The organism is Cohnella thermotolerans DSM 17683 (genome assembly GCF_000429825.1).
Classification (GTDB): Bacteria; Bacillota; Bacilli; order Paenibacillales; family Paenibacillaceae; genus Cohnella; species Cohnella thermotolerans.
The window spans coordinates 1-174,003 of the sequence record NZ_KE386955.1 but is presented as its reverse complement, the minus strand read 5'-3'; the positions used below and the strand labels follow the sequence as shown (position 1 = coordinate 174,003).

Genomic DNA, 174,003 nt, shown 5'->3' with positions numbered 1-174,003 from the left:
GCAATATCGATTTTCGATATTGCACGCCTTTCCGTATCTAAATGCCGGCGCTAAGCCGGCATTTTCTTTATGCGCTTTGACCGGCGGCCGGCGCCTCGGCGTCTTTGCGCCTCGCTTGCAGCTTGGCGCCTCCCACCGTGAGGGCGACGACCGCGCCGGCGATCATGACGCAAAGGGATATGACGAAGCCGTGGTTGATCGCGGTGCCGATGGCGTCTTTCAGATAAGCCAGCAAATCGGGAGGCAGCTTGTCGGCCGCGCGGATGACGTTCTCCGGATTGGCGATGGCGGCGACCTGATCGTCGGGGATATGGAATTTCGCCCCGGCTGCGGCGGCTGAATCCTTCAGGTTCCGATTGACGATGACCGCCATGACCGAAGCGCCCATAATGCCGCCGATGTTGCGCCAGAAGCCGACGACGGACGAGGAGATGCCGATGTATTTCGCATCGACGCTCATGGCGATCGCGCTTTGCGCAAGGCTCATAAGCGGCCCGATCACGCCGACGCCGAGCAGGATCATGATGCCGATTACTTCCCAGAATGGCGTGGACGGCGACAACGACATGAGCAGAACGGCCGCCGCGATGCCAAGCAGCATGTTCGCGAACAGGAGCGTTCGGATTTTAAAGACCGAACCGAGGAAGCCCGACAGAATCGCCCCGCAGATGAGCGAAGCCATCATCGGCGTCAGGATGCCGTTCGAGTTGGCGCGGTTCAGCACCGCGACGGCGTAAATCGGCAAATACGTAATGGCCGAGAACATGATCACGCCCTGGCAGAAGCAAAGTATGCTCGTTCCGAGTACGAGGCGGCTGCGGAAAATCGGGAGCGGGAGCATCGGTTCGGACGCCCGGGATTCGACCCGCAGGAACGAGACGGTTCCCAGTGCGGCGAGGACGAACAGCCCGATAATTTGCCAGGAGTTCCAGGCGTAATCTTTGCCGCCGAGCTCGAGCGCGAGCATGAACGAGACGGTGGAGACGATCAGCAGCAGCGCGCCGGCGTAGTCGATTTTCGGCTTGCGCTCCGAACGCGATTCCTTCAGGGCGAAGGAGAGCACAAGGATGGACGCGAGGCCGATCGGCAAGTTGACGTAGAAGCACCAGCGCCAGGTCAGGTTTTCGGAGATGAGCGTACCGAGCTGGGGACCGGCCACCGACGACAGGCCGAACACCGCGCCCATGACTCCAGACAGCTTGGCGGCCTCCTTCGGGTCGTTGAACAAGGTGAAGATAATCGAAAACGAGATGGGGAAAACGGAGCCCGACCCGATCCCCTGGATGATGCGGAACAGAATCAGCTGGTCGATGTTGCTCGCCATGCCGCAAAGCGCCGATCCGACGAGGAACAGCCCGATGCCGATCAAATAAAATTTTTTCCTGCCGAACAGGTCGGACAGCTTGCCGAAAATGAGCATCGTGCTCGTCGCAGCCAGCATATAGGCGGTGAACACCCAGTTGAATTTGTCGAAGCCGCCGATATCCTCAATCACTTTGTTAATGCACGCGGATACGATCGTGTTGTCCAGCGAGGCCATCAAGAGGCCCAGCGCCATCGCAAGGACGATCAATCCCGTTTTGGATTTTCCCGTTGCCATCGTTTTTTCCACTCCGTTTCAGTTTTTCTTTAATCGCTTGCTTGGTCCGCGCTCAGCAGCTGCGCAAGACCTTCCTCCAGCACTCTGATTTTCACTTCGTTCAGCTCGAGCCCCAAATTCAGGCAAATCAACTGGCTCGGCGACATCTCGGGCTTCCAGACGGCTTTTCCTTCCTGCAACTGATGAAGCTCAGTCTTCGTTTGTTCGATCGCCTGCCGAATCCACGCGGCGACCGTGTCCCGTTCCTGATGCTCGCCGAAGAACAGCCGGACCATGAAGTCGGATTTGTAAGCTTCCTTCTCCGGCGGAGAATCCAGGTACTGCCTGAACCGTTCGCGTCCGGCTTCGGTGATGGAGTACACGTTTTTGTTCGGCCGGTTGTCCTGCACGACGCTCTCTTTGACGATATAGCCCGCTTTCTCCAGCTTGCCGAGCGTCGGGTAAATCGTGCCGAAGCTGGCGTCGAAGAAAAAGGACAGCGGCGATTCGAACAAGTGTTTAATTTCGTAGCCGGTCTTAGGGCCGTCAAGCAGCAGCCCCAAAATGACGTCCTGACTGTTCAACGATTGACACCTCTTTTGTTGTTATCTGCGGCTCACGGTTCACATTATATCGACACGATATATATCGAGTCAATATATATTTTCCTCAAGGGTGGAAAAACGGTCGGTTGCCGAGTGCTTTTTTTAGATAAAATATCGGCTATTTTACTAAAGTAAAATTTACAAAAAATAAAACCGTTGATATATTAAGATTTAAGAAAAGGTTTACAGGAGGCCAATAAGCATGATCGGGTTGAAGGAGATAGCCAAACTGGCGGACGTGTCGATTTCCACCGTCTCCAACGTATTGAACGGACGCAAGAACGTCGGCCGGGAGACGAGGGAGAGGGTTTTGAAAATTTGCTCCGAGTACGGCTACACCCCAAGCTCGGCGGCCAAAAAGCAGAAGCCCGGCGCCAGCCGGACGATCGTCTTCGTCTTCAGCGACTTCGACCGCGATTTTTACTTGAAAATTATTCAGGGCTTAAGCGACTGTCTGACGGAAAACGGTTACGACCTCATCATCTGCACGAACAAATCGAGCGGCAATTTCCTGCGCGCCAGCTTCGCGAGCGGGGCGATTATACTTGACGGAAGCATGACCGACGAAGTCGTCGTGTCCGCCGCCTCGTCCGAAATGCCCGTCGTCATGATGGACCGGATTCTCGACAACGAGCGTTTGAACGCAAGCAGCGTCGTCGTCGACAACTATCCGGTCATGTGCGACATGGTGCAGGCGCTTGTCGACAAGGGCTTCCGGAAGTTCGGCTTTATCGGCGGCCTCAGCTTCACGTTGGACAACAAGGAGCGCTTTGCCGGCTTCGCGGATACGCTTGCCCGCAACGGGATCCCGTTCGATCAGAAATATTACTTCCACGGCAACTACCGCGAAAACAGCGGCTATCAGGCGGCCAAGCTCATGCTGCTCAGCAACGACCTGCCGGAGATCGTCGTATGCGCGAACGACAACATGGCCATCGGCGCCATCCGGGCGTTCGAGGAGAACCGGCTTCGGGTGCCGGAGGACGTGTCCGTGACCGGGTTCGACGATTCCGACACCGCCGCCGTCGCGGGGCTGACGACGATCTCGATTCCGCGCTACGAGACCGGGTATCTGGCCGCCAAGAAGCTGCTTGAGCTGATTCAGGGGACGGCGGTCAAGGAGCCGTTCAAAATTAGCGCGTCCATCAAGTGGAGAAAAACGGTTAGATAAATATGGACTTGTTTTACTAAAAATTTTACTTAGAATAATCGTAAAGCGCTGATAAAATAGTATTGACAGCGCTTTATATTTTATCTATGATGGCGATAGAAATGATTTTAAAAGATTTTTACTTAAAACTTCTTGGTTGAGGGGGAGAATGGTTTGAAAAAGGTAAAAAGATTGTCGGTTTTACTAACGGCTACGACGATGGTCGGACTTCTGGCGGCATGCGGCAACTCTTCGGGCGGCAACGCGGAATCCGGCTCGCCATCCGCATCCGGCGCTTCGCCTGCGGCCTCTTCGTCCGCCGCCCCAGAGAAGCTGAAAAAAATCTCGTTGTTCCAATCGAAGGTCGAAATTGCGGAATCGTTGGAAGCGCTAGCAAAGACCTATCAGAAAGAAACCGGCAACGAAGTGGAGGTTTGGGGCTCCGCGGGCGACGCTTACGCGACGCAGCTGCAAGCCAAGCTCGCCTCCGGCGAAGGGCCGACGATCTTCAGCGTCGCGACCGGCGAAGAGGCGGAGAAGTTCAAGTCGTACTACGCCGACCTTAGCAACGAACCGTTCACGAAGGACATCGCGCCGAATATGGCGCTGAAGGACGGGGACAAAGTCGTCGGCGTGCCGTACGGGGTCGAAGGCTTCGGTCTCGTCTACAACAAGAGCTTGGTCGACCCGAAGGACGTAACCGACCTCGACTCGTTCACGAAGACGCTGGAGAAGCTCAAAGCGGAAGGCAAGAACGGCCTCAGCTTGTCCCAGGAAGCCTACTTCCTGATCGGCCACATTATCAATACGCCGTTCGCGCTGCAATCCGATCCGCAGGGCTTCATCGAGAAGCTGAACAAGGGCGAAGTCAAAATGGCGGATACGAAGGAATTCCAGGAGTTCGCGAAATTTATGGAAGCGATTAAAGCGAACACCCCGAACCCGATGGAAGTGAAGTACGATACGCAGATGGGCGACTTCGCAACCGGCAAAACCGCCATGGTCCATCAAGGCAACTGGAGCTACGGCATGCTGAAGGATTACGGCGATCTGGGCTTCGACATCGGCATGATGGCGCTGCCGCTGGCCGGCAACGACAAAATCGCCGTCGGCGTCGCCAGCAACTGGGTCGTCAACGCCAAAGCCGACCCGGACGAGATCAAGGCGGCGAAGGCGTTCCTGAACTGGCTGTTCACGAGCGAAACCGGCAAGAACGCGATCGTCAACGAATTCAAGTTCATTCCGGCGATGACGAATATCGAAGCGACCAACCTGGATCCGCTGTCCCAAACGGTATACGAAGCGACCAAGAGCGGACAGACGATTCCGTGGGCGCTGAACTACTTCCCGCAAGGCATTATCGTCAACGACCTGGCTCCGGCTGCACAGCAATTTTTCCTGGACAAAAATATGACCGGCGAACAGTTCCTCAAGAACCTGGACGCCGCCTGGGCTAAAGGCGCCAAATAATCCGCCGGATTCGGCGGCCGATTTAAAAAACGAAAGCCTAACCCTTCCCATGGCGTTAGGTTTTCGTTTTATCTTCCGGAAAGCGGTGAACCGATGTGTCGACTCGAAAACGAAAAGAGAAAGCATGGTACGCGCTGTTCACGCTGCCGCTGGTGCTGATTTTCACGACGGTGGTCATTGTGCCTTTCCTGATCGGGATCGGCTACTCCTTCGTCGAATGGGACGGCATTCCCGCCAACCCGAAGGTGTTCGTCGGCTTCGACAATTACGCCGAGCTGCTGAAGGACGAACGCTTCCTGGCATCGGCCTGGCATACGATCGAATTTACAGTGCTGGCTCTAGTGCTCGTCAACTTATTCGGGCTGATCTTCTCCCTGATCGTGACAACGAAGCTTCGCGTCCGCAATGCGGCCCGAACGATGTTCTTCCTGCCGAACCTGATCGGCGGCCTCATTCTGGGGTACATTTGGCAGTTTATTTTTACCGATGTGTTCAAGTACGTCGGAGAGAAGACGGGGCTTCAATCGATCTTCTTTAACTGGCTGATCGATCCGCAGTTTGCGTTGTACGCGATGGTCGTCGTCTTCACCTGGCAGATGGCCGGGTACACGATGATTATTTATATCGCCGGCATTCAGGGCATTCCGGACGAACTGAACGAAGCCGCCAAAGTGGACGGCGCCAATCTGTGGCACCGGCTGACGAGGATCGTGTTCCCGCTGCTGATGCCTTCCTTTACGATCTGTCTGTTTTTGACGCTGTCGGGCGCCTTCAAAATTTTCGACGTCAACCTGTCGTTGACCAAGGGCGGTCCGAACAACGCGACGGAGATGTTCGCCATGAACATCTATAATGAAATTTTCGGTTACGGCCATTACGGGCTCGGCCAGGCCAAGGCGATCGTGTTCTTCGTCATCGTGGCCGCCGTCACCTTGACGCAGGTCGTCATCACGAAGAAGAGGGAGGTTCAGTTCTAATGAAGACCATGAGCCGAACGGCGGGCAATGGGCTGCTTGTCTTGCTGGCGCTGGCCTTTCTGTCGCCCATCTACCTGATGCTCGTCAACTCCTTCAAAAACCGGGCGGAGCTGTACCGCAACGCGCTGGCGTTGCCGTCCTCCTTCAGCTTTCAGTATTACGACAAGGCGATGGAGAAAATGAGCTTCTTCACGGCGTTCGGCAACTCTCTGTACGTGACGATCGTTTCCGTCGTCATCGTGGTCGTGTTGGCTTCGATGACGGCCTGGATGCTCGTGCGCACGGACGACAAGCTGAGCCGCATCATCTTCCTCGTTTTCGTCTCGACGATGCTCATTCCGTTCCAAACGCTGATGATGCCGCTTATGCAGGTGATGGACTGGATCCGCACGAATTTGCACATCCCGATGCTCAATACGCGCGAGGGCCTTATCTATATGAACGTGGGCTTCCACGCCAGCATGGCGGTGTTCCTGTATCACGGATTTATCAAGTCCGTGCCGGTCGCCCTGGAGGAAGCCGCTACGCTGGACGGCTGCAGCAAATTCGGCGTGTTCTGGCGCATCGTGTTTCCGATGCTCAAGACGATTACGATTACCGTCGCGATTCTTGACGTCATTGCCATGTGGAACGACTACTTGCTGCCTTCGCTTACGCTGTCGGACAAAGGGCTGCGGACGATTCCGCTGTCGACGTTTTATTTCTTCGGCGAGTTCACGATCCAATGGAATCTCGCCATGGCCGGGCTTACGCTTACGATCATTCCGGTCGTCATCTTCTACATTTTCGCGCAAAAATACATCATTAAAGGCATCGCCGCCGGCGCGGTCAAATAAACGGATCGCCGGGCGGAACAGCTGCCGGGACGAACTAACGGAGGGAACAACGATTGGCGGCTCCAAACAAAAAATGGTGGAAAAAATCCGTCGTCTATCAAGTATATTGGAGAAGCTTTTGCGACTCGGACGGGGACGGGTACGGCGATTTGGAGGGCGTCATCCGCAAGCTCGATTACATTCGGGAATTGGGCGTCGACATCGTCTGGCTGAACCCCGTCTACGAATCTCCCGATCTGGACAACGGTTACGATATATCGGACTATGAAGCCATCATGCGGAAGGCCGGCACGATGGAGACGTGGGAGCGGCTGCTGACCGAGGTTCACCGGCGCGGCATGAAGCTGATGATGGATCTGGTCGTCAACCATACGTCCGACCGGCATCCATGGTTTATCGAATCGCGTTCCTCGCGCGACAACCCGAAGCGGGATTGGTATATATGGAAGGATGCGAAGGACGGGAAGGAGCCGAACAATTGGCGCTCCTACTTCTCGCCTTCGGCATGGGAATGGGACGAGGCGACGGGGCAATATTATTTCCACTCCTTCGCGCCCGAGCAGCCGGACCTGAACTGGCGCAATCCCGAAGTGCGCGAAGCGATCTACCGGATGATGACGTTCTGGCTGGACAAAGGCGTCGACGGCTTCCGTCTCGACGCGATCGCGCTGCTCGCCAAGCCGGATGATTTCCCCGACGCGGATCGGCCGGAGGATATTCGCTACTTGACGAACAATCCCGGCTTGCACGATTATTTGCGCGAGATGAACGAGCGGGTGCTCTCCCGCTACGACGTCGTCACCGTCGGCGAAGCGGCGTTCGTCACGCCGGAGGAAGGCTTAAAGTTTGTCGGCGAAGACCGCCGGGAGCTGGATATGCTGTTCCACTTCGAAATTTGCGACGAAATGCCGGGCTGGGACATGATCCGTTTCAAGCAAATTCAGAGACGGTGGTACGCCGGGCTGTGGGGCAAAGGCACCAACTCCCAGTTTCTGAACAATCACGACCATACGCGGCAGGTAACCCGTTACGGCAACGACGGCCCCTACCGCGTGCAGTCCGCCAAGCTGCTGGCGACGATGCTGCATACGCTGCCGGGCGTCCCCTATATTTATCAGGGGGAGGAAATCGGCATGACCGGCGTGCGGTTCGATTCGATCGAAGACTACAACGACATCGCGATGATCAACCGCTATGCCGAAGAGGTCGGCAAAGGCCGCGATCCTATGGAGGTGTTCCGGGAGCTGCAAGCGTTAAGCCGCGACAATTCCCGAACGCCGATGCAGTGGGACGATTCGCCGAATGCCGGGTTCACTACGGGCACGCCCTGGATCCGCGTCAATCCGAATTACTTGGAGATCAACGCGGCGAAGGACCGGTCGTCTCCGGATTCCGTCTACCGCTACTATCAAGAGTTGATCCGCTTGCGCAAAGAGCATGACGTCATGGCGTACGGCGACTTCGAGGAATGGCCGGAATGGATGGACGACGAGCGGCTGTACGTGTACACACGCTCGCTGGACGGGGTTCGCTGGCTGATCCTGCTGAACCATTCGGACGAGCCCGTCCCGTTCGAGTGGCCGGAGCGCGTCCGCAGCTTGACGTTACGCTTGCTTCTGGCCAACTATCCGCCCCGCGGAGACGAAAGCGAACGCACCGCAACGCTTCGCCCGCACGAAGCGCGCATCTACGAGCTGCTTGACGACGCCAGACGCTAACCAACAAGGCGCTTCTGCTTGCCTGTCCGGCAAGGGGGAGCGCTTCGATTGACTTTGCCCGAAATAATGCTCCTGTATCCCTTGCCTCTATGACTGCCCCAAGTTCCTCAACGTCCGCAATTACCGCCCTATCCCCCTTTTTTCACATTTTGAGGCTTATCCCCGCTGCTCAGTTGGAGTTTAATAATCGTGAGCTCGTAACAACGGCTTTGAGCAATCGACCACCAATAAACCAACAACGCGACGGGACGGGAGAAGCATTGTTGAAGCAGATCCCGGACGATCGAAACGTCGCTGGAAGCGAAGTTGAATCAGAGGCTGGGTGAAAAGGAGCTTGCCTCGCTGGAGCGCAAAGAAGCCGCTGCTCTCCGTAAGGGAGACAACGGCTTCTTTTGCATGTTTTTGTTCTGGTGTGTCAAGGCGGGCTTAGGAGCGGGAACGAATCTCCTGCCGCATGAAGGCCACGTAAGAAGCGGCGAAGGAGAGTGCCGTTTCCGCGACGATGGCGACGACTTGCGGCCAGACGAGCAGCAGGCTTTGACCGAACGAGAGCGGCGCGTTAATCGCCAAATACGCCTGATCCTGCGTGATGAACGGATTCAGCGTCCTCGTATCCGGAAGCAGCAGCGTCGAAGCGGCTTCCTGGAACAAATAGGCGGGCGACAGGCGCGACAGCAGCATGAGCCAGTCCTGCTGGCGAAGAATGGCGTCCGCATTGTTCGGATCGCTAGGCGCCGTTACGTTGCCGATGAGATTGACGATCATGCTGTAGAACACGAGAAAGAAAATCCAGACGGCGATGCCGCTCAAGGCCGAGGTGGCCGCCTGCCGGAAACGCACGGAGAACAGCAGCGACAGGTTGAGCCAAAGGCCGACATAGACGGTCGTGATGAACAGCATGACGATCACTCGCCAAAATTCTTCAGGCGTCGGAGGATAGCCGATCGTGAACAGCCCCATCCCCATGACGAGGAAACCGAGCGAGAAGATGACGACCGCGATCAGCAGCAGCCCGGCGACGAATTTGGCGTTCAGGAAGTCGTCCCGGTAGACCGGCTGCGACATGACGCGGCTCAGCGTGCCTTTGTTCCGTTCGGAGTTGACGCCGTCGAAGCCGATGGCGATGCCGATAAGCGGCGCGAGGAACGACAGGAACGTCAGGAAGTTCGGCAGCGAACCGTCGGATTCCGTAAACATCTTCAGAAACAGAAAGGAAGTCGCATCCGACGACGAGGCGTCCGATTGTCCGTTCTTCAGCGCCGTGACCGCCGCGTAAATAGAGCCTACGCAAGCGAGCGTCACGATGGCGAGCAAAATAATGAACCGCCAGCTGCGGATATGGTCGCCGAATTCCTTCTGGACCATCACCCAGAAGGGCGAGGCCGTGCGGACGGCGCCGTCCCTCTCCTTGCCCGCCGTCCGAAGCTTCTCAATGAACGCGGCCACTGGATTCCCCTCCTTCGAAGTAGCGATGGTAAATTTCGTCCAGGCCGTACCGCATCGGGCGCAAGCCGACGAGCGAGGCGCCGTGTTCGACGACGAGCGCCGCGAGAAGCGGCGTCACGTCGGCGGTGCCGGTCACGCGGACGGTGACGATGCCGGGCGTTCCGGGGGCGGCGCCCCTCAAGGCGTCGGAGTCGACCGTCTCGACGGAAACGACGTGCTCGACGGCCGTCAGACGTTCCGCCAGCCGGTCGTTCCAGCCCGAGACGTCGAGCTCGACCGCATGCGACGGACCGCCGTCCAGCTCGCGGGAGAGCGTATCCAGATCGCCGCAGGCGATCAGTTTGCCCCCGACGAACAGGCCGACGCGGTCGCAAATTTGCTGCACCTGATGCAGGTGGTGAGACGAGAGAAGCACAGTCAGTCCCTCGTTGCGGCTCAGGTCGCGAATGAGCGCCAGCAGCTCGCGAACCCCTTCCGGGTCGATGCCGAGCGTCGGCTCGTCGAGGATGATCACTTCGGGCCGCTTGATGAGCACATCGGCAAGGCCGAGCCGTTGGCGCATCCCCCGGGAATAGGCGCCGGTCCGCTTGCCGGCGGCGGAAGAGAGGCCGACCTTCTCCAGCAGCTCCTCGGCCCGTTCGCGGGCTTCCTTGGCGGGAATGCCGTTGAGGCGGGCGGTGTAAATCAAATTGTCCAGCCCGGAACGGTCTTCGTAGAAGCCGATGTCGTCCGGCATATAACCGACGCGCCGCTTGACGAGCATCGGGTTGCGCGTTGCGTCGATCCCGCATACCGTCGCCGTTCCGGAGGTGGGCTCGGTCAGGCCGAGCATCATGAGAATCGTCGTCGTTTTGCCCGCGCCGTTCGGGCCGAGCAGGCCGAAAATTTCACCGGGCTGGATCGAGAGATCGAGCCCTGCAACGGCGGTGAATTCGCCGTATTTTTTGGTCAACCGCTTCAGTTCGATAACCGCTTGTTCCATCGGTTACCGCCTCCCGTATTTGCGGAACAGCCCGTAAACGCCGGCCAGTACGGCAATGATGATGAGAACGCCGATCCAGCCCCACAGCACCGACGTTTTGACGGTCATGCGGATCGTCGCGTCGGCCGACTTCTCGGTAGCTTGCGCCGTCATGCCGACGACGTAGTCGCCGGACAGCGCCTTGTCGGACGCCTTGATCGTCGCAGTGACCGGAACCGATTGGCCGGGTTTGATGGAAGCGATCGTTTTCGGCTCGAACGTCACTTCCCAGTCCGTCGGCGCGGTGGCCGTCAGGTTGACGTTCGTCAGTTCGGCGGTGCCGGTGTTTTGTACGACCATTTCAAGATTCCGCTTGCCGCCCGCCGTCACGTTGGAGCTCAGCCGTTGGTCGGACGTCGTCAGGGTAAGGCCGTACGTGCCGGTGATGACGGCTTCCAGCGACAAATCCGCGGACGTGCTGCTATTGGAAGCGTGAACCGGAATTTGGTACGTTTGCGCGGCAGCTTTGTCGGACGGCGTGAGCGTAAGCGTGATCGACTGCGATCCGTTCGGATCGATGTCCACGGCCGTCACGTTGTTGCCTCCCACCGAAAACCGCGCATCCCATCCGCTCGGCGCTTCGGCCGTCAGCGAATATTGCTGCTTGCTGGCGGTGCGGTTGCTGAGCGTCAGGTTATAAGTGAAGGTCGAATCGCTATGGCCTTCCATGTTCGGCTGTTCCGCCTTGAACTCCGTTTTGTAGGTGCCTTGCTCCGAGACGTTGATCTTCAAAGCGAGCGAGCCGAAGGTGCCCGCGTTCACCCGCAGCACGTAATCGCCTTTGCTTACTTCGAACGGCACTTGCACGTTCAGGTTGACTGTCTGCGAATCGTTCGGCTTCACCGACACCTGGCGGATCGGATGCCCGCCGGCGGTCAGCTCCGTTTTCCAATCCGAGCTCAATCCGCTGTAGCTCAAATCGGCCGTCTGAATGTCCCCGGTGTCGTTGATCAGATCGATGTCGTAAGAGATCGACTCTCCGGGCGCCGCCGACAGGCTCGTATACGGCGTATACAGCTTGACGCCGCTTGCTGCGAACGCCTGCGACGAAATCGCGAGCAGACTTGCGCACAGCAGCACGGCTAGTGCGGCAAAGCTTTTTTTGAACGGCTTGAACATGATGACAGACCCCTCCCAAGGCTGTTGTTGGATTTCATACGGATTACGGAGGAGAAGGACGAACGGATTTACCGGAAGGCGCTTTTTTTAGATAAAAAATTGCTTAAAAGAACCTTAATGGAACATAAAAAAAATTTGCGACGCATTCCCAGCGTCCAAGGTTTCTGATATGTATAGGGTAAAAGAGGTCGTGAACGGGCGGGGGAACGTCATGAACGCGATGGCTAAAAGCGACAACGATGACTTGGCAAGGTGGCTGAAGGAGATCGGGGAAGGGTCGGCGGAATCGTTCGACCGGCTGTACGAGCGGGTCGTTCCGTGGCTGCTGCCGATCGCTTGCCAGCTGCTCGGGGACCGCATGGAAGCGGAGGACGCCTGCCACGACGTGCTGCTGGCGGTCATCCGGCATCCGGAGCGCTACGACGGCTCGCGGGGAACGGTCGAGGCGTGGCTGGCCGTTCAACTGCGGAGCCGCTGCCTGGACCGGCTGCGCAAACGGAAAAAAGTCGTGCTGCAGGAGCGGACGGAGCCGGACGACGGGTTCGGCCGCCAGGCGCTGTCGCAGCCGGAAGCCGCGGTGCTTGCCCGCATGCAAAGCGAAGCCGTGAGAAGGGCGCTTCAGCAGCTGCCCGGCATGCAGCGGCAGATGCTCGCGGAGGCGTATTTCTCCTCCCGCAGCCAGCGCGAGCTGGCCGAGGATTGGCAGGTGCCGCTCGGCACCGTCAAGTCGCGGGTGCGTTACGGCTTGAACCATTTGCGCAGGGCGCTCTCCAAAATGGGCTGGGCGGAGCCGGAAGGAGGGGACAGTCATGGATGAGCGAAAATGCCGGGTACCGGAAGAATGGTGGATCGACTGGCACTTGGGGCGGCTGCAGCCGGCCGAGGCGGAAGCGCTGGTCCGGCATCGCGACGGCTGCCCCGACTGCGCCGCCAGCTTCCGGCAATGGTCGGAGCTGCTGGGAAGCGGCGAAGCGGCGCGGGAGCTGCCGGAGCGTTCCAGACGGCGGCTGCGCGCGGAAATGCGCATGCGGGGCTTCGTGCGCAGAGCCGTTCGGGCGCTCTCCGCGTTCCGGCTGCGCCGCGCCGCCTGGGCGACGGCGGGTGCCGGGCTGGCGATCGCCGTCTTCGCCTGCTTGTTGTTCGTTAACGAAGATCGGAACCGGACGAAGCTGGAGCCGGAAAAATACGCCCTTCTGCACGAGCCGGAAGGGGCCGAGATCATGAGCCGCCCGGATACGGTCGTTTACTCGATGTCGGACGGCATCGAGCCGCTCCCCGCCGGGGCGGCGAACGCAATCAAGGAGACGGTCTGGATCAACGTGCGGACGCACGAGCTGTTTCTGCTGCTGGAAGGGATGCTCCCCTCGGACGATCTGGACGTGCAGGCATGGGCGACCTCCGGAACCCGGGAGGCCAACCTCGGGCTTCTGCAGTTCCACCAGAACCGGGCGCATTTGTACGCGAGCGGCGTCCGGCCCGAGCTGTGGGATTCGCTGGCGCTTACGATCGAGCCGAAAGGCGGAAGCGTTCGGCCGACGTCGCCGCAGACGGCGGCGCTGCTGCTCAGGAGATAGGAAGAACCGGCGCGACTTCCTTATTTTTGCTTGGCCGCCATGGCGGGGGGAAGCAGATCGATCAGCTTCGCGTCCCCGCCTTTTTGCCGTTTCGCCTGACGAAGCGCATAGCGGATTTCCCACGCTTTGCCGACCCATTGCAGCCGATGGTCCGAAGCATACCGTTTGAGCATTGACATTTCCTCCTGTTCGCGGGCCTTCGCTCGGCCGTTCTTCTTGCAAACGTCCGGACAAGCCTTTATGGTTTACCTATGAGGCTAGAGGCTTTTTCATGACAGGAGGATTTTTTTGATGAGCGAAAACAACGTGACGAACCATCCATTCTACGAGCGCACGGTCGGGACGAAGCCGGTGTTCGCAGGCCGCATGATCTCGCTGCAGGTCGATACGGTTCAGCTTCCGAACGGGGAGACGGCAACGCGGGAGATCGTCCGCCATCCCGGCGCGGTCGCGGTGCTTGCGCTTATCGGGGATCGGATGCTCGTCGTCGAGCAGTTCCGCAAGCCGCTGGAGCGCGTGCAGGTGGAGATTCCCGCCGGCAAGCTGGAGAACGGGGAAGATCCGCTGGAAGCGGCAGTGCGCGAGCTCGAAGAGGAGACGGGCTATAAAGCCCGCTCGATCCGGCATCTGCGTTCGTTCTCGACTTCGCCGGGCTTCGCGGAGGAAGTGATTCATCTGTACTTCACCGACGATCTCGAGCGAGGGGAGGTCCATCTGGACGACGAAGAGTTTCTGACGTGCGAGGCGATCACGCTGGAGGAAGCCGAGCGCTATATGGAGGAAGGAAAAATTTTCGACGCCAAAACGATTTTGGCCGTTTATATGTGGCGCCAGTATGCGCTGACCGGGAAGCTGTAAGGCATGGAGGTGCTGCGATCGATTTACGCGGATCTTCACGTGCACATCGGCTGCACCGACCGGGGCGAACCGGTGAAGATCAGCGCCAGCCGCAACCTCACCTTCCGTTCGATCGCCCGCGAAGCGTCCGAGCGGAAAGGCGTCGGGCTGATCGGCGTCATCGACTGCCATTCGCCCGCCGTGCAGGAGGACATGTTCAAATGCCTCGATTCGGGTGAAATGGAAGAGGCGGAAGGCGGCGGCATCCGGTACCGGAACACCGTCATTCTGCCCGGCTGCGAGGTCGAGGTGATGGAGCCCGGCGGCGGGCCGTTCCATCTGCTCGCCTATTTGCCTACGTTCGATGCCATGCGAAGCTGGACCGAATGGATGGCTCCGCGCATGACGAACGTGCGGCTCAGCTCGCAGCGCATTCGCGCGACGGCTCGGGAGCTGCAGAGCGAGCTGCTCGCCAGGGGCGGACTGCTCGTTCCCGCCCACATTTTCACGCCGCACCGGGGGCTGCTCGGCTGCTCCGCCGACCGGCTGGACGCGCGGCTGGAGCCGGAAGGAATCGCGGCCGTCGAGCTGGGCTTAAGCGCGGATACGGCGATGGCGTCCCGGCTGTCCCAACTCGACCGGTTCGCCTACTTGACCAATTCGGACGCCCACTCGACGGGAATGATCGGGCGAGAGTGCAACGAGCTGGAGCTGGCGGCGCCAAACTTCGCGGAATGGGCCAAGGCGCTGGCGGGGCAGGACGGCCGCCGCATCGCCGCCAATATCGGCCTTCACCCGATGTTGGGCAAATACCATACGACGTACTGCGCTTCCTGCCGACAAGCGGTGCGGGACGAAGCGGAGGCGGAAGCCGTCTGCCCGAACTGCGGCAGCGGCAAGCTCGTCCGGGGCGTGGCCGGCCGGGTGGCGCAGTTGGCCGACCGGGAACCTTGCGAAGGCGGCCCCGCGCGTCCGCCGTACCGCCATCAGGTTCCGCTGTCGTTCTTCCCCGGCGTCGGACCGAAAATGCGCGATCGCCTGCTGACCGAGCTGGGCACGGAGATGGAAGTGCTGTTCCGGCTGCCGGAGGAACGGCTCGCCGAAGTGGCGGGTGAGAAGCTTGCGCGAATGCTCGTGGCCGCCCGCGAGGGGAAGCTCGCCTTCGAATCGGGAAGCGGGGGGACATACGGGCGAATTCGCAACTAGCTTCGGGGAGCGGCGCCGGCTGCCGGCCGGATAGATGGCCGGAGCATGCGGACGGCGCACTCGATCGGCATACGACGGGCATGCGAAGCGGCGCGCGGACGGGCATAATACCGGCTTGTCCGGCATACACATAGGCACCAGACCGGATGCGGTATGCGGACAAGGAGGTAGAAGCCGTGAACGTTCGTCCCTGGAATTTGTCGGCCCGCGACAATTGGAATATGTACTTGTTCATCGGGGTGCTGCTGCTGTCCGGGGCGGTGTTCGGCGTGCTGCTCGTAAGTGCGCTTACGCTGGATCAGCAGCAGGAGCTGGCGGACGAGCTGAAGACGTACTGGACGACGTTCGCTTCGCCTTCGCAAATGGATGCGGGAGCGGCCTTCTGGGACCGTTTTCTCCTGTATGCGAAATGGCTCGGCCTGATCTGGCTGCTCGGCTTGTCCGTCATCGGCCTGCCGTTCGTGCTCGCGCTCGATTTTCTGAAAGGCGTTCTCCTCGGCTTCGCCGTCGGCCTGATCGTCCGGGAGATGGCCTGGAAGGGAGTGGCGGTGTCGCTTGCCGCCGTCGCGCCCCAGAACGCGATCGTCCTGCCGGCGCTTATGATCGCGAGCGTTTCCGGCACCAGGTTCGCCTATTATATCGTGCGCGAACGGCTGTTCCGGCGCAAAGGCCGGCTGCTGCCGCCGTTTCTCGCCCACACGTCCGTCGCCTTGACGATGCTGGGGATGATGGTTTTGGCCGCGCTATACGAGGCTTACGTGTCTCCGTATCTGCTCGAGCGGCTCGCGCCCCACGCGGCTGCCGCGCTGGCGGCGGTGCTGAAAAGGGTTTGACTTCCTAAAGTGCCTCCCCCTATAATGGAACCAAGTGCGCCGAGCGGCCGGAGGGGGAAGACTATGGAAGCCCGAATCGAGAAAATCAAACAGCAATTGCAATCCCAGGGCTACAAATTGACTCCGCAGCGGGAAGCGACGGTACGGGTGCTCCTGGAGAACGAGGAGGACCATCTCAGCGCCGAAGACGTCTTCATGTTGGTCAAGGATATCGCACCGGAGATCGGGCTGGCGACCGTATACCGGACGCTGGAGCTGCTGAGCGAGATGCACATCGTCGAGAAGCTCAACTTCGGCGACGGCGTGGCGCGTTACGATCTGAGACAGGACAACAACAAGCACCATCACCACCATCTGATCTGCGTCCAATGCGGCTCCATGTCGGAGATTATGGAAGACTGGCTCCTTCCGCTCGAAGAGCGGCTGGAGCGGGAGTACGGATTTACGGTGCTCGATCATCGGCTGGACTTCCAGGGCGTATGCGCGAGATGCAACGCCAAAGCCGCGGAAGCGGCGGAGGGAAGCGGCTCCGAAGGGAACGCTTCCGGCGACGACAAATCATCGACATGAGTTGAAAAAAGGGATGCCGCGAAAGCTTCGGAAGCTTTTGCGCCATCCCTTTATCCATATTCGGGCAGCCGCTTTTTATAATAACTTTTGGATCGCGTTCTCGATTTTCTCGGGGGTCACGGCGGGGGCGAACCGCTTGACGACGCGTCCCTCGCGGTCGACGAGAAATTTCGTGAAGTTCCATTTGATCCTTCGCGTACCGAGGAAGCCGGGCGCTTCGTTCTTCAAATAGGTAAACAGCGGGTGGGCGCCGGGGCCGTTGACGTCGATCTTGGCGAACAGGGGAAAGGAAACCCCGTGGTTCAATTCGCAGATTTGCTGAATTTCCGCGTTGTCCCCGGGCTCTTGATTCGCGAATTGGTTGCTGGGGAAGCCGAGCACGGCGAGGCCCTTGTCCGCGTATCGCTCGTACAGCTTCTGAAGCCCTTTGAACTGGGGCGCGAAGCCGCATTTGGTGGCAGTGTTGACGATCAGCATAACCCGGCCTTTGTAAGCGGTTAAGTCGGATTTCGCCCCGCGAATGTCGCTCACCTCGAAATCGTAAATGCTCATGCGCTTTCCCTCCCGGAACATTTATGATACAATTCAATTGTATAAAATATAAATTCGCTGTCAAGAGGAGGCGTGCATGAACGGCGACGAAATTCTGAAGCTGGACAACCAGTTTTGCTTCGCCGTATACGCTTGCGCCCGGGAGATTACGAAGCTTTATCATCCTCTGTTGAAAGAGCTCGGGCTAACGTATACGCAATACGTCACGCTGCTGGCGCTGTGGGAGAAGGACCGGGTGACGGTCAAGGAGCTCGGCGAGCGGCTGTATTTGGACTCGGGAACGCTGACGCCGCTGCTCAAAAAGCTGGAAACGGCGGGCTACGTGACGCGCTCCCGCGATCCGGACGACGAGCGGAACGTGCGGATCGCGCTGACGGAAGAAGGCCGGGCGCTCAAGCGTAAGGCGTGCTCGATTCCGGAGCGGATGTTCGCCCAGTCCGGCGCCACGTACGAGGAAGTCGTCGCGGTCCGCGAGCAGATGACGGCTTTGCTGCGCAAAATCCATCGCCAGAACGAACAGGAGGAGAACTGACATGTCCATCTACGATTATCACAAAGTCCGCACGTTGTCCGGCAAGCCCGCCGATTTGGGCGCTTACGAAGGGAAAGTGCTCGTCATCGTCAACACGGCGAGCAAATGCGGCTTCACCCCGCAATATGCCGATCTGCAAAAGCTGTACGACAAATACAAGGACCGGGGGCTGGAAATTCTCGGCTTCCCGTGCAATCAGTTCGGCGAACAGGAGCCCGGGAGCGCTTCCGACGTGCAGCATTTCTGCGAGATCAATTACGGCGTGACGTTTCCTCTGTTCGAGAAGACGCTCGTCCGCGGTCCGCACGCCCATCCGTTGTTCCGCTACCTGACGGAACAGGCTCCGTTCGAAGGCTTCGACACGAGCTCGGCGAGCGGCAAAATGCTGCATGCCTTCCTGTCCGAGAAACTGCCGGAATACTTGGAAGGCAACGACATCAAATGGAACTTCACGAAGTTTCTGATCGACCGCGAAGGGAACGTCGTCCGCCGCTTCGAATCGCCGGTCGAGCCGCTCGACATGGAGCCCGCGATCGAAGCGCTGCTCTAACCGCAGCCGGAAGCGCGAGAGGCTGTCCCGGACGGTCCGGTCGGACCGGGGGACAGCCTCGTCTTATTTCGCGGTGCCGGAGGAACCGCGCCGCGCAGCAGGGCGGATCCGCCCGTCACGTGGGACGCGGACATCGAAGTTCCGGACAGCCGGGCGTATCCGCCGTTCAGCCCGGTCGAGAGGATGTTCACGCCCGGAGCGGCCACGGCGATGCCGTTGCCGCGGCTCGAGAACGACGCGGCCCGGTTGGCGCGCGTCGTGGCGGCGACGGCGAGCGTCTCGGGATAGCGCGCCGGGGCGTCGAGGCCGCTGCTCTGCCGGCCGCTGTTGCCGGCCGAGGCGACGAGCACGATGCCGTGACGCCGCGCTCTGCGCACCGCCTCGCGCAGCGACCGGCATGCCGAAGCTCATGTTGATGACGCGGATGCCGTTGGCGATGCACCAATCGATGCCTTCCACGATGTCGGCGACGAAGCCCGAACCGTTGCGGTCGAGCGCTTTGACCGCATAGAGACCGGCATCCGGCGCGTTGCCGTAAATCCGCTTGCGTCCGGTGGCGGCCGCGATGCCGGCGACGAGCGTGCCGTGGCCGTTGTCGCCGGCGAACGAAGCCCCTCCGATCGTGTTGACTCCGCCCGCGATCTTTAGATCCGGGTGCCTCGCGATGCCCGTGTCGATGATCGCGATTTTAACGCCGCCCCCGCGTGTCCGGCTCCAGACCGGAGGGAACTTGACGCGGCAGACGTTCCACGGCGCCTTGGGCGGGCAATCGGCTTTGACGGCGGCGCGGCGGGGGACGGTTCGGACGGCTCGGACCGTACCGAGGCCGTGCGCGGATACTTTGACGTCCTTCTCTACGTAGGCGACGTGGGGATGGGATTTGAGCCGGCACCACGTTTGGCGTTTGTCCGCATGGCAGCAGATGAGCCGCAGGGCGCGGGACGACTTGACCGGCTTCACGCCGAGCGCCGACAGTCGGCGCAGGCATTTCCGATACGCATCTGCGCTCTTGAACGCGACGATGCGCCGCTCGGTGCCGCTTGCCGCCTTCGGCCGGACGGATCGGGAAAGCACATGCTCCACGGGTTTCATTGTTGCGCAACTCTCCCTCGGGCTGAAGGTTTGGGCGGAACTAGGCCATCCCTATAGCAATGTATGGACGAAGGCGGAGCGGCGTGCATCCGCCGCGTCTTCCGGCTTCGCCATTTTCGCCGGTCCCGTCGGGGCATGTTCCCGGCTCTGTCCACATATCGTGTAGTAAGATTAGCGGACGGAGGAGAACGTCATGGGACAACCCGGCGGAAGCAAATGGCTGGAACGGCTGCAGTTTACGCTTCTTTTTCTCGTGCTGACGGTCATGGTGCATCATGTGTTCGGGTGGATGCAGGATTGGCTCGAACCGATCGACCCCTATAAGGTGCCGGAAGGCAACGCGGCCAAAGTGTTTCAGGCGGGCGGGGAGACGGGGGCCGCCGGCGATTGGGGAGACCGGCTGAAGCTGTTTTTATGGCTGGGCGAATGAGCGGTTCGGCAGGATTCGGAGGTTCGGACGTGGAATAGAAAATTCGGGAAGCTTTACGAAAGACGAGAGGATTTGGCTTTTTGATGGACAGAAGCGTTGCCTTGTTTATCGAGCATTTGCGGGAACGCCGGCTGGCACCCAATACGGTCGAGAGCTACAGGCGGGATCTGGCCGATATGATCCGGGCCATGGCGGAGCTGGGGATTGACGGCCCCGAACAGGTGAGGCCCCATCATCTGTCGGCCTACTTGCTGAAGCTTCGCGGCATGTCCCGGTCCAATGCGACGGTGTCGCGAAGGCTGGTGAGCATTCGGGGATTTTTTCAGTATCTGGTCTCGCAGCGGACGATCGCCGACAACCCCGCACTTGCGCTGGAAGCGCCGAAGCCCGAGCGCAAACCGCCCCGCGTGCTGTCCGAAGCCGACGTGGACAAGCTGCTCGAGGCGCCGCGAACCGATACGGCGGCCGGCGTTCGCGACCGGGCCATGCTGGAGGCGCTGTACGCGTCCGGGCTGCGAGTGTCGGAGCTGCTCTCGCTCGACGTCGAACATGTGCGGACGGAGCTCGGGCTTCTCGTCTGCACGGGGCCCGGCGGCAAGGAGCGCATGGTGCCGATCGGTTCCCTCTGTTCGGAATGGATGGTAAAATATATGCAAGAAGCGAGGCCTCAACTGCTGAAGGAAGACAAGGCGGAACCGGCGCTGTTCCTGAGCCATCTCGGCGGCCGGATGACGCGGCAAGGGTTCTGGAAGCGAATCAAGCAGCTCGCCAAGGACGCCGGCGTGGGCGAGGAGATCGCGCCCCATACGCTGAGGCACTCCTTTGCCGTCCATCTGCTTGCAGGCGGAGCGGATTTGCGGTCCGTGCAGGAAATGCTCGGCCACGCGAATCCGGCGTCGACGCAAATCTACCAGCCGGCAGCGAAGACCCGCCTCAAGGAAGTTTACGAACGTGCGCACCCGAGATCGCGCAAAGGTCGATAGGAGGATGGCGCCATGGCATTTCGTCGAATAACCGTGATCGTGCTTGACAGCGTCGGCATCGGAGAGCTTCCGGATGCCGCAAGCTACGGAGACAAGGGCGCCCATACGCTCGGCCATATCGCGGCCGCGGCGCCCGATCTGCAGCTGCCGAATTTAAGGAAGCTGGGGCTGGCCAATATCGCGCCGATCGGCGATTGGCCGGAAGAGAGCGCCCCGACGGCCTATTACGGCAAAATGGCCGAAATCTCGGCCGGCAAAGACACGATGACCGGCCACTGGGAGCTGATGGGGCTGAAGGTGTCCAAGCCGTTCCGCACGTTCCCGAACGGCTTCCCCGACGCGCTCATCGCCGCGTTCGAAGCCGAGACGGGACGGCCGGTCATCGGGAACAAGCCGGCTTCGGGAACCGAAATTTTGGACGAGCTCGGCGAGGAGCAAATGCGCAGCGGAGCGTGGATCGTGTACACGTCGGCGGACAGCGTGTTTCAGATCGCCGCGCACGAAGACGTCATTCCGCTGGAGGAGCTGTACAACGGCTGCCGCATCGCCCGCAGGCTGACGCTGAAGGACGAATTTTCCGTCGGCCGCGTCATCGCAAGACCTTACATAGGCAAGCCGGGCGCGTTCGAGCGGACGCCGAACCGGCACGATTACGCGCTGAAGCCGCCGCAGCCGACGGTGCTGAACGCCTTGAAGCAAGGCGGCTTCGAGGTGGCGGCGGTCGGGAAGATCAACGATATTTTCAGCGGCGAGGGCATCACCCGCGCGATTCCGACGAAGAGCAACGCGCACGGGATCGAAGCGACGCTGGAGCAGCTCGGCCGCTCCTTCGAGGGGCTGCTGTTCACCAATTTGGTCGATTTCGACTCGCTGTACGGCCACCGCCGCGACCCGGCCGGTTACGCCCGGGCGCTCGAGGCGTTCGACCGGGCGGTGCCGCGCTTGCTGGAACGGCTCGGGCCGGACGATCTGCTCGTCATTACGGCGGACCACGGCAACGATCCCGTTCATGCCGGTACCGACCATACGAGGGAATACGTCCCCGTGCTGGCGTACAGCCCTTCGTTCGCCGCGGGCGGGAGCCTCGGCGTTCGCGACACGTACGCCGATCTCGCCGCCACGATCGCGGACAATTTCAAGGTGAAGGGGACCGGCATCGGCAGCAGCTTTTTATCCGTATTGCACTAGAGACAGGAGGGAGTGTCGGGATGGCCATGCAGACGAAGCAGATGATCGAAGAGGCGGCGGCCTATATCGCCGCGCTGACGCCGAATAAGCCCGAGATCGGGCTTATTCTCGGCTCGGGACTCGGCGTTATCGGGGACGAAGTCGAGGAAGGGGTCACGATTCCTTACGGAGATATCCCCCATTTTCCGGTGTCGACGGTCGAGGGACATGCGGGCGAGCTTGTCGTCGGGCGGCTCCAGGGCCGCGTCGTCGCGCTCATGCGGGGGCGGTTCCATATGTACGAAGGGTACGAGCCGGAGCGGACGGCGCTTCCCGTTCGCGTCATGAAGCAGCTCGGCGCCCGCTCGCTGCTCGTCACGAACGCCGCCGGCGGCATCAATCTGGATTTCGCTTCGGGCAATCTGATGCTGATCTCCGACCATCTCAATCTGACGGGGCGCAATCCGCTCGTCGGGCCGAACGACAACGCGCTCGGCATCCGCTTCCCGGACATGTCCGACGCGTATTCCCGGCGGCTGCGCGCGATCGCGAAGGAGACGGCCGCCGAGCTCGGCTTGACGCTTCGGGAAGGCGTCTATGCCGGCTTGCTCGGTCCCAACTACGAGACGCCGGCCGAAATCCGCATGCTGCGCGTGCTCGGCGCCGACGCCGTCGGCATGTCGACGGTGCCGGAAGTCATCGTCGCCCGCCACGCGGGAATGGAAGTCGTCGGCATCTCCTGCATCACGAACATGGCCGCGGGCATTCTCGACCAGCCGCTCTCGCACGAGGAAGTGATGGAGACGACCGAACGGGTCAAGTCGCAATTCGTGTCGCTCGTGCTGGCGCTGTTGCCGAAGCTGTAGCCGCTGCAGCGGGAGCGGAACGGGGCGTCCGGAGCTTGATCTTCAGCCGGGCCTGCCCGGCTGCCGTTCGGTTGGCGTCGCCGCGGAACATAGAGAACAAGTGACGATAGGCGGAGGGAAAAAGCCGTATGCGCATGGTCGATCTGATTCGCAAGAAAAGAACCGGAGAAGAAATGACGGCCGAAGAAATCCGCTTCCTCGTAAACGGCGTCGTCTCCGGCGCCATTCCCGATTACCAAACCGCCGCTTGGGCGATGGCGGTCTGTTTTACCGGCATGACCGCCGCGGAAACGGCGAATTTGACGCTCGCCATGGCGCAGTCGGGGGACGTCGTCGATCTGTCCGGCATTCGCGGCGTCAAGGTGGACAAGCACAGCACCGGAGGCGTCGGGGACAAGACGACGCTCATTCTCGCCCCGATGGTCGCCGCCTGCGGCGTGCCGGTGGCGAAAATGAGCGGCCGCGGCCTCGGCCATACGGGCGGAACGATCGACAAGCTCGAAGCGATCGCCGGCTTCCGGACGGAGCTGAGCCGGGACGCCTTCTTCGCGCAGGTGAACGAGATCGGCGTGTCCGTCATCGGGCAGAGCGGCAACATCGCGCCCGCGGACAAGAAGCTGTACGCGCTGCGCGACGTGACGGGCACGGTCGATTCGATTCCGCTGATCGCCAGCTCCGTCATGAGCAAGAAGATCGCCGCCGGCGCGGACGCGATCGTGCTGGACGTCAAGTTCGGCAGCGGCGCGTTCATGAAGACGGCGGAGGACGCGATCGAGCTCGCCAAGGCGATGGTGGCGATCGGCACCGAAGTCGGCCGCAACACGGTGGCGGCGATTACGGACATGGACCAGCCGCTCGGGCGGCTGATCGGCAACGCGCTGGAAGTGCGCGAGGCGATCGAGATTTTGCGCGGCGAAGGCCCCGACGATTTGCGCGAGCTGTGCCTGGAGCTCGGCGGCCACATGCTTCTGCTCGGCGGCAAAGCCGCCGACCGGGCGGACGCCCGCGCCAAGCTGGAGCGCGCGCTCGCCTCGGGCGAGGCGCTGCGCAAGCTCGCGCAGCTGATCGCCGCCCAGGGCGGCGACCCGGCCGTGGCCGAGCGGCCGGAGCTGCTGCCGCAGGCGGCGGCGCGCGTGCGCGTGGCCGCGGACGCCGACGGCTACGTGCACGGCATCGACGCCGAGGCGATCGGCGTCGCGGCCATGCGCCTCGGCGCCGGCCGGGCGACGAAGGACGACGCGATCGATTACGCCGTCGGGATCGAGCTCGTCGCCAAGCGCGGCGACCGCGTACGTCGGGGCGACCCGCTCGCGGTGCTGCATGTGCGCGCGGAAGACGAGGCGGCCGCCGCAGCAAGCGAGCAGGTGCGGTCGGCGTACGCGCTCGAAGCCGAGCCGCCGGCCCGGCAGCCGCTCGTCTACGCGGTCGTGAGCAAGGACGGCGTCGAGCGTTAACCGAACGGGCAGCCCTGTCCGCCGCGCCGGCGGCACGGGGCTGCCCGTTCTTTTTTTTTGCGGAGCTTGCAGCTCGAACGGAGCGCCGCCGATGGGCTCGAACCGTTCGGCGGCGCTTTCGATCGGGCCGGCGCCTAACGAACCCAGTACACCTTATTTGCTCAAAAACACGTGTTTTGCTAATCGCAACGAACTCCTATATCGCCATTGCGGGCTATGGGCGGCGTTCCCGCGGCTTTTTGCCTCAATAACGTGGCTGCAGTTCGTTAGACCGGCCAAAGGACAAATTAGACGCTCATAAGAACAATACGATTCGTTAGCCAACGGAAACCCCGGCGGTAGCTTCGAACTTCATGTCATCCCCTTCCCCGTAAGCCCTTCGAAGCTGTCCTTTCCCTCATCCGAATAATTTAATCTCCCCCGGGGCAGACTGGTTGGAAGAAGAAACCAAGCCTGCCATCCGGGCATCTGGGGGGAAACCGACCAAACATGCGCTTCTTAAGCAACCGGAACAAGATTCGTTTATTCGCGGCGCTGGGCCTCGCGGCCGCCGTCGCGACGGCTTCCGTCCAACCGGCGGCCTTCGCCGAGGAAGCCGGACGCGCCAAATCGGCGGGTCCGCAGACCGACCTGGCCGCCTCCGCCAAATCCGCCATTCTGATGGACGCGGACAGCGGCACGGTCATCTACGAGAAAAACAGCCACGCCCAGCTGCCGCCCGCCAGCATCACGAAAATCATGACGATGCTGCTCGTCATGGAGGCGCTGGACGAAGGCAAGCTCAAGCTGACGGACAAGGTGCAGACGAGCGAATACGCCGCTTCGATGGGCGGCTCGCAAATTTTCCTCGAGCCGGGCGAAGAGATGACGGTGGACGACATGCTCAAGGGCATCGCCCTCGCCTCGGGCAACGACGCTTCCGTGGCGCTCGCCGAGAAGATCGCGGGCAGCGAGGAAGAATTCGTGCGCCTGATGAACGAGAGAGCGAAGCAGCTCGGCATGAAGAACACGAAGTTCGTCAATTGCAACGGATTGCCGGCCGCGGGACATATGTCCTCCGCCTACGACATCGCCGTCATGTCCCGGGAGCTGCTCAAGCACGAGGAGATCACCAAGTACACCGGGCTGTACCAGGATTATTTGCGCAAAGACTCGCCCAAGCCTTTCTGGCTCGTGAACACGAACAAGCTCGTCCGGTTTTATCACGGCGCCGACGGGCTGAAAACCGGCTTCACCGGCGAGGCGAAATTTTGCCTGTCGGCCACGGCGAAGCGGGACAACCTCCGGCTGATCGTGGTCGTTATGGGCGAGCCGAATACGAAGACGCGCAACGCGGAAGTGTCGAAGCTGTTCGACTACGCGTTCGCCCAGTTCACGAACGTCCCGATTTACAAGAGCGGCGACAAGATCGGCACGCTGACCGTCGAGAAAGGCAAAGTCGCCAAGCTGCCGATTACGGCCAAGCATTCGTACAGCGTGCTGGTGCGCAAGGGCGCCTCCAAAGGCGACATCCGTCACGAGCTCGTGCTGGACGACAAGCTGACCGCGCCGGTCAAAGCGGGCCAACAGATCGGCAAGCTGATCGTTTACCGCGGCAACGAAGTGATGACCGAGTTTCCGATCGAAGCGCCGGAATCCGTCGAGCGCGCCGGTTGGTGGACGCTGCTTAGGCGGTCGGCCGGCCAATTGTTCATGAACGGCTGATGGTCCCTGCAAAAAGGCGGCTAGACGCGCGGCGTCCCGCCTCTTTGCCGTATTTTGTCGCTCGGACGAAGCTTCTTTCTATTTTTGTCGGAGGGCAGGAATGGCCGAAGCGCTCGTAGAATGTGTGTTGTAGAGTCGGAAGCTTGCGCCCGGCTGCGCTCGATGGGAGGGGAAACGGCATGAGTTTGCAGGTGGAACTGGAACAGCACCGCAATGTGCTGATCGTCCGCTTGAGAGGAGAATTGGACCACCATACCGCGGATGTCGTCCGGTTCAAGATGGAAGACGCGATTCTGCGAGGGCGGTGCGAGCACGTCGTGCTCAGCCTGAAAGAATTGCAGTTTATGGACAGCTCGGGACTCGGGGTCATTCTGGGGAGGTACAAGCTGATCAAAAGCCGCGGCGGCAAAATGGTCGTCTGCGACATTCACCCGAGCGTGAAACGGCTGTTCGAATTGTCGGGCTTGTTCAAAATTTTGTCTTTCTACGATTCGGAGCGATCGGCGCTGGCCAGTCTGGAGGTCGTATCATGAGCGCGAGCAATTTCATGAGGCTGTCGTTCGCGAGCCGTTCGGAGAACGAGGCGTTCGCCCGCGTGTCCGTCGCGGCGTTCGTCTCCCAGCTGGATCCGACGATGGAGCAGCTGAACGACATTAAAACGGTCGTATCCGAAGCGGTGACGAATGCGATCATCCACGGTTACGAGAATTCGCCGGACGGCGTCGTCGCCGTCGAGGCCGAGATCGCGGGAGACACGGTGTCGATCACCGTTGTCGACGAGGGCAAAGGCATCGAGGACATCGAGCTGGCGCGGCAGCCGCTGTACACCTCGCGGCCGGAGCTGGAGCGTTCCGGCATGGGCTTTACGATCATCGAGAACTTCATGGACGAGCTGGACGTGACGAGCGAGCCCGGCAAGGGGACCCGTCTTCGCATGAAGAAGCGCATCGAATCCAAAAAGGCGTTGTTCAACTAATTCCGCGCGGCAGGGGTTGGAGGCATGGAAATCGAATGGAAGCGATCGTCGCCGCCGGGATATCTCGACGACGCGGAGGTGAAGCGCCTGATCGCGCTGAGCCAGTCCGGAGACAGCACGGCGCGCGAAACGCTGGTCTCGAACAATATTCGGCTCGTCTGGTCCGTGGTGCAGCGGTTTGCCGGCAGAGGCTACGATTCGGAGGATCTGTTCCAAATCGGCTGCATCGGCTTGCTCAAATCGGTGGATAAGTTCGATTTAAGCTACGACGTCAAGTTTTCCACGTACGCGGTTCCGATGATCATCGGGGAAATTCAGCGGTTTTTGCGGGACGACGGCACGCTCAAGGTGAGCCGGTCGCTCAAGGAGATGGCCAACCGCGTCCGCAAGGTGAAGGACGAGCTGTCCAAGCGTCTCGGCCGCCAGCCGACGGTGTCGGAAGTGGCCGAGGAGATCGGCGTGTCGCCGGAGGAAATCGTGTTTGCGCTGGAAGCGAACAAGCCGCCGACTTCGATTCACGAGACGGTGTTCGAGAACGACGGAGACCCGATCACGCTGATGGATCAAATCGCCGACGATTCGCAGGAAAAGTGGTTCGACAAGATGGCCCTGACACAGGCGATCCAGGGGCTGAGCGACCGGGAGCGGCTGATCGTGTATTTGCGGTACTTCCGCGACCAGACGCAATCCGAGGTGGCCAGCCGGCTGGGCATCTCCCAGGTGCAGGTCAGCCGTCTGGAGAAAAAAATATTGCAGAACATCAAGGATCAAATCGCGCAGTGATCTTGAGCGGCCGTCCCGGCGAGAGGCTTCCCCATCGCCGCGGGCGGCTTTGTCGCGTTCGGGGGAGTGCTTTTCGGCCGTTTGTTTCATACTAAAGGAAACGCTGGGCGTTCCCGGCGTGGGAAGGCGCATTGGCGCCGATCGATCAAGGGGGATTGCAACGTGGATACTACCGTCTACGTGCGGCTTCGCCGCCGTGCCGTCGTACCGCCTCTGTCGTCGATTCGGCTGAACGATGTGGCGCGCATCGTCGCGGATCCCGAGCTCGAGCGGCGGCTGCTGCGTCTGGAGCTTCTTCGTATTCGTCCGGAGGACGGCCACTTCCTCGTCATCGACATGCTTCACATCGTCCGGGTCGTTCGGGAGGCGGAGCCCGGCATCGCCATCGAGACGTACGGAGAGCCTCATGTGCTGGTGGAAGTCGCCAAAGACGGGGTCGTCAGGCCGCGGTGGATCGTGCTGGCGCTCGCCTGGCTGCTGCTGTTTTTCGGTTCGGGCATGGCGCTGGTCAACTTCCACGCGGACGTCAATATGCCGCAGGTGCAGCGGAGGGTTACCCAACTGCTCACGGGCAGTCCGGATTGGCATCCGCGGCTGTTCCAAATTCCGTATTCGCTCGGCGTCGGGCTCGGCATGCTGCTGTTTTTCAACCGGTTGTTCCGCCGCCGTCCGACCGACGAGCCGAATCCGCTCGAGGTGGAGATGTTCATGTACCAGGAGAACGTCAACCACTACGTCATCACGGAAGAGTATCGGAAAAAGCACGAACAGCGGCGGGAGAATCCCCATGATTGAGACGATTCGCTCCGTTCTGGTCGCCGTCGTGGGATTGGCGGGAGGATTTGCGGTCGGCAGCGCGTTCGTCGCCCTGCTGATCGTTCTCGACCTCGTGCCGCGGCTCGTGCAGATGACTCGCGCGCATCGCCGGTCCGGCGTGTTCGAATCCGCTTTGCTGTTTGGCGCGCTGTATTGGAGCTGTGCGGATTTTTTCGATTGGGTGCTGCCTTTGCCGAATGCCGTTCTGCTCGTCCCCGCGGTCTTCCAGGGCGTCTTCGTAGGCATGCTGGCGGCGGCGCTCACCGAAGTGTTGAACGTCATCCCGATTTTGACGAAGCGGCTGAAGCTGCAGCCGTATTTGTTCGCGCTGCTCATCGCCATGGTATTGGGCAAAGTCACCGGCTCCCTGATCGATTGGCTGGTGCTCCAGCCGAAATAAACCGAATGCTACGATGGAACAGGAGATGAATGCAGCATGGATACGACCGAGCATGAAGGCGCGGATATCGATTCGCGGCGGCTTCCATCCGGCAAGCCTCCGGGAGAAGAGGCGCCCGGCGCGCATTCGGGAAAATTGATTCGGCCCCGCAAGCTCGAAGAATACCTTCAAAGCGGGGAAGAAGCCGAAGCCGGCGGCAGCCGCAACCGGCATTCTTCGGCGCCGCATGGCGGCGAAGCGGATTGGGGCGGGAAGGCGGAGAAGAAGACGGACCCTGAGCCGAAGCCTGGGGATCGAATCGCCGTTCGGATGGAAGAGTGGTTCGATCAGCTCCGGGAACGCGTCGGCTACCAGGAGAGCTTCGACGTCCAGGTGCGGGAGATGGTGTTCGGCGGCAAGCGCTCCGCCCTGCTGTTCCTGAGCACTTTCATGAAGGATACCGCGCTGACGGAAATTATCAAGCGGCTATCTTATTTGGAGCCGGATTCGGTCAGCCAGACCGCAGTGGAATCGTTCCTGACCTACTACATGCCGGCCTGCCAGGTGAACCGCACGCGCTCGATCACCAAATTGATCGAAGATTTGATGATCGGCAATACCGTTTTCTACGTCGAAGGGGAATCGGAAGTGCTGCTCATCGACGCCAAGACGTTCCCGTCGCGCACGCCGGAAGAACCGGTGCTCGAGCGGGTCGTTCGGGGCAGCAGGGACGGATTTACCGAGACGCTGCTCGCCAACGTGGCGCTCGTGCGAAGGAGGGTGCGCGATCCGCGGCTCCGGTTCGAGATACTCAAGGTCGGCAAGCGGACGCAGACGGACGTCGCCATGGGCTACATCGAAGACGTCGCGAATCCGAAGCTGGTCGAAGCGCTCCGGGACAAAATCCAGGCGATCAACATCGACGGCATCCCGCTCGGCGACAAGCAGCTCGAGGAGATGACGGTCAAGTCGGACTGGAATCCGTTCCCGCTCGTTCGGTACTCGGAACGCCCCGACGTCGTCGCTTCCCATCTGCTCGACGGCAGCGTGACGGTCATCGTGGACACGTCGCCCAGCGTCATGCTCCTGCCGACCACGTATTTCGACCTGGTCCAGCACGCGGAAGAAAACCGCCAAAGCCCCTTTATCGGCACTTATTTGCGTTGGGTGCGGTTTTTCGGCATTCTGTCCTCGGTGTTTCTGCTGCCGCTGTGGTATTTGTTCTCCCAACATCCGGAGCTTCGCCCGGAGGGGCTCGGCTTTCTCGGCGTGCAAAAAGAGGGGAGACTGCCGCTTGTTCTGCAGTTTCTGCTGGCCGAGGTGGGCGTCGACCTGATGCGGCTGGCGGCCGTGCATACCCCTTCCTCGCTCGTGACGGCGATGTCGCTCGTATCGGCGATCCTTGTCGGGGATATCGCGGTCAAAACCGGGCTGTTCGTCAACGAGGTCATCCTCTACATGGCGGTGTCGGCGATCGGCATGTTCGCGACGCCGAGCTACGAGCTCGGGCTGGCCAACCGGATCGTTCGGCTCGTCCTGCTTCTGGCGGTCTACCTGTTCCAGGTGACGGGCTTTGTCGTCTGCGCGACCGTTATTTTGATCTCGCTGTCGCTCATTCGCTCGTTCAATGCGCCGTACCTGTGGCCGTTCATTCCGTTCAACGCCAAAGCGCTGCTGGCCGTCCTTTTCCGCCGTCCGCTGCCAAGGAACGCTTCGCGTCCGTCCATCAACCGTCCGAAAGAGCGTTCCAAACAGCCGGTGGGCTGACGGTCGGCCCGAAGGCGTACGAATGCAAATGTTCCGGCAATTTCTCCATTTCCCCGTCAAGGGGTTTCGGATATACTCAGGTTAATTAGTGCAAACCACACCCGGATGCTGAGCGTCGGTTGTACGACCCGAATCCGAAACTATTGGTCAAAGGGGAAATGACGATGTACTTGCACGGTACGAGCCGCATAAACGACAAGGGTCATCTGGAGATCGGAGGGTGCGACGTCACCGATCTGGCGAAAGAATTCGGCACGCCGCTCTATATTGTGGACGAGGCGCTCGTCCGCCAGCGCGCCAGGGAGTACGTCGAAGCGTTCCGCCAGACGGGGCTGCGCTTTCAGGTCGCTTATGCCTCCAAGGCGTTCTGCGTCATGGCGATGTGCCGCCTGGCCGAAGAGGAGGGCATGAGCCTGGACGTCGTCTCCGACGGCGAATTGTTCACGGCGCTGCAAGCGGGCTTCCCGGCGGAGCGGATTCACTTCCACGGCAACAACAAGACGCCGGAAGAGATCGAGATGGCGCTCAAGGCGAATATCGGCTGCTTCGTCGTCGACAACTTCGTCGAGCTGCATCTGCTGAACGCGATGGCCGCCGAACAAGGCAAGAAGGTCAACATCCTGCTGCGCGTGACGCCGGGCGTCGAGGCGCATACCCACGACTACATCTCGACGGGCCAGCAGGACTCGAAGTTCGGCTTCGACGTAAGCAACGGGACGGCATTCAAAGCCGTCGAAGAGGCGCTTAAACAACCGCAGCTGAAGTTGCTGGGCGTGCATTCCCATATCGGCTCGCAAATTTTCGAAGTCGAAGGCTTCCGCATGGCCGTCGAGAAGGTCGCCGCGTTCTCCATCGACGTGCGCGCCAAGCTGAACGTCACGTTCTCCGTCATCAACCTGGGCGGCGGCTTCGGCATCCGCTACGTCGAGGGCGATTCTCCGCTGCCGGTCGGCACCTACGTGAAGGCGATCACGGACGCGATCATCTCCGAGTTTACGGCCGCCCAATATCCGCTGCCGGAAATTTGGGTCGAGCCGGGCCGCAGCATCGTCGGCGACGCGGGCACGACGCTTTATACGATCGGCACGAGCAAGGACATTCCGGGCGTGCGCAAATATATCGCCGTCGACGGCGGCATGACCGACAATCCCCGTCCGGCGCTGTACGGATCCAAATACGAAGCGGTGCTGGCGAATCGGGTGAGCGAGCCGGTGGCGGAAGTCGTGTCCGTCGCGGGCAAATGCTGCGAGAGCGGCGACATGCTCATCTGGGATCTGAAGCTTCCGGAGCCTCGCACCGGCGACTTGCTTGCGGTCTTCTGCACGGGCGCGTACAATTATGCCATGGCGAGCAACTACAACCGGATCCGCCGTCCGGCCGTCGTTTTCGTGCGGGACGGACAGGCCGATCTGGTCGTGGCGCGCGAGTCGTACGAGAATATCGTCGGCAACGACGTCATTCCCGAGCGCCTTCGCAAGCAAGCGGTCGCGAAATGAGAGAGGATGGACTGAAGATGAGCAAACAAGCGGTCATTAAAATGGCGGACGGCAACGAAGTCGTTCTGGAGCTCTTCGAGAAGGACGCCCCGAATACGGTGGCGAACTTCGAGAAGCTGGCGAATTCGGGCTTCTACGACGGCCTCGTGTTCCACCGCGTCATTCCGGGCTTCGTCGCCCAAGGCGGCTGCCCGAACGGCAACGGCACGGGCGGACCGGGCTACGAGATCGATTGCGAGATCAACCCGAACAAGCACGAGCGGGGAAGCGTCGCGATGGCGCACCGCGGCCCGAACACCGGCGGCAGCCAGTTCTACATCGTTTATTCTCCGCAGCCGCATCTGGACGGCGTGCACACCGTTTTCGGCAAAGTGGTGTCCGGCATGGAGCATGTCGACGCCTTCCGCGGCCGCGACCGGATGGAATCGATCCGCGTCAGCGAAGCGGGCTGATCTAGCTTGAGCGACCGTCCCTGCGGGGACGGTCTTTGTTATATGCGCGGTAGTTGAGTTGGGCCGCGAGGGTCGCTTGGCGCTGTAAGCCGTTATTGTCGGGTTACAGAGCCGGGCGGAGTCGAAAGACGCTCTGTAAGATCGAAAATCGATCTTAGAAACCTCGCTGCGCGCCGCTAATCGAACAACGGGGTCGGCATGAGGCGGAAAAGGAGGCATGGCTTTTCGAGCCCTCAGATCGCAGGACAAAAGTCGGGGCGTTACTCGACCGAATTGATCAACGCCCCGGAACAACCTCGCGGCCCGCGCTCTAGGCCAATTGGCTGCGCTTCCAAAGCTCCGACCCGCTCTTTTCCGCCAAGCATTGGAATTGAAATACCTTGCATTTTTCATTTTGGAGTGGTACCATTCCAATCAACGTTAGACTTGGGTCAATACCGACCGCCTAACGGACAAATTTTAGGATTCGGCGACTTACCTTCGGGGCGAGGTGCAATTCCTCACCGGCGGTGATCGGCGCCTGGAGCGGCCCGTTTAAAGGGTTTGGCAAGGGCGCCGTCAGTCCGTGACCCGTCATCGCTCCTACCGGACAGCCGGTGGGCGGGATGCGGTGGACCCGGTGCGAGTCCGGGACCGACAGTAACAGTCTGGATGGGAGAAGGGAAGCGCAGCGCGGCCAATGCCGCGTTTTTCGAAGCGCATCGGCGGACGTTCACTTGGGAACCGGACAAGGCGGAAAAACGGGACGTTATGTTCCTTTTTTCACAACTTGCCGGTCGAGTTTGGCGTCTCCAGAAGTGCGGCATTTCGCGCACTTCGGTCCGGATGCGCCCGAGAGACGGCGGACGAAGGTCTGTTTGACGCTGTGTGACCACACCCCCGGGGAGTTCCCCGGGGTTTTTTTGCTACGAGGAGGACGCGGCATGGAGTTGATCAACGACGAGTTTTACATGCGACTCGCCTTGAACGCGGCGGCGGGAACGGCGGGCCAGACGGGGACGAACCCGGCGGTCGGCTGCGTCGTCGTGAAGGATGGGCGGATCGTCGGCCTCGGCGCCCATCTGAAGCGGGGCGAGGGCCACGCCGAGGTGCACGCTCTGAACATGGCCGGCGGCAACGCCCGAGGCGCAACCGCCTATGTGACGCTGGAACCGTGCAGCCACTACGGCCGGACGCCTCCCTGCTGCGAGAGGCTCATCCGCGAAGGGGTGGCGAGGGTCGTGGTGGCGACGGCCGATCCGAATCCGGTCGTCGCAGGACGGGGCATCGAGCGCCTGCGCGAAGCGGGCATCGCCGTTGACGTCGGGCTGCTCGGCGAGGAGTCGCGCAAGCTGAACGAGGCGTTCAACAAGTACATCGTGACGGGACTCCCGTTCGTCACGATCAAGACGGCGGTGACGCTCGACGGCAAGATCGCGACCCGGACGGGAAGCAGCAAATGGATTACCGGGCCGGAGGCGCGCGAAGCCGTGCATACGCTTCGTCACCGGAACGACGCCATTATGGTCGGCATCGGTACGGTGCTCGCGGACGATCCCGAGCTGACGACGCGGCTGTCGGTTCCCGGCCTCCATCCGGTTCGGATCGTCGTCGATTCGACGCTGCGCATCCCGGACTCGGCGCGCGTGCTGAACGGAGCGGCGCCGACGATCGTCCTGACGAGCGGGAGGGCGCCGGAGGCGCGCATCGAGTCGCTTCGCGGGCGGGGCGCGGACGTCGTCGTCTGCGGCGACGGGCCGACCGTCGACCTGAGGGCGGCGCTCGAGGCGATCGGCAAGCGCGAGATCGGCTCCGTGCTCGTCGAAGGCGGAGGCGGACTCAACGGTTCGCTGCTGGAAGCGGGACTCGTCGACAAACTGATGCTGTTCTATGCGCCGAAGCTCGTCGGCGGCGCGGCTCCCTCCGCCTTCTCCTTCGCGGGCCCCGACTTGATGGAAGAAGCGCTGAAGGTGGAGAACGTATCGATCGAGCGTTACGGAACCGATTGGTGCGTTACCGGATACCCGGCGCGCCGCTGATCGCACGAGGAGGGATTGCATGTTCACGGGACTTATCGAAGAAATCGGCGTGCTCCGCAGGGTGCAGCGGCGGGGCGAAGCGATGGTGCTGACGCTGTCCGCCTCCAAAGTGCTGGAGGACGTCAAGCTGGGCGACAGCATCTCCGTCAACGGAGTCTGTCTGACCGTTGTCGCCTTCGACGGGAGCACCTTCTCCGTCGACGTCATGCCCCAGACGTTCCGCCATTCGAATTTGCGCGAATTGAAGCCGGGAAGTCCGGTCAATCTCGAAAGGGCGATGATGGCCGGCGGCAGGTTCGGCGGCCATATTGTGCAAGGACACGTCGACGGCATCGGCATCGTGGCGAACCGCAGCGCGGACGCCAATGCGGTCGTGTTCGAGGTCAAGCCCGAAGAGGAATCGTTGCTGCGCCACGTCGTACCCCAGGGATCGGTCACGCTGGACGGCATCAGCCTGACGGTCGCCTCGGTCGATCGGGAAGCCGGCTCGCTGACGGTGTCCATTATTCCGCACACGCTTCGGGAGACCGCGCTCCAATATAAGAGCGTCGGGGACACGATCAATATCGAATGCGACATTATCGGCAAATACGTCGACCACTTGCTTAGCCGGAGAGGACTGACGCAGCCGGAGGGGCGAGCCTCGCAAGCCCGGGGCGGTTTGACGGAAGAGCTTTTGAGAGAATACGGATTTTAACCATGAGGAGGAATGCAGCATGAGCGGCGCAAGCGGAACAGACGGTCTCGACATTCATTTCCATACGATCGAGGAAGCGATCGAAGATTTGAAAAAAGGGAAGGCGATCGTCGTCGTGGACGACGAGGACCGCGAGAACGAAGGCGATCTGATCGCGTTGGCCGAGAAGGCGACGCCCGACATTATCAACTTCATGATTACGGAAGGCCGCGGCCTCGTATGCGTGCCGATTACGCCGGAACGCGCGGAACAGCTTGACCTGCCGCCGATGGTCAGTCACAATACGGATTATCACGGTACCGCGTTTACCGTATCGGTCGACCACGTGTCGACGACGACGGGCATCTCCGCGCACGAGCGGGCGAGCACGGTGCGGGCGCTGATCGATCCGGGCGCTGCGCCCGCCGATTTTCGGCGGCCGGGACATATTTTCCCGTTGATCGCCAAGAAGGGCGGCGTCCTGCGCCGCGCCGGCCATACCGAAGCGGCCGTCGATCTGGCGAGAATGTGCGGCTCCGTTCCCGCCGCCGTCATCTGCGAGGTCATCAAGGAGGACGGGACGATGGCGCGGTTGCCCGACCTGGCCGCGTTCACCCGCCAGCACGGCCTCAAGCTGATTACGATCAAGGAATTGATCCGTTACCGCAACGAGCAGGAGAAGCTGATCAAACGCGAAGTGGAAGTGCGCATGCCGACGGACTTCGGCGAATTCAAAGCCGTCGCCTATACGAACGACGTCGACGACAAAGAGCACGTCGCGTTCGTCAAAGGGCAAATCGACAGCTCGAAGCCCGTTCTCGTGCGGGTTCACTCCGAATGCCTGACCGGAGACGTGTTCCATTCCCATCGCTGCGACTGCGGCCCTCAACTTGCGGCGGCGCTCCGGCAGATCGACGAAGCGGGCAGCGGCGTGTTATTGTATATGCGGCAGGAAGGGCGGGGCATCGGCTTGATCAACAAGCTGCGCGCCTATCAGCTCCAGGAGCAGGGTTTGGACACCGTGGACGCGAATATTAAATTGGGATTCCCGCCCGATCTGAGGGACTACGGCATCGGAGCGCAAATTTTGAAGGATCTCGGCGTTCGGACCATTCGCCTGTTGACCAACAATCCCCGCAAGATCAAGGGGCTCGAAGGCCACGGTCTGCGCGTCGTCGAGAGAGTGCCGCTGCAGATGCAAGAGAACGAAGACAACGCCCGCTACTTGCGGACGAAGAAGGCGAAGCTGGGACATCTGCTTTCTTTCGAGGAAGATAAAGAACCGGTTCTCGCCAACGACAATATCGAACAAAACGAACAACGGGACCTCGAGCCCAGGAGAGGATGATCCAAAATGGCAATCGTTTATGAAGGCAAGCTGATCTCGCAAGGTCTCAAATACGGCGTCGTCGTCGGCCGCTTCAACGAATTCATCTCTTCCCGCCTGCTGTCGGGCGCGCTGGACGCGTTCAAGCGCCATGGCGCGGAAGACCACGAAGTCGAAGTCGCCTGGGTGCCGGGCGCGTTCGAAATTCCGCTGATCGCCCAGAAGATGGCCGAGAGCGGCAAATACGACGCGGTCGTGACGCTTGGCGCCGTCATCCGCGGCTCGACGCCCCACTTTGACTATGTCTGCAGCGAAGTGTCCAAAGGCGTGGCCGCCATCTCGCTCAAAACCGGCGTGCCGACGATTTTCGGCGTGCTGACGACGGACAGCATCGAGCAGGCCGTGGAACGCGCGGGAACGAAAGCCGGCAACAAAGGCTGGGAAGCGGCCGTGACCGCCATCGAGATGGCCAACCTGACGAACGTTCTGAAAGGTTAAGGCAAACTAGGCTCGGCGATTCGATTCGCGGCCTGCCGCCGCGACGCTCGCGGCGATCCGCAAGGGAAGGTGACATGCCGTCGTGACGGTGCTGTACAAGCTGGAGACGTTCGAAGGGCCGCTCGATTTGTTGCTTCACTTGATCGATAAAGCGGAGATCGACATTCAGGATATTTCCATCAGCGAAATTACCGATCAATATATGAGCTACCTCGACGCCATGCAGGAGCTGGAGCTGGACGTGACGAGCGAATTTCTCGTCATGGCCGCGACTCTGCTCTCGATGAAGAGCCGCCAGCTTCTTCCGAAGCCTCCGGTGACGGACGAGCCTTGGGTGACCGTCGAAGAAGAGGGGGAGGACCCGCGCGAGGAATTGATCCGCAAGCTGCTGGAATACCGCAAATACAAGGCGATCGCCAGCCAGCTCCGCGAACAGGAGTACGAGCGGAGCCTCGTGTTCACCCGGGATCCCGCCGACCTCGCGCCGTTCGTGCCGGATATCCCCCGGAATCCGGTCGAAGGGCTTCACGTCGCCGATCTGGTGCGCGCCTTCCGCAAGGCGATGCGCCGCGTGGCGGGGCGCAACCGGATCGCGGCCATTCAGCGCGACGAGATCTCGATCAAGGATCGCATCCGCGACATTATAGACGCGCTCAAGGCAAGGGCTTCGGACGGGGACGGCAAAGTGCTGTTCTCCCAGCTGATCGGAGACCAGATGGACCGGCAAGAGGTCGTCGTGACCTTCCTGGCCGTTCTCGAATTGATGAAGCGGCGCATCGTGTCCTGCTACCAGAACCGTCTGTTCGACGAAATCGTGCTGTCCTGGACCGGAAAGGAGGAGGACGAGGATGGACTATTCGAAATTGAAATCGATTCTTGAGGGACTGCTGTTCGTCTCCGGAGAAGAGGGTTTGAGCGCCAAAGCGATCGCCGAAGTGGTGGAGATGGACGTCGACGTCGTGCGCGACGTGCTGCGCGACCTGCAATCCGATTTCGTCCGCGACGGAAGGGGTATCCGCATCGCCGAGGTCGCCGGCGGCTTCCGCCTGACGACGGCGCCCGATCACGCGCCCTATTTCGAGAAGCTCGCCTATTCGCCCGCCCGCTCCTCCTTGTCCCAGGCCGCGCTCGAGACGCTGTCGATTATCGCCTACCGGCAGCCGATTACGCGCATCGAGATCGAGGAGATTCGCGGCGTCAAAGCCGACCGCGCGATCCATACGCTCATGGTCAAGGATTTGATCGAAGAGGTCGGGCGGGCCGACGCTTTGGGGCGGCCTATCCTGTACGGAACGACGAAGGCGTTCCTCGATTATTTCGGGCTCGCCAGCCTCGACCAGTTGCCCGATCCGGACGTCGGAGAAGCGGACGACGAACTGGAGGAGCGGACGAAGATGCTGTTCGAGCGTATCGAAGGCCGGCAGCTGTCGCTCGACGATTTGAGGATGCTGGAAGCCGATTGAAGCGCTGGCAACCGAATGAACCGTGAACGTTAAAGGCCATACTATTCCCAGCGAAAGGCGGGAAACGTATGGCTTTTTGGTTTTGGGCGGCCGTCGCGGCGGCCGTCGTAGCGGCGGGAACGGCGGCGCTGCTGTCGCAAGTTCGCGTTCGGGTCCGCTATTCACGCAACGGCAAGCTCGATCACCTCGTCATCATCGTGCGCGCGCTGTTCGGCATCGTGCGGATGCAAACGATCGTTCCCTCGATCATGATGCGCGGCTGGAGCGTCGTATACCGGCAAAAGAACCGGTCCGAAGCGGGAATCTTGAGCCGGCAAGACGAAGGCCGCTTCCGGCTGACGTGGAGCCGCATGCGCCGTTATCGGCGTGTCTACCGGGACCTACAGTTGTCGACCAAGGGCTTCAGAAGGTGGCTTAGGAGAACGCTGCGCAAAGTGGAATGCACCCGTTGGCGGCTCGACGTATCGGTCGGCACCGGGGACGCGGCGTCTACCGGCGCCGCCGCAGGGTTCTTCTGGTCGGTTCTCGGCTGCGCGGTCGCGGCAACCGATAGTCTGACGACGCTGAAAACCCGCCCGCACGGCGAAGTGCGGCCGGTGTTCTCGGGCAAGGAGTTTAGCGTCGTCTGGGAGGCCGATTTCCGCATCCGGCTCGGCACGGTCTTCTTCGCCGGCATCCGCTTGGGGACGCGGACGGTGAAGCTGTCCCGGGTGCTTCGCGCCTGGCGAAGCTGGATGACGAAGCCGGAGCGCGCCTGAGCCGGCGGGACAAGACGTATAAAAGCGGGAGCGGACAGCCACTCTAACGGGGAAAGGAGGATTCACCAATGTCCGAACATCCGATCCAAGGGCTTATGCAAACCGCAATGGAGAATATTAAGGAAATGGTGGATGTAAGTACCATAGTTGGCGATCCTGTCCAGGTTCCGGACGGCAGCGTCATCATGCCGATCTCCAAGGTCGGCTTCGGCTTCGCCGCCGGGGGCAGCGAATTTCTCGGCATGGACGACGCCGGAGCGAACGCCCATGCGGGTACGCAAGGCGGAGCCCACGAGAGCGGTAAAGACGCGCACAACGCTTCCGTCCAGCTTCCGTTCGGCGGCGGCAGCGGCGGCGGGGTGTCGATTACGCCGATCGCTTTCCTCGTCGTAGGCACGCAAGGGGTCAAAGTCGTTCCGCTGGACAATCAAACCCATCTGATCGAACGGCTGATCGAAGTCGCTCCGCAGTGGGTGGACCGGATTCAAGGGATGTTCCAGCGCCGCGGAGAAGACGCCGAGCATTTGTCCATCCGTTCCTCTTCGTCCGACAACATCATGTAATCCCGTCTAGCCGTTCGTCTTTCTTTCCGGCCGCAAAGCCGGGTTTTCGCATGATGAGGTCAGCCAGAAAGTTCTGGTTGGCCTATTTTTGTTCATCGCCGGGAATCGGCAGCTCTATGAAGTGGATTTAGATTGAATCATTTTGGACACGCCTACATAAATTGTAGTAAGAACGACGCGATGGAAGCTCTCACATCCAAGGAGGATACGTATACAAGATGACGCGTTATCGCTACCGCAACCGTTCTTCCGCGATCCTGCTCGGGATCGCGTCGCTTCTGGCGTCCGTTCCGGCGCTCGGCTTCGCGGGATCCGCTTCGGCCGCCCCCGCCTCCCCGCCGGCCACGCACGCCAAAGCCGACGCTTTGATCGACGTCACTTCGGGACGGCTGCTGGTCAGCCATAACGGAGACCGGGAAATGAAAATTGCCAGCTTGACCAAAATCATGACGGCGATCGTAGCGATCGAGCACGGCCGCCTCGGCGATATCGTGACGGTCAGCAAGCGCGCGGCCGGCAAAGAAGGCTCCTCCCTGTATTTGAAGGCCGGCGAGAAGATCAAGCTGGAGGACTTGCTGTACGGACTGATGCTGCGTTCGGGCAACGACGCCGCGACCGCGATCGCCGAGCACGTCGGAGGGTCGCTGGAAGGGTTCGTCTACCTGATGAACCGGAAGGCGGAAGAGCTGGGCCTTGCGCATACCCGCTTCGAGAATCCGCACGGTCTGGATCAGCAAGGCCATTATTCGTCGGCGAACGATCTGGCCGTTCTGACCGCTTACGCGCTTCACAACGACGTCTTCCGCAAAATCGTCGGCACGAAGGTGAAGACGGCCCCCAACCCGAACGAGACTTGGGATTACAAGTGGGTGAACAAAAACAAGATGCTGGCCATGTACGAAGGAGCCGACGGGGTGAAAACGGGCTATACGAAGCAGGCGCTGCGTTGTCTGGTAAGCTCCGCCACGCGAGGGGGGCAGCAGCTCGTGGCGGTGACGCTGAACGACGGGAACGACTGGGCGGACCATCGCCGCCTGCTCGATTACGGCTTCGCGCATTATCCGCTTCGGCTCGTCGTCCAGAAGGGCGAGCCGGTCGCCGGGTATCCGTACTTGACGACGGCCGACTTCCGTTATCCGTTCTCGGAGGGCGAGCGGGACAAGCTTCGGATCAAGCTGGCGCCGCTCGCCTCGACGAGCCTCGATTACCAGTTCGGTTACCGCGGCAAGCTGATCTTCAGACTGGACGATCGCGATATCGGCACCGTCGCCCTTAAAGCGCAGCCGGAGGAAGACTCCGGCTCGCTGCCCTCGAATTCCCGCTCCCGCGAGGGACGCTCCGGCGGAAGCCTATGGCGGTGGAAGCCGTCGCTTCACAGCTCGATCAGAGCTTTATTTTCCATTTAAGAAAGGGGCGTTTGCGATGGTGAACTGGATCTGGCTGGGCATGATTCTGTTCAGCGTCGTCTATGCCGCCGCGAACGGGCGCATCCAGCAGGTCACCGAAGCTGCGTTCAACGGCGCGCAGACCGGCGTGACCGTTTGCATCGGGCTCATCAGCATTCTCGTCTTCTGGCTCGGGCTCATGCGCATCGCCGAACAATCCGGGCTCGTCCGCAAGCTGGCCCAGGCGGTCGCGCCGGCCGTCCGCTGGTTGTTCCCGGACGTTCCCCGCGACCATCCGGCGTTCGGGTTCATTCTGTCGAACATGAGCGCGAACTTGCTCGGGCTCGGCAACGCCGCGACGCCGATGGGCATTCGGGCCATGCAGGAGCTCCAGAAGCTGAACCCGAACCCCGATACCGCCACTCCGGCCATGTGCACGCTTCTGGCGCTGAACACGGCGAGCATAACGCTCGTGCCGACGACGCTCATCGCCATCCGCATGAATTTCGGCTCGCTCCATCCGACCGATATCGTCGCCTCGACGCTGCTCGCGACGATCGTATCGACCGGCGCGGCCATAATGGCGGACCGCTGGTATCGAAGCCGCAGCAGCCCGCCGCCGCTGCTCCCCCCATCCATCGCCGAGACGAAAGGAGGCTGATCCATGGTCTCCTTTCTTCATACGCTCTCGTCCTGGGCCATACCGATGATGATCGTTCTTATCCCTCTTTATGCCGCTTTTCGCAAGGTTCCGGTTTACGAGACGTTCATCGACGGCGCCAAGGACGGCTTCCAGACCGCCGTCGGCATTATTCCGCACCTTGTCGGCATGCTGACCGCCATCGGCATGTTCCGCGCCTCCGGAGCGATGGACGCGCTGCTCGGCTTGTTCCGCCCGCTGTTCGAGCGGATCGGCATTCCGGGGGAAGTGCTGCCGCTCGGCCTGCTGAGACCGATTACCGGAGCCGGCTCGCTCGCTTACGCCACCGATCTGATCAAGCAGCACGGGCCCGACTCCATGATCGCGCGGATCGCTTCGACGATCCAGGGGAGCACCGACACGACGCTGTACGTGCTGACCGTATACTTCGGGGCCGTCGGCATCCGCAAATCCCGTTACGCGCTCAAGGTTGGGCTGTTTTCCGACGCGGTCGGCTTCTTCGCCGCCGTGGCGGCGTGCTGGCTGTTGTTTTAAGCCCGTCCACAAGGTATGATGGGTGTTGAGGTGAAATTTCCATTGGAACGTTTGCAGAAAATACTCGCGAATGCGGGCGTCGCGTCGCGCCGCAAGTGCGAAGAGCTGATCGCGGCCGGTAAAGTGACGGTGAACGACAAGGTCGTGACGGAGCTCGGCGCCAAGGCCGACCCGGCGGTCGACGTCATCGCCGTAAACGGCAGGAAGATCCGGACGGAATCGAAGATCTACCTGATGTTCAACAAGCCGAAGGGCGTCATTACGAGCATGAGCGATCCGAAGGGGCGTTCGATCGTCGCCGACTACTTGAAGGGCGTCAAGGAGCGCGTCTATCCCGTAGGGCGGCTGGATTACGATACGGAGGGCTTGCTGCTGCTCACCAACGACGGGGACTTGGCCCATAAGCTGACCCATCCGAAGCATCATGTGCCGAAAACGTATTTGGCGACGGTCGAGCGGATTCCGCACGGCGACGCGCTGGAGAAGCTGGCCAGAGGCATCAAGCTGGAGGACGGCATGACCGCCCCGGCCGAAGTCGAATATCACGACGCCGATCCCGACAACAAGCAGGCGACGATCCGGATTACGATCCGCGAAGGGCGCAACCGTCAAGTGAGGCGCATGTTCGAAGCGATCCACCACCCCGTCATCCGGCTCAAGCGGATTGCGTTCGGCGGCATCGCGCTGGACAACCTGCAGCGGGGCAAATACCGGCCGCTGACGAAGGAAGAGCTGAACGCGCTTAAGGCGGCCGCGGAATCCGCGGGGCAGGCGTGATTGAAGTCACACAATGTTCAAAACCGGAGGTCGGGACCGTTGTCCAGGGCCCCGGTATTTTCGTTATAATCGAGTTAAAACGGCTGCGAGAATCTTCCTGTCGAAGACGGTCTCGCCGTTCGCATTTTAGACCGGTGGTGAAAGACGTGAAGCGTTACCGCAAGCCCGTCCAGTATATCGTTTTGGCGTTCGTCATTCTGATCGGCGGCTATGCCATCGGACGGTCGTTCTTCCATACGCAGGAGGTGCTGAAGCCCGGGAGCGAAGCGCCCGCGTTCAACCTGGCCGATCTGAAGGGGGAGACGCACGACCTCGCTTCCTATAAGGGCAAGCCGCTCGTGCTCAATTTCTGGGGAACGTTCTGCCCTCCTTGCCGGAACGAGATGCCCGCCCTGCAGAAGGAATACGAGAAATGGAAGGGCGAAGGCCTTCAACTCGTCGGCATCAATCTGAGCGAGGACCGGATTACCGTGCAGCGGTTCGCCTCGGGGGTCGGGGCCTACTTCCCGATTCTGCTCGACCGGAACAAGAGGACGGAGAAGCTGTACGGGCTGAAGGAATACCCGACGACGTATTTCATATCGGCGGACGGGATTATTCAAGACGTCGTCGTCGGAGGCCCGATGAGCGAAGAAGACATCGATTCGCGGATCCGGAAGCTGTTCGGCCGCTAATGCGTTACGACTAGGAGGCTGTGTCGGTTGTTTCAGAATACGAAGTGCGAATGCGGACACCAGAATCCGGCGGGAACGGTTCTCTGCGAATCGTGCGGCAAACCGCTCGTGGAAGACTTGCCGCTCGACAGTCCGCTGGAGATGAGGTACGACGGCGTCGCCCGCCGTTCGCAGAAGGAGAATCCGGACATCATCGACCGGGTTTGGAACTTTTTCTCGTCCGTCAAAGTCGCCGTTTGGCTTATCGTCATTACGCTGGTCGGAGCGGCGCTGGGCACGATTTACCCCCAAGAGAGCACGTTTATCAACCTGGACGATCCGGCCCAATACTACAAGGACACGTACGGAACGTGGGGGCAGATCTACCAGGCGCTCGGTTTGTCCAGAACGTACGAGTCGTGGTGGTTCGTCGGCCTGCTCGTCATGATCGGCACGTCGCTCGTCATTTGCAGTCTCGACCGGGTGCTGCCCCTGTACCGGGCGCTCTCCAAACAGCAGATCCGCAAGCATCTGACGTTTATCAAACGCCAGCAAACCGTCTACGAGGGAACGCTGGACCAGGATCCCGAGGCGTGGACGCAAGCGTTCGCCGAGCAGCTGAAGCGGAAGCGCTACCGCGTTGCCCGGGAAGGGACGGCGCTGCTCGCCGAGAAAAACCGGTTCAGCCGCTGGGGACCTTATATTAACCATATCGGGCTCATCGTCTTCCTGCTGGCGGTGCTCGGCCGCGGGGTGCCCGCGTGGCATATGGATCAGTACGTCTCGGTGGACGAAGGCCAGACGAAGCAAATTCCGAATACGAACTATTACGTCAAGAACGAGAAGTTCACCGTAGAGTTTTACAAGGACAGCGAGCTTCCCGACAGCCTGAAAGGAACGAACCGGGCGAAGCTGTACGAGACGAAGGCGGTGCTGTACGAATGCACGGCCTATTGCGACGATCCGGTGAAGGACCCGGTGCTGACCGAAGTCGACAGGCACGACATTCGCGTCAACAGCCCGCTGTCTTATAAAGGTTTGAAATTATACCAATACAATTACGAGGAGCGCATTCGCCTCATCTCCGTCCGTCCGATGCTGGTCGATTCGAAGACGGGGCAATCGTACGGTCCGTTCGAACTGCCGATGAGCAATCCGCCATTGACTTATAAGGTCGGGCCTTATACGCTGAAACTGAACGACGTGTTTCCCGATTTTGGCATGGACGAGCAGAACCGGCCGATGACCAAGTCGCGCGACCCGAACAATCCGGCCTTCGTCTTCCTCGTGACGGGACCAGGCCTGTCCAAGGAAGGCGAAATTTACATCTACTTCCCGCTGCCGTCGGCGGAAGACAAGCTGCTCGAGCAGCAGATCAACGCCAGCTTCCAGAAGAGCGGCAACAATACGGGAAGGTTCTCGTTCCAGGTCGGGAAAATGGAGAACGTCAAATTCTCGCAATATACGACGTACCTGAACGTTCGGGTCGACCGGGCGATGCCGTACATCTGGATCGGCGCCGGCATCTCGATGATCGGCCTGGTCATGGGCTTCTACTGGCAGCATCGCCGCGTCTGGCTGCGCATCGACGACGGCAAGCTGACGCTTGGCGCCCATACGAACAAAAATACGTACGGCATCCGGGCCGAGGTGGCCGCCGCGCTGAACAAGACGGGCATCGCCATCGAACCGAAGGCGCTAGATAACAGGAGGAAACTAAGTTGAATTCATGGCTCCATACTAGCAGCAATGCGTTTATCGTCGCGTTTTTCCTATATTGCTTCTCGTTTATCGGCTATGCCGTCGCCGTCGGCGGCCGCCGCTTCAGCAACCGCGATCCGGAAGCGCACGCGAAGCGCTGGAGCCGGATCGGCTTCGGTCTGGCGGTGCTCGGCTGGATCGCGCATCTGGTCTTCTTCTTTACGCGCTGGAAGGGCGGCGGGCACATTCCGACCAGCAACATGTACGAGTTCATGACGTTCCTCGGCATGGCGATCATGTTCGCTTTTATCATCGTCAACCTGATTTACCGCAACGCGCTCGTCGGCGCGTTCGCCACGCCGCTTGTCGTCATCATTATCGCGTACGCTTCCGTCTTTCCGTCCGACGTGCAGCCGCTCATCCCGGCGCTGAACTCGATCTGGCTCAAAATCCACGTCACGACGGCGGCCGCGGGCGAAGCGTTCTTCGCCGTCGGCTTCGCGGCGGCGCTCGTCCAACTGCTGCGGGTCGTCGACTTCTCCAGGAACGACAAAGCCGGCAAGCGGGCGCAGCGCGGGGTGGAAGGCGTGCTCTTCTTCATTATCATTGTCATCGGCTTCCTCGTCTCGGTGTTCGGCTTCCGGGCCGGCGGCTACGAAGCCGAGTTCAAGCAGGAGAAGTTCAGCATCGACCAGCAGGGCAACGAGATCAATTCGGTGCAGAAGGTAGCGTACGGATTGCCGCCGATCGTCAAGCCGTACAACAGCGAGACGATCACGATGCAGCCTTACCTCGGCATCAAGGAACCGCTGTTCGAAGCGCCGTCATGGATGAACGGCGTCAACGCGGGCCGCAAGCTGAACACGGTCATCTGGTCGGTCATCTCCGGGCTCATTTTGTACGGCATCATCCGTCTCGTCCTCCGCAAGCCGTTAGCCGCGGCGATTCATCCTTATTTGGACGGCATCGACCCGGACGATCTCGACGAGATCAGCTACCGCGCGATCGCGATCGGCTTCCCGGTCTTTACGCTCGGGGCGCTTATCTTCGCCATGATCTGGGCGCAGATCGCCTGGTCCCGCTTCTGGGGCTGGGACCCGAAGGAAGTATGGGCGCTCATCACCTGGCTGTTCTACAGCGCCTACCTGCATTTGCGGCTGTCCCGCGGCTGGCAGGGAACGCGCTCCGCCTGGCTGGCGGTCATCGGGTTCATCGTCGTTCTGTTTACGCTGATCGGCGTCAATCTCGTCATCGCCGGCTTGCATTCCTATGCCGGGGTGTCATAAGCATAAGAAGCGACAGCATATCAAGAAGGAGACGGTCTAGATGAACGAAATGGGCAACCGGATATTGGTCGTAGATGACGAGGAACGCATTCGCCGTTTGCTGCGCATGTATCTGGAGAAAGAGGGGTACGTCATCGATGAGGCGGAAGACGGGGAGACCGCGCTTCGCAAAGCGCTTCAAACCGACTTCGATCTGATCGTGTTGGACTTGATGCTCCCCGGCATGGACGGCATCGAGGTTTGCACCCGTCTGCGCCAGAGCAAGGCGACTCCCGTCATCATGCTGACTGCCAAGGGCGAGGAAGTGAACCGCGTTCAGGGGTTCGAAGTCGGCGCTGACGATTACGTCGTCAAGCCGTTCAGCCCGCGCGAGGTCATCTTCCGCATCAAAGCGATTTTACGGCGGTCTTCCGCGACCGCCTTCCTGTCCAAGGACATGGCCGCGAGCAACAACATCGTGTTCCCGCATCTCGTCATCGAGCATGACGCGCATCGGGTAACCGCGGGCGGCCAGGAGGTCAATCTGACGCCGAAGGAGTACGAGCTGCTTCATTATTTGGCCAGCTCGCCGGATAAAGTGTTCTCCCGCGAGGAGCTGCTCAAGGACGTCTGGAATTACGACTTCTTCGGCGACTTGCGCACGGTCGATACGCACGTCAAGCGGCTTCGCGAGAAGCTGAACCGCGTGTCCGTAGAGGCGGCGTCGATGATTACGACCGTCTGGGGCGTCGGCTACAAGCTCGAGGTGACGAAATAAGCGATGGCGATATGGAGAAGCGTAGTCGGCAAGCTGTGGCTGACCATCATCGGGCTCGTCGCCGTCGTCATCTCGACGATCGGCTTGTTCCTGCTCAAGTATATCGATACTACGTTCGTCGACTCGGGCAAAATCAAACATTTGTTCGTTTACGCGGGGGCTGTCGGTTTTTTGCTGACAACCTTTTTCGCATTTTTTCTGTTGACAAAAATTACGCAGCCGCTTCGGGAGATGCGGGAAGCCGCAGATCAAATCGCGCAAGGGGATTATACGGCCCGGGTGGCGATCCGCTCGTCCGACGAGATCGGAGAACTCGCCAATACGTTCAACTCGATGGCGTCGGAGATCGACACGCTCATCCGCGCTTTGGAGCACGAGCGCGATCACCTGAGCAGCGTGCTCCGAAGCATGACGGACGCGGTCATCTCCTTTAATGCCGAAGGGGGCGTGATTTTGACCAATCCGCAAGGCAAGCATCTGCTCGAACTCTGGAATTCGGTCGACTGGAGCGACGAAGAACCGGACCGGAGGGGCGAAGTGCCGGGCCCTCTCTTGGAGACGTATCGCACCGTCATCAAGCGGGGCACGGAGCTGACGACCAAAATCCACGTTCAGAGCGAAGTATATTCCGTCGTCATGACGCCGCTCGTCTCGTCGGACGGCATTCGCGGCGCCGTGGCCGTCCTGCGGGACGTCACCGAGGAATTTCGCGTCGAGAAGCTGCGTAAAGATTTCGTAGCCAACGTCTCGCACGAGATCCGTACCCCGCTGTCGATGGTTCAGGGCTACAGCGAAGCGCTGCTTGACGATATTGCGGCGTCTCCCGAGGAACGCCGGGAGCTCGTGCAGGTCATTCACGACGAATCGCTGCGCATGGGCAGGCTCGTCAGGGATTTGCTCGATCTGGCCCGCATGGAGGCCGGCCATTTGGAGATGCATTTCCAGCCGCTCGACGTGAACGCCTTGCTGAACCGGGTCTACCGGAAATTCGCCGCCCTGACGAAGGAGAAGGGAATTCTCTTGTCCAAGTCGGAAGACCGGGAAGACTTGACGCTGACGGCGGACGGAGACCGGCTGGAGCAGGTGCTGACGAACCTGCTGGACAATGCGATCCGCCATACGCCCGCCGGAGCTTCGATCCGGATGACGGCGGACAAAGTGCGCGGCTCGCGGGGCGAAGAGCTGAAGCTGACGGTCGAAGACGAGGGGCAGGGCATTCCGCAGGAGGATTTGCCGTACATTTTCGAACGGTTCTACAAAGCCGACAAAGCCCGCAAAAGGGAGAACAACGGAGGCACCGGCCTGGGCCTGGCCATCGTGAAAAATCTGGTCGAAGCTCACGGCGGCAAAATTACGGCGACGAGCGAGCCGGGGGCCGGCACGACGTTTACGATTTGGTTGCCGATGAGCGGAAAGCCCGTGGCGTCCGGGGAACGGCGATAGCGGAGACAACGGCGCGCGCGGCGAAGGCTGCACGCGCCAACGGGGGGAACGCGCGCGGGATGTAGAAACCGCTTACAACAAACGGCCGGCAGAGCGGACCGGGCTGTCGGGTGCTCTACCAGACGGTAGGAAGCGAGAGGGGGGTCGGCCTGCTGACCGTCTTCTTCTCGCTGCTGACGATTTCGATGGGGTTCCTCGTCTCGAGAAGAAGAGGAGAGCCGAACGTCCGGCGGGACGTTCTTCTGACGTCGGCTTGCGTTACGGCCGCGGCTTGCCTGCTGCTGATCGATATTCGGACCTGGTCGGTCACCGCGTACATGATCGTCTTTTCGTTTTTCAACCCGCTGACGGTCAATACGCTTACTTCTCACTACTATCGGCTGATGGACTTTCTTCCGCTGCGGGGCCAGTTCCGGATCGAATCGGTCGTGATCCGGGAGCTGTTCCTGAACGCGGGGCGGGTGCTGTCGATCTTCGCGCTGATTTGGTTTGCCGACGATCCGGCGGCTTCGGCACTCCCGATCGTGCTCGTCTGCGCCTCGCTGCTTCAGTTCGTTATGGCGGCGCTGGTGCGCCCGGCTTCCAAGAACAGCAACAAACCGGCCTGAGGGCCGGTTTGTTTCATGCTTAAACTTAAACGAGATGAATTTGCTTGGCGCTGACCAGGTCCGCCAGGCTGGCGACTTGGACGAGCACGTCTTTCGGCACGGCCTTGTCGACGCCGAGCACCATGATGGCTGCTCCGCCGGCCAGCTTCCGTCCGACCTGCATCGTGGCGATGTTGACGTCGTTGCTGCCCAGGCTCGTTCCGACGCGGCCGATAATGCCCGGTTTGTCGTAGTGCGAGATGAGCAGAATATGCCCTTCCGGCGCCACGTCGACCGGATATTGGTCGATTTGCGTAATGCGCGCGCCGAAGCCGTTGAGCAGGGCGCCCGCCGCCATGCGCTCTTCCTTGCCGGTCCGCAGCGTGACGGAGACGAGGTTCGTGAAGCCTTTGCTGGCGTGCGATTTGTTGGTGACGATGTTGACGCCGCGGGTTTTCGCGAGGTGCATGGCGTTGACGGCGTTCACCTGGTCGGAGCCGAGATGGTGAGCCAGCACGCCTTGCACAACGTAGCGGGTCAGCGGCTGCGTATCGACGTCCGCCAGCTCGCCGGAGTAGCCGACGACGATCTCTTTGACCGGGCCTTCGGCCATTTGCGCCGCGAAGCTTCCCAACTTGCGGCCGAGCTCGAAGTAAGGCGCGAGCTTGGACAGCACGTCTGCGGGTACGGCCGGCATGTTGACCGCGTTCTTGTACGGCTCGCCGCGCAGAATGTGAAGGAGCTGCTCCGATACGTCGATCGCGACGTTCTCTTGCGCTTCGACAGTCGAAGCGCCGAGGTGGGGGGTTACGATGATCTTCGGATGCTTCAGGAACGGATGGTCCGGCTTCGGCGGCTCTTCCTCGAAGACGTCGAAGGCCGCCCCGGCGACGATGCCCGCGTCGATCGCTTCGACCAGCGCCTGCTCGTCGATGATGCCGCCGCGAGCGCAGTTGACGAGGCGGACGCCCTTCTTCATCCGGGCGAATTGGGCTTTGCCGATCATATGCCGGGTTTCCGGCGTCAGCGGCGTATGCACGGTGATGAAGTCGGCTTCGCGCACGACTTCGTCGACGGAGGCGAGCTTGACGCCGAGCTTCTCGGCGCGCTCTTCCGTCAGGAACGGGTCGTAGCCGAGCACGGTCATGCCGAACGCCTTGGCGCGGGCGGCGACTTCGCTGCCGATGCGGCCCATGCCCAGCACGCCCAGCACTTTGTTGCGCAGCTCGACGCCGACGAACGATTTGCGGTCCCATTCGCCGCCGACCGTCTTCAAATAAGCTTGCGGAATGTGGCGGGCAAGCGCCATCATCATGGCGAACGTATGCTCGCAAGTCGTAATCGTGTTGCCGTCCGGAGCGTTGATAACGACGATCCCGCGCTTCGTGGCGGCGTCGAGATCGATGTTGTCGACGCCGACGCCGGCGCGCCCGATCACCTTGAGCTGCTTGCCGGCGGTCATAATCCGCTCGGTAACGCGCGTCTGGCTGCGAACGAGAAGGGCGTCGTATTCGCCGATGATGGCGACCAGCTCATCTTCGGACAGCCCGGTTTTCTTGTCGATGGAGACGTCGGACGCTTCCGCAAGAAGAGAAATGCCCAAATCGCTGATCGGGTCCGATACCAACACTTTAAACATGTAAGCTCCCCCTAAAGTTCATAAGTATAGAAAACACCCTCAACCTCCCCGTCGTCCGCATTCCGCGAACGAACAGTGCATTGAGGGTGATGTAGCTGATTTCAACATTCGTCGCTTCTTTTTCCAAGGTCCAACGGCCTTTCCTATTTTAAAGCAACGAGACAGGCAAATCAATGGCCAATCTGCGACAAATCGCGAGCCGTGTCGAGGTTTATTTGTCCGACGAGAAAAACGGCAGCTGCGGCAGCAATTGCTTGGCGTAGAAGCGGTTCTTGGCGTTCAGGAAATCTCCCGCGCGAACCGCGTCCGTCTGCGTCAGCAAATCGGCGATCGCGCTCATGGATTTCAATTTCATCCGCTCCGCTTGACCGGAAGCGATGAAGGTGTCGATTCTGGCGGTCAGATCTTGCGGCAGGAAGTCGCTCATGATCGACTGCTCCTGCAGGTATTTGGCGGTGAGCCCGTTCTTGATGACGAGCGGGAGCGTCTTCCACTGCGTTAGCCCGACGATCGTTTTGTAATCGGAATGGCTTGGAATGTTCATGTCGACGCCCGCGGCCCATTGTACCATGGATTCGTAGTACCGCTCCTGGGCGGACAAGCCGAGCTTCAATCCTTCTTTATAGAAGGCGTCGTCGTAAATCTGGTTCAGCACGGTGGAGGCTGTGCCCTGATTCGCGGCCGCCGCATGGGAAGACAAACTGCTCGCGTAAAGCTTCAAGCTCTTGAGGTATTCGTCCTGGGCCTCCTTCAGCAGCGGGGAGACGGGAGGGATGTAGGACACTTTGGCTGATTCGTATTTGTTGTTCGCGGTTTTGGCCAATTCCTTGAGGGACGCGGAGCGGTCGGCCGTCTCGTCCGTCAGCCACTTCTGCCCGGCGGACTGCCACTCGTCCATGAATTCACGATAAGGCAAAAATACGGTATGATAGAAGGATACGAGATCCTGAAGCTGGTAGGCGGCGGCCGTCTCCGCCGCTGCCGCGCTTGCCGACCCGGCCGCCTTCTCCTGGCGGGCTTCGGCTTGGGAAGCGCCGATCTTCACGCCGTAGAAGAAAGCTCCTACCGCGACGATGAGCATGAAGAGAAAACCAAGGGCAAACATGAGATCGGTACGCGTTAGACGTTTTTCCATCATTTACTCCTCTTTACGGTCAAATTAGTAGGTCTAGTATAGTGAATGCATGGCGTATAGAACAATATTAAATATAAATTTTTAGAGGGAATATGAGAAAATTCGACATCCGCAACTTGAAAATACGCAAGGTATCCGCCCAGGACCTCGACGACCGCCTGCTGCTGATCAATTTGTATCTTACGCAGCTTATTACTTTCATTATCGGATTGTTGTGGGTGATTTTACAGGGGAGAAACGCCATTTCTTTGCTCAAATGGCCGGCTAATCCCGGATTTCTCGCATTTGCGGCCGGTTTGGCCGTCTTGGTCGTCGCCCTGGACATCGCCGTCTCGCGATGGATGCCGGAAGAAGCGATGGACGACGGGGGCGTGAACGAGAGGATTTTCCTGACGCGGCCGATCTGGCACATCGTGCTGATTTGCCTGGTCGTCAGCGTCTGCGAGGAGTTGCTGTTCCGCGGGGCGGTTCAGCATGCGATCGGGCCCTATTGGACGAGCATCGTGTTCGCGGCGATCCACGTCCGCTACCTGAGGCACTGGATTCCGACCGGCATGGTGTTCGGCATCAGCTACGCACTCGGCTGGATCTACTTGCACACGGGCACGCTGTGGGCTCCGATCGTCGCGCATTTTCTGGTGGATTTGATCATGGGGCTCATTATCCGATTACGGAGGGAATCGCAAGCATGAAAGAGGAAGACCGTTCTTCGGCGTGGGAGCGCTACATCGAAGCGAAGCGCCGCGCGTTCGAAGCGACGGATGACGAAGAGGAGAAAAACGCGTTATCGACGATCGAAGAGCTGGAGGCGGCCATCGCGGAAGCCGCGGCGTCGTCCGGCATTCCGGAGACGGGATTGCCGCCCCGCGCTTCGGTTCATCCTTCTTCCAGGGGAACGCTCACCCGCTGGTTTTACCGGGTGCTTGTCGCCTTGTTCATCGCTCTCGTGGCCGGGCTGCTGTGGTGGGGCAATCAGCGCGTCTAGGCCTGCGTATCGATGGAGGCCGGATCGACGAACGCGTAGCCCCGCTTCTCGAGGTCGGTCAGCAGCGCGTCCAGCGCTTCTCCCGTCCAGGGGAGCTCGTGCATGAGAATGTTGCTTCCGGGATGCAGCTGGTCACTTACGTTCTTGATGATGGCCGCCGTCTTGTCCTTGATCTTGTCGCCGCTCATCTCCCAGTCCAGCGAACCGTTGGACCAGGTCATATACATAAGGCCGTTCGCCTTCGCGACGGCGTGCGTCGTCGCGTTGCCGGAAGCGTTCGGCGGCCGGAAGAAAACGGGCGTCTTGCCGATGACGTCCTTGACGATCTGCTGCACGTTCCCGATCTGTTCCCGAACGGTTTCGGGCTTTTCTTTGGCCAATTGAATATGGTCCCAGGAATGATTGCCGATCGTTTGGCCTCTGGCGTCGATTTCCTTGAGCAGCTCCGGATGCTTCTTGACCCGATAGCCGTTGACGAAGAAGATCGCTTTCGCTTTGTGCTTGTCCAGCGCGTCCAGAATCGGCTTCAGCGTCGCCTCCGCTTTCGGACCGTCGTCGAACGTGAGGAGCACGACTTTGGCGCCGGTTTGTTGCGGGTCGATCGGAACGATATCGTAGTTTTTGTTCATGCGATAGAGCTTTGCCGCCGACGTTGCGGCCGCAGCCGAAGGGGAGGCCGCCGGCGCGTCCGGCTTCGGGTCAGCCGCCGCGGAGGAGGCGTTCGCGCTGCCGGCGGGTATGGCCGCGGAGGAGGCGGAAGGAGACGGCGGCTCGGCCGAAACGGCGGCGGGCGCAGCCTCCGGCGTCGCGTTGCCGCAAGCGGCAAGCGAGGACAGCGAAGCGAGAATGAAAGGTACGGTCAGGGCGGCTGCAATGCGGTTCATTGGGGCGTCTCCTCCGCGTATCGTTTCTTTAATGAACAGTCACTTCCGATTGTAACATATCCGGCAACGGCCGACACTGGGGCCTCTTCCTTAATTTGATGGAGCATGACGGCAACGATTGAGGCCACACTACAGAATGCCGGCAGCCCGGATTCGGGAGGCCAAGGATACAGGAGGTGTTTAGCGGATGACGAGAGTTGGAACGTTCGTCGTGGGCGGCCTTGCAGGAATCGCTATGGTCATGATCATGCAGCGGAACAAGCGGATGTCGGCCATGGCCGGCAGCCTCGGCCAAAATCTGATGTCCCGCATGGGCGGCATGAAGGAAGAGGCGATCGGCAAAATGCTGAATATGCGCTTCACCGGCCGCCATTCGGACAAAGAGTCGTCGCGGCGGAGCGAGAACGGCGAGGCCGTCTCCGGCGGATTGGATCAAGTCGCCCATCTGGCTTCGAAGGATTCGGAAGTGCAGCGCCGCGTCAACGAAATTTTGGAACAGAACGGGCATCACCAAATTTGACGGACGTTTTCGAAACAAAAGGCTTGGGCGGATAACGGCACTCGGATGTCCCGAATAGGGGCGGTCCGGTGCTGTTTTTTTGCATTTCGTGGGTTTTCCCTAGTGCATTTCGGATAGAGAAGTGATAACATGTTGTAAAGCAGAAACAATCACACATTATATGCCGCGTCATACGCTGTTATCACCCATCGTGTGCAGAAGGAGGATCCTGTCATGAGGATGGAGCGGCTTAGCCAGGACAAGATTAGGATTTTCCTTACCTTCGACGATCTGTCGGAACGCGGAATCCAGAAGGAAGACATGTGGCGGGAAATACCGAAAGTCCACGAATTGTTCAGCGAAATGATGGACCAAGCCTATAACGAGCTCGGGTTCGACGCGTCGGGGCCGCTTGCGGTCGAAGTATTCGCCATGCCGGCTCAAGGAATGGTCGTGATCGTCACGCGAGGGAAGCTGGACCGCGATGTGGAATCGTCGTCCGACGAAGATCTCGAGGATGAAGTGTACGAAATGGAAGTGACGCTCGAGCAGAGCGAAGCCATTATATATCGTTTTCGCGACATCGAAGACGCCATCGGAGCCGCCAAGATGCTTGTCAACCACCTGACGGAAGAAGGAAGGATGTATCGCTATCAGAATCAGTGGGTGCTCTGCTTTGATCCCGCCGGCCTCGAGAGCTCGGGATACCACGCGCTGATCGCGGTGCTCGCCGAATTCGGCGAAGTGACGTCCGTCACGCCGGCCGTGCTGGAGGAATACGGACAGCTGATCATCCCCTCGAACGCTGTCAAGGTGTTGGCTGAACACTTCTGATGATTCCGCATGCTTGTCCAACTGGCTTGCGCCTATTGAAGTTTGATTAGAAGCGGACATTTTGCGCTAAACGCCGATCGTTTACCGCGAAGTGTCCGCTTTTTGTTTGCCGCCTGGACCGAAAGGCCCAGAGGCAGTTCATTCCATCGGGATGCCCTTCGGCTCCGGACGTTGTATAATGGGTTCAAGGAAAGGAGGGAGAGCCCCAGGTGCTTCTCTTCTCGCTATTGGCCGCCGCGATCGCGCCGGGCATCGCGTTGCTCGCTTATTTCTATTGGAAAGACCGCTACGACGCGGAGCCGCTACCGATCGTCATCAAGCTGTTTCTAACCGGGGCGCTCACCGTTCTTCCCGTCATGATCGTTCAGCGGGCGCTTACGCTTTGGCTCGGGGAGTCGCCGTTCGCGTTCTCCTTCATCGTCTCGGCGGGCATCGAAGAGTTTATCAAGTGGTTCGTGCTGTTCCACATCATATATAACCATACCGAATTCGACGAGCCTTACGACGGCATCGTCTATGCGACGGCGGTGTCCCTCGGCTTCGCCACGCTGGAGAACGTGCTGTACGCCTTCACCGAGCCGGTCACCTTCGGGATGCTGATGGCCAGGGCGCTTCTTCCCGTGTCGGGCCACGCGCTGTTCGGCGTGTTTATGGGCTATTCACTGGGACGAGCCAAGTTCTCTTCCGGCAAGCAGATCAAGGCGCATCTGTGGATTTCGTTCTTGCTGCCGTTCGCCGCGCACGGCGTTTTCGACTTTATGATGCAAACCGTTCCTTCCGGGTGGCTATGGGTGATGGTGCCCTTTATGCTGCTGCTGTGGCTTAGGGGCATCCGAAGCGTCAACCGGGCCAATTCGGTGTCGCCTTTCCGCCTGCTGAAGCGCGAGGAAGAGGTTAAACCGTAACGAATCGGTCGATACTTTCAGATGGAGAAGCGGGGCGCGTTCCCGCGCGAGAGCTGGAGGTAGGAGAAATGTCGGCCGAACGGGTGAAAGTGACGATCCGCTGCAAGCGCTGCGGAGAGAAATTCGTCTTGCGGGGCCGCCGGGATCGGGGCAAAATCGATACCGGCTTCAAAATGTGCCTGTGCAGCAATACGGACGAATTCGACATCGAAGAAGAACGCACGTGAATAAAGTCGGCCTCCGATTCCCACACTAACGCCGAACGGCAGTATGGGAATGAAAGGGGTCGGCTTTTCATGTATGCGCGTTTAAGTTCGGTGTTGTTTCCGGTCGCGGCTTTGCTGTTTGTCGGAGCTATCCTGTGGGGCTACCAGGAGCATCAGGAGAAGAATGCGATACTGATCAAGGCGGAGAACCAATATCAGCGCGCCTTCCACGATTTGACGAATTATATGGGCAGGTTGCAGGACGAACTCGGCCAGACGCTTGCCGTGTCGTCGGTGTCGCACGGGATGCAGCGCAAAGGTCTCGTCAAAGTTTGGAGGTTGACCAGCGAGGCGCAAAACGAAATCAACCAGCTTCCTTTGGCGATGCTGCCTTTCAACAAGGCGGGGAATTTTCTCTCCCGTATCTCCGATTTCGCATACGGCACTTCGGTTCGGGATTTGACGAAGCAGCCGCTGACGGACGACGAGCTGAAGACGATGAAATCGCTGTATGCCAAGGCGGCGGACATCAACCAGGATCTCGGCAAAATTCAGGATGCCGTCATGAAGGATCATCTGCGTTGGATGGACGTCGAAGTAGCCATGGCGGGCAAGGACGAGCCTTACAACAATACGATTATCGACGGATTTAAAGCGGTGGACAAAAAAATCGCCTCCTATCCCGAGAACGACTGGGGTCCTTCCGCGATGTCCACGAAGCGGTACCGTTCGGTTCAAATGCTGTCCGGGCAAGAGGTTTCGGCCGACGAGGTGCGCAAAGAAGCGCTCGCCTTCCTCGGAACGACGGTTCATTCCGGGATCGGACGCAACGTTCACGTGACGGAAAACGGTAAAAACACCGATATGCCGGGCTACACGGTTACGGTCAGCGGTCCGAACGGCGAGAACATCCAGCTCGATTACACTCGCAAGGGCGGGGAGCTGCTCTGGTATATGAACCCGCGCACCGTGAAGACGCGCAAGCTGGATTTCGCAGCGGCCCGAACGAGGGCGTCGCAATTTCTCGACTCGCACGGCTACAAGAACATGACGCCGGTCACCTATGACGAATACGATCACGTCTCCGTGTTCACGTTCGTCGGCCTTCGGGACAACGTCAAGATTTATCCCGACAAAGTGACGGTGCGCGTCGCCCTGGACAATGGCGAAGCGGTCGGCCTGCAAGCCTCGGATCATGTGTTCGCCCCGCGCAACCTCTCCGTCGGGAAGGCGAAGCTGACCCGGGAACAGGCGCAAAAAGCGCTTCACCCCGATTTCAAAGTGCAGAACTACAGCCTCGCCGTCATCGAGAACGAGGAAAACAAAGAGGTACTGTGCCACGAGTTCACCGGGTCCGTCAACGGCAACGAATATCGCATCTATATCAACGCCGATTCCGGGCTGGAGGAGTCGGTCGAGCAAATTCCGAAGAAGACCAAGGCGCTGTTGAAATAACGCCGGTAGCCGGCTGCCCGACGCGTTCCGAGCGCCGGGCGGCTTTTTTTCGGAAGAGAGGCGTGTCCGGGCGGACTCGTCATGGTATAATCGGATAAGTGCGGTGTCAAACCGTGCCGAATATGCCGCCTCCGGAGGGTCCCAGGTGCTTCCGAAAGTTAACCAGACGATGTTTATACAGGCTTCGGCCGATGCCGGACTTGAAGACGCGCCTATGCTTCGATCGCGCGTGGCGGATCTGAACGCGGATTCGCTCTATATCGAAATTCCGCTCGATGAGAAGACGGGCGGGTATTACCGTTCCCAGATCGGCGAGCAATTTCGGGTTACATACTATACGTCGGAAGGCGTCAAGCATCAATTTACGACATCCGTCACCGGCTTCCGGCAAGATACGGTCGCTCTCGTCGAAGTTCGCATGCCGGCGGCGGAAGAGATTACGCGGGAGCAGAGGCGGAGCTTCCTGCGCGTGGAAGCGCAGCTCGAGCTGGCGGTCCGGATCGCCGACAAGCTGCGGTTCGTGGCTTTGACCGAAGACGTGGGAGGGGGCGGGCTCTCCTTCCGGTGCGACCGGAAATGGCCGATTACGCCGCAGATGACGCTGTCTTGCTGGCTGCTCGTTCCGTACCGCTCCGGCACCGTGGAGCATGCCCAGTTCGTGGGCGAGGTGGTCCGGGTACAGGAAGCCGAGCCCAACCACCTGATGGTTATGTTGAGCTTCCGGGAAATTACGGATGCCGATCGGCAGAAGGTCATCCGCTATTGCTTCGAACGACAACTCGATTTGCGCAGGGATGGATGAATTTGGACAAGAGAAACGCAGAGCGCCGCGACGCGAAATGGTTCGTCCGCTCGGAGAAGCTGATTGTCAGAGGGATCTCTCTGCTGGCAGCCGTGCTAGTTCTCGCTCAATTGGCGCTGCATTTCCCGGCGGCGAGACAGCTTCTGAGCCGAACCGAACATTGGGAAGGAACCCGCTACGTAACGGAGTGAGGCGGCGACCGCGTTCGCCCCGTTTTTGCATCTCCGGGTGGGCTGTGGTATAATTTTCTCATTCGCACGCAGGCATAGCTTGCCTGCGTTTTTCTTAAGGGCAGTTGATTTAGGAGGCTTATTCTTTCCTGATGAATCCACATTCCGAGCACCCGATCAACATTGCGATCGACGGGCCTGCGGGCGCGGGCAAGAGCACGGTCGCCCGTCTGGTTGCGAATGCGCTTCAGTACGTATACGTGGATACCGGAGCGATGTACCGGGCCGTCACGGCGATTGCCCTGGAGCGGGGAATTTCCCCCGACGACGAAGAGGCGATCGGCCGTCTGGCGGAGGAGCTGGATATCGTGCTTTTGCCGGGAGACGAAGGGCAGCGCGTATTGGCGGACGGATCGGACGTCACCTCCAAGCTTCGTTCGCTCGAGGTGAACCGCAACGTATCCCGCGTAGCCGCTTACGAAGCCGTGCGCAAGAAGATGGCCGACCTCCAGCGGCGAATGGCGCTTGCCAAAGGCGTGGTGATGGACGGCCGGGATATCGGAACGAACGTTCTTCCCGATGCCGAGCTGAAAATATTTTTGACGGCAACCCCCCGGGAACGGGCATTGCGGCGGTACCGGGAGATGGGCGAGCAGCCGGGCGTTACGCTCGAACAGCTGGAACGCGAGATCGCCGAACGCGACCGAATGGACCGGGAACGGGAGCTTGCACCGCTTCTCCAAGCGCCGGATGCCCGATTCGTCGATTCGACGGGACGCCCGATCGAACAGATCGTGGACGAGATCGTCGAATGGGGACGGGCGGCTTCAAGAACCATTTCGGCGGGGGAGAAGTAAATTATGTTATACCGGTTCGCTAGGGTTCTGCTCCTAACCCTGTTCAGGATTCTCTACCGCTTCGAAGCCAGGGGAGTTTCGAACGTTCCCCGGTCCGGTCCGGTCGTGTTGTGCAGCAATCATCTTACGAATTTGGACCCGATCACGCTGGGCATCGCCGTCCCTCGCAAGATTCATTATATGGCCAAGGCCGAGCTGTTCCGCATTCCGCTGTTCGGATCTTTGATCCGTTCCCTGGGTGCCTTTCCGGTCAAGAGAGGCGGAGTCAGCAAGGAAGCGATCCGCACCGCTCTCGGCGTCTTGAGCGAGGGCAAGGTGATGGGCATCTTTCCCGAAGGATCCCGTCATGCGGAGAAGATCGATGGCGTCGGAATGGGCAAGCGAGGCGCCGTCAGCATGGCGGCCCGTTCGGGTGCGGCGGTCGTTCCCGTCGCGCTGGTCGGGAATTATCGCCCTTTCCGCAAGATGGTGGCGGTTTACGGGGCTCCTTTGGATTTGAGCCCTTACTTGGTCAAAGGCTCCGAGGATTGGGACGGGGCGACCGATTTCATGATGACCCGAATCCGGGAGATGATGAGAACCGGCCAGCCTTCCCGGTGAGCCGCAAGCCATGCATGATTCGCCGGCATTACCATCATACTACAGGTATTATTTGGTTTATCGACATTCCGTGCGATTTAAACGCCGCCCCAGGTGCGGGTTTAAATAAAGTTGTTGTAGAATTGAGGAGGTATTTTCATGTCTGAGGAAATCAAAGTCCAGGAAACGGCTGCCGCCGAATCGGTAAGCCAGGATGCGCTTGAGAACGTCGTATCGTTGAAGAAAGGCGATACCGTCAAAGGTACGATCGTTAAAATCGAGGATAACCAAGCGTTCGTAAGCCTTGGATATAAATACGACGGAGTTATTCCGCTTCGCGAACTGTCCGCTGTCAATCTGGACAGCGTATCCGACGCCGTTCAAGTCGGCCAAGAAGTAGAGGCCAAAGTCGTCAGCATCAACGACGAGAAAGAAAGCCTCATCCTTTCGAAGCGTCAAGTCGACAGCGCCCGCGCTTGGGACGATCTGCAAGCCAAGTTCGAGAAGGGCGAAGTGTTCGAAGTGACCGTGGCCGACGTCGTCAAAGGCGGTCTCGTAGTGGACGTAGGCGTTCGCGGCTTCATTCCGGCTTCGATGGTCGAGCGCCATTTCGTGGAAGATTTCTCCGGCTACAAAGGCCGCACGCTTCGCGTCAAAGTTAAAGAACTCGACCGCGAGAACAACAAAGTAATCCTCTCCCAGAAGGATGTTCTCGAAGCCGAGTACGAAGAACAGAAGCAAAAAATTATGGCTTCGCTGGAGCCGGGACAAATCATCGAAGGCACCGTGCAGCGTCTGACGCCGTTCGGAGCGTTCGTGGATATCGGCGGCGTGGACGGACTCGTTCACGTATCCGAAATCGCCTGGCAGCATGTCGCGCATCCGGCGGACGTCGTATCCGAAGGGCAAAGCGTTAAAGTCAAAGTGCTCAAAGTCGACCCTTCGATCGGCAAAATCAGCCTGAGCATCAAAGCGGCTCAACCGGGACCGTGGGAGACGGCGGCCGGCCAATTCCACACCGGCGAGATCGTCACGGGCGTCGTCAAGCGCCTCGTAAGCTTCGGCGCCTTCGTTGAGATCGCTCCGGGCGTTGAGGGCCTCGTGCACATTTCCCAAATCGCCCATCGCCATATCGCGACGCCGCATGAAGTTCTGAAGGAAGGCCAGGAAGTGAAGGCCAAAATTCTGGACTTCAATCCGGCCGAGAAGCGCGTGTCCCTCTCTATCAAGGAGACGGAAGAAGCCCCGGCCGGGCCGGAGCGCGAACGCGGACCTCGCGGCGGCCGCGGATCGAAGGAAGAGACGAATCTGCCTCCGGCCGAGTCGATGAGCTTCACGCTCGGAGAGAAGTTTGGCGACAAGCTGAGCAAATTCAAATAAGATGGCTGGCAACCCCGGGGACTTGAACCCCGGGGTTTTTGCGTCTCTTCCTATAACAGGAGCATGCCTTTTCTTGCCGGGGCGAATACTAAGGGCGATCGGAGAGGAGGGAGGCTATGACGGCGGTTTCGGTGTGGCTGTCAGCCGTCATTTTATGGTGGACCGGCTGGCGAAGGGAGATGGCCGAAGGTGTTCCGCAGAGAATCATCACCCTGTTTTTGGTGTCGTGGCCCTTTGCCGTCCGGACTTCGATCGCGCTCGAGTGGGGCGGTCACGAGCTCGCTCTGAACGGTGCGCTTCCGCTCACGATAGGCTGTGCGGTGGCCGGCGCCATCCGGCTGGACGGCGTCAAGTGGGGCGCTTCGGTCGCCGCCGGAATGCTGATCGCTTCCATCGTGCTGTTCCTCGATAAAATCGTCGAGCTTCTACCGGGGGCGTCGGACGCGAATCCGATCGGAATCGAAGCGGCTCTTTTGGCCGTTCTGACCCCCTTGCTGTTGCGAACCGCGCCGGAGCAAGGGGTTGCGTTGACGGCCGGGCTCGTATTGGCGGAGGCGGCGTCGGTCTATTGGATCGTGCAATCGGGCTGGAAAGCGACGGCGGGCGGATGGGACTGGTCGGCTCGCTGGTGGCTGGCCTTCATGGGAGCCCGTCTTGTGTCGGCCGTCGCCTTGTGGATTCCGTCGTTCGCGAAAAATCGGCTTTGGAGAAAAGGAGGAGAGCGTTCATGAACGCGGCTTGGCTGTTGGTTCACCCGGATATGGCGGGGGTTACGATCGGAACCGCTTTTGGCGTGACGACCCGATATGTGATGCTTCGCAGCGATTACCGGCAATATCCGGCCTATCCGCACGGCTGGATTATCCATATGGCGCTCGGTCTGATCGCGGGGGCGCTCGGAGCGGTAGCCGTGCCGGCCTTGCTGAACAAAAATTACACGGCCATCACGTTTCTGGCGATGGCGGCGCAGCAGTTCCGGGACGTGCGGAACATGGAGCGGAACACCTTGAACGCGCTGGACGATCAGGAATTGGTGAGGCGCGGCTCGGCATACATAGAAGGCATCGCGGTCGTGTTCGAAGGCCGCAATTATTTGTCCATTTTCGCGGCGTTCCTGACGAGCCTGGTCGTATCGCTGGCCGGATGGGCCGCCGGCGTGGCGGCAGGGCTTGTCTGCCTGGCGGCCGTCTATCGCTTCCGCAAAGGGAAGACGATCGCCGACGTCGCCCGGGTCGAATTCGCTCCCGTTCGCGTGGAAGGGCCGAACGTGCTGGTCGGCGACGTCTATATGATGAACGTCGGGCTGGACGAGAATCGGGACATTATCGCCAAGCAAGGAATGGGTTTTGTGCTGACGCCCAAAAACGACGACGCCAAAGTGACGCTGGCGAATTTGGGCCAGAGGCAGGCGATTCTGCACGACGTATCGACCCGGCTTGGCGTTTACCGCGACGACGGGGAGCCGGCCTTGCTTCCGCTTGCCAAGCTCGGGCTCGCCACCGGCAAGCTCGGGCTGCTGTTCTTGCCGCGGGAACTGGACCCGCAAAAAGCGCTGCGCGCGGTCGTAAGCGTGCCGCTGCTCGAATCCGCCGTCCGCAAGCCGGTGGAAGCGAACCGGCGCGCCCAGGAAGAGGCGGTTCGCGATGGTTAAGATTATGGCGGTCGTGACGACGGAGAAGGAAAGCGTAGGAGGCGGGGCTCCGCTGTTCTACGCGCGGGATAAGGAGGAGATGCAGGAGCTCGCCCATCTGCTGGAGAAGCTGCTGAACGCCGCGGCGCACCAACTGAACGAGCATTCGTTCCTGATCGTTTACAGGGGATAAAGAACCGTTAGCCAAGGCGGGCTATTTTTGCTATGATGAAGATTGCGAGCAAATAGGCTGAGAGTTGAGGAGTGAAAGCATGGCAAGACCCGTCATCGCCATCGTAGGTCGGCCCAATGTAGGCAAATCTACGATTTTCAACCGGATTATCGGCGACCGGCTGGCCATCGTTGAGGACAAACCCGGGATCACTAGGGATCGTATATACGGATCCGGAGAATGGAACGGTATCCCCTTTAGCGTAATCGATACGGGCGGGATCGAAATCGACGGTGACGACGGATTGCTCCGTCAGGTCAGAATGCAGGCCGAGTTGGCCATCGAGGAGGCCGACGTCATTATTTTCATGGTGGACGCCAAAGCCGGCTTGACGAACGCGGACGAGGAAGTCGCGCAAATTTTGTTCCGTTCGGGCAAGCCTGTCGTCGTTGGCGTCAATAAAGTGGACAATTTGAGCCGGATGGACGACATTTACGAATTTTACGCGCTTGGCTTCGGCGATCCGATCGCGCTGTCCGGCGCGCACGGCATCGGGATCGGCGACTTGCTGGACGCCGCCGTCGAGAAGCTGCCGGAAGCGGACGATCAGGAGTACGATGACGATGTCATCAAGGTGGCGCTGATCGGGAGGCCGAACGTGGGCAAGTCTTCCCTGGTCAACGCCATTCTGGGCGAGGAACGCGTCATTGTAAGCGAAATCGCGGGAACGACGCGCGACGCGATCGACACGCCGTTCGAGAAGGACGGGCAGAAATACGTGCTTATCGACACCGCCGGCATGCGCAAGCGCGGCAAGGTGTACGAGACGACGGAGAAGTACAGCGTCATGCGCTCCATGAAGGCGATCGAACGGGCGGACGTCGCGCTGATCGTCATCAACGGCGAAGAAGGCATTATCGAGCAAGACAAGCATATCGCCGGCTATGCGCACGAGTTGGGCAAAGCTTCGATTTTTGTCGTGAACAAATGGGACGTTGTCGAGAAGGACGACAAGACGATGCAGCATTTTACGAACGCCATTCGGGATCACTTCCTGTTCATGACGTACGCGCCGATCGTGTTCGTCTCGGCCAAGACGAAGCAGCGGCTGAACAAGCTGTTCCCCGTGATCAATCGGGTCGCGGAGCAGCACGCCATGCGGGTGCCGACCCATCTGCTCAACGACGTCGTGTCCGACGCGGTCGCCGTAACGCCGCCGCCAAGCGACAAGGGCCGCCGTCTGCGAATCAATTACGTGACCCAGGTGTCCGTCAAACCGCCGACCCTGCTCATTTTCGTCAACGAGCCGGAGTTGATGCACTTCTCGTACGAGCGGTTCCTGGAGAACAAGATCCGGGCCGCATTCGAATTCGAAGGAACCCCGCTGCGGCTGTTCACGCGCCGCAAGTCGGATCAGGAATAGGAGAGACGGTTGTGACGGCACCTATCATTGCAATTGCAGTCAGTTATTTGCTTGGTTCCATATCGTTCAGCATTCTGTTCGCGCGTTGGCTGCGCCAAATCGACATTCGCCAGCACGGCAGCGGCAACGCGGGAGCCACGAATACGTTGCGCGTGCTCGGCAAAGGACCGGCGATCGCTGTGTTTGCGCTCGATATCGCCAAAGGCGTCGCCGCCGTGCTCATCGGCCGCGCCTTCATGGGCGACGACTACGGCTGGCTGCCGGTCGCCTGCGGGCTCGCTTCGATCGTCGGCCATAACTGGCCGATTTTCTTCCGTTTCAAAGGCGGCAAAGGCATCGCGACGACGATCGGCGCCATGATCGCCCTTTCGTTCGTGCCGGTGCTCATCGCCGGGATTGCAGCCATTATTATTATTGCTTCCACGCGATACGTATCGCTCGGCTCGATGATCTTCGCGGTGCTGCTTCCCGTCATTCTTGCGATCGGAGGGTGGGACCGCGCGCTCGTCTGGGGCGCGGTCGTCGTTGCCGTCCTTGCGGTGCTTCGCCACCGGAAAAATATCGTCAAGCTGTTGAACGGCACGGAAAACAAACTGGGCAGCGGCAAGAAGGGAGAACCGCATGGCGTCTAAATCGGTTACCGTCCTTGTGGCGGGCAGTTGGGGAACCGCGCTTGCCTGCGTTCTCGCCGACAATGGCCACAGGGTGACCTTATGGACGCGAAACGCCGATCAGGCGCGGGAAATCAACGAGCGGAAGTGTAACTCGAAGTTTTTGCCCGAGGGGCAATTGCCGGAAGGCCTCGCGGCCACGGCCGATCTGCCTGCGGCTTTGGCGGAGGCGGAGGCGGTCGTCTTCGTTCCGCCTTCGTCGGCGATGCGCGAAGTGGCGCGTTCCGCCGCCCCGTACATAAACAGCGGCACGCTTGTCGTGCACGCGACCAAAGGGTTCGAGAGCGAATCGCTGAAGCGGATGTCCGAGGTGCTTGCGGAGGAGCTCGGGCGTCCCGCGGAAGAGATCGCCGTGCTGTCGGGACCGAGTCACGCGGAAGAGGTGATCGACCGGCACCCGACGACGGTCGTCGTGGCCTCCGGCGCGATCGAAATCGCGGAAGCGGCGCAAGACTTGTTCATGAACGACGCTTACTTCCGCGTCTATACGAACCCCGATATCGTCGGCGTGGAGATTGCCGGCGCCATCAAGAACATTATCGCGCTCGGAGCGGGCCTCTCCGACGGGCTCGGCTTCGGCGACAACGCCAAAGCCGCGCTCATCACGCGCGGTCTCGCCGAGATCGGCCGCCTGGGCGCGGCCATGGGCGCGAACGCGCTGACGTTCGCCGGCCTTGCCGGCGTAGGCGACCTGATCGTGACCTGCACGAGCCGTCACAGCCGCAATTGGCGCGCCGGCTCGATGCTGGCCCAGGGGCTTGGGCTGGAAGAAACGCTGCGGCGAATGGGCATGGTCGTCGAAGGCGTGCGCACGACGCAGGCGGCCCAGAAGCTTGCGAAGCGGTATGACGTCGAAATGCCGATTACAAACGAGTTGTTCAAAGTGCTGTTCGAAGGGAAGGCTCCTTCCGAGGCTGTCGGCGCGTTGATGGGACGCGTCCGCACCCACGAGATCGAGAACCCCGCTCTGCGTCCAAAACGGTGAACACCCATGCCTGCCCACACCGTTTGTTCCTCCTCCACATAAGATAGAGTGCATTAACCCGGAGGAGGGGAAGCATGGACAAAAAATTATCCAAAGACGTCTTAAATGTCGTCAATAAAAAAACGGGCAAAACGATCTCTGAAACGTCTCTCAAAAAAATCGCCGCGAACGTCACGCCTTCCACCTTGCAGAGCGAAACGCAAATCCGCCAGCTGATCAAGCAAGTGTCGACGCTGGCCGGCGTACCGGTCTCGGAAGAGACCGTCAAGAGCATCGTCAGCGCCGTCAAGAAGAGCGGCATGAATCTTGACAATATCGAGAGCATGATGAAGATGATGATGAAGAAGTGAAGCTCCGACGACGAGGTCCGCAAGACGCGGAATTTGTCGCCACGATCCCCTGCGCCTTAGGGCGCCAGGGGATTTTCTTTTCATTTCATTTTAATAATGGTATAATATTCACCGTTTTGTAGGCCTATCCGGGAGAGGAAATGAATCGATGGATCCGATGATGAAAATGTGGGTATCGTTCGTTGGAATCGGTCTCATGGTTCTGTCGGCGGTGCTGATCATGGTGACCCGCATGAAGACGAGGGGCGCGCTTCGCTTCGTCTTGTCGTTGATCGCCTTCGTCATGCTGTTCGCGGGCATGATCTGCGGCCTCGTTTCCATTGTATAGAAGGGAGTCGGGGGACAGCATGATTACGTTGACGGGACGAACCCTGACGAAGACGGTCGAATCCGGAACGGGCCGAACGTTGCTGGAGCTTGCCAAGCGGGCGGGCGTCGATTGGCAATTCAATTGCTCCAGAGGCACATGCGCCCGCTGCCGCTGTCTGATCCGGGCGGGAGCGGAGCTGCTGGACGAGCCGACGGATGCGGAATGGGACCGCCTCGGTCCCGAGGAGCTCGAGCAAGGCTTCCGGCTGGGCTGTCAAGCCGTCGTCAAGCGCGAAGGCGAGCTGTCGGCGGTGAACCGGACTTATTTCTAAGACGTAAGTAGCGAGGAGGCGGCCGAATGGCGGACGGGAAGCCGATCCGAGTCCGTTTCCTGCCCGACGACCGGACGGCCGTCGTTCGGCGCGGCACGACGCTGCTGGAGGCTTCGCGAAAGGCGAAAGCTCCGGTTCGGACCCGCTGCGGCGGAGTGGCCGGCTGCCTGATGTGCAAAGTCACAGTGGAGCCGGGACAGGCCGGGGCGCTGTCCGAACCGACGCCGGCCGAACTGCTCAAGCTCGGTCCGCTGCTGAACGATGGCGTGCGCTTGTCGTGTCAAGCCCGCGTTCAGGGAGACGTTGACGTGCGCATCCCGGAGGATCCGCTCAAGGCGGCGGTTCGGCGGCGGCTGGCGGAGCAGGCGGATGATGATCTATGGTAGGATGGCGGGAGGTTGAACGATTCAGATGAAGGCAACGAACCAAGCGGCCGCACGGCGCGCGCCGCGGCGGATGGCCGTGTTCGCGATGCTGGCGCTGGCCGTGCTGGCGCTGTCGGGCTGTCTGTACCCCGAAGACGCGACGCCGGGGTACGACGCTTCCGCCCGACAGGCGGTGATGGCGGTTCAGGACGCCGTCGACCGGTACAAGGAGGCGACGGGGCTGCTGCCGATCGTCAGCGCGGACGAATCGGTGCCGGTTTACGAGAAGTTCAAGATCGACTTGGGCAAGCTGAAGCGGATGGGCTACTTGGGCAGCATTCCGGGGGTCGCCTTCGAGAGCGGGGGAAGCAACCAGTTTCTCATCATCGACGAAGAGACGAAGCCGGCCGTGAAGCTGCTAAGCATCCCCGTCTATCAGCAAGCGCTTACGGTGCAAGGCAAAGTAAGCGATTATATGGACAAGCACGGAGGCAAGACGCCGGCGGGCGAACAGGTTTACCCCGGCTTCTGGCGCGTCGATTTCAAGAAGCTCGGAACGTCCGAGCCGGAAGTGCAAAGCATGTTTTCCGGGCAAACGCTGTCCTTTATGCTGAACGAGTCGGGCAGCGTGTTCATCGACTACGCGCTCGATATCGCGACGGCCGTCCGCAAATCGTCCAAGACGCCGGGCGAGACGGACGACCTGCGGCGCGTCCTCGTCGACGAATCTTATTTCGTCCCGGTTAAGGCGCCCGTCTACCATTGGGTCGGCGGGGAACCCGTCGCCGTTGCGGCTGGCTGACGCCAATCGATCGCCAACCGTTCTTCCTTATGCGGAAGGACGGTTTTTTGCATTGCGGCGACATACGTCCCGCATTCCGCTCATAAGATCATGAGGAACGGGAGGGGCGCGGGCGTGCGCGGTCATCCAAACGAATCAACGGGGTTCCCCGGAGCCGGTCGGAGCCGGTTCGCGCGCGGCGTCGCGATTTATGGGGGGATTTCTTCTTCGGCTGCGTCATATTCCAGGCATACGCACATAGAATGATAGCAGTCCAAGTTCGTGTACGAGTCCGTCGCGCTGACGGATCCACGCAGGCTTCGCGATTACGAAGGGGAGGGAATCTCATTGGAAAAAGTGGACATTTTCAAGGATATCGCCGAGCGCACGGGAGGCGATATCTACCTCGGGGTCGTCGGCGCCGTCCGGACGGGCAAATCGACCTTTATCAAACGGTTCGTCGAAACTGTCGTCCTGCCGAACATCGCGCATGAAGCGGATCGGGTGCGTGCGATCGACGAGCTGCCTCAAAGCGCGGCGGGCCGTACGATCATGACGACGGAACCGAAGTTCGTACCCAACACCGCGGTGCAGATCAAGGTGGCGGAAGGGCTCGAGGTGAACGTCCGGCTCGTCGATTGCGTCGGCTATGCGGTCGAAGGGGCGAAGGGCTACGAGGACGAGAACGGTCCCCGCATGATTTCGACGCCCTGGTTCGAAGAGGCGATCCCGTTCCAGGAAGCGGCCGAGATCGGAACCCGCAAAGTCATTCAGGAGCACTCGACGCTCGGCGTCGTCGTCACGACCGACGGCACGATCGCCGAAATTCCCCGCAGCGCTTACGTCGAGGCGGAGGAGCGGGTCGTCCAGGAGCTCAAGGAAGTCGGCAAACCGTTCGTGCTCATCGTCAACTCGACCCGGCCGCGCAGCGACGAAACGCTGTCGCTCCGGAACGATCTGGCTGCCAAATACGATATTCCCGTCATTGCGCTCAGCGTCGCCACGATGGGCGAAGAGGAAGTCATGAGCGTCTTGCGCGAGGTGCTGTACGAATTCCCGGTTCACGAAGTCAACGTCAATCTCCCGAGCTGGGTCATGGTGCTGAACGATCGCCACTGGCTGCGTTCCAGCTTCGAGAATTCCGTCCGCGACACCGTGAAGGACATTCGCCGTCTGCGCGACGTCGACCGCGTCGTCTCCAGCTTCCTGGAGTACGATTTCATCGCCAAAGCCGGGCTTAGCGGCATGAACATGGGCCAGGGCGTCGCCGAGATCGACCTGTACGCGCCGGACGAATTGTATGACCGGATTCTGCAGGAAGTCGTCGGCACGGAAATTCGCGGCAAGGATCACCTGCTGCAGCTCATGCAGGAATTCGCCCATGCGAAGCGGGAATACGACCGGTTCGCGGAGGCGCTGGAGATGGTGAAGACGACCGGTTACGGCATCGCGGCCCCGACGCTGGCGGAGATGCAGCTCGACGAGCCGGAACTCATTCGCCAGGGCTCCCGCTTCGGCGTCCGGCTCAAAGCGACGGCTCCGTCCATCCATATGATCCGCGTCGACGTCGAATCCGAGTTCGCGCCGATCATCGGGACGGAGAAGCAGAGCGAAGAGCTCGTCCGCTACCTGATGCAAGATTTCGAGAAAGACCCGATCAAAATTTGGGAGTCCGACATTTTCGGCCGTTCGCTCCATTCCATCGTCCGCGAAGGCATTCAGGGCAAAATCGCGATGATGCCGGACAACGCCCGCTACAAGCTGCAAGAGACGCTCGGCCGCATTATCAACGAGGGCTCGGGCGGCCTGATCGCCATCATCCTCTGAAGTCCGCTCCACCGCCTCGCGCTTTCCCGCCAAGGGAAGGCGCGATTTTTATTTTCCCGCGCGCCTAGCCAAGCTAGGCACAACTAGCCGGTGCAAGTCCGGTCGAGGTAAGAGCCAAGTCGCCTCGTAGCTGACGGGCAGCTGGTGGAGAGATCCTAAGGCTGAAGCCCCGTGACAAAGTAACTCCTGCGGGAGTGCGAGCAAATCAGCAGGCCGTAACATGAAGTGAATCCTGCCGCATCGTCAAAAAGAACCGAAAGGGACAAGAGAGAGCCGAGCCCCGGGGATATGGGTGAAGGCCATGGAACGCGTCAAGACCTTGGAAACGCAGCGCGGAAGAACTCTCCGGTGTAAAGGGATCGGCATGCTGAGAAAGTTGTGTCTGGAACTAGGGAGACCCTCCCCTGCACGGCAGACGCCGTAAAGAGTGACCTTATAAGCCCGAAAGGTGAAGTGGGAAGCTGCAGGAAGGGAGTCGGAGGGGGCCATATTACCTGAGAAGTGAGGACAACAAAACCTCATGGAGGGAAGGGCGGCGAAAGCCAATACCCCACTTTGTTCATGTGCCAGAGGAGGTAAGAGTCCGTGAATGCAGTCAAACCTGCTAACTACGCCAAAGCGAAAGCTCGACAACTCCAAAACGCACTATACCTTGCGGCCAAGGGAAACCCGAGGCGGCGGTTTCACGCGCTGTACGACAAAGTGCACCGCGGCGATATTCTTTGGGAAGCATGGAAACGGGTCAAGGCGAACGGCGGAAGTGGCGGTGTGGATGGCGTAACCATCGAATACATCGTCAAGGAGTATGGTGAAGAACGATTCGTCAGCGAAATCCAGGACGCCTTAAGAAACGGAAAATATCATCCACAGCCCGCAAGACGGAAGGAGATACCGAAGCAAGACGGCAAGATGCGTCCGCTGGGCATCCCCGTCATTCGGGACAGAGTCGTGCAAATGGCGACGAAGATGGTACTGGAGCCAATCTTTGAAGCGGACTTCAAGGACTGCTCTTACGGATTCCGGCCGAAGCGAAGCGCCCATGACGCAATTCGGCACATTCGGCGGGCAGTCAAGAAAGGCGTTTACTGGGTCGTGGACATCGACATCACCGGCTACTTTGACAACATACCGCACGGGAAGCTGATGCAACTGGCGGAACAGCGCATCAGCGACCGTAGGGTGCTGAAGCTGATACGCAAATGGCTGAAAGCGGGGTTCGTGAAAGATGATCAGTTTCACGAAACCGAAATGGGCAGTCCGCAAGGCGGCGTCATCCGTCCGCTGCTGGCGAACATTTATCTGAACTACCTGGACACGATCTGGGAGAAGAAGTTCGCAGAAATCGGGACACTGGTGCGATACGCCGACGATCTTGTGGTCCTTTGCAAAAGCAAAGAACAAGCCCTGAGGGCGATCGATGTCCTCAAAGCGGTATTCGCAAAGCTGGAACTGGAGATGAACAAGAAGAAGTCCAAGCTTGTAAACCTGTGGGGAGACGGGCAAGGCTTCGACTTTCTGGGGATGCATCACCGGAAAATACCAAAGAGGATGAAAGGGAACAAAGAAGTCTTCGTTCTTCGTAGCTATCCGTCCAAGAAAGCGATGAAGAACATGAGGCAGAAGGTAAAGGAAGTGACCGAACCGCGCCATCGTCTGCATTGGACGATGAACCGGATGGTGGACGAATTGAACCCAATGATTCAAGGGTGGAAGAACTATTACGGTTTGGACTCCTTTGCCGATAAATTCCTGAACAAAATCGACTGGTACATCCGTAAACGCCTCACTCTGTTCTGGAACAAGAAACACAATCGTCGAAACAAACACAGCAAGTCCGGGCAGACAGCCATTTTGGCCGAACTTGCCGGACTCAAGAAACTCGCCGGCTAAGGAAAGTATCGTAATGCCGAAGGAAGAAGAACATCGGAAAGCCGGATGAGGGAAAACCTCATGTCCGGTTTGATGAGGAGGGGCTGGAAGCCCAGCCCTTTACTCTACGAAGAATACGCTCCGCGTTTCTGAATGGACTCCGCTGCCGTCCATGGACGGCTTGGCGTTTTTGCTTCGGCCTGTGCCTTTTTGAACCTTGGCCTTGGTCTGCGCTTTCGCCCCCGCTTTCGTCTACCCCGCCTCCAGCGTCACCTCCTCCCAAGGCGTTCGTTGTCCAACGGACCGTAGTTCCGTTATCTTTTTCCAAAGTCTCTCTTTAAGAATTTAACGGACAGACGATCCGCTATTTGCGGTCAGAGACGTCACTTTTTACTGATTGGCTTCAAATAGCGGAACCACGGTCCGTCAACCCTTCCATATCAAGGCATTTTCGATAAATAACGGAACGTATGTCCGTTACGATGGGCGGGAAGTCCTGTGCCTTCTGCAATTCGAGAACAAGTCCCGTTCGCCTCCGGCGTCACCTAAGTTCGTTATAAATGCGCCTGCCCCGCATCCCTCGCTCGCAGCCGGATTTGGTACGTCCGGTGGACTCCCGTCCGCCCGCCACGGCCAACATCTGCCGATCGACGAGCCGATGCAAGCTTCTCTTGTGCTCAAAGTGGGCGGCACCCCACTGGCATGAATTCCACAATCGGCGTTCGGCATCCATCTGCCTGCGGCCGCAACCAGCGCTGTCTGGGCAATTTTCGAGGTTGCGTTTCTCCCATTCCAGGCAGCATTAGCGAAAATAACGAAGAAAAGCTTGTTATTTCGACAAATTTCGCATAAAATTTGATTTTGTGAGCCTCTTGCTCTAGTATATCTTAAAAACCGATTGACATAGTAGGTTATTGGGCATAAGATTAGTTTTATTCAAAGAGACATGTTATTCTCGGGGAGGAAACAGAAATCATGAAACAACCGAAACGCCTGGGTGTGTTGCTCGCCCTGACCCTTGCCTTCGGGCTCGTCCTGTCGGCATGCGGCGCCAAGAACAACAACAGCGGAGCGAGCGAATCCGCATCGGCATCGCCTGCCGCTTCCGCATCCGCCTCGGGATCCGCATCGGCTTCTCCGGCCGCAGATCCCTCGGTAGAGTCGTTGAAAGGGAAGAAGATCGCGCTGATCATGCAATTCAACCAAGGCACGTTCTCCGCTCAATACGTGGACGGCGTCAAGGATCAAGTCGCCAAATACGGCGGCGAAGTGACCGTACTCGCCTCCAACAACGACCTGAACACGATGGCTTCCAACCTGGACACGGCCGTCAACCAGAAATTCGACGGCATCCTGATCGACCACGGCAACGCGGACGCGCTGACGGCCGGCGTGAACAAGGCGCTGGCGGCAGGCATCCCGGTCGTTGAGTTCGACGCCGGACTCAACATCGACGGCGTGACGAGCGTCGCGCAGAACGACCAGGTGATGGCCGAGAAAACGCTGGAGCAGCTCGCTTCCGACGCCGGCGGCAAAGGCAACATCGTCAAAGTATGGGTGGCCGGCTTCGCGCCGATGGAACGCCGCCAAGTCGCTTACAAGGCGTTCCAGGAGAAATATCCGGATATTAAGGAGATCGCCGCGTTCGGCAACGCGAATAACCCGCAGCTCGATACGCAAACGCAAATGGAAGCGATCCTGAAGCAATATCCGAAGAAAGGCGACATCACCGCCGTATGGGCGGCGTGGGACGAATTCGCCAAAGGCGCCGCGAACGCGATCAAGCAAGCGGGCCGCGACGAAATTAAAGTGTACGGCATCGATATGAGCGACGAAGACTTGGCGATGATCCAAGATCCGACCAGCCCTTGGATCGCTTCCGCAGCCGTCGATCCGACGACGATCGGACGCGTTCAAGTCCGTTACCTGTACCAGAAGCTGCACGGCGACAAGACGGATGCCCGCGTCGAGCTGGAACCGATCTACGTAAGCCGCGACGCGCTTCCGAAGGACAAGAAAGTGACGACCGCCGACCTGTCCCAGTACGTCAAAGGCTGGGGCGAGAGCGATCAAGGCAACACCGATTACCTGAAACAACTTGAGCAATCCGTAGCGGCGAAGTAATCATCCGCCGGATGAGGCTTGCGGCACGGCGCGGCGCGGTTTTCCGCCGCGCCGTTTCCTGCTGTGAGGAAGCATTCCGAAGTGGGGAGGGGCTTGTTCCTTGAATAACGGCAATGTGCTTGAAATGAACGGCATCGAGAAATCGTTCGCCGGCGTCAAGGCGTTAAGCCAGGTCGACTTCCGGGTGAAGGGCGGCGAAGTCCACGCTCTGCTCGGCGCGAACGGAGCGGGCAAGAGCACGCTGATGAAGATCCTGTCGGGCGCCTATGAAGCCGACGGGGGAGAGATTCGCATTAACGGGCAGGCGCTGCAGATCCGTTCCCCCGCCGATGCGAAGGCGGCCGGCATTCACTGCGTGTACCAGGAGGTCGATACTTCGCTCGTTCCGCAGCTGAGCGTGGCGGAGAACATTCTGCTGGACCGGCTGGCGTCGTCGCGCGGGAAAGCGTGGCTGCGCTGGGGGAGCCTGTATGCGGAAGCGCAAAAAATATTGGACCAGCTCGGCTTGCAGGTGTCCGTCCGGCAAAAGGCGGGTTCGCTTACGCTGGCCGAGAAGCAGCTGGTGCTCATCGCCCGGCTCCTCGTCGAGGAAGCGAAGTTTATCATCCTCGACGAGCCGACGGCTCCGCTCAGTCTGGAGGAGGCCGACCGGCTGTTCCTGATCGTGGATAGGCTGAAAGCGGCCGGCATCGGCATCGTCTTCATTTCTCACCGGCTGCCGGAAGTATTCCGCGTTTGCGACGCGATCAGCGTCATGCGCGACGGCCGGATGATTACGACCGAACCGAAGACGAACCTTCAGCCCGGAGACGTCATCCGCGCGATGCTCGGACGCAGCTTCGACGAGGAATACCCGAAGCTGGACGCTTCGATCGGCGACGTGGTGCTGGAAGTCAAAGGCGTGGCGGCCGGCCATCGGGTGCGCGGCGTCGACCTCGAAGTCCGCAGCGGCGAGATCGTGGCCGTCGTCGGGCTCGTAGGAGCCGGCAAGACGGAGCTGTCTCGCCTGCTGTTCGGCGCGGACGAAGCCGAGAGGGGGCGGGTGACCGTCGGCGGCAAGCAAGCCAAGCTCTCCGGCCCCGCGGCGGCCGTCGCTTCCGGCATTGTGCTCGTGCCCGAGGAGCGGCGCAAGGAAGGCATTCTCGTGGGCGAATCGGTGCTGCACAACCTTAGCCTGCCGGTTCTGCGCCCGCTCAGCCGGATGGGCTTCATCTCCGGCTCCTCCGAGCGCAAGCTGGCCGACGGCATGATCGGGCGACTCGGCATCAAGACGCCCTCTTCCGGCCAGCTGACCGGTTATCTCAGCGGGGGCAACCAGCAGAAGGTCGCCATCGGCAAGTGGATGAGCACGGAAGCGGACGTCTTCATCTTCGACGAGCCGACCAAAGGGGTGGACGTTGGCGCGAAACGGGATATTTTCCGCATCATCGGAGAGCTTGCCTGTCAGGGCAAAGGAATTCTGTACCTGACCTGCGAATTCGCCGAGGCGCTTGGCCTCGCGGACCGGATTCTGGTCATGTGCGACGGCCGGATCGTCAAACAATTCGCCCGCGGCGAAGCGACGCAGGAAGACTTGCTGTACTACGCCAGCGCGGGCAGGGAGGAACTAGCTTGAATAACAAACTGCTGCAATTTTCGTTCAAATACGGGGCCCTCATCTTCATCGGCCTCGTGCTGCTGTTTTTCTCGCTGTACAACGAATATTTCTTCACGTACGGCAACCTGACGGACATTCTTCGCAGCATCTCCATCGTCACGTTCGTCGCCATCGCCGTGACGATCTCGTTGACGGTGGACGGCTTCGACCTGTCCGTAGGCTCGACGGTGTCGCTGTCGACGGTCGTCACCGCGACGCTGATGGTCTGGTTCCAGATGCCGCTCGTTCTCGTCATCGTCATTCCGATCGTCATCGGCGCCCTGGTCGGGTTGCTGAACGCCTTCTTGATCGTCAAAGTTCGCATTCCCGACCTGCTGGCGACGCTGGCCGTCATGTATATCGTGAGCGGCATTCACAAGACGTACACGAAGGGCTACTCCATCTACAGCAACATGCAAATGCAGGACGGCACGAAGGCGCCGGGCGTCATGGAGAAGGACTTTCTCTGGATCGGCCAAGGCAAGCTTCTGGGCGTTCCGTTCCCGGTTATTCTCATGATCGTTGCGGTTATCGGCGCGCACCTGTTCTTCAAGTACACCCGCTGGGGCCGTCAGATGATCATGACCGGCGGCAACGAAGAGGCGGCGCGGCTGTCCGGCCTCAAGGTCAAGAAGATCCGCACGATCGCCTACGTCGCTTCCGGCGTCTTCGCGGCCATCGGCGGCATCCTGTTCGCGGCCCGCGTCGGGTCCGGCCAGATCGACGCCGGTTCGCCGCTGCTCATGGAGGCGGTCGCGGCGGTGTTCGTCGGTTATTCGGTGCTCGGGGCCGGACGCCCCAACGTGTTCGGCACGTTCGTCGGAGCGGTGCTGACCGGCGTTCTGATCAACGGCCTGACGATGCTTCACGTCCAATATTACACGACCGACATCATCAAAGGCGCGGTGCTCGTGCTCGCTCTCGCGGTCACGTTCATTCACCTGACGCGCAGGAAAGTTTGACCAACAAGCCCGGGACCGCGCGTCTTGCTTGAAACTTCGCGCGGTCTCTGTGTATAATTTCTGTTGAAACGGATAAACAGTTAACAAGCCAGTATCCGCCCAGGGAGGTGAATGTCATGAACAAAACCGAACTGATCGCTAGAGTATCGGAGCTGACCGATCTGTCCAAGAAGGATGCGACTGCGGCAGTCGACGCCGTATTCGACGTCATCTCCGAAGCGCTTCAAAAAGGAGACAAGGTTCAGCTCGTAGGCTTCGGCAACTTTGAAGTGCGCGAGCGTTCCGCCCGCAAGGGCCGCAACCCGCAAACCGGCGTGGAGATCGAGATTCCGGCCGGCAAGATTCCCGCTTTCAAGCCGGGTAAAGCTTTGAAAGAAGGCATCAAATAAATCTCGGTTTTTGCTTAATTTTGTGATGGTTCCGGGGTTGCGCATCGCTTTCGGCCTGTGCTATAATCACTCTCGTACTTCTTTCGGGGTATAGCGCAGCCTGGTAGCGCGCATCCTTGGGGTGGATGAGGCCGTGGGTTCGAATCCCGCTACTCCGACCATTACATACGAGTATCGGCGCTTCATGGAAGCCCGCTCACCGATGAAGACCACTTACTCTTAGGAGCAAGTGGTCTTTCCGTTGACAGGCCAGGGCGCATCGTTCATAGTGAGATTCAAAGAGGAGGCGGATACATCCATGGAGTCGATGCCGGCGAATAGCGGGGAGTACATCGTCGTGAAGGCGAAGGACAACGGAGTGAACGTAATCGGACTTACCCGCGGGCAAGATACGCGGTTTCATCATACGGAGAAGCTGGACCGGGGCGAGGTGCTGATCGCGCAATTTACGGATCATACGTCCGCGATCAAGATCCGGGGGAAGGCGACGGTCATGACCAAGTACGGGATCGTCGAGACCGATGCCTGACGGCGGGCCGAATCGGCCGAGGGAGCCCGTCCGCAGAGGCGGCTCCCGCCGGCTCCGAACGGATTCGGTACGGAGTCCGGAACGCAGGCATAGCCTGCCTTTTTTGTTTGTACAATGATAAAGGGGGAAGTCGGTAACGGAGGAAGGGGATGCCCGGATGGCGATCGATCGGCGATGGCTTGCGCTGATGGCGGCCGGATTTGCCGTCGTCCTGCTGCTCGGACAGCTGCCGCGGCTGGCCGAACGGACGGCGGAACGGCGCGATGCCGCGGCCGCCGTGTTCACGCCTCAGCGCGTGGAGAAGCTGACGGACGACAGGCTCGTCGACGCTTTCATTGCGCTGCCGCTCGAACCGCGTCTTTCCCGGGTCGCCTGGGACCATAACATATTGTCGGTCGACTTGACGTATTCGACGGGCGCCGGCTCCGTCCGGGACGTCTGGGCGGATTCCGCGGAGCTGGTCCGGCTCGCGTTCGTCAGGCTGACCAACGTGCAGGAACTGCTTATTCGCGTCTTCTCGGAGTCGGACGGCCGGAAGACGCTGCTCTTCGCTGCGGATACGCGGGCCGGCGACTGGTCATCCTTGGAAATAACGGAGCTTCAACCCTCCGCAGACGGCTCGGCGCCGGATTGGAGCGACAAGCTTCATTCCGTCTGGACGTCGGCCGGGGAGCGCTGGCGGCGAAATTTTGCGAATTCATGAATTCCGCCTTCGCTTTATGCGGGCACGGCCCGGATATGTTATAATAATAGCCATGCAAACGGACCAGTGCTCCTTTTGAAGGCTCGGAGGCTAAACAATGACACGTAACCACTTGGCGCAAATGGCCCATCAATACATGGATTACGACATGATCGCAATCCATACCGACCTGCCGGAGTTTCCGGAGGGGCGGATCCGGCTGCTGCACGCGATGCTGTCGTATCAGCCGTCGTCCGCTTCCCTGAAGGATATGCTGGCCGTGGTCGCCTCGCTCGTGCAAATGGGTCTGGATACCCACGATATGGTGGACAATGAGGCGGCAGCGGAGCGCGGCGGCCTGCTCGCCATGCGCGCCCGTCAGCTTAAGGTGCTAGCGGGCGATTATTTCAGCGGCCGCTTCTACAACATCCTGTCTCAGGCGGGCCAGATCGAGATGGTCCGTCGGATCGGCGACGCGATCTGCGAGCTCAATCGGATCAAAGTCGTTTTCTATTCGAAAATGAAGCAGATGAAGCTGAACGCAGAGGAATATTTGCTGCATGGGGCGGAACTGAAGTCCGGCCTTTTTAAGTCTTTCACCCATTTGATGAGCGGCTTGTACGAACGGATGTGGCCGGAAGTCGTCGACCGCTTCGTCCGCTGCGAGCTGCTGCTGCAGGAGATGGGCCGCATGGAGAAGCCGTACCGGCTCGACGGCAGTTGGGGCGTATGGCACATCCTCCAGGAGGGGACGGAAGAGGATCGCCTCGCCGTCGTCGAAAGGCGGGACGATCCGGGTACGCTGTTCCAGCTGATGGACAAATACGACGTCCGCGGGAAGCTGAGCGATCTGCTGAACCAGGCCGTGGACCAGCTTCAGGCGCTGCTCGCGCGGCTGCCGTCCGACGAGCTGGCCAAGGAATTGCAGACGCTGCTCGAGCCGTTCCTGAAGGCGATCCGTCCCATGCCGGCCGCAATGACAGAACTGGGGTGAGCCGAGTGAACGCTAGGTCAGACAAGAGCCACGTGCATGCCGTATTCGAGAGCATCGCACCGAAGTACGACATGATGAACGACATCATCAGCTTCCGCCGGCACAAGGCGTGGCGCCGGTTCACGATGCGGAAGATGAATGTCCAAGCGGGACAGAGCGCGCTCGACATCTGCTGCGGAACGTGCGACTGGACGATCGACCTCGCCAAGGCGAACGGGAGCGCCCGGACGGTCGGACTCGATTTTAGCCGCAACATGCTCGATATCGGACAGGCCAAAGTCGACAAGCTCGGCTTGAGCGACCGTATCGAGCTGGTGCAGGGCAACGCGATGGAGCTTCCGTTCCCGGACAACAGCTTCGACTTCGTCACCATCGGCTTCGGGCTGCGCAACGTGCCCGACATCAACCAGGTGCTGCGCGAGATGAAGCGGGTCGTCAAGCCGGGGGGCAAAGTGGTGTGCCTGGAAGTGTCCAAGCCCTCATGGCAGCCGTTCAAATGGTTGTTTCATTTTTATTTCGAGAAGCTCATGCCGCTAATGGGCAAATGGCTGGTCAAACGGTACGAGCAATACCGCTGGCTGCCCGAGTCGCTCGTCAATTTCCCCGATCTACAGACGTTGGCCGAGATGTTCCGGAGCGCCGGATTGCGCAACGTCCGCGCTTACCCGCTGACCGGGGGCGTAGCGGCCTTGCATATCGGAACGAAGGGGAACGACGGAATATGATTCGCAAAATCAAGATTTTCCTTGAAATGATCAAAATCGAACACACGATGTTCGCCTTGCCTTTCGCTTACGTCGGCACGATTCTCGGCGCCGTGACGGAGAACCGGCATTTGCCGACCTGGGCGCAATGCGGCTGGATTCTGATGGCCATGGTCGGGGCGAGAAGCGCCGCGATGGGGCTGAACCGCGTCATCGACCGGGCCATCGACGCCCGCAACCCGCGCACGGCGGGGCGCGCCATTCCGGCGGGCCTGCTCAAAGCCGGGGAAGTGATCGTCTTTATCATCGCCTCGTTCGCGCTTCTGTTCTGGGCGGCGTCCCAGCTCAACAGCCTGGCGCTCAAGCTGATGCCGATCGCGGTCTTCATGACGGTCTTTTATTCTTATACCAAACGCTTCACCTGGCTGTGCCACGTCGTGCTCGGCCTGACGCTCGGCCTCGCGCCTCTCGGAGGCTGGGTCGCGGTGACCGGGACGATCTCGCTTCCCGCCGTCATTCTTTATCTTAGCGTCGCGCTCTGGTCGGCCGGCTTCGACATCATCTACGCCTGCCAGGATATCGAGATCGACCGGAAGGAAGGACTCTACTCGATTCCTTCCCGCTTCGGCATCGAGAAGGCGCTCGGCATCGCGAAGGCGATGCACGCGTTTACGATCGTCGGCTTCGCGCTGCTCCTCGCGACGACCGATTTGAGCTGGTGGTATCTCGCGGGAACGGTCGTCTCCGCCGCCTTGCTGTTCTACGAGCACCAGCTGGTCAAGCCGACCGACATGAGCAAGCTGCAAGCCGCCTTCTTCACCATGAACTGGGTAATCAGCACGGTCGTGCTCGTCTTTACGTTCATCGACCTCGTGGTGGTGAAAGCGTGGTGACGGAAGGAATGCGGCCGGAAGGCGTCCGGCGCTGGGTCGTCGGCTGGACGGGAGCGAGCGGAGCCGTCTATGGAGTCACGTTGTGCAAGGAGCTGCTGGCGGCCGGCATCCACGTGCATCTGGTCGTCACCGACGCCGCCTGGCGGGTGCTGAAGGAAGAATTGGGATGGGATGCCGGCAAGCGCCTGGAATCGCTCCGGGCCGGACTGGGCGTCGAAGCGGGCGATTCGCGGTTCGTCTACCATCCGCAAGGCGATATCGGGGCGTCCATCGCCAGCGGTTCCTTCCTCTGCGAAGGCATGGCTGTCGTGCCATGCTCCATGGGCACCCTGTCGGCGATCGCCCACGGAACGTCGAACAATCTGCTGACGCGCGCCGCCGACGTTACGCTGAAGGAGGGGCGGCCGCTGCTGCTCGTTCCGCGCGAGACGCCGCTTAACGCCATCCACTTGGAAAACATGCTGAAGCTGGCCAGACTCGGCGTGCGGATTCTCCCGGCGATGCCGGCTTTCTATTACGGGCCGCAGACGCTCGACGACGCCGTCCGGTTCATGGTCGGCAAAGTGATGGACAGTATGGGAGTTCCGCACCGATTGTACAGAAGGTGGGGACAATCCGATGATGCATTCTGACGCGAGACCGATCCGGATCGGCCGAATCGATTATACGAACGTGTGGCCGGTATTTCACCATTTCGACCCCTCCCGCCTCCGCTGCGAGGCGGAGCTCGTCTACGGAATGCCGGCGGAGCTGAACCGCATGCTGCGAGCCGGAGAGATCGACGTCGCCGCCGTCTCGTCCTTCGCCTACGGCATTCATTCCGAAGATTACCTGCTGCTGCCCGACCTGTCGGTCAGCGCGCCGGGTCAAGTTCAATCATTGCTGCTCTTTCTCAAATCCCCGTTGGAACAAGTTCGCCGCGGCAAAATCGCGCTCACAGCCACTTCCGCCACGACCGTCAATCTGCTGAAGATCGTGATGAAGAAATTTTACGGAGGCGATCCCGTCTACGAGACGATGGAGCCGGACCTGGACCGGATGCTGGAGAACGCCGACGCCGCGCTTCTTATCGGAGACCACGCGATCCGGGCGTCGTGGCGCGAGACCGGTTACCGCGCGCTCGATCTGGGCGATCTGTGGCGGCTGTGGACGGGCCGCTGGATGACGTTCGCCGTCTGGGCGGTCCGCCGGGACGCCGCGCTTCGCCATCCGGAGGCGATCGCCGAAATTTACGCCGCGCTCGTCGCCGCCAAGCGGCGGTCGGCGGCCGATTCCGAGCCGCTCGCCCAGGAAGCCGTCCGCCGGATCGGCGGAACGGCGGATTACTGGCGCGGCTACTTCCGCGGCCTGTGCCACGATTTCGGTCCCGAGCAGCGGGCGGGGCTGTCGCTGTACTTTCAATACGCGAGGGAGCTGGGGCTCATGGAGAAGCCCGTCACCCTAGCGGACTGGCCGGATTCCGTTCACGCGTAAAAAGCATCGGCCACAATCCCTACCGAAGGTGAACCTATGAAGTTAATGCAACTGTATGCTTCGCTGAAGTCCGATTTGCAGACGATCGAGGATACGCTGGCCCAAAGCGTCTCCTCCGACCTGCCGCTGCTGAACGAATCCGCCCAGCATCTGCTCAAGGCCGGAGGCAAGCGGCTGCGCCCCGTATTCGTTCTGCTCTCCGGCAAATTCGGCGAGTACGATCTGAGCCGGATCAAATACGTCGCGGCCGCGCTCGAGCTCATTCATATGGCGTCGCTCGTTCACGACGACGTCATCGACGACGCCGACACGAGGCGGGGGCAGCCGACGGTCAAAGCCAAATGGGACAACCGGATCGCCATGTTCACGGGGGATTACATAAACGGCAAGGCGCTCGTCGTGGCGAGCGAACTGGGCGATCCGCGGATTCACCAGATTCTGTCCTCCGCCATCGTCCAGATGTGCATCGGCGAGATGGAGCAAATCCGCGATTTCTTCAATACGGAGCAGACCGTCCGCCATTACTTGCTCCGCATTCGCCGCAAAACGGCGCTGCTCATCGCGATCAGCTGCCAGCTCGGTGCCATCGCCGCGGGTGCGCCGGAGAATATTTGCAACGCGCTCTACCGGTACGGCTACCAGGTCGGCATGACGTTCCAGATTACCGACGATCTGCTCGACATATGCGGCACGGAGAAAAAAATCGGCAAGCCGCCGGGAAGCGATCTGAGGCAGGGAAACATAACCCTTCCCGTGCTGTATGCGTTGCAGGAACCGCCGATTCGAGAACCGTTGCTTGCCGAAATTGCGCGCATCCGCGAGAAGGAGGGCGCGGCCGATTCGGCCAAGGCGGTCAAGCTGGTCCGTTCCAGCAAGGGCATCCGCGAATCGGAGAAGCTGGCCGAGCGTTATATGGAGAAGGCGCTCAAGGAATTGGAGCGGCTGCCCGACGTTCCGGCCAGGCGCAATTTGGCCGACATTGCGAAATTCGTCGCTCAGCGCAGCTACTGATTATGGTAGAATAAGACAAAGCATTCACCGATGTAGGGGGATTGGTTATGGAGAGAACCTATCTGATGGTCAAACCCGACGGCGTGCAGCGCGGCCTGATCGGAGAGATCGTCGGGCGATTGGAGCGCAAAGGGCTCAAGCTGATCGGCGCCAAGCTGATGCGGGTTTCGCCGGAACAGGCCAAGAAGCATTACGCGGAGCATGAAGGGAAGGACTTCTACGAGCCCTTGCTGGCCTTCATTACGTCGGGTCCCGTCTTCGCCATGGTATGGCAAGGGGACGAAGCGGTGGCCGCCGCACGCCAGCTGATCGGCAAGACGAACGGACTCGAAGCGGCTCCGGGCACGATTCGCGGAGATTTCGCCTTACATACGAATTTCAACCTGATCCACGGATCGGATTCGCAAGCCAACGCGGAGCGCGAGATCGGGATCTTTTTCGAACCGTCGGAACTGCTCGATTACGAGAAAAACATTCAGCCCTGGATCTGATCGCGTCGGCACTGGAGGCAGAAGAACCGGAATGAACAACTTGGGGTCCCGTCCGCTTCATCCTTCGCCCGAAGACGATGATTTCTACCGCTTCGTGGCCGATATCCGCAGAGCGACTTCGATCGACCTGTCGCAATACAAGGAGACGCAGATGCGCCGTCGGCTGACGACGCTCAGGCTCAAGCACGGCTTTGGGGATTTCGCCTCCTATTTCGCCGCGCTGAAGTCGAATCCGAAGCTGATGGACGAATTTCTCGACCGGATGACGATCAACGTCTCCGAATTCTGGCGCAATCCGAACCGCTGGCAGGTGCTCCTGGACAAGTTTCTCCCGGAGATGATCAAGACGACGCCGCGATTGCAAGTCTGGAGCGCAGCTTGCTCGACGGGCGAAGAGCCTTATACGCTGGCGATGATTCTCGACCGGCTGGGCGTCCTCGATTCATCGGCCATTCTCGCCACGGACATCGACGAGGGCGTGCTGGCCAAGGCGAAGGCCGGCGTCTATCCGGAGCGTTCGCTTCGGGACGTGCCGGCGAATTTCGTCCGCGACTATTTCCAGCGGGAGAACGGAAACTTCCGGGTAGCGGAGAAGCTGAAGCGCGCGGTCCGGTACCAGAAGCAAAATTTGCTGCTCGATCCGTTCGGGGAGCGATTCGATCTGATCGTTTGCCGGAACGTGATGATTTACTTCACCGAAGAGGCGAAGATGACGCTTTACACGAAGTTTGCCAAAGCTTTGAAGCCGGGCGGGCTGCTGTTCGTCGGCAGCACGGAGCAAATTTTCTCGCCGAGACAGTACGGGCTGGAGACGGCGGACACTTTTTTCTACCGGCGCACGGTATGAGCCCGGGCTTGGGGCGCGATACTAGAGACATCCAATTCCAAGCCGGAGGAATTCCATGGATAAGCGCAAAGTGATCGCCGCTTACCGCTGCGGACTCATCTCCTCGCAGGAATGCGCGCAAATCCTCGGTCTCGACAATGTGGATTTGCTCGGCTTCATACGGGAGACGACGCTAGAGCCGCCGCTGCCGCTGCACAAGCAGCCCGTCCGTTCGTGACGGGCTGTTTTCTTGTCAAAAAGTTCACAGCTGTACTATAATGAGCAAAGACGTTATCGGGTTGAAGCAATAAAGCGCGCGCATCCGGGATCGATGATTGTCGTCTGCCGCGCAAAGTTCGACATCGGGAGCGGGAATTCGCCGATGGCGCAAACCCGGCCGTTCGTCGGACTTCATCAAAGGGAGGTTCATACATTGAGCTTACGTTATTTGACCGCGGGGGAAACGCACGGGCCGCAGCTTACCGCCATTATCGAAGGATTGCCGAGCAATCTCGAACTTGATTTCGAAGCGCTTAACTTCCAGCTCCAGCGCCGCCAGAAGGGCCACGGCCGCGGACGCCGGATGCAGATCGAGCGGGATACGGCGCAAATCGTCGGCGGCGTCCGGCACGGACGGACGACGGGGGCGCCGGTTGCGCTCGTCGTCGCCAACAACGACTGGAAACATTGGACGTCGGTCATGAACGTGGAGCCGATCGAGGGCAGCGACGAGACGAAGCGCCGGGTGCACCGTCCCCGTCCCGGCCACGCCGATCTGAACGGCGGCCTTAAATATAATCTGAAGGATTTGCGCAACGTTCTGGAGCGCTCCAGCGCCCGCGAGACGGCGGCCCGCGTGGCCGTCGGCGCGGTCGCACGGCAGCTGCTCGAGAAGTTCGGCATCCGGGTAGCCGGCCATGTCGTCTCGATCGGGGGCATTACGGCGCCCGCGCCGAACTTGCCGATCGAGGAGCTGATCGCGAGGACGGAGGAATCGCCGGTGCGCGTCGCCGATCCGGAGACCGAAGCGAAGATGATCGCGCTGATCGACCAGACGAAGGCGGACGGGGATTCGATCGGGGGCGTCGTGGAATGCATCGTCACGGGAGTGCCGGTCGGACTGGGCAGCCACGTGCAGTGGGACCGCAAGCTGGACGGACGAATCGCCCAGGCGGTCGTCTCCATCAACGCGTTCAAGGGCGTCGAATTCGGCATCGGCTTCGAAGCGGCGGACCGCCCGGGATCGCAGGTGCACGACGAGATTTTGTATTCGGAAGATAAGGGCTATCATCGCGCCAGCAACCGGCTCGGCGGATTCGAGGGCGGCATGACCAACGGCATGCCGATCGTCGTCCGCGGCGTCATGAAGCCGATTCCGACGCTTTACAAGCCGCTGCAAAGCGTCGACATCGACACGAAGGAGCCGTTCACGGCCCAGGTCGAGCGTTCGGACGCCTGCGCGGTGCCGGCCGCCAGCGTCGTCATGGAGAACGTCGTCGCCTGGGAAGTGGCGAAGGCGTTCCTCGAGAAGTTCGGCGGCGATTCGATGGAAGAGGTTCGGGCGAATTACGACAACTACCTGAGACAGGTGGCGGAATACTGATGGCGGGGGAGACGGATATAAGAGAGCTGAAGGTCGATCTGGGGGAACGGTCTTATCCGATTCTGATCGGGTCCGGGCTGCTGAAGCGGGCGGGAAGCTTGTTCCTGGAGCGCGGGTTTCCCGTTAAATCCCCGATATTGCTCGTGACGGACCGTTCGGTGGAGCATTTGTACGCCGGCGACGTGGAACAATCGCTAAGGGATTCCGGATATAATGTGACGAGAGCGGTCGTCGCTTCCGGCGAGAAGTCGAAGTCGCTCGCCGTCTTCGAAGAGGTCGTGACGGCCGCGCTCGAAGCGGGTCTGGATCGCCGCTCGACCATCATCGCCCTCGGCGGAGGGGTCGTCGGGGATTTGGCCGGCTTCGCGGCCGCCTCCTACATGAGGGGCGTCCGGTTCGTGCAGATGCCGACGACGATTCTCGCGCACGACAGCAGCGTCGGCGGCAAGGTGGCGGTCAATCACCGTCTGGCCAAAAACATCATCGGCGCGTTCCACCAGCCGGAGTTCGTGCTTTACGATCTCGACACGCTGAGAAGCTTGCCGCCCCGCGAAGTGAGGTCGGGCCTGGCGGAAGTGGTGAAGCACGGCCTGATCTGGGACGAAGCTTTCGTGAAGTGGTGCGACGAGAACGCCGGGCGTCTGCTCGCGCTGGAGCCGGATGCGCTCGGGTATGCGCTGTATGAAGGCTGCCGCGTCAAGTCGATCGTCGTCTCCCGCGACGAACGGGAGAACGATCTGCGCGCGATTCTGAACCTCGGGCATACGATCGGGCACGCGCTGGAGGCGGTGGCGGGCTACAACGAGCTGCTGCACGGCGAAGCGATCTCGATCGGCATGGTCGGCGCCGCGCGGCTGGCGGCCAAATTCGGCTACGGGGAAGCGCTTGCGGCGGAGACCGAACGGCTGCTTCGCAAATTCGGCTTGCCCGTCCGGATTCCGTCCGGCTACGATACCGGCGCCATCATGGAGGCGATGCAGCACGACAAGAAATTCAAGGAAGGCCGGATGGTGTTCATCGTGCCGAAGCGCATCGGCGAAGTGGAGATCCGGAATGACGTTCCGGCGGAGTGGGTTCGCGGCATCGTCGAGCAATTGAAAGAGGAGGCCGGCTTTTCATGAGCGTTAGGGGAATACGCGGCGCCATCACGGTTGACGCCAACGAGAGACAGCTCATTTTGGACGCGTCGGTTAAGCTCATGAACGAGATCGTCGAGGTGAACGGCGTATCGCCGGAGGACATCTGCTGCGTTTTTATAACCGTCACTCAGGACATCGACGCGGCGTTCCCGGCGAAGTCGATCCGGGAGCTGGAAGGCTGGGAATTCGTGCCGCTCATGTGTTCGGTGGAAATTCCCGTCAAGGGAAGCCTGGAGCGGTGCATCCGGTTCATGGTGCTGGTGAACACGGATTTGAAGCAGTCGGACATGCGGCACGTGTACCTGGGCGGAGCCGAAGCGCTGCGTCCGGATTTGTCGGCGGCCCGTTGACGTCTGACCTTCCAAATGCTATAGTGGCATTAGCGCTTGGCGCGGAACCGTCGGCCGGAGGGACGACGACTTACGCGCGGGCGAGCTGAGCAGAGACGAGAAGAGCGGAGGTGCCGAACCTCGGGGAACGCATGCGTTCAGGACGAGGGAGTCGGCGGCGGAACGGCCCGTACGGGCGCGGCCTTGCGGTTGCGGATTGTCGGACGGACCGGTCAAATAACCTTTGTCTAACGAACGCATCTCTGCTGCTGCAGGGATGCTTTTTTGTTGTACCGGGGGTTCCCCCAAAAGTAATCGGAATCGGCATCGAAGCTTGGCTTCACTTTTGGGGGAATTGTTCCGATTGTGCAACGCATTGGCGAGCCGCATTCCGGTGCGGCTTGGAGAGGAGAGAGAAGGAACATGGAACAGCGCGAGCAGGAGCTTCAGAATGTGATCCGTCTGGCGGAGAGGTACAACGTCATTCCCGTCGTCCGCCGGCTGATGGCCGATACGGAAACGCCGATCCGGGTGTTTCAGCAGCTGGGCCGGGAAGGCCGGGCGTTCTTGCTGGAAAGCGTGGAGGGCGGCATCAAGTGGGCGAGATATTCGTTCATCGGCACCGATCCTTTCCTCGTCCTCAGGCTGAAGAAGAACAAGGCGACGCTGACGGAAGGGAAAAGGACGCAATCGTTCTTCACGGACGATCCGCTGAAGCTGCTGCGGGAGCGGCTGCGCAGCTATCGCAGCCCCGCGCTGCCGGAGCTGCCTCCGTTTACGGGAGGAGCGATCGGATTTTTCGGCTACGATCTGCTGCAATATTATGAACGGAAGCTGCCGTCTCACCCTGTCGACGATCTGGTGATGGACGACATGCACTTCCTGTTCTGCGACCGGGTCGTCGTGTTCGACCATCTGAAGCAGCAGGTGCTCGTCATCGGCAACGTGCACGTCAAGGACGGCGCCTCCGAAGCGGACATCCGCATCGCGTACCAGGATGCCTGCCTCGGCATCGAGGAGACGATTCGGCGCCTGCAAAGTCCGGCGGCTCCGGCGGCATCGGCGGCCGGCGCGCCTCCGGCCGATCCGGATCTCGGAGACGTGCGCTCCAACCTGACCAAGGAGCAGTTCATCCGCAACGTGGAGCGGGCGAAGGAATATATCCGGGCGGGCGACATTTTCCAGGTCGTGCTCTCGCAGCGGTTCCACATCGAGACGGAGGTCGATCCGCTGCTCGTGTACCGGGTGCTTCGAACGATGAACCCGTCGCCGTACATGTACATGTTGAAGCTGGACGAAGAAGTGATCGTCGGCACGTCGCCGGAGCTGCTCGTCAAGGTCGACGGCGACCGCGTGGAGACGCGCCCGATCGCCGGAACGCGGCCGCGCGGCAAGACGCCGGAAGAGGATAAGGCGCTCGAACGGGAACTGCTGGCCGACGAGAAAGAGCGGGCCGAGCACGTTATGCTCGTCGATTTGGGACGCAACGACCTCGGAAGAGTATCCGACTACGGCACGGTCAAGTGCGATTCCTACATGGAGATCGAGCGCTATTCCCACGTCATGCACATCGTGTCCAACGTGACCGGCAAGCTGCGGCAGGACAAAGATTTCTTCGACGCCTTCCTCTCCTGCCTGCCGGCGGGAACGGTATCGGGAGCGCCGAAGCTGCGGGCGATGGAGATTATCGCCGAGCTGGAGAGCGAAGCCCGCGGCGCGTACGCCGGCGCGATCGGCTATCTCGGCTTCTCGGGCAACCTCGACACCTGCATTACGATCCGCACGATCATTTTCAAGAACGGCAAGGCTTATGTGCAAGCGGGCGCGGGAATCGTCTGGGATTCGGTGCCCGAGAAGGAATACGAGGAGACGGTCAACAAAGCCAAAGGCATGCTGAAGGCGATTCGCGCCGCGGAGGCGGCGTTCCCGAAGCGGGATAAGCTGGCCGCGGCCGGCGAACGGCGGACGAATCTGGATTACGCCTGACGGATCTTGAAGCGAATGGATGAGGAGGAGAAAAGATGAGCGGAGATGAGCAAATGATGAGTATGCCGCAGGCGCTCGCCAGGCTGACGAGCGGCGGCGATTTGACGCTGGAGGAAGCGAAGGCGGTTATGAGCCTGATTATGCGCGGCGAAGCGACCCCGTCGCAGATCGCGGGAGTCGTCGTCGCTCTGCGGATGAAGGGGGAGACGGTGGACGAGATTACCGGCTTCGCCGAAGCGATGCGCTCGTTCTCGGATCGCGTCCGCACGGAGAACGAAGACCTGTTGGACACCTGCGGCACCGGAGGCTCCGGCATTCACAAATTCAACATCTCGACTTCCTCGGCGATCATCGCGGCTGCGGCCGGAGCCCGCGTCGCCAAGCACGGCAACCGCGCCATGTCGGGCAAAGCCGGCAGCGCGGACGTGCTGGAGGCGCTCGGCGTCAACATCTCGCTCACGGCGGAGCAAGCGGCCGATTGTCTGGCGCGGACCGGCATCTGCTTCATGTTCGCGCAGCTCTACCATCCCGCGCTGAAGCACGCGGCCGTGCCGCGCCGGGAGCTGGGCGTTCGGACGATCTTCAACATGCTCGGGCCGCTCGCCAATCCCGCGAACGCCGATCGTCAGCTGATGGGGCTGTACGACCGGACGAAAACCGAGACGGTCGCGAAGGTGCTCGGACGGCTCGGCCTGAAGCGCGCGATGGTCGTCGGCAGCCACGACGGGCTGGACGAGATCAGCATCTCCGCGCCGACGCGAATCTCCGAACTGAAGGACGGCGAAGTGACGACTTACGATATTACGCCGGAGCAGCTCGGGTTGAAGACCGTGCCGCTCGGCGAGGTGCAGGGAGGCGACGCCGCCGAGAACGCGGCGATCATCCGCCGGGTGCTGGGCGGGGAGCGCAGCGCTTACCGCGAAGTCGTGCTGGCGAACGCGGGCGCCTGCCTTTACGTGGCGGGCCGGGCGGAGACGCTGGCAAGCGGAGTCGAACTGGCGGCGCGGACGATCGATTCGGGCGCCGCTCTGGACAAGTTACAGCAATGGATTGCGACGACAGGAGAAGTGACCACCTATGTTTCTTGATCGGATAGTCGCCACGAAGCGGCAAGAGGCGGAGCGTCTGAAGGATCGGCTCACAATCGCGGAAGCGGAGCGGACGATCGCGTCCATGCCCGCGTGTCTCGGCTTCGAGTCGGCGCTGCGGGAAGGGCGGCGCAAGCGGCCGGTCGGCCTGATCGCGGAAGTGAAGAAGGCGAGCCCGTCCAAAGGGCTCATCCGGCCGGACTTCGAGCCGGTCGCGCTGGCGAAGGCATACGAGGCCGCGGGAACGGACTGCATCTCCGTGCTGACGGATGTGGAATATTTTCAAGGCAGCAACGAGTATTTGACCCGGGTGCGGGCGGAGACGAACGTCCCGCTGCTGCGCAAAGATTTCACGATCGACGAGCGCCAAATTTACGAGGCTCGCCTGATCGGCGCGGACGCGGTGCTGCTCATCGCCGCCATCTTGACGAAGGAGCAGCTGAGCTCCTTCCACGATCTCGCGCGCTCCCTCGGATTGGATGTGCTCGTCGAGGTGCATAACCGCGCCGAGCTGGAGACGGTGCTGGACATCGGCAAAGCGACGCTGATCGGCGTCAACAACCGCGACTTGCATACGTTCGTCACCGACCTGAACGTCACCGAGCAGCTGATCGGGCTGCTCCCGCAAGGCGTGACGGCGGTGAGCGAGAGCGCCATCTCCACGCCGGACGACATCGCGTTCGTGCGCCGGGCGGGCGCGCAGGCGGTGCTCGTCGGCGAGCATTTTATGCGGCAGCGCGACGTCGGCGAGGCGGTCGACGCCTTGCTCGGTCCGGCGGCGAAGGGAATCTCGCGGCGATGAGGGATTCGACGCGTCCGCTGGTCAAAATATGCGGCATCCGCGAGGAGCGCACGCTGGAAGGCATGAACGGGTTGCCGGTCGACTACGTCGGCTTCGTGTTCGCGAAGAGCAAGCGCCAGGTAACGCCGTCCCGTGCGGCGGCGCTGCTGGAGACGGCGTCGCGGACGACGATGGCCGGAGGGCGGCCTCCGCGGGCGGTCGGCGTGTTCGTCGATCCGACGATGGAAGAGCTCGCGGACACGCTTCGCACGGTCCGGCTCGACGTCGTGCAGCTGCACGGGCGGGAGACGCCCGCGTTTTGCCGCGAAGCGGCGGCGCGCTTCGGCGTCGAAATATGGCGCGCCTTGCCCGCCGAAGGGAGCGAGGCGGACGAAGCGTCGCCATCCGCGGAAGAAGAAGCCGGCGCGGCCCGGCTTCAAGCCTATCGCGGCGCGGTATCCGCCGTGCTGATCGACACCGCCGGCGGAGGCACGGGCAAGACGTTCCGCTGGGATCTGATCCCGGATTATCAGGAAGAAGCCCGCAAGCTGGGGCTGAAGCTGTTCGTCGCGGGAGGCCTTAGCCCCGACAACGTAGGGGAGCTTCTCGCGCGGTACGCGCCGGACGGCGTGGACATCTCCAGCGGCGTGGAGACCGAAGGCGTCAAAGACAACGCCAAAATCGCCGCTTTCGCGGAAAGGGTGAAGCAATCGATATGAACCAGGTACCTGATACTTACGGACGCTTCGGGCCGTTCGGCGGCCGGTACGTGCCGGAGACGCTCATGAACGCGCTGATCGAGCTCGAAGAAGCGTATAACCGATACAAGGACGATCCCGATTTTGTGGCGGAGCTCCGCTATTTGCTTAAACAATATGCGGGACGGCCTTCGCCGCTTTATTACGCGGAAAGGCTGACGAAGCATCTCGGCGGCGCCAAAATTTATTTGAAGCGCGAGGATTTGAACCATACCGGCTCGCACAAGATCAACAACGCGCTCGGACAAGCGCTGCTGGCGAAGCGGATGGGCAAAAAGAAAGTGATCGCGGAGACCGGAGCCGGCCAGCACGGCGTGGCCACCGCGACGGTGGCGGCGCTGCTCGGCATGGAGTGCAAGGTGTTCATGGGCGAGGAAGACACGAAGCGCCAGAAGCTGAACGTGTTCCGGATGAATCTGCTCGGTACCGAAGTCGTTCCCGTCACTTCCGGAACGAGGACGTTGAAGGACGCCTGCAACGAGACGCTGCGCTACTGGGTCAGCCATGTGGACGACACGTATTACATTCTCGGCTCCGTCACCGGGCCGCATCCTTATCCGATGATGGTTCGCGATTTCCAGCGGATTATCGGCGTGGAAACGAAGGAGCAGATTCTGGAGCAGGAAGGGCGCCTGCCGGACGCGATCGTGGCCGCCGTCGGCGGAGGCAGCAACGCGATGGGCATCTTCCACGACTTCGTCGGCGACGCGTCCGTCCGTCTCATCGGCGTTGAAGCCGCCGGACGCGGGGTCGACACCGACAAGCACGCGGCGACGATGACGAAGGGCCGCCCCGGCGTGTTCCAAGGCTCGATGAGCTACGTGCTGCAGGACGAAGGCGGGCAAGTGCAGGAAGCCCATTCCATCTCGGCGGGCCTCGACTACCCCGGCATCGGTCCGGAGCATGCCTACCTCAAAGATACGAAGCGGGCCGAGTACGTGCCGATTACCGACGCCGAAGCGCTTGAAGCGCTGCAGCTGCTGTCCCGGCAGGAAGGCATCATCCCCGCGCTCGAGTCGTCGCACGCCATCGCCCAGACGATCAAGCTGGCGCCGACGCTGCCGAAGGACGCCATCGTCGTCGTCAGCTTGTCCGGCCGCGGCGACAAGGACGTCGAAGCGATTATGCCTTATGTGGGAGGGGACGCGAAATGAGTCTGGCGACCGCAAACAAAATCGACGCCGTCTTCGCCGAATTGAAGGCGAAGGGCGAGACGGCGCTCATTCCGTTCCTGACGATGGGCGATCCGGACCTCGCCGTCTCGGTCGAGCTCGTGCAGGCGTCGGAAGCCGCCGGTGCGCACATGATCGAGCTCGGCGTTCCATACTCCGATCCGCTTGCCGACGGGCCGGTCATTCAGCGGGCGTCCGAACGCGCGCTCACGAACAAGATCAGCCTGATCGACTGCATGGGGGTTGCGGCCGAAGCCCGCCGGCGCGGCGTGCAAATGCCCTTCATCCTGTTCACGTACTTTAATCCGGCGCTGCAGCTCGGGCTGGAACGGTTTTTCGCCCTGCTCAAGGAGCACGACTTCAGCGGCGTCATCATTCCCGACCTGCCGATCGAAGAAGACGGAGAGGTTCGCGCCATCGCGGAACGGACCGGCATTCACCTCATCCCGCTCGTCGCCCCGACTTCGGAGGCGCGGGTGGAGCGCATCGCCTCCAAGGCGCGCGGTTTCGTCTATTGCGTCTCGTCCCTCGGCGTGACGGGCGTCCGGTCGTCGTTCCACGAAGGCATCGAATCGTTCCTCGCGACCGTACGCAATGCGGCCAGCGTGCCGATCTGCGTCGGCTTCGGCATCTCGTCCCGCGAGCAGGCGGAACGGTTCTCCGGCCTTTGCGACGGCGTCATCGTCGGCAGCGCCATCGTTCGCCAGGTCGAAGAAGCGCTGCCTCAGCTGCGCAGCCCGGACGAGGCCGTCCGCCGCGCCGGCGTGGATGCGGTCCGTTCGTTCATCGCCGGTTTGAAGCCGCGTTCCCGGCGCTCGTAACAGCCGGAAAGTCCGGTTCGGACTTTTCCATCTGTACAGCTTTCCTTCCTTGTGTCACAATAGAAAACAGATGAACTCGCGGAGCGTGTTTCTTGCGCTCCGTTTTGAATTGCAATCGTAAACGTATCGCTAGCGTCATTACAGGAGGTTATCCCATGCAACCGAAACCGAATATCGTTCATCTGCCGGTCTACCAGCCGGGCAAACCCGTCGAGGAAGTGAAGCGCGAGCTCGGACTGACCGAGGTCGTCAAGCTGGCGTCCAACGAGAATCCGTTCGGCTGTTCGCCGAAAGCGGTCGAGGCGATCCGGCGCGAGCTGGACAACGTCAGCATTTATCCCGACGGCGCGGCTGTCGATTTGACCGCGGCGCTCGCCAAGAAGCTCGGCGTCGAGCCCGACCAGATCATTTTCGGCGCCGGATCGGACGAAGTCATCCTGATGATCGCCCGCGCGTTCTTGCTGCCCGGCGACGAGAATATTACGGCCGACCAGACGTTCCCGCAATACCGGCATAACATCGAGATCGAGAACGGCGTTGTCATCGAGGTTCCGCTGAAGAACGGCACCCACGATTTGCCAGGCATGCTGGCCAAGGTGAATCCGAAGACGAAAATCGTCTGGATTTGCAACCCGAACAACCCGACCGGCACGATCGTCACCCACGACGAAGTGGAATGGTTCCTCTCCCAGGTGCCGCCGAGCGTCATGGTCGTGCTGGACGAAGCCTACTGCGAATATGTCGACGATCCTTCGTTCCCGGACGGTCTCGCGCTGCTCAAGAAGTACCCGAATCTCGTGCTGCTGCGCACCTTTTCGAAAATTTACGGCTTGGCGTCGCTGCGCATCGGATACGGCATCGGCCGTCCGGAGCTCATCCGCTCGATCAACCAGGTGCGCGAGCCGTTCAATACGTCCCGCTTCGGCCAGGCGGCCGCATTGGCCGCTCTGGAGGACGAAGACTTCATCGCCCGCTGCCGCAAAGCGAACAAGGAAGGGCTCGCTACGCTTCGCGCCGCCTTCGACCGCCTCGGCTTGCCGGCATTCCCGGCGTACGGCAACTTCATTATGGTCGACGTGAAGCGGCCCGCTCAAGAGGTGTTCGAGGCGCTGCTTCGCAAAGGCGTCATCGTCAGAGCCGGCCACAAGCTGTACCCGACGCACATTCGCATTACGGTCGGAAGCGCGGAGCAGAACGCGAAGGTCATCGCCGCCCTGGAAGCCGTGCTTCAGGAAATCGCGGTGAAGGTGTGACCGATGGGCGCAGACAACAGCGGCTTTAGCGGCTTGAAACCGCCCGCAGCCCCGCGGGCGGCAACGAAGATCGCCATCTTCGGCGTCGGCCTGATCGGCGGCTCGCTCGCGCTTTGCTGGAAGGGCAAGCCGGGCCTGCGCGTCGTCGGCCATTCGGTCAACGCCGCATCGGTGGAGAAATACGTCTCGCTCGGCGTCGTGGACGAAGGGACGACTTCGCTCGCGGACGCCGCGGCGGACGCCGACTTTATTTTCCTGTGCGTGCCGGTCGGGCGGCTGAACGATTATATCGACGAGCTGTCCAAGCTTCCGCTCAAGCCCGGCTGCATTCTGACCGACGTCGGGAGCACGAAGGCGTCGGTCGTCGCTCACGCGGAGCGGCTCGCCTTGCAAGGAGCCGTCTTCATCGGCGGCCATCCGATGGCGGGCTCGGAGCGCTCGGGCGTGGAGGCGGCAAGCGCGGACCTGTTCGAGAACGCCTACTACGTGCTGACGCCGACCGAGGCGACGCCTCCGGAAGCCGTCGCCTCCCTGGAGAATTTGCTCCGCTGGACGCGGGCGAAGGTGGTCAAGACGGATGCCGCGGGCCACGACAGCATCGTGGGCGCGATCAGCCACCTTCCGCATATTATCGCGGTCGCGCTGGTCAACCAGATCGCCGGGTACAACGAGTCGAACGATCTGTACCGCAGTCTGGCGGCGGGAGGGTTTCGCGATATTACCCGAATCGCCTCCAGCGACCCGAAAATTTGGCGCGACATTCTGGTGAGCAACAAAGACGTGCTCCTCAAGTTGCTCGACGATTGGCGGAAGGAGATGGATCGGTTCACCCGGCTGCTCCGGGAAGAAGATGGAGAGGGCGTCGAGGAGCAGTTCCGCAAGGCGAACGACTTCCGCAACCGGCTGCCGGAGCGGCGCAAAGGCATGATCACCTCGCTGCACGAATGCTATGTGAACGTCCCCGACCAGCCGGGCGTCGTCGGCCGTATCGCCACCGAGCTCGGGCAGGCGCGGATCAACCTGAGCAACCTGCACATTATCGAGAGCCGGGAGGACGTCCCCGGCGTGCTGCGCCTGTCGTTCAGGGAGCGGGAAGATTTGGAGCGGGCGGTGGCCCTGATCCGATCCATGCATTATGAAGTTTATTTTTAATCGGAATGCTGCCTGCCAAGCGCCTCCGCCGTCCCGGAACGGCGGAGGCTTTTTTGCTTGGTCATCATTTTTATAGCGTTCGGGATCGGGCGGCTTGATGCTAAAAGAGAATGCTGCCGAGAAAACGTTCGCAAAATTTTTGAAAGCGCTTATTGACAAATTGGAAACGGATACATATAATAAAAGTACAGTATGGTTTCTCTCCACTCCTATCCAATAATTGAGTGTTCGACGTAACGCTCGCGCCGCTATTTTAGCGGCGTTTTTTGTTTTGTGCGGCGCAGTGGGCGGAAGAGAGGAACGGGCTTCTTCACATGGGCGGAATTGCGGCTTTTGCCCGGGTAAGAGGTTCATGAGAACCGGCGTGCGGGGAAGGGACAGGCGAGAACGGGCCGATTGGAGAACTTTGGAACGTTCAATTTTAATATTTTTTAAGCAAAGAAGCGCGCCCGATATGATACAATACCTTTAGTTATGTAAAATACTGGACTTGTTTTCAATTCAACTGCGCGTGAGACGCGCAACTTTTGCGTTTAGGGCCGGTATAAGGATATACCGGCCCTGAACGACCACCCTGGCAGGGGGGAGGATCGCGGAGTCCATGACCGATTCTCAGTTAATTCGGGAGATCAAGGACGGCAATGTGGATTTATATTCGATATTGATGGCAAGATACCAGAAGAAAATTCTTTCCTTCATATATCAAATGCTCCGAAGCGCAAGGCTCGAGCTGATGGCCGAAGACCTATGCTCCGAGACGTTTTACAAGGCCTACCGCAGCCTGCATTCGTTCCGGGAGATCGATGCGTCATTCTCCACCTGGCTGTATACGATCGCTCGCAATACGGTGCTCAGCGAGCTTCGCAAGCACAAAGCTGCGCATATGTCGCTGGACGACAGCGCGTACATACCGGCCGCCCCGTCGGAAGCGGCCCCGGAACAGACGCTGCTGCGCAACGAGAAGGTCACGATGGTTCGGGAGGCGATCAACAACCTGCCCGAGAAGCAGCGGTCCGCGCTTATTCTCCGGGAATACGACGGGTTGGATTATCAGGAGATCGCCAGCATATTGGGTCAGACGGTCAGCGCCGTGAAGTCGCTGTTGTTCCGCGCCCGCGCGAGCGTCAAGACGCAGATGGAGCCCTATTTCAACGAACCGGCATTCGTGCAGGATTACGAGGAGATGAAAGTTCGATGAAAAGCGACTGCGACCTCATCCAGGAGCGGTTTAACGATTATTGGGACGGCTTGGCGGAGCCTTCCGAGCGGTTGTTCATCGAGGAGCATCTGGCCGTTTGTCCGGCCTGCTCCGAGGAATTCCGCCTGTGGGAAGAGAGCTCGAAGCTGATCCGCGACTTGCAGCTCGGCGACGCCTTGACGGTTGACATCGCCACCGACGAAGAAGTGAACCAGAACGTCATGCAACGGATATACGCGGAGCAGAGCTGGTTCATGCCGGCGGTGCGGCGCACCTACTCGTTCACGGGAAGGTTCCGGCTCAAAGTCGGAGGACTGCTCGCGGCGATTCTGACCATTTTTATGGGCGGACTGTTTTATACGGTTTACAATCGGATACACGGTTCGGGCGCTCCCGCGGGGGGCGTCATGGAGACCGCCGACGCCTACGAGTCGGGCAACCGCCTGGCCAGCAACATGTTTATCGACGTTCCCGTCGCCAGCCTTAGCGACCCGATCGTGCTTCACGTAAATCCGGTTATGCCCGAATACTGGATCGCGTTGAGTTTGCTCGGCGTCATGATGACGCTGCTCATTCTGAACTGGTTTACGAGAGTGCGCGCATGAGCTCATATATGAGGATGGGATGGGTGCGTCACGGCTTGACTTCTTGGAACAAAGCGGGCAAAATCCAAGGCACGACGGACATCCCCTTAAGCGCGGAAGGGAAAATGCAGGCCCATCGGCTGGCGCACCGGTTAACCCAGGAGAGCTGGGTATGGCACGGCGTCGTCGCGAGCGATCTCCAGCGGGCGGCGATGACGGGACATATTCTGGCGGAGCGGCTCGGCATTCCGCTGCTGATGGACGAGCGGCTGAGGGAGCGTAGCTTCGGCGAAGCGGAAGGCACGACCGAAGCGGAACGGTTGGCCCGCTGGGGCAAAGACTGGCGCCGCCTTGTGCCGGACCAGGAGACGGACGCGCAGGTGAGGGCCAGGGGGCTTGCGTTCGTCGAACAGTTCGCCGATCTTCATCCGGGGGAGAGCTGGCTCGTCGTCACGCACGGCAGCTTCCTCGCGCAGATGCTCCAGGCGCTGCAGACGGGCGTGGACGATTCGCACATTTCGAATTTGTCGCTCACCATTCTCGACCGCGAGGACGGACGATGGGTTCCGATTTTGCATAACTGCACCGCCCATTTGAACGATACACCCGTTTGAGATCGGCGGGTTCTATACATATGTAGGACGTGCTGCATAGCGCGAATATGCGCCGATACGGCAGGGCAATCCAGCGAGGCGATTCAGCCTCCAAGGATTGCCCTCTTTGTCGTTATTCTCGTCAATTGCGTCCCGCAACGTTTAAACGAACGGCGATCCACCCATAATGGTAGATAAATCCTCCGGAAACGGGGAATGCCGATGAATTTGGCGGATATGCTTTGTTACGCCGATATCGACCAGTTGACCCGCATCGCCGACACGTACCGGTGCGAGTGCAGCAGCCATTCCAAGAACGAGCTGATCCAGACGATTCTGTCGACCGTTCAAAGGCGCGATGTGCTCGAATCCCGCGTCCAGGACATCAGCCTCGAGGATTTGCGCTTTCTGAACTCGCTGCTGTTCGAGCAGCGCGCGGCTTACAGCCTGGAAGAGCTGGCCGCTCGGGCGCAACTGCCGGCGCCCGAGCCGGCCTTGCAAGCTTCCGAGCCGCCGCAGCTTCAGAAGCCGGACGGGCGCGGCAAACGCCCGAAGCGGGCGGAGCCGCCTCCGCCGGAGCCGGAAAACTCGGCGCGAAGCGCGATCGCGAGATTCAAAAGGTTCGGGTGGCTGTTCAATGGCTTCTCGCACCAAACGCGGTTTCTGTATCACGTACCGGACGACGTAAAAAGGCGCTTGTGCGAAGCGCTCGACCGCAAATTCCGCGCGTCGCTCGACGTTCGCGGCGAACCTAGCGTTTACCGCGACGAGAGAGGGCTCGCGGAAGACGACGTCCGGGCGCTGCTCCTCTTCGTGCGGGACAACGACGTCCCGCTGACGGCCGACAGCGTTATGTACAAGCGTCAGCTGCAGCAGGCGCTCGAGCTGATGAACGTCGCCGAGACGGCGCCGGGGCGGAGCGCATGGCGGTTCGGCTACGGTCGCAGGTACCGGGATTACCCGGACCGCTTCTCCCTGCTGTACGATTATTGCTGCTTTGAGAATTGGCTGCAGGAGCTGCCGGACCGCCTTGCGCTGACAGCCGAAGGCGAGCGCCGGGCATCTGGAAGCGAGCGCGTCGATCCTTCCGCCCTCTACCGGTTTTGGCTCAAGCTGTACAAAACCCCGGTGCCGAACCTCATCTCGCTCGTCCAATGGGTGTCCCGGCTGGCGGGCGAATGGACGACCGTCGAGTCGATCGAGCGTATTCTGCTCCCGCTCGTCAAGCCCTTCTACTACGACACTCCCCAGGACGTGCTTCGGAAAAGGGTGCTCGGCTCGATGATGCATCTGGGGCTGCTGATGTGGGGCGAGACGGAAGGCGGAGAGCCGGTCGTCCGGATGACGCCGCAAGGAAGGCGAATGGTGACCGGCAACGAAGTTCGCTTCGAGGACCGCTTGCAATGGTCGGGCGTCTAAGGCGGGAAGCGGGAAGAGCGGGCAAGGCGGCGGGCCGCCGCAGCAGCGAGCGTGACGGCGCCGCGAGCAAGCGGCGATCTTCCGGGATGGCCGCATAGGCAAAGGTACATTGATCGGCATGGGGGCCATTGTCCTGAACGGGGCCGACATCGATGAATATGCTTTAGTGGGAGCCGGCGCGATCTAACCGGGCGACCGTTCATGCCGTTGAAAACGCACCGCATGGAATCTTCCGCCGCCATGGTGCGGGAGAGGACGACACCGTTTTGCGAAGCATGCGGCGCACGGCGGCCAGCAACGCGGAGAAAGGTTATCCGAACGCCAACCCCTAAGGAGCCCTTTACGCCGGAATTTGGAGGTGCAACCGATGGACATGAAAGTCGCCTATGAGACGTTACTGGGTTTGGCGGCGGAAATGGTCCTTGACGAGGCGCTGCGCAAACACCGGACGGAAAAGATTTACGAGGCGATCGACGATGCGCTGGCGAAGGGAGACGCGGAGACGTTCCTGCGTCTCACCGATGAGTTGAAGACCTTGCAACCGTAGAGCCGCCGCAAGCCGGCGAGCCTCAAACAGCGTTCCGCCCGGCCGGGACGGGAAACCGATGGTTTCCGCCCGGCGGGCGGTTCTTTTTTTTCCGCGAAAGTGCTTTCCTCCCGCCGGTATTTGAAGTAGGATGGACTAGGAATGTTTCCTACCTATACATACCGTGAAAGGGATGAAACAACGTGCCATTGGTCGATATGCCTCTGGAGCAACTGCAGCAATACGGGGGGATCAATCCGAAGCCGGACGATTTCGACGCTTACTGGGATCGCGCCATCGCAGAGATGCGCGCAGTGGACCCGCAGCTCTCGATAACGCCCGCTTCGTTCCAGGTGCCTTTTGCCGAATGCTACGATTTATATTTTACCGGGGTGCGTGGAGCCCGCATTTACGCGCAATACGTGAAGCCGAAGCAGGCCAAGGAGCCGCATCCGGCCATCGTTCAGTTTCACGGCTATGCCGGCAATTCAGGGGACTGGACGTCGAGACTCGGATACGCCGCGCTTGGCTTCTCGGTTCTCGCGATGGACGTCAGAGGGCAAGGCGGCAAGTCCGAAGATACCGGCGGCGTGAAAGGGAACACGCTGCGCGGCCATATTATCCGCGGAGCGGACGACCATCCGGACAACCTGCTGTTCCGGCATGTCTTCCTGGACGCGGCCCAATTGGCCGGCATCGCGATGGAATTGCCCGAAGTCGATCCGAAGCGCGTCGCCGCCAGCGGCGCTTCCCAGGGAGGCGCTTTGACGCTCGCCTGCGCCGCGTTGGAGCCGCGGATCGCGAGGCTCGCGCCCGTTTATCCGTTCCTTAGCGATTACCGCCGGGTATGGGAGATGGATTTGGCCAAGGACGCCTACGAGGAGATCCGGGACTATTTCCGGAAGTTCGATCCGACGCACGAGCGGGAAGACGCCTTTTTCCGTCAGCTAGGCTATATCGACGTCCAGCATCTCGCTCCGCGCATTCGGGGAGAAGTGCTCATGGGTGTCGGCCTCATGGATACGATCACGCCGCCGTCGACCCAATTCGCGGCTTATAACAAAATCACGGCGCCCAAACGGTTCGTCGTTTATCCCGATTTCGGCCACGAATGGCTGCCGGGCTTCGACGAGAAGGCGATGGCCTTTTTCCAGGAAATGCTCTAACGCGGGAGGAAGTCAAACGTTTATGAAATTCAGCGAGCTGGATACGGATCGATGGGCGGATTTGCAGCCTTATTTGGACACTTGCCTGCTCCCGGTCTCCGGTTTGAACGGGCGGGAGACGCCGGCCGAAGCGACGGACAAGATCGCCGCTGCCGGCGACTGGCTGGCGCCGATCGAGACGGCGTTCCGCGGAAGAACGGTCACGCTGCCGGCCTACCATTATTACGATCCGGAGGACGAAGCGGAGACGAGGCGGCTGGAGCGCTATTGCGCCAAGGTCAAGAGCGTCGGCTTCCGCTATCTCGTCATCGTCTCGGGAGAGCGTCTGCTTACGGCCGAATCGCTTCCGTTCGCCGATTTGATTGTCGGGCCCGGCAGCGCCGAAGCCCTTCCCGATACGGAAGCGATCCGGCAGGCGGTCACGTCGATGTGGAAGAATAACGGAGCGTAAGCGCTTAAAACGAGCGTGCGGCGATTGTATGCGGAAGGCGAATAAGATTCCGCCTTCGGTGTCAACAATAAGCGAGAGGAAACCGAGGCGAATTGTGACAAATTGAGAACATTTTAGTCCGGCGTTTTCACAGTTCCGTCAAATCGCCTTTGGCAATTCTTGACGCCCCCATAAGCCTGGGCTATTATAGTTATGTCTTTTGTGAACATACAGTGAAGTCCTAGAAGGGGACGCGACATTGGTGGGCAAAGGGGGTTGAACATATGGACCACAAAGAGCAGCATGAAACCGCGCACAAGCCGATCAAGCGCAAAGAAATGACACGGAGACAGTTTCTGTCTTATACGCTGGGCGGCGCAACCGCATTCATGAGTATGGGAGCCGTTCTGCCGATGCTGCGGTTTGCCGTCGATCCGATTCTGACGAAGAAGCAGACCGGCGCGTTCGTGAAGGTTATCGAAGAGAAGGACGTCACCACGGAACCGAAGCAGGTGTCTTTCAAAGTTCACCAGGTTGACGGCTGGTACGAGAGCGATCCGAAGCTGGAAGCTTACATCGCCAAGGGGGACGACGGCAAGATTTTCGCCTTGTCTCCGGTGTGCAAGCATCTCGGCTGTACGATTAGCTGGAGCGGTTCGGAGGCGCCGAACCTGTACCACTGTCCTTGCCACGGAGCACGATATACGAAGGACGGGAAAAATTTAAAGGTGGCGCCCAAGCCGTTGGACGAGTACGAAGTGAAAGTCGAGAACGGTTGGGTATACCTCGGTCCGCTCGAGCCTAACACACGGGTTAAATAAGGGGGGCGTTTCGTCTCATGTTCAAAAGCATGTACAATTGGATTGACGAACGTCTGGATGTCACGCCGATGTGGAGGGACATCGCCGATCACGAGGTGCCTGAGCACGTCAACCCGGCGCATCACTTCTCCGCTTTCGTTTACTGCTTCGGCGGCCTGACGTTTTTCATCACCGTCATTCAGATCCTTTCGGGGATGTTTTTGACGATGTATTACGTGCCAGACATTATCAACGCCTACTACAGCGTCGACTATCTCCAGCATCAGGTCGCATTCGGCGGCATCGTCCGCGGCATGCACCACTGGGGCGCAAGTCTGGTTATCGTAATGATGTTCTTACATACGCTGCGCGTGTTCTTTACCGGTTCCTACAAAGCGCCGCGCGAAATGAACTGGGTCGTCGGCATGCTCATTTTCTTCGTCATGCTGGGCCTCGGATTCACGGGCTACCTGCTGCCGTGGGACAACAAGGCGTATTTCGCCACCAAGGTCGGCATGGAAATCGCGGGCTCGGTTCCTTGGATCGGGAGTTATATCAAGGAGTTGTTGGCGGGAGGCACGATCGTCGGAGCGCAAACGCTCACCCGTTTCTTCGCGATCCACGTGTTCTTCTTGCCTGGCGTGCTGCTGACGCTGCTGGCCGCACACTTCTTCATGATTCGAAAACAGGGCATTTCCGGGCCGCTGTAAGAGAGAGGAGAGTGGCAAGCTTTGGCACACGGACATAACCCTAACGAGAAAGTCGTCTACGTCGGCGACTCCCGCATACGCAAGCCGGGCAACCGACCGGCGCCGCCTGACTACACCGCCTTTCCGGGCAAGTCGGAAGCGTTCATTCCGAACTTCCTGCTCAAGGAATGGATGGCGGGCGTCGTCGTACTGGTCGGGTTCCTCGTCTTGACGATCGCGGAACCGGCGCCGCTCGGCTATCCGGCGGATCCGCTGAACGGGTCGTTCATTCCGATGCCGGACTGGTACTTCCTGTTCATCTATCAATTGCTGAAATATCCGTACACGTCGGAAAATTACGTCGTGCTCGGCACGATCGGCATCCCGGGCATCGCGTTCATCGGCCTGCTCCTGGCGCCGTTCCTCGACACCGGCAAGGAGCGCCGCTTCTACCGCCGTCCGATCGCTTCGTCGCTGATGATCGTCTCGCTTATCGCCAGCTTTTACCTCACGTGGGTATCCTGGGATCACTACCAGGAAGAGCTGGAGAAGAACGGCGTCACGCCGGAGCATATCGAACGGGAAGAGAAGAACCGCGAGTCCATCGAGCAAGGCAAGGGACGCTGGATTCCCGGCAAGGAGAAGGAAGTCGCTCTGGTCAAGGCCGACGATCCCGCGTTCTCGCTCATGCAGAAGGCGCAGTGCATCGCCTGCCACGGCAACGAGTTGGAAGGCGGAGGCGGTCCTTCGCTTCGCGGTATCGGCGACAAGCTCAGCAAGGACGAGATCGTCGACACGATTACGAACGGACGCGCGAACGGCGCGATGCCTTCCTTCAAAGGTCAGCTTAGCGAGGCGGAGATCGACCAAATCGCGACCTGGCTGTCCCAGCAGAAGGCGGAAGCCGCCGAATAACCGCAAGGAGAATAACCTGGCCGCCCTGGCCAGGTTTTTTCACAATCGACAGGACAAGCCGTCCGAACGAACGGAGGGACATCGATGGGCTTGAGGTATTATTTCTCGAAGGCGTTCCTGCTTCATCCGACGCTGCTGACGCTGCTGACGATTTTTTACGTTCCGGGCACGGTATACGGTTACCTCTGGTATCGGGATCAGCTGAACGACACTTGGAACGAGCATCCGCATTGGCAGCTCCCGTTCGTTCCCGACAGCCCGACGGCGTCGCTGTTCTTCACGATCGCGCTTCTCTGGCTGTGGATTCGTCCGCAGCGGCCCGCATCCAGTGGGGGAAGGGCTGTCCGCAGCCTTGTGGAGGCGCTGGCGGTCGTCACCTCGATCAAATACGGCGTTTGGGCGGCCGCGATCATTTTTGCGGGGGCCGCGCAAGGGGACGTTCTCGTCTGGCAGCATTGGATGTTGGTCGTCTCTCACGGCGCGATGGCGATCTGCGCGGTTCTGTATGCGCGATTTTTCGGCTTCGGCGGGGCGGCGCTTGCCGCCGCCGCGGCATGGACGTTCCTGAACGACGCCGTGGACTACGGCTTCGGCGTTTATCCCTATCTTCCGTTCGAGCTTCAGGACGATTTGGCCGGCGTAGCGTGGTTTACGTTTATGTTGACCGCGCTCAGCGTTGCGGTCGCGGCGTGGGCCCGGTTCGCGCCGGGAATGAAGCGCGGCGCCGCGCTCGTTCCGAACAAGCGGTTCTAACGATGGACATCCCCTCATAGGCTGTTGGCAGGAGGGGATGTCCATGCCATATTCGGAGACGCGCGAGAGCGGAGCATGGATTCGGAACATCGCGCTCGCCCTGCTGGCGGCGCTGGCGCTGCTCGGCGGTCCGGCGGCCGCTTCCGCGGAACCTGCAGCCGCCGGCGAATCGGGGGCTGCGGCGATCGGCGCGTTCCACCGGTCGGCCGAATCGCTGTACGAGGCGTTGCGTCAAACGGACAGGCTGCAGGCGACCCGGGCGCTGAAAGAGCTGGAGGACGCGTTCCGCAGCTTGCCCATGACCGGGATCGCCACGGCGGAAGGCGTTCAGGCGCTCGCGGGAAGTGTGACGGAGATGAAGCGGGCGCTCGCGTCCGTGACGCCCGACGATGATCGGATCGAGCAGGCGGCCGGCGCGCTGCGGCTGGCAGCGGATGCGCTGGCGAATCCGGAGAAGCCGATCTGGCTGCAATATCGTTCGATCCTAAGGGAAGATGTGCGGTCGCTGGAAGCCGGATTGGGGACGAAGCCCGAATCGGCATCGCCGGCGGCGCGCAAGGCGTTCGAGTCGGTCGAAGAGCATTACCGGTTGATCCGGACGGCGGCCGCGCTGAGCCGGGAGCCCTACGTGATCGAGCGCGCGGATTCGGTGATGCGGTACGCGGAACGGGTGTTGAAGCCGGACCGGCCCGATCCGAAGCTGCTGAAGGGCTTGCCTGCGAACATACGCGAGGCGATGGAGGGGTTGTTCCCATCCGGGAACGAGGAGCCGACCGCGGTTCCGGCGGTTATGCCCCCGACCTGGGGCTTTACCGCAACGATCGGATCGATCATCGTCACGATTTTGTCCTGGGCGGGATGGCGGCGTTACCGCTACGACCGGGATCACCCGAAGGGCGGCAGCGGCGGCGCTCAAGACGGGGCCGGCCGGGGACGCCGATGGCTATGGGTTATTCCTCCTCGCGGAAGCCTTCCCCTAGCACATCGTGCACGTCGGCTATAACGATAAAAGCCTGTCTGTCATGCTGGCGGACCAGGCTTTTTAATTTGCGGATCTCGAATCGGCTGACGACGCAGTACACCATCATGCGCCGTTCGCCCGAATACGCTCCGATACCGGAGAGCAGCGTCACGCCCCGGTCCAGCTCTCGCGTAATGGTCGCGGCCAGCTTCTCGGGCTCCCGGCACAAAATCGAGAACGCTTTGGCCGCATAAGCGCCTTCCTGGATGAAGTCGATGACCCGGGACGAGATAAAGACGCTGACCAGCGTATACAGCACTTTCTCCTTCGGAATGAACAGCAGGGAGCTGCCGAGAATGACGATGTCCATCGCCAGGATGATTTGCCCCATGCTCCATCCCCGCCAGCGATGGACGATCCGTGCGATAATATCGACGCCTCCCGTCGTACCGCCAGAGCGGAAGACGAGCCCGAGCCCCGCTCCGAGCGTGACGCCCGCGTACAGGACGACCAGGATGAAATCGTGCTCGGTCGTGAACGGCTTGATCCAGCCCCGATCGATCGTCTGTTCCCAAATCCACAGGAACAAGGACAAGAGCAGCGTGCCGCCGATCGTATAAATCATCGCTTCGCGCCCGAGTTTGCGCCATCCGAACACGAACAAAGGGAGGTTGATGGCGAGCGTCGTCGCGGCCGGCGGCAATCCCGCCGCGTATTGCAGCAAGACGGTTATCCCGGTAACGCCGCCTTCCATCAGCCTATTGGGAAGAATAAAGTATTCGATTCCGAACGCATAGATGGCCGCTCCCAGGGCGAGAACGGTCCAGGTCCGCAAAGCTTCTTTGTATCGCATTCCGTTCATAGACATGGCTCCCCGTACGAAATTGCATTTGTCTTTGCCGGCATCTTAGGCTAACATAGGATTGACACGCTTCCGGCGGTCGCCTGCGCCCGATATCTGTCGAAGGCGATACGCGCGAAGCGACTCGTTCAAATCGATTATAATCGGAATGCTCCAAAGAAAGGAAGCGCACGATGGGAGAGTCTCGAATCGTCGGCAAACCGCTCGCCGAGAAGACGCTGGCCGAAATCCAGCGTGAAGTGGACGCTTACATAACCCAATTCAAAGAAGGCTACTTTTCTCCGCTTGCCTTGCTGGCGAGAATGACCGAAGAAGTCGGCGAGCTGGCCCGGGAAGTCAATCACCAATTCGGAGAGAAGCCCAAGAAGGCGGAGGAAGCCGACAATTCGGTCGAGATGGAGCTGGGCGACGTCCTGTTCATCGTCCTCTGCTTCGCCAATTCCTTAGGCATCGACCTGACGGAAGCGCACAATCGGGTTATGCATAAATTCAATACGCGGGACGCGAACCGTTGGACGAAGAAGGACACCGACAATCCGTAGCGATCATATGCTGTACCATCCCCAAGGCAAGCAAGAGAGGAGGATGGTCCGGCATGAACGGGGAGAGCTGCGTTCAACAAGCGTACGAATCGATCTTCCGCGGCGATTTCGAAGCGGCGGCGGCTTGGTTCGAACGTGCGGTGGAAGCGGATCCCAACAATCCGTCCTACTATTACAGAGGCTCGATTACGCTTGCCAGAAGCGGCAGATTGGCTTCGGCCCTGGCGTACGCCCGCCGGGCGGCGGAACTGGCTCCGTACGAACCGGCCTATGCATTTCAATTGCGATTGCTGCAGTCTCGGCAGAAGATCGCGGAGGCGCAGGCGCTGCTTACGCAAAGCCCTCCGCAGGCGAAACCGGCGGTCGGGCTGCTGCGCGAGGCGTTCCGGCTGGATCCGCTGGCGGCCGACGCCCGGCTGCTGCTCGGCGCCGCTTACCGACTGCTGGGCGATTATGGCCAAGCCTTGGAGGCGATTCAGGACGCTCTCCAGCTCAATCCGCAATACGAAGAGGCGCGAAGATTGCTTCACGAGGTGCGATCCGAACGCCGAAGAAAGCTCAAACAGCTCAATCCATCCAACCATCGAAAAAGGGACAGGTGAATCGAATGTCGCAACGCATTACCGTCGCGGTTGCGGGCGCCTCCGGGCGCATGGGCCGCGAAGTCGTCAAAATGGTGCTCGAAGATCCCGAACTGAAGCTGGCTGCGGCCATCGCCAGGTCGGCCGGACCGGTCGACGCCGGCTCTCTCGTCGGCAAGCCGGATACCGGCGTCATCGTGACGGCCGACCTGGAAGCCGCGCTGGACGCGGCGAAGCCCGACGTGCTCGTCGATTTTACCAGCCCGCAATTCGCCGTTCCGCACACCGAAGCGGCTATCCGCCGAGGCGTTCGTCCGGTCATCGGGACGACGGGATTTACCCCCGAGCAAATCGCCGAATTGGACAAGCAGTGCCGAGCCGGCGGCATCGGCGGCCTGATCGCGCCCAATTTCTCCATCGGGGCGATCCTTATGATGAAGTTTGCCGCAATGGCGGCCAAATATTTACCTCATGTCGAAATTATTGAATATCACGGAGACCAGAAGCTGGACGCCCCATCCGGAACGTCGATCAAGACGGCGGAATGGATCTCGGAGGCGAGACGCGAGTTCCGCCAGGGGAACCCGAACGAGGAAGAGATTCTCGAAGGGGCGCGAGGCGGATACTACAACGGGTTCCGCATACATAGCGTCCGGCTGCCGGGCGTATTCGCGCAGCAGGAGGTTGTGTTCGGAGGCCACGGGCAAACGCTCAAAATCCGCCACGATTCCTACGAGCGCGCCGGCTATATGCCGGGGGTCAATACCGCTATCAAAAAAGTGATGGAGACGACGGGGCTCGTTTACGGCTTCGAGCATTTTCTAGACTAACGCCGAGGAAAAGGGGATACGGTTGCCATGATGCAAATCGCATTGATCGCGCACGACCGCAAAAAGGACGAAATGGTCAACTTCGTCATCGCTTACGAGCATGTTCTGAAACCGCACAAGCTGTATGCCACGGGGACGACGGGCACCCGGATCATGGAGAGCACTTCGCTCTCCGTCCACCGCTTCATGTCCGGGCCGCTGGGCGGCGACCAGCAGATCGGAGCGCTCGTCGCGCAGGACGAGATGGATCTCATTATTTTCCTGCGCGACCCGCTCATGGCGCAGCCTCACGAGCCGGATATTACCGCTTTGCTGCGGCTTTGCGACGTGCAGGGAATTCCGGTGGCGACCAACATCGCCACGGCCGAATTGCTGGTGAAGTGCCTGGAGCGGGGCGACTTCGCCTGGCGGGAGCTCGTTCACAAATACAAGCCGGGGATCGAAGAATGAGCGCGAAGGCATCCTACGATTACGGCTTGGATATGCTCGTGTTCGCGGCGCATCCGGACGATGCGGAGATCGGCATGGGCGGAACGATCGCCAAGTCGATCCGGGACGGCCTCAAGGTCGGCTTGATCGATTTGACGTACGCGGAAATGTCGTCCAACGGCGACGTCGACACGCGTCAGAGAGAGGCGCGGGAAGCGTCTGCCGTGCTGGGCCTCACCGTGCGGGAAAACCTCGGCTTGCCGGACCGGGGCTTGCGGCTGGAAGCAAGCCAGGTGGACAAGCTCGTGTCGGCGATTCGCCGTTACCGGCCCCGCAACGTGTTCGCGCCTTACTATATCGACCGCCATCCGGACCATGTGAAGTGCAGCCGCATGGTCGAAGAAGCGGTGTTCAACGCCAAGCTCCGGCGCTATAAGCCCGACGAGCCGGCGTGGACGGCCGACATGCTCTATTTCTACTTTATAAATGACGTTCATGCGCCTCAGCTTGTGCTCGACGTCACGGACGTTCACGAGCAGAAAATGAAAGCGCTGCGAGCTTACCGCTCGCAATTCGAACCGTCCGGCGATCAGCAGGATTGGGTGCAAACCCCGCTCACGCAAGGCTATCTGGACAACGTAATCGCGAGAGACCGGCTGTTCGGACAGCCGAAGCGGTTCGCCTACGCCGAAGGCTTTATTCCGAAGGGACCGGTTGCAATCGACGGTTTCTGAACGATCGGCGCTTTAAGACGGCATGGCGCGCCAAATGCCGAATCGGGCGGATCGAAGCCCGGACCGGGGCAAGAAGGCAAGCGTCCGGGGAATAAGATACAGGAAGGAGGAATGCGAATGAAGCGACCGCTCAAAATCGGCATTACCTGCTATCCTTCGCTGGGGGGCTCCGGCGTCGTGGCGACGGAACTGGGCAAGCTGCTGGCGGAGAAGGGGCACGAGATTCATTTCATTACAAGCGGCATGCCGTTTCGTCTCGGCAAGTTTCAGCGCAACATTTTCTATCACGAAGTCGAAGTTTCGGATTATTACGTATTCCGCTATCCTCCCTACGATCTGTCGCTCGCGAGCAAGATGCACCAGGTCGCCCGGCTGCAGCAGCTCGATCTGCTTCACGTCCACTATGCCGTTCCGCACGCCATCTGCGCGCTGCTGGCCAAGATGATGTCCGGAGGCCGGCTCAAGGTGGTCACGACGCTTCACGGAACGGACATTACCGTGCTGGCGCAGGACGAATCGCTCAAGGACATCATCCGTCTCGGCATCCGCAGCAGCGACGCCGTAACGGCGGTCAGCGAAGATCTCATTCGGGAGACGCGGGAGCTGCTCGATATCCGGGAGCCGATCGACCTGACCTACAACTTCGTGGACAAACGCGTCTACTATCCGCGCTCTTGCTCCGATCTGCGGGCGGACTATGCGGACCCGCACGAGAAGATTTTGATGCATATTTCCAACTTTCGTCCGGTCAAGCGGACGGGCGACGTCGTCGACATTTTCGCCAAGGTGAGCGCGAAAGTGCCGAGCAAGCTGCTGCTCGTCGGGGAAGGTCCGGATATGCCCAAAATCCAGGCGAAAATCGATGCGATGGGACTGAGCCACCGCGTTCATTATATGGGGAAGCAGGACGACGTGGCGCAAGTGATCTCGATGGCCGATCTGCTGCTGCTGCCCTCCGAGAAGGAGAGCTTCGGTCTGGTCGCCCTGGAAGCGATGGCGTGCGGCGTGCCGACGATCGGTTCGGTGGCGGGAGGCATTCCCGAGCTGGTCGTCGACGGGCAGACGGGCTTCCTCTCTCCGATCGGCAAGACGGAGGAGATGGCCTCGAACGCCGTCCGGCTGCTGACGGACGCGAAGCTGTATGCGGAATTCCGCGAGGCATGCCTGGCGCGGGCTCGGTCGGAGTTCTGCAACGATCGGATCATGGCGCAATACGAGCGAATTTATTATCGGGTTCTCGGCATCGAGGCGGAAGTGCCCTTGCCGGTATGCGAGGCATGAGCCGGTGCCCGGGAACCGGGAGGGAATGGCGGATCGATGGAGCATAACGGCGAAAGCGCGTGGGAGGCGGGACTGGCCGTCGTTCGCGCGCTCGAGAAGGCGGGGCACGAAGCGTACCTCGTCGGCGGCTGCGTAAGGGACAGGCTGCTCGGCCGGCCGCTTCGCGATATCGATATCGCCACCTCCGCACGGCCGGAAGAGGTGGCGGCGCTGTTTCCGCGCGTCGTTCCGACGGGGCTGAAGCACGGGACGGTGACGGTGCTGGACGGCGGCTCGTCGTTTGAAGTGACGACGTTCCGGCAAGAGAAGGAATATAGCGATTCCCGCCATCCGGACGAAGTGACGTTCGTCAAGGACATTCGCGAGGACCTCGCGCGGCGGGATTTTACGATCAACGCGATGGCTTTCGGGTCCGACGGTTCGACGGTCGACCCGTTCGGAGGCGCGGAAGATTTGCGCCGCGGCGTCGTCCGCTGCGTCGGCGACGCGGAAGAGCGGTTCGGCGAGGACGCGCTCCGGATGCTTCGCGCCGTGCGGTTCGCCGCCGAATTCGGCTTCGAGCTGGAAGCCGGCACATGGAGCGGGCTCATCGCCCGCAAGGAGCGTCTGCGGCATGTGTCGATGGAGCGGGTCGGCAGCGAGCTCGACAAAATGATCGGAGGCCGCGATCCGGGCCGGGCGGTGTCTCTGCTCGCCGGCAGCGGCCTTCTCGCGTGCGCCAAAGAGCCGCTGCCGCATGCCCTTCCGCCGGAGGAGGAGATTTACGGCTTAAGCGGAATGTCCGGCATTGCGGCGGCGGATCTTCGCTGGGCGGCGCTGCTGGCGATCGCCGGAGCGGGACCGGCCGAGGCGCTGGAGCACGCCCGGACGCTTCGGTTCAGCGCGAAGCGCGGGGAGGCGATCGCGGCGGTCGTCGGCCTCCATCGCAGGCTGGAGGAGGCCGGTTTCGACTTTGCCGCCGGAGACGGCGCGGGCGGGGCCGAGGCGGCGCGGACGGCCTGGATTCGCGCCGCGCTCGAATACGGAACCGCCGCGGCCGAAGGCTGGATCGCGCTCGTCCGCGCATTGCCCGCGCTTGCGGGCGGCGACAACGCCTCCGCGGGCCGGGCGGCGGAGCTGGCCGAGCGCTGGCTCGGCCAAATGCCGGTTCGCCGGCTGCAGGACCTCGCCCTTCGGGGCGACGAGGCCGTTCGGCTGGCGAACCGGCCGCCGGGGCCGTGGGTGGCCGCAACGCTGAAGCGGCTGCTGGAGCTGGTCGCCTTGGGAGACGTGCCCAACGAGCCGGAAGCTTTGAAAACCGTTTTGACGCAAGTCGCGCAAAAGGATGATGAACGATGAATCAATCGCCGCTCTTATCGCTGCTGGAAGAGAAGCCGGGAGCTTTCGTCTCGGGGGAGGAGATCAGCCGCAAGCTGAACGTCAGCCGCACGGCGATCTGGAAGCAAATCCGCAAGCTGGAGGCGGAAGGCTACGTCATCGAGGCGGTGCCGAGGCTCGGCTACCGCATCGTGGAGCGTCCCTCCCGCTTGTCGCCGACCGAGCTGGCGAACCGTCTGACGACCCGTTCGTTCGGCCGGCATCTGCGCGTATTCGACGCAGTGCCGTCGACGCAGGACGTGCTGCGCGAGCTGGCGGAGGAGGGCGCCCCCGAAGGGACGCTCGTTCTGGCCGAGCAGCAGACGAAGGGCCGCGGCCGGATGGGCCGGTCCTGGGTGTCTCCGGCAGGCAAAGGCGTCTGGATGAGCCTGCTGCTTCGCCCAAGCGTCCCGCTTCATATGACGCCCCAGCTGACGCTGCTGGCGGCGGTATCGCTAAGCCGCGCGATCGCGCGGGTCGTGCCGCTCGAGATCGGCATCAAATGGCCGAACGATCTGCTCGTCGGCGGGCGCAAAATTAGCGGCATTCTGCTGGAATCCGCGGCCGAAGACGAGCGTATCCGCTATGTCGTCGCCGGCATGGGCATTTCCGTCAACCTGGAGGAGCAAGACTTCCCCCCGGAAGTGTTGGAGAAGGCCATCTCCCTGCGGATGGCCGCCGGCCGGCCCGTCGATCGCGTCGAGATCGTCGCGGCCGCGATGGAAGAGTTCGAGAAGCTGTACGAGCTGTACGCGGCTCAAGGCTTTGCGCCGATCCGAGCGCTGTGGGAGGCGCATTCGGTCACGCTCGGTCGCCCCGCGACGCTGCAGACCCCGCATGGGACAATCGAGGGGATTCCGCTGGAGCTCGACGATCTCGGAGGGCTGCGGGTGCGGCTCGCGGACGGCTCGATCCGGACGGTCTATTCCGCCGAAGTGGGCGACCGGTGACACCGGTTCGCCCGCTCATGGACGGGAATAACAAACGGTGTTATAATGATGAACGCAAGGCGGTATCGGTTGACGAATTGCACTTGCGGAGACCATAAGGAAGCATGAACGCCCGGCAGCCGTCGGGCAACGGAATTGAATACCGTGATGATTCGCGGCGGATTCTGCTCTGAGCCGAAGGGACCGAGACAGAAGGACGTGAAGCGCTCCTGCTGAATGGAAACCTTTTTTTGCTCATGGGCAAAAATGAAGGTTTTTTGTTTTTTATACTTGATTGCGGGAGGCGTATCATCCGATGAAACAACCGCTCACACCGCCGAAATGGAAGGCGTTCAAGGCGCAAGGAACGAAAATCGCCATGCTGACGGCCTATGATTATCCGTCGGCCCGTCTGGCCGAGGAAGCCGGCATCGACGCCATTCTCGTCGGCGATTCGCTCGGCAACGTCGTGCTCGGCTACGACACGACGGTTCCGGTGACGCTTGACGACATGATTTATCACACCCGCGCGGTCGTTCGCGGCGCGCCCGGCACGATGATCGTGACGGATATGCCGTTCGCCACGTACCGGCTCGGACCGGAAGCGGCGCTGCGCAATGCGGCCCGCTTGCTTCAGGAAGGCGGCGCTCACGCGGTGAAGATGGAAGGCGGCGCCGATATCGCGGACGAAGTGCACCGGCTCGTCTCGGCGGGCATTCCCGTGCTGGGGCACCTGGGGCTCACTCCGCAGTCCGTGCTTCAGATCGGCGGCTACAAGGTGCAAGGCAAAGATAAAGAGGAAGCGCAAAAGCTGATCGCCGATGCCAAAGCGCTGGAGCAGGCGGGCGCGTTCGGCGTCGTGCTGGAACTGGTGACGGAGCCGGTGGCGGCGGCCGTGACGAAGGCGATCGGCGTTCCGACGATCGGCATCGGAGCGGGCCGGGGGTGCGACGGGCAGGTGCTCGTATACCATGACATGATCCGGTACGGCTCGGGCATTCGCGACAAGCGCTTCGTCAAAACGTACGCCGACGTCGGGGAGACGATCCGCAGCGCCATTGCCGGGTATGTAAACGACGTCAAAAACGCAAGCTTTCCCGAGGAACGCAACGGCTTCAGGCTCGACGATCAAACCGCCCTGCAATTATCCGATTCCTTGTACGGAGGCGAATCCAAATGAAATCCGCGCTTGTATCCGCTCCCCGCATCGTCCGTTCGATCGCCGAGCTGAGGAAGGAGATCCGGGCGTTCCGCCTCGCGGCGGGTCCGGAGGCGACCGTCGGTCTGGTGCCGACGATGGGCTACCTTCACGAGGGCCATGCGAGCCTTATGCGCCGCAGCGCGAAGGAGAACGGCCTGACGGTGCTCAGCATTTTCGTCAACCCGCTGCAGTTCGGCCCGAACGAAGATTTCGAACGCTATCCGCGCGACGAGAAAAGAGACGTGGCTGTCGCGGGGGAAGCGGGCGCCGACCTGATCTTTATGCCGCAAGTGTCGGAGATGTATCCCCGCCCGCCGAAGACGTCCGTCATTGTCAGCGGCATTACCGAGCGGCTGTGCGGCGCGAGCCGTCCCGGCCACTTCGACGGCGTCGGGATCGTCGTCTCCAAGCTGCTTCATATCGTGGAGCCGGACCGCGCTTATTTCGGATTGAAGGACGCCCAGCAAGTGGCGGTCGTCACCCGCATGGTAGAAGATTTGAATATGCCCGTCGAGATCGTGCCTTGCCCGATCGTGCGCGACGCGGACGGTCTTGCCCTTAGCTCCCGCAACGTTTATTTGAGCGCCGAGGAACGGAAGCAAGCGCTGTCGCTGTCGCAGACGCTGAAGCTCGTGCCCGGCTGGATCGAGGAGGGGGCGAACGCATCCGAATTGACCCGGCGCATGCGGGAGCGGATCGGGGAGCAGCCGCTTGCGGATATCGACTATGTCGAGGCGCTGCTCTATCCCGACCTGGTGCCGCCGGATGCCGACCGTCCGCTGAAGGACGTTTTGAAGAACGATTCCGTGTTGGTCGCCGTGGCCGTCCGTTTCGGCCAAACGCGGTTGATCGACAACATTTTACTGACTGCCGAGAAGAGGTGAACGCCGTGTTCCGCCAAATGATGAAGTCCAAAATACACCGGGCTACCGTAACCGAAGCCAACCTCAATTATGTCGGCAGCGTGACGATCGATCAGGATTTGATGGACGCCGTCGACATTCTGCCCGACGAGAAGGTGCAAATTGTCAACAACAACAACGGCGCCCGCTTCGAAACGTACGCGATTCCGGGGCCGCGCGGCTCCGGCGTCGTCTGTCTGAACGGCGCGGCCGCCCGGCTCGTTCAACCCGGCGACATCGTCATCATTATCGCCTACGGCTATATGACGGACGAAGAAGCCCGCGTCCATCGTCCGAAAGTGGCGATCATGGACGAGGCCAACCGGGTGTCCCGGTTGATGGCGGAGGAGCCTCATTCGACCGTCTTGTAACGCGTATGAAACCACCCCCCGTAACGCAGAATGACGAGTACAACCGAACGCGTTAGGGGGAGCCGGAATGATCGAACAATGGTTTGCCGCCATGAACGATACGCTGGACGACTTGCTTCGCCGTTATCCGTACGCCTCCGACGAAGAAAAAAACGAGCTCGACGAACGGTGGAACGTGTTAAAATCGTTAAGTGATGTTATCATTGAAGCATGGCTTCAATTTGAAGACAAAATGGCGGCGTATCGCGATCTGAAGCAAGAAGCGGAGACCGGTCCCGCCCCGGGCGGCGCGGAAGAGCTGGTGGGACCTTATGTCAAAGGCCTCGGCTATTTCAAGCTGCAGATGTACCGCGAAGGCGCCGTTTATTTTGAGCAGACGCTGATGCAGGAGCCGGAGCTGAACATAGCCCGACTGTTCCTCGCGATGTGCCGGATGCATCTGGAGCAGTTCCTCGAGGCGCAGCGCCATTTCCAGTTCATTGCGGCCTTGACGGAGGATGTCAAGCTGCGGGCGATCTCATACAACGCCCTCGGCTGCATCCAGGCGGTATACGCCAACTTGAAGCAGGCGGAGCGCTATTTCCGGATGGCGATGGAGACCGATCCGTCGTTCGAGGATCCCCGCCGCAATCTGGAAACTTGCCAAAGCCGATCCGGCCGGCTGCAGCTGCTTTTCGGCTCCTCGGAAATGCAGGCGCTCGTGCTGTCCTGACGAAGCCAGGATCAAGGTTCGATGCCTAGAAAGGAAGTAAGGCATGAAATTCGCCGTTCTCGATTTTGAAACGACGGGAACTTCTCCCGACCAAGATGAAATTATTCAAGCGGGATTGGCTCTCATCGACGAGACGGGCGCCGTCAACCACGTCTTCGCCACGCTGGTCAAACCTGAGAAGCCGATTCCGGATTGGATCACGAGGCTTACGGGCATCGGCGACGAAGACGTACGCGAAGCACCGATGCTGGAGGAGATGCTGGCCGGACTCGTTCCGCTCCTTCAGGACGCCGTGCTTGTCGCGCACAACGTCGGATTCGACGCCGCTTTTTTACAGGCCGCCCTTGACCGGTGCGGCTATTTGCCTTTTGCGGGGCGCATGATCGATACCGTCGAATTAAGCCGCCTGGCTTACCCGACCCAATCGTCCTATCGCTTGTCGTCGCTGACGCATAGCCTGGGGGTCTTTCATGACCGCCCGCATCAGGCCGACAGCGACGCGCTGGCCACTTCGGCCGTGTTCCTGAAGTGCGTCGAGCGGCTGCGCTCGCTCCCGCTTCTGACGCTGCAGCGGCTCGCTTCGCTGTTCAATCCCGAGCTCGACGATTTGGGCTGGCTGCTCGCCGATCTCGCCGCCTGGCGGGAAGCGAACCCGGCGGTCGCGGAGGAAGACTACCAATATTACCGCCAATTCGCCATGAAGATCGCCGATTGGACGGAAGACGATTCCGCCAAGGAAAAAAGCGAAGACGACGCTCGCGATGTCCGGAATGTTCTGTCCGCTACGGAGTTTCCCGAATTTGTCGATTCCGTCCGCGGCAAGCTGAAGGAGCTTCTCCCTTCGTACGAGGCCCGGGAAGGGCAGGAGATCATGTTCTCCGAAGTTTTGGAAGCGCTTGGACAAGATTCGCATCTTCTTGTGGAAGCGGGAACCGGAACGGGGAAGTCGCTCGGCTATTTGCTTCCCTCTCTCTATTATGGATTAAAGGAATCCAAAAAAATCGTCGTCAGCACTCATACGATTCAACTTCAGGAACAATTGCGGCAGCGAGACTTGCCCCTATTGCAGAAGGTGCTGCCGGTACCTTTCAAGGCCGCGGTGTTCAAGGGCCGCAGCAATTACTTATGCTTGCGCAAATTCGAGCAGCAAATGCATGTGCCGGAAACGGCGTTGTCTCGGGAAGAGGCGGTGGCGCGCGGGCAGATGGCCGTATGGCTCACCGAGACCGAACGCGGCGAAGCGGAGGAGCTCAATATCGGGGGCCGCGCCAAGGATGAATGGAACGCGGTCGCAAGCGACGCCGATTCCTGCCTGAACCGGCAATGTCCCTGGTTCCGCAAATGCTTCTACCATCGAGCCCGCAACGAAGCCAACAAGGCGGATCTCATTATTACGAACCATGCGCTCGTCTTTACCGACATGCGCGCCGAGAGCCGGCTGCTGCCTTCCTACGACCGCCTCATTGTCGACGAGGCGCACCACCTGGAGGAAGTGGCGAGCCATCATCTCGGGCAGCGGACCGCCTATTCGTCCCTGCTCAATCCGCTGCTGCGGCTATGGAAGGACGCGCGCACCGGACAGCTTCCCCATCTGTCCAGCTTGCTCGCCAGCTCCGGGGAGGAACAAGCGCAGGTTTGGCTCGAAAAGCTGGAAGAAGCAGCCTCCAAGGTGCACGACATTCGCGAATCGTGGGACCGTTGGATGGATCGGCTGTTCGGCTTGCTCGCCGCCGAGTCGGCGGCGGACGAGAGCGGCAATCTGACGTTGCGGCTGAAGCCGAATCAACTGCCGGCCGATTGGGACGACCATCTCGTCGACGGCCACAATACGATTCAGTTGTTAAGCGATTTGCTGCGGCCCCTGGACAAGATGATCGCCGACATCCGCGAGCGCACGGACGAGCTGGCCGTTCAGAGCTTGCTGACCGATTTGAACGGCACTTTAAAGGATTTGACTTCGCTCCGAGCCGATCTCCAGTCGTTCGTGAGCCTTGGCAATCCCGATTTCGTCTACTGGATGGAGGGCCATACCCAATACCGCAGCCGTTCCGTTACGTTGTACGGCGTTCCGGCGGACGTCAGCCGGCTGCTCAAGGAAGGCATGTTCGACCGCAAATCGAGCGTCGTGCTGACCTCGGCAACGCTGACGGTGGACAAGACGTTCCAATACGTGAAGGAGCAGCTTGGGCTCGACGCTTCGGAGCGCGAGGGCCGTCTGCGGACGGCGCAGGTTCCTTCTCCGTTTAATTATCGGGAGCAGGCGCTCGTGCTCATTCCGCGGGATTTCCCGAACATCCGCGGGCCGAACGGCGACCCGCAATTTTTGCGGGCGCTTGCCGATTCGCTGGCCGAAGTCGCCGAGACGACCGGAGGCCGCATGCTGGTCCTGTTCACCTCCCATCGGATGCTGAAGACCGTCTACGTCCCGCTGAAGGAACGGCTTGCTCCGAGCGGAATCGAGGTCATGGGCCAAGGCGTCGACGGCGGCAGCCGCAGCCGGCTGACGCGGCAGTTTATGGAGCAGCCGGCTTCGGTATTGCTCGGCACCAGCAGCTTCTGGGAGGGCGTCGATCTGCCCGGGGACGCGCTTACGTGCCTGGCGATCGTCCGTCTGCCTTTTCAACCGCCGAACCATCCGGTCATCGAAGCGAAATCCGAGAAGCTCCAGGCGGAACGCAAAAACCCGTTCATGAAGCTGTCGCTGCCCCAGGCGGTCATTCGCTTCAAGCAAGGATTCGGGCGTCTTGTTCGCACCGCCACCGACAAGGGGATCGTCATTTTGTACGATACCCGGGTGATCGACACGAACTACGGCAAATATTTTCTATATTCACTTCCCGGCCCGAAGATCGAGCACTTGCCTCTGTCCGGACTCGTGCCGCGGGTGAAGGAATGGCTCGGCGCGTCCGGGCGGGCTGTCGCGACAAACGAGGAAGGAGAGGGCGAATGACGAAGCAGGTTAAAATATCCGAAGCGGTCGTTCGCAGACTGCCGGTTTATTTGAGGTTTTTGAACGAATTGAGTCAGAGCGGCATTCAAACGGTATCCTCGCAGGATTTGGGCGAGAAGTTGAATTTGAACCCGGCCCAAATCCGCAAAGACTTGGCTTATTTCGGCGACTTCGGACGCAAAGGCGTCGGCTACAACGTAAACTATCTGATCGAGAAAATTCGCCAGATTCTGAAGCTGGACCGCCCGCTGCACGTGGCGCTGGTGGGGACGGGCAATCTCGGCCGGGCTTTGTCCAATTACAATATGTATTTGAAGGACAATATGAAAATTATCGCCATTTTTGACGCGGACTCGTCCAAAATCGGCATGGTGATCAACAATTTGACCGTGCAGCCGATGGAAGAGCTCGACGAGACGGTCGCGGAGAAGGACATTACGATCGGCATCATCACCGTGCCGGCGGCGGCGGCCCAGAATGTCGCGGACCAATTCGTGAAGGCCGGTATCCGGGGCATTCTCAATTTTGCTCCGACCGTTCTGAAGACGCCCGCGGGCGTTCGCATTCATCAAACGGATTTTACGGCGGACCTGCTGAGTTTGGCCTATTATATGAATTTTGACCAAGAGGATATGGACGAAGGGAATAATCGACAATGAACCGATGGCTGATTGAGAACGGCATTTTCGTGACGATGGACCCCGAGCGGCCCAAGCTGGAAGGCTGGATGGCCGTGGAAGGGCGGGCGATCGCGGCGATGGGCGCCGGGGAAGCGCCGGAAGAGGAACGGGCGAAGGCGAAGGAAATCGTGAACGGCAAGGATTTGCTCTTCATGCCCGGACTGATCAATACGCACGGCCATGCGGCGATGTCCTTGCTGAGAGGCCTCGCGGACGATCTCGTTCTTCAGGACTGGCTGGAAAACCATATGTGGCCGATGGAAGCCAAGTTTACGGGCGACGACGTCTACTGGGGCACCTCGCTTGCGGCCATGGAGATGATTCTGAGCGGGACGACCGCCTTCGTCGACATGTACGACCATATGGACCGGGTGGCCCAAGTCGTCGAGCTTAGCGGCCTTCGCGCCAGCCTGACGCGCGGGGTCATCGGGCTCTGTCCGCCGGACGTTCAAACCGCGAAGCTGAACGACGCCATTCAATTCGCCCGCGACTGGCACGGCCAAGCGGACGGCCGCATTCGGGCGATGATGTCTCCGCACGCGCCTTACACCTGTCCGCCGGATTACATCGAGCGCATCGTCGCGGCCGCGCACGAGCTCGGCTTGCCGATGCACACCCATATGTCGGAGACGGCGGCGGAAGTCGCCCAGAACGTCAGGGATTACGGCGTGCGTCCCGCGGAGCATCTCGACCGTCTCGGCTTGTTCTCGCGTCCTGCGCTCGTCGCTCACGCCGTCCATTTGACCGACGAGGAAATCGCCTTGCTCGCGGAACGGGGCGTCGCCGTCTCGCACAATCCGGTGAGCAATCTGAAGCTTGCAAGCGGCGTAGCCCGAGTGCCGGACCTGCTGCGCGCCGGGGTAACGGTCTCGCTGGGCACGGACAGCGCGGCGAGCAACAATAATCTCGATCTCTTCGAGGAGATCCGGCTCGCAGCGTTGCTGCACAAAGGCGTCTCCGGCGATCCGACGGCAGTGCCGGCGGCGGAAGCGCTCCGAATGGCTACTGTGTACGGGGCTAAGTCCATCGGGCTGGAGGGCGTCGTCGGCATGCTGAAGCCGGGCATGAAGGCGGACTTCATCGCGCTATCCATCGCCAAGGCGCATTTCGTGCCGGCCACCGACTACGTCTCCCATCTCGTCTATTCGGCGAGCGGCGCCGATGTCGCCCACGTATGGGTCGACGGCAAGCAGCTGCTGCGCAATCGGGAGCTGCTGACAATGGACGCGGAACGCATCCGTTTCGAAGCGCAGCGCTCGTTCGAGAGGCTTCGCCAATGAGGCTCAGCCGTGCCGAGAGCCACAAGCGGGCTCCCGTGATGTCCGTCCGCCGCTGGATCTGGTTGTCCGTCTGCTTCGTCTTGTTCGTCTGCGTGGCGTTCGTGTTGTACATTCGTTCGGTCAACGCCGATTATGAGAGCGAGAGAACCGAGGCGATCCGTCTCGCCAAATCGGAAGCGGGAATGAAGGAGACGCTGGATGCGGTCAAGCATGTTTGGGACGAATCCGTCTGGGTCGTAATAGGGAAGGACGCCGATGGCGTCAAATGGTACGTCTGGGAGCGGGCCGACGGAATCGTCAAGGAGAAAGCCGATGACGGTCTGTCCCGCGAGCAGATCGTCGATCGTTTCAACGCCGACCATCCGGGCCAGGAGATCGTCCGGATTTTGCCGGGATGGTTCCAGGGCCAGCCCGCCTGGGAAGTCCGCTACGTCAGTGATCCGTCCACGAAGCGGGAAGCGATCGACTTCTATTCCTTCAAGGACGGCACGAAGCTGAAGACATACGACCTGCCCGGCAAGTAACAGGGCATTGAGGCTGGCTGCCTACTGAACCGGAGTAAGAGATCGACGAAGAGTAGCAGGGGATCGGTAAAAGCCTTACTATAATTGAACCCCGGCAGGGGCGAACGGACAAAGACTTTTCCAAGCCGTACGGACTTGGGAAAGTCTTTTTTGTGCAAAGTCGGAAGCCGGGGCGTTACCACCGCTGCCAAGCTTTTGATAACGAAACGTCTATCAAAATTTGATATACTCTAAGATGTACGATTGAATCGCTAGCATACGAGGATGCAACTTTGAACGATAAAGGAGGGCATGCGGCATGAATTTGCGCATCGTTCCAGTTACGATAACGGCCGCGTTGTCCGCGGCATTGCTTTTCGGCGGTTGGTTCGCCTATGGCCATTACGGCGTGGAGAAGCCTTTGGAACGGGTGGCGGAAGCCATTCCGGGCGTCGAATCGGCGCAAACGAACAGCTCGGTAAGCGAAATCGATCTGAAGCTCAAGCTCTCGCCGGATGCCGATCTGGCCGAAATTTACCGCCAGGTGCAGGAGAAAGGTGCGGATGCGATCGGCGGCAGAACACTGAAGCTAAGCGTGGAAGATTCGTCCAGCCCGGCTCTGGAAAAAGCCTGGAGCCAAGCGCTGTTCGACGTCGCGGAAGCGATGGACCATCGCAAATATTCCGGCGTTCGGGACGCGATGAACGCTCTGACGAAGCAATATCCGGGATTGACGGCGGCAACCGAGATGGACGACAACAACGTCTACATTCGGTTGCGGTCGGGCGATGCCGTGAAATACGTCATTCTGCCCCGCGAGCCGGATAAGCTGGGGGTGTGGCCGAATGCGTAAACTGATGCCTTACGGCAAAGAGATCGCGGTCGGGTTCTTTCCCGTCCTGCTTCTTTTTCTCCTTTTCATCGGCGTTCCGGCGCTTCCTTTGATTATGGGCCTCTGCCTCACGGCCGGACTTCTCTTGCTCGCCAGGGCGCGGGGAGGCTTGGCGATGGGAGCGGCGGCCCCAAAGTCGCCTTCGCGAGCGCCGCAATACTTGACGTTCGAAGATATCGGCGGGCAGGAACAGGCGAAGCGCGAGCTGATGGAGGCGCTTGAGTTTCTCGTGAAGCGGGACAGGCTGTCCAAGCTGGGCATTCGTCCGCTGAAGGGCATTCTGCTTGCGGGACCTCCGGGAACCGGCAAGACGCTGCTGGCCAAGGCGGCCGCGCAGTACACGAATTCCGTATTCGTCGCCGCTTCGGGCAGCGAATTCGTCGAGATGTACGTCGGCGTAGGCGCCGGCCGCATTCGCGATCTGTTCCAGGAAGCGAGACGCACGGCGACGAAGCAGAAAAAGGATAGCGCCATCATATTCATCGACGAGATCGACGGCATCGGCGGCAAGCGCGACGGCGGCCAGCACCGCGAATACGATCAGACGCTGAACCAGCTGCTGACCGAGATGGACGGCATCCAGGGCGACGAGAATCCGCGCGTGCTGCTCATCGCGGCGACGAACCGCAAGGAGTTGCTCGACCCGGCTCTGCTGCGTCCCGGCCGTTTCGACCGCCACATTCAGGTCGACTTGCCGGACAAAGCGGGCCGCGAGCACATCTTGAAGCTGCACGCCCGCAACAAGCCTTTGGCCGATGACGTCTCGCTGTCCAAAGTGGCGGACGAGACGTTCGGATTCTCCGGCGCGCAGCTGGAGAGCGTGATGAACGAAGCGGCGATTTACGCTTTGCGCGAGGAGAGCGAGACGATCCGTTCGGCCCATCTGGCCCAAGCGATCGACAAAGTGATGATGGGCGAGCGGATGGACCGCGAGACGACCCGCGAAGAGCGGGAGCGCGTCGCCATTCACGAGCTCGGCCACGCCATCGTCGCGGAGACCGTTCGGCCGGGCAGCGTCGCGCAAGTGTCGCTGACGCCGCGCGGACAAGCGCTCGGCTACGTGCGGCACCATCCGAGCCAGGACCGGTATTTGTATACGAAGACGGTGCTGGAAGAGCAGATTATGATCGCACTCGGCGGTGCGGTTGCCGAGGAGTTGAACTACGGCGGCCGCAGCACCGGCTCGCGCGGCGATTTCGATCAGGCGACGAACATTGTCCGCACGATGATCGAATCGGGCATGTCGGGACTCGGCATCGTGCATCCGCAGGCGGTGACGACCGAGCAATGGTCGCAGGAGAACGCCAACATTCTGAACGAATTGACGGAGCGGACGCGAGATCTGCTGAGAGGCCATCTCGACACGTTCGAGCGGCTGCTCGCCATTCTCGTTCGGGAAGAAACGTTGTCCGGCGAGGAGCTGCGCAAACAGCTGGCGCATTCCGCCGCGTAATTCGACGCGAAACCGGCGCTTTCGGGAAATTATCGCCCGGAAGCGCTGTTTGTTTTGCGCTAAGCCGCTCGAAAATCTTAATTTTTTCTCAACATTTGCCGAATTTCTTTAACAGCATTTAAAGGAAATCTCCGTTCGATTGTGGTAGCATAAACAATACAGGCTGAAAAATCCGGAACTCCGATATGCAGGAATTCCGGTTTTTATTTGAACCGAATGGGCGCCATGTTCGTCAAATGAAGAGGTGAGCGGTTTTGAAATCCGAGGCAAACTTCGATTACTTAAGATATATGACCGATCATGAAGACAAAAAAGCGCTGCTTGGCGATCTCATGACGGTTTACGGCAAGGAAATTTGGAATTATGCTTATAGCATTACGCGCAAATGGGACATGGCGGACGATATCACCCAAGAAGTGTTCATCAAGGTGTACAAGAATCTGCACGGCTTTCGAAGCGACGCCTCCGTCAAAACCTGGCTGCTCACGATTACGCGCAATACGGCGATCGATTTTCAGAGATCCGCGTTTTTCCGCAAAGTGACGTTGACCGATTGGGTAGGCGAGACGGGAGAACGACGATCGGTCGAGCAGGACGTCATCGAGAATCAAGCGGTCAACGAAATGTGGGAGATGGTTTTAAAGCTGCCGATCAAATACCGGGAGGTTCTTATCCTATACGCTCATAACCAGTTGTCCCTCAAAGAAATCGCGGACTTGCTCGGCGTGACCGAGGGGACGGTCAAATCGAGAATGTTCCATGCGCGCAAGAAATTAGCCAAAATGAAGGAGCGGATGGTGTATGGATCCGACCGATAAGGAACTTAGGGAGAAGCTGGCCCCAGGTCCGTTCGCACGCGACGGCTTCGACGAGCGGCTGCGGAAGCGAATCGAAGACAGCCTGGACCGCCCCAGGAAGCGATTCGGCCGAACGACCCGCTTCGGCTGGAACGCCGCGGGCGCGGCCGCGCTGCTGCTCTTGCTGATCGGCTTCGGCATCTGGCAGTGGTCGCCGCTCGGCTCATCCCCTTCCGGGGCCAAGGACACGCAGCTTGCCGGCGCGCTGGATCCGAAGATGTCGCTTACGGCGGAGACGGACGAAGAGATTCGTTCGGCGCTGCTTCTCGGCTTGCGCAAGGACGTGACCGCTCCCGACGGCCGCATCGTCAGCTCGTACCGGACCGTGCTCGTGGCGCCGGAAGACAACAAGCTGCAGATTACGGCCGAAGGTTCCGGCATCGTCATGCCTTATGGGCAGACGTTCTGGAAGATCGAGTCGACGGCCGATGACGGAACGTCGGACCGGCAGAGCCTGATCGCCTATCAGGCTTACGGGAGAAAGGCGCTTACCGAGCGGCCGGCGTCGATCTTGGCGACGCCCCGCGAAGGCCTGCTGTCGGAGCGGATTCTGTTCGTCGGCAACCGGTATGTTTCGATCGCGCAGGATGCGGTCGGCAAAGGGGAGGGCGACGATAGGGAGTACCGGTTTGTCAAGCAGATCAACCAGCTGGCCAAATCCGGAGGCACCGCCTTCGATCCGGCGACGGAGCCGCATACGGCGCTGGAGGAAGCTTTGGCGCAGGCTGCCGCCGTCAACGGCGAGAAGACGGAGCAATGGGCCATCGTCCGCAAGCCGGGCAAATGGATCGGCGTCACGTACGGCCGGTTGAATGCGGCGGAGCCTGTAGACGCCAACGCCGAACAGGAAGTGCAGACGGAACTGCCGGAAGACGTGGCCCCCGCCGATCAACTGCTCGTCTCCTGGGATCAGATTCGGCGGATCGAGCCGGCGGCAACGGACGCCTACACGTCCAAGACGGAAGATATGCTTGCCGTCGTCGTGGACCGCGAGATCAAGATTTACCCGTACAAGCAGAAGAACGGCCTCTCGAATCCGTTGTCGGTGGAGCTCGAACCGAACGAAACGGTCATTATGGTAGAATGGGCGCTGAATCAGTCCGAGCAGAAGAATTACGCCGACCAGTGGAAAACGAAAGTTTCCGAAATTTTGGCCAAACGTTAAAATCCGGCTATTGCCAATCGCGGCGGAACGGTGTAAGCTAAGCGTAATTTCATATCGGAATCATGCCGATGAAGAGCATCCAACTCGGAGGCGTTCCCGTCAAGCTGCCGCGCGAAGCCGTCTTCGGATTCGTCGGCGGTCGAAGTCAACCGGCCCCGCCCGTTACCGCGGAACCAAGAGGACCGAATCGAACCGATTCGGTCAAGTTGGGTGGCACCGCGAGCGAACGCTCCTCGTCCCAATCGGACAGGGAGCGTTATTTTTTTGCCCTTTTGGGGTTATCATTCGGGGGCTTTTTGGGGCCTCAGGGAAAGGGATGGGGAAAATGGAAAAACGCAAGCTTAATTTCAATCCGGGGCCGGCCGCGCTGCCGCTCGAGGTGTTGGAGGAAGCGAGGGACCAACTGGTCTCGCACGGGACGCTCGGGATGTCGCTTATGGAAGCGTCGCATCGCAGTCCGGCGGTGGAGGAGCTGATCCGCGAGACCGAAGTCCGGCTGCTTGCTTTGACGGAACTGCCTCCGGGCTACCGGGTTCTGTTCATGGGCGGCGGAGCCAGCATGCAATTTGCGCTTGCGCCGCTCAATTTTCTGAAGCCGGGCCGGGTCGCCGCTTACGCTCTCACCGGAAGCTTCGCCGAGAAGGCGTTCCAAGAGGCGGGGCGTATCGGCAAGACGGCGATTGCGGTGAGTTCCAAAATGTCGGGATGGCGCCGCATCCCCGCGCCGAACGAGCTGACCGTGCCGCCGGACGCGGCCTATTTGCACCTGACGCTCAACAATACGATCGAAGGCTCCCAATGGAACGCCGTTCCGGCGACGGGAGGCGTCCCGCTCATCGGGGATGCGACAAGCTGCATTCTCGGCCGCCGTCTGGAGCTGTCGAAGTTCTCGCTGATCTACGCCGGAGCGCAGAAAAACCTCGGACCGGCCGGCGTGACCGCGGTCTTGCTGAGCGAAGCGTTCGGATCGGAAGCGAACGAAGAGATTCCGCTCATTTTCCAGTATCGAACGTATTTGCAGAACGATTCGCTGTACAACACGCCGCCCGTTCATTCCGTTTACATGATGAATTTGGTGCTGAAGTGGGTCGAACGCCAAGGCGGGGTCGCCGCCATGGAGCGCGTCAATGAAGCGAAAGCCCGTCTGCTGTACGAGTCGATCGACCGCAGCGGCGGGTTTTACGAGGGGGCGGTCGATGCCCCCGATCGTTCGCTCATGAACGTCACCTGGCGCCTTCGGGACGCGGAACTGGAGCGCCGGTTCCTTCGGTCGGCCGAGTCGAACGGGTTTGAAGGATTGGCCGGTCACCGGAGTGTCGGCGGCCTGCGCGCTTCGATCTATAACGCGGTTTCGCTGGAAGCTTGCAAGACGCTCGGCGAGTTTATGGACGATTTCGCGCGGCGGCACGGCTGACACGTGCGCAAGCGGCGTACCCGGGCCGGGTCGCCGCTTCCTGCGAGTCAGGGAATCGCTATGCGTTCCCGAAATTCGTCGAAGAGGCGGCGAAACATTTTCTCCTGGTACTTTAAATTATTAAAGCGTTAATGTATTATTAAATTGATGCAATGAAGTGTGCACGAATGCCATATGGAGAGGAGAACATCGAATGAACCCGAACGCAAACGTACATGCGAAAGTCAAACCCCGCGATGCGCTGGGCCGCATGACGCCGTATTCGCCGGGCAAGCCGATCTGGGAGGTGCAGCGCGAATACGGGCTGGACCGCGTCGCCAAGCTCGCCTCCAACGAGAATCCGCTCGGACCTTCGCCCAAAGCGCTGGAGGCGATCCGGCGGATGCTGCCGGAGCTTCACCGCTACCCGGACGTCAGAGCGACGATTCTGGCCCGGACGCTGGCGGACCGGCTCGGCCTGTCGGAAGCGAACGTCGTCTTGTCGAACGGCGGAGACGAGATGATCACCTTGCTGTCGGAAGCGTATCTGGAGCCCGGAGACGAAGTCGTCGTCCCCGTTCCGACGTTCAGCGAATACGCCTTCGGCGCGCTTCTCATGAACGCCTCCGTCAAGAAGGTGCCTTTGGCGGAAGGATTCGCTTACGATGCGGACGCGTTGCTGGCCGCCGTGACGGACAAAACCAAAATCGTCTATATATGCACGCCGAACAATCCGACCGGGACGTATATGCCCGAGTCCGAAATGAGGCGGCTGCTGGACGGTCTTCCGGACCGCGTGCTTCTTGTCGTCGACTCCGCGTACGCCCATTTTGCGACAGCGCCGGATTATGCCGACGGGATGGCGTTCGTGCGGGAAGGCTATCCGGTGGCCGTGCTTCAAACCTTTTCGAAAATATACGGGCTGGCCGGCATTCGCGTCGGATACGCGGCGGCGCCGGAGCCGATCGTCCGATCGCTGCTGCAGGTGAAGGAGCCGTTCAACGTGAACGCTCTTGCCCAAGCGGCCGCAGCCGCCGCGCTGACGGACGACGAGCATTTGGAAGCGTCGAGGATCGCCAACGAACGGGCCAAAAGCAGGCTGTACGAAGGGCTTCGCGCCTTGTCGATTCCCTATACGAAGAGCGAAAGCAACTTCGTCCTGGCGGAATTGGGCGAGAAGGCGGATTCGATCTATCGGGAGCTGCTCGCCAGAGGCGTGATCGTCCGTTCGGGGCAAGGCTGGGAGCTGCCGAACCATGCGCGCATCTCGATCGGTACGGTAGAGGAGATCGAATGGCTGCTCCGGGAGCTCGGTTCGATCGTGCAATCTTCATAGGATCGTCGATTTCAGCAGCAAGCCGGGTATGCTAAAATGAAGAGGACAAGCAGCAAAAGAAGCGACATAGTCCGTGGGGGGAACCGGATGTTTCGAAACATAGGCGTGGTCGGAGCGGGAACGATGGGCCGCAGCATCGCCGAGATGCTCGCCGCCAAAGGGTTGGACGTCCATCTGACCGAGAAGACGTCCGAGAAGCTGAAGCTTGCGATGGAAGCGATAGAGACGAGCCTGGACCGGCAAATCGAGAAGTGGGCCATTACGCAAGCCGAGAAAAAGCTCATCATGAACCGCATACATACCGAGCCGTCGCTCGAGCTTCTCGCCGGGTGCGAGCTCGTCATCGAGACGATTAGCGAGGATCTGGAGAGCAAACAAGCGGTGTTCGCGCAATTGGACGCGATTTTGCCGGAGACGACGGTCATCGCCAGCAACACGTCCACGCTCAGCCTGACGGAATTGGCCGGCTCGACGCGGCACCCCCGGCGGATCATTGGGATGCACTTCGTTTATCCCGCCGTCCGGATCGACGTCGTGGAGATCATTCGCGGGCTGCAGACGTCCGACGAGACGTTCCGCGCGACGAAGGATTTCGTCGAGAACGTGCTTGACAAGAAAGGCGTCATGGTCTACGAGTCTCCGGGCTTCGTCACGACCCGGCTCATCTGCCTGCTCATTAACGAAGCGCTTCATTTGCTCGAAGAAGGGGTGGCTTCCGCCGAAGACATCGACGATTCGATGCGGGTCGGCTATTCGTTCCAGCACGGGCCGCTCGAGATGGCGGACCGGTTCGGCCTCGATTCGGTGCTGACCGCGCTCGACCGGATGTTCCGCGAATACGGAGAGCTTAAGTATAGGCCGTCCATCCTGCTTAAGAAGAAGGTCCGGGCCGGCCAGCTCGGCGTGAAGACGGGCGTCGGCTTTTTCACATACAACAAGGACGGTGACCGCCAGACATGAACGTATTGGTCATCAACTCGGGCAGTTCCTCGCTTAAATATCAGCTATACGACATGTCGAACGAGTCGGTGCTGGCGAGCGGGCGGGTCGAGCGCATCGGCATGGAATCGTCCATTCTGACCCACGAAGTCGAAGGGCAGGCGGAAGTTCGCGAAGTCAGCGAGATCCTGGAGCATACGATGGCGGTGCGCAAAGTGCTCGACATGCTCACGCACCGCAAATTCGGCGTGCTGCGCACCATCGAAGACATTCAGGCGGTCGGCCACCGGATCGTGCACGGAGGGGAGTCGTTCCGCGAATCGGTGCTGGTCGACGCCGATGTGAAGCTCGAAATCCGCAAGCTGTTCGATCTGGCTCCGCTTCACAACCCGGCCCACATGATGGGCATTGCGGCCGTCGAAGCGAACCTGCCGGACGTGCCCCAGGCCGTCGTGTTCGACACCGCCTTCCATCAGACGATGCCGCCGACCTCGTACTTGTACGCGATTCCGACCGTTCTGTACCGGAAGCACAAAATCCGGCGCTACGGCTTCCACGGCACGTCGCACGATTACGTGAGCAAACAGGCGGCCGCCTTTCTGGGCCGTCCGCTGGAGGAACTGAAGATCGTCAGCTGCCATATCGGCAACGGGGCGAGCTGCACGGCGATTCTGCATGGCAAATCGTACGACACGAGCATGGGCATGACACCGCTGGAAGGCTTGATGATGGGCACGCGCAGCGGCGATCTCGATCCGGCGATCGTTCCATATACGATCAACAAAGAAGATTTGACGCTGAACGAAGTGAACTCGATGCTGAACAAGCACAGCGGACTGGTCGCCATCTCCGGCGTCAGCAGCGACATGCGGGAAGTGGTTCAGGCGATGGAGGAAGGCAACGAATCGGCGCGGCTGGCATTCGAGATGTACGCGTACCGCATCCGCAAGTATATCGGCGCCTACGCGGCGGCGATGAACGGCATCGACGCGATTCTGTTCACGGCGGGCGTCGGCGAGAATTCGGACGTGCTGCGCAAGCGCGTCTGCGAAGGATTGACGTTCCTCGGCGTCGAATTGGACGAGAGCCGCAACGCCGTTCGCTCCAACGAGACGAGGCGGATTACGAAGGACGGCTCGAAGGTGGACGTTCTCGTCGTGCCGACGAACGAGGAGCTGTTGATCGCGCGGGATACCTACCGGCTCGTGCAAAATAAAGCGTTGTCCGACAAGGTCGGCCAAACGTGAGCGTGCGACCAAGATCACAAGGAGGATGGACATGGGTTCGAAAACGGACATCGCCGGCGTCGGCGCGCATGCCGGGCAAAGCGTGACGATCGGCTGCTGGCTGACGCGAAGGCGCTCGAGCGGCAAAATTCAGTTTCTGCAGCTGCGGGACGGCACCGGGTTTATCCAGGGGGTTCTGGTCAAGGGCGAAGCGCCGGAGGACGTCTGGGAAGCGGCCGGCAAGCTGACCCAGGAGAGCTCCCTGTACGTCACCGGCGTCGTCCGGGAAGAGCCGCGAAGCCCTTCCGGGTACGAAATCGCGGTGACCGGAATCGAGATCATCCAGATCGCGAAGGACTACCCGATCACGCCGAAGGAGCACGGCGTCGACTTCTTGATGGACCATCGCCACCTGTGGCTTCGCGCGCCGCGGCAGCGGGCGATTTTGCGAATTCGCGCGGAGATTATTTCCGCGATTCAGCGCTTCTTCGACGAGCGCGGCTTCACGCTGGTCGATCCGCCGATTTTGACGCCGTCCGCGGCCGAAGGCACGACCAACCTGTTCCATACGAAATATTTCGACGAAGACGCCTACCTGACGCAGAGCGGACAGCTGTACATGGAAGCGGCCGCGATGGCGCTCGGCAAAGTGTATTCGTTCGGCCCGACGTTCCGCGCGGAGAAGTCCAAGACGCGGCGGCACCTGATCGAGTTCTGGATGGTCGAGCCGGAGATGGCGTTCGTCGATCATGAGGAAAATTTGCGCGTGCAGGAGCAGTTCGTCTCCTACGTCGTCGGTCAGGTGCTGGAGCGCTGCCGTCCCGAGCTCGCGACGCTCGAGCGGGACGTCTCGGCGCTGGAGCGCGTCAAGCCGCCGTTCCCCCGGATCAGCTACGACGAAGCGATCGATCTGCTGAAGGAAGCGGGGATGGAGCTGCCCTGGGGCGAAGACTTCGGGGCGCCTCACGAGACGGCGATCGCGGAGAAGTTCGATCGTCCGGTGTTTATTACGCGCTACCCGACCGCGATCAAAGCCTTCTATATGAAGCCGGACCCGCAGCGGCCGGAAGTGGTGCTCTGTGCGGACCTGATCGCTCCGGAAGGCTACGGCGAGATCATCGGCGGCTCGCAGCGGATCGACGATCCGGAGCTGCTGGAAGCGCGCTTCGACGAGCATCGGCTTCCGCGGGAAGCTTACGAATGGTATTTGGATTTGCGCAAATACGGCTCGGTGCCGCATTCGGGCTTCGGCCTCGGACTGGAGCGCACTGTCGCATGGATTTGCGGATTGGATCACGTCCGGGAGACGATTCCGTTCCCGCGGATGTTGTATCGGCTGTATCCGTAAACGGGGTCGCCGTCCGGATCAGGAGGAGGAATGGGGATGTTCGATCGCAACGCCTTGGCGAGGGGATTGGCGGAAGCGTTCATGGATGGGGCGGTCAGCTTGCCATATGCTCTGCTTCGCAGCTATCGCGCGCTGAAGCTGACCGACACCGAGTGCATGCTCGTCATTCAGCTTCTGGCGTTCCGCCAGCTGGAGCAGAATGAATTTCCGACGATGGAGCAGCTTCAGGAACGGCTCGGATCGTCGCCCGCGATCGTCGGGCAGGCGATGCAGAAGCTCGTCAAGCACGGCTTCGTCGCCATCGACGAAGTCATCGATCCGGTGACGGGCGTACAGTCCGAACGATATAACCTGTCCGGCTTGTTTCAGAAGATCGCGGCGCTTCTGGCCGCGGAGGAACTGCCCATCCGCGGCGGCTCGGCGGCGGACGGTCCGGCGCAGCCCGGCGGCCCGGATCGGGCGCGGCCGGATCGTTCGGGCATCGCGGGTGTCGCGGGAGGCGCCGCCGCCTCGCAGCCGAACCTGTTCGCGGTGTTCGAACAGGAATTCGGCCGGCCGCTCACCCCGATGGAGTGCGAGACGATTGCGGGCTGGATCGACACCGACGGCTATCCGGAAGAGCTGATCCTGTTCGCGCTGAAGGAATCTGTGTTCGCGGGCAAGCTGCATTTTCGCTACATCGACCGCATTCTGCTGGAGTGGAGCCGCAACCGCGTGAACAGCGTCGAGGACGCGCGCGCGCACGCGCAGAAATTCCGCAGCGGCAGACAAGGATGAAGAAGCCTTCGCGGCCCCTTTTGAAGAGGGGCGTTGCGAAGGCTTTTTTCGTGCACCTTTATAGGTTTCACGCTTATTCGCTTCCGAATGGTTTTACGCAAAGCTTCTTCGCCGTTTGATGACGCCGAGGCGTTTTTGCTTGGGCCGGAGCCCAAGTCGGCTTTCGGGGAGCGACGCCTTCGCACCCGACGGTGGGCGTATGCATATGATGTGCTATGCTACTGGATGCCGAAGGGAGGGATGCGACATGCTTACCGGCGTGCAGGTCGTGCTCGCGGGAGGGGACGCGCGGCAGTTGGAGGTGATCCGCCGGTTGACCGAACAGGACGCTTCCATCACCATTTGCGGGTTCGACCGACTGGAGACGTCGTTCCCCGGGGTCGTTCGGGCGGAATGGCAGCCCAGCGTCTTGCGGCAGGCCGACGCCCTGGTTTTGCCTCCGGTTGGGACGGACGACGACGGCACGATATCCGCGATTTTTACAGAACGGGAGCTGAAGCTGACGGACGATTTTATGGACGCGTTGCCCAAATCCTGCAAAATTTATTGCGGTTTGGCCAAAACGTATTTGCGGAAACTGGCCGAGAAGCACCATATCAAATTGGTCGAATTGTTCGAGCGAGACGACGTGGCGATTTACAATTCCATTCCGACAGCGGAAGGCGCCGTCATGATGGCGATTCAGAATACCGACATTACGATTCACGGTTCCAACTGCATCGTTCTGGGGCTCGGCAGAACGGGTCTCACGCTGGCCCGCACGCTTCAAGGATTGGGGGCGAAGGTGAAGACGGGAGTGCGCGGCGAGGATTTGTTCGCCCGCGCGTATGAGATGGGTTTCGAGCCTTTCTACGTTCCTGATTTGGCGCGTCAGACGGGGAATATCGACTTGCTTTTTAATACAATTCCTAATATGATAATCACAGCACAAGTGATCGCTGGGCTCCCCCTGCGCGCGGTTATTATCGACCTGGCTTCGAAGCCGGGCGGCACCGACTTCCGCTTCGCCGAGAAGCGCGGAATCAAAGCGCTGCTCGCCCCGAGTTTGCCGGGTATCGTCGCTCCGAAGACGGCCGGTCGGATTATCGCTAACGGTCTTATCCAGATGCTTCTGGAAGATGACCGACAACGGGGGAATGCGACATGAATTGGCAAGGTATTACCGTCGGCTACGCGCTGTCCGGTTCTCATTGCACGCTGCCGGAAGTGATGCCGCAGATTAAGAGATTTACAGACGCCGGCGCCAACGTCATTCCGATTGTGAGCGGGTCGATCATGACGACCGATACCCGCTTCGGCACGTCCGAGCATTGGCAAACGCAGCTTCGCGACTTGACCGGCAACGCGCTGATCAGCTCGATCGTCGACGCCGAGCCGCTCGGTCCTTCCAAGAAGCTAGACGTGCTGGTCATCGCGCCGTGCACCGGGAATACGACGAGCAAGCTGGCGAACGCCATGACGGACAGTCCGGTTCTGATGGCGGCCAAAGCCCAGATGCGCAACGGACGTCCGCTCGTGCTGGCGATCTCGACGAACGACGGGCTCGGCCTGAACGCCGCCAACATCGCCAAGCTGCTTGTGGCGAAGAACATTTATTTCGTGCCTTTCGGCCAAGACAATCCCGAGGGGAAGCCGAATTCGCTCGTCGCCCGAATGGATTTGGTCATGGAGGCGTGCGAGGCCGCCCTGCAAGGCAAACAATTGCAGCCCATGCTCATTGAGCGTTATCTATACGCATGAGATATATTTTGCCGCTTCAAGAGGGGAGAAACATTCAATGTCTACGCAAACGTTGTTTAACGTCGCCGTCGTGGGAGCGACCGGCGCCGTTGGGGAACAGATTCTAAGACTGCTCGCAGAACGGAACTTCCCGATCGCTTCGCTCAAGCCGTTGTCTTCTCCGCGCTCCGCCGGCACGAAGATCGACTTCAAGGGCCAGACCCTGACGGTTGAAGCCGCGACGCCGGACAGCTTCAAAGGCGTCGACATCGCTCTGTTCAGCGCGGGCGGAGACGTGAGCAAGGCGCTCATCCCCGAAGCCGTCAAGCACGGCGCGGTGTGCATCGACAACACGAACGCTTACCGCATGGACCCGGAGACGCCCCTTGTCGTGCCCGAAGTGAATATCGATAAGGTGAACGAGCACAAGGGCATTATCGCCAACCCGAACTGCTCGACCATTCAAATGGTGGCGGCCTTGAAGCCGCTGTACGACCGTTACGGCATTTCCCGCATTATCGTATCGACTTATCAGGCCGTGTCGGGCGCCGGCGCCCGCGCGATCGAAGAGATGCTGCGCCAGTCCCGCGAAGTGCTCGCGGGCGGCGAAGTGAAGCCGGACATTCTTCCGGTGGCCTCGCTCCCCGTCAAGCATCAGATCGCCTTCAACGCGATCCCGCAGATCGACAAGTTCCAGGATAACGGCTTTACGCTGGAAGAGATGAAGATGATCCGCGAGACGAAGAAGATTATGGGCGACGATTCGATCGAAGTGACGGCTACTTGCGTCCGGATTCCGGTCGTGTACGGGCATTCGGAATCCGTATACGTGGAGTTGAAGAAGGACTTCGACGTCGAGGAAGTCAAGTCGTTGCTGAACGACTCGCCCGGCGTCGTGCTCGTGGACGATCCGGCGAATCAGCAATATCCGCTGGCGACCGACGCCGCAGGCAAGAACGAGGTGTTTGTCGGCCGCGTGAGACGCGACTTGTCCAATCCGCGGGCGCTCAACCTTTGGATCGTATCGGACAATTTGCTCAAAGGCGCCGCCTGGAACGCCGTGCAAATTGCCGAATATATCGCCGCTCAGCGGAAATGAATTTACAATCGGCACCAACGATCGGACTATTGACGTCTTAACAGACTCATCCACCCGAAATTCTAGGGGATGGAGGCAGGGTGCGAGATGATCACGGTGCAGAAATTCGGAGGGACGTCGCTGTCCGACGAGCAAGGTCGGCGGCACGTCCTCCGTCATATTTCGCGGGAACGCGCGGCTGGCAACGGAATCGTCGTCGTCGTCTCCGCGATGGGACGCCGGGGGGAACCTTACGCCACCGATACGCTGCTCGACTGGATCGGCGCCAACGGCAACGCCTTGGCGGATCGCGAGAGAGATTTGCTGCTTAGCTGCGGCGAATTGATCTCCGCCGCAACGCTGTGCAGCCTGCTGACCCGCGAAGGCATCCCGTGCGTCGCTTTGACCGGCGGGCAAGCGGGCATCATTACCGACGGGCGTTACGGCTTCGCCCGAATCGTGAAGGTCGATCCCGCGAAAATATTGGAATATCTTGCCGAAGACAGGGTCGTCGTCGTAGCCGGATTCCAAGGCATGACGGAAGACGGCGAGATTACGACGCTCGGCAGGGGCGGCAGCGACACGTCGGCCACCGCGCTGGGCGCCGCACTTCGCGCCTCGGTCGTCGATATTTACACCGACGTGGACGGCATTTTGACCGCCGATCCGCGTCTCGTGGACGACGCCAGGCCGCTCGCCTTCGTCAGCTACGAGGAGATTTGCAACATGGCCTACAACGGGGCGAAGGTCATCCATCCTCGGGCGGTCGAAATTGCGATGCGGGCGGGCGTTCCCGTGCGGGTCCGGTCCACGTTCTCGGACGGCGAAGGCACGCTCGTTACGCACGCGGACTTCGTCCGCGGGCAGAACGGATGGGCCGACCGGACCGTTACCGGGCTGGCTCACGTCCAAGGCGTCACCCAATTGGCGGTCGATACGCTGTATGGACCTTCGGACGTTCAGCTTCGCGTCTTCCGCTCCATGGCGAAGAACGCGATCAGCGTCGATTTTATCAACGTCACGCCGGCGGGCGTGCTTTTTACCGTTAGCGACGCGGATGCGCCGCTGGCCGTCCGTCTGCTCAGAGAGATGGGCTTTGAGACGCGCGTCCAGTCGGGCTGCGCCAAAGTGTCGGTGATCGGTGGCGGCATGAACGGCGAGCCGGGGGTCATGGCCCGGATCGTGGAAGCGCTGACGGCCAAGAACATTCCTATTTTGCAATCGGCAGACTCCAACACGACGATCTGGGTGTTGGTGGCTGAAGACGATATGGTGTCTGCCTTGCAGGTGCTTCACACCGCTTTCGGACTGCATCTCGTGCCGTAAGGGCGGATGCCGTCGTTGCATTCGCGGCCTTGCGGGCCGGGGCGGACGCTTCGCACAACTCGGAGGAGGAAAGGATTATGAGCTTTGGTCGATTGATTACGGCGATGGTAACGCCCTTCAACGAGAAATTGGAGATCGATTGGGAGGTTACGGGCCGGCTCGTCGATTATTTGATCGAGGAACAAAAATCGGACAGCCTCGTCGTCAGCGGCACGACCGGGGAGTCGCCCACGCTGACCGACAGCGAGAAGGAGGAACTGTTCCGCTTCACCGTTCAGCGCGCGGCCGGACGCTGCAAAATTATCGCCGGTACGGGCAGCAACGACACCGCCCATTCGATTCATCTGACCCGCATCGCCGAGCAGGCGGGCGTCGACGGCGTTCTTCTTGTGGCTCCGTATTACAACAAGCCGAGCCAGGAAGGCTTGTACCGTCACTTCAAGGCGATTGCCGAATCGACCCGTCTGCCCGTGATGCTGTACAACGTTCCGGGACGGACAGGCGTCAACATCTCCGCAGAGACGACGCTTCGGCTTGCGCAATTGCCGAACGTCGCCGCGACGAAGGAATGCGCGTCTCTCGACCAGATGACGGAAATTATCAAGGACGCGCCGGAAGGCTTCCGCGTCTATAGCGGGGACGACTCTGTGACGCTTCCCGCGCTGTCCGTAGGCGCCTACGGCATCGTGAGCGTAGCCAGCCACATCATCGGCGCCGACATGAAGGAATTGATCGCGGCTTATACGGAAGGACGCGTGGAGGAGGCGGCGCGGATCAACAGCCGCTGTTATCCGATTTTCAAAGGATTGTTCCATTGTCCTCATCCCGTACCGAATCCGGTAGCGGTGAAATATGCGCTAACGCACAAAGGTTTACCCGTCGGAGGCGTCCGGTTGCCGCTTGTTGAAGCGACCGAGGACGAAGCGGCGTTCATTCGCAAATTGCTAGTCTAGAGGCGCTTTCATCGGGACATACGGACGATCAAACCGATGCCTGCGGAGGCATCGGTTTTATTCGTTATGGGAACATTAACCGCGACGGCAGCTAGAGCGGCACAGCATCATATCCGGTTGAATTCCCGCTTTTGCTTCATGTATAATGTACCTGAGTGATAGGGTGCGGCCAAATTTTGCAACTTGACAATTCCATAGGAGCGGGATCGTCGAATCCATGTAGGAGGTACTAGACTTGTCAAAGAAGAACAACCAAGACAAATTAATTATTTTCGCACTAGGTGGCGTCGGCGAGATCGGCAAGAACATGTACGTCGTTCAGTACGGGAGCGACATCGTCGTTGTCGATTCGGGCTTGAAATTTCCGGAAGAAGAAATGCTTGGCATCGATGTCGTCATTCCGGATATAACGTATCTGCTCGACAATCGCGACAAAGTACGCGCCATTCTGGTAACCCACGGTCACGAAGACCATATAGGCGGGTTGCCTTACGTCCTGAAGCAACTGAACGTTCCCGTCTACGCAACGAGGCTTACGCTTGGCCTGATCGAGAACAAGCTGAAGGAAGCGGGTCTGCTCGGCGATACGAAGCGTATTCTGATCAACGCCGAATCTGAAGTTCAGCTCGGATCGATCAAGGCAAGCTTTTTCAAGACGAACCACAGCATTCCGGATTCGGTGGGCATCTGTCTGGAGACACCGGAAGGCGCCGTCGTTCACACGGGCGACTTCAAATTCGACCATACGCCGGTTAACAACCAGTTCGCGGACTTGCAGCGGATTGCGGAGATCGGCAAACGCGGCGTGCTTGTGCTTCTGTCCGACAGCACCAACGCGGAACGCCCGGGATTTACGCCTTCGGAGAGCAATATCGGCAAAGAACTGATCGATATTTTCCGCAATGCGAAGCAGCGGGTCGTCATCGCGACGTTCGCTTCCAACGTTCACCGGATCCAACAAATTATCGATGCGGCGATGGAGACGCGGCGCAAGCTGACTGTCATCGGCCGAAGCATGGTCAACATCGTCAGCATCGCTTCGGAGCTCGGCTATTTGCATATACCCGAAGGAATGCTGATTGAACCAGAAGAAGTGAACAAACTACCGGCGGACCGTGTCGTTATTCTGTCTACCGGAAGCCAGGGCGAGCCGATGTCGGCACTCACCCGCATGGCGCGTTCGACCCACCGCAAGGTCGACATTCTTCCGGGCGACACCGTCGTCATCTCGGCGACGCCGATTCCGGGCAACGAGCGCTATGTCGGCCGGACAGTGGACGAGTTGATGCGGCTCGGCGCCAACGTCATTTACGGGCCGGGGTCCGTAACGGGCGTGCACGTATCCGGACACGGAAGCCAGGAAGAGCTCAAGCTGATGCTCAACTTGATCCGTCCGAAATATTTCATTCCGGTTCACGGCGAATACCGGATGCTGCGGCATCATGCGATGCTGGCGGAATCGGTCGGCATCGACCAGGAGAACATTTTCCTGCTTGACAACGGCGACACGGTCGAATTCCAGAACGGGACCGCACGCAAGGCAGGCAAGCTCCCGGCGGGCAACGTGCTGATCGACGGCCTAGGCGTCGGAGACGTCGGCAACATCGTCCTTCGAGACCGGAAGCTGCTGTCCCAAGACGGCATTCTCGTCGTCGTCGTCACGCTGAGCAAACAGGACGGCGCGATCATGTCCGGACCGGACATCATATCGCGAGGATTCGTGTATGTTCGTGAATCGGAAGGGTTGCTGGAAGAGGCGAACCGGATCGTATCCGGCACGCTGCAGAAGCTCATGAGCGAGAACGTCAACGAATGGGCGTCGCTGAAAACGAACGTCAAGGACGCACTCGGCCGTTTCTTGTACGAACAAACGAGAAGAAGACCGATGATCCTGCCGATCATTATGGAAGTATAGAGCGCGATATCAGCAACACCCCACACTCGAGCCGCGAACGGCCGCCTTTCTTCGAACGGAAGAGGGCGGCCGTTTTCAATTTCCTCGTCCTAGGCACAACGCTTGCGGGCCGCCTCTTTCCGGGGAACGGCCGCATATTTGCCGGGAGGGCGCCCATACTATGTCAATCCCCGCTCGGAATCGAAGCGGAAGGGAGGAGACTTGCCCATGAGCGAGAGGACCGTCCCGGTATTCACGTCGGAGCAGCCGGCGCCCGGAGAGGAGCCGCGCAAGGAAGCGACCACGGAGAGCATCGTGCAGCTTGGCCAGACTGGCCCTGTTCTGCCAGCGGAGTCGAACATTTTCTGCCTGACGATTATCGGCCAAGTGGAAGGACATCTGATGCTTCCGCCGCAGAACAAAACGACAAAGTACGAGCATGTCATTCCCCAACTGGTCGCCGCCGAACAAAATCCGAAAATCGAAGGATTGCTGATCGTGCTGAATACAGTCGGCGGCGATGTGGAGGCGGGACTTGCGATCGCCGAAATGATCGCTTCCCTGTCGAAGCCGAAAGTAGGCGTCGTCCTCGGGGGAGGGCATTCGATCGGGGTTCCGATCGCGGTGTCCGCGGACTACACGTTTATAGCCGAGACCGCCACGATGACGATTCACCCGATTCGCCTGAACGGGCTGATCATCGGGGTGCCGCAAACGTTCGAATATCTGGAGAAAATGCAGGAAAGAGTCGTCCGCTTCGTCACCAGCCATTCGAATATCAGCGAAGAAACGTTCAAGGACCTGATGTTCCGCACGGGCGAGCTGACCCGTGACATCGGTACAACCGTTATCGGCCATGAGGCCGTCCGCCATGGGCTTATTCATGCTACGGGCGGCATCGGGGACGCCTTGGCGGAGCTGAATCGGCGAATCGGCGAGCGCAAAGCCGGAGCGAAGGAAGGATCGGTGAAACAGTCTTGACGACGCTGTATACGACGATGCCGCTGGAGCTTGTGCTGGACGGCATGCAGAGCGATCCCGCTCCGATGATCGAGGTGAGCCGGGGCGAACTGACGATGCTTCTCGCGCCCGTCGCTCCCGGCGTCGGCCGGCTCGTTCGATTGCTGTCGGCTCCGCTCGATTATTATCTGCGCGCCGAATTTTCGCCGGGAAGCCTCGTTTATTATGGGACTCCGGGCACGGAGGAGAAGCGAACGTTCGGCGGGGATCAGCCGCCGACGATCATGTAAACCCCGGTCGACTATGGTATAATGTTGAACCGGGAGGTGGCAAACTTGGCCAAACGCAAACGCAAGAAGGCCTCGTTGGGTGCTAACTTGAAATACGAAATCTACGGCATCCTGCTGATCACGCTCTCGGTCATCGCCTTGTACGGAGAGGCGGCGGGCGGACGTTCGCTGTCCAAGCTGTTCGCCTATTTGCTGGGACAATTTTATTTCTTGCTGGCACTGGCCGGCATATGGCTCGGACTGTACGTCATGATCAAGCGATCCTGGCCCCGCGGCTGGACGGCCCGAAGAAGCGGCTTCGTTCTTCTGAGCTGCGGGCTTGCGCTGATGAGCGCCATGAGCTTCGTGGACAGCCGTCTAATGCCGCTTGGAGCGGTTACGCCTGCCAGCATTTTCTCGCAGACGCTCGACCAACTCTATGAGCAAATCTGGGGTGGACCGATCGAACCGGACGTGCGGATTTGGGAAAAGGATATCGGCGGCGGTCTGATCGGGGCGCTCCAGTATTCGATTCTGTTCTGGCTGTTCGGCAATGACGGCTCCAAGTTTGTGCTCCTTATCGAATTCGCCATCGCCATCATGCTCATCACGAACCGTTCGTATGTCGATATGATTCGGGCGGTTCGCGCCTTGTTCAAGCGAGTGGCGCCCGTATTCGTCGCCCGGCTGTCTTCGGGCCGCAAGCCGCTCGCCGCCAAAGCCGTGCCGGTGCGGACGGCGAGCAAGAAGAAGCCGGCGCCCGTACTTGCCGCGGCGGAAGACGACGATCTGGATGACGGGCTTCCGATGGCAAGAGGCGACAAGAAGAAGCCGATCTTCTTCCAATTGTTCCATGGCAAGCCGGAGCAAGCGGCGAACGCGTCGGACTCTTCGGCCTGGGACGACGATCCGCTTGACGGCCCGATCCTGTATCCGTCTTTGGAAGGTCCGAAGGTTCATTTCAAAAGCTCGGACAAATCCCCCGGGGAAGCCGGTCCGATCAGCAAGCTGTTTGGCAAGGGAGAGCGGGAGACGCCTCCGGCCGCTTCGCCCTCACCCGCTGCGGCACCCGAGCCCGCGTTGGAGGAGGCGGACAGCCCATGGCAGGAAAGCGATACCGATAGCCTTGCCGGCGCCCCGTACGCGGGCGGCTCAGACGGATACGAAGAGGCGCCGTACGACGATATGGCGGATTGGGAACCGGACGACGAGTCGCCGGAGGCGTTAACCGAGGCTGCGGAAGGCAATGCTCCATCGGAAGCCGATAGCCCGACCGAAGGCGAAGCGGGACCCGCCCGTCCGCCGAAACCCGTACATAAACCGAAGCGTCCTTATCGGACGCCGCCGATGCATTTGCTCAGCAAACCGCAAGGCTCGGGCAGGGGCGGTTCCGCCGCCGACAATCGCGAGACCGCCCGCAAGCTTGAGGCGACGCTGGAAAGCTTCGGCGTCCGCGCGAAAGTGCTGGACGTGGCGAGAGGTCCGGCCGTGACCCGTTACGAGCTTCAGCCGGACGTCGGGGTGAAGGTCAGCCGAATCGTCAGCTTGACCGACGATATCGCACTGGCGCTTGCGGCCAAAGACATCCGGATGGAGGCGCCCATTCCGGGCAAGTCCGCGATCGGCATCGAGGTGCCGAACTCCGAGGTAAGCATCGTTACGCTGCGCGAAGTGCTCGAGACGCAGGCGTTCCACGACGCGCAATCGAAGCTGTCGATCGCGTTCGGCCGGGACATCTCCGGACAACCGATCGTCGGCAACCTCGCCCGCATGCCCCACCTTCTCGTCGCCGGGGCAACCGGTTCGGGGAAGTCCGTATGCATCAACGGCATCATTACGAGCATTCTTTACAAGGCAAAGCCGGACGAAGTGAAGTTTCTCATGATCGATCCGAAGATGGTCGAGCTCAACGTTTACAACGGAATCCCGCACCTGTTGGCCCCCGTCGTGACCGATCCGCGGCGCGCCGCGCTGGCGCTCAAGAAGATCGTCGTGGAGATGGAGAAGCGTTACGAGAAATTTTCCAAGTCGGGCACCCGCAACATCGAAGGCTACAATACCTTGATGCTCAGCGGGGACAATCCGGATGCCGTGCTGCCTTATTACGTCGTCATCGTGGACGAACTCGCAGATTTGATGATGGTCGCGGCGGGAGACGTCGAAGACTCGATCATGCGCCTCGCGCAGATGGCGCGGGCCGCCGGCATCCATCTGATCATCGCCACGCAGCGGCCGTCGGTGGATGTCATCACCGGCGTCATCAAAGCGAATATCCCGAGCCGGATCGCCTTCGGAGTCTCCTCGCAGGTCGATTCGCGCACGATCCTCGACATGGTCGGGGCGGAGAAGCTGCTCGGACGCGGCGATATGCTGTTCCTGCCGATGGGCGCGTCCAAGCCGATCCGCGTGCAGGGGGCGTTCCTGTCGGACAACGAGGTCGAGGCCGTCGTCTCCTTCGTTCGGGGACAAGCGGAAGCGGTGTACAACGAAGAGTTGGTGCCCGAAGTCGGCGAAGAGTCGGAAGGAGAGAGCGACGAAGTTCTCGACGAGCTGTTCGATCAGGCCGTCGGCATCGTGCTGGAGGCGAAGCAAGCATCCGTCTCGCTGCTTCAGCGGCGCATGCGTATCGGATATACGCGAGCGGCCAGACTCATCGATTCGATGGAAGCGAGAGGGATCGTCGGCCCATACGAAGGAAGCAAACCAAGAGAAGTGCTGCTTACGCTGGAGCAATACCAGTCGAGCCAACGGATTTCCTCATGACCGCCAGGTTTTGGCGGTCTTTCTTTTTGCCGGGGGCGTCTGCAGCATATGACTCTTTTTACGAATGATAGCATCCCATTATCCCACCGAGTCAGGGTGTGGTGGGTATTGGGCGGCGGCGTCCCATTATCCCTCCGAGTCAGGATGATGGACTGTTTGTACGAAACCTGTCGCATGCATGAAAAGGGGCGTTAAGAATTGCAGAAGATGAGAGGTCAACATGCTTTAGAGGAAAGGGTTACGGGGTGTCGAGGAAGAACTGATCGGAACTGAAGCAAAGGGATAATGGGATGCCCCTTGGAAAACAGCAATGGGGGTTAACCATTGTGGATGACAAACATGGGTGACAAGCACATGTTACAAACATGGGTAACAAGCATGTCAAGCATGGTACGCATAAGTCTGGAAGTCCTTTCTCATACTAATGTCCATGAATGCGGCTTTTTGCAAAGCCATTAATTGATTGGGAAAGGCGTGACTCGCTCGTGAGATACCGACTGGTAATCCTTTCGATGTGTCTTGTGTTGGGGCTTCTTGGGCTATCTACGCTCGAACGGTCGAAAGACGCGAAGACGACGTTCAGCAACGCGACGATCAAGATGGGTACATCGGGCAAAGACGTCTACGAGCTGCAAGGACGTCTAAAGGCGCTGGGATACTACAGCGGAAAGGTGGACGGCCAGTTCGGCTCGTCAACCCTTAACGCGGTCAAATGGTTCCAATGGAAGTTCGGCATGGTCGCGGACGGTGTTGTCGGCGCCAAAACGAAGCTGATGCTGTGGAAGGCGACGAAGGATTGGAGGCCGACGGCCGAGGATTTGCCGCAGTCTGCGACCGGCGGCGGGGGAGGCGGGGCGACAGGTTCGAACAACAATCTGCCCGCGTCGAACCATGCCGGCGTATCCGCGAACGATATGAAGCTGATGGCTAACGCCGTCTACGGTGAATCCCGGGGCGAGCCTTACGAAGGGCAAGTGGCGGTCGCAGCGGTTATTTTGAACCGGGTAAAGGACCCTCAATTCCCGAACACGGTGTCCGGCGTTATTTTTCAACCGGGCGCGTTTACAGCGGTTGCCGACGGACAAATTTATTTGACTCCGAACGAAACGGCGTTTAAAGCGGTCAAGGACGCCTTGAGCGGATGGGACCCGACGGACGGCTGCCTCTATTACTTCAATCCGGAGACCGCCACGTCCAAATGGATTTGGTCCCGTCCGCAGTACAAGACGATCGGCAAGCATATTTTCTGCCGGTAACGATCCGCGCAAAAAAAAATCGCCGAAACGTTGCGAATGCATTTGCTTCGGGATTGGCCATCGGTTAGAATGGGGCTGAATTGGAAATAGACTCAAAGGGGTTTGATGCCTTGACAGCCGAACTATTCGAGCGCGGCTCCGTCGGACGGATGCGGCTGCACGTCCTTCCGACGAAGCGTTTCAAAACTTTCTCCCTGTCGTTGTTCGTCGGCATTCCGTTAAACGAAGCTTGGGTGACGCCGGTAGCGCTCACCCCTTTCGTGCTGCGTCGGGGCACCGCCGCCTATCCGGAGACGATCTCGTTCCGGGAGCGCCTGGACGATCTCTACGGGGCCGGCTTCGGGTTCGATTTATACAAAAGAGGCGATTACCAGATCGTCCAGTTCCGGCTCGACATCATTAACGACCGGTTCGTCTCCTCCCAGGAATCGTTGCTCAAGGAAGCGATCTCTTTCTTGGGCGAGGTATTGACTGCGCCGGCGCTGGAGGACGGACAGTTCCGATCCCGTTATGTGGAAACGGAAAAGACGACCGTGGCCAAGCGAATCGACGCCATCATCAACGACAAGATCCGGTACGCCGGTGAACGGTGCATCGAGGAGATGTGCAAGGACGAACCGTATCGGCTTCTTGCGCTCGGCCGCAAGGACGATCTGTCCGGCATCGACGCGGATTCCTTGTACCGGCGTTACAGCGAATGGCTCGGCAGCGCCGTCCTCGATCTTTATGTCTCGGGCGACACTTCCCTCGGAGAAGTGCAGTCGTTCGCCGAGAAGGCGTTCAAGCTTCCGTCCGGCAGCCCGCAGCGCTATTCGGCTCCCGTGCTGAGGGCGCCGCGAGCGGAGCCGCAGACGATCGTCGAACGTTTGGACGTCGGCCAGGGGAAGCTGAACCTCGGATTGCGAACGTCGACGAGCTACGGCGATCCCGATTATGCCGCGCTTCTCGTCTATAACGGGGTGCTGGGCGCGTTTCCCCATTCCAAGCTGTTCGTGAATGTCCGGGAAAAGGCGAGCCTCGCCTACTACGCCGCTTCCCGGCTGGACGGCCACAAAGGCTTGCTGACGATTCAGTCCGGCATTGAGATCGAAAATTACGAGCGGGCGCTCGGCATTATCCGGGAGCAGCTGGCCGCCATGAAGGAGGGCCAGTTCGCCGCAGACGATATCGCCCGCACCAAAGCGATGCTGGAGAACCAGCTGCGCGAAATTCAGGATTCGGCGTACGAACGCATCTCGTTCGACTTCAACAGCGTGCTGTCCGGCACGGAGCGGACGGCCGGGAGCCTTCAGGCCGAAGTCGACGCCGTGACGCCGGAGGCAATCGTGGAAGCGGCTCAGGGCGTCGTCCTGGATACGATTTATTTCCTACGGGATCGGAAGGGGGACAACTGAGATGGCGGTCAAACCGTATCCGAAGCTGCAGGAGACCCTCTATTTCGAGAAGCTGGACAACGGCCTCGAAGTGTTTATTTTGCCGAAGCCCGGATTTACGAAAACGTATGCCACGTTTACGACCCGCTACGGCTCCATCGACAACCATTTCCGCCCGGCAGGGAAAGAAGCGGTGCGCGTGCCGGACGGCATCGCCCATTTTCTCGAGCATAAAATGTTCGAGGAGCCGGAAGGCGACATTTTCTCCACGTTCGCTTCGCAGGGCGCGTCGGCCAACGCGTTTACGAGCTTCGACCGGACCGTGTATTTGTTCTCGGCAACCGGGTCGGTGGAGAAGAACGTCGACACGCTGCTTAATTTCGTCCAGAATCCGTACTTCACGGACGAGAACGTGGAGAAAGAGAAAGGCATCATCATCCAGGAAATTAACATGTACCGCGACAACCCCGATTGGCGGGTTTACTACGGCTTGATCGAGGCGCTGTACAGCAAGCATCCCGTTCATATCGACATCGCGGGCACGGCGGAGTCCGTCCGTTCGATCACGAAGGAAATGCTGTACGAATGTTACCGGACGTTCTACCACCCGTCGAATATGTCCTTGTTCATCGTAGGCGGCATCGACGCCGAAGCGACGATGGCGCGGGTCAAGGCGAACCAGGCGGGCAAGAGCTTCGATCCCGCCGGCCCGGTCGAGCGGCTGTTCGAGGAGGAGCCGGCGGAGGTGCGCCAGCCGCGCATCGAAATCAAGCTTCCCGTCTCGCTGCCCAAATGTCTGTTCGGTTACAAGGAAGATCCGGGCGCCAGCGCCGGGGACGCCGCCATCCGTCGGGAGCTGGCGACGAAGCTGATGCTGGATGCGCTCTTGGGCGCCAGTTCCCCGCTTTATCAGCAGTTGTACGAAGACAACTTGATTTCCGACGGCTTCGGCCATGAGTACAACACCGGACCGGGCTATGCGTTTTCCGTCGTCGGCGGGGATACGCGCGATCCGGACGAACTCGTCTCGCGGGTGACGGAAGCGTTCCGGAGCGCGTCCGAGAGCGGGATCGGCGAGGATGTGTTCGAGCGGGCCCGCCGGAAGAAGATCGGCGCCTACTTGCGCATGTTGAACAGCCCGGAGGCGATTGCAGGCGAGTTTACGCGCTACCGGCTGAAGGGCGGCGACCTGTTTGCGCTGGTGGAACTGTATGAGAGCCTCACGCTGGAGGAAATCAACGCCCGCCTGCGGGAGCATGCGGATCCTTCCCGCCTCGCCGTCTCGATCGTGCGGGGTGACGCAACTTGATGGGCGCCTCGCCCGGCCATCGGCGGGTCGCCCTCGTGACGGGCGCCTCGCGGGGCATCGGGGCGGCGGTCGCCCGCCGGTTGGCGGCGGAAGGCGGAACGGTCGTCGTGCATTGCGGCTCGTCGACGAGCGAAGCGGAACGGGTCGCCGAGGCGTGCCGGGAGGCCGGAGCGGAGGCGGCGTTCGTCGTCCGGGCGGACGTTCGGTCCGGCGAAGAGCTGAAGAAGCTGAAGGCGGATTTGGAGCGGCGAGGACTTATGCCCTCCGTGCTCGTGCACAGCGCGGGAACGGCTTACTACGGAATGCTGGACGAGACGGATGAGGACGAATGGGACGATCTGTTCCGCGTGCATTTGAAGTCCGCCTATTGGCTGGCGAGGCTGTTCGGACCCGCCATGCGATGGGACCGGAGCGGGCGCATTGTGCATATTTCGAGCCTGTGGGGATTGGTCGGCGCCGCGGGCGAGGTCGCTTATTCGGCCGCCAAGGGCGGGCTGAACAGCTTCACCAAGGCGCTCGCCAGAGAGATGGCGTCCGCAGGCGTCACCGTCAACGCGGTCGCTCCGGGGGCCGTCGACACCGATATGCTGTCCGGGTTTACGAAGGAGGAGCGCGAAGCGCTGCTGGCGGAAATTCCGCTCGGCCGATTCGCGAGCCCGGAGGAAGTGGCCGAGCTGGTCGCTTTTCTCGCTTCGGAGCGGGCGGGCTACATCACGGGACAAGTCATCGGTCTGACCGGGGGATGGCGAATCTAAGAACAGAATAGAACGCGCAAGGTCGGGACATATTATCGTCTGTAGCATGATTCCACTAAGCAGGGAGGCTGCAGAGCGAATGTCTACCGTACTGAGCAGTTTCGATACCTGGAAGAAATTTTTGGGAGACCGGGTGGACGCGGCGAAGAAGATGGGCATCAACGAAGAGACGATCTCCAAGCTGGCGTTCGAAATCGGCGAATTTCTGGACAACAAGGTCGATCCGCAAAACGACGAGGAACGCGTCCTCAAAGAGCTGTGGGACGTCGGCGACGAGTCGGAACGCAAAACGATAGCCCGCCTGATGGTCAAATTGGCGGATCGTCACTGAATCGCAACCTGAAATCCTTTTGAATCGTCATATAAGTGAGTCAGGCGCTAAACATCGGGCGCGCGTACGGCTCCGCCACCATCGGCGGAGCCGTTTAGCCATGATCGCCGAATTTTGGGACTATAGTCGGAATCTTGTCGGAACTTTTGCAGGAATTTATCGAGTTTTGTAGAATAAATGGGAAGGGCCGTTTTTCACGCATCGATCCATCATCTTATACGGCCCGCAATCGGGGTGCCTTCATGGAGAAGAAGCAATGGTACATGGAATATAAAATTCATAAGAACCGTCCCGGCTTGCTCGGGGATTTGGCTTCCCTGCTCGGGATGCTCGAAGTCAATATTATTACGATCAACGGGGTCGAGGATCGGACGCGGGGACTGTTGCTGCAGACCGACGACGACGAGAAGATCGAACTGCTCGGCAAAATGCTGTCCAAGGTGGAAAACATCTCGCTCATTACGCTGAGACCTCCCCGGCTGACCGACATTTTGGCCATTCGGCACGGCACCTATATCGAGCGGGATTCCGCGGACGGCAAGACGTTCCGGTTCACCCGCAGCGAGCTTGGTTTGCTGGTCGACTTTTTGGGGGAATTATTCAAGAAGGAAGGCAATCAGACGATCGGCCTTCGGGGGATGCCGCGCGTCGGCAAGACGGAGTCGATTATCGCGGGCAGTGTCTGCTCCAACAAACGCTGGACATTCGTCTCCTCCACGCTGCTGCGGCAGACAGTTCGAAGCCAGCTGTCGGAAGAAGAGATGAATCCGAACAACGTCTTCATTATCGACGGAATCGTCAGCACGATTCGTTCCAACGAGAAGCACTACAATTTGCTGCAGGAAATTATGGCGATGCCTTCGACCAAAGTGATCGAGCATCCCGACATTTTCGTCCGCGAATCGGATTTCGATTACGACGTCTTCGATTGCATCATCGAGCTTCGCAACACGCCGGAGGAAGAAATTACATATGAGAATTTTACGACCGCCGGTTTGGACGACGGTTTCTAATTGCAAACATACATTCAAAACAACATGGAGGAGGTGAGGCCGATGTCGGATTTGGGACTGCTGCTGCGCAAGGCGAGAGAACAGCGCGGCTACACGCTGGACGATATACAGGAAGCGACCAAAATCCGCAAGCGATATTTGGAAGCGATCGAAGAGGGAGATTACAAGGTGCTGCCCGGATCGTTCTACGTGCGCGCTTTCGTCAAAACCTACGCGGAGACTGTCGGTCTCGACGCCGAAGAGGTATTGCGCCTATATCATAAAGAGCTGCCGAAGCCGCCGGCTCCGGAGACGACCGCTCCGGAAGCGATGGTCAAGCCAAAGAGCCGGAGCGTTCAGCATAACGACCGGTGGGGCAAAATCGCGGTTACGCTGCTCATGTGGCTGTTCCCGATTCTGATCATCGCGATCGTCTACATTTATTGGGTGCAGCATCCGGGCTCCAAGGCCGAGAATTCGGATCGCTTGACCCAGATCACGACCGACACCGCTTCGCCGTCCCCGTCGTTCTCGGCATCGCCCAGTTCGACGCCGAGTGCCACGCCGTCCGGGTCGGCGCCCGCATCCGAATCGACTACTCCGTCTCCGGGAGCGACGACGCTGACGCTGACGAAGAAGAGCGGGAACGTGGACTATTACGATGTGGCGCCGGCAGGGACGACCCATCAGCTGAAGATCGTTCTCTCATCCAAAAGCTGGGTGGGCGTTCAAGAGAACAGCAAGTCCGGCAAATACGTTTTCAACGGAAGTCCCGAGGGCGGAGAGACGCTGACTTTCGACTTGACGGGTCCTCTGTACGTCAACGTGGCGCACGCCAACGTCGTGGAGATCACCATCGACGACGTCCTCGTCGACGATGGCGACGGCAGAGGCTCCAAGAAATTCACCTTTACCCCCGCGGCCGAGACCCCGCCCGCCGAATAGCCTTCGTTCGCCCGGGGAAAAATGAGGGAGATTCCCCATTTCCCTTAGGTGGAGGTTATGTACATTGGCTACCAGTTGGATCGTGACGGCCATTGGGGTGATCGTCAGCCTGCTCGGCTGGTATTTGACGCCGTCGGCTTGGGGCTACGGCATTCTCGGCTTCGGGCTGGCCTGGATCGTGCTCGGCATCCTGGACATGTTCCGGGATCCGGCGAGAGCGCGTTGAGCCATTCCGCACGAAGGCCCTGCTTCAGGGCCTTCCTCTTTTTTTCGGGGCAAAAAAACTGCTATAATCATGTAAGGATTAGCGAATACGGAAAGGAAGATCGTACATATGGCATCCGAATATTCTTTCGATATCGTCTCCAAAGTGGATTTGCAGGAAGTGAACAACGCCGTCACCCAAGCGGTTCGGGAGATCGAGACGCGCTTCGACTTCAAAGGGAGCAAGAGCAGCATCAAGCTGGAAGGCGAGACGCTCGTCGTCGTGTCAGACGACGAATACAAGCTGAAGAGCGTGCTGGACATTCTGCAATCCAAGCTCGTCAAACGCGGCGTGCCGATTTTGAACCTGGACTACGGCAAAGTGGAACCCGCGGCCGGGCAGACGGTCCGCCAGCAAATCAAGCTGAAGCAGGGCATCGGTCAGGACGACGCGAAGAAGATCAACGTGCTCATTCGCGATTCGAAGCTCAAGGTCAAGAGCCAGATTCAAGGCGATCAGCTGCGCGTCACCGGCAAGAGCAAGGACGACTTGCAGGCCGTCATGAAGCTGTTGCGGGAAGCCGACCTTCAGCTCGACCTGCAGTTCGTGAACTACCGCTAAGATCGGATCGGTTTGGATCGGCGCTTCCTCGAGGCTATTTGGCCGGAAGGAAGCTTTTTGCGGTATTTTGACACGTTCCGAGGGTTCGTTTATACTGATTGCAGTTAAAATTGGATAGTTCGGATGAACATATGGGGGAAGGCAGCGATGATCGAGAAAGTCAGCGTGGTGACGTTAGGCTGCGAGAAAAATTTGGTCGATTCCGAGATTATGTCGGGCTTGATCCATCAGCGCGGGTTCACGCTCGTCGACAAACCCGAGGACGCGACGGTTGTCATCGTCAATACGTGCGGGTTCATCGACGCGGCCAAGGAGGAATCGGTCAATACGATTCTCGATCTGGCGGAGCTGAAGGAGACCGCCCGGCTGAAGGCGCTGATCGTCTCCGGCTGTCTCACGCAGCGTTATAAAGAAGAATTAATGAAGGAAATGCCCGAGATCGACGGCATCGTCGGCACGGGCGATTTTCACCGGATCAACGATATTATCGACGAGGCGCTCGGCGGACGCAAGCCGATCTACGTGGGCAATCCCGTGTTTACGTACGAAGAGAACCACCCGCGCCTGCTTTCGACGCCGCGCCACACCGCTTATGTGAAAATTGCGGAAGGCTGCGACAACGCCTGCACGTTCTGCAGCATTCCGATCATGCGGGGCAAGTTCCGCAGCCGTTCGATGGAATCCATTGTCGCGGAGGCGACGCAATTGGCGGCCCAAGGGGTCAAGGAGATCAGTCTGATCGCCCAGGATTCGACCAACTACGGAACGGACTTGTACGACGGCTTCAAGCTGCCGGAGCTGCTGAACCGGGTCAGCGAAGTTCCCGGCGTGGAGTGGGTACGGCTTCACTACGCTTATCCGGGCTTCTTCACCGACGAACTGATCGACGTGTTCGCCACGAACCCGAAAATATGCAAATACATCGACATGCCGCTTCAGCACAGCGAGGACCGCATCCTCAAGCGTATGCGCCGTCCGGGCCGCCAGCGGGACGTCCGGGAGCTCATCGCCAAAATCCGCGCCCGCATTCCGGACGTGGCGCTGCGGACGTCGATGATCGTAGGCTTTCCGGGCGAGACGGAGGAGGACTTCGCGAATCTGTGCGATTTCGTCCGGGAGATGAAGTTCGACCGGCTCGGCGTGTTTACGTATTCGCGGGAAGAAGACACCCCGGCCGACCGGCTCCCGGATCATTTGCCGGAGGAAGTGAAGCAGTACCGGGCGAACGTGCTGATGGAAATTCAGCGCGAAGTGGCGCGGGAGAATTCGGCCAAGTATGTCGGCCGGACGATCGACGTGCTCGTTGAGAAATACGACGGCCGCAGCGACGTCTATGTGGGCAGGAGCCAATACGACGCGCCGGAAGTGGACGGCGAGGTGTTCATCACCGGCTGCCGGGCGGAGATTGGCGAGATTCGCAAGGTGCGCATCACGCACGCGTACGAATATGACCTGTCCGGGGAGGGAATCGCGTGAATTTGGCCAATCGGATTACGCTCGCGCGTATTTTTCTCGTACCGATTGTCGCTTTCTTTCTGCTCATCAAGCTCGATGTGGCTCCTTTGACGATCGGCAGTTACACGCTTTCCTATAACCAGCTTTTCGCGCTGCTTCTTTTTATTATCGCGGCCAGCACGGACGGGCTCGACGGATATATCGCGCGCAAGCGCAAAATTGTGACCAACCTGGGGAAGCTGCTCGATCCGCTCGCCGACAAGCTTCTGGTAGGGGCCGTGCTCATCTCGCTCGTCGAGATGGGCAAGCTCGACGCTTGGGTCGCCATCGTCATCATCAGCCGCGAGTGGGCCGTGACGGGGCTTCGGCAAGTGGCGCTGCTCGAGGGCGTCGTCCTCGCCGCAAGCAAATGGGGCAAATGGAAAACGACGATTCAGATCGCGATGATCGTCGTGCTGCTGCTGAACAACTTGCCGTTCGAATTTATCCACGTTCCGGTGGACACGATCGTCGTATGGGCGGCCGCGATTATTACGGTCTACTCGGGAATCGATTACTTCATTAAGAACAAGAGCCTGATTGTCGATTCGTCGAACCAGGGTTCGGATTCCGGGACCAAAGAGGTGCGTCGCAACGTATGAGAGCGGAGATCATCGCCGTCGGCACGGAACTGCTGGTCGGCCAAATCGTCAACACGAACGCCCAGTTTCTGTCGCAAGCTTTGGCGGAGCTGGGCATTGACGTTTATTATCAAACGGTCGTAGGCGACAACGCGGAGCGAATCCGGGCCGCCGTCGAGACGGCGCGGAAGCGGGCCGATCTGCTCGTGTTCACGGGCGGCCTCGGTCCGACGCTCGACGACTTGACCCGGGACGTCGTAGCGGATTATCTGGGCAGAAGCATCGGGATTCACGAGCCGACCATGCGCAAAATCGAAGAGATGTTTCTCGGCCGGGGGACGGCCTTCGTCGAGAGCAACCGCAGGCAGGCTCATCTCATCGAAGGGGCGACGCCGCTGCGCAACGATACCGGCCTGGCGGTCGGCAATGCGCTGTCGGCGGACGGCACGCATTATTTGCTGCTGCCGGGGCCGCCGCGCGAGATGAAGCCGATGTTCCGCAGCGACGGCTCGGCTTGGCTGCGGGGGCTGCTCGGCGAATCGCAGGCGCTGCATTCCGTCATGCTGAAATTCAGCGGCATCGGGGAATCGCAGCTGGAGGATCTGCTGATCGATTTGATCCGGGAACAGACGGATCCGACGATCGCGCCTTACGCGAAGGAAGGCGAAGTGGCCATCCGCGTGTCGACGAAGGCGGACGGACCGGAGGAAGCGGCCCGCAAGCTGGAGCCGACGCTGCAGGCGATCCGGTCGCGGACGCGGCCGTATTTGTACGCGGAAGAGGACATTCCGATCGAAGCCGCGGTCATCCGTCAGCTGACGCAGAAGCGGATGACGCTGACGGTCGCGGAGAGCTGCACGGGCGGCATGGTCGCTTCGATGCTGACGACGGTGCCGGGAAGCGCGGACGCGTTCCTGGGCGGCGTCGTCAGCTACAGCAACGGCGTCAAGCACAAGCTGCTGGGCGTGCCGATGGAGCAGCTGGAAGGCCCCGGCGCGCCGGGCGCGGTCAGCGAGGAGACGGCCGCGGCGATGGCCGAGGGCGCGCTTGCGGCTAGCGGCGCCGACCTGGCGCTGTCGACGACCGGCGTGGCGGGGCCCGCCTCCGCCGAAGGCAAGCCGGTCGGCCTCGTATACGTCGGTCTCGCCGAGAGGGGCCGGCCGACGCGTGTGGAGAAGCTGCAGCTTGCGGGCGACCGCCAGGGCATTCGCATCCGCGCGACGAAGCGCGCGCTGCATATGCTTTGGCTTTCGCTGACGGGGCAAGCGTAAGCGGACGGGGGCGAGTGGCGGCTGGGGGATGAGCCGCCGCTCGCCCCTTTTTGTTGCGCTGTAAGCCGACAATATCGGCTTAGAGCGAGAGGGCGAAAGAGAGTAACTGGCTTCCTCACATTGGCGCGCAGCAAGCCGCCGCCTCGCCGCTCTGTAAGCCGCTTTTCTACACCCACTCATGGCACATTACGTACGCTCTGCCCGAACCGCTGTCACATTTCCGTCAAATTTCGCCAAAAGGCTTGTCAACTTTGACGCCTTGTGATAAAGTTCATAGTGAAAGTTGCGGAAGAACCGTAGCGAAGAATACTTTGCTGCGGTTTTTTTATACAAAATAAATCGAACGAATGTTCGTAAAATGCTTGGCAAACGCACCAAAAGAAGGTATGATAAAACTATAACAAAGATAAGGATGTGGGTGTGTTGTCCGATCGTCGCGCCGCATTAGAGATGGCCTTGCGCCAAATTGAGAAGCAATTCGGCAAGGGTTCTATTATGAAATTGGGAGAGACCGCTCAACTGCAAGTAGAGACGTTTTCGAGCGGAGCTCTTGCGTTGGATATCGCCCTCGGGATCGGCGGATTCCCGCGGGGACGGATTATTGAAGTGTACGGACCGGAGTCTTCCGGTAAGACGACCGTCGCTCTCCATGCGATCGCAGAGGTGCAGAAGGCAGGCGGACAAGCCGCGTTTATCGACGCGGAGCATGCGCTGGATCCGATCTACGCCCGCAATCTTGGCGTCAATATCGACGAGCTGCTGCTGAGCCAGCCCGATACGGGGGAGCAGGCGCTCGAGATCGCCGAGGCGCTCGTGCGCAGCGGCGCGGTCGACATCATCGTCGTCGACTCCGTGGCGGCGCTCGTGCCGAAGGCCGAGATCGAAGGCGACATGGGCGACTCGTTTGTCGGGCTGCAGGCGCGCCTTATGTCGCAAGCGATGCGTAAGCTGTCCGGGGCGATCAGCAAGTCGAAGTCGATCGCGATCTTTATCAACCAGCTGCGCGAGAAGGTCGGCGTCATGTTCGGCAACCCGGAGACGACGCCTGGCGGACGCGCGCTGAAGTTCTATGCCAGCGTACGGCTCGACGTGCGTCGGGTCGAGTCCATCAAGCAGGGCAACGACGTCGTCGGCAACCGCACCCGGATCAAGGTGGTCAAGAATAAGGTCGCGCCTCCGTTCAAGCAGGCGGAGCTGGATATCATGTACGGCGAAGGAATCTCCAAGGAAGGCAGCATCATCGACATCGGAACGGAGCTGGACATCGTTCAGAAGAGCGGCGCCTGGTTCTCGTTCAACGGCGAACGCCTCGGGCAAGGCCGCGAGAACGCCAAGCAGTTCCTGAAGGACAATCCGGCGATCTCCGCCCAGATCGAGCAGCAAATTCGCGAAGCGACGCTGAGCGCCGAAGCGATCGGCAAGTCCGTCGTGGCCGCCCAGGCGGACGACGAAGACGACAGCGAATTCGCCCTCCTGGACGAATAAACGATTGCTGGAGATATAGCGTTGAACAGGGTATCTGCGTTGATGCGGATGCCCTTTGACTTTTGAGGGAGGGAAAGCGGATGGACGAACGTCTCGCGGGAGCTCCGGGGAGGGGGGCAAGCAAGGCCGGCGAATCGGGATTAACGAGCGAAGTCATGCGCTGCGCTGGCCAGATGGCGATGCCGGACGGCGATGCTCATAACGCTGCAAGCCCGGAAGCGCCATGGCGCGGTACGGGCAACGCGGGAGGCACAGACGCCGCCGCCCGGCCGAACGGTGCCGGCAACGCCGACATGCCGGGAGCGGCGGTCGTGACGGCCGTCGAGGCCGACCCGAAGCGCAAATCGATGTACCGGATTGCGGTGTCGGCCGCCGCCGGCGGAGCAAGCGAACTGCTCACCGTTCACGAGGATACGCTTGTGGAGTGGCGTCTGCTCAAAGGGCGCGCGTTGACGGCGGAAGAATGGGCCGGGCTGCGCAAATCCGAAGAGATCGAGCAAGCTTACCGCGTCTCTCTAAGCCTCCTGGATCGCAAAGCGCGGACGAGGAAGGAGCTGGAGAGCTCGCTGAAGCGCAAAGCGTTTTCGCCTGAAGCAATTGCCGCTTGTTTGGACAGACTAACCACTCATCGTCTCATCGACGATACGGTGTACGCGAAGCGGTACGCGGAGCAGAAGGTGACGAACCAGCGCAAAGGGAGCCGACTCGTCCGCCAGGAGCTGTTGCTGCGCGGAGTCGGCAAAATCGAGGTGGATCAAGCGATCTCCTCCCTCGATGCCGAGGCGGAGCGTTCGTCCGCCCTTGCGCTTGCGCGGAAGCGATGGCCCGGCGTCAAAGGGGCGACGAGGCGCGAGCGCGAGTACAAGCTGATGGGCGTGCTGCAGCGGCGCGGTTTTCCGCCAGGCGTCGCCAGGGATGCCGTCCGGAAGGCGGCCGAAGAAGCCGTGGACGAAGCGGACGGAGACGCTGCGGAATGGGACTCGGAGGCGCCGCCGTTCGACGGCTCCTACGATCCGATGGATGAGTAGCGAGAAGGCGCTTGCTTGACAATCCATTTTCACAACAGATAAAATGAGTCTGTATTCCATCATTCATTCCGAACCCTTTTTCCTTCCAAAAAACGATTCGGAACCCGATTTTTCGACTTTTCTGACTGAGAAATGAGACGGTTTAGAAACCGGCAACCAATTTCATAAGTATCCCAAGCGATGCCTTGGTGATGCAACGAGGAGGTGAGACCATGAACACCTGGATTTGGGTCTTGATCCTTATCGTTGTTGGCGCGCTTTTCTTTGGGATCGGTTATGTGGTACGCAAGTCCATTGCGGAAGCGAAGATTTCCAGCGCCGAGCAGGCAGCCCGCCAAATTGTGGACAACGCAAAGAAAGAAGCGGAAGCCACCCGCAAGGAGACGGTGCTGGAAGCCAAAGACGAGGTGCATAAGCTCCGGAACGAAGCCGAACGCGACATTCGCGAACGTCGTAACGAAATCCAACGCCTAGAAAGAAGGCTGGTACAGAAGGAAGAATCGCTGGACCGCAAACTGGAAGCGCTGGAACGTAAGGAGGAGCAAGTCGCCAACAAAGAGAAACGGATCGAAGAGACCCAAGATCAGATCGAGAAGCTTTATAAGCAGCAAATTAGCGAGTTGGAACGCATCTCCAACCTTACGATGGAAGACGCGAAGCAGCTGATCCTGACGACGGTGGAGCAGGAAGTGCGCCACGAGACGGCCCAGCTGATCAAGGACATCGAACAGCAGGCGAAGGAAGAAGCGGACAAACGGGCGCGCGACATCATCTCGCTCGCGATCCAGCGCTGCGCCGCCGATCACGTGGCGGAGACGACGGTATCCGTCGTCGCGCTGCCGAACGAAGAGATGAAGGGACGGATTATCGGCCGCGAAGGCCGCAACATCCGCGCGCTGGAGACGCTGACCGGCATCGATCTCATTATCGACGATACCCCGGAAGCGGTCATCCTGTCCGGGTTCGATCCGATTCGCCGCGAGATTGCCCGCACCGCTCTGGAGAAGCTGGTCGCCGACGGTCGAATCCATCCGGCCCGCATCGAAGAGATGGTGGAGAAGTCCCGCAAGGAAGTGGACGAGAGAATTCGCGAATACGGGGAGCTGGCGACGTTCGAAGTCGGCGTGCACGGCCTGCATCCGGATTTAATCAAAATTCTCGGCCGTTTGAAATTCCGGACGAGCTACGGTCAGAACGTGCTGAAGCATTCAATGGAAGTCGCTTATTTATCGGGATTGATGGCTGCGGAGCTCGGAGAAGACATCTCGCTCGCCAAACGCGCCGGCTTGCTGCACGATATCGGCAAGGCTCTCGACCACGAAGTGGAAGGTTCGCACGTCGAGATCGGCGTTGAATTGGCGAAGAAGTACAAAGAACATCCGGTCGTGATCAACAGCATCGCCTCCCACCATGGAGATGTGGAGGCCACCTCCGTTATCGCCATGCTCGTCGGAGCCGCGGACGCGCTCAGCGCAGCCCGCCCGGGAGCGAGAAGGGAGACGCTCGAGACGTACATCAAGCGGCTCGAGAAGCTGGAAGAGATCTCCGAATCGTTCGAAGGTGTCGACAAGTCCTATGCGATCCAGGCCGGACGCGAAGTTCGCGTCATGGTTCAACCGGAGAAGATCGACGACGCGGAAGCGTTCAGGCTTGCTCGCGACATCACGAAGAAGATCGAGGACGAGCTGGATTATCCGGGACACATCAAGGTCACGGTCATCCGCGAGACTCGTGCGGTGGAGTACGCCAAATAAGTTTCGGGAAGGATGAAGAAGTGGCTGCGGCGCAACGCGGCCACTTCTTTCTCGTAGTTCGGGGGCTCCCCCAAAAGTAACCGGAATCCGCTTCGAAGCATCACTTCACTTTTGGGGGATTTTCTCATCGACCGAAAGGAGCTTTGCATGAAAGTCGTATTTATCGGAGACATTGTGGGCAGCGTCGGACGCGACACCGTCAAGCGGCTTCTGCCCTGGATCAAGGACAAATATCAGCCGCATATCATCATCGCCAACGGAGAGAACGCGGCCGGCGGACGGGGCATCAATGCGGCCATTACGCGCGAGCTGTTCGAGTGGGGCGTGCACGGCATCACGATGGGCAACCATACGTGGGACAATCGGGAAATTTTCGAATTTATCGACGACGAGCCCCGCATGGTGCGGCCGGCCAACTTGCCTCCGGGAACGCCCGGGGCCGGCAGCGCGGTCATTAAAGCCGGCAACAAGGAGCTGGCGATCGTCAACCTGATCGGACGAACGTTCCTTCCGCCTTCGGATTGCCCGTTCCGCGCCGCCGACGAGATTGTGGACGAGCTTCGCAAGAAACATAAATGCATTCTGGTCGATTTCCACGCCGAAGCGACGAGCGAGAAAATCGCCATGGGCTGGCACCTCGACGGCCGCGCTTCGCTCGTGGTGGGCACGCACACGCACGTGCAAACGAACGACGACCGCATTTTGCCGCAAGGCACCGCCTATTTGACGGATGCCGGGATGACCGGACCGCGGGACGGCGTGCTCGGCATGGAACGCGAAGGCGTCATCCGCAAGTTTATAACCGGCTTGCCTTCTCGCTTCCAAGTTGCGGACACGAAGTGGATCTTAAGCGGCGTCTTCGCGGACATCGACGAAGCGACGGGGAAGGCGGTCAAAATTCAGAAGATTCGCGTCGACGAAGATTCGTGGATCGCGAGCTGACGCCGTTACGACTCATCACGAAGGCGCGAAAGCCGTCCGCTTTCGCGCCTTTTTATCGTCGATCCCTGCCGATTCTGTCGCCGATGTTCCTTTTTCCAGAATAAAATCCAATCCTTAGTTTATAAATTTCTGAATTTTTTGCGATTTCGCGCCGTTCTCCTTCCAAGACAGCAGGAATTATTGCCGGTTCCACCGAATAAGTATCCCTTAGTGGGCCCATCCTTTGATCCCTGAGGAGGAACTGGTCATGGAAGTCTTAAAGGTATCAGCAAAGTCCAATCCAAATTCTGTTGCAGGCGCTTTGGCTGGCGTGCTTCGCGAACGCGGCGCTGCGGAGCTGCAAGCCATCGGTGCAGGGGCGCTCAACCAGGCGATCAAGGCAGTTGCAATCGCACGCGGGTTTGTCGCTCCAAGCGGGGTGGATCTTATTTGCATCCCGGCTTTTACGGATATCGTAATCGACGGAGAAGACAGAACGGCTATCAAGTTGATTGTGGAGCCCAGATAAGGAAATATCATCGGTATGATGAACCTGTTCTCTTAGAATCAACCCCGGTGAAACGCTCCCGCGTGCCATCTGGTTGAATCGGCGACGACAGGTTTTTTGTTGCGCACGGCAATGAGGGTGGGAGGTTCGATAAAAATGAACGACATCGTGGATCTGCACTGCGACGTACTATCCAAATTGCTGCGCGAACAGGAGGAGAAGTTCGACGGAACGGGAGACAGCAAATTGGACGTGACCCGGCAGCGATTGGTAGACGGCGGAGTCGGTCTGCAAGTTTTCGCGATCTACATCCCCGACGACATGCCGAAGACGCCGGAGACGGCTCTGCACGCAGCGGAGCTGTTCTGGTCCAAAGTGCTGGCGGCTCCGGGCATGCATCCGGTACGCAGAGGTGCCGATGTGGAGGAGGCGCGCAAAAACGGCGGCATCGGGGCCGTTCTCTCCCTCGAGGGCGCGGACAGCTTGCAGGGCCAATGGTGGGCGCTGCGTCTGCTCCATCGGCTCGGCGTGCGGCTGCTCGGCATGACCTGGAACCATGCGAATTGGGCGTGCGACGGAGCGATGGAGCCGAGAGGCGGCGGGCTGACCAAAGCAGGCCGGCAGCTGGTGCGGGAATGCGAATCGCTGGGGATCTTGCTTGACGTCTCCCATTTGTCGGAGAAGGGGTTCTGGAATTTGGCCGAGATGGCGGCCAAGCCGTTCTTCGCTTCCCATTCGAACGCAAGAGCGATCCGCAACCACCCGCGCAATCTGACGGACGAGCAAATCCGCGCTTTGATCGCGGTGAACGGGCTGATCGGCCTTACGTTCGTCCCTTGGTTTCTGACCGAGCGGGAGCCGGCGAAGATCGACGATGTGCTCCGCCATGTGGAACGCGTATGCCAGCTGGGCGGTGAACGGCATTTGGCGTTCGGCTCGGATTTCGACGGCATTGAGCGGCATGTGGAAGGACTCGCTCACCCGGGTCAATATCCCGCGCTGGCGGAAGCGTTGACGGCCAGGTATCCGGAACATCTCGTAAGCGGTTTCCTGGGCGGCAACGCGAGACGTTTTTTGACGGCTAACCTGGTTTGAAAAGCTTGACCTATATCAAATTCGAAACGATTTCATCAGAAAGAGTTATAAGTTCAATTGGGCCGAAAAACTTGCAATTTGCTGGATGCAATCATAAAATTTATGTGTTCGATACGAAATAAATGGTTATGTTACGCCATAAACCAATTATTCGCATATGGGATGAAGCAGAGTCTAAGAGGAGATGGACATATTGATCAGTCAATTATCTTGGAAAATTGGCGGGCAGCAGGGGGAAGGCGTGGAAAGCACGGACCGGATTTTTTCCACGGCGCTCAACCGGCTGGGCTACTATCTTTACGGGTACCGGCATTTTTCCTCACGGATCAAGGGCGGGCACACGAACAATAAAATCAGGATCAGCACGAAGCCGATTCGCGCGATTTCGGACGATTTGGATATTCTAGTAGCGTTCGATCAGGAGAGCATCGACTTGAACGCGAAGGAGCTTCGGAGCGGGGGCGTCATCGTGGCGGACGCCAAGTTCTCGCCGACGGTTCCGGAAGGCATCGAAGCAAGATTGTTCGCGGTTCCGATTACCGCGATCGCGGAAGAGCTCGGCACCTCCCTTATGAAGAACATGGTCGCTTCGGGGGCATCCTGGGCGCTGCTCGGATTGCCGCTCGAGGTGTTCAATAAAGCGGTCGAGGAGGAATTCGGACGCAAAGGGCCGGCCGTCGTCGAGAAGAACGTCGAGGCGGTCAAGCGCGGAGCGGAATTTATCCTGGAGCAAGCCGGCGGGCCGCTTGAGGAATTCCGGCTCGAAGAGGCGGACGGCAAGCAGAAGCTGTTCATGATCGGCAACGAGGCGCTCGGTCTGGGCGCGATCGCCGCGGGCTGCCGCCTGATGTCCGCATACCCGATTACGCCGGCTTCCGAGATTATGGAATATTTGATCAAGAAGCTGCCGAAATTCGGCGGAACCGTCGTTCAGACGGAAGACGAGATCGCGGCGGCGACGATGGCGATCGGCGCGAACTATGCCGGCGTGCGCACGATGACGGCTTCGGCCGGACCGGGCTTGTCTCTCATGATGGAAGCGATCGGTCTGTCCGGCATGACCGAGACGCCGCTCGTCATTATCGATACGCAGCGCGGCGGCCCTTCGACGGGTCTGCCGACGAAGCAGGAGCAGTCGGACATCAACGCGCTTATTTACGGGACGCACGGCGAAATTCCGAAGGTCGTCATTGCGCCGAGCACGATCGAGGAATGCTTCTACGATATGATCGAAGCGTTCAATGTGGCGGAGACGTACCAGGTTCCCGTAATCGTCGCGACCGATCTGCAGCTGTCGCTCGGCAAGCAATCGTGCGAGCCGCTCGACTACGAGAAGATCGTCATCGAGCGCGGCAAGCTGCAGACCGGCGAGCTGCCGCCGCTTGAAGAACATAAGATGTTCAAGCGGTACGAGTTCACCGAGGACGGCATCTCGCCTCGCGTGCTGCCGGGCGCCAAATACGGCATTCACCACGTCACCGGCGTCGAGCACGACCAGGAGGGACGTCCTTCCGAGAGCGCGGCCAACCGCAAGCTCATGATGGAGAAGCGGCTCGGCAAGCTGAGATCGCTGCGCATCCGCGACGCGATCAAAGCCGACGCGCCCAGCGAAGCGCCGGATCTGCTGATCGTCGCCATGGGTTCGACCGGCGGCACGATCGACGAAGCTCGCACGCGGCTGGCCGCGGAAGGCATCACGACGAACCATGTGACGGTTCGCCAGCTGCATCCGTTCCCCTCCGATCTCGTCGAGCCGTATCTGAAGCAAGCGAAGAAGGTCGTCGTGCTGGAGAACAACGCGACGGCTCAGCTTGCCAACCTGATCAAGCAAAACGTAGGCTACCACGACAAAATCGAGAGCCTGCTTAAATACGACGGCACCCCGTTCCTGCCGCACGAAATTGAAAAAGCCTGCAAGGAGATGAAATAACATGGCTACGTTCAAAGAGTTCCGCAACAACGTCAAGCCGAACTGGTGCCCGGGCTGCGGAGACTTCTCCGTACAGGCGGCCATTCAGCGCGCGGCGGCGAACATCGGGCTCGAGCCGGAGCAGCTCGCCGTCATCTCGGGGATCGGCTGTTCGGGCCGGATCTCCGGCTACATTAACGCTTACGGCCTGCACGGCATTCACGGCCGCGCGCTGCCGATCGCCCAAGGCGTCAAGCTCGCCAACCGCGAGCTGACGGTCATCGCCTCGGGCGGCGACGGAGACGGCTTCGCGATCGGCATGGGCCACACCGTCCATGCGATCCGCCGCAATCTCGACATTACCTATATCGTCATGGACAACCAGATCTACGGCTTGACGAAGGGGCAAACGTCACCCCGCAGCGCCGAGGGCTTCAAGACCAAATCGACGCCGGAAGGCTCGATCGAGAACACGCTGTCGCCGCTCGAGATCGCCTTGTCGGCGGGCGCGACGTTCGTCGCCCAATCGTTCTCCAGCGACCTGAAGCAGCTGACGAGCCTGATCGAAGCGGGCCTCAAGCACAAGGGCTTCTCGCTTATCAACGTCTTCAGCCCGTGCGTTACGTTCAACAAGGTAAACACGTACGATTGGTTCAAAGAAAATATCGTCAATTTAGACCAGTTCCCGGACTACGATCCGTCCAACCGCATCGCGGCCATGAACAAAATCATGGAGACGAACGGCATGCTGACCGGGCTGATCTACCAGGACAAGGAGCGCAAGCCGTACGAAGATCTCGTCGTCGGCTTCAAGCCGGAGGCGCTGGCCAAGCAGGATCTCACCCTGAGCAGGGAAGATTTCGACAAATTGTTGGCGGAATTCAAATAATCGCGTTTTTTTCGGGGAGGCGCGCGGGCGAACCGTGTGCCTCTTTTGTTATGTTGCGCTATAATAACGGAAGACAAGGGAACTATGCAGAAACTTCCGGAAAGGCGGAACTCTCATGAGCGAAGCACGCAAAGTGCCGGTGGGCGTCTCGGCGCGCCACATTCATTTGACGAAGGAGCATATCGCGATTCTGTTCGGCGAAGGGGCGGAGCTGACGGTGCTGAAGCCGTTGTCGCAGCCGGGGCAGTTCGCCGCGAACGAGACGGTCGCCGTGTACGGACCCAAGGGCTCGTTTTCGAAAGTGAGAATTCTCGGACCCGCCCGCAAAGCGACGCAGCTCGAAGTGTCGCGGACGGACGCCTTCCAATTGGGCTTGAACCCGCCGGTGCGGGAATCCGGACAGATCGACGGCACGCCGGGCATCCGCATCGTCGGTCCGGCCGGCGAAGTGACGGTGGACCGGGGCGTCATCGTGGCTGCGCGCCATATCCATTTCCACACGTCGGACGCCGAGCGCTGGGGCATTCGGGACAAGCAGCTCCTCAAGGTGAGGGTCGGCGGCGAACGCGGCCTTGTGTTCGAGAACGTCATTGCGAGAGTGTCCGACCAGTTCGCGCTCGACATGCATATCGACACCGACGAAGGCAACGCGGCCGGCGTCCGCACGGGCGACGAGGGCGAAATTGTCGCTTGAACCGGTTCGTGATATAATTCAAAGGATGGGCGCAAGCAAGGTTGCGTTCATTCGAAGCCGTTGATCAACGTTGCAGGGAGGGGAAATGAAGTGGCTGGCGAGAGCAAAGATTACAGCAAGTATTTTGATTTCTCCGGCGCCAAGGTCATTTCCGAGGACGAACACGGAAGAACGATCCGCCTTGGCGGTCGCGATATTCATATTAAATCCGAGCCGAACTACCGGCAGGAGAAGCAGCGCGGCAAGGAAGAGATCCGCGTGCATTACGAGAACGCCGTTCCCGACGAGCTGCGTTCGCTCGGAGTCGGCAAGAAGTATTTGATTTACACGTACGGCTGCCAGATGAACGAGCACGACACCGAAGTGATGCGCGGTCTGTTCGAAGAGATGGGATTCACCTCCACCGAGGACCGGACCGAAGCCGACGTCATTCTGCTGAATACGTGCGCGGTGCGCGAGAACGCGGAGGACAAGGTGTTCGGCGAACTGGGCCATCTCAAAGGGCTCAAGCTTGAGAAGCCGGGGCTCATCCTCGGCGTCTGCGGCTGCATGTCGCAGGAAGCGGCCGTCGTTAACCGGATTATGCAGAAGCATGCGTTCGTCGATCTCATTTTCGGCACGCACAACATTCACCGGCTGCCGCATCTGCTGCAGGAAGCGTATTTCGGCAAAGAAATGGTCGTCGAGGTGTGGTCCAAGGAGGGCGACATTATCGAGAATTTGCCGAAGAAGCGCCAAGGGCTGCGGGCTTGGGTCAACATTATGTACGGCTGCGACAAATTCTGCACGTACTGCATCGTTCCATACACGCGGGGCAAGGAACGCAGCCGCCTGCCGGAAGACGTGCTGGCCGAAGTGCGCGACCTGGCGCGGCAGGGCTACAAGGAGATTACGCTGCTCGGCCAGAACGTGAACGCTTACGGCAAGGACTTCACGGACCGCAAGTACCGCTTCGGCGATCTGATGGACGACATCCGCAGCATCGGCATTCCCCGCGTCCGCTTTACGACGAGCCATCCGCGCGATTTCGACGATCATCTGATCGAAGTGCTCGCCAAGGGCGGCAATCTCGTCGAGCATATTCATCTGCCGGTGCAATCGGGCAGCACGGAGGTGCTGAAGCGGATGAGCCGCAAATATACGCGCGAGCATTTCCTCGATCTCGTCCGCCGCATTCGGGCGGCCATCCCGGACGTCGTGCTGACGACGGACATTATCGTCGGCTTCCCGGGGGAGACGGAGGAGCAGTTCGAAGAGACGCTGTCGCTCGTTCGCGAAGCGAAATTCGCATCGGCGTTTACCTTCATTTACTCGCCCCGCGAAGGGACGCCGGCCGCCGGCATGGAGGACAACGTACCGTACGAGGTCAAGCAGAAGCGTCTCGTTCGGCTGAACGAGCTGATCGCCGAGCTGAGTCTCGAGAGCAACGAGCGTCTTGCAGGCCAGACGGTAGAGGTGCTGGTCGAAGGACAGAGCAAGAACAACCCGAACGTCCTGTCCGGCCGAACCCGTACCAACAAGCTGATCCATTTCGAAGGACCGAAGGAGTGGATCGGCGAATTCGTGCAAGTTCGCGTAACGAAGCCCCAAACGTGGTACATTACCGCGGAAGCGGCCGAGCCGCCCGTCCGTACGGCGCTGTCGCACGGCGCTTAAAGCTAGAAACGGCCAATCCAAGATCCCATTCGGCGTTAGGGCCGGTTTGCGCCGAGCCTAACATTTGCGAATCGAAGGAGAATCGAACCTATGTCGGCTACGAATCCAGCAGCTGAACACGCGCATGACCACGACCATGGCCAGCACGGCCACGAAGAAGGGGAATACGTCATTCCCCGGTTTGACAGTCGCGATCTGATCGTTCGCGAAGATATTTTGGCACGGGCGCGCGAATTGGCTCATTTGATTACGACGACCGAGGAAGTCTCCGTGTACCAGAAGGCGGAGAAGCTCATTCAAAACCACGAGCGGGTACAAGGGCTGATCGCGCAAATCAAGAAGAAGCAGAAAGAGCTCGTCGCTTTCCAGACGACGTTCAAAAACCAGCAAATGGTCGAGAAAATCGAGAAGGAAATCGAGGCGCTCCAGGACGAACTGGACGCTATTCCGATCGTGCAGCAATTCCAGCAAAGCCAGACGGACGTCAACTACCTGCTGCAGTCGATCGTCAGCGTCATCCGCGATTCCGTCGCCGAGAAGCTCGACGTCGAAGCGGCGCAGCCGGCGGAAGCTCCGGAGAATTGCGACTGAATAAGTGATTCCGCTTGTCCGCAAGCTAAGCTCGCTTCCCAAGAAGCGAGCTTAGCTTAAGGAGGACAAGAGGCGATGACGGAAGGCATTCCGAATTCCCAGACGAGAGCGCCGCAGCCTAGCGATCCGAAGAAGCAGGGCCGCTCTGCGGCCAAGAAAAAATCGAAATGACCGAATGCGGGCGGCGCCGTCAGAACAAGGCGTCGCCCGTTCGTTTGCCGGGCTTCGGCATTCGCCGCACGAACGACAGCGTTCGCTTGTTCTGATCGTAAGCAAGCGTCAAGCGGGCCCCGGGCGCGAGCTGCAAGGCTCGCATGGCGGCCGGCGACAGCCGAAGGCTGCGATCGAACAGGTTGGAGGGCGTTCCAAGCACGGGCGGATGTAGGTTCTCTGTCGTACCCTCCACTTTATGCGGAGCGGCATTCGCTTGCTTGTACATTCATCCCCCAAGCGAAGGTCTTCGCGTGTCGCGCCAAATGCAAGAAGGGCTTCCTTCTCGGACGGAAGCCCTTCTCAGGTCGCGTATTTACTCGGCTTAGGCGGACCGGCCTTTGGTCTTGAAGCCGGGGAGGAGCGGACGCAGCGCGCCGATCGCGACGGTGGCGACGACCGTTTTGACCGTATCGCCGAGGAGGAACGGATAGCAGCCGGTCGCCATCGCTTTGCCGAACGAAAAATGCGCTTTATGCGCGAGCCAGGGGACGCCGCCCGCATAGACGAGAATGGCGCCGAATGCAAAGACGGCGACGGCGAGAATCGCGAAGCGGGCCGGAGTGAGCCGGCGAACGCCGCGGAACAGCCGGTCGCTGACCCAGCCGATGAACAGGGCGGCGAAGGGGAACATCCAAATATAGCCGCCGGTCGGACCGTACAGCACCGCCAATCCGCCGTTGCCGTGCAGCAGCGGCAAGCCCGCCGCGGTCAGGATGACGACGATGGCGATGCTCCAGAAGCCGTAGACCGGGCCGAGCAGTCCTCCCGCCAGCATGACGGCGAGCGTCTGCAGCGTGATCGGAACCGGCGAGAAGACTAGCGGCACCGAGATGGAGCTGAAGGCGACGAACAAAGCGGCGAATAAAGCGGTGTAGACGGTTCCGCGAATCCATCCGGCGGACTGTGTCGGGATGGACGTCTCTTCGGCGGAAGGAGGAACGGATGTTGGTACGGACATTGTCAAATACCCCTTTCTAATGTTAACCTGTATTTTGAGTCGTGGTTAACAAATGGCATTTTACCATGAGAATTCTCGATTGGGAAGAGGGAAACGAATGTTTGGTTTGCCGCAGGACGACGATCTGCTTATAAAAGGGTTAACCGTGCATTCGGATCCGGATGACGGTTCGTCGCCCGTGCGTCTTGAAGGCGTCGAGCTGCGGCTCGCGCGCGGAGAGTGGCTGAATCTCGTCGGCGTCAACGGCAGCGGCAAGTCGACGCTCGCCCGCATTGTGGCCGGGCTGTCTGCGAGCGGAGCGACTGGCACGATCCGGCGCGGCTTCGCCGGCGCTATGCCGTCCGCGTACGTCATGCAGCAGCCGGATGCGCAGCTGTTCGGGGAGACGCCCCGCGAAGAGATGACGTTCGCGCTGGAATGGATGGGCGTTCCCGCGCCGGAAATTCCGCAACGGGCGGAGCGAATGCTGGAGCGGGCGGATCTGCTCGCGCTGGCGGACCTGCCGTGGAAGCGGTTGTCGGGCGGGCAGCGGCAATTGGCGGCCGTCGCCGCTGCGGCGGCCGGCCGTTCGCCGCTGATCGTCTTCGACGAAGCGACGTCGATGCTCGATGCCGCGGCCGGGAGCAAAGTGATGGCGATTGCCCGCGAGCTGCAAGCCGAAGGCACGGCGGTCGTCTGGGTGACGCAGCGGCTGGAGGAGCTGCGCCCCGATTCGCGGGTTGCGGCGATGGCGGGCGGCCGCCTCGTCTTCGACGGGAACGGCCGGGAGTTTCTGTATGGCGCGGACCCGTTGCGGGAGACGTCTCCGTGCGCCGCATGCGGCCTGCGCCTGCCGTATCTGGCTTCGCTGGCGGTGGAGCTGCACCGATTGGGGCGGCTTGCCGCTCCGCTTCCGATGACGGAAGAAGAATGGTGCAGTCTTCGCGTTCGCGAGAAAGCAGGTGCGGAACGTGGTTGACGCAACCGAAGGCGGGAGCGAACTGCGGCTTCGCGGACCGCTCGGGCAAGAGATCGCCATCCGGGCCGGAACGGTGACGGTGCTGCTCGGCGCGAACGGAACGGGCAAAACGAGCTTGCTGGAGATCGCCGCCGGCTTGCGCGACCCGGAAGGGATACGGGTGTCGTACGGGGAAGAGCCGCTTTGGCTGGAACGCGCGAACGGCAAGCGCCGTATTAATACCGCGGCGCTCAGGCAGTACGCTTATGCCTCCCAGGCGCCGGAAGAATACATCGTCTCCCGGACGGCGGGGGATGAGTTGAACGAGGCGCTGAAGCCCTATTCGTTGACGGATGCCGAACGCGACGAATGGATCGATCGGGCGCTTGCGGCGGTAGGCTGGGACGCTTCGTGGCGAAGCCGCGATCCGTTCCGGATGAGCGGGGGCGAGAGACGGCGGCTGGCATTGGCTTGTTTGCTAGCGCCGCCTGCCCGGTGGCTGCTCGTGGACGAACCGACGGCGGGGTTGGACGCGGCGGGGCAGCAACGGGTCGGAGACGCGTTAAGGAAGCGCCGAGACGAGGGGGCGGGCATTTTGCTCGTCTCCCACGACACCGAATGGGCGCTTCCTCTGGCTGACCGGTTGTTGCTGCTGTCGCCGGACGGCCGAATCCGGTGCTGCGGGCGCAGCGATCTGCTGTCCCACCCGGAGTGGTGGGAGGAAGCCGGCATGGAGGTGCCGGAATGGCTGCGAACGATTACGCCGCTGCTTCGGCATGGCTTGCCCCCGGATCGCGTCTGGAATCCGGCCGATCTGGCGCAGGAGTGGGCGCGCTTGCTTGACGGAGGCGGTACGGGCGCGAACGGGAGCGGATTCGGGCAATCCAATTCCGACCGGATCACGATGGAGGAAGTGCCGCGCTCGAACCCTCCGGCCGAATCGGCCGACCGGCCGATCCTGCGCCCTCGGGTCGACCGTGAAGAAAGCGACGCAATCGTGCCGCTCGCCGCCTTCGATCCCCGCTCGGTGTGGCTCGCTTACGTGCTCTTGTCGCTGTCGATTTTTTCGCGCCATTCATGGTCCGGCGTTGCCATGGCCGCCGTTGTCGTTCTGGCCGCCACGGCGCTCGGACGAATGCCGCTCATGCGCTGGCGCGGCCTTCTCACCGGATTCCTGCTGTTCTCGATGACGGTATCGTTGGTTGCGGGCGTCGGTAAAGGGTGGACGTTCGATTCGGAGGCGTTCCTCGTCACGCTGCAATCGATGGTCCGAACGCTCCTCGTCATGGTTCTCGGTCTGGGTCTCGCTCTCGCGATTACGCCGCTTCGGCTGCGGCGAGCGCTGGAGCAGCTCTTCTCTTTCCGGGGACGGATGCCGGCTTGGGCGCAAAAATTCGTTCTGACGGTAACGCTCATGCTGCGGTTCATTCCGATGTTCCTGCACGAATGGGAACGATTCTCCCGGCATGCGATCGCCCGCGGCAAGGAGAGCAGCATGGCGCTACGCGCCGTCGTGCGACGATTGCTCGCGACGGCGCTGCCGTTCCTGCTCGCCCTGTTCCGGATCGGCGATCAAGTCGCCGCAGCGCTGGAGAGCCGGGGCGTCGGCAGAAGACGGAATCCGACCCTGCTGCGAACGCAGAAGTGGCGGAAGCGGGACACGGCGCTGGCCAGCTCCGCCATGGCCGCCGCAGCTCTGCTGTGGCTGTGGGGATAAAGGCGCGGCATGGCGGGCGCCGCTGAGCCGCGCGTCCGCGCCAAACGAACGCTAACGGACATCATCGCGATTATTGCCGGTCAGATTCAGCTATCGTTGTTCGATTATATCGAGCAACGTGCC

181 protein-coding genes, 1 tRNA gene, 1 pseudogene and 1 riboswitch are annotated in these 174,003 nt (G+C 60.2%); of the genes and pseudogenes, 169 read left to right on the top strand and 14 right to left on the bottom strand.

Annotation, left to right across the window (positions count from 1 at the left end):
• Positions 1–67: 67 nt before the first annotated feature.
• Entirely contained in the window at positions 68–1,600 is a 1,533-nt protein-coding gene (locus G485_RS0118480) for a DHA2 family efflux MFS transporter permease subunit (protein ID WP_027093734.1), read from the bottom strand.
• A 29-nt stretch (positions 1,601–1,629) separates the two neighbouring features.
• Entirely contained in the window at positions 1,630–2,163 is a 534-nt protein-coding gene (locus G485_RS0118475; RefSeq protein WP_027093733.1) for a PadR family transcriptional regulator, read from the bottom strand.
• 223 nt (positions 2,164–2,386) lie between these two features.
• Here G485_RS0118475 and G485_RS0118470 point away from each other — a divergent pair, with 223 nt between their 5' ends.
• The 5 genes from G485_RS0118470 (at position 2,387) to G485_RS0118450 (ending at position 8,335) form a co-directional block, all read left to right on the top strand.
• On the top strand, positions 2,387–3,355 hold the full coding sequence (locus tag G485_RS0118470) for a LacI family DNA-binding transcriptional regulator (RefSeq protein WP_027093732.1): 969 nt from the start codon (positions 2,387–2,389) through the stop codon (positions 3,353–3,355).
• Positions 3,356–3,508: 153 nt separating this feature from the next.
• On the top strand, positions 3,509–4,804 hold the full coding sequence (locus tag G485_RS0118465; RefSeq protein ID WP_027093731.1) for a sugar ABC transporter substrate-binding protein: 1,296 nt from the start codon (positions 3,509–3,511) through the stop codon (positions 4,802–4,804).
• 95 nt (positions 4,805–4,899) lie between these two features.
• The gene (locus G485_RS0118460; RefSeq protein WP_027093730.1) at positions 4,900–5,781 is read left to right on the top strand and encodes a carbohydrate ABC transporter permease; all 882 of its coding nucleotides are present in this window, start codon (positions 4,900–4,902) and stop codon (positions 5,779–5,781) included.
• Entirely contained in the window at positions 5,781–6,617 is an 837-nt protein-coding gene (locus tag G485_RS0118455; protein WP_027093729.1) for a carbohydrate ABC transporter permease, read from the top strand. Before G485_RS0118460 ends, G485_RS0118455 begins: the two co-directional genes overlap by 1 nt.
• A gap of 53 nt (positions 6,618–6,670) precedes the next feature.
• Positions 6,671–8,335: a glycoside hydrolase family 13 protein gene (locus G485_RS0118450; RefSeq protein ID WP_027093728.1), complete on the top strand. Its 1,665-nt coding sequence runs from the start codon at positions 6,671–6,673 to the stop codon at positions 8,333–8,335.
• A gap of 426 nt (positions 8,336–8,761) precedes the next feature.
• Here the strand turns inward: G485_RS0118450 and G485_RS0118445 are convergent, their stop codons facing one another.
• From G485_RS0118445 to G485_RS0118435, 3 genes are read right to left on the bottom strand one after another with little or no spacing between them, the layout of a single operon-like run.
• Positions 8,762–9,781 (bottom strand): ABC transporter permease, encoded by a 1,020-nt coding sequence (locus tag G485_RS0118445; protein ID WP_338027761.1) that lies wholly within the window; start codon positions 9,779–9,781, stop codon positions 8,762–8,764.
• Positions 9,765–10,763, bottom strand: a complete 999-nt coding sequence (locus tag G485_RS0118440) for an ABC transporter ATP-binding protein (RefSeq protein ID WP_027093726.1) — start codon at positions 10,761–10,763, stop codon at positions 9,765–9,767. The genes G485_RS0118445 and G485_RS0118440 overlap by 17 nt, the downstream gene beginning before the upstream one ends.
• Positions 10,764–10,766: 3 nt before the next feature.
• Positions 10,767–11,921: a COG1470 family protein gene (locus G485_RS0118435; protein ID WP_027093725.1), complete on the bottom strand. Its 1,155-nt coding sequence runs from the start codon at positions 11,919–11,921 to the stop codon at positions 10,767–10,769.
• Between the two features lie 211 nt (positions 11,922–12,132).
• Here G485_RS0118435 and G485_RS0118430 point away from each other — a divergent pair, with 211 nt between their 5' ends.
• Together G485_RS0118430 and G485_RS0118425 are read left to right on the top strand one after the other, a co-directional pair.
• Complete coding sequence (locus G485_RS0118430; RefSeq protein ID WP_051318397.1) at positions 12,133–12,738, top strand: RNA polymerase sigma factor; 606 nt, start codon at positions 12,133–12,135, stop codon at positions 12,736–12,738.
• Positions 12,731–13,495: an anti-sigma factor domain-containing protein gene (locus tag G485_RS0118425; RefSeq protein ID WP_027093723.1), complete on the top strand. Its 765-nt coding sequence runs from the start codon at positions 12,731–12,733 to the stop codon at positions 13,493–13,495. The genes G485_RS0118430 and G485_RS0118425 overlap by 8 nt, the downstream gene beginning before the upstream one ends.
• A gap of 20 nt (positions 13,496–13,515) precedes the next feature.
• Here the strand turns inward: G485_RS0118425 and mciZ are convergent, their stop codons facing one another.
• Positions 13,516–13,668: a Z-ring formation inhibitor MciZ gene (gene mciZ, locus G485_RS30120; RefSeq protein WP_169732344.1), complete on the bottom strand. Its 153-nt coding sequence runs from the start codon at positions 13,666–13,668 to the stop codon at positions 13,516–13,518.
• 118 nt (positions 13,669–13,786) lie between these two features.
• On the opposite strand from mciZ, the gene G485_RS0118415 reads away from it, so the two are divergent.
• The 4 genes from G485_RS0118415 to fur all read left to right on the top strand — a co-directional run bounded on the left by G485_RS0118415 (position 13,787) and on the right by fur (position 16,941).
• Positions 13,787–14,353, top strand: coding sequence for an NUDIX domain-containing protein (locus G485_RS0118415; RefSeq protein WP_027093722.1), 567 nt, complete (start codon positions 13,787–13,789; stop codon positions 14,351–14,353).
• A gap of 3 nt (positions 14,354–14,356) precedes the next feature.
• Positions 14,357–15,538 (top strand): endonuclease Q family protein, encoded by a 1,182-nt coding sequence (locus G485_RS0118410; RefSeq protein ID WP_027093721.1) that lies wholly within the window; start codon positions 14,357–14,359, stop codon positions 15,536–15,538.
• Positions 15,539–15,714: 176 nt separating this feature from the next.
• The gene (gene spoIIM, locus G485_RS0118405; RefSeq protein WP_027093720.1) at positions 15,715–16,371 is read left to right on the top strand and encodes a stage II sporulation protein M; all 657 of its coding nucleotides are present in this window, start codon (positions 15,715–15,717) and stop codon (positions 16,369–16,371) included.
• A gap of 63 nt (positions 16,372–16,434) precedes the next feature.
• On the top strand, positions 16,435–16,941 hold the full coding sequence (fur, locus tag G485_RS0118400; protein ID WP_027093719.1) for a ferric iron uptake transcriptional regulator: 507 nt from the start codon (positions 16,435–16,437) through the stop codon (positions 16,939–16,941).
• A 75-nt stretch (positions 16,942–17,016) separates the two neighbouring features.
• On the opposite strand, the gene G485_RS0118395 is transcribed toward fur, so the two are convergent.
• Complete coding sequence (locus G485_RS0118395; RefSeq protein ID WP_027093718.1) at positions 17,017–17,493, bottom strand: glutathione peroxidase; 477 nt, start codon at positions 17,491–17,493, stop codon at positions 17,017–17,019.
• A gap of 76 nt (positions 17,494–17,569) precedes the next feature.
• Between G485_RS0118395 and G485_RS0118390 the strand changes: the two genes are divergently transcribed.
• Positions 17,570–18,025, top strand: coding sequence for a MarR family winged helix-turn-helix transcriptional regulator (locus G485_RS0118390; protein WP_027093717.1), 456 nt, complete (start codon positions 17,570–17,572; stop codon positions 18,023–18,025).
• A 1-nt stretch (position 18,026) separates the two neighbouring features.
• On the top strand, positions 18,027–18,575 hold the full coding sequence (locus G485_RS0118385; protein WP_027093716.1) for a glutathione peroxidase: 549 nt from the start codon (positions 18,027–18,029) through the stop codon (positions 18,573–18,575).
• Here the strand turns inward: G485_RS0118385 and G485_RS27280 are convergent.
• Positions 18,572–19,667: pseudogene (locus tag G485_RS27280) on the bottom strand (S8 family peptidase). The gene G485_RS0118385 and the pseudogene G485_RS27280 sit on opposite strands and share 4 nt — an antisense overlap.
• A gap of 193 nt (positions 19,668–19,860) precedes the next feature.
• Here G485_RS27280 and G485_RS0118375 point away from each other — a divergent pair.
• From G485_RS0118375 to G485_RS0118215, 32 genes are all read left to right on the top strand, one after another.
• Positions 19,861–20,097 (top strand): DUF4227 family protein, encoded by a 237-nt coding sequence (locus G485_RS0118375; RefSeq protein ID WP_027093715.1) that lies wholly within the window; start codon positions 19,861–19,863, stop codon positions 20,095–20,097.
• Between the two features lie 83 nt (positions 20,098–20,180).
• Complete coding sequence (xerD, locus tag G485_RS0118370; protein ID WP_027093714.1) at positions 20,181–21,080, top strand: site-specific tyrosine recombinase XerD; 900 nt, start codon at positions 20,181–20,183, stop codon at positions 21,078–21,080.
• Positions 21,081–21,092: 12 nt separating this feature from the next.
• Positions 21,093–22,268: a phosphopentomutase gene (locus tag G485_RS0118365; RefSeq protein ID WP_027093713.1), complete on the top strand. Its 1,176-nt coding sequence runs from the start codon at positions 21,093–21,095 to the stop codon at positions 22,266–22,268.
• Positions 22,269–22,288: 20 nt separating this feature from the next.
• Positions 22,289–23,113 carry a purine-nucleoside phosphorylase gene (locus G485_RS0118360; RefSeq protein WP_027093712.1) on the top strand — a complete coding sequence of 275 codons (825 nt, stop codon included), beginning with the start codon at positions 22,289–22,291 and terminating at the stop codon, positions 23,111–23,113.
• Positions 23,114–23,241: 128 nt separating this feature from the next.
• Positions 23,242–24,567: a pyrimidine-nucleoside phosphorylase gene (locus G485_RS0118355; RefSeq protein ID WP_027093711.1), complete on the top strand. Its 1,326-nt coding sequence runs from the start codon at positions 23,242–23,244 to the stop codon at positions 24,565–24,567.
• 489 nt (positions 24,568–25,056) lie between these two features.
• Positions 25,057–26,271, top strand: coding sequence for a D-alanyl-D-alanine carboxypeptidase family protein (locus G485_RS0118345; protein WP_051318395.1), 1,215 nt, complete (start codon positions 25,057–25,059; stop codon positions 26,269–26,271).
• 179 nt (positions 26,272–26,450) lie between these two features.
• Complete coding sequence (spoIIAA, locus tag G485_RS0118340; protein ID WP_027093709.1) at positions 26,451–26,804, top strand: anti-sigma F factor antagonist; 354 nt, start codon at positions 26,451–26,453, stop codon at positions 26,802–26,804.
• Positions 26,801–27,247, top strand: coding sequence for an anti-sigma F factor (gene spoIIAB / locus G485_RS0118335; protein WP_027093708.1), 447 nt, complete (start codon positions 26,801–26,803; stop codon positions 27,245–27,247). The genes spoIIAA and spoIIAB overlap by 4 nt, the downstream gene beginning before the upstream one ends.
• A 24-nt stretch (positions 27,248–27,271) precedes the next feature.
• The gene (gene sigF, locus G485_RS0118330) at positions 27,272–28,030 is read left to right on the top strand and encodes an RNA polymerase sporulation sigma factor SigF (protein ID WP_027093707.1); all 759 of its coding nucleotides are present in this window, start codon (positions 27,272–27,274) and stop codon (positions 28,028–28,030) included.
• Positions 28,031–28,192: 162 nt separating this feature from the next.
• The gene (locus G485_RS0118325) at positions 28,193–28,825 is read left to right on the top strand and encodes a stage V sporulation protein AA (RefSeq protein ID WP_027093706.1); all 633 of its coding nucleotides are present in this window, start codon (positions 28,193–28,195) and stop codon (positions 28,823–28,825) included.
• Complete coding sequence (locus G485_RS0118320; protein ID WP_035157182.1) at positions 28,818–29,246, top strand: stage V sporulation protein AB; 429 nt, start codon at positions 28,818–28,820, stop codon at positions 29,244–29,246. The genes G485_RS0118325 and G485_RS0118320 overlap by 8 nt, the downstream gene beginning before the upstream one ends.
• A gap of 36 nt (positions 29,247–29,282) precedes the next feature.
• Positions 29,283–30,992 carry a spore germination protein gene (locus G485_RS27275; protein WP_035157180.1) on the top strand — a complete coding sequence of 570 codons (1,710 nt, stop codon included), beginning with the start codon at positions 29,283–29,285 and terminating at the stop codon, positions 30,990–30,992.
• Between the two features lie 164 nt (positions 30,993–31,156).
• Positions 31,157–32,488, top strand: coding sequence for a diaminopimelate decarboxylase (gene lysA, locus G485_RS0118310; RefSeq protein ID WP_027093705.1), 1,332 nt, complete (start codon positions 31,157–31,159; stop codon positions 32,486–32,488).
• A 17-nt stretch (positions 32,489–32,505) separates the two neighbouring features.
• Positions 32,506–32,940, top strand: a complete 435-nt coding sequence (locus G485_RS0118305) for a peptidylprolyl isomerase (protein ID WP_027093704.1) — start codon at positions 32,506–32,508, stop codon at positions 32,938–32,940.
• 472 nt (positions 32,941–33,412) lie between these two features.
• Positions 33,413–33,607: riboswitch (FMN riboswitch) on the top strand.
• 256 nt (positions 33,608–33,863) lie between these two features.
• A complete protein-coding gene (gene ribD / locus G485_RS0118300; protein ID WP_027093703.1) occupies positions 33,864–34,958 on the top strand; it encodes a bifunctional diaminohydroxyphosphoribosylaminopyrimidine deaminase/5-amino-6-(5-phosphoribosylamino)uracil reductase RibD in 1,095 nt (364 codons plus the stop codon).
• A gap of 19 nt (positions 34,959–34,977) precedes the next feature.
• Positions 34,978–35,655, top strand: a complete 678-nt coding sequence (locus G485_RS0118295; protein WP_027093702.1) for a riboflavin synthase — start codon at positions 34,978–34,980, stop codon at positions 35,653–35,655.
• A gap of 19 nt (positions 35,656–35,674) precedes the next feature.
• Positions 35,675–36,982 carry a bifunctional 3,4-dihydroxy-2-butanone-4-phosphate synthase/GTP cyclohydrolase II gene (locus tag G485_RS0118290; RefSeq protein WP_051318394.1) on the top strand — a complete coding sequence of 436 codons (1,308 nt, stop codon included), beginning with the start codon at positions 35,675–35,677 and terminating at the stop codon, positions 36,980–36,982.
• 6 nt (positions 36,983–36,988) lie between these two features.
• Positions 36,989–37,459: a 6,7-dimethyl-8-ribityllumazine synthase gene (ribH, locus tag G485_RS0118285; protein WP_027093700.1), complete on the top strand. Its 471-nt coding sequence runs from the start codon at positions 36,989–36,991 to the stop codon at positions 37,457–37,459.
• An 82-nt stretch (positions 37,460–37,541) separates the two neighbouring features.
• The gene (locus tag G485_RS0118280) at positions 37,542–38,339 is read left to right on the top strand and encodes a segregation and condensation protein A (RefSeq protein WP_027093699.1); all 798 of its coding nucleotides are present in this window, start codon (positions 37,542–37,544) and stop codon (positions 38,337–38,339) included.
• Positions 38,308–38,922: an SMC-Scp complex subunit ScpB gene (gene scpB / locus G485_RS0118275; RefSeq protein ID WP_027093698.1), complete on the top strand. Its 615-nt coding sequence runs from the start codon at positions 38,308–38,310 to the stop codon at positions 38,920–38,922. Before G485_RS0118280 ends, scpB begins: the two co-directional genes overlap by 32 nt.
• A gap of 68 nt (positions 38,923–38,990) precedes the next feature.
• Positions 38,991–39,680 (top strand): DUF2953 domain-containing protein, encoded by a 690-nt coding sequence (locus G485_RS0118270; protein ID WP_027093697.1) that lies wholly within the window; start codon positions 38,991–38,993, stop codon positions 39,678–39,680.
• A 68-nt stretch (positions 39,681–39,748) separates the two neighbouring features.
• The gene (gene ytfJ, locus G485_RS0118265) at positions 39,749–40,243 is read left to right on the top strand and encodes a GerW family sporulation protein (protein WP_027093696.1); all 495 of its coding nucleotides are present in this window, start codon (positions 39,749–39,751) and stop codon (positions 40,241–40,243) included.
• A 218-nt stretch (positions 40,244–40,461) separates the two neighbouring features.
• A complete protein-coding gene (locus G485_RS27270; RefSeq protein WP_035157178.1) occupies positions 40,462–41,649 on the top strand; it encodes a D-alanyl-D-alanine carboxypeptidase family protein in 1,188 nt (395 codons plus the stop codon).
• A gap of 16 nt (positions 41,650–41,665) precedes the next feature.
• Positions 41,666–42,289: a nucleoside recognition domain-containing protein gene (locus G485_RS0118255; RefSeq protein ID WP_027093695.1), complete on the top strand. Its 624-nt coding sequence runs from the start codon at positions 41,666–41,668 to the stop codon at positions 42,287–42,289.
• A 3-nt stretch (positions 42,290–42,292) separates the two neighbouring features.
• On the top strand, positions 42,293–42,823 hold the full coding sequence (locus G485_RS0118250; RefSeq protein WP_027093694.1) for a spore maturation protein: 531 nt from the start codon (positions 42,293–42,295) through the stop codon (positions 42,821–42,823).
• Positions 42,824–42,865: 42 nt separating this feature from the next.
• A complete protein-coding gene (locus G485_RS0118245) occupies positions 42,866–43,600 on the top strand; it encodes a pseudouridine synthase (protein WP_027093693.1) in 735 nt (244 codons plus the stop codon).
• Between the two features lie 146 nt (positions 43,601–43,746).
• On the top strand, positions 43,747–44,274 hold the full coding sequence (locus G485_RS0118240; RefSeq protein ID WP_027093692.1) for a redoxin domain-containing protein: 528 nt from the start codon (positions 43,747–43,749) through the stop codon (positions 44,272–44,274).
• 27 nt (positions 44,275–44,301) lie between these two features.
• A complete protein-coding gene (gene resB, locus G485_RS0118235) occupies positions 44,302–45,978 on the top strand; it encodes a cytochrome c biogenesis protein ResB (protein WP_027093691.1) in 1,677 nt (558 codons plus the stop codon).
• Positions 45,975–47,240 carry a cytochrome c biogenesis protein CcsA gene (ccsA, locus tag G485_RS0118230; RefSeq protein WP_027093690.1) on the top strand — a complete coding sequence of 422 codons (1,266 nt, stop codon included), beginning with the start codon at positions 45,975–45,977 and terminating at the stop codon, positions 47,238–47,240. The genes resB and ccsA overlap by 4 nt, the downstream gene beginning before the upstream one ends.
• Positions 47,241–47,280: 40 nt before the next feature.
• On the top strand, positions 47,281–47,997 hold the full coding sequence (locus tag G485_RS0118225) for a response regulator transcription factor (RefSeq protein WP_027093689.1): 717 nt from the start codon (positions 47,281–47,283) through the stop codon (positions 47,995–47,997).
• 3 nt (positions 47,998–48,000) lie between these two features.
• Positions 48,001–49,440: an ATP-binding protein gene (locus tag G485_RS0118220; protein WP_027093688.1), complete on the top strand. Its 1,440-nt coding sequence runs from the start codon at positions 48,001–48,003 to the stop codon at positions 49,438–49,440.
• A 110-nt stretch (positions 49,441–49,550) separates the two neighbouring features.
• Complete coding sequence (locus G485_RS0118215) at positions 49,551–50,048, top strand: hypothetical protein (RefSeq protein WP_027093687.1); 498 nt, start codon at positions 49,551–49,553, stop codon at positions 50,046–50,048.
• Between the two features lie 25 nt (positions 50,049–50,073).
• Here G485_RS0118215 and serA read toward each other — a convergent pair whose 3' ends face one another.
• Together serA and G485_RS0118205 are read right to left on the bottom strand one after the other, a co-directional pair.
• Complete coding sequence (gene serA / locus G485_RS0118210) at positions 50,074–51,666, bottom strand: phosphoglycerate dehydrogenase (RefSeq protein ID WP_027093686.1); 1,593 nt, start codon at positions 51,664–51,666, stop codon at positions 50,074–50,076.
• A gap of 211 nt (positions 51,667–51,877) precedes the next feature.
• Positions 51,878–52,801 (bottom strand): hypothetical protein, encoded by a 924-nt coding sequence (locus G485_RS0118205; RefSeq protein ID WP_027093685.1) that lies wholly within the window; start codon positions 52,799–52,801, stop codon positions 51,878–51,880.
• A gap of 92 nt (positions 52,802–52,893) precedes the next feature.
• Between G485_RS0118205 and G485_RS0118200 the strand changes: the two genes are divergently transcribed.
• Together G485_RS0118200 and G485_RS30115 are read left to right on the top strand one after the other, a co-directional pair.
• Positions 52,894–53,493, top strand: a complete 600-nt coding sequence (locus tag G485_RS0118200; protein WP_027093684.1) for a type II CAAX endopeptidase family protein — start codon at positions 52,894–52,896, stop codon at positions 53,491–53,493.
• On the top strand, positions 53,490–53,786 hold the full coding sequence (locus tag G485_RS30115) for a hypothetical protein (protein WP_035157174.1): 297 nt from the start codon (positions 53,490–53,492) through the stop codon (positions 53,784–53,786). The genes G485_RS0118200 and G485_RS30115 overlap by 4 nt, the downstream gene beginning before the upstream one ends.
• Here the strand turns inward: G485_RS30115 and G485_RS0118190 are convergent.
• Positions 53,783–54,670, bottom strand: coding sequence for a polysaccharide deacetylase family protein (locus G485_RS0118190; RefSeq protein WP_027093683.1), 888 nt, complete (start codon positions 54,668–54,670; stop codon positions 53,783–53,785). The two genes, G485_RS30115 and G485_RS0118190, sit on opposite strands and share 4 nt — an antisense overlap.
• Before the next feature lie 187 nt (positions 54,671–54,857).
• Here G485_RS0118190 and G485_RS0118185 point away from each other — a divergent pair, with 187 nt between their 5' ends.
• The 62 genes from G485_RS0118185 to G485_RS0117880 all read left to right on the top strand — a co-directional run bounded on the left by G485_RS0118185 (position 54,858) and on the right by G485_RS0117880 (position 107,943).
• Positions 54,858–55,190 (top strand): hypothetical protein, encoded by a 333-nt coding sequence (locus tag G485_RS0118185; RefSeq protein WP_027093682.1) that lies wholly within the window; start codon positions 54,858–54,860, stop codon positions 55,188–55,190.
• Positions 55,191–55,403: 213 nt separating this feature from the next.
• Complete coding sequence (locus G485_RS0118180; protein ID WP_027093681.1) at positions 55,404–56,003, top strand: genetic competence negative regulator; 600 nt, start codon at positions 55,404–55,406, stop codon at positions 56,001–56,003.
• A 209-nt stretch (positions 56,004–56,212) separates the two neighbouring features.
• A complete protein-coding gene (prsW, locus tag G485_RS0118175; RefSeq protein ID WP_027093680.1) occupies positions 56,213–56,908 on the top strand; it encodes a glutamic-type intramembrane protease PrsW in 696 nt (231 codons plus the stop codon).
• A gap of 68 nt (positions 56,909–56,976) precedes the next feature.
• Complete coding sequence (locus G485_RS30505) at positions 56,977–57,135, top strand: hypothetical protein (protein ID WP_169732343.1); 159 nt, start codon at positions 56,977–56,979, stop codon at positions 57,133–57,135.
• Between the two features lie 69 nt (positions 57,136–57,204).
• The gene (gene ypeB, locus G485_RS0118165) at positions 57,205–58,569 is read left to right on the top strand and encodes a germination protein YpeB (RefSeq protein ID WP_027093679.1); all 1,365 of its coding nucleotides are present in this window, start codon (positions 57,205–57,207) and stop codon (positions 58,567–58,569) included.
• 145 nt (positions 58,570–58,714) lie between these two features.
• Complete coding sequence (locus G485_RS0118160; protein ID WP_027093678.1) at positions 58,715–59,371, top strand: flagellar brake protein; 657 nt, start codon at positions 58,715–58,717, stop codon at positions 59,369–59,371.
• A gap of 2 nt (positions 59,372–59,373) precedes the next feature.
• Complete coding sequence (locus G485_RS0118155) at positions 59,374–59,562, top strand: hypothetical protein (protein WP_035157171.1); 189 nt, start codon at positions 59,374–59,376, stop codon at positions 59,560–59,562.
• Between the two features lie 131 nt (positions 59,563–59,693).
• Positions 59,694–60,398 (top strand): (d)CMP kinase, encoded by a 705-nt coding sequence (cmk, locus tag G485_RS0118150; protein WP_027093676.1) that lies wholly within the window; start codon positions 59,694–59,696, stop codon positions 60,396–60,398.
• A 3-nt stretch (positions 60,399–60,401) separates the two neighbouring features.
• Positions 60,402–60,998, top strand: a complete 597-nt coding sequence (locus tag G485_RS0118145) for a lysophospholipid acyltransferase family protein (protein WP_027093675.1) — start codon at positions 60,402–60,404, stop codon at positions 60,996–60,998.
• A 138-nt stretch (positions 60,999–61,136) separates the two neighbouring features.
• A complete protein-coding gene (gene rpsA / locus G485_RS0118140) occupies positions 61,137–62,357 on the top strand; it encodes a 30S ribosomal protein S1 (RefSeq protein ID WP_027093674.1) in 1,221 nt (406 codons plus the stop codon).
• Between the two features lie 116 nt (positions 62,358–62,473).
• A complete protein-coding gene (locus G485_RS0118135) occupies positions 62,474–63,088 on the top strand; it encodes a hypothetical protein (RefSeq protein WP_027093673.1) in 615 nt (204 codons plus the stop codon).
• Entirely contained in the window at positions 63,085–64,008 is a 924-nt protein-coding gene (locus G485_RS0118130; protein WP_027093672.1) for a YIEGIA family protein, read from the top strand. The genes G485_RS0118135 and G485_RS0118130 overlap by 4 nt, the downstream gene beginning before the upstream one ends.
• Positions 64,001–64,180 (top strand): capping complex subunit for YIEGIA, encoded by a 180-nt coding sequence (locus tag G485_RS0118125; RefSeq protein ID WP_027093671.1) that lies wholly within the window; start codon positions 64,001–64,003, stop codon positions 64,178–64,180. Before G485_RS0118130 ends, G485_RS0118125 begins: the two co-directional genes overlap by 8 nt.
• A 79-nt stretch (positions 64,181–64,259) precedes the next feature.
• Positions 64,260–65,582 carry a ribosome biogenesis GTPase Der gene (der, locus tag G485_RS0118120; RefSeq protein WP_027093670.1) on the top strand — a complete coding sequence of 441 codons (1,323 nt, stop codon included), beginning with the start codon at positions 64,260–64,262 and terminating at the stop codon, positions 65,580–65,582.
• Positions 65,583–65,593: 11 nt separating this feature from the next.
• A complete protein-coding gene (gene plsY, locus G485_RS0118115; protein WP_027093669.1) occupies positions 65,594–66,214 on the top strand; it encodes a glycerol-3-phosphate 1-O-acyltransferase PlsY in 621 nt (206 codons plus the stop codon).
• On the top strand, positions 66,204–67,238 hold the full coding sequence (locus tag G485_RS0118110) for an NAD(P)H-dependent glycerol-3-phosphate dehydrogenase (protein WP_027093668.1): 1,035 nt from the start codon (positions 66,204–66,206) through the stop codon (positions 67,236–67,238). Before plsY ends, G485_RS0118110 begins: the two co-directional genes overlap by 11 nt.
• A gap of 74 nt (positions 67,239–67,312) precedes the next feature.
• A complete protein-coding gene (locus G485_RS0118105) occupies positions 67,313–67,588 on the top strand; it encodes a stage VI sporulation protein F (protein WP_027093667.1) in 276 nt (91 codons plus the stop codon).
• Between the two features lie 148 nt (positions 67,589–67,736).
• Positions 67,737–67,916 (top strand): DUF2768 family protein, encoded by a 180-nt coding sequence (locus tag G485_RS0118100; RefSeq protein ID WP_027093666.1) that lies wholly within the window; start codon positions 67,737–67,739, stop codon positions 67,914–67,916.
• Between the two features lie 19 nt (positions 67,917–67,935).
• Positions 67,936–68,229, top strand: coding sequence for a 2Fe-2S iron-sulfur cluster-binding protein (locus tag G485_RS0118095; RefSeq protein ID WP_027093665.1), 294 nt, complete (start codon positions 67,936–67,938; stop codon positions 68,227–68,229).
• Positions 68,230–68,255: 26 nt separating this feature from the next.
• Entirely contained in the window at positions 68,256–68,615 is a 360-nt protein-coding gene (locus tag G485_RS0118090) for a 2Fe-2S iron-sulfur cluster-binding protein (RefSeq protein WP_027093664.1), read from the top strand.
• A 25-nt stretch (positions 68,616–68,640) separates the two neighbouring features.
• Complete coding sequence (locus tag G485_RS0118085) at positions 68,641–69,396, top strand: hypothetical protein (RefSeq protein ID WP_027093663.1); 756 nt, start codon at positions 68,641–68,643, stop codon at positions 69,394–69,396.
• Positions 69,397–69,723: 327 nt separating this feature from the next.
• Entirely contained in the window at positions 69,724–71,202 is a 1,479-nt protein-coding gene (gene spoIVA / locus G485_RS0118080) for a stage IV sporulation protein A (protein ID WP_027093662.1), read from the top strand.
• A gap of 585 nt (positions 71,203–71,787) precedes the next feature.
• Positions 71,788–73,092, top strand: coding sequence for a group II intron reverse transcriptase/maturase (gene ltrA, locus G485_RS0118075; RefSeq protein WP_027093661.1), 1,305 nt, complete (start codon positions 71,788–71,790; stop codon positions 73,090–73,092).
• A gap of 954 nt (positions 73,093–74,046) precedes the next feature.
• A complete protein-coding gene (locus tag G485_RS0118070) occupies positions 74,047–75,195 on the top strand; it encodes a sugar ABC transporter substrate-binding protein (protein WP_027093660.1) in 1,149 nt (382 codons plus the stop codon).
• A gap of 124 nt (positions 75,196–75,319) precedes the next feature.
• A complete protein-coding gene (locus tag G485_RS0118065) occupies positions 75,320–76,810 on the top strand; it encodes a sugar ABC transporter ATP-binding protein (RefSeq protein ID WP_027093659.1) in 1,491 nt (496 codons plus the stop codon).
• Entirely contained in the window at positions 76,807–77,793 is a 987-nt protein-coding gene (locus G485_RS0118060) for an ABC transporter permease (protein ID WP_027093658.1), read from the top strand. Before G485_RS0118065 ends, G485_RS0118060 begins: the two co-directional genes overlap by 4 nt.
• Positions 77,794–77,909: 116 nt before the next feature.
• Positions 77,910–78,182: an HU family DNA-binding protein gene (locus tag G485_RS0118055; RefSeq protein ID WP_027093657.1), complete on the top strand. Its 273-nt coding sequence runs from the start codon at positions 77,910–77,912 to the stop codon at positions 78,180–78,182.
• Between the two features lie 84 nt (positions 78,183–78,266).
• A tRNA-Pro gene (locus G485_RS0118050) sits at positions 78,267–78,343 on the top strand.
• A gap of 146 nt (positions 78,344–78,489) precedes the next feature.
• On the top strand, positions 78,490–78,711 hold the full coding sequence (mtrB, locus tag G485_RS0118045) for a trp RNA-binding attenuation protein MtrB (protein ID WP_027093656.1): 222 nt from the start codon (positions 78,490–78,492) through the stop codon (positions 78,709–78,711).
• A gap of 157 nt (positions 78,712–78,868) precedes the next feature.
• Entirely contained in the window at positions 78,869–79,414 is a 546-nt protein-coding gene (locus G485_RS0118040; RefSeq protein ID WP_027093655.1) for a hypothetical protein, read from the top strand.
• A 97-nt stretch (positions 79,415–79,511) separates the two neighbouring features.
• Positions 79,512–80,387 (top strand): heptaprenyl diphosphate synthase component 1, encoded by an 876-nt coding sequence (locus tag G485_RS31050; RefSeq protein WP_027093654.1) that lies wholly within the window; start codon positions 79,512–79,514, stop codon positions 80,385–80,387.
• 5 nt (positions 80,388–80,392) lie between these two features.
• Positions 80,393–81,112: a demethylmenaquinone methyltransferase gene (locus G485_RS0118030; RefSeq protein ID WP_420805802.1), complete on the top strand. Its 720-nt coding sequence runs from the start codon at positions 80,393–80,395 to the stop codon at positions 81,110–81,112.
• Positions 81,109–81,984 carry a UbiA-like polyprenyltransferase gene (locus G485_RS0118025; protein WP_027093652.1) on the top strand — a complete coding sequence of 292 codons (876 nt, stop codon included), beginning with the start codon at positions 81,109–81,111 and terminating at the stop codon, positions 81,982–81,984. The genes G485_RS0118030 and G485_RS0118025 overlap by 4 nt, the downstream gene beginning before the upstream one ends.
• A gap of 8 nt (positions 81,985–81,992) precedes the next feature.
• Complete coding sequence (locus tag G485_RS0118020) at positions 81,993–82,616, top strand: UbiX family flavin prenyltransferase (RefSeq protein ID WP_027093651.1); 624 nt, start codon at positions 81,993–81,995, stop codon at positions 82,614–82,616.
• Entirely contained in the window at positions 82,603–83,457 is an 855-nt protein-coding gene (locus G485_RS0118015; protein ID WP_084423387.1) for a menaquinone biosynthesis protein, read from the top strand. The genes G485_RS0118020 and G485_RS0118015 overlap by 14 nt, the downstream gene beginning before the upstream one ends.
• Before the next feature lie 36 nt (positions 83,458–83,493).
• On the top strand, positions 83,494–84,468 hold the full coding sequence (locus G485_RS0118010; protein ID WP_027093649.1) for a polyprenyl synthetase family protein: 975 nt from the start codon (positions 83,494–83,496) through the stop codon (positions 84,466–84,468).
• 47 nt (positions 84,469–84,515) lie between these two features.
• Complete coding sequence (gene ndk / locus G485_RS0118005) at positions 84,516–84,959, top strand: nucleoside-diphosphate kinase (RefSeq protein ID WP_027093648.1); 444 nt, start codon at positions 84,516–84,518, stop codon at positions 84,957–84,959.
• Positions 84,960–84,990: 31 nt separating this feature from the next.
• Positions 84,991–85,806: a CheR family methyltransferase gene (locus G485_RS0118000; protein WP_051318392.1), complete on the top strand. Its 816-nt coding sequence runs from the start codon at positions 84,991–84,993 to the stop codon at positions 85,804–85,806.
• Positions 85,807–85,861: 55 nt separating this feature from the next.
• The gene (locus G485_RS30500; protein WP_169732342.1) at positions 85,862–86,023 is read left to right on the top strand and encodes a hypothetical protein; all 162 of its coding nucleotides are present in this window, start codon (positions 85,862–85,864) and stop codon (positions 86,021–86,023) included.
• A gap of 195 nt (positions 86,024–86,218) precedes the next feature.
• Positions 86,219–87,388, top strand: a complete 1,170-nt coding sequence (aroC, locus tag G485_RS0117990; RefSeq protein WP_027093646.1) for a chorismate synthase — start codon at positions 86,219–86,221, stop codon at positions 87,386–87,388.
• Positions 87,388–88,509 (top strand): 3-dehydroquinate synthase, encoded by a 1,122-nt coding sequence (gene aroB / locus G485_RS0117985; RefSeq protein WP_035157168.1) that lies wholly within the window; start codon positions 87,388–87,390, stop codon positions 88,507–88,509. Before aroC ends, aroB begins: the two co-directional genes overlap by 1 nt.
• Positions 88,506–88,877, top strand: coding sequence for a chorismate mutase (aroH, locus tag G485_RS0117980; protein ID WP_027093644.1), 372 nt, complete (start codon positions 88,506–88,508; stop codon positions 88,875–88,877). The genes aroB and aroH overlap by 4 nt, the downstream gene beginning before the upstream one ends.
• A gap of 402 nt (positions 88,878–89,279) precedes the next feature.
• Entirely contained in the window at positions 89,280–90,842 is a 1,563-nt protein-coding gene (gene trpE, locus G485_RS0117975; RefSeq protein WP_027093643.1) for an anthranilate synthase component I, read from the top strand.
• Positions 90,843–90,877: 35 nt separating this feature from the next.
• Entirely contained in the window at positions 90,878–91,930 is a 1,053-nt protein-coding gene (trpD, locus tag G485_RS0117970) for an anthranilate phosphoribosyltransferase (protein WP_027093642.1), read from the top strand.
• Positions 91,920–92,732 (top strand): indole-3-glycerol phosphate synthase TrpC, encoded by an 813-nt coding sequence (trpC, locus tag G485_RS0117965; RefSeq protein ID WP_027093641.1) that lies wholly within the window; start codon positions 91,920–91,922, stop codon positions 92,730–92,732. Before trpD ends, trpC begins: the two co-directional genes overlap by 11 nt.
• Positions 92,729–93,430 (top strand): phosphoribosylanthranilate isomerase, encoded by a 702-nt coding sequence (locus G485_RS0117960; RefSeq protein WP_027093640.1) that lies wholly within the window; start codon positions 92,729–92,731, stop codon positions 93,428–93,430. The genes trpC and G485_RS0117960 overlap by 4 nt, the downstream gene beginning before the upstream one ends.
• A complete protein-coding gene (gene trpB / locus G485_RS0117955; protein ID WP_027093639.1) occupies positions 93,427–94,623 on the top strand; it encodes a tryptophan synthase subunit beta in 1,197 nt (398 codons plus the stop codon). Before G485_RS0117960 ends, trpB begins: the two co-directional genes overlap by 4 nt.
• Positions 94,620–95,462 carry a tryptophan synthase subunit alpha gene (gene trpA / locus G485_RS0117950; RefSeq protein WP_027093638.1) on the top strand — a complete coding sequence of 281 codons (843 nt, stop codon included), beginning with the start codon at positions 94,620–94,622 and terminating at the stop codon, positions 95,460–95,462. Before trpB ends, trpA begins: the two co-directional genes overlap by 4 nt.
• 155 nt (positions 95,463–95,617) lie before the next feature.
• Positions 95,618–96,715, top strand: coding sequence for a histidinol-phosphate transaminase (hisC, locus tag G485_RS0117945; protein ID WP_027093637.1), 1,098 nt, complete (start codon positions 95,618–95,620; stop codon positions 96,713–96,715).
• 3 nt (positions 96,716–96,718) lie between these two features.
• A complete protein-coding gene (locus G485_RS0117940; RefSeq protein ID WP_051318391.1) occupies positions 96,719–97,867 on the top strand; it encodes a prephenate dehydrogenase in 1,149 nt (382 codons plus the stop codon).
• A 601-nt stretch (positions 97,868–98,468) separates the two neighbouring features.
• Complete coding sequence (locus G485_RS0117935) at positions 98,469–99,065, top strand: RNA polymerase sigma factor (RefSeq protein WP_027093635.1); 597 nt, start codon at positions 98,469–98,471, stop codon at positions 99,063–99,065.
• A complete protein-coding gene (locus tag G485_RS0117930; RefSeq protein WP_027093634.1) occupies positions 99,062–99,670 on the top strand; it encodes an anti-sigma factor family protein in 609 nt (202 codons plus the stop codon). Before G485_RS0117935 ends, G485_RS0117930 begins: the two co-directional genes overlap by 4 nt.
• Before the next feature lie 8 nt (positions 99,671–99,678).
• A complete protein-coding gene (locus G485_RS0117925) occupies positions 99,679–100,263 on the top strand; it encodes a histidine phosphatase family protein (RefSeq protein ID WP_027093633.1) in 585 nt (194 codons plus the stop codon).
• Positions 100,264–100,464: 201 nt separating this feature from the next.
• Positions 100,465–101,661: a hypothetical protein gene (locus G485_RS0117920; RefSeq protein ID WP_027093632.1), complete on the top strand. Its 1,197-nt coding sequence runs from the start codon at positions 100,465–100,467 to the stop codon at positions 101,659–101,661.
• A gap of 367 nt (positions 101,662–102,028) precedes the next feature.
• Positions 102,029–102,208: an IDEAL domain-containing protein gene (locus G485_RS0117915; protein WP_027093631.1), complete on the top strand. Its 180-nt coding sequence runs from the start codon at positions 102,029–102,031 to the stop codon at positions 102,206–102,208.
• A gap of 182 nt (positions 102,209–102,390) precedes the next feature.
• Positions 102,391–103,353 carry an alpha/beta fold hydrolase gene (locus tag G485_RS0117910; protein WP_027093630.1) on the top strand — a complete coding sequence of 321 codons (963 nt, stop codon included), beginning with the start codon at positions 102,391–102,393 and terminating at the stop codon, positions 103,351–103,353.
• A gap of 22 nt (positions 103,354–103,375) precedes the next feature.
• Positions 103,376–103,804, top strand: a complete 429-nt coding sequence (locus tag G485_RS0117905) for a DUF2487 family protein (RefSeq protein ID WP_027093629.1) — start codon at positions 103,376–103,378, stop codon at positions 103,802–103,804.
• 263 nt (positions 103,805–104,067) lie between these two features.
• Entirely contained in the window at positions 104,068–104,604 is a 537-nt protein-coding gene (locus G485_RS0117900; RefSeq protein WP_027093628.1) for a Rieske (2Fe-2S) protein, read from the top strand.
• Between the two features lie 17 nt (positions 104,605–104,621).
• Positions 104,622–105,293 carry a menaquinol-cytochrome c reductase cytochrome b subunit gene (gene qcrB, locus G485_RS0117895; protein WP_027093627.1) on the top strand — a complete coding sequence of 224 codons (672 nt, stop codon included), beginning with the start codon at positions 104,622–104,624 and terminating at the stop codon, positions 105,291–105,293.
• A 21-nt stretch (positions 105,294–105,314) separates the two neighbouring features.
• Positions 105,315–106,187: a menaquinol-cytochrome c reductase cytochrome b/c subunit gene (locus tag G485_RS0117890; RefSeq protein WP_027093626.1), complete on the top strand. Its 873-nt coding sequence runs from the start codon at positions 105,315–105,317 to the stop codon at positions 106,185–106,187.
• Positions 106,188–106,271: 84 nt separating this feature from the next.
• Entirely contained in the window at positions 106,272–106,940 is a 669-nt protein-coding gene (locus tag G485_RS0117885; protein WP_027093625.1) for a DUF1405 domain-containing protein, read from the top strand.
• Positions 106,941–106,983: 43 nt separating this feature from the next.
• Positions 106,984–107,943 carry a sporulation protein YpjB gene (locus G485_RS0117880; protein WP_027093624.1) on the top strand — a complete coding sequence of 320 codons (960 nt, stop codon included), beginning with the start codon at positions 106,984–106,986 and terminating at the stop codon, positions 107,941–107,943.
• Here G485_RS0117880 and G485_RS0117875 read toward each other — a convergent pair.
• Positions 107,891–108,763 (bottom strand): YitT family protein, encoded by an 873-nt coding sequence (locus G485_RS0117875; protein WP_027093623.1) that lies wholly within the window; start codon positions 108,761–108,763, stop codon positions 107,891–107,893. The genes G485_RS0117880 and G485_RS0117875 overlap by 53 nt on opposite strands.
• Before the next feature lie 173 nt (positions 108,764–108,936).
• Between G485_RS0117875 and G485_RS0117870 the strand changes: the two genes are divergently transcribed.
• The 58 genes from G485_RS0117870 to G485_RS0117585 all read left to right on the top strand — a co-directional run bounded on the left by G485_RS0117870 (position 108,937) and on the right by G485_RS0117585 (position 170,055).
• Positions 108,937–109,305 (top strand): nucleotide pyrophosphohydrolase, encoded by a 369-nt coding sequence (locus tag G485_RS0117870; protein ID WP_051318390.1) that lies wholly within the window; start codon positions 108,937–108,939, stop codon positions 109,303–109,305.
• A gap of 53 nt (positions 109,306–109,358) precedes the next feature.
• Positions 109,359–109,907 carry a tetratricopeptide repeat protein gene (locus G485_RS0117865; protein WP_027093621.1) on the top strand — a complete coding sequence of 183 codons (549 nt, stop codon included), beginning with the start codon at positions 109,359–109,361 and terminating at the stop codon, positions 109,905–109,907.
• A 5-nt stretch (positions 109,908–109,912) separates the two neighbouring features.
• Positions 109,913–110,716, top strand: a complete 804-nt coding sequence (dapB, locus tag G485_RS0117860) for a 4-hydroxy-tetrahydrodipicolinate reductase (protein WP_027093620.1) — start codon at positions 109,913–109,915, stop codon at positions 110,714–110,716.
• Between the two features lie 27 nt (positions 110,717–110,743).
• Entirely contained in the window at positions 110,744–111,166 is a 423-nt protein-coding gene (locus G485_RS0117855; protein ID WP_027093619.1) for a methylglyoxal synthase, read from the top strand.
• Positions 111,163–111,879 (top strand): bacillithiol biosynthesis deacetylase BshB1, encoded by a 717-nt coding sequence (gene bshB1, locus G485_RS0117850; protein ID WP_027093618.1) that lies wholly within the window; start codon positions 111,163–111,165, stop codon positions 111,877–111,879. Before G485_RS0117855 ends, bshB1 begins: the two co-directional genes overlap by 4 nt.
• Before the next feature lie 117 nt (positions 111,880–111,996).
• Positions 111,997–113,160, top strand: coding sequence for an N-acetyl-alpha-D-glucosaminyl L-malate synthase BshA (bshA, locus tag G485_RS0117845; RefSeq protein ID WP_027093617.1), 1,164 nt, complete (start codon positions 111,997–111,999; stop codon positions 113,158–113,160).
• A gap of 36 nt (positions 113,161–113,196) precedes the next feature.
• The gene (locus G485_RS0117840) at positions 113,197–114,498 is read left to right on the top strand and encodes a CCA tRNA nucleotidyltransferase (protein ID WP_035157160.1); all 1,302 of its coding nucleotides are present in this window, start codon (positions 113,197–113,199) and stop codon (positions 114,496–114,498) included.
• On the top strand, positions 114,495–115,466 hold the full coding sequence (locus G485_RS0117835; RefSeq protein WP_027093615.1) for a biotin--[acetyl-CoA-carboxylase] ligase: 972 nt from the start codon (positions 114,495–114,497) through the stop codon (positions 115,464–115,466). The genes G485_RS0117840 and G485_RS0117835 overlap by 4 nt, the downstream gene beginning before the upstream one ends.
• 295 nt (positions 115,467–115,761) lie before the next feature.
• Positions 115,762–116,625: a 3-methyl-2-oxobutanoate hydroxymethyltransferase gene (gene panB / locus G485_RS0117830; protein ID WP_027093614.1), complete on the top strand. Its 864-nt coding sequence runs from the start codon at positions 115,762–115,764 to the stop codon at positions 116,623–116,625.
• A complete protein-coding gene (gene panC / locus G485_RS0117825; protein ID WP_027093613.1) occupies positions 116,622–117,530 on the top strand; it encodes a pantoate--beta-alanine ligase in 909 nt (302 codons plus the stop codon). The genes panB and panC overlap by 4 nt, the downstream gene beginning before the upstream one ends.
• Before the next feature lie 5 nt (positions 117,531–117,535).
• Positions 117,536–117,919: an aspartate 1-decarboxylase gene (panD, locus tag G485_RS0117820; RefSeq protein ID WP_027093612.1), complete on the top strand. Its 384-nt coding sequence runs from the start codon at positions 117,536–117,538 to the stop codon at positions 117,917–117,919.
• A gap of 67 nt (positions 117,920–117,986) precedes the next feature.
• Complete coding sequence (locus G485_RS0117815; protein ID WP_027093611.1) at positions 117,987–118,631, top strand: tetratricopeptide repeat protein; 645 nt, start codon at positions 117,987–117,989, stop codon at positions 118,629–118,631.
• A 43-nt stretch (positions 118,632–118,674) separates the two neighbouring features.
• Positions 118,675–121,581 carry an ATP-dependent DNA helicase DinG gene (dinG, locus tag G485_RS0117810; RefSeq protein WP_027093610.1) on the top strand — a complete coding sequence of 969 codons (2,907 nt, stop codon included), beginning with the start codon at positions 118,675–118,677 and terminating at the stop codon, positions 121,579–121,581.
• The gene (locus tag G485_RS0117805) at positions 121,578–122,240 is read left to right on the top strand and encodes a redox-sensing transcriptional repressor Rex (protein WP_027093609.1); all 663 of its coding nucleotides are present in this window, start codon (positions 121,578–121,580) and stop codon (positions 122,238–122,240) included. Before dinG ends, G485_RS0117805 begins: the two co-directional genes overlap by 4 nt.
• The gene (locus G485_RS0117800) at positions 122,237–123,541 is read left to right on the top strand and encodes an amidohydrolase (protein WP_027093608.1); all 1,305 of its coding nucleotides are present in this window, start codon (positions 122,237–122,239) and stop codon (positions 123,539–123,541) included. Before G485_RS0117805 ends, G485_RS0117800 begins: the two co-directional genes overlap by 4 nt.
• Positions 123,538–124,065, top strand: coding sequence for a cell wall elongation regulator TseB-like domain-containing protein (locus G485_RS0117795; RefSeq protein WP_027093607.1), 528 nt, complete (start codon positions 123,538–123,540; stop codon positions 124,063–124,065). The genes G485_RS0117800 and G485_RS0117795 overlap by 4 nt, the downstream gene beginning before the upstream one ends.
• A 298-nt stretch (positions 124,066–124,363) precedes the next feature.
• Positions 124,364–124,897, top strand: a complete 534-nt coding sequence (locus G485_RS0117790; protein WP_027093606.1) for a hypothetical protein — start codon at positions 124,364–124,366, stop codon at positions 124,895–124,897.
• Positions 124,898–124,901: 4 nt separating this feature from the next.
• A complete protein-coding gene (locus G485_RS0117785) occupies positions 124,902–126,389 on the top strand; it encodes an AAA family ATPase (protein ID WP_027093605.1) in 1,488 nt (495 codons plus the stop codon).
• Positions 126,390–126,643: 254 nt separating this feature from the next.
• A complete protein-coding gene (locus G485_RS0117780) occupies positions 126,644–127,207 on the top strand; it encodes an RNA polymerase sigma factor (protein WP_027093604.1) in 564 nt (187 codons plus the stop codon).
• On the top strand, positions 127,191–128,411 hold the full coding sequence (locus G485_RS0117775; protein ID WP_027093603.1) for a hypothetical protein: 1,221 nt from the start codon (positions 127,191–127,193) through the stop codon (positions 128,409–128,411). Before G485_RS0117780 ends, G485_RS0117775 begins: the two co-directional genes overlap by 17 nt.
• A 325-nt stretch (positions 128,412–128,736) precedes the next feature.
• Positions 128,737–129,825: a 3-phosphoserine/phosphohydroxythreonine transaminase gene (gene serC / locus G485_RS0117770; RefSeq protein WP_027093602.1), complete on the top strand. Its 1,089-nt coding sequence runs from the start codon at positions 128,737–128,739 to the stop codon at positions 129,823–129,825.
• Positions 129,826–130,018: 193 nt separating this feature from the next.
• The gene (gene hisC / locus G485_RS0117765; protein WP_027093601.1) at positions 130,019–131,140 is read left to right on the top strand and encodes a histidinol-phosphate transaminase; all 1,122 of its coding nucleotides are present in this window, start codon (positions 130,019–130,021) and stop codon (positions 131,138–131,140) included.
• A gap of 87 nt (positions 131,141–131,227) precedes the next feature.
• Complete coding sequence (locus G485_RS0117760) at positions 131,228–132,100, top strand: 3-hydroxyacyl-CoA dehydrogenase family protein (RefSeq protein ID WP_027093600.1); 873 nt, start codon at positions 131,228–131,230, stop codon at positions 132,098–132,100.
• Entirely contained in the window at positions 132,097–133,326 is a 1,230-nt protein-coding gene (locus G485_RS0117755) for an acetate kinase (RefSeq protein WP_027093599.1), read from the top strand. Before G485_RS0117760 ends, G485_RS0117755 begins: the two co-directional genes overlap by 4 nt.
• 31 nt (positions 133,327–133,357) lie before the next feature.
• Positions 133,358–134,653 carry an asparagine--tRNA ligase gene (gene asnS / locus G485_RS0117750; protein WP_027093598.1) on the top strand — a complete coding sequence of 432 codons (1,296 nt, stop codon included), beginning with the start codon at positions 133,358–133,360 and terminating at the stop codon, positions 134,651–134,653.
• A gap of 36 nt (positions 134,654–134,689) precedes the next feature.
• A complete protein-coding gene (locus G485_RS0117745) occupies positions 134,690–135,430 on the top strand; it encodes a DnaD domain-containing protein (protein WP_051318389.1) in 741 nt (246 codons plus the stop codon).
• Between the two features lie 247 nt (positions 135,431–135,677).
• Positions 135,678–136,577 carry a dipicolinate synthase subunit DpsA gene (dpsA, locus tag G485_RS0117740; RefSeq protein WP_027093596.1) on the top strand — a complete coding sequence of 300 codons (900 nt, stop codon included), beginning with the start codon at positions 135,678–135,680 and terminating at the stop codon, positions 136,575–136,577.
• On the top strand, positions 136,574–137,170 hold the full coding sequence (locus tag G485_RS0117735; protein ID WP_027093595.1) for a dipicolinate synthase subunit B: 597 nt from the start codon (positions 136,574–136,576) through the stop codon (positions 137,168–137,170). The genes dpsA and G485_RS0117735 overlap by 4 nt, the downstream gene beginning before the upstream one ends.
• Before the next feature lie 37 nt (positions 137,171–137,207).
• Entirely contained in the window at positions 137,208–138,248 is a 1,041-nt protein-coding gene (locus tag G485_RS0117730; protein ID WP_027093594.1) for an aspartate-semialdehyde dehydrogenase, read from the top strand.
• A gap of 87 nt (positions 138,249–138,335) precedes the next feature.
• Positions 138,336–139,553 carry an aspartate kinase gene (dapG, locus tag G485_RS0117725; RefSeq protein ID WP_027093593.1) on the top strand — a complete coding sequence of 406 codons (1,218 nt, stop codon included), beginning with the start codon at positions 138,336–138,338 and terminating at the stop codon, positions 139,551–139,553.
• Between the two features lie 77 nt (positions 139,554–139,630).
• Positions 139,631–140,506, top strand: a complete 876-nt coding sequence (gene dapA, locus G485_RS0117720) for a 4-hydroxy-tetrahydrodipicolinate synthase (RefSeq protein WP_027093592.1) — start codon at positions 139,631–139,633, stop codon at positions 140,504–140,506.
• A gap of 235 nt (positions 140,507–140,741) precedes the next feature.
• On the top strand, positions 140,742–142,421 hold the full coding sequence (locus tag G485_RS0117715) for a ribonuclease J (RefSeq protein ID WP_027093591.1): 1,680 nt from the start codon (positions 140,742–140,744) through the stop codon (positions 142,419–142,421).
• 207 nt (positions 142,422–142,628) lie between these two features.
• Positions 142,629–143,381 (top strand): ClpP family protease, encoded by a 753-nt coding sequence (locus G485_RS0117710; protein ID WP_035157155.1) that lies wholly within the window; start codon positions 142,629–142,631, stop codon positions 143,379–143,381.
• A complete protein-coding gene (locus G485_RS27260) occupies positions 143,378–143,650 on the top strand; it encodes a YlzJ-like family protein (RefSeq protein ID WP_240489201.1) in 273 nt (90 codons plus the stop codon). The genes G485_RS0117710 and G485_RS27260 overlap by 4 nt, the downstream gene beginning before the upstream one ends.
• Before the next feature lie 21 nt (positions 143,651–143,671).
• Entirely contained in the window at positions 143,672–146,392 is a 2,721-nt protein-coding gene (locus tag G485_RS0117700) for a DNA translocase FtsK (protein WP_051318388.1), read from the top strand.
• 485 nt (positions 146,393–146,877) lie between these two features.
• A complete protein-coding gene (sleB, locus tag G485_RS0117695) occupies positions 146,878–147,648 on the top strand; it encodes a spore cortex-lytic enzyme (protein ID WP_027093588.1) in 771 nt (256 codons plus the stop codon).
• A 149-nt stretch (positions 147,649–147,797) separates the two neighbouring features.
• A complete protein-coding gene (gene yfmF / locus G485_RS0117690; protein WP_051318404.1) occupies positions 147,798–149,042 on the top strand; it encodes an EF-P 5-aminopentanol modification-associated protein YfmF in 1,245 nt (414 codons plus the stop codon).
• A gap of 1 nt (position 149,043) precedes the next feature.
• Positions 149,044–150,330, top strand: coding sequence for an EF-P 5-aminopentanol modification-associated protein YfmH (yfmH, locus tag G485_RS0117685; protein WP_027093586.1), 1,287 nt, complete (start codon positions 149,044–149,046; stop codon positions 150,328–150,330).
• A complete protein-coding gene (ymfI, locus tag G485_RS0117680; protein WP_027093585.1) occupies positions 150,330–151,085 on the top strand; it encodes an elongation factor P 5-aminopentanone reductase in 756 nt (251 codons plus the stop codon). Before yfmH ends, ymfI begins: the two co-directional genes overlap by 1 nt.
• 79 nt (positions 151,086–151,164) lie before the next feature.
• Positions 151,165–151,416 (top strand): DUF3243 domain-containing protein, encoded by a 252-nt coding sequence (locus G485_RS0117675; RefSeq protein WP_027093584.1) that lies wholly within the window; start codon positions 151,165–151,167, stop codon positions 151,414–151,416.
• Positions 151,417–151,658: 242 nt separating this feature from the next.
• Positions 151,659–152,429 (top strand): DUF3388 domain-containing protein, encoded by a 771-nt coding sequence (locus tag G485_RS0117670; protein WP_027093583.1) that lies wholly within the window; start codon positions 151,659–151,661, stop codon positions 152,427–152,429.
• A gap of 42 nt (positions 152,430–152,471) precedes the next feature.
• Positions 152,472–153,353, top strand: coding sequence for a helix-turn-helix domain-containing protein (locus G485_RS27255; RefSeq protein ID WP_051318387.1), 882 nt, complete (start codon positions 152,472–152,474; stop codon positions 153,351–153,353).
• Between the two features lie 64 nt (positions 153,354–153,417).
• Positions 153,418–153,579 (top strand): hypothetical protein, encoded by a 162-nt coding sequence (locus tag G485_RS30495; protein ID WP_169732341.1) that lies wholly within the window; start codon positions 153,418–153,420, stop codon positions 153,577–153,579.
• Between the two features lie 108 nt (positions 153,580–153,687).
• The gene (locus G485_RS0117655; RefSeq protein ID WP_027093582.1) at positions 153,688–154,179 is read left to right on the top strand and encodes a YajQ family cyclic di-GMP-binding protein; all 492 of its coding nucleotides are present in this window, start codon (positions 153,688–153,690) and stop codon (positions 154,177–154,179) included.
• A gap of 147 nt (positions 154,180–154,326) precedes the next feature.
• A complete protein-coding gene (rimO, locus tag G485_RS0117650) occupies positions 154,327–155,655 on the top strand; it encodes a 30S ribosomal protein S12 methylthiotransferase RimO (protein ID WP_027093581.1) in 1,329 nt (442 codons plus the stop codon).
• On the top strand, positions 155,652–156,275 hold the full coding sequence (gene pgsA / locus G485_RS0117645; RefSeq protein WP_027093580.1) for a CDP-diacylglycerol--glycerol-3-phosphate 3-phosphatidyltransferase: 624 nt from the start codon (positions 155,652–155,654) through the stop codon (positions 156,273–156,275). The genes rimO and pgsA overlap by 4 nt, the downstream gene beginning before the upstream one ends.
• Positions 156,272–157,525, top strand: coding sequence for a competence/damage-inducible protein A (locus tag G485_RS0117640; RefSeq protein WP_027093579.1), 1,254 nt, complete (start codon positions 156,272–156,274; stop codon positions 157,523–157,525). The genes pgsA and G485_RS0117640 overlap by 4 nt, the downstream gene beginning before the upstream one ends.
• A gap of 423 nt (positions 157,526–157,948) precedes the next feature.
• The gene (gene recA / locus G485_RS0117635; protein WP_027093578.1) at positions 157,949–159,010 is read left to right on the top strand and encodes a recombinase RecA; all 1,062 of its coding nucleotides are present in this window, start codon (positions 157,949–157,951) and stop codon (positions 159,008–159,010) included.
• 80 nt (positions 159,011–159,090) lie between these two features.
• On the top strand, positions 159,091–160,038 hold the full coding sequence (locus tag G485_RS0117630) for a regulatory protein RecX (RefSeq protein ID WP_027093577.1): 948 nt from the start codon (positions 159,091–159,093) through the stop codon (positions 160,036–160,038).
• Between the two features lie 212 nt (positions 160,039–160,250).
• Entirely contained in the window at positions 160,251–161,792 is a 1,542-nt protein-coding gene (gene rny, locus G485_RS0117625; RefSeq protein WP_027093576.1) for a ribonuclease Y, read from the top strand.
• Between the two features lie 147 nt (positions 161,793–161,939).
• Positions 161,940–162,734 carry a TIGR00282 family metallophosphoesterase gene (locus G485_RS0117620; protein ID WP_027093575.1) on the top strand — a complete coding sequence of 265 codons (795 nt, stop codon included), beginning with the start codon at positions 161,940–161,942 and terminating at the stop codon, positions 162,732–162,734.
• A 247-nt stretch (positions 162,735–162,981) separates the two neighbouring features.
• Complete coding sequence (locus G485_RS0117615; protein WP_006286829.1) at positions 162,982–163,242, top strand: stage V sporulation protein S; 261 nt, start codon at positions 162,982–162,984, stop codon at positions 163,240–163,242.
• A gap of 135 nt (positions 163,243–163,377) precedes the next feature.
• Entirely contained in the window at positions 163,378–164,316 is a 939-nt protein-coding gene (locus tag G485_RS0117610) for a dipeptidase (RefSeq protein ID WP_027093574.1), read from the top strand.
• Positions 164,317–164,509: 193 nt separating this feature from the next.
• A complete protein-coding gene (locus G485_RS0117605) occupies positions 164,510–166,246 on the top strand; it encodes a 2-oxoacid:acceptor oxidoreductase subunit alpha (protein WP_027093573.1) in 1,737 nt (578 codons plus the stop codon).
• Position 166,247: 1 nt separating this feature from the next.
• Positions 166,248–167,114 carry a 2-oxoacid:ferredoxin oxidoreductase subunit beta gene (locus G485_RS0117600; protein ID WP_027093572.1) on the top strand — a complete coding sequence of 289 codons (867 nt, stop codon included), beginning with the start codon at positions 166,248–166,250 and terminating at the stop codon, positions 167,112–167,114.
• Positions 167,115–167,229: 115 nt separating this feature from the next.
• The gene (gene pduL / locus G485_RS0117595; RefSeq protein WP_027093571.1) at positions 167,230–167,808 is read left to right on the top strand and encodes a phosphate propanoyltransferase; all 579 of its coding nucleotides are present in this window, start codon (positions 167,230–167,232) and stop codon (positions 167,806–167,808) included.
• Positions 167,809–167,898: 90 nt separating this feature from the next.
• Positions 167,899–169,464 carry a tRNA (N6-isopentenyl adenosine(37)-C2)-methylthiotransferase MiaB gene (miaB, locus tag G485_RS0117590; RefSeq protein WP_027093570.1) on the top strand — a complete coding sequence of 522 codons (1,566 nt, stop codon included), beginning with the start codon at positions 167,899–167,901 and terminating at the stop codon, positions 169,462–169,464.
• Between the two features lie 90 nt (positions 169,465–169,554).
• A complete protein-coding gene (locus G485_RS0117585; RefSeq protein WP_027093569.1) occupies positions 169,555–170,055 on the top strand; it encodes a YlbF/YmcA family competence regulator in 501 nt (166 codons plus the stop codon).
• 190 nt (positions 170,056–170,245) lie between these two features.
• Here the strand turns inward: G485_RS0117585 and G485_RS0117575 are convergent, their stop codons facing one another.
• Both G485_RS0117575 and G485_RS0117570 read right to left on the bottom strand, forming a co-directional pair.
• Entirely contained in the window at positions 170,246–170,494 is a 249-nt protein-coding gene (locus tag G485_RS0117575) for a hypothetical protein (protein ID WP_027093568.1), read from the bottom strand.
• Positions 170,495–170,590: 96 nt separating this feature from the next.
• Positions 170,591–171,226, bottom strand: a complete 636-nt coding sequence (locus G485_RS0117570; RefSeq protein WP_051318386.1) for a biotin transporter BioY — start codon at positions 171,224–171,226, stop codon at positions 170,591–170,593.
• 97 nt (positions 171,227–171,323) lie between these two features.
• Between G485_RS0117570 and G485_RS27250 the strand changes: the two genes are divergently transcribed.
• Positions 171,324–172,184, top strand: coding sequence for an energy-coupling factor ABC transporter ATP-binding protein (locus G485_RS27250; protein WP_051318385.1), 861 nt, complete (start codon positions 171,324–171,326; stop codon positions 172,182–172,184).
• On the top strand, positions 172,177–173,880 hold the full coding sequence (locus G485_RS0117560) for an ATP-binding cassette domain-containing protein (RefSeq protein ID WP_027093566.1): 1,704 nt from the start codon (positions 172,177–172,179) through the stop codon (positions 173,878–173,880). The genes G485_RS27250 and G485_RS0117560 overlap by 8 nt, the downstream gene beginning before the upstream one ends.
• Positions 173,881–174,003 lie beyond the last annotated feature (123 nt).

Excerpts from the sequence above, each read along its gene's own strand:
- G485_RS0118480 (WP_027093734.1), bottom strand. The coding sequence starts at position 1,600 with ATGGCAACGGGAAAATCCAAAACGGGATTGATCGTCCTTGCGATGGCG.
- G485_RS0118470 (WP_027093732.1), top strand. The coding sequence starts at position 2,387 with ATGATCGGGTTGAAGGAGATAGCCAAACTGGCGGACGTGTCGATTTCC.
- G485_RS0118455 (WP_027093729.1), top strand. The coding sequence starts at position 5,781 with ATGAAGACCATGAGCCGAACGGCGGGCAATGGGCTGCTTGTCTTGCTG.
- G485_RS0118440 (WP_027093726.1), bottom strand. The coding sequence starts at position 10,763 with ATGGAACAAGCGGTTATCGAACTGAAGCGGTTGACCAAAAAATACGGC.
- G485_RS0118435 (WP_027093725.1), bottom strand. The coding sequence starts at position 11,921 with ATGTTCAAGCCGTTCAAAAAAAGCTTTGCCGCACTAGCCGTGCTGCTG.
- G485_RS0118430 (WP_051318397.1), top strand. The coding sequence starts at position 12,133 with ATGAACGCGATGGCTAAAAGCGACAACGATGACTTGGCAAGGTGGCTG.
- G485_RS0118425 (WP_027093723.1), top strand. The coding sequence starts at position 12,731 with ATGGATGAGCGAAAATGCCGGGTACCGGAAGAATGGTGGATCGACTGG.
- mciZ (WP_169732344.1), bottom strand. The coding sequence starts at position 13,668 with ATGCTCAAACGGTATGCTTCGGACCATCGGCTGCAATGGGTCGGCAAA.
- G485_RS0118415 (WP_027093722.1), top strand. The coding sequence starts at position 13,787 with ATGAGCGAAAACAACGTGACGAACCATCCATTCTACGAGCGCACGGTC.
- G485_RS0118410 (WP_027093721.1), top strand. The coding sequence starts at position 14,357 with ATGGAGGTGCTGCGATCGATTTACGCGGATCTTCACGTGCACATCGGC.
- fur (WP_027093719.1), top strand. The coding sequence starts at position 16,435 with ATGGAAGCCCGAATCGAGAAAATCAAACAGCAATTGCAATCCCAGGGC.
- G485_RS0118395 (WP_027093718.1), bottom strand. The coding sequence starts at position 17,493 with ATGAGCATTTACGATTTCGAGGTGAGCGACATTCGCGGGGCGAAATCC.
- G485_RS0118390 (WP_027093717.1), top strand. The coding sequence starts at position 17,570 with ATGAACGGCGACGAAATTCTGAAGCTGGACAACCAGTTTTGCTTCGCC.
- G485_RS0118385 (WP_027093716.1), top strand. The coding sequence starts at position 18,027 with ATGTCCATCTACGATTATCACAAAGTCCGCACGTTGTCCGGCAAGCCC.
- G485_RS0118375 (WP_027093715.1), top strand. The coding sequence starts at position 19,861 with ATGGGACAACCCGGCGGAAGCAAATGGCTGGAACGGCTGCAGTTTACG.
- xerD (WP_027093714.1), top strand. The coding sequence starts at position 20,181 with ATGGACAGAAGCGTTGCCTTGTTTATCGAGCATTTGCGGGAACGCCGG.
- G485_RS0118365 (WP_027093713.1), top strand. The coding sequence starts at position 21,093 with ATGGCATTTCGTCGAATAACCGTGATCGTGCTTGACAGCGTCGGCATC.
- G485_RS0118360 (WP_027093712.1), top strand. The coding sequence starts at position 22,289 with ATGGCCATGCAGACGAAGCAGATGATCGAAGAGGCGGCGGCCTATATC.
- G485_RS0118355 (WP_027093711.1), top strand. The coding sequence starts at position 23,242 with ATGCGCATGGTCGATCTGATTCGCAAGAAAAGAACCGGAGAAGAAATG.
- G485_RS0118345 (WP_051318395.1), top strand. The coding sequence starts at position 25,057 with ATGCGCTTCTTAAGCAACCGGAACAAGATTCGTTTATTCGCGGCGCTG.
- spoIIAA (WP_027093709.1), top strand. The coding sequence starts at position 26,451 with ATGAGTTTGCAGGTGGAACTGGAACAGCACCGCAATGTGCTGATCGTC.
- spoIIAB (WP_027093708.1), top strand. The coding sequence starts at position 26,801 with ATGAGCGCGAGCAATTTCATGAGGCTGTCGTTCGCGAGCCGTTCGGAG.
- sigF (WP_027093707.1), top strand. The coding sequence starts at position 27,272 with ATGGAAATCGAATGGAAGCGATCGTCGCCGCCGGGATATCTCGACGAC.
- G485_RS0118320 (WP_035157182.1), top strand. The coding sequence starts at position 28,818 with ATGATTGAGACGATTCGCTCCGTTCTGGTCGCCGTCGTGGGATTGGCG.
- G485_RS27275 (WP_035157180.1), top strand. The coding sequence starts at position 29,283 with ATGGATACGACCGAGCATGAAGGCGCGGATATCGATTCGCGGCGGCTT.
- lysA (WP_027093705.1), top strand. The coding sequence starts at position 31,157 with ATGTACTTGCACGGTACGAGCCGCATAAACGACAAGGGTCATCTGGAG.
- G485_RS0118305 (WP_027093704.1), top strand. The coding sequence starts at position 32,506 with ATGAGCAAACAAGCGGTCATTAAAATGGCGGACGGCAACGAAGTCGTT.
- ribD (WP_027093703.1), top strand. The coding sequence starts at position 33,864 with ATGGAGTTGATCAACGACGAGTTTTACATGCGACTCGCCTTGAACGCG.
- G485_RS0118295 (WP_027093702.1), top strand. The coding sequence starts at position 34,978 with ATGTTCACGGGACTTATCGAAGAAATCGGCGTGCTCCGCAGGGTGCAG.
- G485_RS0118290 (WP_051318394.1), top strand. The coding sequence starts at position 35,675 with ATGAGCGGCGCAAGCGGAACAGACGGTCTCGACATTCATTTCCATACG.
- ribH (WP_027093700.1), top strand. The coding sequence starts at position 36,989 with ATGGCAATCGTTTATGAAGGCAAGCTGATCTCGCAAGGTCTCAAATAC.
- scpB (WP_027093698.1), top strand. The coding sequence starts at position 38,308 with ATGGACTATTCGAAATTGAAATCGATTCTTGAGGGACTGCTGTTCGTC.
- G485_RS0118270 (WP_027093697.1), top strand. The coding sequence starts at position 38,991 with ATGGCTTTTTGGTTTTGGGCGGCCGTCGCGGCGGCCGTCGTAGCGGCG.
- ytfJ (WP_027093696.1), top strand. The coding sequence starts at position 39,749 with ATGTCCGAACATCCGATCCAAGGGCTTATGCAAACCGCAATGGAGAAT.
- G485_RS27270 (WP_035157178.1), top strand. The coding sequence starts at position 40,462 with ATGACGCGTTATCGCTACCGCAACCGTTCTTCCGCGATCCTGCTCGGG.
- G485_RS0118255 (WP_027093695.1), top strand. The coding sequence starts at position 41,666 with ATGGTGAACTGGATCTGGCTGGGCATGATTCTGTTCAGCGTCGTCTAT.
- G485_RS0118250 (WP_027093694.1), top strand. The coding sequence starts at position 42,293 with ATGGTCTCCTTTCTTCATACGCTCTCGTCCTGGGCCATACCGATGATG.
- G485_RS0118225 (WP_027093689.1), top strand. The coding sequence starts at position 47,281 with ATGAACGAAATGGGCAACCGGATATTGGTCGTAGATGACGAGGAACGC.
- G485_RS0118220 (WP_027093688.1), top strand. The coding sequence starts at position 48,001 with ATGGCGATATGGAGAAGCGTAGTCGGCAAGCTGTGGCTGACCATCATC.
- serA (WP_027093686.1), bottom strand. The coding sequence starts at position 51,666 with ATGTTTAAAGTGTTGGTATCGGACCCGATCAGCGATTTGGGCATTTCT.
- G485_RS0118205 (WP_027093685.1), bottom strand. The coding sequence starts at position 52,801 with ATGGAAAAACGTCTAACGCGTACCGATCTCATGTTTGCCCTTGGTTTT.
- G485_RS0118200 (WP_027093684.1), top strand. The coding sequence starts at position 52,894 with ATGAGAAAATTCGACATCCGCAACTTGAAAATACGCAAGGTATCCGCC.
- G485_RS30115 (WP_035157174.1), top strand. The coding sequence starts at position 53,490 with ATGAAAGAGGAAGACCGTTCTTCGGCGTGGGAGCGCTACATCGAAGCG.
- G485_RS0118190 (WP_027093683.1), bottom strand. The coding sequence starts at position 54,670 with ATGAACCGCATTGCAGCCGCCCTGACCGTACCTTTCATTCTCGCTTCG.
- G485_RS0118185 (WP_027093682.1), top strand. The coding sequence starts at position 54,858 with ATGACGAGAGTTGGAACGTTCGTCGTGGGCGGCCTTGCAGGAATCGCT.
- G485_RS0118180 (WP_027093681.1), top strand. The coding sequence starts at position 55,404 with ATGAGGATGGAGCGGCTTAGCCAGGACAAGATTAGGATTTTCCTTACC.
- G485_RS30505 (WP_169732343.1), top strand. The coding sequence starts at position 56,977 with ATGTCGGCCGAACGGGTGAAAGTGACGATCCGCTGCAAGCGCTGCGGA.
- ypeB (WP_027093679.1), top strand. The coding sequence starts at position 57,205 with ATGTATGCGCGTTTAAGTTCGGTGTTGTTTCCGGTCGCGGCTTTGCTG.
- cmk (WP_027093676.1), top strand. The coding sequence starts at position 59,694 with ATGAATCCACATTCCGAGCACCCGATCAACATTGCGATCGACGGGCCT.
- G485_RS0118145 (WP_027093675.1), top strand. The coding sequence starts at position 60,402 with ATGTTATACCGGTTCGCTAGGGTTCTGCTCCTAACCCTGTTCAGGATT.
- rpsA (WP_027093674.1), top strand. The coding sequence starts at position 61,137 with ATGTCTGAGGAAATCAAAGTCCAGGAAACGGCTGCCGCCGAATCGGTA.
- G485_RS0118135 (WP_027093673.1), top strand. The coding sequence starts at position 62,474 with ATGACGGCGGTTTCGGTGTGGCTGTCAGCCGTCATTTTATGGTGGACC.
- G485_RS0118130 (WP_027093672.1), top strand. The coding sequence starts at position 63,085 with ATGAACGCGGCTTGGCTGTTGGTTCACCCGGATATGGCGGGGGTTACG.
- G485_RS0118125 (WP_027093671.1), top strand. The coding sequence starts at position 64,001 with ATGGTTAAGATTATGGCGGTCGTGACGACGGAGAAGGAAAGCGTAGGA.
- der (WP_027093670.1), top strand. The coding sequence starts at position 64,260 with ATGGCAAGACCCGTCATCGCCATCGTAGGTCGGCCCAATGTAGGCAAA.
- G485_RS0118110 (WP_027093668.1), top strand. The coding sequence starts at position 66,204 with ATGGCGTCTAAATCGGTTACCGTCCTTGTGGCGGGCAGTTGGGGAACC.
- G485_RS0118105 (WP_027093667.1), top strand. The coding sequence starts at position 67,313 with ATGGACAAAAAATTATCCAAAGACGTCTTAAATGTCGTCAATAAAAAA.
- G485_RS0118100 (WP_027093666.1), top strand. The coding sequence starts at position 67,737 with ATGGATCCGATGATGAAAATGTGGGTATCGTTCGTTGGAATCGGTCTC.
- G485_RS0118095 (WP_027093665.1), top strand. The coding sequence starts at position 67,936 with ATGATTACGTTGACGGGACGAACCCTGACGAAGACGGTCGAATCCGGA.
- G485_RS0118090 (WP_027093664.1), top strand. The coding sequence starts at position 68,256 with ATGGCGGACGGGAAGCCGATCCGAGTCCGTTTCCTGCCCGACGACCGG.
- G485_RS0118085 (WP_027093663.1), top strand. The coding sequence starts at position 68,641 with ATGAAGGCAACGAACCAAGCGGCCGCACGGCGCGCGCCGCGGCGGATG.
- G485_RS0118070 (WP_027093660.1), top strand. The coding sequence starts at position 74,047 with ATGAAACAACCGAAACGCCTGGGTGTGTTGCTCGCCCTGACCCTTGCC.
- G485_RS0118065 (WP_027093659.1), top strand. The coding sequence starts at position 75,320 with ATGAACGGCATCGAGAAATCGTTCGCCGGCGTCAAGGCGTTAAGCCAG.
- G485_RS0118055 (WP_027093657.1), top strand. The coding sequence starts at position 77,910 with ATGAACAAAACCGAACTGATCGCTAGAGTATCGGAGCTGACCGATCTG.
- mtrB (WP_027093656.1), top strand. The coding sequence starts at position 78,490 with ATGCCGGCGAATAGCGGGGAGTACATCGTCGTGAAGGCGAAGGACAAC.
- G485_RS0118040 (WP_027093655.1), top strand. The coding sequence starts at position 78,869 with ATGGCGATCGATCGGCGATGGCTTGCGCTGATGGCGGCCGGATTTGCC.
- G485_RS31050 (WP_027093654.1), top strand. The coding sequence starts at position 79,512 with ATGACACGTAACCACTTGGCGCAAATGGCCCATCAATACATGGATTAC.
- G485_RS0118025 (WP_027093652.1), top strand. The coding sequence starts at position 81,109 with ATGATTCGCAAAATCAAGATTTTCCTTGAAATGATCAAAATCGAACAC.
- G485_RS0118020 (WP_027093651.1), top strand. The coding sequence starts at position 81,993 with ATGCGGCCGGAAGGCGTCCGGCGCTGGGTCGTCGGCTGGACGGGAGCG.
- G485_RS0118015 (WP_084423387.1), top strand. The coding sequence starts at position 82,603 with ATGATGCATTCTGACGCGAGACCGATCCGGATCGGCCGAATCGATTAT.
- G485_RS0118010 (WP_027093649.1), top strand. The coding sequence starts at position 83,494 with ATGAAGTTAATGCAACTGTATGCTTCGCTGAAGTCCGATTTGCAGACG.
- ndk (WP_027093648.1), top strand. The coding sequence starts at position 84,516 with ATGGAGAGAACCTATCTGATGGTCAAACCCGACGGCGTGCAGCGCGGC.
- G485_RS0118000 (WP_051318392.1), top strand. The coding sequence starts at position 84,991 with ATGAACAACTTGGGGTCCCGTCCGCTTCATCCTTCGCCCGAAGACGAT.
- G485_RS30500 (WP_169732342.1), top strand. The coding sequence starts at position 85,862 with ATGGATAAGCGCAAAGTGATCGCCGCTTACCGCTGCGGACTCATCTCC.
- aroB (WP_035157168.1), top strand. The coding sequence starts at position 87,388 with ATGGCGGGGGAGACGGATATAAGAGAGCTGAAGGTCGATCTGGGGGAA.
- aroH (WP_027093644.1), top strand. The coding sequence starts at position 88,506 with ATGAGCGTTAGGGGAATACGCGGCGCCATCACGGTTGACGCCAACGAG.
- trpE (WP_027093643.1), top strand. The coding sequence starts at position 89,280 with ATGGAACAGCGCGAGCAGGAGCTTCAGAATGTGATCCGTCTGGCGGAG.
- trpD (WP_027093642.1), top strand. The coding sequence starts at position 90,878 with ATGAGCGGAGATGAGCAAATGATGAGTATGCCGCAGGCGCTCGCCAGG.
- trpC (WP_027093641.1), top strand. The coding sequence starts at position 91,920 with ATGTTTCTTGATCGGATAGTCGCCACGAAGCGGCAAGAGGCGGAGCGT.
- G485_RS0117960 (WP_027093640.1), top strand. The coding sequence starts at position 92,729 with ATGAGGGATTCGACGCGTCCGCTGGTCAAAATATGCGGCATCCGCGAG.
- trpB (WP_027093639.1), top strand. The coding sequence starts at position 93,427 with ATGAACCAGGTACCTGATACTTACGGACGCTTCGGGCCGTTCGGCGGC.
- trpA (WP_027093638.1), top strand. The coding sequence starts at position 94,620 with ATGAGTCTGGCGACCGCAAACAAAATCGACGCCGTCTTCGCCGAATTG.
- hisC (WP_027093637.1), top strand. The coding sequence starts at position 95,618 with ATGCAACCGAAACCGAATATCGTTCATCTGCCGGTCTACCAGCCGGGC.
- G485_RS0117940 (WP_051318391.1), top strand. The coding sequence starts at position 96,719 with ATGGGCGCAGACAACAGCGGCTTTAGCGGCTTGAAACCGCCCGCAGCC.
- G485_RS0117935 (WP_027093635.1), top strand. The coding sequence starts at position 98,469 with ATGACCGATTCTCAGTTAATTCGGGAGATCAAGGACGGCAATGTGGAT.
- G485_RS0117930 (WP_027093634.1), top strand. The coding sequence starts at position 99,062 with ATGAAAAGCGACTGCGACCTCATCCAGGAGCGGTTTAACGATTATTGG.
- G485_RS0117925 (WP_027093633.1), top strand. The coding sequence starts at position 99,679 with ATGAGGATGGGATGGGTGCGTCACGGCTTGACTTCTTGGAACAAAGCG.
- G485_RS0117920 (WP_027093632.1), top strand. The coding sequence starts at position 100,465 with ATGAATTTGGCGGATATGCTTTGTTACGCCGATATCGACCAGTTGACC.
- G485_RS0117915 (WP_027093631.1), top strand. The coding sequence starts at position 102,029 with ATGGACATGAAAGTCGCCTATGAGACGTTACTGGGTTTGGCGGCGGAA.
- G485_RS0117905 (WP_027093629.1), top strand. The coding sequence starts at position 103,376 with ATGAAATTCAGCGAGCTGGATACGGATCGATGGGCGGATTTGCAGCCT.
- G485_RS0117900 (WP_027093628.1), top strand. The coding sequence starts at position 104,068 with ATGGACCACAAAGAGCAGCATGAAACCGCGCACAAGCCGATCAAGCGC.
- qcrB (WP_027093627.1), top strand. The coding sequence starts at position 104,622 with ATGTTCAAAAGCATGTACAATTGGATTGACGAACGTCTGGATGTCACG.
- G485_RS0117885 (WP_027093625.1), top strand. The coding sequence starts at position 106,272 with ATGGGCTTGAGGTATTATTTCTCGAAGGCGTTCCTGCTTCATCCGACG.
- G485_RS0117880 (WP_027093624.1), top strand. The coding sequence starts at position 106,984 with ATGCCATATTCGGAGACGCGCGAGAGCGGAGCATGGATTCGGAACATC.
- G485_RS0117875 (WP_027093623.1), bottom strand. The coding sequence starts at position 108,763 with ATGAACGGAATGCGATACAAAGAAGCTTTGCGGACCTGGACCGTTCTC.
- G485_RS0117870 (WP_051318390.1), top strand. The coding sequence starts at position 108,937 with ATGGGAGAGTCTCGAATCGTCGGCAAACCGCTCGCCGAGAAGACGCTG.
- G485_RS0117865 (WP_027093621.1), top strand. The coding sequence starts at position 109,359 with ATGAACGGGGAGAGCTGCGTTCAACAAGCGTACGAATCGATCTTCCGC.
- dapB (WP_027093620.1), top strand. The coding sequence starts at position 109,913 with ATGTCGCAACGCATTACCGTCGCGGTTGCGGGCGCCTCCGGGCGCATG.
- G485_RS0117855 (WP_027093619.1), top strand. The coding sequence starts at position 110,744 with ATGATGCAAATCGCATTGATCGCGCACGACCGCAAAAAGGACGAAATG.
- bshB1 (WP_027093618.1), top strand. The coding sequence starts at position 111,163 with ATGAGCGCGAAGGCATCCTACGATTACGGCTTGGATATGCTCGTGTTC.
- bshA (WP_027093617.1), top strand. The coding sequence starts at position 111,997 with ATGAAGCGACCGCTCAAAATCGGCATTACCTGCTATCCTTCGCTGGGG.
- G485_RS0117840 (WP_035157160.1), top strand. The coding sequence starts at position 113,197 with ATGGAGCATAACGGCGAAAGCGCGTGGGAGGCGGGACTGGCCGTCGTT.
- G485_RS0117835 (WP_027093615.1), top strand. The coding sequence starts at position 114,495 with ATGAATCAATCGCCGCTCTTATCGCTGCTGGAAGAGAAGCCGGGAGCT.
- panB (WP_027093614.1), top strand. The coding sequence starts at position 115,762 with ATGAAACAACCGCTCACACCGCCGAAATGGAAGGCGTTCAAGGCGCAA.
- panC (WP_027093613.1), top strand. The coding sequence starts at position 116,622 with ATGAAATCCGCGCTTGTATCCGCTCCCCGCATCGTCCGTTCGATCGCC.
- G485_RS0117815 (WP_027093611.1), top strand. The coding sequence starts at position 117,987 with ATGATCGAACAATGGTTTGCCGCCATGAACGATACGCTGGACGACTTG.
- dinG (WP_027093610.1), top strand. The coding sequence starts at position 118,675 with ATGAAATTCGCCGTTCTCGATTTTGAAACGACGGGAACTTCTCCCGAC.
- G485_RS0117805 (WP_027093609.1), top strand. The coding sequence starts at position 121,578 with ATGACGAAGCAGGTTAAAATATCCGAAGCGGTCGTTCGCAGACTGCCG.
- G485_RS0117800 (WP_027093608.1), top strand. The coding sequence starts at position 122,237 with ATGAACCGATGGCTGATTGAGAACGGCATTTTCGTGACGATGGACCCC.
- G485_RS0117795 (WP_027093607.1), top strand. The coding sequence starts at position 123,538 with ATGAGGCTCAGCCGTGCCGAGAGCCACAAGCGGGCTCCCGTGATGTCC.
- G485_RS0117790 (WP_027093606.1), top strand. The coding sequence starts at position 124,364 with ATGAATTTGCGCATCGTTCCAGTTACGATAACGGCCGCGTTGTCCGCG.
- G485_RS0117785 (WP_027093605.1), top strand. The coding sequence starts at position 124,902 with ATGCCTTACGGCAAAGAGATCGCGGTCGGGTTCTTTCCCGTCCTGCTT.
- G485_RS0117775 (WP_027093603.1), top strand. The coding sequence starts at position 127,191 with ATGGATCCGACCGATAAGGAACTTAGGGAGAAGCTGGCCCCAGGTCCG.
- serC (WP_027093602.1), top strand. The coding sequence starts at position 128,737 with ATGGAAAAACGCAAGCTTAATTTCAATCCGGGGCCGGCCGCGCTGCCG.
- hisC (WP_027093601.1), top strand. The coding sequence starts at position 130,019 with ATGAACCCGAACGCAAACGTACATGCGAAAGTCAAACCCCGCGATGCG.
- G485_RS0117760 (WP_027093600.1), top strand. The coding sequence starts at position 131,228 with ATGTTTCGAAACATAGGCGTGGTCGGAGCGGGAACGATGGGCCGCAGC.
- G485_RS0117755 (WP_027093599.1), top strand. The coding sequence starts at position 132,097 with ATGAACGTATTGGTCATCAACTCGGGCAGTTCCTCGCTTAAATATCAG.
- asnS (WP_027093598.1), top strand. The coding sequence starts at position 133,358 with ATGGGTTCGAAAACGGACATCGCCGGCGTCGGCGCGCATGCCGGGCAA.
- G485_RS0117745 (WP_051318389.1), top strand. The coding sequence starts at position 134,690 with ATGTTCGATCGCAACGCCTTGGCGAGGGGATTGGCGGAAGCGTTCATG.
- dpsA (WP_027093596.1), top strand. The coding sequence starts at position 135,678 with ATGCTTACCGGCGTGCAGGTCGTGCTCGCGGGAGGGGACGCGCGGCAG.
- G485_RS0117735 (WP_027093595.1), top strand. The coding sequence starts at position 136,574 with ATGAATTGGCAAGGTATTACCGTCGGCTACGCGCTGTCCGGTTCTCAT.
- G485_RS0117730 (WP_027093594.1), top strand. The coding sequence starts at position 137,208 with ATGTCTACGCAAACGTTGTTTAACGTCGCCGTCGTGGGAGCGACCGGC.
- dapG (WP_027093593.1), top strand. The coding sequence starts at position 138,336 with ATGATCACGGTGCAGAAATTCGGAGGGACGTCGCTGTCCGACGAGCAA.
- dapA (WP_027093592.1), top strand. The coding sequence starts at position 139,631 with ATGAGCTTTGGTCGATTGATTACGGCGATGGTAACGCCCTTCAACGAG.
- G485_RS0117710 (WP_035157155.1), top strand. The coding sequence starts at position 142,629 with ATGAGCGAGAGGACCGTCCCGGTATTCACGTCGGAGCAGCCGGCGCCC.
- G485_RS0117700 (WP_051318388.1), top strand. The coding sequence starts at position 143,672 with ATGTTGAACCGGGAGGTGGCAAACTTGGCCAAACGCAAACGCAAGAAG.
- yfmF (WP_051318404.1), top strand. The coding sequence starts at position 147,798 with ATGCGGCTGCACGTCCTTCCGACGAAGCGTTTCAAAACTTTCTCCCTG.
- yfmH (WP_027093586.1), top strand. The coding sequence starts at position 149,044 with ATGGCGGTCAAACCGTATCCGAAGCTGCAGGAGACCCTCTATTTCGAG.
- ymfI (WP_027093585.1), top strand. The coding sequence starts at position 150,330 with ATGGGCGCCTCGCCCGGCCATCGGCGGGTCGCCCTCGTGACGGGCGCC.
- G485_RS0117675 (WP_027093584.1), top strand. The coding sequence starts at position 151,165 with ATGTCTACCGTACTGAGCAGTTTCGATACCTGGAAGAAATTTTTGGGA.
- G485_RS0117670 (WP_027093583.1), top strand. The coding sequence starts at position 151,659 with ATGGAGAAGAAGCAATGGTACATGGAATATAAAATTCATAAGAACCGT.
- G485_RS27255 (WP_051318387.1), top strand. The coding sequence starts at position 152,472 with ATGTCGGATTTGGGACTGCTGCTGCGCAAGGCGAGAGAACAGCGCGGC.
- G485_RS0117655 (WP_027093582.1), top strand. The coding sequence starts at position 153,688 with ATGGCATCCGAATATTCTTTCGATATCGTCTCCAAAGTGGATTTGCAG.
- rimO (WP_027093581.1), top strand. The coding sequence starts at position 154,327 with ATGATCGAGAAAGTCAGCGTGGTGACGTTAGGCTGCGAGAAAAATTTG.
- G485_RS0117640 (WP_027093579.1), top strand. The coding sequence starts at position 156,272 with ATGAGAGCGGAGATCATCGCCGTCGGCACGGAACTGCTGGTCGGCCAA.
- G485_RS0117630 (WP_027093577.1), top strand. The coding sequence starts at position 159,091 with ATGGACGAACGTCTCGCGGGAGCTCCGGGGAGGGGGGCAAGCAAGGCC.
- rny (WP_027093576.1), top strand. The coding sequence starts at position 160,251 with ATGAACACCTGGATTTGGGTCTTGATCCTTATCGTTGTTGGCGCGCTT.
- G485_RS0117620 (WP_027093575.1), top strand. The coding sequence starts at position 161,940 with ATGAAAGTCGTATTTATCGGAGACATTGTGGGCAGCGTCGGACGCGAC.
- G485_RS0117615 (WP_006286829.1), top strand. The coding sequence starts at position 162,982 with ATGGAAGTCTTAAAGGTATCAGCAAAGTCCAATCCAAATTCTGTTGCA.
- G485_RS0117610 (WP_027093574.1), top strand. The coding sequence starts at position 163,378 with ATGAACGACATCGTGGATCTGCACTGCGACGTACTATCCAAATTGCTG.
- G485_RS0117600 (WP_027093572.1), top strand. The coding sequence starts at position 166,248 with ATGGCTACGTTCAAAGAGTTCCGCAACAACGTCAAGCCGAACTGGTGC.
- pduL (WP_027093571.1), top strand. The coding sequence starts at position 167,230 with ATGAGCGAAGCACGCAAAGTGCCGGTGGGCGTCTCGGCGCGCCACATT.
- G485_RS0117585 (WP_027093569.1), top strand. The coding sequence starts at position 169,555 with ATGTCGGCTACGAATCCAGCAGCTGAACACGCGCATGACCACGACCAT.
- G485_RS0117575 (WP_027093568.1), bottom strand. The coding sequence starts at position 170,494 with ATGTACAAGCAAGCGAATGCCGCTCCGCATAAAGTGGAGGGTACGACA.
- G485_RS0117570 (WP_051318386.1), bottom strand. The coding sequence starts at position 171,226 with ATGTCCGTACCAACATCCGTTCCTCCTTCCGCCGAAGAGACGTCCATC.
- G485_RS27250 (WP_051318385.1), top strand. The coding sequence starts at position 171,324 with ATGTTTGGTTTGCCGCAGGACGACGATCTGCTTATAAAAGGGTTAACC.